Genomic DNA, 230,686 nt, shown 5'->3' with positions numbered 1-230,686 from the left:
GGCTAAGGCCGGCGTGCGCGTCAAGCCCGAGTCTCTGGAGCCCGAGGAGAAGAAGCCGGCTGCGGCCGCCGCTGCTCCTGCGGGTGCCATTCCTCCGGGAACGGTGATCGGCGACGGGCACATCAAGATCGCCCACGTCCGTATCGACACGCGTCTGCTGCATGGTCAGGTGGCCACCACGTGGACCAAGCAGATCAACCCCAACCGCATCATCGTGGTCTCCGACGGCGTTGCTCACGACGAGCTCCGCAAGACCATGATCGAGCAGGCTGCCCCTCCGGGAGTCCACGCCAACGTCGTGCCCATCAAGAAGATGGCCGAGGTCGTCAAGGACACGCGCTTTGGCGACACCAAGGCGATGCTGCTCTTCGAGAACCCGCAGGATCTGCTCAGGGCCATCGAGGCCGGCGTCGACATCAAGGAAGCCAACATCGGTTCCATGGCCCACTCCAAGGGCAAGGTCGTCGTCACTAACGCCGTCGCCATGGGCGATGACGACGTCAAGACCATCGAGGCTCTCAAGGCCAAGGGCGTCAAGTTCGAGGTCCGCAAGGTTCCTTCGGATTCCTCCGAGGATCTCGACGCCATGTTGAAGAAAGCTAAGGCCGAACTGGCCGCTCAAGCATAGTAAAGGAGGGTCCGATACATGTCTGCAATCACTATTCTGCTTGTTGCGATTGTCGCGTTGCTTGCCGGTATGGAAGGCATTCTGGATGAGTTCCAGTTCCATCAGCCGCTCGTGGCATGCACGCTTATCGGTCTCGTAACCGGTCACCTTCAGGAGGGCATCCTCCTGGGCGGTTCGCTCCAGATGATGGCCCTTGGCTGGGCTAACGTCGGCGCCGCCGTCGCGCCTGACGCCGCTCTGGCCTCGGTCGCTTCTTCGATCATCATGGTGCTCGCCCTCAACGGTGGCGCCACCGATTCGGCCAAGGCCGTTACCGCCGCCATCGCCGTCGCCGTCCCGCTGTCGGTCGCTGGTCTGTTCCTGACCATGATCTGCCGTACCCTGGCTACCGCTATGGTTCACGGCATGGACGCCTGCGCCGAGAAGGGCGACTTCGCCGGCATCGAGCGTTGGCAGTACGCCGGCATCCTCATGCAGGGTGTTCGTATCGCCATCCCGGCAGTACTTCTGTGCATCATCCCGGCCGAGGCCGTTACCAACGCGCTTAACGCTATGCCCGATTGGCTGTCCGGCGGCATGGCCGTCGGCGGCGGCATGGTCGCTTCCGTCGGTTACGCCATGGTCATCAACATGATGGCCACCAAGGAGACCTGGCCGTTCTTCATCCTCGGCTTTGTCCTTGCTGCCATCCCTCAGCTCACGCTGATCGCCCTTGGCCTCATCGGCATCTCCCTTGCCCTCATCTACCTTGGCCTTAAGGATCTGGCCAAGCAGGGTGGCGGCATGGGCGGTGGCTCCGGCGATCCGCTCGGCGACATTCTGAACGATTACGAGTAGGAGGGGAGTGATACATATGGCAGAGAACAAGATTCAGCTCACCAAGGCTGACCGTAAGAAGGTTTGCTTCCGTCATCAGTTCCTTCAGGGCTCGTGGAACTACGAGCGTATGCAGAACGGCGGCTGGTGCTTCGCAATGATCCCTGCGATCAAGAAGCTCTACACCAGCAAGGATGACCAGATTGCCGCTCTTAAGCGCCACCTGGAGTTCTATAACACCCACCCTTATGTTTCCGCCCCCGTCATTGGCGTTACCCTCGCTCTCGAGGAGGAGCGCGCCAACGGTGCTCCGATTGACGACGTCGCCATTCAGGGCGTTAAGGTCGGTATGATGGGCCCGCTCGCCGGCGTCGGCGACCCCGCCTTCTGGTTCACCCTTCGCCCGATTCTGGGCGCACTGGGCGCTTCCCTGGCCCTGTCCGGCAGCATCGCTGGTCCGCTGCTGTTCTTCTTCGCGTGGAACATCATCCGTTACGCCTTCCTGTGGTACACGCAGGAGTTTGGCTACAAGGTCGGCTCCTCCATCGCCAAGGACCTCTCCGGCGGTCTGATGGGCAAGGTCACCGAGGGTGCTTCCATCCTGGGTATGTTCATCATCGGCGCCCTGGTCGAGCGCTGGGTGTCCATCTCCTTCACCCCGGTCGTCTCCAAGGTCACGCAGTCCGCTGGCGCCTATATCGACTGGGCCAACCTGCCCGCCGGTTCTGAGGGCATCAAGCAGGCATTGACGATGTACAACTCTGTCGGTGCCAACGCACTCGACCCGGTGAAGGTCACCACGCTTCAGGCCAACCTCGATCAGCTCATCCCCGGCCTTGCCGCCGTGTGCCTGACCCTTCTGGTCTGCAAGCTCCTCAAGAAGAAGGTCAGCCCGATCGTCATCATCCTGGCTCTCTTCGCCGTCGGCATCATCGGTCGCGTCTGCGGCTTCATGTAAGCACGCTTCGGCTTAAGACCGAGAGTTGCTAGGCAAGGGCTTTTGAGCCATTGAAACGGACCGCACCCGGTGGGTACACTGGATGCGGTCCGATTGTTTTTATTGGAGGGCGAGGCGCGTATGGCGCAATCTCAGAACAGCACGGTCGATCTGGCAACGCCGGCAACCTGCCTGATGGGGCTTACCAGTCACGGTAACGTGATGGTGGGCAATAAGGCGTTTGAGTACTATAACGAGCGTAATCCCGAGGATTATATCCAAATCCCGTGGGACGAGGTCGACTATATTGCCGCCGAGGTTTTGCGCGGCACCAAGAAGATTACGCGTTTTGCCATCTTTACCAAAGAGAATGGCCACTTTACGTTTTCGACGCGCAATGACAAGGAAACGCTTCGCGCGGTGCGTAAGTACATTGACGAGGACAGGCTCGTTCGTTCGCCCGACTTTATCGATGTGACGGCCAAGGGCGCCAAGAGCATCCCCTCCGTCATCAAGAACCTTTTCCACAAAGGCAACTAGCCATTAAAGAGCGCCCCCCTAAAGTGGGACGCGGTTTCCCATGAGGCTCGATCGGGAAAGTGCATCCCGGTTCGAGTGCCGATTGCGGGATGTAGTTTCCGGAACGGGCCCGTTTGGGAAACCGTGTCCCGTTTCGAGTCGAAATTCTGGGACACAGTTTCCCAGCGAGGTCCCATGGGGAAAGTCTGACCCAGAATTTGCCTGGATAGTGGGACGCACTTTCCGGAGGGCTGTTCCACCGCAACTTCGAAGAGTGGCTACACGCTGCATCACAACGTGTAAATCTGCTACACTAGTACAACATGCCTCCGTAGCTCAGGGGATAGAGCACCGCTCTCCTAAAGCGGGTGTCGACGGTTCGAATCCGCCCGGGGGCACCAGAAGTAAATGCAGGTCAGACGGTATAAATCGTCTGACCTGCTTTCTTATATAAGGGCATCGTTAACGTCAGTTGGGTAGAATTTGGGTAGAAAGTTTTTTTGTGAAGGGCTATGCCCAAAGTCCGGTTTCCAACCCTTCCCACAGCCTACGGGCTTATAAGAAGCCCTTCGGCCATGGAAAGCGTTGAAAACCTAGGATGACGTTGCTGTGAGATGGGCGAGTTTCCAACGGTCCCCGGCGTCTTCGGGTTTTGCCTGGGACCCTGCGACACCGTGGACCGTCGAAAACTCGCCCTTCCGTCCGTGGTGCCACCCTTACCCCTTAAAATTGTCCGAAAGAGATGACGACGCAGGAGGTCCGGTATGCCTGCCAGCAAGAAAGAGGCAAAGGAGTTCGTCAAGCGGTGGCAGAAGCGCCTTGCCGCCATCCCCGCGGGCTCCAACAACGAGCAGCAGGACACGCAGAAGTTCTGGGTCGACCTGCTCATCAACGTCCTGGGCATCCCGTCCAACACCATAGACAGCTTCGTCGACTTCGAGCGGAAGGTGAGAGGCCGCCGCATCGACGTGTTCGTCTCCGACCACAACTTCCTGTGTGAGCAGAAGTCGTGGGGCATCGACCTCGACAAGCCCGAACCCAGGAACGGCGGCATGGAGACGCCGCTCCAGCAGGCCATGTGGTACGCGCGGCACCTGCCGTACTCCGAGCGCCCCCGCTGGGTAATGACGTGCAACTTCGGGACCTTCCGCCTCTACGATCTCGACAACGAGCGGCCCGAGGACACCGTGCAGGAGTTCTCCCTCGAAGAGCTCCAGGACAGCCTGTATCTCCTGTCCTTCCTGACCTCCAACGAGACGAGCCGTCTGCACAAGGAGCAGCAGCTCTCCATCGAGGCCGGGGCCTACGTCTCCAGGCTCTACGATGCCCTCGCCAAGCAGTATCACCATATTGAGGAGAAGGACGAGCGGGCACAAGAGGAGCAGCGCTCCCTCAACGTGCTCATCACCCGAATCATCTTCCTGCTCTACGCCGAGGACGCCGACCTCCTGCAATCGCACCAGGCGTTCGGCAGGTACTGCGAGGGGGACCCCGCGAAGCTCCGCCGCAAACTGGTCGAATTGTTTGAGACGATCGACACACCCCTAGAGCAGAGGGACGAGTACATGGACGAGGACCTCGCGGCCTTCCCGTACGTGAACGGCGGTCTGTTCGCCGACTCCTCCATCATCGTCCCGCAGATGACCCCGGAGATCCTCGAGGCCATCACCGACGCGTCCCAGGACTTCGACTGGCGCGAGATCTCGGGCGTAATCTTCGGCGGCGTGTTCGAGGGAACGCTGAACCCCGAGACCCGCCATGCCGGGGGCATGCACTACACGAGCGTCGAGAACATTGAGCGCTGCCTCAGGCCGCTCTTCCTCGACGAGCTGTGGGATGAGCTGCACGAGGCCGAGGGCGAAAGGACGGCGGCGAAACGCAAGCAGGCCCTGGCGAGGCTGCACGACAAGGTTGCCTCCATCACCATCGGCGACCCCGCGTGCGGCTCGGGCAACTTCCTTACCGAGGCGTACCGGCAGCTGCGCACCATCGAGAACCGAATCATCGAGGACGAGCTCAGCGAGGAGACCGGCAACGCGGGGCAGACGTCCCTCGTCATTGCGCAGGACAGCCCCGTCCGCGTATCTCTCGATCAACTGTACGGCATCGAGATTAACGACTTCGCCGTCTCGGTCGCCAAGACCGCCCTTTGGATCACCGAGGAGCAGATGCTCCGAAAGACGCAGGAGATATACGTCGGTTATGACTTCGACTTCCTGCCGCTCAGGAGCCTCAGCAACCTCCATGAGGGCAACGCCCTCAAGACCGATTGGTCCGAGGTGTTCCCCGATGACCTCACGTACCTCGTGGGCAACCCGCCCTTCCTCGGGGCCCGCAACCAGTCCAAGGAGCAGAAGGCCGAACTCCTTGAGGTCTTCGATGGCGCGAAGAACGCGGGCAACATCGACTACTGCGGGGCCTGGTACATGAAGGCCGCGAGGTTCACGCAAGGGAAGCGCACGCGCTGCGCCCTGGTCTCGACCAACTCCATCTGCCAGGGGGAGCAGGTCGCCAACCTCTGGAAACCCCTGTACGACCTGGGAATCCATATCGACTTCGCGCACAACACCTTCCGCTGGGACAACGAGGCGGCAGACAAGGCACACGTGTTCTGCGTCATCGTGGGCTTCTCGCGCGAGGTTGGGGCCAAGACGCTCTTCTATCACGCAACGCCCGATTCTGACGAAGAGCAGATTTCCGTAGCCAGAATCAATGCGTATCTTAAAGACGCTCCGGACGTTTTTGTCTACAGCAGAAGTAAGCCATTATCAGATGTTCCGGAAATGGGAATAGGCTCCCAGCCTATAGACGACGGCAATTACCTTTTCACTGATGAGCAGAAAATCGAATTCTTGCAAATTGAACCTGGTGCAGAGAAATTCTTTCACAAGTGGCTTGGATCACAAGAATTTATCCGTGGCAAAAGCCGTTGGTGTTTATGGCTTGGGAACGCAAATTGGGATGAGCTAAAGAATCTGCCTAAATGCAGGGAAAGGGTTGAAGCGGTGCGCCGGTATCGGCTCAAGAGCAAGAGAAGTCAGACCGTTAAGGCTGCAGAGTGCCCTGCCCATTTTGGAACTGAAATCCTGTCGGATACAGATTCAATCTTGATACCAGAGGTTTCATCAAGCCGAAGGCGATACATCCCAATGGGGTTCGTCGATGCTGAGGTCTTTTGTAGCAATAAAGTTCGTCTTATCCCAAATGCAACTCTCTATCAATATGGGGTGTTGCAGTCCCAATTTCATAATGCATGGGTTAGGGTCGTGACCGGAAGACTGAAAGATGATTATCAGTACTCGGCTGGTATTGACTACAACAACTTCGTCTGGCCCGAGCCCACGGAATCCCAACGCGAAGAAGTTGAGCGTTGCGCCCAAGCCGTGCTCGACGCCCGGGATGCCCAAGAAGGTGCGACGCTCGCGGACATGTACGATCCCAAGAACGAAACGTTCTTCCCCGAGCTGATGTCTGCGCATAAGGCGCTCGACGCTGCTGTCGAAGCTGCCTATGGCGTCGACTTCGGTGGGGACGAGGAGAAGATAGTCGCCCATCTTTTCAACCTGTACGCCAAGAAGGTCGGTGAACTATAGTGCCAAATTCCATCTATAACCCCATATCGCTGGAGGTTGGTAACATCCTGAAGGACGTTCAGACGGGCAAGATCGGTCTGCCCGACCTGCAACGACCCTTCGTGTGGGGCAACGAAAAGGTCCGCGACCTGCTTGATTCCATGCTCCGCGGATACCCTATTGGCTATGTGATGCTGTGGGACTCTCCGAGCGACAACGCGGGCAAGAAGTCTGGCATAGGCTCGAACCAAAAGGTGTATGCCGTCCCCAAGTCCCTTGTCATCGACGGACAGCAGAGACTCACTGCCCTTCTGAGCTCCCTGTACGGCGTGTCCGTGCGAGACAAGAACTTCAGGGAGCGAACGGTGAAGGTCGCCTACGACCCCATCGCACGCTCATTCAAGAATGCCGACGCCTCGACCGAGAAGGATTCGCGCTATGTGCCGGACGTATCCGAGGCCTTCGCGGCGAACCACGACAACAAGCTGAGCGCCTATCGCAGGGCGTTCATCAAGCGCCTTAACGAGGCGAATGCCAAAAAGGGAGAACCCGAACTCGACGATGGCGGCGAGGATGCCGTCGAGAGCGGGCTCAACGCATTACTCGGGCTTGAGCGTTATCTTCTGCCGACGCTGGAGATTTCCGAATCGGCCGACGAGGAGACCGTATCGGACATCTTTGTGCGTGTGAACTCGCAAGGGCAGGCGCTTAAGCAGGATGACTTCATCATGACCCTGCTTTCGGTCTACGAACCTGCCATGAGGGAGCGTATAGAGGAGTTCTGCGCCATGAGCCATGCGCCCGCAAAGGGCACCTCATACAACCCGCTCATGACCGTCTCGCCGACGCATATCATTCGCGCCACGGTGGGCGTGGGGTTCAAGAGGGGTCGCCTGCGTTATGCCTACCAGATTCTTCGCGGGCGAGATCTCAAGACAAAGGAAACGACGCCCGAGACGCGAGCTGAGAACTTTGCCACGTTCGGTCGCGCCCTCGATCTCGTGCTTGACTTGAACAACTGGCATGCCTTCATCAACACGCTGGCGGAGGCGGGCTACGTCTGCTCTGACCAGGTGGGGTCGGGCAACGCGCTCATGTTCTGCTATGCGTTCTACCTTATCGGGCGCTATGAGTTCGACATGGAGCCACTGGCTGTGCGCGGGCTCGTGCGGCGCTGGTATTTCGCCGCAGCCATAACGGGGCTCTATGTGGGGTCCTTCGAATCCGAGTTCGAGCAGCAGCTTAACGACGTCTCGCGCCTTGAGACCGCCGATGAGTTCCGGGCGTACTTCGACCGTAGGCTCGCCGCCATCATGACGGACGATTATTTCTCCATCACGCTGCCCAGCTCCCTCGACGCAAACGAGGCGACGGGCCCGACCTGGTGGGGCTTCGTCGCGGCTCAGGTCGTGCTCGGTGCCAAGGCGTTGTTCAGCACGGCCCCTCTTTCTCAGCTGCTGCTTACCGGTTCGTCGGGCTCCAAGAAGGCCCTGGACAAGCACCATCTGTTTCCAGATAACTACCTGAGGGTCAAGGGCTACCTTTCGCAGCGCAGCAACCGAGGTAACTTCACCCTCGTTGACTACCAGAACAATATCTACATCTCGGATGATGCCCCGAATGAGTACGTTCGTAGGTATCGCGACGCGCTGGGGGAGGACGAGTATCGCCGCAACTGCGAGGAACACGCCCTGCCCCTCGGATTCGAAGAGCTTGATTACGAGGACTTCCTCGGTCGGCGCAGGAGGCTAATGGGTGAGCTCGTGAAGAGGGCATATGAGCGACTGTAGATTTCGGACTAGTCTTTGGGGGTCATGTTGACTAAGGTTTTCATATCCTACGCATGGGAAAGCGAAGAACACCGCGAATGGGTAAAGGCGCTGGCCAACCGCCTTCTGTCGGACGGGATCGATGCAGTCCTGGACCAATATGATCTCGAACTGGGTGACAGGTTGCCGCAGTTCATGGAGCAGTCGGTCAGGTCGTCGGACTATGTTCTTATCGTCTGCACCCCAGCATATAAGCAGAAGGCCGATGCGAGAATCGGTGGGGTTGGATACGAGGGCCATATCATCAGCGGAGAACTGTTCTCTGGGCATAATGAGAGGAAGTTTATCCCGGTAATAAAGGAAGGGGGCGTTGAGGAAAGCCTCCCGACCTTCCTCAAGGGGAAATTGGCGGTCGACTTGGGCGATGGGGTCGAGTCTCGTGGCTATAACGATTTGCTTGCGACCCTTTATGGGGTCAAGAAGAAGCCGTCGGTTGTGCCCAAGCGCCGCATCGCTCAGACGACTTCGAAAAAACGCGAAGAAGAGGGCGAGGGCTCTGAGCCCATCAGAATCATCGGTATTGTGGTCGATGAGGTGGGAGAACCGAGGAACGACGGAACGAGGGGAAGTGCCCTGTACGAAGTGCCGTTCCGATTGTCGAGACGCCCCAGCTCTCTGTGGTGCGAGCTCTTCTTGAAGTCCTGGGACTTGCCGCCAAGATTTACCACCATGCATAGGCCCCATATCGCATCGGTCGTCGGCGACGAAATAATCCTTAATGGGACCACCATCGAAGAAGCTAGGGACTATCACCGTGACACCCTCGTCTTGTGCGTGGAAGAGGCCAACAAACTTGAGACCGAATATCTTGAGAAGGAACGGAAGCGCCAAGCTCGCGAAGAGGCTGCTCGGTCAGCCTATCGGAAGAAAGTCGAGGACGTTGCAGGGACGATAGACTTCTAGACCGGCTTCCATCGTAGGGCCGCCAAAACAATTGGCCTCGCGGCTGATGGGTCCCGCTTATGGGCGGGGCCCCGCGACGCATGGCGCCGCTCTCGCTACGGTTCCCTGGCAACGCTCCCCAGGGTCGCGTTTCGTCCGCCTCCGCTCACACCGGCCCCGTTCGCCGAACGGCTTCGCTCGATGGCTTCCAGTAGTCGCCATCGCTCCGCCGTAGTCGCCGGGCGGGGCCTCTCGCGCCGGGCCGCCGAGCGCCGTCGTGCGACGCTCCCCATCGATCGCGTCTTCTCGGCGTCGGCTCAACCGGCGCACATCTGCCTGGGCTCGCATTGCCTGGCCAACCGGCTCGCCCCATGCAAGCAAGATGATTCCGTTGCACGGAATCATCTTGCCCGCCTTCGGCGGGAGCGATACTGGAGGCTCCGCCCTTCGACCTCGCGAGCTCGATGCCATCCCTCCTGAGCCGCCGCTCAAGTTCGCCCATTCGGTCGGGGTAGTCGCGCATGTGTCCGACCTCCTCGATCCGGCGGGCAACCGCGACGCGTACGCGGGCGCTCTCCAAGCGCTTGGTCTGTCCCCTGCAGGCCATGTCGCGCTCGGCCAATTCGGGCCGCCGGCGCCCGCGTCACCAATTTCCCGCGGGGGGGGTCGAATTCGCCCGGGGGCACCAGAGGCTTGTCGAGCCCGGTACCGCAACGGCGACACGCCTTGCTAGTTTTTGAAAGCTCGTCGTCGGTGCCCTAACGCACTGCCGTTTAGTGCCGATTCTGCCATGCTCGCACTCTTCGCGAGGGTGAGGAGCGTGGATTGATCGGAGAGGGCCAACCACTCTGATAAAATCATCCTCGCTGTCGGCAGCCCTCGTGCCGGGCAGAGCCCTCCATTCGATGGGAGGTGATGCCCATGACCGATTTCACCGAGCTCGTGAAGCTCCTGACCGCTATGGTCTCGCTCCTCACGGCCCTTGTCGGCCTTTCCAAGGCACTCAAGCAGGGTTCGAAGCCCAAAAAGAAAGGCCACCGTCGCTAAGACGATGACCCAACTTCATTAAGCAACGGCTCTGCCCAGCTCTCTACAACTTGGGCTGCCGTCGGCATCATTTTACCCTCCTGACGAGGAATTCGTCCATATTTCAAAAATCAAATTATGCCCGCGTTGTCATCCTGCTATCGAAGCCTTGATTCTCATTCTCATTGCAACAGCCTTGGGACACCGAGCGCAACGCGTTGCGCTCGGTGTCCCTATTTTCATGAAAGGCCCAGCAGAAGGACGCAAGCAAATTGGTCTTTTTATCTGCGGTTATATGTTGTTCAATGTTGCTTGATGAATGACAGGGGGTAGCATTAAATCATATCTCCTAAAGCGGGTGCCGACGGTTCGAATCCGCCCGGGGGCACCAGAGATTTGCCGAGCCCGGTACCACCACGGTGCCGGGCTCTTCTGGTTTAAAGGTATGCCGTGGTTTTCGCTACTTCAGATGAAGAAAGCGCCCGTTTGCAGGGGGAGCAAACGGGCGCAATTGAGCGAATGTATTTACGTCAGCAGCCGCTGTGGGCAACGTCTTGATGACTAGTTGGTCGTACCGGAATCGCCGCCCGTGCCCGAGCCCGAGCCCGAACCCGAACCCGAGCCAGAAAGTGCAACCGTCAGCGTAATCGTGCTGTCGGTGGACTGCTTGCCGGTGGGGGAGACGCCCGTAACGGTGGCATCCTCGTTACCGCTCACGGGATTGCCGTTCTGGTCACAGAAGCCAATGTTATAGAAACCGGCGTTGTTGAGCGCGGTAACGGCGGCGGAAATGCTCTTGCCGTATAGGTTGCCCGGGACGGAGGCCTTGCCGGACTTCTTGGCAATGACGACGGTAATCGTGGCGCCGGGCTTCTGCTTGCCGCTGGGGTTCCAGCTAATCACGGTGCCCTCGGTAACCGAATCGTTCTCCTGGTAGCTCACGTCGACGCCAAAGCCTGCCATATCGAGGGCGTTGCGCGCCTGAGCCTCGGTCATGTCGGTCAGATCGGGGACGGAGGTGGTGTCAGGACCGCTGGAGACCTTGTACGAGATGGTCGTGCCCTTCTCGACTTCCTTACCGGGTTCGGTGCCCTGCTCAAAGACCTGGCCCTCATCGGCCTCGTTGGCCTCCTCGGAGGCGTTGCCCTTCAGGCCAACGCTTGCCAGCGCGGCTTCTGCCTGGTCCTTGGTCAGGCCGACAAGCCGGGGAACCTCAACCTTCTCGGAGGGCTTGGGGCCCTTGGAGATTACCAGGTTCACCTTGGTGCCCTTGGCCTTCTTGGTTTTGCCGTTGGGCGTCTGCTCGGCGACCTTGCCCTCGTCGATATCGTCGTTGTAGCTTTGGTCGATGGTGCCGACCTCGAGGCCGGCTTCCTTGATCTGCTCGACGGCAGTCTGCTGGTCCTTGCCCAGCACATCGGGCACGGTGACCTGCTCGCCGCCAAAGAGTCCTGTGGCAAAGGCCACCACGATACCGATGACGGCAACGGCCGCCACCACGGCGGCGATGATCTTGTTCTTGTTGGATTTGGGCTTTTCGACCTCGTAGGAGCCGGTGGAGCCCGAAACCGAGCTACGGGCGGTATTCTGGCCGCTCACGCCCGAGACGGGACGCACCATGGCGCGCGTCTGATCGGAAAGCTCGCGAGTCTTGGTGGCGCCCAGTTCACCGGGGGCACCGATGATGCGTGTGGGCTCCGAGATGTTTACGGCACGGCCCGACAGGTAGCTGTTGAGCACCTGACGCAGCTCGTCGGCGGTCTGGAAGCGGTTTGCCGGGTCCTTCTCCATGCACTTGAGGATGATGCGCTCAAGGTCGGCGTCGACACCGGAGTTGATCTGGCTCGGCGGAATAGGCAGCTCGTTGACCTGCTTGAGTGCGACCGAGATGGCGTCGTCACCGTCAAAGGGAACGCGGCCGGTGGCGCACTCGTACATCACGACGCCCAGCGAGTAGATATCCGAGGTGGGGCCGAGGTCCTGACCACGGGTCTGCTCGGGGCTGACGTAGTGGGCGGTCCCCAGCACGTTGTTGTCTTGCGTGAGGTGGCTGTTCTTGGCGCGCGCGATGCCAAAGTCCATCACCTTGATGTTACCGTCGGGCAGCACCATGATGTTTTGCGGCTTAATGTCGCGGTGGATGATCTCGTGCTTGTGGGCGACCGAAAGCGCGGAGCTGATCTGCGAGCCGATCTGGGCGACCTTCTTGGGGTCGAGGGCGCCGTGGCTCTTGATGCCGCTCTTAAGGTCGGTGCCGCGCAGGTACTCCATGACGATGTAATAGGTGTCGCCGTCCTTGCCCCAATCGTAGACGCCTACGATATAGGGGGAGGAGAGGCCGGCTGCTGCCTGGGCCTCCTGCTTAAAGCGTGCGGCGAAGGTGGCGTCGCCGGCATACTGCGGCAGCATGATCTTGACGGCCACCGTGCGGTCAAGGACCTGGTCCTGTGCACGGTAGACGGTCGCCATACCGCCTGTCCCCACCTTATCCTTGAGGAGGTATCTTCCCCCGAGGACCCTCTGTTCCATTCCTGCTCCTAACATAACTATTCGCTCAACGATGTGTGTAGTACCTACGATGTGGCCGCTGGGGCCGTGTGGCGCGTTGCCGCTAACTCTTCGGCCGCGGCGCGCCTCGGGTGTCCGATTCGATCATGGGCATCACGCTCCCTGTGCGGCGAGCGCCGCGGTCAGGACGATGCCGGCAATCTTGGCCGCCTTGACGTCGTGTTTGTCGTAATCCTCCAAGGCCACCGAGATGGCGACCGTGGGTGAATCATAAGGTGCAAAGCCAACGAACATCGAGTTGACGTTGGTGCCGCCGGTCTCGGCCGAGCCGGTCTTGCCGGCGACCTTGACGCCGGGGACCTGGGCATCGGTGCCGGTACCGGACTGGACGACGGCGAGCATGGCCTGCTTGACCTGGTCGGCCGTGGCGGAGCTGACGGCCTGACCCAGCGAGCGGGACTGCGTGGTCTTGACCACAGTTCCGTCCGGGGCGAGTACCTGGGCTACAAAGTACGGGTCCATGACCACGCCACTGTTAGCGATGGCGGCGGCAATCACGGCGTTTTGCATGACGGTGGTCTGCGGCCCGGGCGTGTGGTCCATGCCGACAGGCTGGCCGGCGCCGGCCCAGGCGGTCTCCCACTCGGTCATGAGCGACGGGTCGGCCATGATGGAAGCCGCGGAGGTCAGGTCCTGGCCGAGCTTTTGGCCGTAGCCAAAGGCGTTGGCAAACTGCACGAGCGTGTTTGCGCCAACTTCGTTTGCCACCTGGCCAAAGACGACGTTGGAAGACACGGCAAAGGCCTGCTGCAGGCTGATGGTGCCGTAGCTCTCGTTGGCATAGTTGGTGACCGGCGCGTTGCCGATGTCCATGGAGCCGGGCGCCTGGTAGGTGCTGGTAAGGCTGGCGGTGCCGGTCTCGAGTGCCGCGGAAAGCGTAACGACCTTAAACGTGGAGCCCGGCGTGTACAGCGCGTCCATGGCGCGATTGTACATGGAGCCGTCCTCGCCGCCGCCCGCCTGCAGCAGGGCGTCGATGTTGGTGTTGTCATAGGTGGGCGAGCTGGCGCATGCGAGCACCGCACCGGTACGCGGGTCGATGACCACTACAGCGCCCTTAAAGCCCTTGAGCGCCTGCTCGGCCGCCGTCTGGATACGCGAGTCGATGGTGAGCTTGGCGGTGTTGCCCGGCTGGGTCTGGCCCGCGAGCGACGCGATGGCGTTGTTCCAGCTGGAGTAATCCTTAGAGCCGGTGAGCGTGTCGTTCATGACGCTCTCGATGGCGGTGGTGCCATACTGCTGGCTCACGTAGCCAACCACGTGCGCTGCCAGGTTGCCGTTGGGGTAGGAGCGTACGTAGGTGCCGTCCTCCTGCTGCAGCGACTCGGCCAGCGTCACGCCGTCGGACGTGATGATAGAACCGCGCTGGATGTACTTGGAGCGGGCGATAGTGTGGTTGTTGGTCGGCATATCCTGATAGTCCTTGGCCTTGATGACCTGGACATAGGTGAGGTTGCCGATAAGGATGGCGAACAGCGCCGTAAAGGCGAGCACCGCACGGGTTAGACGGTTGGCGAGCGCAACGCGGCCGAGCACACCGGATTCAGGCGTGTCGAGCAGGCGACGGCGCATGCGCGAGCCGACGGAATGGCTGCCGCTGCCGTAGGAAGACGAGGTGGCAAAGCGCGTGCCCGTCGGGGCGGCGGCGGATGCGACCTGATCATCGGTGATGGCGGTCATGGTGCCGGTGCCAGTAAGCTCGGCCTCGCGTCCGGTCGCTTCGTCACCGGCGCGCAGCAGGAGCGCGACGATGATAAAGCTTGCCAGCAGTGAGGAACCGCCCTGGCTCATAAAGGGCAGGGTGACGCCGGTCAGCGGGATCAGGCGGGTAACGCCGCCCACGATCAAGAAGGCCTGGAAGCTGATGGCGGCCGTAAGGCCCGTGGCGCTAAAGGCGGCGAGGTCGGATTTAGCGCGGGCAGCCGTGGTGAGGCCACGCACGGCAAAGAGCATAAACAGGATGAGCACGGCGCCGCCGCCCAAAAGGCCCATCTCCTCGCCGATGGCAGAGAAGATAAAGTCGGACTCGACGACAGGGATGTTGTTGGCCATGCCGTTGCCGATGCCAACACCGACCAGACCGCCATCGGCAAGCGAGAAGAGCGACTGGACGATCTGGTAGCCCTGGCCCTGGGCGTCCTTAAACGGATCGACCCAAACCTGGAAACGCACCTGAACGTGCGACAGGAACTTGTAGGCGCCCACGGCTCCAACGGCTAAGAGCGCAAGGCCGATAACGACATACGAAAAGCGCCCCGTGGCAACGTAGAGCATCAGCAAGAAGATGGTGTAGAACAGCACGGCCGAACCCAGGTCGCGTTCGAAGACGACGACGAGCAGGCACACACCCCACACGGCAAACAGCGGCAGCAGCAGTCGCAGGCGAGGGATCTTAAAGCCCAGGATCTTGCGGTTGGAGATGGAGAGCAGTTCGCGGTTCTCGGCCAGGTACCCGGCCAGGAACAGCACGATAAAGACTTTGGCGAACTCGCCGGGCTGGATGGTAAAGCCCGCGATGCGAATCCACAGCTTGGAGCCCGAGATCGTGGTGCCGATAAAGATAGGCAGCATCAGCAGAATGATGCCGATAATGCCAAAGGTGTACTTGTAGCGCATGACTACGTCGAGGTTCTTAACCAACGCGAGCGTTCCCACCATCAGGGCCACCGAGACAAACAGGATGATGAGCTGTGAGATCGCGAGAGCGGGTGCGAGACGCGTCACGAACGTGATACCGATGCCCGAAAGCACAAAGACAATGGGCAGGATGGCGGGGTCGGCACCGGGCGCCAAGATGCGCACGGCAATGTGGGCCGCAGCAAAGGCGGCAAAGAGGCCGATCGGTACGGCGAGCGTCTCAAAGGAGATGGCAGCGCCCGCGGTGAGCACGTACATCGCATACAGCAGGATGACGGGGAACGCCGAGGCGATGAGCAAGAGCAGCTCGGTGTTGCGGCGACTCATAAGCGGCACTCCCTTTCTAATTCTTATCGGAGGCTTCGGCCTCGGCGGACTGTTCGGCGGTTTTCTCGGAATCTGATTCGGAGGTCGATCCCTGATTGGTGTTGTCGCGAATCGTTTGCGCGTCGATCACCTGGCGGGTCTGCTCTTCATCGATCTGGTGGCGGTACTTGGATATCGTGTCCTGCGCATCGTCGACACTTGTTTGCGGAATGCCCGCCTTGAGGCGGTTTTGCGTGTCTTCGGGCAGGTCGGACAGCTTAATGCTGGTTTCGCTTTCGAGCCAGTGGAGCTTGAGTCCGAGCGGCTTGCCGGGCAGGCCGCGCCAGACGGCGACATTGCCCTGGTAGGTACCCAGGTAGTACGAGCCGGTGACACCCGTGTAGGCCCAGATGCCAGCTGCCAGCACAAAGACGAGGGCCAGGATGGCGGCGATAGTAATGTTGCGGCGACGCACGCGCTGCGCCTCGCGCATAACGCCATCGTCAACCAGGTCAACGACTACTACGGTCACGTTGTCGTGGCCGCCGGCGGCAAGCGCCGCGTCCACTAGGTTGTCGACGCAGATTTGCGCGGTTGAGGACTGCGTGGCGATGTTCTCGATATCGCTATCGGGAATCATGCTCGAAAGGCCGTCGGAGCACAGGATCAGGCGGTCGCCTTCCTCGATATGCAGAGTGAAGTGGTCGGCATACATGGCGGGGTCCGAGCCCAGCGCGCGGGTGATGACCGAACGGTTGGGGTGGACGCGAGCCTCATCTGCCGTGATCTCGCCGGCGTCCACGAGCTCCTCCACGTAGGAGTGGTCGCGGGTCACGCGGATGAGCGTGCCCTCGTGGAGCAGGTAGGCGCGAGAGTCACCCACGTGGGCGATGGCGAGCGTGTCGTTTTCGATATAGGCGCAAGTGGCTGTGCAGCCCATGCCGGGCTTGCCTAGGCCGTTCAGGGCAGCCTCGATTACGGCGGCGTTGGCGGCCTCGACGGCTGCCGCCAGGCGTGCGGCGTCGGCAGACTGAGGAGCTGTCTTGGCGATGGTCTCGACAGCGATAGAAGAGGCCACCTCGCCGGCGGCGTGACCACCCATGCCGTCGCATACGCAAAAGAGCGGCGACTGCACCAGGTAGGAATCCTCATTGTGCGGGCGCACACAGCCAACGTCGGAGCGGGCGCCCCACATGAGTTGCGTGGTGGTGCCGGCATCATAGGTCGAGTCGGTCTCGATGCGCTCCTCGGTCAGGGGCTCAAAGCTCATGGTCGAGCCGGGGTCTTTGAGCTTGGCCTCAACGGCGGCAACATCGATTTCGGCTGTGTCACCGGGAGAGACGGTGTCGGTCTCGGCGTTTGATTCGGAATCGCCGGTGTCCGGGGAGTCGGACTCCTCGGACACGCGGGCGGTCGACTCATCGTCTTGCGGGCTGACGTCTATAGGCTCGGGCGTCGGCGTAGACGCGGACGCAACCTCGGATGCCGGGGCTATGGGAAACGCCGGCGCGGCGGGCTCGGGTGCCGCAAACACCGCAGCGCTCTCGTTGATTGCCGCGGCGACGGGCTCTGCAAAGTGAGCCGGCGCCGGGGTTGCTTCGGGCGCTGTGGGCTGTTCCGCAGCATGTGCGCCGATGGGCGCCGCTACGGCATCCTCTTCGTCCTCGTTATCGGCGAGATCCGAAATATCATGCGTTACATGCGAAAGAGGCAGGGAGAACACGGTGTCCTCGGGCTCCACGGGTGCGGAGCCCGCCGGAGCGGCGTGGGCCGGCGCAGCTGTGGCGGCGGCCGGTGCCTCGGTCATAGTTGCGGACTTGTTCTCCTCGTCGATCATCGACGGTTCACCTTCATGACCACGTCGCCAATCTGGACTTCGTCGCCCTCACGCAGCGTCGCGGGCTCCACGAGCTGGCGGCCGTTGACGAGCGTGCCGTTAAGCGAGTTGAGGTCCTCGATGATGAGCGCCGGGCCCTGCAGCGAAAAGCGCGCATGCGAGGCCGAGACGAACGGTTCGTTGATGCAGATGTCCGAAGATGGCGAGCGACCGACGATGACGGGGCCGAGCATGTCTACGTGGATGCCACGGATGCCGCGCGGGCCCTTGTCCACATCGATCGTCCAGATAGCCGAGTCGCGGCGCTGTCCGCGCACAAGTCCCACGCCGGTCTTCATGACGGCGAACAGGAAGATATAGAGCAGGGCGACCAGGACGATGCGGCCTGCAAAAAGGACGATATCGATGTTCATAAGCGACTATCCCCTAAATTCAAAGGTGCTCAGGCCAAACGTCAGCAGATCGCCGTTGCGCAGCGGGCAGCGCGTAATGCGGCGGTTGTTGACGAGCGTGCCGTTGGTGGAATTGAGGTCCTCGATCGACCAATCCGAGCCCGTAAAGGTGAGCTGGGCGTGGCGGCGCGACACGTTGGGGTCGCGCAGGGCAATGTCGGAAACTGAGCGCTCGCGACCGATAGTCACCTGTGCGGAGGTGATGCTATGGCTCTCGCCGCTCACGACGTCGACGAGCTGGGCGAGCGGGCGCTGCGGTGTGCGAGTGCTCGCCATGTTGGAGGCGATGCCGGCTGCGGCGCCTAGGCCCACGGCGGCACCGGTCGCGGCGGCTCCGCCCATGCCGGCAAGCGAGTCGCGCGAGACGGTCTGCGGCACCGGGATGGGTGCGGCGGCGGGGTCGGGGACGCTAGGCGCGAAGGGGTCTGCCACGGCAAGCGGGTCGGGAGCGGCGGTGCGAGGCGTCGGCTGCTGCTGGGGCATGGCAGCGGGGCGCTGCTGCTGCGGGGCAGCAAACTGCTGCTGGCCGGCGCGCGGGGCGCTGGCGGCACGGCTTGCCGCGGAGTTGTTCTGGCCCAGGCCGTTTTGATAGGCGCGCTCTTCTTCGTACAGGCGGCCGAGCGTGGGGGCATCGACGTTCTCGGCAAAGACCGAGAACTTGCCGGCGCGCAGCTGCGGATCGATCATAAAGCGCACGAGGGGCTCGCCGACAAAGACATAGCGGCGCTTTTCGGCCTGCGCTTTAACAAACTCGCGGACCTCGCGCGAAAGCTCGGGGTAGAACGGGGCGAGCATGGGATCGTCGTCGGCGGCGATCAGGATGGTATAGAGTGCCGGCGCCGTGTTGACGCCGTTGATCACCAGAGTCTGATCCTCCATGTCGCGAGCGGCCTGCTTGGCAAGCTTCTTAAAGGAGAACGGGGCACGGGTGGCACCGAAGATGCCGGCCACGTGGTCCTCGAAGATGTTCAGGAAGTTCACGAAAGATCACTCTCCGTATAGGTTCTTTGGTATCCGAGCAAATATAGGCATATCCCAACGATTATAGAGGATAGGGTTCCCGCAACTGCCGCCTTGGCGGCGACCGCGGCTGCAAGGCTGGCAATTTCCATATGGTGTGCAAGACAGGATGCCGCTGCGCAGCCGATGCCGGTGACGGCGATGGCGGCGATTGCGGCAAGGTTTGAGCCCTGGTCGGCACGCTTGGCATGGGCATTGAGCAGTGCAGATGACGCTGCGGCAGTTGTCGCGACCAGCACAAAGGCAGCCCAAAGGAGCGGGTCTTCCAGCGCTGCGGCAACGTTACCGAGCCCCAGCACGCCTCCGGCTGAAAGCGCGACCGTCGCCAGACGGGCAAAAAGCACGCCCATGCCCGTTGCCGCGGCGGCGCTTGCCGGGCCGAGCCAAAATGACGCGACGCCGGCGGCGACCCCAGCTGCCAGGAAGGTATTGCCAGTCAGACAGCCAAGCGCGAGTGCACAGGTGAGCGCGGCGCTCGCGGCAGCCTCGGTGCGACCCCAGGCGATCCACCAACCGGACATGGCAGCGGCAAAGATCACCGCGACGGGCAACATCGACAGGATGCCCTGCGCCTGCATGGTGGCGTTGGCCATGAGCACCAAAAAGCCCACAGCCGAGATGGCCGAGCCGATCTGGGGGGCCAGGCCAGCCGCCGCTCCGATCGCGATAGCCGCAATGACTAGGCCGGGAAGCGCCGCGACCCCGGCCGTTTGCATCAGCAAAAAGCTAAAGGCGCCGCACGTTAGCGCCGAGATAGCGTGCATGGTGTAGTCGCGCGCATGGCTCCAGCGCGTGCCCGCCCAGCCGAGCGCGGGGTCGACCTCGATGGCGTCGTCCTCGTAGTACGACGGCTCGATATCGTCGAGCTCCTGCTCGTCATCCGAAAGCTCGCCAACCATTTGCTCCAGACTGCGACGGCCCTCGCGCACGCTGCCCAGACCGGCAAGGAGTTGGTCGCAAAATGCCTCGATGCTGTTGGGGCGGTCCTGCGGCATGGGGGAGAGCGCGCTCATGAGCGCGGCCTCGGCTCCCGGGGGAAAGTGTGGTATCAGCTCGCTGGGATAGGTGGCGCCGCCGATGATGCGGTCGAGCGAGTCGGCGGGCGTGGCCGCCATAAAGGGAGCGCTGCCGCACAAGCCCTCATAGATAACGCAGGCAAGGGCAAAGACATCGGCGCGTTCGTCGACCGTGCCGGTCTCGATATCGAGCTGCTCGGGCGGCATGTAGCCGATGGTGCCGCCGCGCGAGCCGCCAAAGCCACCGGCGGACGACAGTCGCGCCATGCCAAAGTCGGTGAGCTTTACATTGCCCGAGTGGTCGATGAGCACGTTGGCGGGCTTAATGTCCAGGTGGAGTACGCCATTGCTATGGGCGAAGGTGAGCGCCTGGCCCAGGGCATCGGCAATGGCCGCGGCCTCGTCAAAGGTGAGCGAGTGGCCGTCCACGCGATGCAAAAACTCGGCCAGCGACATACCGTCGACATACTCCATGACCAGGTAGGCATAGGCGGTGTCATGCGTAAAGTCGATGACCTGCACGATATTGGGATGTTGAAGCATGGCGGCAGTGTGCGCCTCGCGCAGGACATCCATGATGTCGCTGGCGGGCATGCCGGCGCCGTTGATAAGGGGGATGCGCTTAATGGCGACGCGGCGGCGCAGGTGCGTGTCGCGGCAAATCTCGATGGAGCCAAAACCGCCGGTCGCAAGTGTCTCGAGCGGCTGGTACCGCTTGAGCAGCTCGCGAGAGCTGGTGCCCTCCAAAGGAACGTCCGGCGAGAACCGGGCGGTATGTTGCGAGAAAAGCGGCATGGCCAACCCTCGTGCGTTTAAAGTTCGTTTGCGAGTGGCGGGCGCGGAGCCGAGCCGTTCGCGGTGGCATAGATGCTGCTAGTGTAGCACGCTCGGGCGGATGGCGAGGATAACGGGACGTGAGGCTGCCTGTCTGGCTTGGCCTTAGTGCTTCTTCTTGTTCTTCTTCTGCTTGCGCTGCTTGCCCTTGGTCTCCTGGGGCTTGTCGCCCTGCTTGGCCTCGGCGGCGGCCTTCTCGGCCTTCATTTTCTTCTTCTTGGTCTCGATGCGGAGTTTTTTGTTGATGCGGGCCTTGAGGAAGGGACCGAACTGCTCGGCATCGCCACGGACGAAGGTGTCCTTGGGGATCGTCACGCCCTGGTCGGCGAACATGGCCACAAAGATGCGCTCGCCGTCGAGTACGTGGTCGAGCTTGTCAAACGGGAAGAACTGCGACTTGCCGCTCTTGCCCCAAACCATCAGGCCGTCCTCGTTGGCGGCGACGCGGCGATAGCGGCCACCCATGGACTCGTCGGCCTCGACGGCGTCGATAAAGTCGCGGGCGAGCGTGTGGTGCAGGTTCTTGCTCCACCAGGCCAAAAAGGCGCCGAACACGATCAGCACGACGCCGAACTTGATCCAGCTGCCGCCGGCCACCAGCATGCCGATGCCGATGAGCGCGGCAATCACGGCGGCGACGTACAGGGAGCCACGGCGCCTGGGCGAGGCGACCAGGCGCGCAAAGTCGGTGACGAGGTCGTTTTCGTACTGATACTCGTTGAGGTACAGAATGCCGTCATCGGCCGCGGCCTGCGCCTCGAGCGCGACCTCGACCTGGTCGGCTGCTTCGGAGGGAATGAGGTTGCTCTCTGCGTCTGCCATGCTCTTTGGACTCCTATCGCGGCGGGCTCGCCGTACGGGTTATTATGGAATGCAGTATGCCGTGCGACCGCATGGCCGTCGCGGCAACAAGTCTCAGTATACCCGGGGGAGCACCCATGGAATCGTTGTACCGAAAGTATCGCCCGCTCACCTTCGACTCCGTGGTGGGCCAGCAGCATATCGTCTCGACGCTCGAGCACGCTATCACCGAGGGACGCCTGTCCCACGCCTACCTGTTCTGCGGACCGCGCGGCACGGGCAAGACCACCATGGCGCGCATCCTTGCCAAGGCGCTGCTGTGCCGCAATGCCGAGGCGGCGCGCGCCGAGGGTGCAAGCGGCTGCATGCCCGACGGTACTTGCGAGGAGTGCGAGCTCATTGCCGAGGGCAACCACCCCGATGTCTACGAGCTCGATGCCGCAAGCCGTACCGGCGTGGACAACGTGCGCGAGGAGATCATCAACTCCGTCAACTTTGCCCCGGTGCGCGGCAAGTACAAGATCTATATCATCGACGAGGTCCACATGCTCACGACGGCGGCGTTCAACGCGCTGCTCAAGACGCTTGAGGAGCCGCCGGCACACGTGATCTTTGTGCTGTGCACCACCGACCCGCAAAAGATTCTGGAGACCATCCTCTCGCGCTGCCAGCGTTTCGATTTCCATCGCATCGGCAACGAGGATATTGAGCATCGCCTGGCATACGTATGCGAGCAGGAGGGCTTCGATTACGACGACGAGGCGCTCGCCATCGTGGCGCGCCATGCCAAGGGCGGCATGCGCGACGCGCTCTCCACGCTGGAGCAGCTGAGCGTTTTTGGCAACGGTTCTGTGCATGCGGACGATGCCCGCTCGCTTTTAGGCGAGGTTTCGGACCAGATTCTGGGCGAGTTTTCCCGCGCCATTGCCGATCGCGATGTTGCCGAGCTCTATGGACTGATCCGTGCGCAGGTCGAGGAAGGAAACGACCTGCTGGAGCTGACGCGCGACCTGGTAGCGCATGTGCGTGACGTGTACGTTGCCTGCGTTGCCGGTGCCCGTGCCGAGCTGTTTGAGGGCGGCTCCGAGCAGGCCGAGGCGCTTGCTGCCGAGGCCGCTGCCTTTGGCGAGCATCCTGCCGACCGCCTGGCCCGCGTGCTGACGGTGCTCGACGATGCCGCACTGGAGATGAGGGGCGCGAGCGACGTGCGCCTGGTGCTCGAGATTGCCTGTACGCGTCTGGCACGTCCCGAGGCTGATTTAACGATTGAGGCATTGGCCGAGCGCGTGGCGCGTCTGGAGGCCATGGTTGCCAACGGCGCCGTGCCGGCGAGCGTGGCTGCTGCTCAGGCCACCGCGCCTGCAGCATCCGTACCCGCTGCTGCCCAGCAGCCGACGCTGATCTCGGGTGCCCGAGCCGCTACTCCGGCGGCATCTGCTACCACCGCTGATACGTCCGCGCGCCAGGGCGGTATGCCTTGGGACCGTGGTGCTGCCGCTCCGGCGGCTCAGCCTGCGCCCCGTTCTGCGTCCGTGTCGGCTTCCAAGCCTGCAGCGTCTGCACCTCAGTCTGCGCCGGCTCCGACGCCTCAGCCCGTTGCAGCCCCCGCGCCTGCCACCGCTCCGGCACCTAAGCCCCAGCCCAACACCGCCGCCCAGGTTGCTGCCGCTGGTGCCGCCGAGACCCCCGCGGTCGAGGATGCCGGTGAGCTCCAGCGCAAATGGGCCGAGGTCGTCGAACGCGTCAAGGCTCGTCAGGCCTCCTACGCAGGGCTTTTGCTCAATGCCCGCGCCACAGCAGACGACGGCTCCAAGCTCACGGTCTCGTTCCCCGCGGGCTCGACCTTTGCCATCAAGATGCTCGGACGCGCCGACACGCAGTCGGTGGTCCTGCCGACAGTCAGTGCGGTCTTCGGTCGTCGCACCGTCGACTACGTCCTGGATGGAGGTGGCACGCTGGCTCCTCAACATGAGGAGCATTCTCCATCTGCACGGGCTGCGGCATCTGCGGACCCGCAACCCGTGTCCTCGGCGGCCCCTGCATCCTCGAACGTCAGCGCGACGCAGCCAAAAGCGGCACCGGTAGCGGCACCGACCCCGTCGGCGCCTGAACCCGCTGCGCCCAAACAGGCTGCTCCGGTCCCCGTGCCCAAGCCCGCCGCCGCGCCTGCGCCCAAGTCATCCGACCTGGGCAAAGCCCCCTGGCTGCGCTCCGACAACCCCGCTGGCGCTCCTGCCACGGGCAAGCTCCCGACCGAGCCCGCACCCCGAGCGCCCGAGCGCGCGTCCGCTCCCAAGGCTCAGCCGTCTGCGCAGCCTGCACCGTGGGAATCCGAGCAGGTGCCCTACGATGACGCCATGGTCGGCGGCTTTGCAGGCGATGCGAGCGGGGACGATCTGCCTCCGTTCGACGTGCCGGGTGCGACGCCCGCGCCCAAGCCCGCTGCAACTGCCCCCAAAGAGGAGGACGCTCCTGCAGCTCCCTGGGAGTCCAACCCCGGCGCGGGCAGTCCCTTCGGCCATCAGGGCGCAGCCCCAAGCATCCCGCAGACCGAGGACGAGGCCAAAGCCCTCATCCGCAGCGTCTTCGGTCAGTCCACCATCTTCAAACCGGTGGAGTAGCTGTACAGGCGGGTATACTGCTCAAGAAGAGACGTCTTTGAACGGAGCGAGCTTATGATGTGGGAATATGTCCGCCTTGAGGACGATACGCAAGTTTCGTATTCCGAAGTCCGGGAGGACAACACGGTGAAGGTTGTTGTGGAGCGCCCGCGCGATTGGGGTTTTGACACGGCGGAGTGCATCTTGCCGGCATTCAATTGGGTGTCACGCGAGGGCTTTAGCGAAGCGGACCTCAAAGAACTCGATGATTTCGTGCGCAACAATGCCCCGCTCATCCTGCGTTTTGCCTACGAAGGCGGACGAGTCTATGCCTAGTCTGTTTCGACTCGGGCCGTACATCATCTTTTTCTGGACGGGGGAGAACGGCGAACCTGTCCATGTTTACGTTGCGGTCAAGCACCCCACTGCCGAGGCAACCAGGATATGGCTTACCCGCTCCGGCGGATGCAAGCTGGCCCATAACAAGGGCGATATTCCTGCTCGGGATTTACGCGATATCATGCAGTTTGTTTCATCTAACCATGCGCTGATTTGCAAACGCTGGAAAGAAACAACCGGTGGGCTGTCGTTTTACTGTTGAGAATCGCTTGCTGGGCTTAGGACCCCTAGCCCTTTAGGGGCTCTTTATCCGGGCGCATTTGAATTTCGGACATGTGTAGCGTGGTACCGCGTGTCTCGCATTCGAGCAGGCAGATGCGTGACGGTCGGCCTAGGGTGCTGAGGTCGACACGATACGTCGCGCGGCTGTCCGTGTACTCGACTTGCTCGGCGTCGAGGGTTGCTCCGATTGTCAAGAAAGCGCCTGGTTCGGCACCGACAATCTTGGAGTCCTTTATCTTGACCTTGAACTCTTGGTAGAGGGACGGGCTGTTGTAGTAAATGGTTCGGGTTCCATCGGTGCACTCATCGGTCGCTTCCCATTTGACGGTGGGCTGGTCCGAGCTGGTTATCAGCAGTTCTGCTCCAAAGGCTATAGCATGGGTGATGACAACCAGCAATGCCCAGCCGACAAAGAGATAGAGAACCACATATGCAACGGGGTGTTTTGAGCGGATGTTTTGGAGCGCGTCGGGGGCATTCATGGGGCACCTCCAAATTGCTATCTATGACAATCAAATTATACCCTGCCGCCATGTGCTCCGCCTCGAGCAGCGGTTTGGCATTTAGCTATTTAGTGGCACACATGAAATGCCGGATTCGGCTCTACTAGATTGAGTATGCGATATTATGCAACCTTGCATAATTCGGCCTTGCATAATCTTTGCGCGTGGTTTGTATTGGAGGACATGTATATCGACTGAGGTAGCGTGTCCGCCCCGCTCTCTGGCTTCGCGCCGTGGTACGATTTTTGAGTTTGAAAGTCCCGCCGTGCTCCGGCTGCCCTTGCAGCTCGGCGTGCGGCCGCACGTAAAGGAGCCATCATGGCCGGTATGAACATGCAGCAGATGATGAAGCAGGCTCGCAAGATGCAGGAGCAGCTTGCCGCCGCGCAGGAGAACCTCAAGTCCCAGACCGTCGACGCCTCTGCCGGCGGCGGCATGGTCAAGGTGACCGTTAACGGCGAGATGGAGCTCATCAACCTCACCATCGACCCCGATGCGCTCGATCCCGAGGACGTCGATATGCTGCAGGACATGATCATGGCTGCCGTCAATGAGGCCGTCCGCGGCGTCAACGAGCTCGCCAACAAGCAGATGGGCGCCATCACCGGCGGCCTCAACATCCCGGGCATGCCGTTCTAAGACTCGCATATATATGAGTGCCAACCATAGCCTGCAAAAACTGCTCGATGAGCTGGGTCGCCTGCCGGGCATTGGCCCCAAGTCGGCTCAGCGCATCGCCTATTACCTGTTGGAGGCCGACGCCGAGGAGGCACGCCGCCTGGCCGAGGCCATCCTGGAGGTCAAGCAGGAGGTCCACTTTTGCAGCCGCTGCTTTAATTACGCCACGGCCGACGAGTGCTCCATCTGCCAGGATTCGATGCGCGACACCACTCGCATTTGCGTGGTGGGCGAGCCGCGCGACGTCCAGGCAATCGAGCGCACGGGCAGCTACCATGGCCTCTACCACGTATTGGGCGGCGTGATCAGTCCCATGGACAAGATTGGTCCCGAGCAGCTGCACATTCGCGAGCTGCTGGCACGCTTGGGCCACGAGGACATCCACGAGGTCATCATCGCCACCAACCCCAATATTGAGGGCGAGACCACGGCGAGCTACCTGGCCCGCACTATCAAGCCGCTGGGCGTTGAGGTATCGCGTCTGGCGAGCGGCCTGCCCGTGGGCGGCGACTTGGAGTATGCCGACGAGCTTACGCTTGGACGCGCCATCGAGGCCCGTCGCACGATTTAGGTGGCGAGCCTGCTCCTGCCGTATGTCTTCATTGCGACGCACGGGGTAGTCATAATTCCCCGTGCGACTGTAAGTTTGTTGTGCAACAAAGATGCTTTATATCCGCTTATCGCATGGATGCTTCCACTCGCATCCTTAATTTGCCCATTCGTTGCGCAACCTTTTGGGTTCGCTGATACACTCAAATATGGATTCGAATGAATGCGCCGCTCCCGAGCGGCGTGTTTTTGTTGGAGGAGAACGCATGCGGCCCGGTGGCACTCAGACAAAGCGCGGCGCCGCGATGCGCATGCGACGCCGACTGGGCTTGGCGCCGCGGGCGTACGCACTGCTGTCTTGCTCGCTGGTACTGGTCATAGCTGGCGTTTCTGTCTATGGCATGACCGTGCCGTCCATGATGCAGGCGCATGCCGCACGCGAACCGCGCGTGGGGCATGAAGTCAAAAGTGATCTGGGCACCACGACTGGATATGCTTGGGCAAGTGTGGTCGCGCATATTGTGTTTGGCACTGACGACGCGGACGGCGCCGAGGCCCCGGACAACGAAGTCACGCTTGCCAATGGCAAAACCATCGTGCTCACCAACACCAAGATCATCGATCGGTTGTCCAACAATAGCGTGGCGGCAACGGTGAATAAGGTCGAGCAGCAGAAGGAGCAGGACGCCCAGCATTCCGGAAAGCCCGGTAGCTCGGATACTTCTGGCTCCGGCTCGGATTCATCGAGTTCGGGCGGCGGCTCTGGGTCGGGTTCCTCTACCGGAGGGTCTGGAAACGGCGGATCGACGGGCGGCAACACTGATAACGATGCAAGCTCCGGTGGCCTTTCCGCTGCTGAGGAAGAGAGCATTCACCGTTGGCTTGTGACCAAGTACAACATGCTCGACGGCTATGTTTCTCGTGCCAATGACGTGGTTTCGACCTATAACTCTACGGGAGATCCCAGGCCGTGCGACAGCCTGGTCGGGGAGATGTTTGTCATTCGAGCCGAGTTCGGTCGTCAGACATTCTCGCCCCGGTCAAAGTGGTATCAGCAGTATGCCAATCTGTGGGGTTGTTACACCAACCTATGTCAATGGGTCGGCCATTACGGCGATGATGACGTCGCGCTCGGTAACTTCAACAATAACGTGGCGGCGCTTGCCCTATGATGACCGATCTTGCATCCACCACACCACAATCGCTCGGTCGCGATCCCATGGTCGGCCTGCGCCTGGCGCGTGTCGACGGGTTTGAGCCGGCCATTGCGCTCGGTCAGGACGAACTGCCTGCCTATCTGCGTCGTTTTACGATGCTGTTTGCCGACGATGCCACCATGCGCCGTGGCGGCATCGGCCGCGTAACGCGCGCCGTCAACGCCCAAGGCGAGGCCGTGGCGCTCAAGCAGCTCATCTTGCCGACGCGCGATGAGTTTGACGACGATGCAACTCACGAGGCACTGGTCGCCAAGTTCAAGGCGGCGTTTCGCGAGGAATATGAATGCCATCGCGCCCTTTCGGGCCTTAAGGGCTTTCCCCGCCTCTATGGCTGGGGCGAGGTCGACGGTGTGCCTGCAATTGTCATGGAATGGGTCGAGGGCGAGACGCTCGCCCGCTTGCGTTCGCGACTCGCCGTGGACGATGCCGGACGCCTGTCGCCGCTTGTGGCGGCGCGTCTGGGTCGCGACCTGTTCGATCTGCTCTGCCGTATGAGCCTGGTGGGTGAGGGCTTTGTCCATCGCGATATCTCGTCCGCTAATATTATGGTGCGTACGGCGCGTCTACCGCTTGACCGGCAGCTTGCCGAGGGCACCTTTGACCTGTGTCTGATCGACTTTGGCTCGTCGCTGGCGCTCGAGCCTGCGTCGGCCGTGGCCGGTACCGGCGGCAAGGCGTCGTTTACGGAGCGTTATGCCACGCTGCGTCGCGCGACGGTTGCCTATGCCCCGCCCGAGATGCTCACCGACGATATTCCCGACCTGCGCGCTTTGCGTATGTCGCCGGCGATCGACGTCTATGCCGCGGCAAGCACGGTTTACGAGCTCATTGCCGGCGTCGCGCCATACGAAGCCGCGCCGAGCACTTCGGGCACCTCGGGTTCGCGCAAAAAGACACGCGACATCGCGAGCCCCTACCGTCTCAAGATGGACACGCGGCCCGACTATCCCATTGGTGCCCATGCGCCCGGTTGTGATTTGACTCAGCTGCTTCGTCGTGAGCCCGATGTGGCGCTCGCCGCGGCCGAGCAGGCCCAGCAGCTAGGGCTTGAGCCGGATTCCGAAGAGCTACGCGATGCGCTGGCGTTTGTCGATGCCCAGCTGTTCGACGTGGTGATGGCCTGTCTGTCCAGCCATCAAAAAGATCGTCCCGAGCCGGCGGCGGTCGAGGCGGCGCTCTCGGCGTTTTGTGACCACTATGCGCAAAATGTCGGTCGTTCGCTCCGCGGCGAGCCGCTCACGCCGTGCCCCATGGATGCGTCCGGCCGCGCGGTTCGTCGCGCGCTGATGGTCGGCGCGACGGTCGCCTGCGGCGTGGTTTGGGCTGTGGTCGTGGTCTCGGCCGCGCTGCTGGCGTCGGGCGCTCGCGTGACGGTGACTTTGGGATCGCTCGTGTGGTCTGGGCCGCTACCGGGTATTATTGCCGCACTGGCGTTGGCGCTGCCAGGCATAGCCGGCGTTGCCGCGGGGGCACTTGCGCGCGATCGGCGCTCGGGGTTCCTGCAGGGTGTGCTTGCGCTTTCTGCCTGCGAGGTTCCGGTGCTGGTTGTGGCTGTATGTAGCGTATTTTCCCAACGCGCCGTGATGGGTGGCCTTGTTGCCGCTCTGGTTGCAACCTATACGCTTACGTGGTTTTTGCTTGCGATGGGCTTTGCCTTTGAACTTCCCGTTTCGGCACCGCGACGCACAAAAGCCCAGATGGCGACTCCGCTTGCCGGTGGAGCCGCAGCTGCCCGTACTTTTGGCGGACCTGTCGAAGTATCGTCCGATTCTATTTCTACGACCAAGGAGGCCTAGGTCATGGCATCTCAAGTTGAGCTCACCCCATGCGGGGCCATGTTTGACATCTTTAAGCGCGCGGCGCATCTGAGCCATATCGAGCTGTGCGGCTTGGTGCTTTCGTCCCGTCCGCTCGCCGACGGCCGCAGCCCGCAGAGCCGAGCCGCCGATCGCTCTTGGGTTTCCCGCTTTATCGTTCGCGCGCCGGTCGGCACGCTTCAGCAGCGCTACTTTGCCGAATACGGTACCTCGGCTGCGCGTATTATGTCGCAACTGGCCCTGCGCCAGCGCAATCCCATGGACTCCACGGCTGTGATCAATATGGTGTGCGGCCCTGCAGGTGAACCGATGGTACGCGCGCTCGAAGAGTGCCACCAGGACACGAATCTCTATCGCAACGCGCTCGATCGCCTGTCCCAGGCGGCGGAACTCATGCCCGCCGAGCGCGCCGAGGCCGTGCTGGTGCTGTTTGTCGCCGTCGGTTGTTCGGCGGATGTGCGGTCCTCGGTGAACTATGCCATCGACTACGCGCACGCGACCTGTGGCGGAGGCACCTCCACGCCGCGTTCGCTTGGCATGTCGATGACCGCGGGCGAACGCGAACCCGCCCCGGCGCACCCCTTGGGCTTGCTGCGCGTACAAAACAGTTTTGTCGTGAGCGCCCCGCGCTGGATTCAGCCGAGCGAGCAGGGTGTTGAGATTGGCGCGCTGGCCACTGGTGAGGGCGATATTACCGACGTCGGCGACGATGTCTCGGCCCGCCATGCCCATATCTGGTGCGATGCTCAAAATATCTGGCACGTCGAGGACTTGTCGTCCACCAACGGAACCGTGGTGGTAAACGGGGCCACGCGCGTCTGCATTCAGGTCGAGCCCGGCCGTTCCGCCCAACTCAATCCCGGCGACGAGCTCAAGCTCGGCGAATCCACTACCTACGCCATCCTCTTCGGTGCCCTCTAGCCAGTCCCGCCAAATGGTCCCTCCGTCCCCAAGGGATCATTTTGCTCCCGGCAGTCACCCGAGGACCCGAGGTAAACCTTTACCGCCCGCCTATATTTGCCGAAATTACACTTGACGGCGGGGTACAATAAACCCGCATGCGGATTTCCGTTGCGGGCGCTTCCCATCGCCGGGGCGTGCCCGGGAGCATCCGGCATGCGGCCTTTGCGGCGCTCGGTCATGTGCAAGACGGGCGGTCGGGTCTGTGGGGCGCATCAGTTGCCCCTCGCCTCGGCATGTCTTCTCTCCACGCCACGTACCTGCTGCTGAGCCTGCCTGCCAGATGATTGGAAGCAACAGCGTAAATCCCATCACGCCAATATCCCGGCAATCGCCGGGGCCTGTATACCTATATGAGAGGAGAGGGGTATATGGCGCGTAAGTTTAAGTCTATGGACGGCAACGAGGCGGCCGCATATGTTTCGTATGCGTACACCGAGGTAGCGGGAATCTATCCCATTACGCCGTCCAGCCCGATGGCCGACCATGTCGACCAGTGGGCGGCCCAGGGTCGCAAGAACATCTTCGGCACCCCGGTCAAGGTCGTCGAGATGGAGTCCGAGGCAGGTGCGGCCGGTACCGTTCACGGTTCGCTGGGCGCCGGTGCTCTGACCACCACCTACACGGCTTCTCAGGGTCTGCTCCTGATGATCCCGAACATGTACAAGATCGCGGGCGAGCAACTCCCGGGCGTCTTCCACGTCTCCGCGCGTTGCGTCGCTTCCCACGCCCTGAACATTTTTGGCGATCACTCCGACGTCATGGCCTGTCGTCAGACCGGCTTCGCCATGCTCGCCGAGGGCAACGTCCAGGAGGTCATGGACCTCTCGCCGGTGGCTCACCTTGCCGCCATCGAGGGTAAGACCCCGTTCCTCAACTTCTTCGACGGCTTCCGCACCAGCCACGAGATCCAGAAGGTCGCCATGTGGGACTACAAGGATCTTGCCGAGATGTGCGACATGGACGCCGTCCAGGCTTTCCGCGACCACGCGCTCAACCCTGAGCACCCGCACACCCGCGGCAGCCACGAGAACGGCGATATCTTCTTCCAGAACCGTGAGGCCTGCAACAAGGTCTACGACGAGCTTCCCGCCGTCGTCGAGGGCTACATGAAGAAGATCAACGAGAAGCTCGGCACCGATTACGGCCTGTTCAACTACTACGGCGCTCCCGATGCCGACCGCGTCGTCGTGTGCATGGGCTCCTTCTGCGACGTGCTCGAGGAAGTCATCGACTACCTCAACGCTCACGGCGAGAAGGTCGGCCTGGTCAAGGTTCGTCTGTTCCGTCCGTTTTCCATCAAGCACTTCGTCGACGTTCTTCCCGAGACCGTCCAGAAGATCGCCGTCATGGACCGCACCAAGGAGCCGGGTTCCATCGGCGAGCCGCTCTACCAGGACGTCGTCTCCGCTCTCTACGAGGCCGGCAAGACGGGCATCAAGGTCGTCGGCGGCCGTTATGGCCTGGGCAGCAAGGACACGCCTCCCGCGTCCGCCTTTGCTGTCTTCGAGGAGCTCAAGAAGGACGAGCCCAAGCGCGAGTTCACCATCGGCATTGTCGATGACGTGACCAACCTGAGCCTGCCCGAGGCCGAGGATGCGCCCAACACCGCAGCCCCCGGCACCATTGAGTGCAAGTTCTGGGGTCTGGGTGGCGACGGTACCGTCGGCGCCAACAAGAACTCGATCAAGATCATCGGCGACCACACCGACAAGTACGTCCAGGCCTACTTCCAGTACGACTCCAAGAAGACCGGCGGCGTCACCGTCTCGCACCTGCGCTTTGGTGATTCTCCGATCCGTTCGCCGTACTACGTGACCAAGGCCGACTTTGTCGCTTGCCATAACCCCAGCTACATCGTTAAGGGCTTCAAGATGGTCCGCGACGTCAAGCCGGGCGGCACCTTCTTGGTCAACTGCCAGTGGAGCGACGAGGAGTTCGCCGAGCACATGCCCGCCGTGGCCAAGCGCTACATCGCGAACAACAACGTCAACGTCTACCTGATCGACGCTATCGACCTGGCCGCTAAGGTCGGCATGGGCAAGCGCACCAACACGGTGCTCCAGTCCGCCTTCTTTGCGCTGGCCAAGGTCCTGCCCGCCGAGGACGCCCTGCAGTACATGAAGGACGCGGCTACCAAGTCCTACATGAAGAAGGGCCAGGCTATCGTCGACGCCAACCACAAGGCCATCGATGCCGGCGCTACCGCCTTCCGTAAGTTCGAGGTTCCGGCCGACTGGGCTACCGCCGAGGATGCCGCTCCCGTCGAGCTCTCCGAGGAGACCAAGTCCGCTATCGCCCAGCAGGTCAAGAACCTGCTCGAGCCCATCGATCGCATGGACGGCGACAGCCTGCCCGTTTCCGCCTTCGTCGGTTGCGCCGACGGCCAGTTTGAGCTGGGCGCCTCCGCATACGAGAAGCGCGGCGTCGCCGTGGTCGTTCCCCACTGGGACGAGACCAAGTGCATCCAGTGCAACCAGTGCGCCTACGTGTGCCCGCATGCCACCATCCGTCCGTTCGCGATGACCGAGGACGAGGCTGCCGCCGCGCCCGAGGCTATCCGCACGCTCGACGCCATGGGCCCCAAGGCCAAGGGCATGAAGTTCACCATGGCTGTGTCCCCGCTCGACTGCATGGGTTGCACCAACTGCGTCAAGGTCTGCCCCAAGGGCGCCCTCGAGATGGTTCCCACCGAGCAGGAGATGGACCAGCAGCCCGTTTGGGACTACATGGTCGAGAACGTCTCCGAGAAGAAGGAGCTCATCGCGGCCAACGTCAAGGGCAGCCAGTTTAAGCAGCCCTACCTGGAGTTCTCTGGCTCCTGCGCCGGCTGTGCCGAGACCGCCTATGCACGTCTGGTGACCCAGGTCGCCGGCGACCGCATGTTCATTTCCAACGCCACCGGCTGCTCCTCCATTTGGGGTAACCCCGCTGCCACCGCTCCTTACTGCAAGGACAAGGACGGTCACGGCCCGGCGTGGAACAACTCCCTGTTCGAGGACAACGCCGAGCATGGTCTGGGCATGGCCGTTGGCTATGAGGCCGTTCAGCACAAGCTGATCGCCGCTACCCAGGACATCATCGCTGCCGATGGTCCATCCGACGAGCTCAAGGCCGCCGGCCAGGCTTGGATCGACTCCGTCAATGACGCCGAGGCCTCGAAGACCGCTGCCGCTGCCTACGTTGCCGAGCTCGAGAAGTGCGGCTGCGACGCCTCCAAGGCGATCCTCGCCGACAAGGCTTACCTCACCAAGAAGTCCTTCTGGATCTTCGGCGGCGACGGCTGGGCCTACGACATCGGCTTCGGTGGCTTGGACCACGTCCTGGCTTCCGGCCACAACGTCAACGTCTTCGTCTTCGACACCGAGGTTTACTCCAACACCGGTGGTCAGGCCTCCAAGGCCTCGAACCTGGGCCAGGTCGCTCAGTTCGCCGCTGCCGGTAAGGTGACCAAGAAGAAGTCTCTGGCCGAGATTGCCATGAGCTACGGCTACGTTTACGTGGCACAGGTTGCCATGGGCGCCAACCCGGCTCAGACCCTCAAGGCCATCCACGAGGCCGAGGCCTACGACGGCCCGTCCCTCATCATCGGCTACAGCCCCTGCGAGATGCACTCCATCAAGAAGGGCGGCATGCAGAACTGCCAGGCCGAGATGAAGAAGGCTGTCGAGTGCGGTTACTGGAACCTCTTCCGCTTCAACCCCGAGGCTGCTGCCGGCAAGAAGTTCTCGCTCGATTCCAAGGAGCCCGCGGGCGGTTACCAGGAGTTCCTGATGAACGAGGCCCGTTACGCTTCGCTGACGCGTTCCTTCCCCGAGCGCGCCGAGGAGCTCTTCAAGGAGAACGAGCAGGCCGCTATGGACCGCTATCAGCACCTGCTGAAGCTCAAGACGGTGTACAACGAGGCCTAGGCCTCTCACCGCAGGATCTGAGGGCTGACCTTCGCGGACGTCCTCGGACATGAAAGAACCCCCGCTGCGCACTTCGTGCGGCGGGGGTTCTTTCGTCCTGCGGAATGTCCGCGAAGGTCAGCCCTCAGATCCTGCTACGACTACGTCCTCGGATTGTGGGGCTGAATGAAGGACGTGGCTGTGGGGGTGCCTTGTCCCGGTCGCTGTTTCGCGGCGTGGCCGCGAAACCACGCGCCACTTTGGGCATGGAGGGCTAGCTGATTGTGGCCTTCTGCTGCCCCAGTGCTGTTTCGCGCTTTGCGCGAAACATCGCAGCACTTTGGGCATAGTGGGGGAGTTGGTTGTCGCTGCCTTCTATCCCCTTGCTGTTTCGCGCCTTTGGCGCGAAAGGCGCAGTACTTTGGGCGTGGGGGCTGGCTTGCGGACTCAGATGACCTAGAGAGATATGGGTGCAAACGAGAAATCGTTGTTGGGGTCGTCCTTTTCCATAAACTCATCGAGACAGAATGTCATATAGATTGGAACGTAAAGGATCTTGCCCTCTTTGCAAAGGTTTTCGTGGCTCAGCACAACGGCCTCGGGAATTTTGTACTCGCCCACACTCATCAAACGGTCGAGGGCTGCATGTGCTCGAACTTTCTTGCCCGATTTGACTTCGATTGGGACAACATGCCCGCGGGCACCTTCGATTACAAAGTCGACTTCACCGACCTCACGCGTTTGGTAGTACCACGTATCTGCTCCGAGGGCAACGAGTTCCTGTGCGACCACGTTCTCATAGAGGCCGCCGAGGTTGGGGGTTTTCATGTCAAGGTAGACGGCGCGTGCCGTGCTGCCGGGATACCGCGATGCGAGCATACCTGTATCGGACTCGTACAGTTTAAAGGCCGTCGTTTTCTCCGTCCTCTTGAGAGGACTTCGTGCCTCCGTCACCTGGGGGACCATCAATCCAACGCCTGCGTTCACCAGCCATAGGAAATCCTGCTCGTATTTTTGAAGACGAGCTCCCTCGCCTAGAGACGAGACGATAAAGCGATGGGACTCCGCCTCAAGCTGAACGGGAATTTGCTCGAAAATGGAGCGAACGTTAAACGCTCGAGTCGATGCATATTTAGAGATATCGCTTTTGTACTGATCGACTAGCTGAATTTGAAGCTCACGCGTTCTCACGAGCGAATAGCCCGAATCGATATAGTTCTGAACGACCTCCGGCATGCCGCCGCAAACGATATAAGCTCTAAAGTTTTTGAGCATCGCCTCATGAATAAAATTTTCGACGGGACGCCTCTCGACAAGGCAGCTGCGGATGTCTGCAAGCACATTCTCGCTGATGCTGTTTGCCCAACAAAACTCTTCAAAATCCATTGGCCGCATAACAATGTGCTCGACATACCCCACCGGGAAAGAAGAGATCCCCTTAAACTCAGTCCCAAGCATAGACCCCGAGAAGACATAGCTAAAGCGTCCGTCCTCGACCAGCGCCTTCATAAGTGTAACGATCTGCGGATACTCCTGAATCTCATCGACAAAGATAAGCGTATCTCCCTCAACAAGCGGTGCATCCGCAAGAAGGGCCACACGGTTGATGAAGTCAATGGAGTTCTTAGCGCCAACAAGTACGTCTCTTGCCTCGGCATCAAGTAGCAGATTGACCTCATAATACGAAGCGTAGTTGCTCTTTCCAAACGCGCGAATCGCATAGCTCTTGCCAATCTGACGCGCACCGGTAACAAGCAGGGCCTTATGGGAGTTATTCTTCCAGCTCAAAAGCCTATCAGTGACTTTGCGGCGTAGCATTAAAACACCTCATTGACAAAAATTGGCAAATAGATTTGCCCCTAATCATACAAAAATTGACAAATAGATTTGACCCAAATCATACAAAAATTGGCAAATAGCAAAGCTCACTTAGGCCTCAAAGCCAGCGAACCAGCACGGTACTTTGCGAAAAGGCTGGCGGCGCCGTTGTTGAGGGTGGCCAGGTTGACAGTGGCGCCGTTAGCGTTCTCGGCTGCTTGGGCGCGCAGGAGCGAAAGGGCGTCGGCAGCGTTCATGCAGAAGCCGACGGTAAAGTTCCATACTGCGAACTCGCAGTCGCTTGCCGCGGGGTGAAGCGCGATCGGCTATCCCTTATGTTGGATGAAAAGCCCCATGTTTTTGCAGGGGTGCATACTCGTCAAATTAATGTATAGAATCGCGTATAGTGCGAGTAAGATATTGCGCTGTCCGTTTTGTGTTTAGCAAAGATATAGTTTGCATAATCTGGTCTAATCCCTGCTCTATTTAAATAAAGTTGCACGTAAATGGCGTAGATATGCCTGAACTGGGCTTCTTTACGCTGAGCGGGTAAAATCGACCGTTCGCCGCTTAGGTATTTTCAAAATGAATAAAATGAGCGATAAAGAGAATATAAACCTTAATAAACTCGCGTATCGCACGGACGCGGGTTATTAATGGGTTGTAGGCCTTTTACAGAAAGGATTTCAGCAATGTCTAAGCCTCTTGGCAAGCCCGATCGTATTGTCGTCGCCCTCGGCGGCAACGCCCTCGGCAACAACCCCGTCGAGCAGATCGAGGCCGTGAGCAACACCGCCCACGCTCTCCTTGGTCTTATCGAGCAGGGCAACGAGATCATCATCACCCACGGCAACGGCCCGCAGGTCGGCATGATCCAGAACGCCTTCGCCGCTGCCCACGATGCCATCGGTACCCCCGAGATGCCGCTGCCCGAGTGCGGCGCCATGTCCCAGGGCTACATTGGTTATCACCTGCAGCAGGGCATCGGCCGCGAGATGCACAAGCGCTATAAGCGTTGGCACGCCGCCACCGTCGTCACCCAGATCGAGTGCGATCCGGATGATCCCGCGTTCAAGAACCCGACCAAGCCGATCGGCCCCTTCTACACCGAGGAGCAGGCCAAGGAGTTCATGGCCGAGGATCCCTCCAAGGTCTTCGTCGAGGACTCCGGCCGCGGCTGGCGTCGCGTCGTCGCCTCCCCCGATCCCAAGAAGATCGTCGAGGCTGACTCCATCCTCAACCTGCTCGACAACGAGTTCATCGTCATCGCCTGCGGTGGCGGCGGCATCCCCGTCGTCCGCGACTACGAGAACAAGGGTTGCTACAAGGGCGTTCCCGCCGTTATCGACAAGGACCTGGGCGGCGAGCTGCTGGCCGAGGACTGCGACGCCGACGTCCTGTTCCTGCTGACCGCCGTTGAGCATGTCGCCATCAACTTTGGCAAGCCCAACCAGGAGGAGCTCGAGGACCTCACCGCCGACGAGGCCGAGCGCCTGGCCGACGAGGGCCAGTTCGGCAAGGGTTCCATGGAGCCCAAGGTCCGCGCTGCCATCAAGTTTGCCCGTTCCCGCAAGGGCCGCACCTGCATCATCGGCGCTCTGGACAAGGCCGCCGAGACCATGGCCGGTCTCTCCGGTACCCGCATCCACGAGTAGTCTCTACTCTGTTGCATCTCTCGTGGGCGCCAGGCAAAGCGCCCACAAACTAGCCTCTCTTCATGAGCCCCGCAGTCCGCTCCGACTGCGGGGCTTTTGCTATTGAGGTAGCTGTTCATGGGTAGTGCTGCGGGCAGCGCCAAAATGACGAGAGTGGATAATCTCCCACTTTGAGCCTGCAAACAGGCCAAAAACGGGAGATTATCCACTCTCATTCTGCGGGTACTCATTGGGGACAGACTTAAATGAGTAGCCGTTGGGGACGTTCTTAAACGACTGGTCAAAAAATGACTACTCATTTAAGTCTGTCCCCAATGAGTGTCCCCAATGACTAGTAGTAGGCCCACATGGCTTCGATTTCGTTGAGGACCTCCACCACGCCCCAGCGGCGGGCGCTGCGGCTGGCCGAGTTGGGGTCGTAGACGCCAATCTGGTTGGCATCGTCGATGCCGTAGAGCACGATATAGTGGCCTACGTTGGTAAACGTGCCGGGGCGCACTGCGGCGATGACGGGCGCACCCGAGCGAAGTGCTTGGGTAATCGATTCGCGATTGTTATAGAGCTGTGTTCCGTTGAGCCCCAGCTGCCACGCACCGCCTGTCATAAACGACCACTCGGTGGCACCAGTGGGGGCGTAGTTGCCGGCTTCGGCCAGTGCGCATATATCGACCGGCGTCTTATCGGTGTGGCCGGTCTTAAAGATATAGACCATGGTGAGGCAAGTGGGACCGCAAGCGTTTTCGCGAATAGTGCCACCGGCATAGGGCAGCTCCGACCATGCGGGGTCAATTTGGTAGATGTGGGGCATGGTGCCGGCACTCCACTGCGAGCGTGGGGTCGAGAACGCAAAGGAGTAACCGGGTGCGACGGGAGCTTTAAGCAGCTTGTCCTCGGCAGTGGGCTCGAGACCGGCTGATCCGTGAGAGATACAGGATCCCAAAAACACAAAGACGAGGCAGGCGGCGATGGAGCAAAGCGCAAGGCGCAGGCGGCGGGCCGGAAGCGCGTGGCTTGTGGTATGCGACGCGGGGCGAGGGGCGGAATTGCCGCGATCGCGTTGAGGTCGCGAAAAGGAGCGCTTAACGTAGTAGTCGGTCTTACGGCGATCGTAGCGGCGTGGCTGCGATGTGTCGGTCTGGCGTTGGCGTGTGCTCGTACTCATGCGGTCTGACTGCTGCACGGTACGGCTTTGTTGCCGCGAAGAAGCCCCGAGCTGCTCTTGGGGGCGCTGCGGGTTGTCGTTGTCGGAGGTGCTTCTGGGCGTTGGCGTGGTGCGGCCGGCAAGGCGCACGCTTTGTGGCCGTTGGTCGCCGTCATTGTATCCATATGCCATTCGAATCACCTTGCCTCATGTGTAACTTGTCTATCCTACATAAAAAGAGGCGCGACACATGGGTATGTGCGCCAAAAGCCTGACAAATGGTATGAACGTTGCCGCGCCGCGCGCCAAGCGTCACGGCAACAGGTATTCAAAAGCAGACAAGATGAAAGCGTCCAAGACGAATGACGTCTTCCGCCGTTCGTCCCAAAAACGGCGCCGCTCGTTTTGCAGTTCTGCCTTCGGTCGAGCCACAAGCGGCGCTGCTGTGCCAAGGCCGTATCTTAAAGCCACGAAATAAAAGCGCGCGGCAAAACAGACCGCGCAAGGGGTGACGCCAAAGAGGCGTCAATAAGGAAAGGAGGGGAACAATGGCGGACAAGAACGCAGAAGTTGCAGTCGAAGGTAACGGCGGCATGAAGAAAACGCTTTCGCTCTGGAACTTCTTCACCATCGGTTTCGGTGCCATCATCGGTACTGGTTGGGTCCTGCAGGTCGGCGACTGGATGGTCGTGGGCGGCGGTCCCGTTCCCGCTATGATCGCATTCCTCTTGGGTGCAATCTTCCTCGTGCCCGTCGGAGCTGTTTTCGGTGAGCTCACGGCTGCTATCCCCATCTCGGGCGGCATCGTCGAGTATGTCGACCGTAGCTTTGGCCGTACGCTGAGCTACATCACCGGATGGCTTTTGGCCCTGGGCAACGGCATCCTGTGCCCGTGGGAGGCCATCGCCATTTCGACCCTCGTGTCCGAGATGTTCGGCAGCCTGCCCGGTCTTGAGTGGCTGCGCGCCGTCAAGCTCTACACCATCTTGGGCGCCGACGTTTACTTGTTCCCGACGCTAATCGCGCTCGGCTTTGCAGTCTACGTCATCTTCCTCAACTTCCGCGGTGCCAGCTCGGCCGCCAAGCTCCAGGCCTTCCTGACCAAGGCCCTGCTCTGCGGCATGCTGCTCGCCATGGGCGTCTCGCTGTTCACCGGTTCGCCGGACAACGCCATGCCCGTGTTCTCCCAGGTCACCGGTGCTGGCGGCGGCAAGCCCGCTACCGAGGGCGCCAGCCTGTTCGCCGGTATCGTGTCGGTCCTGGTTCTGACCCCGTTCTTCTACGCCGGCTTCGACACCATTCCTCAGCAGGCTGAGGAAGCAGCCGAGGGCCTCAACTGGAACAAGTTCGGTAAGATCATCTCCCTGGCCCTGCTGGCCGCCGGCGGCTTCTACATGGTCTGCATCTACTCGTTCGGCACCATCCTCGACTGGCATGAGTTTGTTAAGAGCCCGGTTCCCGCGCTTGCCTGCCTCAAGGGCATCAACATGCTCCTGTACCTGGCCATGCTCGTCATCGCCACGCTTGGACCCATGGGCCCGATGAACTCCTTCTACGGCGCCACGAGCCGCATCATGCTCGCCATGGGCCGAAAGGGCCAGCTGCCCGAGAAGTTCGCCGAGGTCGATCCCAAGTCCGGCGCTCCCAAGCTCGCCTGCGTCGTTCTGGGCGTCATCACCGTCGTCGGTCCGTTCCTGGGCAAGAACATGCTCATCCCTCTGACCAACGTGTCGGCTCTCGCCTTCATCTTCTCCTGCGGCATGGTCGCCCTCGCTTGCCTGCGCATGCGCTTCACCGAGCCCGACCTGCCTCGTCCCTACGAGGTGCCCGGCGGCAAGTTTGGCATCAGCCTCGCTATCGTTGCCTGCGGCACCATCATTGGCCTGCTCGTGATCCCGTTCTCTCCCGCCTCCCTCAACATGGTGGAGTGGAGCATCGTGATCGGCTGGCTGGCTGTTGGCCTGGCCCTCATGGCCTTCACCAATTCCCGCAAAAAATAACGCCTAGCCGGGGTGGATCGGGTGCGCGGGGCCCTCTCTCCCGCGCACCGAACCCGGCACCACTTGGGTAGTTTTGTGAGGCCTTAACCCAACGCGGCCTCGCCCACTATATGGATCCATAAGGAGGAACCATGTCCACTAAGTATGCAATCGTTGGCGGCAAGCTCATCGACGGTACCGGTGCCGAGCCGGTCGAGAACTCCCTCGTTCTCGTCGACGACAATGGCAAGATCGAGTACGCCGGTGTCATGCAGGACCTTCCCGAGGGCGTTGAGGTTATCGACGCCGCCGGCAAGACCGTCCTTCCCGGCCTGATCGACACCCACCTGCACTTCTCGGGCAACCTGACCGACGATGACACCGACTGGGTCATGCAGCCGCTCCTCGAGAAGCAGGCCGTCGCCGTCAAGCAGGCCTACGACTGCCTCACCCACGGTCTCACCACCGTCTGCGAGATCGGCCGCTTTGGTATCCAGATCCGCGACTGCATCGACAAGGGCGTCTTCAAGGGCCCGCGCGTTCTGGCCACCGGCCTCGGCTTCTGCCGCGTTGCCGGCCACGGTGATTCTCATCACTGCAGCCAGGAGCTCAACAAGGAATCGCACCCCTGGGGCGACCAGGTCGACGGTCCTTGGGATCTGCGTAAGGCCGTCCGTCGTCGCCTGCGCGAGAACCCCGATGCCATCAAGATCTGGGCTACCGGTGGCGGCATCTGGCGCTGGGACTCCGGCCGCGACCAGCACTACTGCTCCGAGGAGATCCAGGCCGTGATCGAAGAGGCCAAGTTGGTCGGCATCCCCGTGTGGAGCCACTGCTACAACAACCACGCCGCTGCCTACGATTCCGTCCGCTTTGGCTGCGAGCAGCTGATTCACGGCTTCGATATCGATGAGCGCACCATGGACCTCATGGCCGAGCAGGGTACCTTCTTCACCCCGACGATCGCCTTCCTGCCCACCTGGTACGCCACCTATCCGCCCGTCTACGTCCCCGAGCTGCACGACAAGTACGAGGGCACCCTGGTCGAGAAGGAGCTGCAGCGCAACTACGACTGCCTGCGCGAGGCCAAGAAGCGTGGCGTCGTCATGACGATCGGCTCCGACTCCTTCTCCTTCGTCACCCCGTACGGCACCTGCTCCATCGAGGAGATGTACGAGTTCGTCGACAAGATCGGCTTCACCCCGGTCGAGACCATCACCTGCGCCACCCTCAACGGTGCCAAGATGTGCCACATCGAGGACGAGACCGGTTCCATCGAGGCCGGCAAGTGCGCCGACCTGCTGGTCGTCAACGGTGACGTCGCCGCTGACATTCACGTGCTCAACACCGACAACATGGACGTCATCATGAAGGACGGCTGGATCGTCGAGGCTGGCACCTTTGGCGAGGCCAACAAATACAGCGCCTAAGATACCGTTTGTCGATGGCTGGATGTAAAACACAGTTTTTGATTGCATAATGCAATGGGGAGGGTCGCTTGCGGCCCTCTTTATTGCTATGGGTGCGGTAGATAAAAGGGGATGACGGTGGATTTAAACAGGCTGATTCTGGGCAAGAGCTACAACTCTACCAAGGTCTTTCGTACGGCCCAGCATGTGGTCCAGGCCATCCTGCTCGGTGTTGTCGTTCCGGCGCTTATCCTGTTGCTTATCTGGGATTTGACCGATAATCCCAACCCCGTCCCGGGCGTTGTCGTCATTGCCGGCTTGGTCATGCTGTGCTTCTTCTTCTCGTACGTCTTTGTCGTTCCCGACGACCTCACGTCGAGCGCTACCGACCGCACACTCGCCATCGCATCGAAAATATTCGCCTATACGTCGCGAGGCCTTACGCCCGAAGCGGCCCTGGGCGCTTCCAAAATCATCCTTTACGAGACCATTGCCTCGGCCATCTGCTTTACCGACGGCAAGCAGGTGCTGGCGAGCTGGGGCGAGGACTCGGCAAAATGCCCCGCGGGCACTCCGGTTGTGCTGCGGACTACGCTCAACGTGATCAACAGCGGTGAGCAAAGCGTATTTTCGCGCGATGCCTCGACTGAGACGGGTGGCTACTTTCCGCGCCTGCGCGCCGGTATCGTCGCACCGCTCACCGTGCGCGGGCATTGCGTGGGCACGCTCGAGCTGTATTATCCCCGTCTGAGCAGCATCGATATGCGCCAGACGGCGCTTGCCTCGGGCTTTGCCGACCTCATTTCCACGCAGCTTGCGAGCTTTGAGCTCGAGCGCCAGGACGAGCTTACAGCTCGCGTGGAGCTGCGCGCCTTGCAATCGCAGGTCGATCCTCATTTTCTGTTTAACACCATCAGCACCATCGTGTCGCTCGTGCGTACCGAGCCGGACAAGGCCAGGTCGCTGCTCATCGACTTTTCCAATTACTACCGTCAGACACTGTCCGATTCCGATACCCTCACAACGCTCGAGCACGAGGTGGAACAGGGCACTCGTTACATCAACCTTATGCAGGCCCGATATGGCGACGGCCGTCTGCGCGTTTCGGTCGATATCGACTTTGAGGTGCGCGACAGCCTGGTGCCGCCGTTTATCTTGCAGCCGCTGCTCGAAAACTGCATCAAGCATGCGCAGCGCGAGACCGAGCCGCTTTCTATTCGTGTTAGGGCTTTTGAGACCGATGACGGCTTGGAGATCATCGTCGAAGATGACGGCATCGGTATGAGCGAAGAAGTCTGCGCGCATCTGTTTGAGCAGCATCGCCGAGAGGAGCCCGAGAGCATTACCGCCGACGGATCCATCAAGCGAGGTTGCGGCCTGGCGCTCTTCAACGTGCTTCAGCGCATCCATTTCTTTTACGGAGAAGATTCCGGCATGCGCGTGAAGTCCCAGGAAGGCGTGGGAACACAGGTCATCGTTGAATTGAACGGCGAGCCGCATGAACCGGCGCCGTTGACGGTGTAGCACGCGGTTGGATTGAGAAAAAAGAGGGGAAGCGCATATGTCCGAAGGCTGGAACATCTTGGTAGTTGACGATGAGCCTCCTATTAGGGCTGAGCTACGCTATCTGTTGGAAAAAGATGCGCGTGTGGGCCAGATTGCCGAGGCGGGCAATGTCACCGAAGCCGTGGAGTCGATTCTGTCGAACAAACCTGACGTGCTGTTTTTGGACATCACGATGCCCGGCCGCTCGGGAATTGAGCTTGCCGAGACGCTGCAGAACCTAAAGACGCCGCCGGTGGTTGTGTTTGTGACGGCGTTTGCCGAGTTTGCCGCCGATGCGTATAACCTTGATGCGGTCGACTATGTCGTCAAGCCGGTCGAGGACGCACGCCTGTCAAAGGCACTCGACAAGATCGAGGCAGCCTTGGGTGCCCGTCGTGTTATCCACGCTCCGCGCCAGCCTTTGCGTCTGACGGTGGACCGCGGGGGCAAAAAGGTGTTCATTCCCGCCGCAGACGTCTGCTACTTTGAGGCGCGCGCCGATTTTTGCAACGCCATCTGCGCCGAGGGAACGTACCTGATCAATGAGTCGATCTCTTCGCTCGAGCGTCGCTTGAGCTCCGAGGGCTTTATTCGCGTTCATCGCAGCTATCTGGTCAATTTGGAAGACGTGCACAATGTTGAGATTGGCTCCACGGGGTTGATGGAGCTCAGGCTCGACCGCGTGAGCTCGACGGTACCGGTGTCCCGTCGTCGTGCCGCCGAGGTCAAGTCGCACCTGGGGCTTGCGTAAGAGGCTTGCGTGCCGTCGTTTACCATCGCAGGTTTGGCATGGGCGCGCGGTGGGCATAATGGGTGGCATCGAATGAAATGGAAAGGATCATTATGCCCGCGCTTATCACCCATCATCTGTTTGGCGAGGAAAGCATCGACCGTCTTCCGCAGGGCGTCATCACGTCCGATGAAGAGCGCATTGCCTTTATCTTGGGCAACCAAGGTCCCGACCCGTTTTTCTTTCACATTCTGACACCGCGTGTTTCCGACTGTACGCTGCTGGCGCAGGTCATGCATCGCTCGCGCATGTCTCGCCAGTTCGCGTGCCTGCGCGATGGCGTGTCGCACCTGCTGCCGCGCGACGCCAGCTTGGGTCGTGCCTTTGCGCTGGGCCTGCTGTCTCATTACGTGCTCGACCGCAACGCTCACCCCTTTGTCTATGAGCAACAGTTTGGCATCGTGGAGTCCGATTCAGAGCTTGAGGATTCGAGCAGTCAGGTCCATGCCGTGATCGAGAGCGACCTGGATGTACTGATGCTGCAGCTTAAACGCGATGGCGCTACGGTTGACGATTACCCGCCGGCGGGCGAGATCGTCACCACCGATCGCATCAATCGCGTGGCCGGCGTGCTGATGAGCTATGTTGCCGGACGCGTGTACGGCATTGACATTCCGGCGGGGGAGTACGGTGCTGCCGTTGCCAATATGCAGCGACTTTACCGCGCGATTGAGCCGGCCGGCTCCGTAAAGACGCGCGCGATCTCGCTGGTTGAGGGCTTGGTGCACGATTATTCGCTGCTCGACGGCCTTGCGCACCGCGTGACGACCGAGCTGCCCGAGCGTACCGGCAACCTGGGCCACTTGGCATGGAAGAACCCCTTTACCGATGAAGTCTCGACCGAGAGCTTCCCCGAGGTCTTTGACCGCGCGCTGCTCGATTACGAGTGCACGGTCGCTCGATTCATCGAAACAGGCGACATGGAGGCCGTGACCGGTCACGTCAACTACAGCGGCCGCGTGCTCGGCGCCGACGAGGAGTTCGACCGCGAGGAATAGGGTCCGTGCCTGTCCCTTTGCCGAATCCTTACCGGCGCTTCTGGACAATTGGGGTACGATGAACTAACTGCATATCGGGCGAATACGAAGGGTCCCTGTCCATGAAATACACCAAGCTCGAGCGTAACTGGGTCATGTACGATGTGGGAAACTCGGCCCTCGTGCTGCTCAATACCTCGGTGGTGCCCATCTACTTTAACGCCATCAATACCGGTGCTTCCTCGGCAGACCTGGTGGTCGCTTGGGGCAACGCTCAGACGATTGCCTCGCTGGTCATTGCCATGCTCATGCCCATTCTGGGCGCGCTTGCCGATTACGCCGGCAACAAGATCAAGTTCTTCTTGGGCTTCTTCCTCACGGGCCTGGTTCTTTGCCTGGCGCAGGCTATCCCAATGTCCGCCATGGCATTTTTGACTGTGTACGTGCTGTGCACCATCGGCCTCAACTCTTCTATGACGTTCTACGACGCTATGCTGCCCGACATTACCACCGACGAGCGCATGGACGTCGTGTCCAGCTCGGGCTATGCCTGGGGCTACATCGGTTCCACTGTGCCGTTCATCATCTGCCTGGCGCTTATCATGGGTGGTCCCGCTCTTGGTGTCCCCACCATGCTGGCAACGCGTCTGTCGTTTATCATCACTGGTGCCTGGTGGCTCATCTTTACCCTGCCGCTCATTCGCACCTATAAGCAGAAGTACGGTCGCGAGCGCGGTCCCGAGGACACTATCGGCCACATCGTGGGCGGCGTGTTCTCCGAGGTCGGACACACCATGCGCGAGATCGCCCACAACAAGACCGTGCTGGTCTACATGATCGCGTTCTTCTTCTATATCGACGGTGTGCACACGGTCATTTCCATGGCAACCAGCTACGGATCGGCCTTGGGCATCGATTCGACCCAGTTGGTCCTGGCGCTGCTCGTCACGCAGTTCGTGGCCTTTCCGTCCGCCATCATCTACGGCAAGCTCGCCGGCCGCGTGGGCACGCTCAACATGATCTTGGTGGCAGTCGCCGCCTATATGGGCATTGTGCTGTTCGCCGCGTTCTTCCTAAAGACCGCCTTTGAGTTTTGGGTGCTTGCCATTATGGTCGGCCTGTTCCAGGGCGGCGTGCAGGCGCTCAGCCGCAGCTACTTTGGCCGCATTATTCCCAAGGAAAAGTCCAACGAGTACTACGGCTTCTTTGATATCTTTGGCCGCTATGCAAGTGTTATGGGCACCTTCCTGGTGTCGGTCGTCACCTCGCTGACCGGCAACCCGTCGCTGGGCGTCCTTTCCATTGGTGTGCTGCTGGTCGTTGGCTTTATGCTGCTGGTCCGCCTGTCCCGCATGACTCGGGCGGCAGAGCATGCCGCATAGGAGTGAGCGGCTATTGTGCCTGTCCACGGTACTCTTTTGGGGTTATCCGCAATAAACATTGCGACTTGCGAGCAATGATTTGCCCAAGTGGGTATGATGGAATCAGCTAGGTCGCGGGGCGTCGCCTGTGTTTGGCGGCGTCCCGTTTTTGTGTTGCAGGGAGGGTAAGGCATGAACGCCACGGTCGTGATTCCAACGTATTGGGCGGGCGATGACGCTCGCGCAAACGCCCCTGGCACCTATGACCATTCGACACGACTCAACGCCGACAATCCCGAACTCGACCGCTGCCTGGCCTCGCTTGAGCAGGTACGTGACATCCCGCGCATCATCCTTTTGGTGGTCTGTCCCGTTTCTGCCACAGCCGATGTGTCGCTGCGCGTGCACGAGATTGTCGACGCGCATCCCACGCTCAAGGTCACCGTTGTCACCAACACCCAGGCCTCGCGCATCGCAGACCGGGTTGCTCAGATCGCGCCCAAGGGTTCGGGCGAGTGCGTGAGCCTGCGAGGTTACGGTGCCATCCGCAACATGGGGCTGGCCTGCGCTGCGGTGCTGGGGCATGACGCGGTTATCTTTTTGGATGACGATGAGGCTGTCATCGACGCCGACTTTATGAAGCGCGCGACCTATGCGTTGGGGCAGCAGACGCGTCAGGGCTTGCCGATCTTGGTCAAGAGCGGCTATTTCTACGATCGCGACGGCTCGCCGTTGGCTCCCACGGACAAGGCGGGCATCTGCCATCGTTGGTGGACCAAGCGCATCGAGTTCAACCGTTGGATGAAAAAGGCGCTCTCGGGCACCCGCATCTCGCGCTCCAACTACGTGTGCGGCGGCCTGATGGCCCTGCACGCCCGCGCCTTTACGCGTGTGGCCTTTGACCCGTTTATCACCCGCGGCGAGGACTTGGATTACCTCTTTAACATGCGCATGTTTGGCTACGACGTGTGGTTCGATAACGAGTGGACCGTGCGCCATCTGCCTCCGGAGTCCGAAAAGCGCTCACCGCGCTTTATGCAGGATGTCTACCGTTGGTACTACGAACGGGCCAAGTTGACATTCGCCGCGCATCAAAAGGAGCTCATTCCCGTTACGGCAGCATCGCTCATGCCCTACCCGGGCCCGTGGATTTCGCGCGAGCTCGACGACCGCGTGCGCAAGACCGCTATGGTCCGCAGCGTGTTTACCCGCGAGCATGAGGGCTACCTGCGCATCTGGCGCCATGGTATCGACGAGGCAAAAGCCTATGCGCGCCAAAACGCTGCAAGCTACCTGCGTTTCCAGAGTTTTTGGCCCAAGATCATGGACGGGCTTTGGCGTGACGCACAACTGATCAGTATCCTGGAGGGGGCCGAATGATCGACCGCCGCGCCCAGCGCGATAGTTCAATATCAATCTTTCGCATCATTGCCGTTGCCTGCGCCATTTGCGTGCTGGTGTACTTTATTTTTGCCCTGGCGACTGGAATCGAGCCGATCGCGACCGTGGTCGCCTGCGCACTGCTGTGCATCTTTCTGTGCATCTTTATCTTTTTGACGCTCAATCCCGATTCGGTGCGCTCCCAGTACACCGAGGAGACGCTCTCGGTGGCCTCGGCCATGCTCGAGGACATTAAGGGCGGTCTGACGCAGGAGTCGGCGCGTTTGGTGTGCCAGCGCATTTTGCCCGAGACGCGCGCCATGACGGTGGCCATCACCGATGAGGACAACGTGCTTGCCTGCGCGGGCGAGTTTGAGGAAAAACTACTGCCAGATTCTCCCATCCACACGCTTGCCACACGCTACGTTATCGAACATGGCATCGTGCAGTCGTTCAACCGTATGGTGGATGTCGTGGGCTCGGACGGCTCGCACAACCAAGTCCCCGCCGGCATTATCGCCCCCATCAAGGTGGGCGATCGTACCGTTGGCACGCTCAAGTTCTACTACAAGACCCCGCGCGCCGTCGACCGTACCCAGTACGCGCTTGCCTCGGGCTTTGCCGAGATCTTGTCCACGCAGCTCGCCATCCACGAGCTCGAGGTGCAAAAGGAACTCACAGCGCGCGCCGAGGTGCGTGCGCTGCAGGCGCAGATTAACCCGCACTTCCTGTTCAACACGCTGAACACCATTGCATCGTTTACGCGCACCGACCCGCTGCGGGCCCGTGAATTGCTTCGTGAGTTCTCATCGTTCTATCGCGCCACGCTCGACAACTCGGGATCGCTTATTCCGGTCTCGCGCGAGGTCGCACAGACCAAGCGCTACCTTACCTTTGAGAAGGCCCGCTTTGGCGAGGACCGCGTGCTTGCGACGTTCGATGTGTCCGAGGACGTGGAAGATACGCTGGTGCCGGCGTTCGTGATCCAGCCGATTGTCGAGAACGCCGTGCGTCATGGTATGGGCGATGACGACGCCCTGAGGATCGACGTGACCGTTCACCAAGACGGCGAGGATGCAATCTTGATTGCTGTGGCCGATAATGGCGTGGGCATGGATGAGGGTACCGCCGCCAGACTGTTTGACGAGCGCTCTGCCCGTCCCGACGCCAGCTCTCCCCAGGGTGGCGGCGCCGGTGTGGCCATGCACAATATTTCGGAGCGCATCCATCGCTTTTTTGGGCCGCACTCCTATACGCGTGTCGAATCGGCGCCGGGCAAGGGCACCAAAGTGCTCCTTCATCTTGATTTGTCAGAGAGCATCTTTGACATTCAAGAGTAAAATAAAAAGCTACGGGCTCAACGTCATGCGACGGACGCCCGGCGTAGTTAGTTGACGAAAGGTTTTATCCCTATGCTGCGTGCGATGATTGTGGATGATGAGGCGCCGGCTCGCTCGGAGCTTCGCTTCCTGCTCGAGCAAACGGGCAAGATCGGCACGATCACGGAGGCGTCGAGCGTCCGCTCCGCCATCGAGATGCTTATGGAAAGTCGCGTGGATGTCGTGTTTCTCGATATCTCGATGCCCGGTGCCTCGGGCCTGCAACTTGCCGAGGCGCTGCATAAGCTCAAAAATCCGCCGGCGATCGTGTTTGTGACTGCGTATAGCGACCATGCGGTCGAGGCATTCGACGTGGATGCCGTCGATTATCTGATGAAGCCGGTCGAGGAAGCTCGCTTGGATCGCGCGATCGAGAAGGTCATGCAACGCGCCAAGCCGGTTACGGACAGCAAGGTGACCATCGAGCGTATCCCGGTGGAAAAGGGCGGCCGCAAGGTGCTCATTCCCGTGGACGACATTCGCTTTATCATGGCCAAGGACGATTACTCCTGCATCTATACCGTCGATGATCGCTTTTTGTCGACGACCTCGCTGGCGCAGTTTGAGGCCAAGCTCTGCGACTTTGGCTTCTTCCGTGTTCACCGCCGCTATATCGTCAACCTAGCGTGCGTCACGGACGTTGAGACGGTGCCCTCGGGCGCCATCCAACTGGGCATTACGGGCGTCGACGAACGCGTGCCGGTTTCGCGCCGCCGCGTTGTGCCGCTCAAGAAGGCCCTGAGCCTCTAGCACACTGGCCCCGCAGCCCTGTAGACCAATTGTCTGCGGAGCCGTGGGGCTTTTTGTATATACGTCGAATCGGTTTTGCAGAAGGGATCCCATGAACAGTGCAAGCGCCAAGCGCATCGACATCATCTCGGACACCCACGGCTATTTATCGCCTGCGCTTTTGGATGAGCTTGAGGGCGCAGACCTGATCATCCACGCCGGAGACCTCACGTCAGAGATGGATTACGAGCATCTATGCACCATCGCCCCCGTGCGAGCGGTCCTAGGCAACAACGACTACTACCGCGACTACGGCCCGGATGTTGACCGTCTGGCCCTCTTTACCTACGAAGGCCTCAAATTCGCTGTAGCCCACTACCGCGAAGACCTGCCCGTGGGATCCGTAGACGTAGCCATCAACGGCCACACCCACGTAACCAAAGAAGCCCAGGTGGGCCGCTGCTTAGTCCTCAACCCGGGCAGCGCCAGCTACCCCAGAGGCACCCGAGGCCCCACCATGGCCAGAATGCTCGTCAAAGACGGCCATGTCATAAGTACCAAGTTTATTGACTTGGACTAACCGCAACAAAAACGGGGGATGCAGATGCGTCCCCCGTTATCATTTGAGCCAAAGGCAGAGCTTCAGCAAGATCCTTAGACAAACCCCGCCGCGGAGAACGGGGCCGCCGAGCCGCGAAGCGGCGAGGAACAACAACGACTCGAACAAAGTGACGGCAGGGAGGGTCTCCGGGGCTGGGGGCGGGGGTTAAGTTTGTCGCGAGTTCCGCACGCAAAGGAAAGCACTTAATGTGCTTTCCGTCTTGCGCAGGACTGTAGAGCAGCAAACTTAACCCCCGCCCCCAGCCCCGGAGACCCTCCCGGATGGCCCCAAAAATTTTTTCAAAAAAGTTGTTGCGCGCCGGACAGACTTCTGTGTATACTAATCCCCGCAGCGCACGCGAGCGGAAACAAACGCGAACGTCTGCCTGGGGAGTTAGCTCAGTTTGGTTAGAGCGCCGGCCTGTCACGTCGGAGGTCGCGGGTTCGAGCCCCGTACTTCCCGCCAACGCAATTTAAGCCACGTCTTCGGACGTGGCTTTTTGCGTTTGATGCACTTTGTTTCGATAGAACGATCGCCCTGGTGCATCTTCGCCCAGAATCCTCGCGCCTTCTGGAACGCAAGTAAAATCTAATAAGTATATCTGTCTGAACAACAGCTTTGTTGCGCAACACCTGTTCAACGAGACAGGGGGTTAGGTTATACTAAATTGCACTGTAGGCCGCATCCGATGCATTTCGCTCCAAGCGCGGCACTCAGTGGATATCCGATTTACCATTTGGATGTCCTAGCGGTCATTTAGCGTCTCGACACAAGCTCGGCCCCGGAGCTCGTTCGAGCTGTTCGTATTCCTTGAAAGGGGAAACATGGACATATCGAGGAAGACTGATTACGCCCTTCGTATGCTGGCGATGCTTGCCGAGGATCCGGAGCGTTTGCTTTCTGTTCGCACCGCTGCCGAAGAGGTCAATGTCCCGTATTCGTTTGCCCGCTCGATTCAGCACGGTTTGGTCCAGGCCGGTATTGTGGAGAGCTTGCGTGGCGTCCACGGTGGCATGCGTCTCAAGGTCAGTCCGGACGACGTCACTATCCGCCAGGTCGTCGAGGCTGTTCAGGGTCCTATGGTTATGAACGATTGCACCGCGCCCGATGGTGACTGTGCGCGCATGGGCACGTGCTGCTATCATCCCCTGTGGGCCGGAGCCCAGGCGTTGATGCGCGACTACCTCGATTCCGTTTCGCTGGGCGATATCGTCGCTCACCGCCAGTTCCCGGCCGTCGATCCCAAGTTCGCCGATCGCGATGCGTTTCCCGAGTACGCTGCCTGCGCGTACGCTTGCCGGGAGGAATAGCGCCGCATAAGGAGTATTGCTATGATTCAGGACCCCTTTCGTTCGATGATTCGTTCGGAAGGGGTCCTGCGTTATCGCGACCTTCCGTGGCGCCGCACGCGCGATCCGTACATCATTTGGCTTTCTGAGGTCATGCTGCAGCAAACACAGGTGCCGCGCGTGGAGACGCGTATGCCGGCGTGGCTCGATCGCTTTCCGACCGTGCAGGCGCTTGCCCAGGCCGCGCCTTCCGATGTTTTGGACGCTTGGCAGGGCATGGGCTACAACCGACGCGCTCTGGCGCTTCACGGGGCCGCTCAACGGGTCGTAGAGGATTGGGGCGGGGAGTTTCCGCACGAGACGTGCGACTTGGTCGCTCTGCCTGGTATTGGACCGGCAACGGCGCAAGGTATCCGGTCGTTTGCGTTTGATCTTCCGGGCGTGTATCTGGAGACCAACGTGCGCACGGTCTTTCTGCATCACTTCTTTCCCGATGTACCGGCTGTTCCCGATCGCGAGCTGGTGCCGCTGATTCAGGCGGCCTGTCCGGCGGCCCCCGGTGCGGCGACCGACGAGATCGCTCCCTTTGCCGCGCCGCTCGATGATGCCGATACGCCGCGCGCGTGGTATTACGCGTTGCTAGATTACGGCGCATATCTAAAAAAGACGTTGCCCAATCCGTCCAGGCGCTCGGCGGGCTATAGCCGTCAATCAAAGTTTGAGGGCTCACGTCGCCAAAAACGCGCGCATATCGTGCGCATGTTGCTGGCAGCGCGCGATGGCCAGCCGGCGGGGATTACGCTTGCTGATGCCGTGGTGGGCGTTAACGAGATGGAAGCGGCGGCTGGGCGTGGACCGGTCGAGCGCGAGCTTGTCGCGGGCATTCTGGCCGACCTGGAGCGTGAGGGCTTTTGCCGAGCCGAGGGCGATCGCTGGCTGAGCATCTAGCCCGTGCAAATCTGAAGAACAGGATTGTAAGGTTTAGATTTCCGACATGAGGGCATCCTAAAGACGAGGCCGCTCGAAGCCTACGGGCGGCATGCGTTGAAGGGAAGTACACCTATGGATTTTGAGAATTCCCAAACCAAGAAGAACCTCGAGACCGCTTTTGCCGGTGAGTCCCAGGCACACACCAAGTATCGCTACTATGCCTCCAAGGCAAAGAAGGACGGCTACGTTCAGATCTCGAACATCTTTGCCGAGACGGCTGGCAACGAGTCCGAGCACGCCAAACTGTGGTTTAAGTATCTGCACGATGGCGCCGTCCCCGATACCCTGGACAATCTGCGCGATGCCGCCGCGGGTGAGAACTACGAGTGGACCACGATGTACGACGAGTTTGCCAAGACCGCCGAGGAAGAGGGCTTTGCCGAGATTGCCGCAAAGTTCCGTGGTGTCGCCGCCGTCGAGAAGGCCCACGAGGAGCGCTACAACAAGCTCGTCGACCGCATTGAGTCGGGCGAGGTGTTTGAGCGCGAGGGCGTAAAGGTGTGGAAGTGCCTGAACTGCGGACATCTGCACGTTGGTGCCGAGGCACCTGAGGTGTGCCCGGTGTGTAACCACCCCAAGGCGTACTTTGAGGAGCAGGTGGTGAACTACTAGCGCTTGGCGCTGGCTGCTGCGGAGCGCAGGGCGGGGAAATACCTTTCCCTCTCGCTCACGGCTTCGCAGAGTCGCGCGAGGCAAAGGTATTTCCCCGCCTTGCGCTCCGGCGTTGGGTCGTCGCGTGCTCGATACAGAAAAGCTGATAAAAAAGGTTGTGTGCCGCCCCTTTTTGGGGCGGCACGTTTTTGTGGGGTCCCGGTCTCCACAATTTTCGTCAAGCTATTGGTTAGATTTTGGTCAGTTGGCGTGAGGGTGGAAGGCCAAAAGATTGTTGGCGAAAAAAGCTCAGAGAAAGTGCTGGTAGGGGAGTTGTTGAGCTTTTCGACAGCTTTTGAGCAAAAGAAACTTTGTGGCTATTGCCGGCGATTGCGTTGTCGCGGTCATGGCGGTGCGGGATGCTGGTCGTAAGCGTCGAATGCTCCGATTTTGGAGGCCAGCATGGATCTGTTTCTTGAGACTCCGCAGCAACAAGCTGAGCGCATGCTGCGTCAGCAGCAACGACTCATGGAGATGCAAATACAAGGGGTTGCCAACCAGGCGCCCGTGCAAAACGTCGTGCCCGCTGCTGTGCCTGCAGCTGTGCCCGGGTGTGAATCGGCGCCAGAGGCCTATTCCGTACAGCAAGATTCATATGCGCAGGAGCTCGCGTTCGACAAGCGTCGTGCGCGTCGTCGCCGCGTGGGCCAGCGCCTGCGCACCTTGGCGATGATCGTGCTCATCCCGCTGGGGCTTGCGGCCATCTTTCTGGCGTCGTATGCCCTCACGTGCATCCTCAACGGCGCATCGCCCAACGAGGTGCTCCAGCATCTAGCGGCCCTAGGCCAGCGCTTAGGTGACGTCATAACAACCATCCGCGCCGGCTGGGAGAGTTAGCGTTTGTCACATTAGGACTTCTAGGGTGTAGGGATTCTCGCCACGAGTAGGATTCTTGCATCCTGTGGGTCCTGTCGTGCGACTGAATAGTATTATTGAAGATGAATAATAATAGGATTTGCTATGTACAAGCAGGATTTAGAGCAGACTCTTTTGGATATTGACGAAGAGGCGGAGCTGGAAATAGGTCCAAGAGACGATAGGCCGAGCGTTGTATTGGTGGGAGGAAGCGCCTTCATGCTAAACGATGTGACGAATCGGTCGGTTACGCATGACATTGATGTGTTTGAGGCAGACAGGTGCCTCCGCGAGATCATAGCTCGATACCCCGAGGTGAATGGCATGGTAGTGGCATATTGCAACCAGATGCCATTCAATTACGAAGATCGACTGATCCCATTGGAGATCGGGGCGCATTTTATCAGGTACTTTACGCCATCTTTGGAGGATCTGGCGGTGATGAAGCTTTATGCCTATCGTCCGAACGACATCGTCGACCTCCATAGTCGAACATTTATCGACCGACTTGATTGGGATCTGCTCGAGCGGCTTATATTCGATGAAGGAGAGGCGTTGGCCTCGTCGCCTTCAGAGCGGAGTTATCAAGAGATGGTCTGTGCATACAGGCAATACAAAAAGGAGGTGCTCGGTTGAATCTGACTTTTGAGGGATTTTTGAAAGGCTATTGCCGAGAGCTGTCCGGACAGCAGTCGCTGAGTTTTAGGAAGCTTGTAAAGCAGGCAACAACGGTTGAGCCGCGTGTGGCGGAGCCTCTGTTTTTGCTCGCTTTGGCGCAGGGTAAGGCCGAATACGTTCTGGGTTTATCCGAGGGCTCGTGGATGGAAGAGGGCTATCGAGGTGTTTTGTCTCTGTATGGCCAAGCGAGTAGCCTGGCATCTCTATGCTCCGAGGATAAGCTCCCCAATCGTTACGCCAACGTTTGGCGTGCGTATAGAGGGGTGAAAGAAAAGCCAGCGGCCGACAGAAGGGTGAACGCCCTGATGAGAAAGAGAACACTTAAAGCATTGGAGGAATCGGGTGTAACGCGCTACGGGCTCTGCCGCGATTTGAATCTGAATAAGGGAAACGTGTACGCATACTTAGCCGGTGATGACTCGAAGGTGAGCAGGAAGACAGCGCGTCGCATTATGGAATATGCGGAGGAGAGAAGCACCCAAGAAGGGGCCGGGCGCCCGGTGCGTGTGGCGGGGTAAGATTGATCGCGGTTTTGATTGATAATCGATTGGGTTTGTTGGGCGGAGTTTATGTCTGCTATTGATATTGTGCTTGTTGTGATCGCCTTGGTGGCGGTGGGGGTCGCTGCGGCTTGCGCCCTCCAGCTCAAGAGCCTGCGTGCCGAGCTGCGGGAGCGTGGCGACAGTAGCGCGGAGACGCTGGCGGCACTTGAACAGGCCAACAATGCACTCGACGCCCTTAATGTGGCGTTGGCAGAAACCCGCCGCACGGCAAACGCCATCGCGCAGCAGCAGACGACCGACGCCGCCGTAGAGCAGCAGCGCTACCTGACCATTGCGCGCGAGTTCTCGCAGGCTGGCGACCGTATGGACGACCTGCGCCGTGAGACGGCCCAACAGCTTGGCGCCAACCGCGAGGGCATCGAGCATCGCCTGGACAAGGTGCGCGAGACGGTCGATGCTCAGCTGGGCGCCATCCGCAAAGACAACAACGTGCAGCTCGATCAGATGCGCGTGACGGTGGACGAGAAGCTCTCTCGCACGCTCAACGACCGACTGTCGGCATCGTTTAAGCAGGTGAGCGACCAGCTCGAGGCCGTGTATAAGGGCCTGGGCGATATGCAATCTATCGCCACCGGCGTAGGCGACCTCAAGCGCGTGCTGGGCAATGTCAAGGCGCGTGGCATTTTGGGCGAGGTGCAGCTGGGTGCGATCCTGGCGGACATCCTTACGCCCGACCAGTATCTGGAAAACGTCGCCACCAAGCCCGGCGCCTCGGAGCGCGTTGAGTTTGCCGTCAAGCTGCCGGTAGACGAGGGCGATCCCGTGCTGCTGCCGATTGACTCCAAATTCCCGGGCGATGCGTATGAGCATCTGCTCGACGCCCAGGAGTCGGGCGACGCGGAGGCCGTCGCCGCCGCGCGCAAGACGCTCGACACCATGGTGAAGCGCGAGGCAAAGGACATCTGCGAAAAGTACCTGAGCGTGCCCGCGACCACCAACTTTGGCATTCTGTTCGTTCCGTTTGAGGGCCTGTACGCCGAGGTCGTCACGCGCCCTGGGCTTATCGAGACCCTGGGCCGCGACTATCACGTCAACGTTGCCGGCCCCAGCACCATGGCGGCCATCCTCAACAGCCTGCAGATGAGCTACCAGACGTTTAGGCTGCAAAAGCGCACCGACGACGTGCTACGCGTGCTTTCCGCCGTCAAAGCCGAACTACCGCGCTATCAGGCGGCGCTGCGTCGCGCCCAGCAGCAGATCGAGACTGCGGGCAAAACGGTCGAGGGCATCATCACCACGCGCACCAACGTCATGGAGCGCAAACTCAAGGACATCGACGCGCTGGAAGATGCCGACCAAGCCGATGAGATCTTGGGACTCACGCCCGCGGGCCTTCCCACAGATCAAGAAGACGAGGGCTAATTGCAACAAGACGGTGGGGCGCCGGCGTAAACGCGGGTGCCCCACCGCTTTTCGCATCGCACTTGCCTAAAGCGCACTTTAATGTGCAACAATGGCCTTTCGCCCTATCAGACGCGAAAGGAAGCCCATGTCTCAGAGAAGCACCAGCCCGCTCAAACGCTCAACCGTGCGCCGCACGCTGCAGCGTTTTTGGGATGTCACGCGCACGCAGCCGCTGATCGTCTTTCTCTCGGTGTTCTCGTCGGCGGGCTACATCTTTTTGCTCACGTTTGCCAACACCTACGTTATGGCCCTCATCGTCGATCGTGTCCAAGCCGGCCCCGTAGCGGGCGACCAGGTGTTTGAGGTCTTCGGTCCCTACATTTTGGCGCTCGTGCTCGTCAACCTGGTGGGACAGATCCTCTCCAAGCTGCAGGACTACACCGTCTACAAGCTCGAGATCGCGGTCAACTATCACCTGGCGCGCCTGTGCTTCGACACGCTCTCCAATCAATCCATGACGTTCCACACCAGCCGCTTTGGCGGATCGCTTGTGAGCCAGACGAGCCGTTTTATGAGCGGCTATACGGGGCTGGTGGACGTGACGGTGTATTCGCTCATTCCCACCATCACCTCGGTCGTCTGCACGGTGGCGGCGCTCGCCCCGGTGGTGCCAGTATTTACCGTGATCCTGGTGGGCATCATGGTCGTCTACATTGCGTTTGTCTGGCTTATGTACAAGCGCATCATGCCGCTTTCGGCCGCGACGTCCGCCGCACAAAACAAGCTCTCGGGTGTGCTGTCCGACGCGGTTACGAACATCCTGGCCGTCAAGACCTGCGGGCGCGAGGACTTTGAGCACGATCTGTTCGATGCCGCCGACCGCGCCGCGCGCGATGCCGAGACGGTATCGATGCACGCCATGATGCAGCGCAACTTTACAACCTCGGGCCTTATCGTCGTCACCATGGCCGTGGTGAGTGTGTTCGTGGCGGGCGGCAACGCGTGGTTTGGCATCTCGGCCGGCTCGCTCGTCATGATCTTTACCTACACGTATAACCTCACCATGCGTCTGAACTACGTGAGTTCCATGATGCAGCGCATTAACCGCGCGCTGGGTGACGCCGCCGAGATGACGCGCGTGCTGGACGAGCCGCGCCTGGTGGCGGACGACGAGCATGCTCCCGAGCTCAAAGTGACCGAGGGCGGGATTGATTTTGAGCACCTGAGCTTTGCGTACCGTGACGCTGCGGCGGGCGAGAACGTGTTCGATGACCTGACACTTCATGTGGCGGCGGGCCAGCGCGTGGGCCTGGTGGGCAAATCGGGCTCGGGTAAGACGACGCTCACCAAGCTGCTGCTGCGTCTGGACGATGTTCAGGGCGGCCGCGTGCTCGTGGACGGTCAGGATGTCTCGCACTGCACGCAGCAGAGCCTGCGCCGCCAGGTTGCCTACGTGCCGCAGGAAGCGCTGCTGTTCCATCGCTCCATTCGCGAGAATATCGCCTACGGACGTCCCGACGCCACCGACGAGCAGATCCGCGAGGCGGCTCGCTTGGCTAATGCGACCGAGTTTATCGACCGCCTACCCAACGGCTTTGACACCATGGTGGGCGAGCGCGGCGTCAAGCTTTCGGGCGGCCAACGCCAGCGCGTGGCCATCGCCCGCGCCATCCTCACCGACGCGCCGATTCTGGTGCTCGACGAGGCGACCTCTGCCCTTGACAGCGAGTCCGAGGCGCTGGTGCAGGAGGCGCTCGAGAACCTGATGCGCGGGCGCACCTCCATTGTGGTGGCGCACCGCCTGTCCACCGTGGCGGCACTCGACCGCATTGTGGTGCTGGCCGATGGTGAGATTGTCGAGGACGGCACGCATGCGCAGCTCGTCGAGGCGGGTGGCGAGTACGCGAGCCTGTGGAGCCGTCAGACCGGCGCATTCTTGGAGGCGTAAGCGTCTCGGACGTGGGACAATTGTGCCCATAAGTTTATTGTGCCGTTGAGCTGAGGAGTCGTTATGCCACGCGAGACCAATGCCGCCAAGCGCGAGCGCGCCATCGAGGTGTGCGAGCGCCTCAACCGTCGCTATGGCCCGGTCGAGTGCTTTTTGGACCACGAGAATCCCTTCCGCCTGCTGATCGCGGTGCTACTCTCGGCGCAAACGACCGACGCGCAGGTCAACAAGGTGACGCCGCGGCTGTTTGCCCAGTGGCCCACGCCCGAGGCCATGGCCGGGGCGAGCGTGGCTGACGTGGCAGACACCATCAAGTCACTCGGCTTCTACAAGAGCAAAGCCAAGCATGCCGTCGAGGCCGCGCAGATGATCGTCGCCGACTATGGCGGCGAGGTACCGGCCGACATGAAGGAGCTTGTAAAGCTGCCGGGCGTGGGACGCAAGACGGCGAACATCGTGCTCAACGTGGGGTATGGCATCGTGGAGGGCATTGCGGTGGACACGCACGTCAACCGCATTGCGCACCGCCTGATGTTGAGTCCCAAGACGCATGCCAAGGAGCCGCTCAAGACCGAGCAGGATCTGCTCAAGATTTTGCCGCACGAGTATTGGGAGTCGGTCAACCATCAGTGGATTACCTTTGGTCGCGAGATCTGCGACGCCCGCAAACCCAAGTGCGGCGAGTGTCCGCTGGCAGATTTGTGCCCCAGCGTGCGCGTGACGGGGTAGGGCGGAACGCATCTTCGTCTGGCGTTTTTTGCGGGGCCGGGTTTGCCCTTGAGCCGGAGTTCTCTCCATGCGCTACCATGACAGACAATGTATTTGACGTACGACCCGCCGAGCTTGCCCCGGCGGGCTTTTGGCGTTGCGATGCCGGAGGAACAGCATGCTCATTCACCGTATAGCCGCGCAGCTCTACACTGCCGAGGCGCTGCAGACCGTCGAGGCCGGGCTCGATTCTGGCGAGGACGTGACGCTGGCCGTGTCTCAGTCGGGTCGCACGCTTATGGCTGCCGCCCAGTTTGCGCGCCGTCCGCGCCCCACGGTCTACATTGTGAGCGGCGAGGACGCGGCCGATCGTGCCGCCCGCAGCCTTGCCGCCTATGTGGGGCTGGCGCACGTGTGCCGCTTCCCCGAGCGCAAGGACTATCCGTGGCGCGAGCAGGCGCCCGACGACGCCGTGGTGGCGCAGCGCTGCGAGGCGCTCGGGCGCATCGTGCGCGGCGACAACTGCATTATGGTCGCCTCGGCCCGCGCACTGCTGCGCTGCGTGCCGCCGGTCGAGAGCCGCTACTGGGAGTCCACGACCTTTGCGGTGGGCGAGGAGATCCCTTTTGACGAGGTGCCGCAGCGCCTGGTGGGCATGGGCTACACCAATGCCGGCGCCGCCGATGCACCCGGCCTGTTCCGCGTGCACGGTGACACCGTCGAGGTGTTTCCCGCACAGGAAAAGGCGCCCGTGCGCATCGAGTTTTTTGGCGACGAGATCGACCGTATCCGCCGCATGGTGAGTTCCACGGGCCAGACCATCGGCAACGAGGACAGCATCGAGATCTTCCCCTGTCGTGAGCTGGCGCTTACCGACGAGGCCGTCCACAACATGCACGTGGCGCTCTACCGCGCCAGCCAGGACGACAGCAAGCTGGCGGCGCTGCTCGAGATGGTGGACGCGCGCATCGTCACGCCCGAGCTCGACCGCTTTTTGCCGGTGATGTACGGCCAGACCGTGAGCCCGTTGGCGCACGTGAACGGCAAGGCGCTTGTGGTCCTGTCCGAGCCGCGCTCGCTGTTCGATGACTGTCTGCGCGCCTACGAGGATATCGAGGCCCGTGCCGGCGAGGCGGGGATTGACCGTCTGGACGGTCTGTACGTGCGCGCTCAACAGCTCGATTTTGGTGCCCAGCAGCGCTTGAACTACGTAAGCCTCATCCGTGCCGGCGGTGCGGTGACGGCAGAGCTCAAGATTGAGCAGCCGGCCATCGCAGGCTCGGACAACCGTTTTATGACGCGCGTCCAGGAGGTCGTGGGCAAGCGTTATGCCTGCGTGTTTGCCATCCCCGACCGCGGTGCGCGCGAGTCGATGGAGCTCACCTTTGGCGACGAGGGCATAACCTTTGAGGAGTCGCTGACCGCGGCGCCCGAAAACGCGGGCGCTATCGGCGACCGTGTGCGCGTGGCGGCGGCGGATTCTGCCGACCGTGCCGCGCGCCAGGAGGCCCATGCTTCCATTCGCGAGCGCCGCGCCGATGCGCTCAACGCCCGCTCGCTCGAGGCGGGTGCCGCCCAAGCTGCCGCCGGTGCCGCCGTGCCCACCATCTCGCGCGGACGCGTGACCTTTGTTGATGCCGCCCTGCCGCAGGGCGTGGTGGTGCCCGATGCCAACCTGGCCGTGTTCTCGATCGCTGACCTCAACGCCCGCATGGACGCCAACCGCGCGCGCAGCCGCCGCAAGGTGGACATTACGCAGATCACCTTCCCGTTTAAGCCGGGCGACTACGTGGTGCATGCTACCCACGGCATCGCGCTCTTTAGCGAGATCGCGCGCCAGGAAGTGGGCGGCAAGGAACGCGACTACTTTTTGCTGGAATATGCCGATGGCGACAAGCTCTACGTGCCGCTCGAGCAGGTCGACCGCATCACGCGCTATGTTGGACCCGACGGCGACAAGCCGCGCCTGACCAGGCTCAACACCGCCGACTGGACGCGTGCCACCAACAAGGCGCGCAAGAACGCCAAAAAGCTGGCGTTTGACCTGGTCGATCTGTATACGCGCCGCTCCTCGATTGCCGGTGTCGCCTGTCCTCCCGATACGCCCGAGCAGATCGAGATGGAGGAGAGCTTCCCCTACGACGAGACGCGCGATCAGCTGGAGGCCATCGCCGACATTAAGGCCGACATGGAGGCGCCCAAGCCCATGGACCGCCTGCTCTGCGGCGACGTGGGCTTTGGCAAGACCGAGGTCGCCCTGCGCGCGGCGTTTAAGTGCGTTGACTCCGGACGCCAGGTCATGGTGCTCTGCCCCACGACCATTCTGGCCCAGCAGCACTACGAGACGTTCTTTGAGCGCTTTGCCCCGTTTGGCCTTGAGGTCGAGGTGCTCAGCCGCTTCCGCACGCCGGCGCAGCAAAAGCGCGCACTCAAGGCGTTTGCCGAGGGCACGATTGATGTGCTCATCGGCACGCACCGCTTGCTTTCTGCCGACGTGAACCCCAAGAACCTGGGCATGGTGATCATCGACGAAGAGCAGCGCTTTGGTGTGCAGCACAAGGAGCAGCTCAAGAACCTGCGTGAGCAGATTGACGTGCTCACGCTTTCGGCCACGCCCATCCCGCGTACCATGCAGATGGCCACGAGCGGCGTGCGCGACATGAGCCTGATTACCACGCCACCGACCGGGCGTCGTCCCGTGATCGTGCACGTGGGGGAGTACGACCCCGATGTGGTGAGCGCGGCGATTCGCCTGGAGGTGGGTCGCGGCGGCCAGGTGTACTACGTGTCCAACCGCGTCAAGACCATCGACGACGCCGTGGCGCGCGTGCACGAGGCCGCGCCCGAGGCGCGCGTGGGCGTGGCGCACGGCAAGATGAGTCCGCGCGAGGTCGAGGACGTGATGATCGAGTTCGCGACCAAAAAGATCGACGTGCTCATCGCCACGACCATCGTGGAGAGCGGCATCGACAACGCGACCGCCAACACGCTGATCATCGAGGACTCACAGCGCCTGGGTCTGGCGCAGCTCTACCAGCTCAAGGGCCGTGTGGGTCGCTCTGCCACGCAGGCCTACGCATACTTTATGTTCCCGGGCGAGCTGCCGCTCACCGAGGAGGCAACGGCGCGCCTGACTGCACTGTCCGAGTTCCAGGACCTGGGCAGCGGCATGCGTATCGCCATGCGCGACCTGGAGATCCGCGGCGCCGGTTCGCTCATGGGTGCCGAGCAGCACGGTAACCTGTCGAGCGTGGGCTTTGACCTGTTTACGCAGATGCTGGGTCAGGCCGTGGCCGAGGCGCGCGGCGATGACGACGCCGGCGTGGAGGCGGCGAGCGTGGGTATTAACCTGCCGGCCGACTACTTCTTGTCCGAGGAGTACCTGCCGGCGGTGGACCAGCGCGTGCTCGTGTACCGTAAGCTCGCAGCGGCCGAGGACCTGGAGAGCATCGACGAGGTGCAGGAAGAGACCGAGGCCGCGCATGGCGAGCTGCCGTTGGCGGGACTCAACCTGTTCAATCGCGCGCGCATCCGCATTCGCGGCGAGCGCCTGGGGCTCGAGAGCGTCACGCTCAGTGGCGGCCGCATCACGTTTTTGGGCGTAGACGTGCCCAAGAAGGTGGCCTTCGAGTTCAAGACTCGCTATGGCGCGGTGAACTTCCCCAAGAGCCGCAAGCTATCGGTGCCCTACAAGGCGGGCGCCGGCGCGGGCAGCGGCCTGGGTCGCGGTCTCGACGCCAACGACGGCACCGGCCCTGTGGCCGCTGCGCTCATGCTGCTACAGCAGCTGGGCGCTAGCGACGACGACTAACGGGTCGACGCTGCAAACGCCCCATTTGGGCAATCTGGTTCCATCGAAAGGAAAGCATGTTCGGGTACATCTATAAGAAAGACGCCGCTGCTATCGCGGTTATCCTTGCCCTCTGCCTGGGCGTGGGCAGTTTCTTCGATTATCAGATTTCGAGCGCGCTGTTCAACATCGGCAGCATGTACGGTCGCTTTGTCGAGGCGGCCGGCGAGCTACCGTTTGAGCTGACGGCGAGCATCGCGGGCGTTATGCTCGTGCGCTCGGCACGCCCCGATTCCAAGGCGAGCAAGTGGCTCGCCGCGCTGGGCATTCTGATCAACGTGGGCCTGGTCGGCTACGAGATTATCGGATCGCTGCGTGTCGGCGGCAAACTCATCGCGTTTCAGCTGGTGCTGACGTTTGCGTTGGTCATCGCGGTTAACGTCATCGCCTACCGCCTCACACGCGACACCGATCCCGACGAGCTCACGCGCTGGGCGTTGATGGTGCTTGCCGTGTGGGTCGCTCAGGCCATTATCCTCAACGTGATCGTCAAGCCGCTGTGGTCGCGCCCGCGCATGCGCGTGATCGAGGTCACGCCGGGGCTCAATTTTCAGCCGTGGTGGGTGATTGGCAACCCCGACAAGTGGAGCTATATTGCGGCCGGCGTAATCAAGGACGGCTTTAAGTCGTTTGCGAGCGGACACACGGCGCACGCGGCGATCGGCCTTATGCTCGCCGGGCTTCCCGCGGCTGCCTTTAAGGAAAAGCCGTCGCGCCGCCGCGTGGTCTTTTGGGTCGCCGCTGTGGTTGCGGCGCTCGTCGCCTTTGGTCGCATCGTGATCGGCGCGCACTTTTTGAGTGATGTGAGCTGCGGCTTTGCACTGGTGCTGGCGCTCGAGTGCCTTGCCGCGCGCATTGCCTATCCGAGCGGCGTACAATAGCCCCATCTGAATCATCGGGCCCGTGCCCGGCTAGAGAGGATTACCATGCTCGCGTTCAACAATGACTATTCCCACGGCGCACATCCGGCAGTGCTGCAGGCGCTCGTCGACACTAATATGGAGCCGCAGCCCGGCTACGGCACCGATGCACACACCGAGCGTGCCAAGCAGCTTATCCGTGAGGCCTGCCAGGCGCCCGATGCCGACGTATTTTTCCTGGTAGGCGGCACACAGGCCAACGCGACGGTGATCGACATGCTGCTCGCGCCCTACGAGGGCGTCGTTGCCGCCGAGACCGGCCACGTTGCCTGCCACGAGGCTGGTGCCATCGAGTTTGGCGGCCACAAGGTGCTCACCATTCCCGGCTACGAGGGCAAGATGCATGCCGAGGACCTCGAGAATTATATCCAGGTGTTCTACGAAAACGAGAGCTACGAGCACACGGTGTTTCCGGGCGCGGTGTACGTGAGCCTGTCGACTGAGTACGGCACGCTGTACTCCAAGGCCGAGCTCGCGGCGATTCACGCGGTGTGCCAGAAGCGCGAGATTCCGCTGTTTGTGGACGGTGCCCGCCTGGCCTATGCGCTGGCAGCCGACGAGTGCGACATCACCCTGCCCGAGCTGGCACAGCTGTGCGACGTGTTCTACATCGGCGGCACCAAGTGCGGCGCTCTGTGCGGCGAGGCCGTGGTGTTTTGCGGCATGCACGCTCCGGCGCATCCCATTCCGCGCATTAAGCAGCACGGTGCGTTGCTGGCCAAGGGCCGCCTGACGGGCGTGCAGTTTGAGGCGCTCTTTACCGATGGCCTGTATTTTGAGATTGGTCGCCAGGCGATCGAAACCGCGCAGGCGCTTCGTCGCGTGCTGCACGAGCACGGCTACCAGTTCTTCCTGGAGACGCCCACCAACCAGCAGTTTGTGATTCTGCCCAACGAGGACATGGCCCGCATTCGCGAGCATGCGGCGATCGAGTACTGGGAAAAGTACGACGAGACCCACACCGTGGTGCGCTTTTGCACCAGCTGGGCCACGACGCAGGAGGACATCGACGCGCTGGCGGCTGTCCTGTAGGTTGATGTGATGATGGGGGCCGCCTTGCGCCTGGGTTTGGCGCGGGGCGGCCTTTGCTTTTGAGAGGGAAGGGCTGTATGGCCGAGATGTCCGAGCCGACGATTCGCCTGGCGACGCCCGATGATGCGGCGGCGTTGCTTGCCATTTATGAGCCGTATGTACGCGAGACGGCGATAACCTGCGAATACGAGGTGCCGAGCGTTGAGGAGTTTGCCGGGCGCATCGAGCGTACACTCAAGCGCTACCCGTATTTGGTGATGGAGCTGGACGGGCGTCCAGTGGGTTATGCCTATGTGAGCGCGCTTAACAGCCGCGAGGCCTATGACTGGTCGGTCGAGACGTCGATCTATCTGGCGCGCGACGTGCGCCACGGCGGGCTGGGCCGCAGGCTGCACGACGCGCTCAAGCAATGCTTGGTCGCGATGGGCATCACCAACATGTGCGCACTCATTGCCGTGCCGCACGACAAAGACGACGAGTATCTGACGCACAACAGTCAGGATTTCCATGCCCATATGGGCTACCGCCTGGTGGGCGCCTTTGACCGCTGCGCCCAAAAGTTCGGTCGCTGGTACGACATGTGCTGGATGGAGCTGATCCTAGCCGAGCGCACGCCCAACCAACCCAAGCCAACCTGGTTCCCCGACCTTCCTAAACCTACCATTTAGGGACAGGTTTATTTTGGCAGGTTTTTGGCTGTCTTGTGGTATCAAATCGCCGCAAGAAGCGTGGCGTTTGTACGCTATTTTGACCTGGATTGTCCCCTCGGGACGCCTTGCGGGCTAAGTGAGTAGACTTTTTGGCGCAGGCCGAGCACAAAGCGTATCTGCCTTAGTAAAACCGCAGGTCACGGAGGTGGCTGTTTTGAATGTGCTCGGCAGGTCGCGAAAAGTCTACTCACTTAGATTTACGGTGCTGGATATTTTGGGCAGGAACAGTTGAGCTTGGGCGGCGAGTGTTGCCAGGCGATGTTGGCATTTGCGCCATGCCGGCTTGAGATTTAATAAAAACCGCAGGTAAAACGTTTATTAGGTACATTTTGCCTCGTTTGGTGCGCTAGCCGATGGGCTCGGTGTATTTGGCGCGGTCGGTGCGTTGGATGCGCTTGGAGACATGGAGCGGACGGCCGTCGGTGTCGTAGACGTAGTCGGTGATCAGGATCAGCGCCTGCCCGCGCTCGACGTTGAGCAAAAATGCCTCGTTTTGCGACGCATAGCACACCTCAAAGGTCTTATGCCCCTGCGCCGGCGCGCGATGGAACTCCTGGCGCAGCGTGGCGTAGAGCGAACCGTTGATATCGCGATCGATGAGCGACCCAAAGCTTGGCGGCAAATAGGTGGTCTCCAGGCACAGTGGCGCATCGTCCAGGTAACGCAGGCGGACAAGTTTGACAAGCTTGCTGCCCACGCTAGCGTCAAAGAACTTGGCCACGCTGCCCATTGCTTTGGCAAAGCCCGAGTCCACCGTGCGCGTGGTGGGCTTCATACCCTGGCCTTCGACCTGCTTGGTATAGCTCGAAAACACCAGGTTGTTCTCGTGGAGCGCCGGCGTGTCGGCCACAAAGGCACCGCGCCCGCGCTCGGTGCGGACCAGGCCCTCATCGACGAGCACCTTAAGGGCGTGGCGCACGGTGCTGCGCGACAGCCCCGATTCGTCCATGAGCTCCATCTCGGACGGCAGCTTGTCTCCACGGGCGTAGGTGCCGGCGGCGATGCGGTCGCGCAGTGTGCCCGCCAGACGCTCGTATTGGGTCAGTTTCTTTTCAGACGAAGCGCTCATACGACTAACCTGTATCTAACTTGTATGCTTGCCTAATCAAGCATGTATCTAATACAACAATAAAACTGCTGGTAACGACTTATCGAAAACTGCATCAGCAAAATTTCTAAGACAAATATAGCATACAACTAGTCGACATCGCTAAAACATGTATGTAACTTGTATGCCGTCAAGAGCATTAAATGAGAAGAAAGGCTGATGCGCGATGACTACTCAGGAACAGGTTAAGGACGTCGTCTCCCAGGTTTTGGCTGACAAGGCAGACAAGGGCGGCATCAAGCGCGTCGTGTGGATCGGCGCCGGCGGATCCAACGGCGGCAACTATCCTGCCCAGTACTTTATGGAGCACGAGGCCACGCAGGTCGTGAGCTCCAGCTACACCAGCAACGAGTTCGTGCACGCAACCCCTGCCTACGTTAACGAGAACGCCCTGGCCGTCGTCGTGTCCATGCGCGGCACCAAGGAGACCATCGTCGCCGCCCAGGTCGCCAAGGACCACGGCGCCAGCACCATCGCCATCTATGTTGACGAGTCCGGCCTCACCGAGGTCTGCGACTACAAGATCCAGTACGACAGCTTGGCCGTTGACGAGTCTTGCATGGGCCGCACCAACTCCGCCGTCGTGACCATGATCGCCATGGAGCTCACGCAGCAGACCGAGGGCTATGCCGAGTACGAGACCGCTATGGCCGCGTTCGACTTGGTCGACCCCATCTATCGCAAGGCCGTCGAGTACACCCGTCCGCTCGCTGCTAAGTGGGCCGAGCAGAACGCCGACAAGCCCTGCATCAACGTCATGGCCCAGGGCCCGCTCTTTGGTGCCGCCTACGTCTTTAGCATCTGCAACGTGCAGGAGATGCTGCAGATCGACTCCTGCACCATCAACACCTGCGACTTCTTCCACGGCCCCTTTGAGATTCTGGACAAGCGCACCTCGCTGTTCCAGCTCATCAGCGTCGGCCGCAGCCGCTGCAATGACGAGCGCGGCATCCGCTTCGTCAACCAGTACGGTGGCGAGCGCGTCTATCAGCTCGACGCCAAGGAGCTCGGCCTCAACGACATCAAGGACAGCGTGAGCGAGTACTTCAACCACCTGATCTTTGCCCCGATTCTCAACAACGTGTATATGCGCGCGCTCTCTGCCGTCACCCACAAGGACTACATGACGCGCCGCTACATGTGGAAGCTTGATTATTAGTTACGGCGTTTTACCAAACGCCGTAACCGGCCGACGCTGCAAACCCGCCAGAGCGGCAATCTGCCTTTCAGCTTCGGCGGCATGACCAGAAGGTCAATGCCGCCTCACTTCAAGGCACCTTGCTCGCTCTGGCGGGTTTTCGCTGACATTGCCAAAACATCGACGATACCGTGGCTGGCGGGACACTCCCTTTGTCTAGAGATTTCCCGTTTGCCGATTTGTGCCTTGAAAAATGTATATAACGACTATAACGTAGTGTGAAACATATTGGAAACAATACCGAGGAGGCTGCGTTGAAGAAAAGCAATCTGGGCTATGTGCTGGTGCTGATCGCCGCGCTTATGTGGGGCAGCATCGGAATCTTTGTAAACGGCATCTCGGCCATGGGCGTTACGTCCCAGAGTATGGCTGCCTTTCGCTTGTTGGTCGGAGCGCTTATCTTGGCGCCGGTCCTGATGTTTATGGGCTGCCGTTCGGGTGAGGGGTCTACCGTGGCTCAGGGTCCGCTGGCCCTGTTCAAGGCAAGCCCTAAAGAGCTTGTTTCCTGCGCGCTTGTCGGTATCGTCGGTTTGGCCGCCGCCAACACTTGCTATTACGAGTGTATGGGCGAGGTGGGCATGTCCACGGCCTCGGTGCTGCTCTATACCTCGCCGGTGTTTGGCGTCGTGCTCGGCCGCGTGCTTTATCGCGAGGACGTGACCCCCAACAAGCTCGTTGCCATCGCTTTTAACATAGGGGGCTGTGTACTTGCAGTAACTAATGGCGACCTTTCCGGTTTCCATTTTTCGGTTTGGGGCGTCACGTCGGGCGTGATTGCAGGCTTTTGTGGGGCGTCGCTCGCGGTGTTTAGCCGGATAGCAACCAAGACGGTCCACCCGCTGGCTGTCACGTTTTGGGGCCTTGTTTTTGGTGGTGCGGTTATGGCGGCTATCGCGGCTCCGTGGCCGGATGTCGCCGCGGCAATGTCGCCACAGCTGCTGCTGCTGTTCCTTGGCTTTGGACTCATCCCCACAGCCGTGGCTTACATCTTATATATGCAGGGTCTGTCCATGGGGCTCGAGACATCGAAAGTTCCCGTCGTAATGTCTTTCGAGACGGTCGTCACCGTACTGGTGGGCATTGGTGTCTATGCCGAGTCCGCCGGCGCGATCAAGGTCCTGGGTATTGTGCTGGTGCTCATGTCCATCCTGATTATGAACACCGACTTCTCCAAGCTGCGCAACAGTGTATTTGTCGGTCATGTCGCTGAGAGCATGACCTTTAAGCCCAACGCGTGGTGGACGGAGAAAACGCAGGACATGGATCTGTTTAAGGAGCGCACCGGCATCGCGCTGGAGCCCACCGTGCAGGAAAGCCCCTGGTACTTCGTGCGATAGGGGATTGCGCGCAGGGTCCGACTTGGGGTTATCCCGCCAGTGCCGGCCTGCCCAGCCCCAACGTTTCAAGTACGTTAAACCCGTCAACGGTCGATTTTCACCCGCGAACGGTCTTTATACTAATTAGCAATATCCGCAACGTATAAGACGTTATAATGACCATAACGAAAAGGAGGAGGCAAGATGAATCAGATCATTCTCGCATCTCATGGCGGCCTGGCCGCAGGCGCCAAAGACACGCTCGAGATGGTTCTCGGCGACGTGTCGAACGTCCACGTCGTGTCGCTTGCTCGTGACGACAAGGAGCCCATCACCAACAAGGTGGACGCCATGATCGCCACGTTCAACGCGGACGACACCGTCTATGTGCTGACCGATATGCTCGGCAGCTCGGTCAACAACAGCATGGTCGAGCTTTCCCGCAACGGTGCGGCATTCACGGTGATCAGCGGTTTCAACATTCCGCTGGCACTGACGCTCGCTATGAGCCCCGCCCCCGTCAAGGGCACCGAGCTCGCGGCCCTCATCAACGAGGCCCGCACCGGTCTGACCAACCCCAACGCACCGGTCGAGGTCGCCGCGGCTCCCGCTAAGAAGGCCAAGGCGTCCCGTCACAGCTCCGGTCCCGCCAAGATCGTCCTCGCACGTCTTGACTACCGTCTGCTGCACGGCCAGGTCGTCTTTACCTGGACCACCAAGGTTCAGGCCGAGCGCATCATCGTCGTCGACAACGCTGCCGCCAACGATGACATCAAGAAGGGCGCTCTTAAGCTGGCCAAGCCCCAGGGCGTGCGCCTGAACGTCTTCACCGTTGAGCGTGCCCTTGCCAAGATGGACAAGCTCAACACCCTCGGCGAGCGCGTCATGTTCGTCTTTGGCAACACTGCCGAGATGCTGCAGTTCTGCCAGGGCTACAAGCTCGACGCCATCAACCTGGGCGCCACCGCCAACCACGACGGTGCCGAGCAGGTCGGCGGCAAGGACAGCTCCGTCTTCTTCGACGCCGCCCAGAAGGCCGACGTCAACCAGCTGCTCGACATGGGCATTAAGCTCTACGTCCAGCAGACCCCTACGTATCAGAGCGTCGACATCGACGCCAAGCTGTAATCAACCAGGCGTTTGCCTGACTGAAAGGAGAAGGGTATGAATACGTTCATCAGTGCGGTGCTCGTCGGCCTCGTCGGCGTGTTCTGCATGTGGGACTCCCGCCTGCTCGGTCGTCTTAACTTCGAGCAGCCCCTCGTTGGCGCTACGCTCGTCGGTCTGCTGCTGGGCGATGTGCCCACCGGCCTTGCCGTCGGTGCCGCCGTCGAGCTCGTGTCCATGGGCCTGGTGCAGGTCGGCGCCGCCGTTCCGCCCGATATGGTCCTGGGCGGCATCGTGGCCGCTGCCTTTGCGTGCCTGACCGATGCTTCCGCCGAGACCGCCATGACGATCGCCATCCCGGTCGCCGTCCTGGGTCAGCTCCTCGGCATCGTGTTCCGTTCCATCATCGCCGCCCTCACCCATGTGGCAGATAGCGCGATCGATAACGGAAAGTTCAAGACCGCTTACCGTATGCACATCTGCGCCGGCTCCGGTCTGTACGCCATCATGTACTTCCTGCCGATCTTCCTGGCCGTCTTTGTCGGTACCGACCTGGTCCAGGCCATCGTCAACATGGTTCCCGAGTGGCTGTCCACTGGTCTGAACGTTTCGACCAAGATCATGACCGCCTACGGCTTGGCCCTGCTGCTCACCATGATGATCAAGAAGGGTATGACTCCGTTCCTGTTCATCGGTTTCCTGCTCGCCGCTTACCTCAACCTGTCCGTCATCGCGGTCGCTCTGATCGGTGTGTGCCTGGCTGTCGTCTTCATGGGCTTCAAGTTCAATGGCTCCCATGCAGCCGCCGGTGTCGATTCCGACTACGATCCGCTCGAAGACGACGAAGACTAAGGAGGAACACACTATGGCAACCGCAACCAAGGACGTGTCCCTGAACAAGAAGGTCAGCCAGTTCTTCTGGCGCTCCTGGGCCATCCAGGCCTCTTGGAACTACGAGCGTCAGATGAACATGGGCTTCCTCTACGGCATGGTTCCCACGCTCGATCGCCTCTATCCGGATGAGTCCGACCCCAAGCAGCTCGCTGCTAAGAAAGAGGCTTACCACCGTCACATGGCGTTCTACAACTGCACTCCGCAGACGAGCGCCTTTATCCTAGGCCTCACCGCCTCCATGGAGGAGGAGTACGCCAAGGATCCCGAGAACTTCGACCCCGATTCAATCAACGCGGTCAAGACCTCCCTCATGGGCCCGCTTTCCGGTATCGGTGACTCCTTCTTCCAGGGTACCATCCGCGTCATCGCCTTTGGTCTGGGCGTCCAGCTGGCTCAGCAGGGCTCCATCATGGGCCCGATCCTGGCCATGCTCATCTCCATCGTGCCTTCCGTGCTGATCACTTGGTTCGCCGCCAAGATTGGCTACCAGGGCGGCCACGAGTACCTGAGCAAGCTCCAGGGCGGTGACCTCATGGAGAAGCTCATGTATGTCTGCGGCATCGTGGGTCTTATGTCCGTGGGCGGCATGATCGCTACGCTGATCGGCGCCACCACCCCGCTGCAGTTCGCTGAGGGCACCGTCGTTATCCAGGACATCCTGGACGGCATGATGCCCCAGATGATCTCCCTCGGCCTCACCGGCCTTATGTACTGGCTCATCAAGAAGAACGTCAACACCGGTTGGCTTCTCGTGATCGCCATTGTGGGCGGCATCGCCCTCTCCGCGGTCGGCATCCTGGCCTAGTCGCGACCCAATGCTTCCCCCGGGGGCCTGCCTGGCATCCCATACCCCAGGCAGGCTTCCATCCCTAACATGTGACAAAGGGACAGTTCCTTTGTCACATCCTCAACGGGCCGGCGACTCGGTCCTAACCACGGTAACCCTGCGAGCGTCCGGCAATGTGGCGCCGCAACAAATCGAAAGGAATGTGTCAGATGTACGAGATCGACCTTAACCTCCCTAAGCAGATCGTCGCTGACGTCCTGTCCAACCACGAGATTCACAGCGTCGCTTTCGTCGGCTGCGGTGCTTCCATGTCCGACCTTTACCCCGCCAAGTACTTCCTGGCCAACAACACGGACAAGCTGAACGTTCAGATCTTCACCGCTAACGAGTTCAACTACGACACGCCTTCCTGGGTCAACGAGCACACCTTCGTGATCACCTGCTCCCTCGGTGGCTCCACGCCCGAGACCGTCGAGGCCAACAAGACCGCCAAGAAGCACAACTGCCCGGTCGTCTCCCTCACCAACAAGGCTGGCTCCGCTCTGACCGTCGACGCCGACCACGTCATCGTCCACGGCTTCCACGCCAACTACGCTGCCAAGTGCGAGAAGCCCGGCTATGCCATCGCTCTTGCTCTCGAGATCCTTCAGCAGACCGAGGGCTATGACCACTACGAGGACATGATCACCGGCCTCACCAACGTTTTCGATCTCTGCGAGAACGCCGCTCAGCACTGCAAGAAGCTCGCCAAGAAGTTCGCCGAGGACTTCAAGGACGACAAGATGATCTACTTCATGGCCTCCGGTGCCTCCGAGAAGATGGCTTATTCTCACGCCGCCTTCCTGTTCACCGAGATGCAGTGGATCGACGCCGCCGCCTACAACACCGGCGAGTACTTCCACGGCCCGTTCGAGGTTTCCACCGAGGGTAAGCCCTACGTCTTCTTCATGTCCGATGGTGCTACCCGTCCGATGGACGCTCGCGCCCTCACCTTCCTTGAGCGCATGGGCGCCAAGGTCGCTCTGATCGACTCCAAGGACTACGGCCTGGCTGACGCCGTGCCCGCGAGCGTCGTCACCTACTTCAACCCGCTGCTGCACCTCGCCGTTATGCGCGAGTACGGCAACCAGATCGCCGAGGCCCGTCAGCACCCGCTGACCATGCGTCGCTACATGTGGAAGCTTTCCTACTAATCACAAGTAAGTAGACCTTACGGGTTGATTGAGAGGGGATGGGGTTTGCGCCCCGTCCCCTTTTTGCTTTGGGGGCGTGTCTGTCGCGTCGCAAAACACCAGGTAAAACCTACCAAAATAAACCTGTCCCTTTTTGGCAGGTGGGAGGAGATGCGTATGATCAAGGCAGTGCTGTTTGATATGGACGGCGTGCTGGTCGATACCGAGTGGTTCTACAACCGTCGCCGCGTGGCGTTTATGGAGGAAAAGGGGTTCCACTTTGACGAGATCCCCGATCTTTCGGGGTCTAACGAGCCTGCCATCTGGAAGTCGCTGGTGCCCGACGATGTTGAGCTGCGCGAGCGCTTGCGCGTTGAGTACAAGCAGGTCTACAGCCCGGTTCACCCTGTTCCGTATGCCGAGCTGCTCAACGAGCAGACGGAGCCGGTGATGCGCGAGCTGCACGAGCGCGGCGTCAAGTGTGCCATCGCGAGCTCGTCCTATCGCGAGCTCATTGACGAGCTGGTGGAGATTGCCGGTATCACCGACGTGCTGGACTACACCATCAGCGGTCACGAGTGCAGTGCATTTAAGCCCGACCCCGAGATCTACCTGCGTGCCATGGAGGCGCTGGGTGTGGAGCCTACCGAGTGCCTGGTTATCGAGGACTCGCCTTTGGGCATCGAGGCCGGCAAGCGCTCCGGCGCGCGCGTCCTGGCACTGCGTCCGCACGAGGGCGTTAACCTGGACCAAACGGGAGCCGACGCCGTCATCGACAACCTCGCCGACATTCTGACCGCTTTGTAGCGTCAATTCGCCGCAAGAAGTGCGGATTCACACGTCTCTTGCGGTGGATTGGCTCATTTTGGCTTCGATTTAGATCCGTTTGGCTTCGACTCGGACTAAGTGAGTAGACTTTTTGGCACATGCCGAGCACAAAGCGTATCTGCCTTAGTAAAACCGCAGGTCGGAGAGGTGGCTGTTTTGAGTGCGCTTGGTAGATCGCGAAAAGTCTACTCACTTAGAATTTGGCTCTTTGGTTGGGGAGCTGCTGGCTCGTTTTGGTTGTCGAGAGAGGGTGAATTGAAGCGCCCTCTCGCGCTCCATGCTACAATCGCCGGCATGCCCCACAATTACATCTGCCTTCGAAAGGAGCCTACGTGGCGAACGCCATCGATCAGCTCACGGACCGCGTGCTCGTGCTCGGCCGTCTCACCATCGTCCGCCGCGCCATTACTGCCGTGGCGGTTACCATCTCCGCCGTTCTCCAGACATTTCTGATTCAGGCGTTCATTCGCCCCGCCGACCTGCTTCCGAGCGGCCTCACCGGCGTCGCGGTCCTGCTCGATCGCGTCACCTCGCTCGGCGGCGTTCATATCGACATCTCGCTCGGCATGCTCGCGCTCAACATCCCCGTGGCGCTCCTTTGCTGGAGCGGCATCAGCAAGCGCTTCGTCATCTTCTCGATGATGCAGGTCATGCTCTCGTCGCTGTTCCTCAACATCTTTCACTTCGCCCCGTTTTTGGGCGACAAGATCATGCTCATCATCTTTGGCGGCGTGGTCTCGGGCCTGGGCGCCGCCATCGCGCTTAAGTCCGGCGCATCCACCGGCGGCACCGACTTTATCGCGCTGTGGGTTTCCAACCATACAGGCAAGACCATCTGGGGCGTCATCTTTGGCTTTAACTGCGCTATCCTGGCGATCTTTGGCTTTATGTTTGGCTGGGACAATGCGGCGTATTCCATCGTGTTCCAGTTTATTTCGACCAAGACCATCGACAGTTTCTACCGACGCTACGACCGTGTGACGCTGCAGATCACGACACGCAAGGCAGACGAGGTCATGACAGCCTATGTTGACCATTTTCAGCATGGCATTAGCTGCGCCGAGGTCATTGGCGGATACAGCCGCGAAAAGATGTATCTGCTGCACGCCGTTGTCTCGACCTACGAGAGCCAGGACATTATCAAGCTGGTGTGCGATATTGATCCCGGCGCCGTGATCAATGTGTTCCACACGCTCAACTTCGTGGGCGGCTGGTGGGGCGGTCATGTCGACGAGCCCATGCCCACGGCCGTACCCGATCCCGACAAGCCCGCGCGCATGGCCAGCAGGCAGGCGCGCCTCAGCGAGCAGGACAGTCTGCAGCAGGACGACGGCAAGTAAGGATTTGCTGTATGTGGTGTATCGTTTTATCAAACTGAGATAACATATAAAAAGACGTTATATACGTATTAGTTATTTCGCTATTTTGATAAGAGTGATCAGATATGCCCGCACCCAAAAATGCACCACTTTACCAGCAGATTTACGACGAAATCAAGGATGCGATCGAGAAAGGTGTTTATGCACCCAAGGAGCGTATCCCGTCCGAGCTTGAGCTTGCCGAGCAGTACGAGGTAAGCCGCATTACGGTGCGTCGCGCCGTTGAGGAGCTGTGCTCCGATGGCTACCTGGTTAAGCAGCAGGGCCGCGGCACCTTTGTCTCCACGCCGCACATCAACCGCCAGTTCCACGCCTCGACGCTGCAGACGTTTACCGCGCTGTGTGCCGACAATGACATGAAGGCGGGTGCACACGTGGTCGATCGCCAGATTGTGCCGGCACGTCAAAACGAGATGGAGTTCTTTGGCCTGCAGAAGGACGCGCTGCTACTGCACATTAAGCGCGTGCGTACGGCCGACGGCGAGCCCATCTTTGAGGAAAACATCTTTGTGCCGTTTGATACATACCGTGAGCTGTTGACGGCCGATCTTGAGGACAAGTCGATTTTTGCCGAGGTCGAGCGTGTTGGCGGAACGCCGATTGTCTCGGTTGGCTACCGTACGGTCGAGGCCGTTCGCGCTAACGCCGAGCAAGCGGCCGAGTTGGGCATTGCTCCGCACGATCCACTGCTCAATCTACGCGCCGGCTTTACCGGCCCCAATGGCGAGCCGGTCCTGATGGGTAAGCAGTACTACGTGGGATCGCGCTACGTTATGGTCATGTAGGGTTGGTTCCGCCGTTCTGACGAACGGCGGACCGGTCGACGCTGCGCCTTTGGTTACGCGGTTTTACCAAACCGCGTAACGGCTTGACGCTGCAAACCCGTCAGAGCGGCAATCTGCCTTTCAACTTCGGCGGCATGACCAGAAGGTCAATGCCGCCTAGTTTCAAGGCACCTTGCTCGCCCTGGCGGGTTTTCGCTGTCGTTGCCAAGACATCGGTTAGTCATTGGGGACGTTCTTAAACGACTGGTCATTCAAGAACGTCCCCAATGACTGACCGCAGAATGAACGTTGCTGACAGCCGTGCGGCACCGGTCCGCGTGGCGGCGTATAATCGGCGGCAGATGACTTGGACGTTAGGAAACCATGACCGATAGCATGCAGCAGATGGCGCTCGACACGCTCGGCGCCTATTTTGGCTACACCTCGTTTCGCCCGGGGCAGGACCGTATGGTCGATGCGATTCTTGCCGGTCGCGATGCGCTGGGCGTTATGCCCACAGGCGCCGGCAAGTCCATTTGCTACCAGGTGCCCGCGCTCATGCTGCCCGGCATCACCTTTGTGGTGAGTCCGTTGCTCTCCCTTATGGAGGACCAGACCCGTGCGCTGCTCGCGGCGGGCGCGCGACCCAGCTATCTCAACTCCAGCCTTACTCCGGCCCAGCAAAATACCGTGCTCAAGCGGGCGCGTGAGGGCCGCTACCAGCTTATGTACGTGGCGCCCGAGCGCCTGCTCGAGCCGCGCTTTTTAGCCTTTGCGCAGGAGGCCGCGGCGGACGGCGGCATTGGCGTGCCGCTCGTGGCCATTGACGAGGCTCACTGCGTGAGTCAATGGGGCCAGGATTTTCGACCCGCCTACCTGCAGATTCGCGAGTTCATCGATTCTCTGCCGCAGCGCCCCATCGTGGCGGCCTTTACCGCCACGGCGACCGAGCGCGTGCGTGCGGACATTCAGCAGATGCTCGGCCTGCGCGACCCGGCTACCGTCGTGACGGGTTTCGACCGCAAGAACCTCTACTTTGGCTGCGAGGAGATGGGCGACAAGGCCAAATCCGCGTGGGTGCGCGACTACGTAATCGCGCATTCGAGCGAGAGCGGCATCGTGTACTGCTCGACCCGCAAGACCGTCGATGAGCTGGCAGGTGAGCTTGCCGAGGCGCTGGGCCCCAGCGGCATTCGCGTGGGCCGCTACCATGCCGGCATGGGCAATGACGCCCGCCGCCAGAGTCAGCGTGCCTTTATCGATGACGATATCCAGGTGATGGTCGCCACCAACGCCTTTGGCATGGGCATCGACAAGCCCAACGTTCGCTATGTCATCCATAACAACGTGCCCGAGAGCATCGAGGCCTACTATCAGGAAGCGGGCCGCGCCGGCCGCGATGGCGACCCGGCCAGCTGCCACCTGCTGTGGAACGGCAACGATTTTCGCATGCGCCGCTTTCTGATAGACCGCGGCGATGCTGCCGACGAGGCACTCGACGATGAGCAGCGCGCGTGGGCGCTCCAGAACCGCTACCGCCTGCTCAGCCAGATGGAGGGCTACTGCAATACCACCGGCTGCCTGCGCGAATACATGCTGCGCTACTTTGGCGACGAGGCCGCGGCCGAGCATGCGTCAGCGTCTGGTGCGGGCGGCGCCGCCACGAACGAGGCCGAGGGCTGCGGCAACTGCAGCAACTGCCTCACGCAGTTCGAGGTCGAGGACGTCACCGATATGGCCCGCGCTGCCGTGCGCTATGTGGCCACGCGTCCCATGCGTTTTGGCAAGTCGCTGATCGCCGACGTGCTCCACGGCGGCAACACCGAACGCATTCGCCAGATGCATCTGGACGAGGACCGCGGCTACGGTGAGCTGTCGAGCGAATCGGTCGGGCGCATCAAGGACATCATCGGCCAGCTGTGCGGCCGCGGTTATTTGGTCACCTCGCAGGGGCAGTACCCGGTCGTGGGCCTGGGCCCGCGTGCCGGCGAGGTCGAGGATGAGGCGTTCGCCTTTACCGTTAAGCGTCGCGCGTCCAAGCGCAAGGCCTCGGCCCGCGCCCGCCGCGCGGTGGATCTGCTGCGCGAGGAGGCTGAGCTGGATCAGCGCCCGCGCGTGGGCGACGATGCCGAGCTGTTCGAGCGCCTGCGTGCCTTGCGCAAGGAGATCTCGACCGAGCTGGAGATGGCGCCGTACATGGTCTTCTCCGACAAGGCCCTGCGCGGCCTGTGCCGCCTGCGCCCGCAGACGCGCGACGAGCTGATCCAGGTCAACGGTATCGGCGAGAAAAAGGCCGACGCCTTTGGCGAGCAGTTTATGGCGGCGATTGAAGAATTTGAGTCCGAGCATGCGCGGGATGGAGCGTAACGATGGCATTCGACGATAAAACCGACCGCACTGAAGTATCCGCCGTGCCGCTGTACCAGCAGGTTATGGACGACCTAAAGGGCGAGATCGCGCGCGGCGTGTACGCGGCCGGCTCGCGTATTCCTTCCGAGATGGAGCTCGCGAAGTCCTACGGCGTGGGACGCATCACCGTGCGCCGCGCCATCGAGGAGCTGTCGCGCGCGGGGTATCTCAGCCGCCAGCAGGGGAGGGGCACGTTTGTGTGCGCGCCCAAGCTCAAGCGCAAGATTCGCCAGAAGGGTGACGTCCAGAGTTTTACTGAGGGTTGTGCTGCCAACGATATGGTGGCCGGAGCGCGCCTGGTGTCGCGCACGGTGGTTGCGGCGACGCGCGAGGACGCGGCGTTTTTTGACGTGGAGCCCGGCAGTGAGCTTATCGTGGTCGAGCGCGTGCGCACAGCCGACGGCGTGCCCGTCATGCTCGAGAACAACGCCTTTGTGCTGGCTGACCATCCCTATCTGCAGACGCTGGCCGATAAGGACCTCGCCGATAACTCGATCTTTGCGCTCGTTGCCGAGCATTCGGGCCGCGCGCCGCTCAAGTCCGACCCCTGTACCGTGGAGATCGCGCTTGCCGATGCCCAGGTGGCCCCGCTGCTGGAGGTGCCGGTCGGCGAGCCTCTCTTTTATATGGAGGCGTATTTTACCGATGCAGACGAGCGCCCCCTGCTGCTCGGGCGCCAAAAAATCGTGGGCTCGCGCTACGTGTTCGACATCTAACGTCCACAGATAGAACAACATAGAACAAATTTGCCGGGATGACTTCACGGGCGTTATTACACGTGTTATAAATAGGACAACATAGAACGACCGCAGGTACGAGCTGCCGTCGTTCAAAGCCGCCACACAAGGAGGAGCGTCACCGTGAACGCACACGATCTGATTCAGGAAATTATCGAGCGCAAGGGTAAGATCGAGAACGTCTTTTGGATCGCCTGCGGCGGTTCGATGATCGACCTGATGCCGGCTAACGAGCTGCTCAAGCGCGAGGCCACCACGTTTGCCTCGACGGTCTACACGGCACGCGAGTTTTGCCTGATGGCCCCCAAGAGCCTAGGGCCGAAGTCGCTCGTCGTCGCCTGCAGCCACAGCGGCAATACGCAGGAGGTTGTCGATGCCTGCGAGATGGCGCTCGCCGCCGGCGCCGAGGTCGTGACTATGACCGACTACGCGGGCTCCAAGATCGACAACGGCAAGTGGACCACCTGGGTCTATCCGTGGGGCGAAGGCGTGCCGCAGGCCGAGGTCCCGCAGGGCATCGGCGTTCTGATGGCTGCCGAGCTGCTCGACCAGCAGGAAGGCTACGAGGCGCTCGCCGACATGTACGAGGGCCTCAAGCAGATGGATGTGCTGCTGCCCGCCGCCCGCGAGAAGGTCAACGCCGAGCTGGGCGCCCGCTTTGCCGAGCTCTGCCAGCAGCACAAGTTCTTCTATATCCTGGGGTCCGGCCCCAACTTTAGTCAGACCTACGCCATGGCCATCTGCTCGCTCATGGAGATGCAGTGGCAGCACTGCTGCTATATCCACTCCGGCGAGTACTTCCACGGCCCGTTCGAAGCCACCGAGCCCGGCGTGTTCTACTTTGTACAGCTCGGATCGGGCGAATGCCGCCCCATGGAGGAGCGTGCGCTCGCGTTCCTCAATACGCATACCGATACGGTCATGGTGCTCGATGCGCTCGAGTACGGCGTGGGCGAGGTGCCTGCCAGCGTGCGTTCGTTCCTGGAGCCGATCTTCTTCTACGCGATGAGCTGCGAACTGCGCGCCGCCCGCGGCAAGGTCTTCGACCACAGCCCCGAGGTTCGTCGCTACATGGGCATCGAACAGTACTAAACAACCTGGAAAGCGACCTTTAGCGATGGGGCCCTCGTCAAACGAGGGCCCCGTTTGCGCTTTGTCGCCCCGCCCCAGCTGTCGGAAAACGAGGTCAAATACTTTTCCCCAGAAGTGAACGACCTATTTTGGACCCCCGGAGCATCCACACTTTTTGGCGCCAAAACCGCAGGATAATCTCGACGAAACCGCAGGAAATAGTGCCTTAAAAGTGTCGATGCTTCGGGGGTCCGATTTGGCTCGTTCACTTCTGGGGAAAAGTATTAGACCTAAATTTGTAAGCGTGCTGCAGGGACCAAAAAAGCGGGCCGCCCGGGGATTCCCGGCGCGGCCCGTTCTGCATTGCGTCTGTATGCGCGAAGTGTTGCGTCAGCTGGCGGCCTACTTGCCGACAACGCCTTCGGCGTCCCACCAGTCGAGCTGGGCGATGTTGTCGCGAATGTGCTGGCAGCTCTTGTGGAAGCCCTCGAGCTCGTACTCGGACAGATCGAGCGTGTAGACCTCCTCGACGCCCTCGGCACCGATCACGCACGGCAGGGAGGTAAAGATACCCTCCTCGCCATACTGGCCGGTCATAAGCGTAGATGCCGAAAGCACGGCGTGCTCGTTGTGCAGCACGGCGGCGCAGACGCGCGCGGCGGAGTTGGCGACGGCGTATTCGGTGCACTGCTTGCCCTGGTAGGTCACATAGCCGCCCTTACGCGCGAGCTCCTCGACCTCCATGTGGTCAAAGGCGTACTTGTCGGGGTTCTCGGCCTGAAGCTCGTTGAGGTTTTTGCCGGCGATGGTTGCGGCCTTAAAGGCGGCAAGCTGGCTAAAGCCGTGCTCGCCGATCATGTAGGCGTCGATGGACTTGGGGCTCACGCCGACCTTCTTGGAGATCTCGGTGCGCAGGCGGGCGGAGTCCAGGCCGCAGCCCGAGCCGATGATCTTCTTGGGATCGTAGCCGGTCAGGTGCCACAGCTCGGTGCACACGACGTCGCAGGGGTTGGAGATGCTCACGAAGATGCCGTCGAAGCCGGCGTCGACAATGCGCTTGGCAAAGGTGCGCGCGGCGTCGGTGGTAAAGAACAGCTCGCCGTCGCGGTTACCGGCGGCCAGCGCGACCTTGCCGGCGGCGTTGACGATGACGTCGCAGCAGGCCAGCTCCTCGTAGTGGTCGTAGCAGTTGACGATCTTGGTGTTGTACGGGACAAACGAAAGGGAGTCGCGCAGGTCCTGGACCTCGGACGTCACCTTGGCCTCGTTGATATCGCACAGGTACAGCTCATCGGCAATGCCCTGCATGAGCAGGCTGTTGGCGACATGTGCTCCTACGTGGCCCTGGCCGACCACACCGATCTTACGCGTCTGGTACATTATATGTATCCTTTCGGCCGAGTTTTTCGCGTCGAACCATTGTAGCGTCCTGCTACCACTTTGCTAGACTAAAGCGCCGTAGATTTTTTGGGACATACCTTAATCTCTATTTTTGGAGTGATTCGGGCCGCTGACGGCATCGCTGAGCGATGTGCTCGCGCGGATGGGGCCGCTCGTTGTACCATAGCTGCAACTGACTCGTAAGGAGCATCCATGCCCATTCGCATCCCCGACGCCCTCCCTGCCGCCGCGCAGCTCGAGAGCGAGAACATCTTTGTCATGACCGAGTACCGCGCGCTGCACCAGGACATCCGTCCGCTGCGCGTGCTCATCCTCAACCTCATGCCCACCAAGATCGCCACCGAGACGCAGATCATGCGCAAGCTCTCCAACACGCCGCTGCAGGTGGAGGTGGACCTGCTGCGCACCAAAACGCACGAGGCCACGCACGTGAGCGCCGGCCACCTGGAGACGTTTTACCGCACGTTCGACGACATCCGCGACATCCACTACGACGGCCTGATCATCACGGGCGCGCCGGTGGAGCAGATGCCGTTCGAGGAGGTCGACTACTGGCCCGAGCTCTGCCAGATCATGGATTGGTCCACCACGCACGTGCACTCTACGTTGCATATTTGTTGGGGCGCACAGGCGGGCCTGTATCACCACTACGGTATTCAGAAGTACGACCTGCCGGCAAAGGCGAGCGGCGTGTTCGAGCATTATCTAGTGAAGCCGCAAAGCCCGCTGGTCCGCGGCTTCGACGACCGTTTCTATGCCGTGCATTCGCGCAACACCGATGTGCGCCGCGAGGACGTGGAGGCCGAGCCGCAGCTTGAGGTCGTGGCCGTGTCCGACGAGGTGGGCCTGTACATCGCCAAGTCGACCGACAGCCGTCGCTTCTTTGTCTTTGGCCACCCCGAGTACGATACCGACACGTTGCGCCTGGAGTACGAGCGCGACGTGAAGCGCGGGCTTAATCCAGAGGTTCCAGCGCATTACTTCCCGGGCGACGACCCCACCGCCGAGCCGCGTAACGTCTGGCGCAGCCAGGCTCAGCTGTTCTACACCAACTGGCTCAACTACTACGTCTACCAGACCACGCCCTACGACCTGGCTCGCGCCGGCGAGGAGCACTAGGTCGCGGCCGTGGCCGTGACTGCCGCCGTGGCCGCCGCGTGACGAGCGTGGAAATCCGGACACACGAGCGTGGATAATCGGACGTTTGCAACGTGAGCGTGGATAATCTCCCGTTTTTGGCTCACAAGGGGTCTCAAAGCGGGAGATTTTCCACGCTCATTTTTTCTGCAGCTGCCGTACCGTCGGCATCATCACACGTTGAGTACATGCGGACTACATCGCAAACTAGGTAGTTTCGAGCCACAGCATATTTTCTTTCAATGAAGTCGGTGGCTTTTGAGGCTCAAAATGTGGAGACAGGGACCTCTCGACAACCGTTCTACCTGCAGATATAAGCCATTGGCCTAAAACATCCAAAACCGTCAGGCATTTGGTCAGCATCTGGACAGCATTTGGTCAGACTTCGCATGAAACCGTCTGGTACGTTTGCGCCGTTCCAAGAGTTTGGGGGCGACATGGCAAACATGACGGCGAATCAAAGACTCACAAGTCACATTGAAGCATGCGAGCAGCAGATGAGCTGCGTGTACGCGCGCACGACGGCGGAGGCAAAGCAGATTGAACGGCGGGTGGCGGCGGGAAGTCTCAAGGTGGTCATGCCAGGGCTGTATGCGCGTCCGGAATACTGGTCCGAGCTCAAGTTTCGGCAGCGTTATCTGCATCGGGTGCGGGCGCTTGCGCAAAAGCACCCCGACTGGACGTTTTGCTCCTATACGGCGGCCGTTGTCTATGGCCTTTCGGTTTCGCATGCCAATTTGACGCACATCCATATCGCCGCGATGCCGGCGCAATCGACGACGCCAGGCTCTCAAGTCGTTCGCCATCGGTATGCTTATCGGACACGGGCCAGCGAGATGGATATTGCCGTGACCGATATCGATCAAACGATTGCGGATTGCCTGGTCGATGCATCGTTTGTCGAAGGGCTGATCATTGCGGACTCGGCGCTCCATGAGCAGCTTTTGTCGAAGGAGCATCTTGTTGAGACGGTCGACAGGCTTGGCTTGAATCGTCGCGGTGTTGTGACGGCGCGCAGGGTCGCGCGGTGTGCCGACGGCTTGTCGGAAAACGGCGGCGAGTCCAAGGCGCGTGCGCTGATGATCGAGCGCGGCTGGCAGGTTCCGGAGCTGCAAGTTGAGCTGTTCGATCCGGTTGAGCCGGGAAGGCCGTATCGCGTTGACTATTTGTGGCGTGTGGGTGACCGGTTGATTATTGGGGAGTTCGACGGATTCGTTAAAAGCGAGAAGGCGGCGGAGGAGGGCAAGCTCGCAAAGGCGCAATTTGACGAGCGCCAGCGCGAGTCGAGGCTTTCGATGCTCGATAACTGCAAGATTGTGCGCTTGTGCTGGGATGACCTAAGGGATCCGACAAAGCTCGATCGCAAGCTCAAGGTTGCCGGCGTGCCGCGTGCCTGCTGAGACGGTTACAGGGTGTTAGGCTGCACGAGCGTGGAAATCCGGACGGATGAGCGTGGGAATTTAGACGTGATTTGGTTGAGCGTGGATTTTCGGACACACGAGCGTGGATTATCGGACGTTTGAATAATGAGCGTGGATAATCTCCCGTTTTTTGCCCCCGAACAGGCCCAAAGTGGGAAATTGTCCACGCTCATTTTTGTGGGGTGCAGCGTGCCAGCCGTTAGGCGCTGATGATGTGGGGTAGCGGCAGGTCGTGGGCGTCGGTGGGGATGTGGTCGACGCGCTGTTCGTCAAAGGCGATGCCGATGATTTGACATGCGGGCGAGAGCATGGGCAGGTAGCGGTCGTAGCAGCCGCCGCCGTAGCCCAGGCGCGCGCCGGTTTGGTCGAAGGCCACGAGCGGCACAACAATCATGTCGAGTGCTTCGGCAGGCACGATGGGGAAGCGGTTGCTGCCGATGTCCGCGGCAGCGAAGGCTCGCGTGGGATGAGTGATAAACGGAGCCGCGGACGCATCGTCGGCGGCAACTGCCCGCATGCACATACGCTGGCCACAAGCTGCGGCTTCGGCTGCCGAGAGCATGCACGGATAGGCTGCGCGCCAGCCGCGCGCGGCGGCCGCAGCGGCAAACGCGGCAGGGTCTGCCTCGGAACCCATCGCGGCATAGACGGCAACGGTGCGCGGCGCCGCGGCATCCAAGCGGCCCAGCAGCTCAACCAGCCGTGCACAGATATCAGCAGACTTCGCTGCCCGCAAGTCCAAATCAAGAGCATCGCGCCGAGCAATCACCGCCCGCCGCAACTCAGCCTTATCCATTCCAGCCCCCTCTCCCAAACCTACCAAAAAGGGACAGGTTTATTTTGGCAGGTTTTATCTGGGCAAACACCCAAACCACCACACAAATCATCGCAAGGGGGGCAGTTCATGGAGACCTTCGTAGTGGTTTTGACGAAGAGCGGGTGTTTGCGGCGGTTTGTCTCGATCTGTAACAGTAGCTCGGCAAAATCGGATCTAGATGTTACAGATTGAGACAAAGGGCCGGCATCATCCGGAACGTCTCGATTTGTAACATCTGGAGCCGATATTGCCGCCTAGATGTTACAGATTTAGACAAACTGGTGGGACGGGCTGAGCTGCCCCGCCCAGGCAACGGCAAAAGAAAAGGTAGATTTTCAGGCATGTCCTAAAAATCTACCTTTGTGCGTTAGCCCAGCAGGTCGACTACGTTGAAGCCGGCGTTGCTCTTGGCGATGACGTCGCGGCCGCCAAAGACGCAGGTGGGCGACTCGGCCGCAATGCGCGTCACGTCGGTGCCGAGCGAGCGCAGCTCACCGGGCGTGGCGGCGAGCATCTGGGCGCGGCGCTCCTCGCGGGCGTGCGGATCGAGCCCGGCCAGGTAGGTCGTGTTGCGGCGCTTGGTGAGCGCGTAGGGCTTCACCGGCGCGTCCATGCCGCTCACGCAGCTCACGATAAATCCCTCAAAGGCGGCCTCGTCGGGCTCAAAGCTGCCGAGCCATTCGCCTGCGCGCGCCACGCGCTCAATCGAAGGATCGACCGCCGGGTCGCGGTAGGTGTAGAACGCCGTCTGACGCTCGCCGGCCGCGCGGAATCCGCAGCCGTACGCACCGCCCTTCACGCGGATCTCGTTCCACAGGTAGTCGTAGGAGAGCGCGTTGGCGGCAACCGCCCAGGCGCCCGTCACGTCGAGCCCCAAGCGACGCGGGTCGCACGCGCTTGCCGCAAAGCAGATGTCGCTGGGGATAACGAAAGCCTCGTGACGGTCGCGCGGCTCCGGTACCACGAGCGTGCCGCTGGCAGCGCCGTCGCCCGCGCCAAGCCCCAGGTCGCCCGCGGCGGCCCAGTACGCGTCAAAGTCCTCGTCGCTGCCGGTAAAGCTCGCCATGCAACCATCGGCCACAAAGATGCGGTCTGCCAGCGCGGCAAGCTTGGCGCGCAGACCGTCCAGACGCTCGTCAAAGTGCTCGAGCAGATCGCGCAGGAACAGATAGAAGTCTACGCCCGAAAGCTGTTCGCGCACCACGGCCGAAGGCGAGCTGTAGCTCATCGCGCGACCGAGCGCCGCCGAGTGGCCGTTGTTGATAAAGCCCTGTTCAAGCCCAATGCGAATCTGCGTGAGCACGTCGCGCACGCGGTCGGCGTCAGCATCGAGCAAAAGCGTGCCCGACCACACCTCGCGCGGCAGGCTCGCCAGCGCATCGATCTTCTCGGACAGGGCTCCGGCGCTCACCAGCAGATAGGGGCGCACGCCGTCCACGTCGGGCTGCGTCATGACCTCGGTCGTAAAGCTCAAAAAGCCCAGCTTGCCGGCGAGCAGATTGTCGAGTTCCTCGGCCGAGTGCTCGCTCGTGGGCAGCTGTTTGAGCAGGCGGCAGAGCAGCGTCACATAGGGCAGGTCCTCAAATGCGACGCCGCTCAGGTCGAAATACTGCATGGCGTAGGCCAGGCGGTTGGTGGGGATGCCGTGGCGCAGGCAGGGGATGGGCGCGGTCGTGTCCACGACCAGCGGCGGCTCGGGGCGCGCCTCGCCAATGTCGGACACGCGCAGGCGCGGCAGCGTGGCCTTGTCCTCGGGCGTGTCCTCGGCCTCCTGCGCGGCACGCAGCGCGGCCGTGCGCTCGACCACGTCGGCCAGCTCGGTATCGGTCATGGCATCGCGCTTGGCTGCCAGCTCGGCGGCCTCGGCACCCTCTGCGCCCTCGGCGGCGTCCACCGGCACCAGCTCGACCAGTGCCATGTGGTCGTTTTCCAGCACCAGCTCGCGCAGCAGGTCCTCAAAGTAGCTGCCGTCCAGGTCGTCGCGCAGCTCCTCGTACACCGGGCCGTACTTGAGCGCCAGCGTCGCGGCGTCGTCATTGTAGAGCCAGGTGCTCAGCGCGTCGCACGCAATGGCCACGCCGTCGGCGATACCGTAGTCGCGCTGGCGCAGGTCGTATTCGTTGCTGCTGATGATGGCCTCCAGGCGCTCGCGCGGAACGCCGTGCTCGCACAGGTCGCGGCAGGCGTCCTGGAACACGCGGCGCAGCTCGCGCGCCACGCCGGGCTGCGCGTTTTGCAGCATGATGAGCTCGTAGGGCTGCAGGCTCTCGGCCGCGGTGTAGCTCACTACGTTGCCGCCCAGGCCGGCGGCCAGAATGGCCTTCTTAACCGGCGCTTCGTTGGAGCCCAGTAGCGCTTCGAACAGGATGTCCGCCGCGATCGTGCGCTTGCGGTCGAGCGCTGATCCCAGCACCAGGCCCAGGCCTACCAGGGCGTTCTCGGGCGTGGTGGCCATCTCGACTCGCTTGTACTCGCAGGTCACGGGTGCCTGCACGCCCAGCGGATTGGGTGCCAGCGTGGACGGGTCCTCACCGGCGGCAACGGCAGCGTCCATGCGGCGGCTCGCGGCACTCGGCTGCGACAGATAACGCTCGTCCAAAAACGCCAGCGCGCGGTCCACATCTAGGTCGCCGTAGAGCGTTATATAAGAGTTGGAAGGATTGTAGTGGCGCGCGTGCGTATCCAGGAACTGCTCGTAGGTGAGCGCGGGAATCGCGCGCGGGTCGCCGCCGCTCTCATGCGCATAGGCGGTATCGGGATAGAGCGCGGCGTTGACGGCGTCGTCCAGCACGCTCATGGGGTCGGACAGCGCGCCCTTCATCTCGTTGAACACCACGCCGTTATAGCGCAGCGTGCCCTCGCGCAGGCTCGCGGAGCTGTCGCCGCCCTCGCCCTCGACGCCCTCCGGCAGGTCCAGCTCGTAGTGCCAGCCCTCCTGCTCAAAAATGGTGGGCTTGGTGTAGATGGCCGGGTTGAACACCGCGTCCAGATACACGTCCATCAGGTTGTACAGGTCCTGCTCGTTGGTGGTGGCAACGGGGTAGATGGTCTTGTCGGGGTAGGTCATGGCGTTGAGGAACGTTTGCATGGAGCTCTTGATCAGATCGACAAATGGCTCCTTGACGGGAAACTTGGCCGATCCGCACAGCACCGAGTGCTCAAGAATATGGAACACGCCAGTGGAATCGGCCGGCGGCGTCTTAAAGCCAATGGCAAAGGCCTTGTTTTCGTCGTTGCACGCCAGGTGCAGCAGGCGAGCGCCCGAGGTGGTATGGCGCAGCACGTAAGCGTCCGAGTCGAGCTCGGGCACGGTCTCGCAGCGCTCGACGGCAAAACCATGGCAGGTGGTACCGGGCACCAGCAGCGTGGCGGCAGCGGCGCGCGGGTCGGTTGAGGTAGTGGGCATATGCAGTCTCCTTTGGCGCCCCAACGGGGGCGAATCGAGTCGAATCCCCGAGAGTATACCCATATGGGGCCTTCGACCAATCTGCCGGATGAGCGTGGATTTTCTGGCACACGAGCGTGGAAATTCGGACGTCTGCCGCATGAGCGTGGATTTTCGGACGAAATCGGCCGCCAAAAGCCCAAAAACCGTCCAAATATCCACGCTCGCGCGTCAAGTACGTATCTCTCACCTCACATTCATCTCTACGACGAGGGATGAATGTGAGACAGGTAGAAGATAAAAATCAATCGGCTTATCGGATGCATATACCGCCATCAGATTGAAGCTGTATGCGGAAATGGATGGACTCTACACCGCTTACGCAAAATAACCCCTCGTTTGCTAAAACATTATAGGAAATGGCGTGGAGTGCTAAAAAGTTCTAATACAATATAAGTCATTTATCTATAGGCTGCTGATTCCTTGTAAAGGTATGGTTGATATGGTTGAGGCAAATAGCGTTATCCCCCTGTACAAACAGATTGTTCGTGCGCTTTCTGATTCAATCGCCAACGGCACGTACCGCCCGGGAGATAAGCTTCCGACCGAGGCGGAGCTTATCGAGCAATTTGGCGTGAGCCGAATAACGGTTCGCTCCGCAATTAAAGAAATGGAAGATGCTGGGCTTGTTGAGAGGGCCCGCGGCAAGGGCACGTTCGTTTCGTCGGACACGCAGATGTATGCCGCGGACGACCGTGAGAGCTTTACCCATTCGTGCCAGCTTGCGGGCAAACAGGCGTCTACCAGGGTTCTCGAAATGGGCTGGGACTTCCCAAGTCTGCGAGACGCGAAGTTCCTGGGCGTAGACGATACCCAAAAGGTATTGCGTAGCCGTCGTCTGCGCCTTGTGGATGGCAAGCCCACGATGCTGGAAACCAATAGCTATTCCGCTGCGCTTTCTTTTTTGGAGCATGAGTCCCTCGATGATTCGCTGATGGCGGTACTCGATCGCCAGGGGATCAAGATGGGTCCCAACACGCGTACGCTCGAGGTCTGCTATGCGAGCGAGCTCGAGGCGGCATACCTTAACGTGGAGCTGGACTCTTCGCTGCTTCTGTTTGTCGATAGACGTTATGCCCCAAGTGGCGAGCCGCTTTTCATCTCCCGTCAGGTGTACTGCACCGAGCGACTGAAGTTCTATTTGTAAATTAGCGATAGATTGGTCGATTTACCGACCAATTGTTACCGTTCGCGGATTTGGAAAATAGACACACCACGTAGGGTAGATTGCTAATATACTTTGTTATGACAATATAGTACGTCCTATTGGTATTGGAGAACTATGAATAAGATATTGCTAGCGAGTCATGGTTATCTCGCCCAAGGCATGAAAAGCTCTCTGGAGATTCTGATGGGCACCAACGACCGAATCGAGTGCCTGTGCGCCTATGTCGATGACGATTCAAGGGACGTCGCGGCGTTGATTGATGCATGGATGGAGACGAGGGACCCTGCCGACTCTTGGTTTGTCGTGACTGACATCTTTGGCGGCTCTGTAAACAACGAATTCATTCAGAGGCAGACCGACGGATCGTTTACGTTAATCGCTGGAATGAACTTGCCGCTGCTGGTGGAAATGGTTACACAGCTGGACTCCCTGGATGCGGACAAGGCCAAAGCCGCGGTCGAGGGATCGCGTTCGTTTATTCAGCTTTGCGAGGCGGCGGACATGCTTGCCGGCGCCGAGGAAGAAGAGTTCTAGTTAGTTTTGGTTCGAGCCCTAGCTAGGGGCCACACCTGTCATTCCCTTTATCACGTGCGGAGATGATAACGATGATTAAGCTTACGAGAGTTGATTACCGACTGATTCACGGCCAAGTTGCCATGTCCTGGACTCACGCTTTGGATGTAGATTGCATCTTGCTTGCCAGCGATGCTGTGGCAAAAGACGACATGAGGAAGGCGGCCTTGAGGCTCGCCCGCCCCAACGGCGTTAAACTCGTCATCAAGGATGTTGACGCTGCTATCGAGGCGCTCAACAGCGGCGTTACCGACAAGTATTCGCTGTTTATCATCACTGAGACGATTGAAGATGTCTATCGTCTCGCTAAGGGTTGCAAAGACATCAAAGAGATCAATCTGGGCGGAACCCGAAAGACCCCTGAGACCACGCTTCATCCGACCCCTGCGATCTTTGCGACCGAGAAAGATGCCGAGCATATCCAAGAGCTCCTGGGCGATGGCGTGGCCATCGAAATCCGTCAGGTCCCCAATGACGCTAAGGTGTTTGCCAAGGACGTTTTCTAGCCGGAAACACGTTGATGCTCGGCATTTATTGAACCAATGCTCTATGCCTATGCCCGTCGATCATTTGATCGGCGGGCTTTTTATTAAAGAAAAATCAAAAAAATCTGAAATAGTTCTTGCATAGTTAGTTATATAAAGTATTATAACGTCATGGGATGAATGAAGGGTTCATCCAAGTGAGTTAGGAGTAAGGGATGTTCAATTTCGATGAGCCTCGTTACGAGAAGGTTGTGAGCGATGCCCTCGCTCTCCGTCCTCAGATTGAGGCTGCCGTGGACGAGGTCTGCGAGCAGGGTTATTCCAACATCTTCTTCATCGGCTGCGGCGGCACCTGGGCCCACACGCTCCCGATGAAGTATTGGGTCGAGACCACCACGGCCGACGTCGACGTCCACTGCGAGATCGCCGCAGAGTTCCTCGCCTGCCCGCCCAAGACCTTCAACAAGGATTCTGTCTGCGTCTTCTCCACCCGTACCGGCACCACCCCCGAGATCATTGAGGCTGCCAAGTTCTGCCAGGAGCAGGGCGCCCGCACGCTGATGTATGTCTCCAACGACAACACCCCGGCCACCGAGTACGCCGACTACAAGTTCTTCAGCTTCGCCGAGGACGACGTTCTGTGCGAGGCCATCTACACCTACCAGATCACGCTGGTCGCCCGCTTCCTCAAGAACGCCGGCGCCTTCCCCAAGTACGACACCTTCATGGAAGAGTTCGGCAACATCGCTCCGTACCTCATCAAGGCCAAGGACGCTCAGGACGAGCGCTGCGCCGCCATGGCCGAGGACTTCAAGGACACCGATTACCACATGGTGATCGGCTCCGGCATGCTCTGGGGCGAGGCCTACGACTACGCCATGTGCATCCTCGAGGAGATGCAGTGGATCAAGACCAAGTCCATCCACGCCGCCGAGTTCTTCCACGGCACCATCGAGCTGTGCGAGGAAGGCACGAGCCTCATCATGCTCTACGGCGAGGACGACACCCGTAAGCTCATGGACCGCGTGGACAACTTCACTCACATGCTCGCCGACGAGAAGGGCGTCAACGTCCGCGTGAACAAGTTTGACACCGCCGAGGTCGAGCTGCCGTTCAGCGACCCCGAGTTCCGCAAGATCGTCTCCCCGATGGTCACCTACACCATCACCGAGCGTCTGAGCTGCCATCTCGAGCACGTCCGTAACCACCCGCTCACCACGCGTCGTTACTATCACCAGATGAACTACTAATCCTCTCAAATTGCTGCGGTTGTCTGCAGGCGAGCTGCGCAGAATGCCTCGCCTGCAGACCTATTTCTGGGGTTGATCGAAATGGTTGTCCAGTATCTTCTAGTTGCACTGGTCGCATTTATTGCGTCCATGGACGAGCAATTATTTGGCATTACGATGCTTGGTCGTCCGCTGTTTACGAGCCTGTTTGTCGGCTTGATCCTTGGCGATGTCCAGCAGGGCGTTATCGTCGGCGCTGCTTTGGAGTCCATGTTCATGGGCGCCATCATGGTCGGCGCGGCGGTTCCTCCCGAGGTATATGTATCGGAGCATGTTCCTTCGCCAGTTTACGAGCCAGTGCTCGCAGTCGTACGACAAGATGATGGCAATGGGCTTCATGTACACCATTCAGAAGCCCCTGCGAAAGATCTATCCCAACGACGACGATTACTATGCGGCGCTCGATCGCCATACCGAGTTCTTTAACATCACGCCTCATGTGCTTCCGTTTGTAGCCGGCCTAACGGTTTCGATGGAAGAGCAGGCGGCTGCCGATAAGAACTTCGACACGTCCTCGATTAACGCCATGAAGGTCGGCCTTATGGGACCGCTTTCCGGCATCGGCGATTCGTTCTACTGGGGTACGTTCCGCGTGGTTGCCGCCGGCATTGGTATTGGCATCGCTTCGACGGGCAACCCGCTCGGCCCCATCGTGTACGCGCTCATCTACTCCGTGATTAACTTTGCAACGCGTATCGTCGCCGCCCATCTGGGTTACGACTTGGGAACCAAGTTTTTGCAGCAGTCCGAAGAGAGCAACCTTATGTCTCGCATGACGCATGCTGCCGGTGTTCTCGGAATGACCGTTATCGGCGCCATGATTGCGGCACAGGTCTCGCTGTCCACGGCTTTGACCTTTGACGTGGGTGGTTCGGAGATTGTCCTGCAGGATCTGTTCGATTCGATCTTCCCCGGTCTGCTGCCCTTGCTGGCAACGTTCGCTTGCGTTGCCCTCTATAAAAAGGGCGTCAAGACCATTTGGATCATCTTGGGCATCTTCGCAATCTGCATCATCGGAACGGGCTTGGGAGTGTTCGCGGCGGCGTAATGTTGACTGCTATGCTCGCGCGTTGGATAACTAACTGACCGTTTGAAAACGGGGCTCGGCGTAAGGCCGGCCCCGTTTTTTATTTGAGGGATTTTCCGACCGTCCAAAAAATCACACTCGTCCATCACTCACGCATCTCTCATCTCTCATTCGTCACTAATACGAGAGATAACAGAAAGACGAGAGATAAATATGAGAGATAACAATGCTGCAAGGTGGCTAGGGGATCGAGTCAAAGTTCCCGTATACATGTGTTTACCTGTGCGAACGTGATTTGATTGAACCGATAACGGCATTTTTGTCTCTCATCTCTCACTCATCTCTAAGCTGAGAGATAAATGAGAGACGAGAGATAATTACGAGAGATAGCTGAGAGATAGACAGACAGACGGTCTGTCGGGAACATGCATCGCTGTCAGATTGATGCCGCGCGCGGAGCAGCTGCACGTTCACCCGCGCCCTGCATCCCGCCATTTCACGCGCTGCACATCGAAACCTCCAGCAAAGCAGGTACAATAGCCCAATGTGCATCGCGCACGACGATGATATCGGCGCCCGCGACTGGGGGAGACAACATGGCAGAGCAACAGATAACGCCGGGGACCAAGCTTCAGGCGGCATTCGACGTGCCCATGGGCCAAAAAACCGACTTCAACATGCTCGCCACGTACAAAGAGAACCTGGACGACGCGTACTTTCTTATGAGCGCGCCCATGCTCGCCGGCAAGCCGCTGCTCATGGACGAAAACCAAAAGCTGCTGCTGCAATACAAAGTGGGCGAGGAAACGTTCGTGCTCGCCGGCTACCCCGAGTCAGTCGAGAAAAAGGGCATCCGCACCTACTGGAAAATGCGCAAAGTCGCCGAGCAGCGCACCTTCGTTAAGCGCCGCGACGAGCGTTTTAAGGTCGCCATGCGCCTGACCTACCAGCGCGACAACGCGCCGACCCCCGAGCCCGAGGACGCCATGACCATCGACGTCTCGGCTGGCGGCCTGGCCGTCTACCTCAACGATTATCCCGACGTGGGCGAGGCCCTGTCCGTGCAAATGCCCACGATCCGCCTGCAGGGCGAGCGTCACGAGCTGCCCGAGCAGCTGGGCATCGTGTGCTGGGTGCGCCGCGCGCCCAAGGGCAGCCTGTACCGCAACGTCTGCGGCCTGCAGTTCCGCTACGCCGACGACGTGGAGCGCGAGCTCGTCAAAGAATACGTCGGCTACATTCGCACGAAATATAAGATCTGATCGCCATGGCTCTGTTCAAGCGTAACGACAACAAAGATCAAGCTGCCGAGGATTTGACCGAGAATTTCGTCGAGGGCCAGGCCGAGGACGTGACCGATGGCCAGACTGAGCGCCAGCCCAAGGGCACGCCGCAGGACGTGCCCGGCGCCAATGTCGAGGACGCGCCCGGCGAGGACTCCGCGCCCGACCAGCCCCCCGCCTCCCGCAAGCGCTTCGGCAAGCCCAAGCCCAAACGCAAGCCCAAACGCGACCTGCGCGGCGTGGTGCGCATCGAGGAGCTGGAGCAGGCGCTGGCCGACCAGGACTTCGACGACATCGACCCCGACGCGGTCGTGTCCATGTACATGCCCAAGCGCCGCATGGAGCGCATCGGCGCGGCGCTGCTGCGCATGGACAAGCTGCAAAAGGCCCTCGTGGTGCTGGCGCTTGCCTTTGGCGTGCTGTTTGCCCTGTCGTTTATGCAGGAAAACATGGGCAACTTCACCATCAACCTCAACCGCCTGGAGCTGTTCCGCCGCGGCGTGGCCATTGCCGACAACGGCGACTTTAACAACGCCACCGCGCGCCTGGCGGCTGACGCCGTGGACAACGGCACCAATATCGCCGCCGAGGACCTACCCGACAACCTGGACGATATCGACGGCAGTCACAACGGCAAGAACTACGTGGCGTACACCTTCTATATCCGCAACGCCGGCAAGACCGACCTGGGCTACAGCGCCAAGCTCAAGGTGGTCAGCGCCAGCAAGGGCGTGGAGAAGGCGGCGCGCGTGCGGGTGTATCGCAACGGCAAACCCACCACCTACGCGGCTGCCGCGGCCGACGGCAATCCCGAGCCCAACACCGAGCCGTTTGCGTCCAAAGACGTGGTGACGACCATTAGCCACGCGAACTTCCGCGTGGGCGACGTGGACAAGTACACCGTGGTCATTTGGCTGGACGGCGACGACCCGGAGTGCGTGGACAAGATCATCGGCGGCGCGGTGGAGTTTGGCTTTGACTTTGATTCGTCCGAGACCGACGATTCGAGCCTGTTCATTAAGTTCGTGCAGGATATTGCCGACACCCTGACCGGCAACGACCCCATTAGCGCGAGCGGCAACGAGGCGCCCGATTACTACAAGGAGCACAACGTGACGTGGAGCAACCGTCGCAACCAAAAGAACTCGCCCGTGAAAGATGGCGACAAGTAGAACGAACAAGCGCCGGGCCGGGAAAGATTTTCCGGCCCGGCGCTTTTGCTATGCGCAAGTGTTGTCTTTGGGGGTGGCGGCGTTGCCGCCGGCGGCATCCAGCAAGAACAGCCGCAGTGCGAGTTTGATCGCGTAGCCTGGCTTGACCTGCGCCGCGTCTCCCATGCATTCGTCAAGGTCACCGCAGTAGGCATAAACGTCGCGGATAAGGTCCGCGCCCGAGAGGGTGAACATGTAGCCCGCGTCCGAAAGCGCGTTGGGTGCTGTGGGTAGCCCCTCGGCCGCACAAAAACTCGCAAGGTCGGGGCCCATGACGGACTCGTAGTCAATCGCGCGTCCGTTGTCCTGAGCAGTCTGCTCCTGCTCGCGGGTGTACGACAACGCCGCCGCCAGCACAAAGCTGGGCGTGGGGGCGTTGACGTCATCGGTGGTGGCGACGAGCTTGCCGGCCGCCTGCGTGACCAGCCAGGCGACTTCGCGCTGGCAGCGAACGGCTTTGCGCGTCACCGGCTTGATCGATCCGGCAGAAACGCTTCCCTTGGGTTGAGTGGCGGCAGCCATGGGGCCCTCCCAACAAATAGCCCGCTAAGCAGGCAAAAATACACGTTCTGCACCAGTATAGCGAGTGGGGAGAGGCTCGGGCGAAGCTCGATGGAGGGCGTGTGCATGCGTTGGTGCGGCGCTGCGGTGACAAGTCTTAAGAGGGACTTATGACTGCACGGGAGGGTGCGACCAAATAAGGTGAATAGTGTTCACATAGCACCACATATAACCCGAGGTGGACCTATGAATCTGCCGGAATGTAGGCTGCCGAAAACTCATAAGGAAATCGTAAGAATTATGGTATTCTCAACTCCATGTCTAAAGGATGGGCAAGCAACATCCAACACGAAAGCGCGGGCTCCCCTTCCGGGCTTCTCGAGGGTCATCTGGGATGAATGGGGAAAGAAAGGGGTCCGCATGGATACCAAAGCATTAAAGAAGCAGATGGGCGCCGCCATCGCCATGGTGCTGGTAGCAGCCGTAGCGTTGGGTTCTGCCACGTTCGCATGGTTTGTCAGCAACAACAAGGTCACAGCACAGACGTCTAACATTGCGGCTCAGTCCAACTCTGCATACCTTGTGATTGATAAGACGACGACGTCGACGAATTCCACTAGTTCTACCAGCTATTCGACAGATCAGACGACTGGTCTCTATCCTGCTATGATTGAAAAAAAGGAAGGCAAGGCCGTTTGGAAGACCGCTTACGCGGAAAAGGCCAATGCCACGACGATGAAGACCGGGAGCGATTTTGAGATTGCTGACGGAACTGCCGATAAAGCTGTGAAGGCGAATTACGCGGTTAAAAACACGTTTTATGTTGGCACCGGTACCTATGATGGCGAGTTCACGAACCTGCACATTACGGGTGTGACTGTTACTAACCCCGCAACGACGGAAAACATGAACCTCGGCAATGCCCTTCGCGTTCTCGTTGTTTGCGGTAATAAGTGGGAGGTCTGGAGCGGTAATGGCATTCAGCTCAGCTCGTCTAGCGACTCTAAACCGCTGTCGGCTAGCAATTTGCTTGCTTCCGATAATGCGGTGATCAAGTCCAATCAGGATACTCAGATTGATGTCTACCTGTACTACGATGGTAACGACGCTAACGTCTATTCTAACAACCTTAATAAGATCAATGCCGATGCTGGCAACAATGGCGTGACAATCACCTTCGAGGCGACGCCCAAGGAGTACAAGGGCGCTTCTAACTAGCTATTGCTGACTTCGTCGTTTTTGAGATTTCAGAATGCCGGGGGCCGAACCGTCGGCTCCCGGCATTTTTACTAGATAGGTCTATCGAATGAGCCAAAGCGTAAAAGAGCTAAAAAAACAGCTTATGGGCGCTGCCTGCGCGGTGCTTATGTCCGCCGTTGCTCTTTCGTCTGCTACCTATGCTTGGTATGTCGCAAATAACACGGTGAAGGCAACATCTTCAACCATCAGCGCAACGACGAATGGTTTCATCCTTCAGATAGATGAACTCAAAAACGGTGCCCAACATGGCGGCGAACAGACGTCGCTTGCGGCTGCAATACAGGGCGGAAAGATAACGCCGTCTTCTACAGACGATCTTAAGAACTGGTTTGTTTGCCAAGGCTGGGGATCCGACGGTAAAGTATCCTCTTACTCGCAGATTAACTTTAAGCAAGGCGGCAAGTCTGGCGAATACGAGGCTGGTGGCGAGACCCACTACGCTTATCTCAAGAGTGAGTTTATTGTTTATACCATTACAGAGTCCGGTATAGCCGACGTGTATCTTGAAGGATCTGACGGAGAGCCCGTAGTTGTTACCGCCCATGGGGCACCAACGACCGATACCATCCCGAATTCTTTACGAGTCGGTATCACTACTCAGGCAATTGATGCTAATGGAAACCCGACCGGTGATGAAACTCTAAAGGTCGTGTACGCTCCCGCTGCAGTTTCTACTACCGAGAAGGGTAACGATAAAAACGCCATTGCTGGATGGTCTTGTGTAAAGGACGCGGTTAGCGGACCTCAAGTGCCTTCCTACCAACATATTGAAGCAGACAATTGCGCCGGCTGGCTTGCAAACAAGGTGGGAGACGATTATCAGGTTGACGCCGGTACGCACCAGATCGCAAGTCGCGTTGGCTATGATGGCATAGCGGTCCGAATTTATATTTGGATGGAAGGAACCGATGCTGACTGCGTTAACAACGCCGCAGCTGAGGACCTTGCAACATACGATGTGACAGTCAAGCTCGCCGGTGTTGCAACGTCGTAATGCCGACGCTCGCTTAAATGCAGATGGTCAAGGGCCCGCTCCGAAGGAAGTGGGCCCTTTTTCGTTTGGCGCCATCATTGCATAGGCGATAATGTGGGGAACTGTTCTTCCAGGAGGTTCCTTATGGACGGCATCGCTTCTAGTGTTCCGCTGATTGCTCGGCCGAGTTTCGACCGTGCTTACAGCTTTGTGCCGTCCGAATATGTCCAGGCCTGGGAGTGGTTCTTGCGCGAGGAGCAGCGTGGCGGCCTGTGGGACAAGCTCCCGCATCGCACCAATGCCGATAGCCCTCAATATCCCTTTCGTCTGACGATTGATTCCGAACTCTTTCCGGTGTCGCGCGACTCGGGCATCTTTTGGCCTGGTCGCCGGCGCGTTAAGCATCCGCGTGAGAAGACCTTCGCCCTTTCGGTGCACAACTCAAAGCGCGGCGCCTACCCCGATGTTCCGCCGCTCTATCTTGAGGATGGCACCTGGGTGCTCAAGTACTCGTCGCAAAGTGCTTCGGTCGAAAACTGGCGCGACCAGGACTACAACCAAAAGATGATCAACTGCATGGAGTGCGGCGTTCCCGTTGGCGTGTTCTTTGCAACGAGCGCTGGCTACAAGGTGCTGGGCCTAGCGTTCGTTGAGCGTTACGAGCCGGAGAACAGCTGGTTTGTGCTGCATGGCCCCGTTCACAAGGGTGGACCCGACGCGCGTTTCTTCCCCGATATGAGCTACATGAAGGACGCTCCGATTGCGGCGGAGTTTTCCGGCGCTCCGGCGAGCGACGATGAAAAGGTTCGCTATGCGCTGCATCGCGAGCGAATCGGCCAGCAGCGTTTCCGCACGCAGCTCTTTGAGGCCTATACCGGTCGATGCGCCGTCTCGGGTTGCAATGTCGACGAAGCGCTCGAAGCTGCGCATATCGAGAACTACTCGGGTCCCAAGTCGCAGGTTGTCAGCAACGGTATCCTGCTGCGCCGCGACCTGCACTCGCTGTTCGACGCTCATCTGATTTCGTTTGAGCTGGTACGCGGCGACTATCAACTTTGCGGGTCGTACCTTCTGCGACATACGGAATATGCGACGTTTGCAGGCTCGGTGCTGCGCGAGCCGGACGAGCATCGCTTGCGACCCAACGCTCGATTCCTCGAGGCGCATCGAGCCGAGTTCGATTTCTCGGAATCGCGACGTCGGGCGGAAGCCGTTGCTCCGTATTAGTTAGGTGCGGCCCGTCGCAACCCAATCATGTCGATTGATCGGATCGCGCCGCGCCGCAAAATCAAGTGGTCTGACATGCGGTGCGCTACGCCCGCAGCGCTCCAATGGGGAACACGTAGACATCGTGCTCGGCGTCGTAGCGGCAGAAGGGCGAGGTTGCGGTGATGACGGCGCAGAACTCCGGCTGGGGGTTGCGCGCTGCAGGGTTCAGAGCGACCTTGCGGCGCAGGCGCTCGATGTTGCGGATTCCATCGCTTACCTTGGATTCGCCGAGCTTGATTTCTATCGCTGCCCAGCGGCCATCGTTCAGCTCGATGATGGCATCAACCTCAAGTCCGTCGGAGTCGCCATAGTAGTGGAGCGAGCCTGGGTGCGAGCCGGGCAGGCATGTGGTGTAGACGCTTAGATCATGAATGCACAGAGACTCAAAAAGCAGGCCAAATGTTTGGCCGTCTGCAAGGAGCCTCTCGGGGTTCATTCCGAGTGCGGCAGCGGGAATGGAGGGGTCGACGAAATAACGTTTTGGCTTGGTACGCAGGCGAGACTTGGCGCGGACGGGCGCATCCCAGCCGGGCAGATTTATGATCGCATACATGCTCTCCAACATGTCGAGGTAAAACGCCACGGTTGAAGTTGCCGGCTGGGCATCGCTGTCGCCCAACGAGGCGTCTGCCGCAATGGTGTTGAGCGTGGCAGATGTCGCAACGTTGCGCGCGAGCGAGGACACGATGTGTCGCGCCGTAGACCCCACGCCTCCTTTTTGCGGAACGCTGACTTCGTACATGGCATCGAGATACTGGTTAACGACCTCTGCGGCCATCTGGGGGCTCGCTCCGACAAGCGCCGGCCATCCCCCGCAACAAATTGCGTCGGCCAACATCGGGAGCGATCCTGTATAGGCGGAAGGTTCGAATGATCCTTCGAATAGGTTTTTCAGCGAAACGGACCCCGTTGAAAGTCCGCGTTCCCAAAGCGTCATGGTGCTCATGTCGAGACGCGCTATGCGACCGGCACCGCTGTGGGTAACAGAGTTTTTTGCTGGCGTTGATGATCCAGTGAGGATATAGAGGCCCTTTTCGCCGCCGGATGCATCTACGGCGCGGCGTGTGGCGTCCCATGTTGCGGGGGTCTCCTGCCATTCGTCGATGACGTGCGGCTTATTGCCCTGAAGGGCGAGCGAAGGATCGGCTTCGACCAGCGACTTTACGTTTGGGTCGTCAAGATGGATGACACTCTCGCCGAATGCAAGCGCTGTCCATGATTTGCCACACCATTTGGTGCCCCGAATCTCGACAGCCCCAAATATCTGGAGCAGAGTTTGCAACCGTTCGTCCAAAAGGCGAGGACGGTAGGATTTGGGCTGCTCCGAACCATAAGAAATCATGATTTGATAAACCTCACTACCTGCGCATACTCGATTTTCGAGGATTTTCACACTCGATTTTCGAGGATAATCATACTCGATTTTCGAGGAAATCTGGACTCGATTTTCGAGCTTTGCCCTACAGGTAGATCCCCTCGAACAGGCTCTTGTGGAACTGGGTGTGGTGGTCGCGTGCCCAGGTGAAGAGCGCCTGGTCAAAGTCGCCTTGGGTGGCGGGGATTCCATAGACGCCGGCGACTTCCACGCGCACGAACTCCAGCGCGGGCAGCTTGTTGATGGCCGTGAGCGCAAACGGCGACGTGGGCTCCTCGAACAGGTAATGGCTGCCTTGCAGCGCGCCGCAGCCGGTGCAGGTGCTGGCGAGCGATACGGTCTTGGTGGTGCGCGACGTTACAGGCTTGTAGCCGCAGCGCTCGCGTAGGTAGTCGCGGATTTCGGCCGGCACGCAGCCCAGCGCGGGGACGATGGCTACGGCGTTGGCGCGGGCGGTGTCGATTACGATGTGGCCCGTGTCGTCCATGGCGGGCGCAGCGCTGGGCGCGGCCTTGCTGCCCGAGTCCTCGGCCGCCCAATACGGAATGCCAAAGGCCGCGACCGTTGTCTGCTCGTGGCACTTCCAACATTCGCGCTTGCCCAGCACCAGGTAGATGTAGGGCGCGCTGGGGTCGGAGCGATCCACGCCGGGCAGCCATGCGGCAAAGGGCTCGGGGTTGACGCCATCGGGCACGTACCAGATCTTCTTGGCCCGGTCCCACTTGGCGCCCAGGGCCTTGGCCTCGTCTTTGTGCGAAAAGGGAACATCGAGCTCGGTGCGCATGGCGGCTCCTTTGTGTGGCTTGCGGTGCATGTGCTCCAAGGATACCCCAGCGGCGGGTGCGTGGTCGCTAAACGAGCATTTCGACCGTCCGAGAAGTCGCGGAGCATTTTGGCGAGGGCGCACCGTCAAGCAAATGGTCAGCTTTTGGTCAGTTGAGCGGCAACCTTGCCAAAAGCTTGACGGATTTGCATTTAGACGTCGACGAATGAACACTTTGGTTGCGCCACAGCAAAAAACTGCTGGTCGTTTGCCGAAAACTCGCCAGGGTCGCGAGTCGCCGTCGACGCGCGTGCTATCTTCGCGCCATGGGGTACTTTATCGTTTCACATAACGCTGCGCTGGCGCTCTTGGCACACATCCCGAACCCGCGCTTTGGGGATTCGGAACCAGAGATCGTGTCGATCACGGGCGCCTGTGCGCTGTTGGACCAAGAGGCGCAGGACTTTATCGATCGCTATGATCTGGGGATCCAAACGCTGGATTTGCTGGTGCCGTCGCGCGCCGACCGTCGGCGGAGCAAACATGTTAAGACGCATCTCTGCACCAACGAGCTCCCGGCGGGTTCGTTTATCTCGCTGGGCCACTGGATGGGCGGCCTGGATGCGTACGTGTGCGCTCCCGAGCTGGCGTTTGTGCAGGCTGCACACGACAGCTCTGCGGCCGAGGCCATCTATGCCGGCTATGCCGTGACATCGAACTACCGGTTGGATAACCTTGCCCCCGGCGGGGTGACCAGTAGGGATGCGGGCATGCGCGATAGCAAGCTCACGACCAAGGAGCTCATTGCGGCGTATATCGAGGCGTCCCCAAAGGTAAGGGGTCTCGCGAAGGCAAAGGCGCTGCTTGCGTATGTGATCGAGGGATCGCGCTCTCCGAGGGAGTCGGGGCTGTGCATGTTTATGTCGCTGCCTGCGCGCTGCGGCGGGTATGCATTGGGCAAGGCCGAACTCAACAAGAAGGCTTTCATTCGCGATGGACTCAACGATGGGCGCGAGCGCAAACTGCGCGTGTTGGAGCGCACGCCCGACATTACGCTTACGGCTAAAGTCGAGGTGGGCAGGGATAAAGTAAAGGCCGGGCTGCTGCCAGAGGTGCTGACCGCGATGGTCGACTACGACAGCGATGCCATTCATGACGGCTGCGAGAAGATCCACAAGGATGCCGAGCGCCGCAACGAGTTGGAACTGCTTGAGGGAGTAGCGTATTTTACTGTGACAACCGACCAAGCAAATGACTACGACAAGCTCGTTCGGCTGTGCGAACGCATCCGACGGAAGCTGCATCGGAATAAGCGCCCCATCTTTAACAAGGCGATGAGTGCAGAGCAGCGATATTTTGCCCATGCGCGTGCCGAAACGAAGCGATTTTGGCTCTGGCAAGCCGTTATCGATGCGCATCAGTATTGGTAGGGGCGGTAACAGGGGGTTAGAATTAGCGGCCATATATCCAGATCTAATACTTTTCCCGAGAAGTGAACGAGTCAGAATGGACCCCCGAAACATCGACACTTTTAGGGGCTTGTTTCCTGCGGTTTTGCTGCTGGAATCCTGCGGTTTTGACGTCAAAAAGTGTGGATGCTTCGGGGGTCCAAATAAGCTCGTTCACTTCTCGGGAAAAGTATTAGACCTCAATTTAAAGAGGGTTACTTATATGTGACTGCGAGACCCATTCGGGTCTGATAGTGGCGATTGCTGGGGCTGTTTGGGCGCTTTGGGCTCGGTCGCCGTAAAACAAAACAGCTCAGAGGCGAAGCCTCTGAGCTGCGAACATTTGGTGGGCGTTAGAAGATTTGAACTTCTGACCTCTTCCGTGTCAGGGAAGCGCTCTCCCCCTGAGCTAAACGCCCGATCAAGGGTGCGCGAGTGCGCAGGAAATAATATAACGGAGCTCCCGCCCAGTGGCAAGAACTATTTTTTAAAAAGCGGCGATTTGCGACCCTATCCGCCCCGATGCAGCGCGAAGGGCACGCGAAATATTCCGTTTGTACCCCCGATGAACTGCACGTTCGCGTAAAATAACTCCATTATGGGCAAATGATGTCCAGGCGGTTTACAACACGGCATCTGGGGGAGGGGCATGTCGGACGCACGCTCGCTGCGAAAACAGTTCAATCGCATGCTCGCCACGTTGCTGGTGGCCCTTGCTGCTGCCGGAGCCGTAACATATGCCTGGTACATCTACAACGCCAACCGCCACATCACCGACGTCAAGATGGCCGCGGGCACGGGCGTGACCTTCCTCATCTCCAACGAGTACGACGGCGAATACAAAACCAACGCCGGCCTGAGCTTTTCGGGCCTGCTCGATCCCGTCTCGACCGACAACGTGCTCAACGGCTTCCAAAAGGTAACGGGCTTTACCGGCGAAACCACCCAGGACTCGCTCTTTGCCAGCATGTTTGGCGCCGCCGAGCATTCCGACTACTACAAGACTTCCCTGTACCTGGCCACCAACTCGGCCGCGACCGACGTGTACCTGTCGGGCATCGACTTTACCGAGCAGGACACGGCAAACCCCATCTCTACCGCCCTGCGGGTGGGCCTGGTTACCTATGCGCCGGGGCAGGGCGATACCGTTACGGGCCAGTACATCTTTGAGGTCTCGGGCGAGCGCAATCCCCAGGCGCGCTACAACACGCTCGACGGCAAGGATGCCGGCGAGAACGAGCAGAATCACCTGGTGCTCGACAGCACCCGCTCCGATGGAACAACGGTTCATTTTGATCAGCTTACCAGCGCAAACTTTTGCGACTACAACGAAGACACCGGCGTAGTGAGCCTTAAGCAGGCCACGACCAAGATCTGCAGCCTGCCCGCCGCGGCCGAGGGCACCAACCGCAGCACGCCCGTGCGCGTGGATGTGTACGTGTGGCTGGAAGGCTGCGACCCCGACTGCACCAACAACCTGGCCACCACCAGCCTGCAATCGCTGGCGCTGCGCTTTGCCGGCAAGCGTTCGTAAGGGGGCCAGGGATGAGTGCATCGAACATCAAAGATGTCCTAAGCTCGCGCCGTCGCATGGTTGCTGCGGCCGCATGGATGCTGGTGCTGGTGGCCGCCCTGAGCGCCGCCACCTACGCCTGGTTTAGCAATTCGCGCTACACCAACGTGACGCCCGTGGCGCACACGGTAAGCGACGAGGGCTCCGACTTGCAGATTGGCCTTTCGGCCAACGGGCCCTGGGACACAACGGCAACGCTTGCCGCCGCCGACAAAACGCTCTATCCCATCTCGACGGCAGACCTTTCCCGTTTTTGGCGCGGCACCTTCCAAAATGCCGCGGGTATCACGACCGACTATGCCGACTGCACTGCGCAGCTGGACGACTACGCCCTTTCGGGCACGCTGTACCTTAAGGGCAGCGATAGCGCGCTCAACGTGTACCTGTACCAGGGCCAGATGGGCATGACGAGCGACCCGCAGCTGCTGGCCGCACTGCGCCTGGGCTTGGTGATCACGACTGCGTCGGGCACGCAAACGCATATCTTTACCTGTGACGACTTGGGCAATACCGCAGGCGCCACCAACAGGCGCACCACGGCGCAGGACGGCGCGGTCGTAGCGGCCGGTACCTCGGGCTGGAGCTACACCGCCGACCCGGCCCGCGCTATTAGTTCTTACAGCATGGATGGCACCGGTGACACGCCCACGCCGCGCGCGGGCGCCACGCCCATCTGCACGCTGGCCGCCAACGAGGTGGCAAGCGTTCGCTACGTTGTATACATGGAAGGCTGCGACGCCAATTGCATCGACGAGGCCCAGGCCCGCGATGTGGTGCTGCAGCTTGCCTTTGCTGCGGCCAAGGCGTAAGGGGGCGAGCGACGTGAAAGATCAGAAGCGCATGCCAGCAGATAGCTGCGAGGCCAAAACCCAGAGCGAGAGCCCCGCGGTTCCCTCCAGCGTAGCCGCCGAGTGCCAGGTCCTCGAGGGCGCTGCCGCCCGCCGCCACGCTCGCCACGCGCGTGCCTACATCGCGCTCGTTATGGTGGCGCTCGCCGCCACCTTGGGCGCCGCGACCTACGCCTGGTTTACCAACAACATGAAGGTCAACACCAATTCGGTGAGCGTGCACAGCGACACGTCCAAGCTGGTGCTGGAGCTGGGCGACGCCGATCGCGGCAGCTGGTCGCAGCAGGGTGATGTTTCCCTGACTTCCAATGCGACTGGCGCCGTGACGCTCTATCCGGTCTCGACCTTCGATCTCAACGGCTTTGCTGCCTGCGCGCAAAACAACTCCGCCGGCGATGCCACGGTGTTTGAGCAGGCAAAAGACAACGGCTCCGCGTTCTACCACGGCTGGATCAATCTGCGCCCCACCATTACCGGAACGGGCGCCAGCAAAGTAAAGGGTAAGGTCAGCTTGTATCTGGCCGAGTCGTTGGTTCCCCAGGGTGTCGATGCCGAGCTGCTGCGCGCGGCTCGCGTGGGCATAAAGATCTCGAGCGGCAACCAGGTGCTTGCCACCAACATCTTTGAACTCGACGGCTCCGATAGTGGTCACCGCGCCGAGCACCCGGCGACTGTCCCTGCAGGCCTGGCGGGCTACACCGAGGGCATGCTCCTGGGCTGGCAAAACGGCCAGCTCGCTTGCGGTGCCAACGTGACACAGGACCCGGCCGCCTTTACGCTGGACACGAGCGAGACGGCCGAGCGCCCACAAAACACGCTCGCCACACTGGGGCTTGGCCAGACCTATCGCCTGGACATCTATTACTACATCGAGGGCACCGACCCCGATAGCGCCGACTACCTGCATCAAGACCCGGGCACCCTGCACCTGGCCCTCTTTGCGACCCTGGACGGTGAGTAGCCATGACGCGTAAGCAACCCGCCGCCAACTGCACGCCCGCCACCGGCAAGCCCAACGCCGCCGCGCCCGCCGACACCGACCTGCGCCGCAAGCTCACCACCACCGTGGTACTGGTACTGTTTGCCCTGGTGGCGATAGCTATGGCAACCTTTGCCTGGTTTTCCATCGCCGATAGCGCCAAAACCCGCATGCTCATGATCGACGCCAACGCCGACGGTTCGCTGCGCTTTGACCTGGACGAGCATGCCACGTTCGACGAATACGTCCACAGCCTGGGCTTCGACCAGATCTCGGCACGCATCGCCAGCGAAAAGGGCGTGGACATCGACGCATCCAAGCTCAAACCCGTCACCACGAGCGACTACCAGACCTTCACCTTCGAGGACGGCTCCACCGCTGACCCCGCCACCGGTGTCTACCTGGAGTTCACGCTGCACTTTATGAGCAGTACGGACCTGCGCGTTCGCCTGACCGGGCAGGACGGCGACGGTGGCGCGTCCGGCACGCGATTTAGCTCCGACACGCAGGGCATGGCCAGCGCCATGCGCATGAGCTTTACCGCCGACGGCCACACCTGGGTCTACAACCCCAACGGAGGCGGGGGCTCGTCCGGTTCGGCCACCGTCTTTGGGCTCGACTCGGGAGTAGCGAACGCGGCCAGCGACATGTTCGACCTAATAAAAGATACGGACAAGCCGGTAACCGTTCGCATATGGCTCGAGGGAACGGACCCAAATTGCACTAATATGCTAAAGGGAGCTAACTATTCGGTTTCGATGCGCTTTGAGGGCATCGAGGAACAGTAGATATGCACGGCGGCCATCGGGCCGCGCACGACCTAGTCAGACACGGTAGTAAGGGACATCATGCAATCTGTTAAAAAGGCCGCATCCATCGCACTGAGCGTCGTCATGTGGATCATCATCCTGGTGGCGGCCCTGTACGCGTTTACCACGCTCGCCACGCGCGAGGACGGCAGCGTCTCGGACATCGCCGGCTTCACCCCGCTCGCCGTACAGTCCGACTCCATGGCGCCCACGTTTAACAAGGGCGACCTCATCGTCATCAAAAAGTGCGACACCTCCAAGCTCGAGGTGGGCGACATCGTGACGTTCCACACCATTATCGACAACGAGTACGCGCTCAACACGCACCGCATCGCCGCCATCGACGAGGTCAACGGCATGCGCAGCTTTACCACCAAGGGCGATAACAACGACGTGGCCGATACGCACATCATCAGCGACGGCGATATCGTGGGCAAGTACGTGTTCGCGCTGCCGCAGATGGGCAAGGTCATGGACTTCCTGTCCAGCTCCATGGGCTTCCTCATTGTGATCGTGCTGCCCATGCTGCTGTTCTTTATCTACCAGGTGTATCACCTCATCGTGGTGGGCATGAACCTTAAGCGCGCTATGGCCGAGGAGGACCGCCTGGCCGCCGCGGCTGCCATCGTGGACGCCGAGGGCAAGGGTGACACTACCGTCACGGCCGATAACGCCGCCGAGCAGCTTGCCCAGGCCGAGGCCAAGCTCGAGGAAGCCCGTCGTCTGAAGGCCGAGGCCGAGGCGGCGATGAGCGCGACCAAGCAGGAGGGTACCGACGGTGAGTGAGTTTCTGGGATTTGCCTGGGAGCTGCTGGCAAAGGTTGTCTACAACGTCGTTGCCGTTGTGAGCTCCATCCTTAACCTGCTGGTGTTTGGCTGGGTTGAGTACTTCAACATCTTTATGACCTACTTCACCACGTTTGACCTGGTGGGCAAGATCGGCGCGGTCATTCTGTTTGCCATGCTCATCGCAGTCCCCGTGCTGATCGTGGCCATTCTGATCCACCACTACCGCATCAACCGTCGCCTGCATCGCGACGACACGTCCAACAAGGCGCTCTATCGCGAGATCGGCCGCCTGAACAAGCAGGTGCTCGACCTCATGGACGAGAAGAACAAGCTGCTGGCGCTCAAGGTCAATGCCATGGGCGGCACCAAGCAGATTCCGTACGTGGGCGCCTCGGCCCTGGCCGACGACCATCTGCCCACGGTGGGCAACGTGGTGGGCGCCGCCGCGGGCGCCGGTGCGGCTGCTGGCGAGGGCGCTGCGGCGACGGCCGTCATGTCGGGCAACGCGTCGCTCGCGCTCGATGGCGAGGGCGTCAAGGATGCCGCGGCCGCCATGGCCAAGGCCACCGTTGAGGCCAAGACCCTTGCCGAGGAAAAAGAGATCGCCCAGGCCAACCGCTTCCCCAAGCTGTCCCTTGTGGACCTTAAGTACCGCGACTGGGAATCGCCGGCCTACGACGATGCCATCTCGCTGGAGGACTTTGTCGACAGCTTCCGCGCGTTCGCCTGTAGCCAGATGAAGCTCTACTACACGCCTGAGGTCATCCGCCGCTTTGTGGCCGGCATGGCCGCCTCCAAGCTGCTGATCCTGGAGGGCATCTCGGGTACCGGTAAGACGTCGCTGCCCTACAGCTTTAGCCGCTACTTGGACAACCCCGCGACCATCGTTTCGGTGCAGCCGAGCTTCCGCGACCGCACCGAGGTGCTGGGCTACTTCAACGAGTTTTCCAAGCGCTTTAACGAGACCGAGTTCCTCCGCGCCGTGTATGAGGCGGGCCTTCGCCAGGACCCGTCCATGATCGTGCTCGACGAGATGAACCTCGCCCGCGTGGAGTACTACTTTGCCGAGATCCTGTCGGTGCTCGAGATGCCCAGCCACGACGAGTGGGTGCTCGACCTGGTGCCCACCCAGTGGGCCGCCGATCCCAGGGGTCTGCACGACGGCAAGCTCACCATTCCCGACAGCCTGTGGTTTATCGGCACGGCCAACAACGACGACTCCACCTTTACCATCACGGACAAGGTGTACGACCGTGCGATCCCCATCGAGCTCAACGAGCGCGCCGACGCGTTTGAGTGTGAGCCGCACGAGCGCGTGCACGTGACGGCCGACCACCTGCAGTATCTATTCCAAAAGGCCAAGGTCGAGTATGTGATCGACGAGGAGCTGCTCCAGAAGATGCACAAGCTGGACCAGTACCTGCAGACCCGCTTTAAGCTGGCCTTTGGTAACCGTATCATCAAGCAGATGTACGACTTCATCCCCGTGTACGTGGCGTGCGGCGGCACCGAGCTGGGCGGCATGGACTACATCATCGCCCGCAAGGTGCTCAAGAAGTTTGAGTCCATGAACGTGAGCTTTGTGCGCGACGAGATGAAGGGCCTGATCGAGTATATCGAGAAGACCTTTGGCGAGGGCGGTCTGCCCGATTCCGTCATGTACCTGCAGCGGATTCAGAATTTCTACTAATGGCGTAAGTGCGGGGCGGCGTGATGTCGCCCCGCCCCTTTCCGATCGATCCAACCTATGGAGTAACCCATGTCCGAGACCATTCAGGACCTCTATACCAGCTTCTCCGAGCAGATGGAGCCCATCCAGGAGGACAGCCGCTACTTTCGCTATCTGTTTGAGATGGCGCAGGCCTCGGGCACCACGATCGAGCAGCAGCGCGAGGAGCTCGTCAAGGTGGTGGACGAGGAGTGGATCAGCATGATCGAGGACTCGCTCGACGCCATCAACACCATTATCGAAAAGCCGCGCCGCTTCATCACCACCGAGGAAGAGGTGGTGCCGGTCTCGCTCGCCAAAAAGATCAGCGCCGACAGCGTCCGTCACCTGAGCCAGAACACGCAGTTCCTGGCGCCGAGCGACGATGGCGGCGTCCATCCCACGCGCATCCTCAACGTCAATACCGTCGAGACCTACGACCTGTACGAGAATCGCTTTATCTACCACCTGATTCAGCGCCTACTGACGTTTGTGGACAAGCGCACCGACGTGATCTTTTGGTCGACGGGCAACGAGATCCGCAACCGCTTTAAGATGCACAGCAAGATCGACGATGCGTACGAAGAGATCGAGTACAACGTCGAGATGACGGTCAAAAACCGTCAGAGCTTTGCCGAGAACGACGCCGACAACATGGACGTCTTTATGCGCATCGACCGCGTGCGCCGTCTGGTCATGGCGCTGCGCGGCGCGTCATTCTGCCAGATCATGAACGGCTGCAGCGCGGTCCGCAGCCCCATCCAGCGCACCAACCTCATCATGAAAGACCCCAACTACCGCAAGTGCTACCAACTGTGGCAGTTTATGGAGCGCTACGACAAGGTGGGCTACAACATCGACGTGCAGCAGCAGGCGCTGGCGTTCGATGACGAGTACATGGTGCAGATGTACACCAACCTCATTAACAACTACACCGTCTTTAAGAGCCTGACCGACGACGAGCGCAACCTGCAGGAGCTCGAGAGCGTACAACACGCGCCGGTTGCGCCCAAGTTCATCAAGGAGATCAAGGAGGTGCAGGTCGATAGCCCCGACTTGCCCGATGTCGAGGTCCGTCGCGTGTTTGTGGAGGAGGTCACGCAGGCCCAGCTCGATGCCGAGCAGGCGCTGGCCGAGGCGCGCGAGCAGATCGAGGAGCTGCAGGGTCAGGTGAAATCCTGGAAGGTGCAGGCGCACGCGTTGACCGACGAGCGCGACGACCTGGCCGACGAACTGGACGAGGCAAAGACGCGCGAGCTGGCGTTGACGCAGCGCGCTCAGGTGGCCGAGGCTGATGTTGAGGAGCTGCAAGGTTCGCTGGAGGATGTCGAGGCCGGTAAAAAAGCTGCCGAGGATGCCGCTGCAGAAGCACGTGAGACCGCGGCGGCTCAGCTTGAGCGGATGCGCGCCGAGGCCGATGCCGAGGTCTCAGTCGCCCGCGCCGACGCGGACGCCAAGGTTGCTGCCGCCGAGCAGGCGGCTTCCGAGCAGGTCGCGCAGGTTAAGAGCGATGCTACTGCGGCCCTGGCCGCCAAGACGGCGGCCGACGCTGCCGAGCTGCAGGCCACCAAGGACACTGCTGCGGCCGAGCTCGCCGCCGTGCGCGAGGCCTCTGCCAAGGAGATGGCCGAGCTGCATGCCAAGTTGGACGCCGCCAAGCTGCAGATCGAGGAAGTGCAGCTGACGGCCGAACGCGATGCTCGCGCCGCGCAGGAGGCGGCCGACGCCTCGGCAGCCGCAGCGGAGCAGGCGCTCGCCGACACCGTTGCCGCGGCTGAGGCGAAGGTCTCCGCCGCCCAGCAGGCCGCCGATGCCGCAATCGATGCTGCCCGCGTTGCTGCCGACTCTGCCGTTGAGCAGGCTGCGGTGGATGCCAACGAAAAGGTCGCCGCCGCTGCCGCCGAGCGCGACACCGCCACGCGTGCCGCCGAGGAGGCCCGTGCCGACGCCGATGCACGCATTGCCGCGGCCGAGCTCGAGGCGGGGGAGCGCATCGAGCAGGAGGTCGCCGCCGTCCGTGCCGCTTGCGAGCGCGAGGTCGAAGCTGCTCGCGCGGAGATGCAGCAGCGCCTGGACGCGCTGGCGCAAGAGCTGGAGCGGGCCGAGCGCAACCGTGAGCGTGCCGAGCGCCGCGCCGAGGGCAACAGCCTGTCGCGCTATCTGCTGGCTCGCTTGCGCGGCGAGGCTGGCGAGGGTGTGGCCACCGCGCCTGACGAGGATGGCGCTTCTGCGGCGGATGCCACCGAGGCCGAGGTCGCTGCCGACCCCGAGCCTTCCGCAAAGGACGACGGCAAGTGATGAAGCACGTGCTCCGCGTGATCAACGTGTTAGCGACCGTGGTGATCCTCGTCGCCTTTGTGGTGCTGCTGCGCACGGTGTTCACGCCCGCCGGCGAGATCCCCACCATCATGGGCTACGGCTTTATGCGTACGCTGACCGGCTCGATGGAGCCGGCGATTCCCGTGCACTCGTTTATCGTCGTCGATACCGACAACAGCCAGGCCTACCAGGTGGGCGATATCATCACCTTCCATTCGTCCGATGACGTGCTGGAGGGTTCGCTCAACACGCACCGCATCGTATCCGTGGAGGCCGCGTCCGACGGCTCGCCGGTCTACCACACCAAGGGTGACGCCAATCCGGTCGAGGACGCCGCACCCGTGCCCGCCGCCGACGTGGTGGGCCGCGTGGTCTTTGTCTCGGCAGGCCTGGGCGTTGTGGTGTCGCTGCTCACCAATCCGCTGCTGTTCTTTCCGTTTATCGTGGTGCCGCTGATCGTGCTGCTGGTGCTCGAAATTCGCCATATGGTCAAGACCACGCAAGAGGTGGCGCGCGCTGAAGACGAGGCTGCCTTGCGCGCGGCCGTGGAGCAGATTCGCGAAAAGCGCCGCCGCGAGCAGGAGAGCCAGGACGGCGCCAAGGAGCAGGTCGACGGTGAGGATGCCCAGGGAAGCGCGGAGGCCGACCCCGGCGCCCCAGACGATTCCAACCGCTCGGCATAGCTCTTCGGTGCCTTTCGTCCCTGTAATTTGGACGCTCGCAGATGCTCCGCATCATCTGCTATTTCATACCAATATTCGTGCTACAGTTTGGACGCTTTATTGCCATATGTTTTTGGGGAGTGGAATGAAACGGGAGCGCTCGGCAGAACATGCTAATGCGAAGGCATCGGTGCCGATGACGGCTGCGTCCGATTTTGTCGTTCCGGAGGGAACCGACGAGCTCAGCCGCAACACCCGTCGCGCATGGCGCGACCGCCTGAACAGCGCTTCGACGCGCAAGATGATCACGGGCGTCTTGGCTACGCTGGTGGGCGGTTCGTTTTGGGGCTTCTCGGGCACCAGCGCGAGCTTTCTGTTCGATACCTACCACGTCGACACCTTGTGGCTTATGAGCGTGCGTCAGATTCTCGCCGGTCTACTCTTTATGGCCGTGGTTGTTACGCGCGACCGCGAGCGCCTGATTAAGCTCTGGACCACACCCGCCGATCGCAAGCAGCTGCTGCTCTTTACCGCCTTTGGTCTGCTGTTCAACCAGTTTTGCTATCTTTCGGCCGTGCGCCTGACGAACGCCGGAACCGCGACGGTGCTCCAGTGCCTGCAGCTCGTTATCATCATGGGCTACACCTGCGTGACCGATCGCCGCATGCCGCGTACTCGCGAAGTTATCGGCATTGGCCTGGCTCTGGGTGGAACCTTTTTAATCGCCACCGGCGGCGACCCCACCAGCCTGAATATCTCGCCGCTTGGCCTGGCAGCAGGTCTTATGTGTGCGGTCAGCGCCACGTGTATGGCGGTGATTCCCGCCAAGATCCTGCCCGAATACGGCAGCCCCATCGTCACGGGCTCGGCAATGCTCACGGCGGGCGTGGTCTCGTGCGTCTTCGGGCAGCCCTGGGCGCATATACCGGCGCTCGACGCTGCCGGCGTCGAGGCGCTCGCGGTGTTCGTGGTTATCGGCTCGTTTTTTGCTTACATGCTCTATATGCAGGGCGTTAAGGACATCGGCTCGGTGCGTGCGAGTCTCATCGGAACTGTGGAGCCGGTTTCGGCGACCATCACCAGCGCCGTTATGCTGGGCACGGTGTTTTTGCCGACCGACCTTATCGGCTTTGCCATGATCATCGTGATGATGTTCCTCACGGTGTAGCTGGCGCCGCCGCCAAGACAGAAAAGGTGTTGTGCCGCATTTTCGCCAATTGATGTCCGTGTCTGGAGTTTAGCTGTCGATGCTCAAAATGCCATAGACTAGTAACGTTATGGACTTTTTCATTGCGACTCAATTGCGAGGATTTCTTTATGGCTGGTAATCACTTTAAGGGCAGCGATAGCGGCCGTCCTGCAGTTCCGCCGCGTCCGAACGGGGCTGGTAAGGCCGGCACGCCGGGCGGCGCTGGACAGGGCGGTTCCGGTAAGCGCGTGTCCCCGGGCGAGACGGCGATGTTTACCGCTCTGTACGAGCAGTCTCAAAAGGCAAAAAAGACCGGCCGTGCAAGAGGGAATGTCTTTGCGGGCGGTGCAACCTCCGCGTCGCAGCCGAGCGGGGCTCCTTCGGTACCTGCGAACAACGCAGGTGCTGCCAACGCCGCGAATGCCGCCGGCAACGTTAATGCCGGCAAGGCCGCCAACAATACTCCCTCTGCCGGTGGCGCGGGGCTTACGGGTAACCTTGGCACGATTTACACCGGCGCCTCCGAGACTGGCACGTTCGCCCGCCTGGATGATAGCGGTGCCGAGTTTGCGGGCTCGGGTTCCAAGGAAGATTATTACGATTTTGGCTTGAACTACGGTAGCGACGCTTCGTCGAGTTCGACCTCTGACGGTCTGGTCCGTCATCGCCATCGCAAGGGCGAACGCAAAAAGCGTCACACCGGCGCCATTATTGCCGCTGTAGTCGCGGTGCTTCTCGTTGCGCTTGGCGCAAGCGGCTTTATGCTGCTTAACTCGGCAAAGACCGTAAAGAGTGAAGCGAAGGAGGCCGTCGAGATTGTCGGTGGCCTTAAGGACAAGGTCACGTCGGGCGATTTTTCGACGCTGCCTGACGACGCGAAGAAGATTGATGAGCTTTGCGACAGCATGAAGGCGGAGACCTCGAGCCCGCTGTGGACGGCGGCTTCGTTTATCCCGGTGTATGGCAACGACATCAATGCGGCCCGCACCATGATCGACGCCCTGTCCGATGTCTCGAGCAATGCGCTGGTTCCCATGGCCGATAACCTTTCGCAGGCCACGCCCGGCAAGCTGTTTCAGGACGGCATGATTAACGTGTCCGCGCTGCAGGCGGTCGCCGATTCGCTTTCCAGCAGCTCGAAGGTGTTCAAGAGCGCCAACGAGAAGATCCAGGGCATTGGCGATACTCATATTTCCCAGGTGACCGAGCTGGTCGATAAGGCCAAGGACGGCTTTGCCACCCTCAACGGCGCGGTTGACGCGGCGGAGAAGGTCGCCCCCGTCCTTCCCCAGATGCTCGGCGCCAACGGCCAGACGCGTCATTATCTTGTGCTCGCGATGAGCAATGTCGAGATCCGCGCCTGCGGCGGTTTCCCCGGTTCTCGCGGCGTGATGTCGGTGACTGACGGTAAGCTCGAACTGGGCGATTTTGTCAAAGTCGACATGATGAAAGAGCCTTTGACCCCGCTTCCCATCACCGATGAAGAGGCAAACTTATTCACGACCGGATGGGGCCTGACCGGATTCAACACGCTCGGATACACGATGGGCGACGTTACGATGACGCCCGATTATCCGCGTGCGGCCCAGCTTGCCAGCGATATGCAGAAGGCCATTGTCGGAGATGACATCGACGGCGTATTTGCAGTCGATCCGGTATTTTTGCAGTATATGCTCGGCGTTGTAGGCGGCACACAGCTTCCTGACGGCACCGTCGTTGATGGAAGCAACGCCGCAAAGGTGCTGCTGCACGATATTTATTGGAATTACCCGGTAGAGGAACAGGACGCCATTTTTGCGGCGGTTGCCGGATCAGCTTTTAACAAGATCGTGGACGAACTGGGCTCCAGCGATATTACTAAGATTGCTGCCGCCATCGAAAAGGGCGCTTCCGAGGGTCGCATCCTCATGTATTCGAGAAATGATGACGAGGAAAAGGCCGCGAAGGCTCTTGGAATATCGGGCGCTCTCCAAACCGATACGTCGGAGGCTCCGATCTTGGGCGTCTATGTGAACAACTACAGCTATTCAAAGATGGATTGGTTCCTCGATAAGCGAGTCACCATCGATTCTTCGGTTGAAAATGCCGATGGCTCGACGACGTATCGAGTGACCACCTCGCTCAAGAACACGATGGCCCCCCAGGAGAAGGCCGAGATGCCTGGCTATTTCCAGGGCCATAACGGCATTAGCCAGGATATTGATGATGAGGTGCTGAGGCTTTATCTCTATGCTCCTGCGGGAGGCAGCATTTCGGACATTAAGACTTCGGGCTCCGGTTCTATCGAGATGAACGAAGCGACGCACGATGGCTTGAAGGTTGCATGGGGCGGTGTCCACATGCTTCTTGGACAAGACATAAAGGTCGAGTACACGGTCACGACTTCGAAGGACTCTGGGCACAAAGAGCTTAAGGTTCGTACCACGCCAACCGCTCAAACGTTCGAACAGGATAAGTAAGATATGAAGTACTTTGGCACCGACGGCTTTCGCGGTGAGGCCAACGTTGGGCTGACGGTAGAGCACGCTTATAAGATTGGCCGTTTTGTGGGCTGGTATTACGGCGCCAACCGCGAGCGCAAGGCGCGCGTCATCGTGGGCAAGGACACACGTCGCTCGAGTTATATGTTCGAGGCGGCGCTGGTGAGTGGCCTGGTCGCGAGCGGTGCGGACGCCTATATGCTGCACGTGATCCCCACGCCGGGCGTAGCGCATCAGACCGTGGAAGGCTGCTTCGATTGCGGCATCATGATCAGCGCGAGCCACAACCCGTTTTGCGATAACGGCATTAAGCTCGTCAACAGCGACGGTTTTAAGATGGACGAGGACGTACTGGAGCTCATCGAGGACTACATCGATGGCAAGAGCGAGGTGCCGCTGGCCACGGGCAACCACATCGGCGCCACGGTGGACTACATGCAGGGGCGCAACCGCTATATCGCCTCGCTCATTGCGAGTTCGAATTTTTCGCTACAGGGCGTCAAGATCGGTCTCGACTGCGCCAACGGCTCGGCGTCCTCGGTGGCCAAGCCGGTGTTCGACGCGCTGGGCGCCGACGTGCGCGTGATCAACGCCGCGCCCGATGGCTTTAACATCAACGTCGACTGCGGCTCCACGCATATGGAGCGCCTGCAGCGCCACGTGGTGGAGCAAGGCCTGGACGTGGGTTTTGCCTATGACGGCGATGCCGACCGCTGCCTGGCCGTGGATGAGCGCGGTCGCGTGGTAGACGGCGACCAGATCCTGTACGTGTGCGGCGTGTATCTGAACAAGCACGGTCGCCTTTCGGGCGGTACCGTGGTGCCGACGATCGCCAGCAACTTTGGTCTGGTCAAGTCGCTGGAGCTTGCCGGACTGAGCGCCGTGACCAGCGGCGTGGGCGACCGTCACGTGTATGCCAAGATGCGCGAGGGCGGCTACAGCCTGGGCGGCGAGCAGACGGGCCATACGATCTTTGGCGATATCGAGCGCACGGGCGACGGCATTATGACCTCGCTGCGCGTGATGGAAGTGATTCGTGCCGAGCGCGAGACGCTCTCGCAGCTCACGGCTCCGTGCAAGCTGCTGCCGCAGGCGCAGGTTGCCGTGCGCGTAGCGGATAAGGACGCCGCGCTCGAGAACATGGGCGTGCAGAACGCCATCGCCGAGGCCGAGACTGCGCTGGCAGGCGAGGGCCGCGTGCTCGTGCGCAAAAGTGGAACCGAGTCGGTGATTCGCGTTTTGGCCGAAGCGCCCGACCAAGCATCCGCCGATGCTGCCATGAAGCGCATCGCCAACGCGCTCGAGGCTCTGTAGTTACGCGGCTTTACCAAACCGCGTAACTGCTCGACGCTGCAAACGCCCCTAAGCGGCAATCTGACGTTCAATTTCAAGGGCGCGACCAGAAGGTCAGCGCCCTTTCATTTCACGTCACCTTGCTCGCTTAGGGTCGTTTTCGCTGACGTTGCCAAGACATTGGCGTCAACATGGTTGGCGTTGGCGATGGCGTGCTGGTCAATCCTTACAGCTCGTACAGCGTGGTGAACTTGTCCTGCAGGTAGCTGCAGTAGTAGCGGGCGTCAAAATCCATGCCGCAGGCACCCTTGATGAGTTCCGGCGCGTCCTTGGCGCGGCCCCACTGCCAAATGTGCTCGCCCAGCCACGCGCGGACGGGTGCCAGGTCGCCGCTCGCACAGGCGCCGTTAAGGTCGACACCGTCGCGGCACATGGCCGGCACAAACATGGCGTCGTAGGCGCTACCCAGCGCATAGGTGGGGAAGTAGCCAAACGAGCCGCCGCTCCAGTGCGTATCCTGCAGGCAGCCGTGCGTGTCGTCGGGAACGGGAATGCCCAGGTACTCGTTCATAAAGCGGTTCCAAAGCGCGGGGATGTCCTTGGCCGTGGCCTCGCCGGCAAACAGCATGCGCTCAATCTGGTAGCGCACCATAATATGCAGCGGATAGGTGAGCTCGTCGGCCTCGGTGCGGATCAACGACGGCTGAGCGATGTTCACGGCATGGTAGAGCGTATCCTCGTCCACGCTGCCATAGACCTCGGGCGCGTGACGGCGCAGCACCTGCAGCAGCGGTCCCATAAAGGCGCGGCTGCGGCCCACGGTGTTCTCAAAGAAGCGGCTCTGGCTCTCGTGGATGCCCATGGAGGTGCCGCCCTCCAGGCACGTGCGCGCATAGGCGGGATTGACGCCTAGCTCGTAGGCGGCGTGTCCTGCCTCGTGGATGATGCTGTAGACGTTGGAGATGCAGTCGTCCTCGTAGATGTGCGTTGCGATGCGTGCGTCGCCCACCGAGAAGCCCTCGCTAAACGGATGCTCGGTAAAGGCGAGCGTGGTGTCGTCCAGGTCCAGGCCGATGAGCTTCATAAGGTCAAAGCTCATGGCGCGCTGGGCAGCCTCGGGCACGTGGGCGTGCAAAAAGTCGGCAGCCGGCTGCTGGCCGCGCTCGCCGATGGCGTGCACGAGCGGCACGACCGTGGCCTTGACCTCGTCGCAAAACGCGTCGAAGCTCTTGGCGGAAAGGCCGCGCTCGTACTGGTCGAGCCAAACGTCGTATGGATCGCGCTTGGGGTCCATGAGCTCGGCCTGATGCTTAAGTTGGGCGACGATTCTATCCACATAGGTCTCAAAGCTCGCCCAGTCGTTGGCTGCCTTGGCCTTGCGCCACACGGCGTCCGCCTCGCAGGTGAGCCTGGTCCAGGCCTCGGCTTCTTCGGTGGGGATGGCACTGGCCTCACGTTGATCGCGGCCGAGCACACGGATCTCGTCGAGCAGCTGAGGGTCGTCGATTTTGCCGCCGGCGACGGTCTCGCGCGCTAACGAGCGTACGAGCTCAACGGACTTCTCGCTGGTCAGCAGCTTGTGATGCTCGCCGGCAAGCGTGCCCATGGCGTCGGCACGCGCTGCTGCGCCGTTGGCGGGGGCAATGGTCGCGCCGTCAAACTCGGCAATCTTGAGCAGGTACTCACGAGTCCACAGCTTGCCTTCGAGCTTGCGGAATTTTTTGACGGCCTTATCGACCTTCATGCCTTTGGATGTCTTGCCCGCTGCAGGCTCGGCCTTCTTATCGAGTTTCTTTCCCATACCATATCCTTGATCTCGTGAGCCGAGCGCTTCGGGTGGGCGCGCGGCCAGTTTGCACAGCTACCTGCCTTGTACCCAGTGCGAACAAAACGGAACGCGGCGATGCACACGCAGAATGTGTTATCCTATAGCCCAATGCGTTGACGGAGAGGGTTTTGCCCGCCGCGTCGCCGGCAAGAGAGGGAAGGTCATGGGCTGCAAGCCTTCCTGCGGTGGCAAGGGCCAAGCGTTCACTCCCGAGCAGCAACCTCAACGGGCGCGCGGCCACGCGGCGGCAAAGCCCCAGTAGGGAAGCCGTGAGCCTCGCGAAAAGGGGCAAAGAGTGGGCGCGGCGGGCCAGACATCCGCCGGGTCAAACAAGGTGGTACCGCGGAATTCAACCGTCCTTGGGCAATGCACATGCCCGAGGACGGTTTTTTTTGTTACCGAACCGGGCCGCACATTCGTAAGCATCGGGCGGTGCCAGCCGCCCCGGCAAGCGGATGCGCGAGAGACGAAAGGGAAGACATGAGTCTGATTGATGATCTGGTCAAACTCGAGGAAGAGGCCAAGGAGCTCGTCACTAGCGCCGACGACGCCGCAAAGCTCGAGGCCGCGCGCGTTGAGCTGCTCGGCCGCAAGGGCCGCATCACCGGCCTGATGCGCATGATGGGCAAGCTCGCCCCCGAGGATCGTCCCGTGATGGGCAAGCGCGCCAACGAGATGCGCCAGCTGATCGAGGGCATGCTTGACGAGCGCACCACCGAGATGAAGGCCGCCGCTCTCAAGCATGCACTCGAGCACGAGGCCGTCGACATCACGCTGCCGGGCATCCGTCCGCAAATCGGTCACCAGCACCTGATCAAGCAGATCATCGAGGAGGCCGAGGACATCTTCTGCGGCATCGGCTACACCGTCGAGTCCGGCCCCATGGTCGACACCTCCTACTACAACTTCACTGCGCTCAACGCCCCCATGGATCACCCGAGCCGCTCGGCCCGCGATACCTTCTACGTGGTCGACAACAACCCCGGCAGCGTCGCGCACCCCGAGGCTCACGCCCACGGCGAGTCCGACGTGCTGCTGCGCACCCAGACCTCGGGCGTGCAGATCCACACCATGGAGTCGCAAAAGCCGCCCATCTACATGATCTGCCCGGGCACCGTCTACCGTCCCGACACGGCCGACGCCTGCCACCTGCCGCAGTTCAACCAGATCGAGGGCCTGGTCGTCGACGAGGGCATTACCTTTGGCGATCTGAAGGGCACGCTCGACTACTTTGTTAAGTGCATGTTTGGCGAGGACCGCAAGACGCGCTACCGTCCGCACTTCTTCCCCTTCACCGAGCCCAGCTGCGAGGTGGACGTGAGCTGCCACGTGTGTGGCGGCAAGGGCTGCAACTTCTGCAAGCACAGCGGCTGGATCGAAATCCTGGGCTGTGGCATGGTCGACCCCAACGTGCTCATCAACTGCGGCATCGACCCCGAGAAGTACACCGGCTTCGCCTTTGGCATTGGCGCCGAGCGCGTCGCGGCCCTGCGCTACGACCTGCCGGACCTCAGAACGCTCATGACAGGCGATATGCGCTTCTTAAATCAGTTCTAGGCCCGGCGGCTTTCCCAAGCACCGCACCTTGCCTTTCAATCGTCGGTTGCGTACCTAAGTACGCGGCCCTCCTCTTTCAAGGCAATCTGCGGCACTTGGAAAACCCGTCTCCGTTGCAGTTTTTGGCTCAAAGCCGCATTTATGAAAGGAGACCAGTTAGATGCGCGTTTCTTACGACTGGCTCAAGACCATGATCGATATTCCGGAGGATCCCAAGACCCTTTCGGACGAATATATCCGTACCGGCACCGAGGTCGAGGCGATCGATACCGTGGGCGAGTCCTTCGACCACGTGGTGACCGCCAAGGTGCTCACCAAGACCCCGCATCCCGATAGCGACCATATGTATGTATGCTCGGTCGACGTGGGTGACAAGAACCTCGACGCCGACGGCAACCCCGCCCCGCTGCAGATCGTCTGCGGTGCGCAGAACTTCGAGGCCGGCGACCACGTCGTCACGGCCATGATCGGCGCTGTGCTTCCCGGCGACGTCAAGATCAAGAAGAGCAAGCTTCGCGGCGTCGTGTCCATGGGCATGAACTGCTCCGCGCGCGAGCTCGGCCTGGGTGGCGACCACTCCGGCATCATGATTCTGCCCGAGGACACGCCCTGCGGTATGCCGTTTGCCGAGTACGTGGGCTCGAGTGATACTGTGCTCGACTGCGAGATCACGCCCAACCGTCCCGATTGCCTGTCCATGATCGGCATGGCCCGCGAGACCGGTGCCATTTTCGACCGCGATTTCCACGTGGAGCTGCCCGCCATCAAGGCGGAGACTGGCCGCGCGACCGACGACGAGCTTTCCGTCGAGATTGCCGACGAGGGCCTGTGCGACCGCTATGTCGCCCGCATCGTGCGCAACGTGAAGGTCGGCCCGTCGCCCGACTGGATGGTCAAGCGCCTTAACGCCCTGGGCGTGCGTCCGCACAACAACATCGTCGACATCACCAACTACGTGATGATGCTCACCGGTCAGCCGCTGCACGCCTTTGACCTGGACACCTTTGCCGAGCGCGATGGCCACCGTCGCGTGGTGGTTCGCGCCGCCCAGCAGGATAAGAAATTCACGACGCTCGATGGCGAAGAGCGCGTGCTCGACGCCGGCATGGGCCTTATCACCGACGGCGAGCGCCCCGTGGCGTTGGCCGGCGTTATGGGCGGCATGGATTCCGAGATCGAGGACGACACCGTCGACGTGATGGTCGAGAGCGCTTGCTTCAACGCCGGTCGCACCTCGCACACCAGCCGCGATCTGTCGCTTATCTCCGACGCCTCCATTCGCTTTGAGCGCCAGGTTGACGAGACTGGCTGCGTGGATGTCGCCAACGTTACCTGCGCGCTCATCGAGGAGATCGCCGGCGGCGAGGTTGCTCCCGGCTATGTCGATGTTTTCCCCGCGCCCAAGACCATCGACAGCATCAAGCTGCGCCTGGCCCGCGTGCATGCCATCTGCGGTGCCGACATCGAGCCCGATTTTATCGAGCGTTCGCTTACCCGTCTGGGCTGCACCGTCGAGCGCGACGGCGAGGACTTTATGGTTACCCCGCCGAGCTTCCGTCCCGACCTGCCGCGCGAGATTGACCTGATCGAGGAGGTCCTGCGCCTATGGGGCATGGGCCGTGTGACGGCGACCATCCCGGCTGCCAAGAACCACATCGGCGGCCTGACCCGCGAGCAGAAGCTCACCCGCAAGGTCGGCGAGATCCTGCGCGCCTGCGGCCTCAACGAGACCACGACCTTTGGCTTTGCCGCCCCGGGCGACCTGGAGAAGATCGGCATGCCCACCGAGGGTCGCGGCTGCCCCGTGGTGCTCATGAACCCGCTGGTGGCCGAGCAGACCGAGATGCGTCGTTCGCTGCTGCCGGGCCTGCTGCAGTCCGTGGCCTACAACGAGGCGCACGGTACGCCCAACGTGCACCTGTACGAGGTCGGCAGCCTGTTCCACGGTCGCGAGAACGCCAGCCTGCCCAAGGAGACCAAGTCCGTCGCGGGTGTGCTCTCGGGCCAGTGGAGCGAGCAGTCTTGGAACATGAAGTACCGTAAACTGCGTTTCTTCTTTGGCAAGGGTATCGTCGAGGAGCTGCTCGCCCAGCTGCGCATCGAGAAGGTTCGCTTCCGTCCCGTCGAGGGCGAGGGCTATGCCTTTTTGCAGCCGGGTCGTGCGGCCGAGGTTCTGTCCGGCGGCACCGTGCTGGGTTGGGTCGGCGAGATCCACCCCGAGGCGCGCGAGGCCTGCGGCATCGACGAGGTTGTCGTTGCCTTTGAGCTTGACCTGGACAAGCTGATCAAGGGCGCCCGCAACCAGGAGAACTACCGCGAGTTCTCGCAGTACCCGGCCGTTGAGCACGACCTTGCCATTGTGGTCGACAATGCCGTGACCTGCGAGGATCTTGAGCGCCGTATTACCAGCGCCGGCGGCAAGCTGCTCGAGGGCGTGCGCCTGTTCGATGTCTACCGCGATCCGGTTCGTATCGGCAAGGGCAAGAAGTCCATGGCCTTTGCGCTCACGTATCGCTCGGACGACCACACGCTTACTAGCGAAGAGGTCGAGAAGGCGCACCAGAAGATCGTCACCAAGGTGTGCAAGGGCGTAAACGGCGAAGTCCGCTCGTAATCTTTGCTGTTCGGAACCCGCCCCCTGCGGGGTTTTCACGGCAACGTCCTCGCCACTTCGCGGCTGCGGGATGTTGCCTTAGAAAACCCCTCTCGGGGGCGGGTTCCTGCGTTAACCTTGTTGCGAGCGGATCGCACCTTCTTCCGGGTGACCGGAAAGTTGGGAGTGCATGGGCCCTTTATTGGGCGGTGCGTGGACCTGGGCTAATAACGTACGTATTGCAAGGGCGTGCTGCGTTGTGGGCGGTGCGCCTTTTTGTTAGTATGCAGAGTCGGTGTTACGGATTGTTGGAAACGTAACACACAACGTTCTGATTGAGAGGGCTCATGCATATTCCCGATAATTATCTGTCCCCGCAGACCGATGCCGTTATGGCGGTGGCGATGGTGCCCGTATGGGTTCACTGCATCAAAAAGGTGCGCGCCACGCTCGATCGCGAGCATATGGCGTTCCTGGGCATCTGCGCCGCATTCTCCTTCTTGCTCATGATGTTCAACGTTCCGCTGCCCGGCGGTACCACTGGTCACGCCGTCGGCGGCGCACTCATCGCGCTGCTGCTGGGCCCCGAGGCCGCGGCTATCGCTGTCTCGGTCGCTCTGGCGCTGCAGGCGCTGCTGTTTGGCGACGGCGGCGTTCTGTCGTTTGGCGCCAACTGCTTTAACATGGCCTTTGTGCTGCCGTTTGTCGCTGCTATCGTGTTCCGTGCGCTCAACAGCCGTCTGCACGACAAGAGCTGGGGCACCTCGGTTTCTGCCATCGTGAGCGGTTGGGTCGGCCTGTGCCTGGCGGCCCTGTGCGCGGCAATCGAGTTTGGTATTCAGCCGATGCTCTTCACCAACGCTTCGGGCGCCCCTCTGTACTGCCCCTTCCCGCTGTCCGTGGCTATTCCGGCCATGTTGATCCCGCATATGCTGGTTGCCGGCGTGATCGAGGGCGTGGCGACGGCCGCCATCTACGGCTTCATTAAGAAGACGGCGCCGAGCATTATCGTCGGCCCCGAAGCCGCCGATGGCCAGCTTGCCGCCGATGGTACCGCCAAGAAGACTTCCCTGATTCCCACGCTCATTCTGGTCGCCGTGCTTGTCGTGGCTACGCCGCTCGGCTTGCTCGCCACCGGTGACGCCTGGGGTGAGTGGGACGCCGAGGGCGCCGCGACCGCCGTTCAGGAGGCTGGCGACGACAGCCTGCAGGCTTCGGTCGGCCTCGACACCCCGACCTTTGCCGACGCCCTGCCCACGGGCGATTATCTGCAGGCCTATTCCGAGGAGCAGGGCCTTGGCTTTGCCGGCCAGGCTGTGATGTATATTCTTTCGGGCGTGATTGGCGTGGCGGTGCTCACCATCACATTCCGCCTGGTCTCGCTGACGGTCAAGGAAAGCGGTGCTCATGGCAATAGCCGAGCTGCCTAGTTGGCTTGCGGCCGAGGAGCGTTACGAGCCCGCGGGGGCTCGGCATCGTGTGATGCAAAAGAATGTCCTGCACCTGGCGAGCCTGCTTGAGCGGGTTCGCCTGGGTGGAGGCGCGCACGAGGGCGGGTCGATGGTCGACCGCGCCCTTTCTTGCGTTTCGGCTCCGGTGCGCCTGGTGGGGATGTTCGTTTGCGTCCTGTGCGTGTGTCTGACGCAGAGCCCGCTGTACCTCATGTTGATGGCGGCCATCGCGCTGGTGCTCGTTGCCGTGCGCCCCGTACGCGGGCTGCGTGCGACCTTTGTACCGGCGCTCGGCGCCACGGGGCTTGCGGTGGTTCTGGCACTGCCCGCCCTGCTGCTGGGCGCTTCTGCCGCGGGCGCCATGCTCAAGATCGCGCTCAAGACGTTCATTAACGTGTCGTTCGTGCTGGGCGTTTCGTGGACGCTCACCTGGAGCCGCATGTCGGCGGCGCTCAAGACGCTACAGCTGCCCGACGAGGTCATCTTTACGTTTGATATGGCGCTCAAGCACATCGAGGTGCTGGGACGCACGGCGCACGATCTGACCGAATCGGTCATGCTGCGCAGTGTGGGTCGTGCGCCTGCGGGTTTTTCGCGTACCGATTCGATCGCGGGTATCATGGGCATGACCTTTATCAAGGCGATGGAATGCAGCCGCGCGATGGACGAGGCTATGCTTTGCCGTGGCTTTGCCGGTGCGTATCCGACTCCCGCGCGGAGCGGCTTTGGCTGGCGCGATGCGGTCTATGCGGTCGTCGTGGTGCTGCTCGCCGTGTTGTGCGCGGTGCTGTAGCGCGGGCGGCCGAGCCGTCGATGTGGATAGGGAAGGGCGACGTTTTGGCAAACGATACGAATGGCGTGATGGGCGCGAGCGGTGCTACTGGCGCCAAGAGCGTGCCGCTCATCGAGTTTCGCGACGTGCTGTTCTCCTATGCGGGGCATACGGTTGTCGATGGTGTGTCGCTGCAGGTCGATCGTGGTGAACTCGTTGCCCTACTCGGTCCCAACGGCTGCGGTAAGACGACGATTATGCGCCTTATTAACGGTCTTGAGCTCGCAGACGCGGGTGCGTACCTGTTCGACGGGCATGCGGTCGACGCGGCGTTTCTAAAGGATTCCGTGGCTTCCCAGCGCTTTCACCAGCGCGTAGGCTTCGTGTTTCAAAATGCCGATGCCCAGCTGTTTTGCGCCACGGTAGGCGAGGAGGTCGCCTTTGGCCCGGCTCAAATGGGGCTGTCGACAGACGAGCTTAAGTGCCGCGTTCGCGATGCCATGGAGCTGTTCCAGGTTTCCGATCTGGTCGATGCCTCGCCCTATCAGCTTTCGGGCGGGCAAAAAAAGCGTGTGGCGCTGGCGGCCGTCGTGTCGATGAACCCCGATATCCTGGTGCTCGACGAGCCTACCAACGGACTCGATGAGGATTCGTGCGACATCGTGGTCAGCTTTTTGCTGGCTTATGTTGCTGCCGGCAAGACGGTCTTAATGAGCACACACCATCAGGATTTGGTACGACGCCTGGGTGCCCGCGCCATCTATATCGACCGATATCATCACGTGGTCGAGGCGCCCATGCCATCGTATGGAACCGAGAGCGGTGCTGCGGAATAGTTGCTGCGTAGGGGATGCGTAGCCGCCCGCGCGGCTTTGCCGTGATGGTATAGTTATCCAGGTTTTTTATGGGGGTGGCTATGCCAAGCTGGAACATTCATATCGCTCAGACGGAGCGTTTGCTGGAGCGCACCAGTGCGCTTGCCGATAGCGTGCGTGATCGCAATGCCTTTTTGTTTGGTTGCGTGGTTCCGGACATTTTTGTGGGCTATATGGTTCCCGGCATTGCCGATCCCATCCCGTACCGCATTACGCACTTTGCCAAGCCCGAGCCTATCCCTAAGCCTCGTGAGCATGAGTTCTGGGATACCTATGTGGCACCGTTGCTTAAAAGTTCGCCCACCGGTGCGCCGGCCGCGGCGACCTCGATTATCGAGGAACGCGAGCGACTGAATCGCGTGCACTATCCCCAGCGCTACAGGGATGCCGAGCCGGTTGTCGGTCCCGGCGCCTGTGAGTTCTCGCTTGCGTCCGAAGATGTGGCGCAGTCGTTGCTCGATTTAACGCTGGGCGTCTGGTCGCATCTGGTGGCCGATACCGTATGGAATACGCGCGTGAATCAGTACCTGGAGGCGCACGGCGGCAAGCCGTGCGAGGAATTCCGCATTAAAAAGCAAGGTGACTTTGACTGGTTTGGTAAGACGCTCGGCATTGTTTCCATCCCGCGTGCGACCGATCGTCTGTATACTGCGGCGACGCGTTTTGGGCAGTATCCCATCCATAAGGAGTATGTGCTCAAGACCATCGGCGTTATGCACGAGATTGTGCGCGAAAACCCCGGTGAGCCCGATCATCCGCCATACCGCCTGCTAACTGAGGAGTTTTTCGATGCAACGTTTACCGAGGTCATCGAGCTGACCGAGGTGGGCTTTGCGACTCGCGTTGCCGCTTCTGACGTTCCCGCAGTCCCCCTGATCGCTAGCTGCTAGCCGACCGGCTTAACGGTGAACAGTTCATCCCAATTGACCAACAGCTCCCGTCGCAGGGCATCTTCGGTGGTACGCTCGGCATCGGAAAGGTTCGCGACTGAACACAAAACGATGAAGCGGCATACGAAGAAGGTTTAAAAAAGGGCCCGGAAGGCGAAGCCTTCCGGGCCCTTTGCAATGCAAATCTGCTTGCAAGTGCGATTTAGCGCACCTGAGCGACGTAAGCGACGTTGGTCGAGGAGACCTTGTCCTCGAGCTGGACGCTCATGCGGGGATCGCCGGCGGTAGCGACGGTCAAATCGCCGGCCTCGACGTAGCCGAGCTCCTTAGCGGTCTCGATTGCCTTGACAATCGTGCCGTTGACGGTGCCCTGGGTAATCTCGGCCTGGTGCGGGATAACGCCCCAGTACATGATCATCTGCTGGACGGCCCACTCGTGGCGGGAGAACGCGCAGATCGGCATGTTGGGACGGAAGTGCGAGATCAGGCGAGCGGTACGACCGGTGGTCGTCGGCACGGTGATGCACTTGGCGCCAACGGTGGTAGCCATGTTCACAGCGGACATACCCACAACGTTGTTGACGACGCGGGTGCCATGAGCGTCGGCCGGAACCTCGAGCGGAGCGTGGGCCGGGAGGTACTTCTCGGTCTCGAGAGCAATGCTGGCCTGCATCTTAACGGCCTCGACCGGGTACTTACCGGCAGCGGACTCGCCGGACAGCATGACGGCGTCGGTGCCGTCGTAAATGGCGTTAGCAACGTCGGCAACCTCGGCGCGCGTCGGGCGCGGGTTCTGCTGCATGGAGTCGAGCATCTGCGTAGCGGTGATAACGGGCTTGTAGGCCGCGTTGCACTTGGCGATGATCTCCTTCTGGATGTGGGGAACGAGCTCGGGCTTGATCTCGATGCCCAGGTCGCCACGGGCGACCATGATGCCGTCGGAAGCCTCGAGGATCTCGTCGAAGTTCTCGACGCCCAGGGCGCACTCGATCTTCGGGAAGATCGTCACGTGCTCGCCGCCGTTCTCGCGGCAAAGCTTGCGGATGCCACGGACGGACTCGCCGTCACGGATGAAGGAAGCGGCGATGTAGTCGATGTTCTCGGTCAGGCCAAAGAGGATGTCCTGACGATCGCGCTCGGTGATGGCGGGCAGCGAGATGTTGACGTTGGGCATGTTGACGCCCTTGCGCTCGCCGATCAGGCCGTCATTCTTGACGACGCAGGTCATGTCCTGGCCGTCGACGGACTCGACCTCGAGGGCAACCAGGCCGTCATCGATCAGGATGAGGGAGCCCTTCTCGACCTCGGAGGGCAGAGCCAGGTAGTCGAGGGAGATGTGCTCAGCGGTGCCGTGGAAATCCTCGGACGTAGGCTGAGCGGTGACGACGATCTTATCGCCGGTCTTGACGGCAACCTTCTTGCCGTCGACCAGAAGGCCGGTGCGGACCTCGGGGCCCTTGGTGTCGAGCAGGATGCCGACAGGCAGACCGAGCTCCTTGGAAATACGGCGGACGCGCTCGATGCGACCGTGGTGCTCGTCGTAGGAGCCGTGCGAGAAGTTAAAACGGGCGACGTTCATGCCCGCCTTGATCATCTCGCGGATGGTCTCGTCGCTATCGCAGGCGGGACCCATGGTGCATACAATCTTAGTGCGCTTGTACATTCAGACCTCCATCTGACATCGTCTTGCGCTGATAGATAAACCATAAGAAATAAAACCGAGATGATTATAACGAAATGCCGACCGAATACCCCAAAAAATCGACCGTATGCCGAAATGGAAGTTCATTTTTTGCGGGAAAAACGGTATATGAAAAATCTTTACCAACCACTCCAACCGCTGCTATCTGGGCGATATGTCAGTTTGGCGATGTGCCGAAGAAAAAACGTTTTACCAATGTTGAGCATCACACGGTCTGCACCGTTGCGTGCGGACCATATTTCCAAACCGATTGTTTTGGCTAGACGCGTCTCTTTGGGGTACCATAGCTCCACTATCAACTGCCGCTCAGCACGGCAGCCTTGATGAGCCCTTGCCCTTCTCCTGGGAATTATGATCGGGCATCAATCTGCTGAGTGGCCCGAATCCCAGGAGGGGACTCTATATGCAAAAGGAATACCTGTCCGCCGCGGCGGAGGTGCTCAGCGACCAAGGTGTCGATGAGAACCTCGGCCTGAGCAACGACGAGGCGTCTTCGCGCCTCGCCAAGACAGGCCCTAACAAGCTCGAGGAAGCCGAGAAGACGCCGCTGTGGAAGCGTTTCTTTGAGCAGATGGCCGACCCCATGGTCATCATGCTGATCGTTGCCGCCGTCATCAGTGCGCTCACGGGCATGGTCAAGGGCGAGCCCGACTTTGCCGATGTTGCCATCATCATGTTCGTCGTTATCGTCAACTCGGTGCTGGGCGTGGTCCAGGAAGCCAAGAGCGAGGAGGCCCTCGAGGCCCTGCAGGAGATGAGTGCGGCGCAGTCCAAGGTGCTGCGCGACGGCAAGCTCGTGCACCTGCCGAGCGCCGAGCTCGTGCCCGGCGACGTGATCATGCTCGAGGCGGGCGACTCCGTCCCGGCCGACTGCCGCGTGCTCGAGAGCGCCACGATGAAGATCGAAGAGGCCGCGCTCACCGGCGAGTCCGTGCCCGTAGAGAAGCACGCCAACGTGATCGAGCTCGCTGCGGGCACCGATGACGTGCCGCTCGGCGACCGTAAGAACATGTGCTATATGGGCTCCACCGTCGTGTACGGCCGTGGTCGCGCCGTCGTGGTCGGCACCGGCATGAACACCGAGATGGGCAAGATCGCCGGCGCCCTGGCCGAGGCCAAGGAAGAGCTCACGCCGTTGCAAGTGAAGCTCGCCGAGCTCAGCCGCATCCTCACCATCATGGTGATCGTCATCTGCGTCGTCATCTTTGGCGTTGACATCCTCCGCCACGGCGTGGGCAACGTTCTTACCGACCCGACCGCCCTGCTCGATACCTTTATGGTCGCCGTCTCGCTCGCCGTCGCTGCCATCCCCGAGGGCCTGGTCGCCGTCGTGACCATCGTCCTTTCGCTTGGCGTGACCAAGATGGCTAAGCGCCAGGCAATCATCCGCAAGCTCTCTGCCGTCGAGACTCTCGGCTGCACGCAGACCATCTGCTCCGACAAGACCGGTACCCTTACCCAAAACAAGATGACCGTCGTCAAGCACGAGCTCGCTGCGCCTAAGGAGAAGTTCCTGGCCGGTATGGCCCTTTGCTCCGATGCCCAGTGGGACGAGGAGCTGGGCGAGGCCGTGGGCGAGCCGACCGAGTGCGCGCTCGTCAACGACGCCGGCAAGGCTGGCCTCACCGGCCTGACTGCCGAGCATCCGCGCGTGGGCGAGGCCCCGTTCGACTCGGGCCGCAAGATGATGTCCGTGATCGTCGAGACCCTGGATGGCGAGTACGAGCAGTACACCAAGGGCGCGCCCGACGTGGTGATCGGCCTGTGCACCCATATCTACGAGGGCGAAAAGGTCGTCCCGCTGACCGAGGAGCGTCGCGCCGAGCTCGTGGCCGCCAACAAGGCCATGGCCGACGAGGCTCTGCGCGTGCTGGCGCTGGCAAGCCGCACCTACACCGAGGTCCCGAGCGACTGCAGCCTCGCTGCGCTCGAGCACGACCTGGTCTTCTGCGGCCTGTCCGGCATGATTGACCCTGTCCGCCCCGAGGTCGCCGACGCCATCCGCGAGGCGCACGATGCCGGTATCCGCACCGTCATGATCACGGGCGACCACATCGACACCGCCGTGGCCATCGCCAAGCAGCTGGGCATCGTCACCGATCGCAGCCATGCCATCACCGGTGCCGACCTCGATCGCATGAGCGACGAGGAGCTCGACGCGCACATCGAGGACTACGGCGTGTACGCCCGCGTCCAACCCGAGCACAAGACACGCATCGTCGAGGCTTGGAAGTCGCGCGACCAGATCGTGGCCATGACGGGCGACGGCGTCAACGACGCCCCGTCCATCAAGCGCGCCGACATCGGCGTGGGCATGGGCATTACTGGTACCGACGTCACCAAGAACGTCGCCGACATGGTGCTCGCCGACGATAACTTTGCCACCATCATCGGTGCCTGCGAAGAGGGCCGTCGCATCTACGACAACATCCGCAAGGTCATCCAGTTCCTGCTTTCGGCCAACCTTGCCGAGGTGTTCTCGGTGTTTATCGCCACGCTCATCGGCTTTACCATCTTCCAGCCGGTGCAGCTGCTGTGGGTGAACCTGGTCACCGACTGCTTCCCCGCGCTCGCGCTTGGCATGGAGGATGCCGAGGGCGACATCATGAAGCGCAAGCCGCGCAACGCCAAGGACGGTGTCTTTGCCGGACATATGGGTCTGGACTGTGTGGTCCAGGGCCTAATCATCACCGTGCTGGTGCTGGCGAGCTTCTTTGTGGGCGTGTACTTTGACATGGGCTACATCCATATCGCCGATATGATCGCCGGCAATGCCGACGAGGAAGGCGTGATGATGGCGTTCATCACGCTCAACATGGTTGAGATTTTCCACTGCTTCAATATGCGCAGCCGTCGTGCGTCGCTGTTCACCATGAAGAAGCAGAACAAGTGGCTGTGGGCTTCCGCCGCGCTGGCGCTGGTGCTGACGGTGATCGTAACCGTGCAGCCGACGCTTGCCGAGATGTTCTTTGGCCCCGTGACGCTTGAGCTCAAGGGCGTTGTCGCTGCCCTGGGCCTGGCCTTCCTGATCATCCCGCTGATGGAGATCTACAAGGCAATCATGCGCGCGGTCGAAAAGGAGTAGATTAACCTGCCCGGGCCCGCCCCACGCCCTTTCTCCCTCACTGGTCCTCGCGCTTCGCGCTGCGGGATCGTTCGGGAGAAAGGGCTTCCGGGGCGGGCCCTGCGGTGACTCCGCCGCCTTTCCTCGCGCGGATGATAAGGGCTGAGGGAAAGTTTGTGAGCTGGTCGGGCTTTGCCCGGCCAGCTCTTTTTGATTTAAAATACCTGCTCAGTTGTGATTTGTGGTGCTGGGAGGCGCTTGTGGGCAAGGCTAAGGCTAAAGCGAAGAAAAAGACGACGGGGGCGCGGGCTAAGCGCGATCGTCGTCGGAAGCTCGCGACCGAGGCTCCCGCGTCTGCCGAGGAGCTGCTGGCGAGCGTGCCGGGACTCGACGCGCTGCAGGACGTTCCGGCGTTCGATGACCTGCCGGTCGATGAAGCTCAGCAGGCTGCCTTTGATGATTTCTGCGCACATGCCGAGGAGCCCGAGCAGATGCAGCTTGGCGCCGTGGTGCGCTTGGATCGTGGGTTTCCGCTGGTGGCGACTGCCGACGATACCTTCCGCGCCGAGCATGCCGTGGGATTTGCCAAGTCGCGCGGTGGGGACGAGGTCCTGCTGCCTGCCGTGGGCGATCGTGTGGCGGTGCGCCGCGCTCCCGGGCACGATATGGGCGTGATTGAATGCGTACTGCCGCGCCGTACGAGCTTTGAGCGTTGGCGCGGCCGTGCCCGCGGAGAGCGCCAGGTGCTCTGCTCCAACGTGGATAGCGTGCTAATCGTGCAGGCGCTCGGTGCCGGCGAGGTGCTGCTCGACCGTGTGGCGCGCTCGCTGGTGTTGGCGCTCGACTGCGATGCCGAGCCGGTGGTGGTGCTCACCAAGGCTGACCGCTGCGATGCCGGGGAGCTCGAGCGCGATCTGGACCGCGTGCGCCGTCTGGTGGGTCCGGACGTGCGCGTGATCGTGACGTCTTCTGCCGAGGGCCGCGGTCTGGACGAGGTCCGTGCCTGCGTGCCTGCCGGGAGCTGCGCCATGATTCTGGGCGAGTCGGGTGCCGGCAAGTCGACGCTGCTCAATGCACTGCTGGGCCACGATACGTTGGCGACCGGCGGTGTGCGCGAACGCGACGACCAGGGCCGTCACACTACCGTCGCGCGCGTGATGGTGGCGCTGCCGGGCGACGCCGGCGTGATCGCCGATGCCCCGGGTCTGCGCAGCTTGCCGCTCGTGGGTCACGAGCGGGGTCTGGCACGCGCCTTCCCCGAGATTGTCGAGGCATCGCGTGCGTGCCGGTTTGGCGACTGCACGCATACCCACGAACCGGGTTGCGCCGTTCGCGAGGCCGAGGACGCCGGGCAGATCGACAGCCTGCGTCTGGAAACTTTCCAAAATCTGGCGTCATCCATGCGCGTGAGCGCTCAAATGCTCGATCCCGATGTCCATCTGTAATTGATTTTTCCTATGACAGCCGTCTCCCAACTGTTCGGGAGACGGCTTTTTTGCTGCGGAAAAGCCTCGAAACATGCAGTTTGCTGACGTGCTGACCAAAACCTTGCCACGAGCTTGACGGGCTGGTCAGCTTTTGGTCAGCGATTGGTTTGACATCGAAAACCAAGATTGCGATTGCGCCGCTTTGCACTCTGGCCGCCCAGACAATGGTGGTACGGGCATTCGCCCGGCACTGCCATGAGAGGAGCGGCCGTGAACAAGAGCAAGCGCATCGCCATCAGTCTGGTCGCGGGCGTGCTCGCTGCTCTGCTCTGCATGGTTTACGGCTCGTCGATCCGCTCGCAAGCCGAACAGGTCCAGGCTGAGACCTTGGCCAAGTACGGTGGCGATCGCGTCGAGGTATGCGTCGCGGCGCGCGATATCGATGTGGGTGAGACCCTCGATGAGACCAATGTCATAACCCAGGAGTGGCTGACGAGTCTGCTGCCGCGTGACGCGGCGACCGAGCTACGCCAGGTGCGCGGCGACGTGACGACTTCGCGTATTCCCAAAAACGCCGTGATCTGCAATGTCTACACCAAGGCCGAGAGCCACATGCTCGAGGTACCTAAGGGCAAGGTCGCCGTTTCGGTGGCGGTCGATGCCGAGCACTCGGTCGGCGGTGCTGCGGGCGTGGGCAGCTACGTGGACGTGTACGTGCAAAAAGACGGCGTAACCGATCGGCTGTGCGGCGCGTACGTGATCGATACCAGTGAGGATTCCGGTTCCACGCGCGAGGGCAAGATCGAATGGGTGACGCTGGCGGCTGACCCCGAAGACGTCAAGGAACTGCTGGGAGCCTCGGGCAAGGGAACGGTCAGCTTGACGATTCCCGCCACGGCGCGCGGCAAAAAGAGCGGAGGCGACGAGTGATGAAGGCGATCTGGCTTGCGTGCTGCGCGTGCGGCGATTACGGGCTGTTGCAGCGGGAAGTCGAGGGCCGTGATGTGGGTGCACAGGTGCTTCGCGTGGGTGACCTGGACGGGCTGGTTTCCATGGCGCGGGCGTTTCCGTCGCGCCGCGGGGCTGCCATCATCGCGGCGTCTCTGTTTGATACCGAAGATGTGCGCAAGACTGTTGCGCGCCTGACGGCCGAAGGCCGCGTGAGTCGCGTGGTCGTGTTGATAGAAGCGCTCGATCCGTCGGATATCGAGGGGCTGTTTCGCGCGGGGGCGACCGAGGTCATCGCTGCGCACAGTATATGCGGCAACGGGCGTGCGGGCGAGGGAGCGGTTGATTCCGATCGGCGCATGACGATTGAGCCCGATGCTTTTGTTGATAGGGAACCCGGGGCGCCTCGCGCTACAAGAGGCCCGCGTGTTGATGATTATGGAAAAGCGGAAGCCGAGCATGGTCGGCGCCCCCGGAACCCCCTTGTATGCGATGACGCTGGAGGGCCGGCGCAGCATGCTGGCGACTCCCCGGCTGTAGATATGGGATACGTGCACGGCGTGAATCTGGTGGATGAACTCGACGAACTTGAGGGCTTTGCCGGGTGCGGCGAGTTGTCGCTAATGCAGCATGAGCAGATTGCGCAGAACGAGCCTGCCTCGCAGACCGAACAAGCTGCCATGCCGGCTTGGACGCAGCGTGTGGTTGCGGCGGGGGAGACGGGGGCGCTGCCACCGACGCCCGCCCCGCCGCCTCCGATGCCGCCGGCAGACGCTGCCGCTCCGCCGCATCGAGCTCCGGTCATCTGCGCTATTTCGGGTTCGGGCGGTTGCGGCAAGTCGACGATCGTTGCCACCATGGCACACACATCGTCGCTGTTGGGCTTGCGTGCCGCCGTGCTCGACCTGGACCTGATGTTTGGAAACCTTTACGACTTGTTAGGCGTCGATGCTCCGCGCGATATGGCGGCACTTATCGAGCCGTCGGCGGCGGGCACGCTCACCGAGCCGGATATCGTAGCCACATCGATGCGCGTGGCGCCGGGCGTTACGCTCTGGGGTCCCGTCGCGGCGCCCGAGCAAGCCGAGCTCATGGCGCGTCCGGTGGAGCTACTGCTTGATGTTCTGCGTCGCGAATCGGACGTGGTCTTTATCGATACCTCGGTCTTTTGGGGCGACGCCGTGGCGGCTGCGGTGGCGGCGAGCGACCGTTGCCTGGTCGTTGGCGATGCGGCGGTGTCGTCCGCGACATCGGCGTCGCGCGTCATCGAACTGGCAAGTCGAGTAGGTGTGCCGCGCACGCGCATGAGCGCCGTGTTCAACCGGTTCGGTGCGCGCGGGGCAGACGAGGACGTCGCCATGCGCTTTGAGATTGCCTGTGCGTTGAGCTCCAAGATTCGTATCGCCGATGGCGGGCAGGATCTCGCCGCGCTCATGGCGTTTGGGCGCGCTGACGAGGCGGTGGGGCAGACCAGCGCTTTTGCGACTAGCATGCGCGAGGCCACGCGCGAGATGCTCGTGGAACTGGGGTGCGCCGTCGGCCCTTGGAGCGATATGGTCGCCGACCGTGCAACGCGTACCGAACGCCCGCGTATCCGCCTTCCCTGGTCGCGCGAGGGTGATCAGCGATGAGCCTGCAAACGAGGATTAAGGCTGCCGGCGCTGCAGCGGCGGCAGCGCCTGTAGATGCGGGGCGTCGCCGCGCGGTGAAACGACGCACCAAGCGCGCCGTGATGGACCGCATGGGTTACGACGAAGTGGCGCGTATCAGCGCCTATATCGACCCGGCACTTGCCCGCTCGGAATTGCGTCCTGCGGTGGAGGCGGCGCTCAATGTTGAGGAGTCGACCGATCTCGCGACGCCCGAGCGCGAGACCATCATCGACGAGATCTTGGATGACGTGGTGGGCTTGGGGCCGTTGCAGCCGCTCATCGAGGACGACACCGTTACCGAGATCATGATCAACGGCTGCCGCTCGGCTTTCTTTGAACGCGGCGGCGTCTTGTACCCCATCGAGCATGCGTTTGAGGATGATGAGCAGATCCGTGTGCTTATCGACCGCATTATCTCGCCACTTGGCCGCCGTATCGACGAGCGCAGCCCCATCGTCAACGCCCGCCTCAAAACGGGCTATCGCGTCAACGCGGTGATTCCGCCTGTGGCGATTGACGGACCGATTCTCACCATCCGAAAGTTCTCGGACCGTATCTGCTCGCTGGACGAGCTTGTGGGGCTGGGGTCGCTGCCGCTTTGGTATGCGCAGCTGCTGTCGTGTGCGGTGTCGCTGCGACAGGACCTGGCGGTTGCGGGAGGCACGGGATCTGGTAAGACCACCCTGCTCAACGCGTTGTCATGTGAGATTTCCACCGGCGAGCGCATCGTGACGATCGAGGACTCTGCCGAGCTCAAGTTTGCGCATCATCCGCACGTGGTGCGCTTAGAGGCGCGCGAGGCTTCAATTGAGGGCGAGGGCGCGGTGACGATCCGCGACCTGGTAACTAATGCCCTACGCATGCGCCCCGACCGCATCGTGGTGGGCGAGGTGCGCGGTGCCGAGTGCTGCGACATGTTGCAGGCCATGAACACGGGCCACGACGGGTCGCTCACCACACTTCATGCGGGTTCAGAACAGGAGACCGTGGTGCGTCTGACGTTGCTTGCACGTTATGGCATCGATCTGCCGAGCGAGCTCATCGAGGAGCAGATTGCCATGGCGCTCGACGGCATCGTGATGTCCGAGCGCCACGCCGATGGCAGGCGTTTCGTCTCCTCGTATTCGGGGGTGCGACGCGCCGCATCGGGTGGCGTAGAGCTCGAGCGCTATGTGACGTTCGATGCCGCCGAGCGCACCTGGACGCTTGACCGCGAGCCGCCGTTTATCGCAGAAGGCCTGCGGTCGGGGACGCTCACACAAGAGGAGGTGGACGAATGGAGATCACTGTGCCCCTCGTCGTAGGGGGCTTGGCAGGGCTTTCTGTCGCGAAGGCGTGCGGAGTGGAACCTCGTGTGCCGCAGGTACCGCCGGCGGAGCTGGCACGTCAGGCGCTCGAGACGGTGGCAGAGAAGCTGCCGCGTGAGCTGGTGGAAAACGATCTGCTGAAAAAGATCGCCCGTTCGTGGGCATCGCTGGCTCCGGCGCATCGCCTTGGCCTCGTGATCGAAGATGCTTCGGGACGTTTGGCGTTTCTGCTGCTATCGAGCGGTGTCTGCTGCGTTTTACTAACGATGGTGTCGTTATCGCCCCTCGGATTTGCCTCGGGACTTGTTGCTCCGTTTGCCGTTGGTGCCGCTTGGGATGGCTTTGAGAGCCGGCGCGAGCAACACGATGCAGAAGAGGCAATGCCCGAGGCGTTTACCGCACTTTCCATGTCGCTTGCCTCGGGACATTCGCTGGCCCAGGGCATGCGCTTTGTGGGCGCTCATGCGCAAGAGCCAGTGCATACCGAGTTTTTGCGGGTGGCGGCGGCGATCGATTGCGGCATCTCGGCGACCGACGCGCTCGATGACTTGCTCGTGCGTATCGACGCCCCCGGTCTTTCGCTTGTGACCTTGGCGCTTAAGGTGTCTCAGCGCACCGGCGCTCCGCTTGCCGACTTACTGTCCGAGGCGTCGAGCATGGTGGGGGAGCGCATTGAGCTCAAGCGCCGCCTGGATGTTAAGACGTCGCAGGCTCGCATGTCTGCGCATATGGTCGCGGCGATGCCGGCGGGCATGTGCGCGGTGTTGGCGCTGCTTTCGGCAGATTTTCGTCGCGGTCTTGCGACGCCCGCCGGCGCGGGCGCTGTGGTGCTGGGTCTTGCCCTCAACGCCGTTGCCCTGGTGGTTATCCGGCGCATTATGCGGGTGGAGCTATGAGCGCCCCGGTTGCAGTTGCGGCTTGCCTGTGCGCCCTGAGTGTATTTGTCGCGACGGGTTTGGATCGGGCGGATGCACGCAAGATCGCAGGGGCCTGCAAGCGCGAGGCGGTGCTGGTCGCTGCCGCGGGTCGCTCGGTGGTCGATGCTCTGACCGCGCGAGTGAAGGGCGCGGTTGGAGCGGGCGGCCCGGCGCGAGTGTCGCTCGGCGAAGTTTCCGAGATGATCGATGTTGTGCGCTTGGGTCTTTCGGCCGGTCTTTCGTTTGATGCGGCGCTTGAGATTTTCTGCGCCAACCGCCGGTCAGTGCTGGCTCTTCGCCTTGAGCGCGCCTGCATGGCGTGGCAGGTGGGCGTGGGCACGCGTGAGGACGAGTTGTTGGCCGCCGCGCGCGACCTGGACGTGCGAGCGCTCGAGACCTTTGCCATCACGGTGGGGCAGGCGCTCGCCCTGGGTGCCCCACTTGCCGAGACGCTGGCCGCTCAAAGTCGCGAGATCCGTGCGGCTCATCGCGCCGCGGTCGAGCGCGAGATCGAGCGTGCGCCCGTCAAGCTGCTGATTCCCACCGGCACGCTCATCTTGCCGGCGTTGCTTCTGTCCATATTGGGCCCGCTGCTGGGAGCAGGCGGGATGATGTAGGGAGGAATACATGAACACGATGACTGACACTGCTGGCAAGGTGCAGGGCTGGGCGTTTTGCCGGGCGGCACATGTTCGTCAGCGCGCCAAGGAACTATTGCAGGAGGAGAGTGCGCAGGGTACCACCGAGTATGCCATCTTGGTCGGCGTGCTCGTGGTGATCGCGATTATCGCCATCGTCGCATTTAAGGGCAAGGTCCAAGATCTATGGAACGCTATCAGCGAGGGCATCAACAGCCTGTAGAGGGCGAGCGCCCCGTCGGGGTGCTGCTGGTGTTTGCTTGCCTGACCGTGGCGATAGCGGCGGTGCTTTGGGGGCTTAACGCCGCGCGGCAGCAGCGTCCTGGGACCGCCTCCGATTTGGGCTCAGATTCGGCGGTGGCGTCTCAAAAAGATGAGATGCGAGATGCGGACGATTCGGATGTCGCTGTCACGGCGCAAACCTTTCTGCGGACGCTCGACAAGCGGTCTGGCACTGCGACGGATTCGCCTGGGGGCAACGCGATTGTGGTCCGGCTTGCATGGTCCGAGGACCGACCGATGACCGAAGCGGCGGCGGATATGCTGCGTTCCTATCGCGAGGTACCCACGGCGCAACTTGCTCTGAGCGGCTATCTCGACATCAAGGGAAACGTGTGGGGCGCCATCGTGCGTGACGGACGCGGCTGGGTCGATATGGTGACGGTTGCTGCGGATACTGGCGATGCTTCGTGTCGTCTGCGCGCCGTGCGCCTGGTCCCGCAAACAATAAGCTCAAAGGAGGGGTCGTGAAATGCATGGCGTTCTGCGTGAGGAGGTTGCCCAAGCGACTGTGGAATACGCCATCGTCACGGTGGCGCTGTTATCGATCGTGCTGGCGATTGCGGGACTTTGGCGTGCTGGCACCGATGGGCGCTTGGCGGCGCTGGTCGAGCGGGCGGCGTCTCACGGCGTCACCTCGACATCGGTTGTCGACGCTGCTGCGGGTGCTAAGGACATCGCGCTGTATTGATATCGCGCGCGAGGACCGGGCGCAGTCTACGGTCGAGGCCGCTTTTTTGCTGCCGACGTTTCTGACGCTCATCCTTCTCGCACTGCAACCGGTGTGCCTGCTCTATACGCGCGCGGTCATGGAGTCTGCCGCCGCCGAGACCGCGCGGCTCATGACCACGACGACGGCGGAGGACGACGATCTTAAGGAGTTCACCCGCCGCCGGCTTGCCGCAGTGCCCAACGTTTCGATTTTTCATGCCGGCGGGCCGCTGTCGTGGGATATCGAGCTTGGCCGGGCCGGTGCGGGTGGCGTCTCGTCCGTGTCCGTTTCCGGCGAGGTCAAGCCGTTGCCCGTGATCGGTGCGTTTGCGCAGGCTATGGGTGGTACCGCCGAGGGCGGCTACGTTGAGCTCAAGGTCGATGTCTCGTATCAATCGCGTCCCGAATGGCTGGAGGGAGATTATGATTCGTGGATTGCTACATGGGATTAAGCGTTTCTGGTCTAGACGCGTTTTGACGCGCCGTCCGAGTTGCCATTGCAAGCGAGGTGGCTTTATGGGTCGAGCCGGTGTCGATCTGTTTATCGAAGACGGTGCCTATACCACGCTTTCTTCTGCCGTGGTCATCCTAGTGGTGCTCACATTGTTGTTTTCGTCGACCGCGGCGATATGGAGCATGTCGCGTGCCGGGGACACCCAGGTGGCGGCTGATAGCGGCGCGCTGGCGGGTGCCAACGTGGTGTCGTCCTATCACACGGCTGCCACGGTGGTTGATGCGAGTATCTTGAGTCTGGGGCTGGCGGGGTTTGCCACGATCGGGACGGGCCTGGTCGCCATCCTCATCCCGGGTGCCGAGCCGGTTGCCGGCAATATGGTCGACACCGGGATCGAGATCATTAAAACGCGCAACAAGTTTGCCAAAAGCGCATCGGAAGGCTTACAGAAAATCGAGACGGCTCTGCCGTATCTGATCGCCGCGCGTGCCACGCAGGCGGTGTCGGCGCAGGATACCGATAGTGTGACCTATACCGGTACGGCGCTTGCCGTGCCCAGGACATCCGAGTCGGACTTCGCTGCGATCAAAGGGTCAGAGATCTCGACCGATACCATTAAAGACACATCAGATGATTTAGAGCGTGCGGCCGAGGAGCTGCGGAAGGCTTCTGAGGACACGGCGAAGGCTAAAGAGCGTGCTTGGCTGGCGGATTGTGGTGGGTCTGACAAGGGCTCGGTCGGCAGCTGTTCTTGCATGTGGGAGCGCGCGAAAAGCCTAACGGATCTCTCCGGTGTTCAAAATCCGCATTACTCATCGAGCGTTACGTGGGAGCCTCAAGTTGCCCTTGATCGCGCGAAGGACTACTACCATTGGCGTCTGACAAATGAGAAGCCCCAGGGCTCGAGTGTCGAGATGAAGGCAGAGTCTGCGGCGCGTAAGGCGTTTTATACCTATGCGAACGCGGAGGTCGATCGGGCATATATAACCGAGAACGGAGACAGGGTTTCCTCCTATATTCCGCTGCTGCCGCGCAACTCTGATGAGGTTCGGGCGACGGAACTCTATACCGATGCGGTGTGGCCGACTAGCGTGAACGATGACAAGGCGTATCTGCATTACGGGACGACCTGCCCTAACTATAAGAAAGGGACGCCGAGCGGATTTGCTTCGGTTGCCGATTACGATGGACAGGATAAATGCAGCAAATGCCATTTTGGCGTTTTGTCGCTTGGTGCTGTTGCGGCGCCTTCAACCTCTATCGAAAACGGCTTCGAGTATCACTTTGACAAGTTTAAAGACGCCCTGGAGGACTACGTCGACTGTCGCAACAAGGAGCTCGAGCTCGAGCGTCAGACCGAGGACGAAGCCGACCGTGCGGGCAATGCGTTCGATACCGCCATCAAAGAACTTTCCGGTGAGCGCCCGCGTATCGCTCCGCCCGGTCGCAACGGCGTGGTTGCCTTTGCGGTTTCGGGTGCCATCTCGAGCTCCGATGAACTCAACTCTTCGTTTAACACGGCAGTCAGACTTGGCGATCGCGGTGCCATCTCTGCCGCGGTGCTGGCGCCCGATGGGGCGACGGCGCAAAACAACGTGCTTTCGCGATTTTTCTCGACATTGAAGGAACGCTCGGGCGGCGTTGCCGGCGTGCTCGACGGCGTCATGGATGTCTGGGGACGGCTGCTTGTGGGATACGGAGACATCCAAGGTTCGGCCGACGAACTTATGGACGAGATGATTAAAGGCCTAGGAGGGGGCAGCGGCGCGTTGGGCTCCATTGCATCGTGGCTCGGCGATACCGTTTCGGCGTCCGTGGCGGCGCTGGGTTTGGAACCGTGCGACTTGCGCCTGCGAAAGCCGGTGCTGACTGATTCCGCCAACGTCATTAAGAGCCCGGGGTCTGACATTGCTGGCCTCTCTCAAGCGCAAGACAAACTGCGAAGTATTCCGTTGGGCGTGACCGATCCCAAGGCGCTTTGCGAGGCGTTGGAATATCAAGTCGAACGCACCATCAGCGGTACGGTGTTCACGCTTGCGGAGATTCCTCTGCCCGGCGGCGGCTCCATCCCGCTCACCGTCGATGTCGCCACGCTGGTTGGCGCTCTGGGCGGTGGGTCGTAATGAGTATCCGCATGCGTCTGCGCGAGGAGCGCGCCCAAGCGACGGTGGAGATAGCAGTGGTTACGCCCGTTTTGCTGGTGCTGGCACTCATCGTATACAACGTCATGATCTATGCCAGCGCTGTCGCGCGCTTCGACCGCGTGGTGCCCGACATCGTGTTGGCGCACGCCGTGGCGCCGAGCGGGGAGGGCGACGAAAGCTCTGTCGATGCCTCGGCGACGGTCCGGACTCAAATTCTGAATGCCATGGAAGGCTATGACTTGCAGATCGAAGTGTCGAGCGAGCAAGGCGCGGAGGCATCGGATGGTGGCCTGCTCTCCCTATCCGGTACGTTTAGGACCTACACCTGCACCATGCACTATGAGCCGTGGCCGACTTCTCTCAGCATCGCTGGCGTTCCGCTGGGGGCGCCGACAACGTTGTCGCACGAGCGCGCGGTGACGGTCGATCCATGGCGTCCGGGGGTGGTCATGTGACCGCGGTCTCGTCCTACATCGCCTACGCGCGGGCACTCAATAGGCTGGGCTGGACGCCGGCCGAGTTTGCGGTGGCGGAGTCGTTTGCCGTGCGCCTGCGCGGCATGCTGGGACGGTGTCCGGTTGCCGCCAACGGTCTGCCGCTCGTCATGGCATTTCCACGCTGCTCTTCGGTCCATACGTGTTTTATGGCCTATCCCATCGATATCGCCTTTATCGATGCACGTGGCTATGTCCTCGTATGCTACGAAAACGTACGTCCCTGGCGTATGTGCTCCTGCCCCGGCGCCTGGGCCGTACTAGAGCGTCCTTCAATCATTGTTTCGACCCCTGCTCTCCAACGCGTGCCGGCTTAAGAATTGGCGACAGCGGACTTTCGTCATACGAAATTGGGTAAGATGGAGGAGAAGATGCATGGATGTTGAGATCCATCCCAACGCTAAAAAGCACCTGACGGAAAAGCAGGTGCTTAGCGCTTGGCTTGCGGTTACTGAGTGCATTCGTCGCGAGGCGAAGGACGAGCCGCCGAGATGGCTTGCGATTGGATGGCTCCCAGACGGACGAAGCGTGGAGCTTGTCGCGGTCGAGCTTGTCCGTGGGGGCTTATCATTCATGCCTTGTCTCCAGTCCAGAAGAAATTTTGGCAGGAGATTGAACGGGCTCGGCAAAGGGGTCGATGATGGGCAAGACGTATACGGCCGCTAATGGTCAGGTTGTAACGGATGAAATGATTGACGCGTGGTGCGAGTCGTACGAGCGCGGAGAGTTTCCGGATGGCGAACACACCGTTGGTGGGATCGTGCATGGACGGCCCCCACTCTCAGGTGAGGGGACGGCAACGCTGTCGGTCAAGATTCCTCTGGGAATGAAGGAGGCCATTCGTCGACGGGCGGCTGCCGAGGGGATGACGCCAAGTGAGTTTGCCCGTGCGGCTCTGAGCGAAAAACTTCTTGCTGCCGGCTGATGCCTCTGACGTGCCGATTTAAAGAACCGAGGCTGTGCTCAAAAACTTTTTTGAAATTCTCGGTTGACCGGAACGCGTCCTTGGTTATACTAATCAAGCCTTGAAACAAGGCACACCTCAAATGGCTGGGTAGCTCAGTTGGTAGAGCAGAGGACTGAAAATCCTCGTGTCAGGGGTTCGATTCCCTTCCCCGCCACCTTGAATTGACTAGGACCTCTGCAAAGGGGTCCTTTTCTTTTATATGGACCCTGCACGGAATCGAACCCCGTGAGGGCGCGGAGCTGAGGAAACGCGCAAGCGTTTGCCAGCGTAGCTCGCAAGGCGCGTAAGCGCCGCAGCGGTCCGTCCGCGCAGCGCGCGGACGCGATTCCCTTCCCCGCCACCTTGAATTGACTAGGACCTCTGCAAAGGGGTCCTTTTCTTTTATGTAGGGTTCTGCGGAAACTGCGTCCCAGAATAAGGGCTCAGAACGGGACACACTTTCCGGTGCCTGCCTCCGGCGCGCGTACACACCTCGTCGCACCATTCCGAGTCCGTCTGCTCCCAGACATTCCTCCCACTTTCGCGTCACTTTGCAGACCGTTCGGTCGCCTGTCCGCACACGCGGGTATACTCAAAACGATACTTATCCTACGCAATACGATGCGGGTTCGACCTGCATGATCCGAAGGGGGCAGTGATGGAGAGGATACTCGGCGTTAATCTCTCTGGCTGGTTTATTCCCGAGCCTTGGGTGACCCCGTCGCTGTACGCGGCGACCGGTGCATCCAACGCGGCTGAGCTACAGGAGGCCATGGGTACCGCCGCCTATAACGAGCGCATGCGCCGCCATTACGAGACGTTTGTGAGCGAGGACGATTTTCGCCGCATGGCGCAGATCGGTCTCAATGCCGTGCGTCTGCCGGTGCCCTGGTATGCCTTTGGCTCACAGGAGTCCGATGCCTCCTACATATCGGTTGTCGATTACATCGACCGCGCAATTGAGTGGGCTGCCAAGTACGACATCCGCGTGCTGCTCGATCTGGCAACCGTGCCCGGTGGCCAGGGCGATTCCAACGATTCGCCCACCACGCCGGAGGCTGTTGCCGAGTGGCATTCGTCCACCAACGGCCGTCATGTCGCACTCGACGTGCTCGAGCGCTTGGCCGATCGCTATGGCGAGGCCGAGAGCCTGCTGGGCATTGAGCTGCTGGACACGCCGCAGATGAGCGTTCGCAAGAGCCTCTTCACCATGACGGATGGCATTCCTGCTCACTACCTGCGCAATTTCTATCGCGATGCCTACGAGCTCGTCCGTTCGTATATGCCCGAGGATAAGATCGTCGTCTTCTCGTCGTCGGGGCATCCCAGCGAGTGGAAGCATTTTATGCGCGGCGCCAAGTACAAGAACGTCTACATGGACCTTCACCTGTACCATTACCGCGACGAGTATGCGCTCGACATCACGAGCCCTCGCGGGCTGACGACGGCGATTTCGCGTAACAAGCGCGAGCTTAAAGAAGCGATTTCGACTGGGTTCCCCGTGCTGGTGGGCGAATGGTCGGGCGCGGCGATCTTTGCCAACTCGTCGGTTACGCCCGAGGGCCGCAATGCCTACGAGCGCGTGTTTATCGCCAACCAGCTGGCTTCGTTTGCGCCGGCTGCCGGTTGGTTCTTCCAAACGTGGAAGACCGAGAAGCGCATTGCAGCATGGGACGCCCGCGCGGCGCTCGGTACGCTCGAGCGCGGCATGATTGAATAGGTTGATATGACGCAAAACAGCGCCCATACGGGCAAACTCTATGTGGTCGGCACGCCCATCGGCAACCTGGGCGACCTGTCCCCGCGCGTTGGTGAGGCCTTTGCCGCTGCTGATGCCATCTGCTGCGAAGACACGCGTGTGACGTCAAAGCTACTGATGCACCTGGGCATTTCCAAGCCGCTTGTCCGTTGCGACGAGAATGTGATCGCCAGCCGCGCCGCCGGCCTGGTCGACCGTCTGCTGGCGGGGGAGACCCTCGCTTTTGCCTCGGACGCCGGCATGCCGAGCGTGTCCGATCCCGGCCAGGCGCTGGTCGAGGCGGCGCGTGAGGCCGATGTGCCCGTCGAAGTTATTCCCGGGCCCTCTGCTTGCGTCACGGCGCTTGTTTCGTCCGGCATTCCCTGCGAGCATTTTTTCTTCGAGGGCTTTTTGGGCCGAAAGCACGGCGACCGTGTGCGCCGTTTGCAGCGCCTTGCCGTGGTGCCCGGCGCACTCATCTTCTACGAGTCTCCACATCGCATCGTGGCGACGCTCGAGGCCGTGGCGGAGGTCTTTCCCCAGCGTGAGGTTGCCGTCTGCCGCGAACTCACCAAGCTGCACGAGGAGGTCTTGCGCGGGCCCGCTGACCAGCTTGCCGAGGAGCTACGTGCTCGCGGCGAGGTAAAGGGCGAGATTGCGCTGGTCATCGCGCCACCGAGCGAGGATGAGGAGGCCGGTATCGTGCCGGTCGGCGCCACGGCAGCGGATCCCGACGAGGCCCTGCGCGAGGATATCCGCGCCGCGCTCGAGGAGGGGGAGCCCGCGTCTGCGGTGGCCAAGCGCCTGTCTCAGAAGTATTCGCGCCGCAAGCGCGATGTCTATGCCATGGTGCTCGATATGCAATAGATGGAGGATATCCAGCCCTTGCGCTAGAATCATCCCCTGTATGCAACGTTTTTCTGGAGGACAAACCCCATGGATCAAAGCAAGCCTTCGTTCTTTATCACGACGCCCATCTACTACGTCAACGCCGATCCGCACCTGGGCACGGCTTATTCCACCATCATCGCCGACGTTCAGGCTCGCTATCGCCGCTCCGCCGGCTATAACGTCAAGTTCCTGACCGGCATGGACGAGCACGGCGAGAAGGTCGCCGAGGCCGCAGCCAAGCATGGTATGACGCCGCAGGAGTGGACCGACAGCCAGGCCCCGCACTTCAAGGAGCTTTGGAGCAAGCTCGAGATTTCCAACGACGACTTCATCCGCACCACCGAGCCGCGCCAGCATCATGCCGTGCAGTACCTGTGGGAGCGCATGAAGGAGTCCGGTTACCTGTATAAGGGCAGCTACGACGGCTGGTATTGCGTGCCTGACGAGACCTACTTCACCGATACGCAGGTCCAGAAGGGCGACGAGGAGTACGGCAGCGTCGGCCAGCACCTGTGCCCCGACTGCCACCGTCCGCTTGAGCGCGTGCAGGAGGAGTCCTACTTCTTTAAGCTTTCCGCCTTCCAGGACAAGCTGCTCAAGCTCTATGACGAGCATCCCGACTTTGTCGAGCCTGCGTTCCGCATGAACGAGGTGCGCAGCTTTGTCGAGGGCGGCCTTAACGACCTTTCCGTGAGCCGCACGAGCTTTGACTGGGGCATTCAGGTCCCGTTTGACGAGGGCCACGTGACCTACGTGTGGTTCGATGCGCTGCTCAACTATATGACGGCCGTCGGCTACGGTGTCGATACCGACGAGGCGCGTGCCGAGCTGGCCTATCGCTGGCCCGCGCAGTTCCACATCGTGGGTAAGGACATCATCCGCTTCCACTGCGTCATTTGGCCCGCCATGCTCATGGCCATCGGCGAGGCCCTGCCCGAGCACGTTTTTGCCCACGGCTTCCTGACCGTGCGCAATGCCGAGACCGGCAAGGCCGAGAAGATGTCCAAGAGCCGCGGCAACGCTATCGCTCCGCAGGACGTTATCGACATGCTGGGCGTCGAGGGCTATCGCTACTACTTTATGACCGACGTCGTCCCCGGCACCGACGGCGCCATCAGCTTCGATCGCATGGAGCAGGTCTACAACGCCGACCTGGCCAACAGCTGGGGCAACCTCATCTCGCGTTCGCTCAACATGAGCGGCAAGTACTTTGACGGCTGCGCGCCCGCCAAGCCCGCATCGTTCGATGCGTTCGACAACCCGCTGGCAAAGATCGCCGACGGCCTGGTCGAGCGCTACATGGCCAAGATGGACGTGCTCGATTACGGCGGAGCCAAGGACGAGGTCATGGAGCTCATCCACGCCGCCAACCACTACATCGAGGACTCCGAGCCTTGGGCACTTGCCAAGGACGAGGCCAAGGCTGACGAGCTGGCGTTTGTGATCTACAACCTGCTCGAGGCCATCCGCATTGCCGCTCACCTGCTGATGCCGCTCATGCCTCAGACCTCTGCCGAGGCCCTGCGCCGCCTGTCCTGTGAGGGCGAGGCCGCGAGCGACGACCTCAAGGGCATTTGCACTTGGGGCCTGCTTGCCGGCGGTCAGCCCGTCGAGAAGGGCGATCCGCTGTTCCCGCGTCTGGCGTAGAGACCGCGCGAGCGCCATATCGGCAATTTGCTGTTTAGCTGTAAGGGCATGGCCGCCACGGTCCATGCCCTTTTGTTTCAAGACGCCGCCATCATGCTAAGGAGGCAACCATGACAACTTCGCCTTTGGCAAACCCCACGGCCACCAGGGAGCTGCTGGAGGAGTTTGGCCTTGCGACCAAGCATCGCCTGGGCCAGAACTTTCTAATCGACAATCATGTGATCGAACGTATCTGCGAGCTTGCCGAGCTTGCAGGTGACGAGCGCGTACTCGAGGTGGGTCCAGGTTGCGGTACGTTGACACTTGCGTTGCTGCAGGAAGCGGCGTGCGTTACGTCCATTGAGGCCGATTCCGAGCTTGAGCCGGTGCTCGATGCCCACGCCGCCGACTATGCCAACTTCCGCTTTATCATGGGCGACGCGCTCAAGGTGGGCCCGGGGCAGATTGAGCAGGCTGCGGGCGGTGAGCCGACGGTATTTGTCGCGAACTTGCCCTATAACGTGGCGGCGACGATCATTTTGCAATTTTTCCAGACGATGCCGGCGCTCAAGCGCGCCGTCGTCATGGTGCAAAAGGAGGTTGCCGATCGCATTGCCGCAGTGCCGGGCAACAAGACCTATGGCGGCTATACGGCAAAGCTTGGCCTGTATGCGCAGGTAACGGGTCGCTTTGAGGTGCCGCCGCGTTGCTTTATGCCGGCGCCACACGTGGACTCGGCCGTCGTGCGTATCGACCGTGTTGACGGTGTGGTGCCCGAAGGACTCGATCGCGAATTTGTGGCCCGCGTGATTGACGCTGCATTTGCTCAGCGTCGCAAGACCATCCGCAATTCCATGAGCGCCAACGGCTTTGCCAAGGACGTGCTCGATGCCGCCTTTGAGGCTTGCGGTATCGCACCCACCACGCGCGCCGAGACGCTCGGCGTCGCCGACTTTGTGTGCCTGGCTCGGGAGCTTTCCCATGACGCTTAATGCCGAACGCGTGACGTTTACCAAGAAAAAGAAGACGGTTGCTTGTCCCGTGCCCTTGGCACCGCTTGCCGACACACATGCGCATCTGCTTTCGTTCTGGGGCAAGGATGTGCCCGAGACACTCGTGCGTGCCAAGGCGGCAGGCATCGACCTGTTGGTGACGGTCTTCGACCCCATCGCCGACAAGCGCAGCGTGACGGACTATAGCGACTGGCTGACGCGCGAAATTCTGCCGATGCAGGATATCCCGCAGATCAAGTATCTTGCCGGCGTGCATCCGTATGGCGCGCCGGACTATACCGACGACATTCACGCGCAGGTTGTTGCTGCGCTTGATGACCCTTTGTGCGCCGGTATTGGCGAAATCGGTCTGGACTACCACATGGATTACGACGACGACATCACGCCGGCGCCCCACAGCGTGCAGATTGATTGCATGGCACGTCAGCTCGAAGTCGCCGTGCGCTGCAATGTGCCGGTGGAGTTGCACCTGCGGCACGAGGACTCGGATGGGGAGCGCACCTCGCATATGGATGCGTACAACGTGCTTCGTGAGGTGGGCGTGCCCCAGGCCGGTTGTGTGCTGCACTGTTTTGGCGAGGACCGCGCCACGATGGAGCGCTTTGTGGAGCTGGGCTGCTATATCGCCTATGGTGGTGCGGCTACCTTTAAGCGCAACGACGACGTGCGCGAGGCATTTGCGGCAACCCCACTCGATCGAATTTTGTTCGAGACGGATTGCCCGTATATGGCTCCGGAGCCCATCCGCGGTCTTGAATGCGAGCCCGCAATGATCTCCATTACGGCAAACGCGCTGGTTAACGACCGTGTCGATCGCACTGGTGAGGACGCCGAAACAATCGCGCATGCCGCTTGGGAAAATGCCTGCAAACTTTTTCAAAAATAGTTCTTGCGTTCGCGGTGGCGCTCCGTTATTCTAATTCCTGCACGCGGGCGTGGCGGAATTGGCAGACGCGTACGGTTCAGGTCCGTATGGGGGCAACCCCATGAAGGTTCAAGTCCTTTCGCCCGCACCATTAAATGAAAGAGCTCCCAGCAATGGGAGCTTTTTTGTTATGTGCTCATCGCAGGGACTTGAACCTGTGAAGGAGCGAGCGTCTAGAAAACGCGGAGCGTTTTTAGCGAGCTGGCGAGTCCGCCGGCAGGCGGGCGAAGCCGGTGCGGATCCGCGAAGCGGATACGCGGACGTCCTTTCGCCCGCACCATGGATTGAAAGAGCTCCCAGCAATGGGAGCTTTTTTGTTATGCACGATCTCCTTGGACGGGTATCCTAATGCCAACGTGTGCCTATCAGAGGAGAGACCATGCTGTTTTCCGGTATCATCGCCGCCCTTACCAGCCTTTTGATTCCCATCATCATCCTGTTGTTGCTGCTCCCCAACGCCTGCTACGTCGTTGAGCAGCAGCACGCTGTGATCATCGAGCGCTTGGGTAAGTTCAATCGTATCGTCAACGCGGGCTTCCACGTGAAGGTGCCCGTGATTGACCGCAAGGCCGCCACGGTGAGTCTGCGCACCATGAAAAATGGTTTTGGCATCGACGTTAAGACCCAGGACAACGTGACCATTGGCCTTGAGGTCTCCGCTCAGTACCACGTGAGCTATGACATGGGCGCCGGCCCGGCAGATTCGGGCATCTACAAGAGCTACTACATGCTGCAGGAGCCCGTCGACCAGATGCGCGACTTCATCACCGACGCCCTGCGCTCCTCCATCCCCGTCTACACGCTCGATGAGGTCTTTGCCAAGAAGGATGACATCGCCAAGGATGTCAACGCTACCGTTTCCGAGCAGATGGCCGCCTACGGCTTCACCCTCGTGTCGACGCTCATCACCAAAATCGCACTGCCGACCGAGGTTGAGAACTCCATGAACGACATCAACGCCGCCCAGCGCAAGCGCGCTGCGGCACAGGAGCTCGCCGAGGCAGACCGCATCAAGCGCGTCACCGAGGCGACCGCCGAGGCCGAGGCAATGGAAAAGGCGGGCGAGGGCATCGCCAACCAGCGCAAGGCCATCGCACTGGGTATCAAAGATTCGCTCGAGATCATCCAGGAGACGGGTGTCGGCAATGACGAGGCCAACCAACTGTTCATGTTTACGCAGTGGTCTGAGATGATGACGGAGTTCGCTCGCACGGGTAAAACCTCGACGGTCGTGCTGCCGAGCGACTTTTCGCAGTCGGCCTCGATGTTCGAGCAGATGCTGGCCGCCGGCAAAGTTCAAAACGATTCGAAGGAGTAGACGCGCGTGAAATACACCGTCGTTTGCGTCGGTAAGCTCAAGGAGCGCTTTTGGAAGGACGCGTGCGCTGAGTACACCAAGCGCCTAGGTGCCTATGCCAAGGTGGATATCCGCGAGGTGGCCGATATCGACCCGGCTAAGGCGGGCGGCGTGGATGCCGCGCGCGACAAGGAGGGGGCGGCGATTCTTGCCGCCTTGCCATCTCGAGCGCATGTGATCCTGCTGGCTATCGAGGGCAAGGAGCGCTCGAGCGAGGAGTTTTCGGCGAGGCTCGACGATCTTATGCTGCGAGGCAGCAGCGACATTGCCTTTGTAATCGGCGGTTCGGACGGCGTGAGCGATGACGTGCGCGCACGAGCCGACGAGATGCTCAGCTTTGGACGCATTACCTTGCCGCATAACCTGGCGCGTGTGGTGCTGCTGGAGCAGATTTACCGTGCCTGCAAGATCAGTCGTGGCGAGCCGTATCACAAATAGGTCGGCAATACGAAACAATGGCGTGGGACAATACCTTTCGTTTTGAGGAATGTGTCTGAAAGGACTATGAGATATGAAGATTGGATTTGTCGGTTTTGGCAATATGGCGAGCGCTATGGCCGATGGCTGGATCGCTGCCGGTGTAGCTGCGAGCGACATGTGCGCCTGCGCGGGTCGCTACGACGCGCTGGTTGAGCGCTGCGAGGCGCGCGGCATGGTCGCCTGCCACGATGCCGCCGAGGTTGTCGCCGCATCCGATATCGTGGTCGCTGCGGTCAAACCGTACATGATCGAGAAGGTATTCGCCCCGCTCAAGGATGCTCTTGCCAAAAAGGTCGTTCTGTCGGTTGCCTGGACCTGGGACAGTGCCAAGTGGGAGCAGGTCCTGCCGGGCGTCGCGCATATCTCGACGGTGCCCAACACGCCGGTTTCGGTAGGCGAGGGCGTCATCGCCTGCGAGAAGGCTTCGACGCTTAACGACGAGCAGCGTGCTGTGGTGCTCGACCTGCTCGGTAAGCTTGGCGCTGTCGTCGAGCTCGACACAAGCCTGCTGTTTGTGGGCGGCACGGTGGGTGGTTGCGCTCCGGCATTTGTCGCTATGGCAATCGAGGCCCTGGGCGATGCAGCGGTCAAGCACGGTATCCCGCGTGCTGATGCCTATCGCATTGTGAGCCAGATGGTGCTGGGTACGGCAAAGCTGCAGCTCGCAACCGGTCAGCATCCCGCAGCGATGAAGGATGCCGTGTGCTCGCCCGGCGGTGCCACCATCAAGGGCGTCGTCGCGCTCGAGGACGCCGGCATGCGCAGCGCCCTGGTCAAGGCAATCGACGCAACCCTCCAGTAAAACCTGCTATTTAGGGACAGGTTTATGTTGGCAGGTTTTTCCTGCGGTTTTGTCCTTTTAGCGAAAAGCGCCCCGCAACTGGCTCAATTCCAGTTGCGGGGCACTTGCGTTTGCCCAGATAAAACCGACCAAAATAAACCTGTCCCTTTTTGGCAGGTTAGTCCCAGAAGCTGTCTTCTTCGTCCTCGGACTTGGGGCCGCGGTCGACATACATCTTATGGGTGCGCTTCTCCATTACAAAGGCAATAATCGCAAACAGCAGGATGCCGCCGGCGAAAAGGATGGCAAAACCGGTGCGGGTGCCAAACAAAAAGGAAAAAACTGCGTCCATTGGGTGCCTTCTTGCGTAGTTGAGTTGGGTCGTAAACGCTCATAAGTATATACTTGCCCATACATGTACAAGGTTGCAACCTAAATGGAATGTATATCGCCGGAGGATCTAATGCTTGATATCAAGTTTGTTCGCGAGAACCCCGATGCCATCGATGTCGCCATGGCTAACCGCCAGACGTCTTGGGATCGCGAGAAGTTCTTTGAGCTCGACGACGAGCGTCGTGCCGTCATCACCGAGGTCGAGGAACTTCAAGCCACGCGCAATGCCGAGTCCAAGAAGATCGGCGCCCTGATGAAGGAGGGCAAGAAGGACGAGGCCGAGGCCGCCAAAGAGGCCGTGCGCGCCGTCAACGAGAAGATTGACGGTCTGGCCGAGCGCCGCACCGCCCTCGAGCAGGAGCAGTACGACTTCATGGCTCACCTGCCCAACATTCCTTGCGAGGCCACGCCGTACGGCAAGGACGAGGACGAGAACATCGAGCGCCGTCGTTGGGGCACCCCGCGCGAGTTCGACTTTGACTTTAAGCCGCACTGGGATCTGGGCACCGACCTCGACATCCTCGACTTCGAGCGCGGCAACAAGCTCTCCGGCAGCCGCTTCACCGTTCTCGGTGGCGCCGGCGCCCGCCTGGAGCGCGCCCTTATCAACTTCTTCCTGGATACGCACACGAGCCGTGGCTTCAAGGAGTGGTGGCCGCCCATCGTCGTCAAGCGTCAGACCATGTTCGGCACGGGTCAGCTGCCCAAGTTCGAGGACGACGCCTATCACGTCTCGGGCGACAACTTCCTGATCCCCACCGCCGAGGTCGTGCTCACCAACCTGCACGCCGGTGAGGTCCTCGACGCCGATACCCTGCCGCGCCGCTACACCGCCTTCACCCCCTGCTTCCGTGAGGAGGCCGGTTCCGCTGGTCGCGACACCCGCGGCATCATTCGCCAGCACGAGTTCGACAAGGTCGAGATGGTCAAGTTTGCCAAGCCGGAGGAGTCCGACGAGGAGCTCGAGAGTATGACCGCCGAGGCCGAGTTCCTGCTGCAGCAGCTGGGTCTTCCGTATCGCGTGATTAGCCTGTGCACCGGCGACCTGGGCTTCTCTGCCCGTCAGACCTACGACGTCGAGGTCTGGCTGCCGAGCTACAACGCCTACAAGGAGATCAGCTCCTGCTCCAACTGCGGTGACTTCCAGGCCCGTCGCGCCAACATCAAGTATCGCGACCCCGAGAACTTCAAGGGTTCGCGCTATCTGCACACCCTCAACGGTTCCGGTCTGCCGGCTGGCCGTACCATGGCAGCCATTCTGGAGAACTACCAGAACGCTGACGGCACCATCACGATCCCCGAGGTTCTGCGTCCCTACATGGGCGGCCTCGAGAAGATCGAGCCGGTCGCGTAGATTGGCTGCATAAGCGATTTGCTAGGGCACTCCTTTTTGGGGTGCCCTTTTTGTGTGCGGCCATACCATGCTGTGCGGACAGCTCAATAGAAAACACACGAACAACTGTTCTGTATACAGCCATCTACCTGCTATGCTTTTGCTAAATAAGAGCGAGAGAAAGGGGACGCGATGGAGCTGTTTGATGATCGGGTGGTTTTGTTTGAGAGCGACGAGGGCGGGGAGTACCTGCTTGTGACGTGTGAGCCGTCTGGCATGGGTGGCCTGGTGGTTCGACAGACGAGCGAGGGTCCGTTGACCCAATGGTGCTACGAGGAGTCGACGCATGTGGTTGAGACGTTTGTGGCGCACGAGGGGCTTGTGGCCCTGGAGCATTTCTATGGGGTCCGGACATCTAACCAGGTTGCTCGCATGTTGAGTATCTCGTTTGCCGATTATGATTGTGCCCAGCGGGTGAGATCGCTCCTGAGGGAACTTGATGCTAAGTTTGACGTGATCGAAAAGCCAATCGATCGTACGGGGAACGACGGTATATGCGGAGCAGCATGACAAAACTGCGTTTCACAAAAAAGTTTGAGATTGTGCTTGACTCCAATAAGCTAAAGTGGTTTTATATGTCTTGCGCTGCGGCGTTACCTCAGCTGGATAGAGGGTCTGACTACGAATCAGAACGTCATAGGTTCGAATCCTATACGCCGCACCAATTGAAATTGAAAGCCTCCGGCAACGGGGGCTTTTCTTTTAGGCGGACGATGCATGGATTCGAACCTCGGTCGAGGCACGAGCGTGAAGCGGACGCGGAGCGTCCGTAGCGAGCGGGCGAGCACGCCGGCAGGCGGGCGAAGCCGATGCGGATCCGCGAAGCGGATGCGCGGAATCCTATACGCCGCACCAATTGAAATTGAAAGCCTCCGGCAACGGGGGCTTTTCTTTTATGGCAACACCGCATGGATTCGAACCTCGGTCGAGGCACGAACAACTTAATTATCACTCCGTAAAATTTTTTCTAATTGTCGCTTGACCCATCGGGGGCTCGCGTGCATAATAATCCGTGCGTTGCGGCGTTACCTCAGCTGGATAGAGGGTCTGACTACGAATCAGAACGTCATAGGTTCGAATCCTATACGCCGCACCAACTGAACTTTAAAGCCTCCGGTAACGGAGGCTTTTCTTATATGTCGACATACTTGAGGAGTTGCTTTCGCCGTGTTTGAAAGTATCGATTCGATCGACTGCATCAAATGAGTAAAAATCAAATTCGATAACTTTTTTTGAAAAAATGCTTGACCATTATTCAGTCCATGTGCATAATAATCAACAAGTCGCGGCGTTACCTCAGCTGGATAGAGGGTCTGACTACGAATCAGAACGTCATAGGTTCGAATCCTATACGCCGCACCATTTGAGATTAAAGCTCCCGGCAACGGGGGCTTTTCTTTTACGTAAACACCGCATGGATTCGAACCTCGGTCGAGGCGCGGGCGTAAAGAAAACGCGGAGCGTTTTTAGCCCGCGGGCGAGCGCGCCGGCAGGCGGGCGAAGCCGGTGCGGATCCGCGCAGCGGATGCGCGGAATCCTATACGCCGCACCATTTGAGATTAAAGCTCCCGGCAACGGGGGCTTTTCTTTTACGTAAGCACTGCATGGATTCGAACCTCGGTCGAGGCGCGGGCGTAAAGCGGACTATTTCTTATTGACTCGTGTAAGATTCCGAGTAGGTGTCGCGGCCCATCCGCGACCGCTCCTTCTCTAGACGACCGATCAGGGTGATATTTCGTGGCAGAGCGTCCGACATACAAGCTCAGGTTTCTCGATCCCAAGAAGCGCTTTCCGGCGATGCCCGAGCAGCCTGCGGGACGCTCATATGGCGTGGTCTGGAAACTCTTTGGCGAGGATCAGCATGAATCTTGTTATGTCGTCGAGTTCGTTGGCAAAAGTCATGTGTCGCTTTTGGGCTACGTAAGCGTTTCGGGTGAGGTGTACAAGGTGGACCGCCCCGTCAGCGAGGCTCCGCTGCCCAACGATCCCGACATGGAACTGGTCCTTGACGAGTCGGATTCCAGTATTGGTGAGATTATGGTAAGGGAAGCCAACGGTGCAATGCGCGCGTGTGCGCAAACTGTCGGCTCTCCCGAAGGCCCCATGCGCGAGCAGTCCGACCACGAGACATGGAATTCAGCCCGCTCCCTTCCTTACGGCGAGTTCATGGCATCGATGTTCCTGCGCTACGTGATATTCGCTGACTCCGAAAATGCCATTGCGAGCACGGCGGACGCCGGCGGACTCGACGAGGGTATGCAAAATGTTATCGACAAGATCAAGCTCGTAAAGTTGCCCGAGCCGGTCGAGGTGTTTTTGGGCTTTAACACGGCACCGCTCCCTGATGCTATCGAGACGCTGCTTTACCGCGTTGACCATGCCGAGAATCCGAGCGGTATCGAGCGCTATGCCGCTGCCCTTATGAGTGAAATTGACTTGCCCCGCCTGCGCACCATCGCTGCCAAGTCCGAGATGAGCCTGGCTCGCATTGATCGTTCAAAGCTTTTCTATCTCAATTTTGATCGTAGCCTGCTGGACCAGGACGAGATTGACATGCTGCTTGCCATCGAGTGCCGTCTCAACCGCCTCTCCGGCATCCTTGAGCGCATCGGGGCTGGATTGGCCCCCGCGGCATCCTCGCCGAGCCTTGAGGGCTGTGCACTCTTTGATTCGTGGCATATCGCTAAGACGACCAACGATGTTCCCCGACTGCTCGATACGGCCTCGAGCGATAACCCGTGGGCCAAACCGGGAACGGTTTCGTGCCAGCCGGGCGGTGAGTGGGATGTGCGTACCCGCTTCGCGCGTATTGTCGAGGCGCTTAACGTGGTCACAAGGCTCGACTATACCTATCGGGCAAACGTTGCCGAGGGGATTATGCTCGTTCGGTTTGGGCAGTCTGTTGTGGACGCCATGCCGCAACGTGAATACGATGCTCAAGATGTCGCCTGGCGCGAGCTGGACGAGGACACGCGCACGATCTGGGCCGCGGAGCACGATGCGCGCGTGGCAATCACGCTTGCGGCAGCGTGTTTTGCCGCGGGCACCTGCATCACGCGCTGCTACGTGCAGATTGCGGCTCCCGACGGCGAGCAGGGCGAGCGCGTTGTTAAAACGTACTCCTTTGGCCGTGCGGCTTATCTGGCCGATTGCGTTTCTGTCGCCAAGGATCTTGAGAGCATGGATATGGACGACATGCCCTGCAAGCATTTGCTCGAGGCATATGAGGCGGATGCACCGGACATGATTGAGCCTGCAGGGGTTCACGCCCGACCACGCGATGACCATCGTCCATTGCCGCCTGCGCTTCGCGATTTACTGCTCGCTGATACGGCTGACGAGCTTGAGGTCATGGAAGAGGACAACGATCCGTATGTCGCCCGCGTCGTCGAGCTGCGCGAGCAATCCAAAGTTGACCGAGCCGGTGCTTTCGAGGGCTTTTCTCGCCTTGTCGAGGAGCTGGAAGCCAAGTGTGCTGTAGCTGAGCTTTTGGCGACGGGCCCGGTGCAGACCCAGTTCTGCGACAACCAGCTGGTGCGCATGGTGCTACCGGTGTTGGAAGAAGACCGCTCTGTGCGAATCCTTCGTGCGCCCGATGCGCTGTACTTTGCCCAGCACGAGATCTGCAGCTTTTACGCCGAGCAAGAGGACTTTGAACGAGCACTGCCCGAGGTGCGCCATCTTTACGATCTGGCGCGCTCGTCCATGCAATCGCACTTTGCGCTCATCAACGTGCTTGCGCGTCTGGAGCGCTTTGACGAGATTATCGAGGTAGCGCGCCACGGCCTACGTATTGCCAGCGATCGTTCTGCAATCGGCTACCTGTTCTATCGCTTGGCGTTTGCCTATTGGAATTGCGATCAGCTCGACCTGGCGCTGGCTTGTTACCGTCTGGTGCCGCGCGGCGAGGAGTCGGGCAGCAGCGCGCTGGAAGAAATGCAGGGCCTTATGAACGAGATGGGCGTCAGCGAGCCTCCGACGTTCGAGGAAGCGGTCGAGACCATCCGCAAGGCTGGACTCGAGCTGCCGCCAGTGTCCGCCGTGACGAATCAGCTTGCAGATGCCGCTGTGCAACTGGTCGACAACGGCTTCTTTTTCTTGGCACGCGGTTGCATCTTCCAAATGTGGCGCACCATGGGCAACGACGAGCTCGGCTCCCTCAACCGCTCGCTGGGGTAGGGGCGGTATAGAAGGCCGGGCCACACGCTTAACCCGCCGCTTGTTCAGCACAGTGAACAAGTGGAAGGATTGCTGGCAACGGCGGTACTGGCATCATCTGCGTAAAGATAAGGTATAACGAATTAAGATACGAATTACCATGTCGAGCAAGTAGCTGACAAATTGAATGAAGATGCTCGTATCAGCTCAGATGAGAAGATCCGACAGGGCCGGTGGGACTAAAGCGACTCAGTCTGCTAAACCTGTTAAACTCTGCTAAAGTTGCTAAACTTTGTTAAAGTTGTTAAAACTAGCAGAGGAGGGGCGAATGCCGAAAGCTATGAATCCCTTTAAGCCAACGGCGGGCATGAATCCGCCTGAGCTTATCGGACGCGATGCTGTTTTGGATGACTTTGCCGAGGCTCTTGAGAATGGTCCCGGTGCCCCCGATCGACTTATGCGCATCTCTGGCGTCCGCGGCACAGGAAAAACGGTGCTCCTCAACGCGTTGGGCGATCTTGCGCGCAAAAAAGGATTCGAGGTTGTTGATGTCGCCTCAAATACCGGCTTCTGCAATAGAATCCTCGAGGCTCTACAGCGAAATGTTCGTCTTGAGTCAATGTCGATTTCCCCATCGATTCTAGGAGTCAGCCTTGGCTCCGTTGAGGTATCGAAGTCGGCATCTCATCTGGGCGAGGCGATGTACGATGCCGCGAAGCGCGGAGGCCTGCTCATTACGCTCGACGAGATTCAGGATGCCTCAACTGAGGAAATGCGCGAGCTGGGCAATGAGATGCAGCTTTTGATTCGCCAGGGGGCGAATGTCGCTTTTGCATTCGCTGGCTTGCCAACATCGGTGGATGGCGTGGTGGTTGATGATACCCTTATGTTCCTTCAGCGGGCAAAACATATCGAACTTACTCGTCTCTCCGATTTTGAAGTCGGCGGATCGTTTGAGGATACAATGAGACGAGCGGGCAAGGAGCTCGATGAAGACGCCGCTGAGCTATTAACAAAGGCGTCAGCAGGCTATCCCTTTATGGTCCAGTTGGTCGGATATTACGCTTGGCAGGCTGCTGCGCGCAGCGGGGCGGAGAGCGTGAACGAAGGGTCCGCGCGTACGGGTATCCAAGCAGCTCTTGATAGCTTTAATGCTATGGTGATTGCCCCGGCGCTGCGCAGGGTTTCAGAACGACAGTTTCAGTATCTCGCGGCAATGGCTCAATGCGAGGGCGATGAGATTGCCAACGGTGATATCGCCAAAAAGATGGGGCTGCCGGCGAACAAGGTCGGCTCGTATCGTAAACGTCTCATCGATGCGGGGTTGATTGAGCCTGCGGGCTATGGCTGTGTTTCGTTTGCAATTCCGTATATGCGCGACTATTTGTTGGAGGCGGTGCGGGAAAGGTAAAAATGGAATCGCTCCAAATTCCCTCTTGCCCAACTTCGGCTGTTTGGTTACTATAGAACGGCTGTTACGGAGAGCTGACCGAGAGGCCGAAGGTGCTCGCCTGCTAAGCGAGTATGCCCCAAAAGGGCATCTGGGGTTCGAATCCCCAGCTCTCCGCCAGTAAGACTTTAAAGAAGGGTTCCGAAAGGGACCCTTTTTTAGTTGAACCACGTTAGCTGGGGATTCGAACCCGAGAGGGCACGGGCGTTAAGCAAACGCGAAAGCGTTTGTAGCCCGTGGGCGAAAAGCCGCCAGGCTTTGAAGCCGGAGGGCATGCGTAGCATGCCCGGACATCCCCAGCTCTCCGCCAGTGCGAATTTGAAGAAGGGTCCCATTTGGGGCCCTTTTTTGTGTGGAGAAAGGAGGCTGGGGATTCGAACCCTCAAAAAATGAGGCGCCCCGTTGGACGCCTCATTTGGTTCGATGTGATATCGCTTTGGCCCTACACCTCAGGAGCCTTGGCTACGGTCTCGCTCTCGGCTGTGAGCGGGCGGTTGTCGATACGGCGGCCCAGGCGGTCGAGCTTCACGAGTAGCCATTCAATGGGATTCGGCCCTGCCCCTTCCTCGTCGGCAACCAGGTCCATGACGGCGATCTTGATGCCGTCCTGCTTGAGCGTAATGCTGCCCACCTTGTCGCCCACATGCACCGTGCCCGAAAGATCGTCGTAGCTAACCTTTTCGGTCACCTCGCCGGCAAGGGAAAACACGGTCGCTTGCGCCGTAGGATCGGCGAGTGTGGCGTCGATCGTCTTATCAGTCCAGTCGGTTTGACCGATGCGCGCCATAAGCGGGTTGCCGTTGGCGGTCTTTTCCTGCGTGTTGGCGATTGCGACCGTCACCTTGTGACCGTAGTACCAATTGGCAAGGGTTGCGGTATCGGTAAAGCGCTGGTCGGTGGTGGTGGAGTTCAAAACGACGGTGTAGATCTCGTCGCCATCGCGGTTGTAGGCACCCGTAAAGCAATAGCCTGCATCATCGGTGGTGCCGGTCTTGCCACCGATGTTGCCATCTTGGCCTAGCAAATAGTTATGCGTGTCCATGGAATGCGAATGGTCGGTGCCGTCGGCGCCCGTGACCTCGATCCAGGAATCTTCGCTCGCTACGACCTCGCGGATCGTGTCGTTTTTCATGGCCTCCTGCATCATCAGCGCTACGTCGTGTGCGGTTGAGTGCATATCGCCAGCCCACTCATCAAAGTCCAGACCATGCGGGTTTTCAAAAAGCGTGCCGGTGCAACCGAGCTTCTTAGCGCGCTCGTTCATGGCTTTCACAAATGTTGCCTCGGCGTCTGTGGTCTTAGGGTCGATCTTCTTGCCCACATATTCGGCGAGCACGATGGCGGCGTCGTTGCCCGAGGGAATCATCAGGCCGCGCAGCGCCTGCTCCACGGTAAGCTCGTCGCCTTCGAGCAAGCCGGCTGTTGAATTGCCCACGGTGGCTGCGGCGTTGCTCACCGTGACCTTCTCGTCTATCTTGCAATTCTCGACGGTTAGGATTGCGGTCATGACCTTGGTGATCGAGGCGATTTTGACCTGCTCATCGGCGCCGCGCCCATAGTAGACGGTGCCGTCTTTGCCCATGACGAGGGCATTGGTCGCATCGATATCGGGCAGGTTTTCGGCCGTGATGCCGCGCTCATCGGCGGTTTTGCCGCAGACATTGTCGGTCGTGAGCACTTGGGCGCCGGCGACGGTGGGCACGCCAGCGGTAAGGGCGATAGCGCAGACAAAGCCGGCGGCAAGCTGGGCTGAGCGCTTTGCAAAAGAGGTGAGGGACTTCACAGATTTCGCTTTCGACGGGATGGTCTCTTCTGGAACTAGAGTATATCGTTTGCCGGCATCGGCGATCATCGCGTGCGTGCGTGGCCCACATCCGCGCCCGAACGGACACATTGGTGCTTAAGGTCGACTTAATCGCCCGCGCTTGTTGTGTGTGGCACGCGCCGCCTCGGGCATAATGGAGCGCGAGAGGAGCACGCATGAACGAGCGCATTTTGGTAGTTGATGACGAGAAAGCCATCGCCGACCTGGTTGGTATCTACCTTACAAAAGAGGGCTTTGATGTCCGGATTGCCTACAGCGGGGCCGATGCGGCCAAGGCGATTCTGGAGCAGGAGTTTGATCTGGCGCTGCTGGATGTCATGCTGCCTGATATCGACGGCTTTGAGCTGTTGCGTACGATCCGTTCCAGCCATACCTATCCCGTGATCATGCTGACGGCGCGCGATGCCCAGCAAGACAAGATCGAGGGCCTTTCGCTTGGCGCGGACGATTACGTGGTCAAGCCGTTCCGTCCGCTTGAGCTCATCGCGCGCGTGCATGCTCAGCTTCGCCGCTACACCAGCTACGGTAGCCGCGCGCAGGTGGCCGAGTCGCCGATCATCCAGCTCGACGGCCTGGAGATCAACCGCGATGCTCGTTCCGTAATGGTGGACGGTGCGCCGGTGCGCCTCACGCCCATCGAGTATTCCATCTTGCTGTATCTGGTCGAGCATCGCGGCAGCGTGGTAGCCGTGGAGGACCTGTTCCGCGCGGTGTGGAATGAGGATTTTATGCCCGGCTCCAACAATACGGTGATGGTGCACATTCGCCACCTGCGCGAAAAGATCGGTGACGACGCTCAAAAGCCGCGCTTTATCAAAAACGTCTGGGGCGTCGGCTACATAATCGAATAACGCCTTTGATGGCGGGGGAGTAGATATGACAAAAGACGATAGGCGGGCATTCGAGGTACCCGATCGACTCTTTGAATACGTAAGGGCGGTCGTTGACAACCGTGCGTTAGCGACGGTGCTGCTCTTTTTGCTGAGTCTGCTGCTCATCGGCATTGACAATATCGTTGGCATCCTGGCAGTTCTACTCATTGGCTTTTTGCTGATTGATCGATTCGAAATCGTTCGCCGCTGTGTGGTGATCGGCGGCGCCGCGTGGACAATTACGTTGGCGATCGGGTCCATGGCGCTTGGCGGTATTGGCGAGCCCGTATTCTTTGACGCCGGCTTTGTGTTCAACATGCTTGGATTTGTGCTGGCGCTTGCCGTGTGCGTCCTGTTCTTCTGCGGACGCGCCCTGTACTACCAGGGTTACGAGCAGGGCGAGCTGCACGCCGACCGCGTGATTGCCGCCCGCATTCAGGACCGTCTGATCGATAACCCCGACACATGGGACAACATTGACGGCGACTTCCTCGAGGTCGAGGGCGCGCTCAACCGGGCGCGCGATTGCGAGCGTAGGGTTCAACAAGCCCTGCGTGACGAATCCCACCGCAAAGATGACCTGGTGACGTACCTGGCGCACGACCTGCGCACGCCGCTCGCCAGCGTGGTGGGCTACCTTTCGCTCTTGCAGGAGGCCCCCGATTTGCCGCTTGAGCAGCGCACACGTTTTACGGGCGTGGCGCTCGACAAGGCGCACCGGCTCGATGCGCTCATCGAAGAGTTCTTCGATATCACGCGCTTTGACTTCCACGATATCGTGCTCACGCGCGGCTATGTTGATCTGGGGTTGCTGCTGGCTCAGGTGGCTGACGAGTTCTATCCCATCCTCAACGAGCAGCATAAGGAAGCCCAAGTTGATATTCGCGAGGACCTGACGGTGCTCGTGGATGGCGACAAGATGGCCCGCGTGTTCAACAACATCATGAAAAACGCCGTCGCCTATAGCTATGAGGGCTCGACTATCACGATTGAGGCCAGGCGCCAAGACGATGGCGGCGTGCGCGTGCGCTTTATCAATCAGGGCGATCCTATCCCTGCGGCTAAGCTCAAGGTGATCTTTGAGAAGTTCTATCGCCTGGATGCGGCGCGTGCGACCAATCGCGGTGGTGCCGGTTTGGGCCTTGCTATTGCCAAGGAGATCATCGCGGCACACGGCGGTACCGTTGCATGTGAATCGACGCCCGAACACACGATATTCACCATCGAGCTGCCCGCCGCATAGCTAGCGTGCCCTTACAAACACTTGACAATGTGCTCACGTGCGTATGAGCCGCGATTCCTACTATCGATACTGCTGAATTGATATCGATATGGAGGTGTGCGGTATGACGGCTGCTGCGGCTGTGGAGCCCACGGAGCTTGAAGAACTCATGGAAGCGCAGGCCGAGGCCGCGCATGAGCGCGAGGTTGGGGATGCGACTCGCCCCACGGCAGAGGATCTTGCCGCCTCGCCGACGCGCATCGACGTCGAGGGCCTCGACCTGTTCTATGGCGACCACCATGCGCTCAAGGACGTGAATATCAAGATCCGCGACAAGCAGATCACCTCGTTCATCGGGCCTTCGGGCTGCGGAAAGTCCACGTTGCTGCGCTGCTTTAACCGCATGAACGACGGCATCAAGGATTGCCGCATCGAGGGCAAGATTGCGATCGATGGTCAAGATATCCTGGGCGATTGCGACATCTGCCGTTTGCGCCAGCGCGTGGGCACGGTGTTCCAACGCCCCAACCCATTTCCCATGAGCATCTACGACAACGTCGCCTACGGTCCTCGCGGTATGGGTGTGCGCGACCGCGCCGTGCTCGATGAGCTGGTCGAGGACTCCCTGCGTCGCGCTGCCCTGTGGGACGAGGTCAAGGACAAGCTCAAAGAGTCGGGCCTGGGTCTTTCGGGTGGACAGCAGCAGCGCCTGTGCATCGCCCGCGCACTTGCCGTGCAGCCCGACATTCTGCTGATGGACGAGCCGACCTCGGCACTCGACCCTGTGTCGACGTTGGTGGTGGAGCAGCTGGCCTGCGAGCTCAAGGAGACCTGCACGCTGGTGGTCGTGACGCACAACATGCAGCAGGCCGCGCGTATTTCCGATTCGGTTGCGTTCTTTTTGCTGGGTGAGCTGGTGGAGCACGCGCCCACCGCGCAACTCTTCAAGAATCCGTCCGATCCGCGCACCGCGGATTATTTGACGGGGCGTTTTGGCTGACGCTGTCTTTTACAGGTGCCTTTAGGGTTAAGATGCGGTCATATCGGCCGCAAAGGGGTTCAACATGATCTATTACGTCGAGGACGATGACAACATCAGGGATTTGACAGTCTACGCGCTGCGCAAGCAGGGAATCGAGGCCGAGGGCTTTTCGTGTGATGGCGAGTTTAAAGCTGCCGTGGCGCGACGGGTGCCCGATGCCGTGCTGCTCGATATCATGCTGCCCGACACCGATGGCTTGGCGATTATGCGTCGTCTGCGTGCCGATCGCCTGACGGCGACGGTGCCCATCATGATGCTTACCGCCAAGGACACCGAGCTCGACAAGGTGATGGCGCTCGATGGCGGTGCCGACGATTACCTGACTAAGCCGTTTTCGCTCATGGAGCTTGCGAGCCGCTGCCGCGCACTGCTGCGTCGCGGCGGCATGGTCAAGCAGGCGAGCGATGTGCTCAGCGTGGGCGACATCGTGCTCTCGCCCAGCCATCGCGAGGTGACCGTTGCCGGCGAGCCGCTTAAGCTCACCCTGCGCGAGTTCGACCTGCTCGAGTACCTCATGCGCAAGCCCGGCGTGGTCTTTACCCGCGAGTCGTTGCTGCAGAGCGTGTGGGGCTGGGACTTCGACGGCGGTTCGCGCACCGTTGACGTGCACGTGCAGACGCTTCGCCAAAAACTGGGCGAGCATGCCAGCGCCATCGAGACCGTGCGCGGCGTGGGTTATCGCCTGGCCGAGCCTTCTGCCGGTGATGGTGCCGAAGGCGACGACACCGCGGCCACCGCATCGGAGGAGTAACCCGTGGTCTTCGCCCCCCAGGGAAAACATACGCTGTCGCACCGCGTTTTTGTGACGATCTTTGTCTGCGCCATGGCGGTTATCGTGGCGTTTACGGTGCTGGGTGCGTTCTTTGTGCAAAACACTTTGGCGGATGCCACGAGTGCCAATCTGGCGCAGGAAACCGAGCTCATTGCTGCCGCTCTCGACGAGCAGCAGGAGCCCATTCCGTTCTTGCGAAGCCTCGATCGCGAGGATCTTCGTATCACGCTGATCAATAAGGACGGATCTGTTGCCTACGACAACGAGGCGTCGCCTTCCACACTGCCCAACCATGGCGATCGCCCCGAGGTCATCGAGGCCTTTGAGAGTGGTTCGGGTTCCGCGGAGCGCGCAAGCTCTACACTCGACGAGATTATGCTGTATCGCGCCGTCACCCTTGATAACGGCCAGGTCGTCCGCTTGGCGCAGGCCCAGCCTGGCGTTGCGGCGATTTTGCTGTCGATGCTGGCGCCGATGCTGCTTATCGCAGCAGCGGGTGCGGTACTCTCGTTTTTTATGGCGCGCCGTGAGTCCCGTGCCATCATCGCGCCGTTGCAAGAGGTGGATTTGGACCACCCACGCCGTAGCTATGAGCACGCCTATGCCGAGATGGTCCCCATGCTTGAGCGTATCGAGTCGCAGCGCCAGGAACTCAAGCGCCAAATGGCGGTGCTAGCGGACAACGACCGTATGCGCCGCGAGTTCACGGCGAATATCACCCATGAGCTCAAGACGCCGCTTACGGCGATTTCGGGCTATGCCGAGCTCATCGCAAATGGCATGGTCGAGGGCGAGGACGACCTGCGCAACTTTGGCGGTCGCATCTATCGTGAGGCGGGCCGCTTGGCAGCGCTTGTCAACGACATCCTTACGCTGTCTAACTTGGACGAGGCCGAACGTGCAACTGAAGGCGAGGCAGTGCCCATTGGGTCCACGGAGCCTATTGAGCTCTCGCGTGCGATCTACGCGGTTGAGCAGCGTCTTGAACAGGTTGCCCGTCAGGCGAATGTGACGATAAGTCATGAGACCAAGCCTGTGGTCATCGAAGGCGTGTCGCGCTTGATTGACGAGCTCATCTACAATCTGGCAAGCAACGCCATCCGCTACAATCGACCCGGCGGTACGGTTACGCTGCAGTGCGGCACCAACGACGAAGGCCATCCGTTCCTCGCGGTCGCCGACACGGGAATCGGTATCGCGCCTGAAGAACAGGGCAAGGTATTTGAGCGGTTCTATCGCGTGGACAAGAGTAGATCCAAGGCACGCGGCGGAACCGGCCTGGGGCTTGCCATTGTCAAGCATGCGGCCCTGTATCATCACGCCACGCTCGATCTATCGAGCGAGTTGGGCGTGGGAACCACCATTACGGTGGCGTTTCCCATACAGCAGGACGAGCCATTCGCATAGCGATACAACATAGATAATGATGTAGACGCCGCATCGGACTTTCGGGTGCGGCGTTGTTGTGCAATTTTACGATCGCTTCCGTCATTTTTACAGGAGAGCCTGTTTCTTATGTATAGAGTTTGGTCTCGGTAAAAAGATGCGATAACATACGGACAGTTTTGTCAATCCGAACTGGGGAAATGAAAGGCAAGCTGCATGACCCTTCTCGAACTGTTCCAGCTGCTGAAGAAGCACCTCAAGCTGGTCATCACCCTTCCGGTGGTCTGCGCGATCGCCATGGGCATCGTGTCCTTTGTTGCGATGGACAACACCTACACCGCGACGACGAGCATGTACATTCTCGCCAAGACCGACGATAGCGGTCAGATGAGCTACAACGATCTCTCGGCGAGCCAGATGCTTTCCAACGATATCGCCACGCTGCTGGATAGCGATAGCGTTAAGAGCGGCGCCGCCAATGAACTGGGCCTCACCGATCTGGATGACTACAAAGTGTCTGTTTCCTCCGAGACCACCACGCGTGTCATTACGCTTTCGGTTACCGGCACCGATGCCAAGGAGACGGCTAAGGTCGCAAAGGCCATAGCTAGCTCGGTGAGTACGGTCGCTCAGAACGTCGGCGCTGCCCAGAGCATCAACGTTATCGACGAGGCTAAGACCCCCGAAGCCCCCAGCGGTCCCAAGCGTATGCTGTACGTTGCTGTCGCGTTCCTCGCGGGCATTTTTATCGCAGTTGCCTATGTCGTTTTGGCAGACATGCTCAATACCCGCATCCGCGGTGCCGAAGAGGCAGAAGAGCTCCTGGGCATTCCCGTTGTTGGCCGAATTCCGGCTATGAAAGGTGGTAAATAGGCATGGCTAAGGCAAAGAACACCGATAAGCTCGTTGTACAGAATGCCGCTAAGACCCTTCTGGCCAACATCCGCTTTGCGAGCGTGGACGACCCCATTCGCACCATCACCGTTACCTCCTCGATTCCCAACGAGGGCAAGTCTACGGTTTCCATTAACCTTGCTCAGGCAATCGCCACGAGCGGCAAGTCCGTGCTCCTGGTCGAGTGCGATATGCGCCGCAGGTCCCTTGCCGATATGCTCGGCGTCCGCTCCCGCGGTGGACTCTATGCGGTCCTTTCCGAGCAGATCTCCATTGACCAGGCAATTGTCGAGACGGGTCAGAAGAACTTCTACTTCCTCGATGCTGAGCCGCATATTCCCAATCCTGCCGACATCATCGTCTCTCACCGCTTTTCCAAGTTGGTCAAGGCACTGTCTGCTAAGTTCCAGTACGTCATCTTCGATGCTCCCCCGGTTGGCACCTTCATCGATGCTGCCGAGATTGCCAGCCTGACCGACGGCGCGCTGTTCGTGGTGCGCGAGAACTTTACCAAGCGCGAAGAGGCGCTCAACGCCATCGGTCAGCTTAAGAAGTCCGAGAAGGTCAAGCTCATCGGTACCGTTATGAACTACTGCGAGACCGAGACCAGCGAGTACTACTACTCCTACTACACCAAGGACGGTAAGAAGGTTAAGAAGGGCTCCGACGGTCAGGGCACTTCCAAAAAGGGCATCTTTACCAACCGAGCAAACGTTTAGTTGATTAAGGCTGACCTATGCGTGACATTCATTGCCATATCTTGCCGGGTGTAGACGACGGCGCCGCCGATCTCGATGAGAGCTTGGCGATGCTCGAGGCTGCCAAGCGGGCCGGTGTAACCAGAATCGTTTGCACTCCTCACTGCCGTGATCCCTATTTTGATTACGACAAGATGTGGGATGCCTTTGAGCTGCTGCGCGATAACGCTGACGGTTTTCCGCTCCAGATGGGCTTCGAGGTCAACCATCGAAAGCTCGTTGAACTTGGTATCGATGCCGCGGAGCACTTGCATTTCGATGGGACCAACGAGTTTCTGCTCGAGCTTTCGACGCATGCCGATGCGTATGCGTTTAGAGAATACGAGAACACGATTTACGATTTGCAGTGCCGTGGCTACCAGGTGATCATCGCTCATCCTGAGCGCTATCGTGCGGTTCAAAAGGATGTAAGCGTGGCGGAACGCCTGGTCGATATGGGCTGCAAGCTGCAGGCTTCGGCGGACTTTATTGCCGGTGGTCGCTTTGGTCGCGAGAAAAAGCCGGCCCAGCGCCTGTTCGATCAGAACCTGTACAGCTTCATCGCGAGCGATGCCCATAACGTGGGTCATTACGACTGCCTGGCGAAGGCTCGCGCGAAGTTTAGCGTGCGCGGAGCTCATTTTCGCTAAAATCTGTCCCTAACGTTCTCATTGAATGAAAGGGCAGCCATGGATATCCAACTTAAGACGGGATGCTTTGATGACGCGGCGTTGGTGCGCCGCGTCGTTTTTATGGACGAGCAGGGCTACGAGAATGAGTTCGACGCTATCGACGAGGACCCGAACTGCATTCATGTGACGCTCTATGTAGACGGCGAGCTTGCCGGTTGCTCGCGCGTGTTTCCCGAAGAGCTTGAGCGCGCGGCTGACGCAGAGGCTCCGGTGTCGCCGGCGTGCGACTTGGACGAAGGCGTCGCAGCGGGGGAGACCTACATTATGGGGCGCGTCGCCGTGCTGCCGGCTATGCGTCGTCGTGGTTTGGCGAGCAAGATTGTCGAGGCCAGTGATACCGCCGCGCGTGATGCCGGCGCCAAGCTCATTAAGCTGCACGCGCAGGAATACGTGCTGCCGCTCTATGCCAAGGCGGGTTACACGCAGATTGCCCCGGTGGACTATGAGGATGAAGGCCAGCCCCATGCCTGGATGGCCAAACGGGTCGAGGGTGGCAGATAGGGACGTTCCTTTTCTGCCGGCAGTTGGGGACACTCCTTGGCAATTGGCGCATCAGAGCGTTTGGACATACAGTTTTTCGATTCCGTATGTATATATGCGCGCTAATGGGTTATAAAATCTAAGTCTGAACATAGCAGGTCTGCGATGCGGCTCGGGCAACCGGGCCGTTTTTGCGGACGGGGGTAGCGCGAAAGGACTGCACATGCGTCAATTTAAGACCGAGAGCAAAAAACTGCTCGACCTCATGATCAACTCCATCTACACCAATAAGGAAATCTTCCTGCGCGAGCTTATCTCTAACGCGAGCGACGCCGTCGACAAGCTCAACTTTAAGAGCCTGCAGGACCCGAGCGTCAAGCTCGACCAGGGCGACCTGGCTATTCGCGTTTCCTTTGATAAAGACGCCCGCACCATTACCATCTCGGATAACGGCATTGGCATGACCGCCGAGGAGCTCGAGCGCAATCTGGGCACCATCGCCCATTCCGGCTCCGAGGAGTTTAAGACCGAGAACGCCGAGCAGCAGGGCTCCGATGTCGACATCATCGGCCAGTTTGGCGTGGGCTTCTACTCTGCCTTTATGGTTGCCAGCCACGTAAAGGTTGTCAGCCGCGCCTATGGCGAGGACACCGCTCACGTGTGGGAGTCTGATGGTCTTGAGGGTTACACCATCGAAGACGGCGAGCGCGCCGAGCACGGCACCGATGTCATCCTGACGCTGCGCGAGAACGAGAAGCTCGACGCCGACGGCGAGGCCGAGACCTACGATCGCTTCCTGACCGAGTGGGGCCTCAAGAGCCTGATTCAGCAGTACAGCAACTATGTGCGTTACCCGATCCAGATGATGGTGAGCAAGAGCCGCCAGAAACCCAAGCCCGAGGACGCCGGCGACGACTACAAGCCCGAGTACGAGGACTACCAGGAGCTCGAGACCATCAACTCCATGACGCCGATTTGGAAAAAGCGCAGCTCCGACGTTGAGCAGAAGGATTACAACGAGTTCTACAAGTCCACGTTCCACGACTTTGACGATCCCGCGCGCACTATCAGCTTCCATGCCGAGGGTACGCTTGAGTACGATGCGCTGCTGTTTGTGCCGGGTCGCGCCCCGTTCGATCTGTACAGCAAGGACTACGAGAAGGGCCTGGCGCTCTACAGTTCCAACGTGCTGATTATGGAGAAGTGCGACGACCTGCTGCCCGACTACTACAACTTTGTGCGCGGTGTCGTGGACTCTGCCGACGTGACGCTCAATATTTCGCGTGAGACGCTGCAACAGAACCGTCAGCTCAAGGCCATTGCCAAGCGTGTCGAGAAGAAGATCACTGCCGATCTTGAGGACATGCGCGACAACGACCGCGAGGCATACGAGAAGTTCTTTGAGAACTTTGGTCGCGGTCTGAAGTACGGCATCTACTCGAGCTACGGCATGAAGGCCGACGAGCTCGCCGACCTGCTGCTGTTCTGGTCTGCCAAGGAGCAGAAGATGATCACCCTTGCTGAGTATGCCAAGGGCATGCCCGAGGGCCAGAAGGCAATCTACTATGCCGCCGGCGATTCGCGCGAGCGTCTGGCCAAGATGCCCGTCGTGAAGGGCGTGCTCGACCGCGGCTACGATGTACTGCTGCTGACGCAGGACGTGGATGAGTTCACCTTCCAGGCCATGCGTGAGTACGTGGCTGCCGATATGCCCAAGGTCTACGAGGATGACGCTGCTCGCGAGGCTGCCGAGAAGGCCGTTGCCGATGGTGCCAAGCCCGAGGTCGAGGATCGTCACCTGGAGCTTAAGAACGTCGCGACCGGCGATCTTGACATGGCGACCGATGACGAGAAGAAGGAGGCCGAGGACGCCACCAAGGAGAACGAGGATCTCTTTAACGCCATGAAGGAGGCGCTCGGCGACAAGGTCGAGAAGGTTGCCGTCTCTGCGCGTCTGACTGACGCTCCCGCCTGCATCACCACCGAGGGTCCGCTTTCGCTCGAGATGGAGAAGGTGCTTCAGAAGGGTCCTGAGGGCGCGCCCGACGGTATGCCCAAGAGCCAGCGCGTGCTCGAGCTCAACGCCAAGCATCCGGTCTTCGCCAAGCTCGTCGCTGCCCAGAAGGCCGGCGACGCCGACAAGATCAAGCAGTACTCCGGCCTGCTCTACGATCAGGCCCTGCTGGTCGAGGGCATCCTCCCTGAGGATCCCGTTGCCTTCGCGGCGGCTGTCTGCGAGCTGATGTAACTAGGGGGTTACGCGGTTCTACGAACCGCGTAACCACTCGACGCTGCAAGCCCGCCAGAGCGGCAATCTGCCTTTCAACTTCGGCGGCATGACCAGAAGGTCAATGCCGCCTCGTTTCAAGGCACCTTGCTCGCTCTGGCGGGCTTTCGCTGTCTGCGCCAAAACATCGGCGTTGTTATGGGTAGTCGTTGGGGACGTTCTTAAATGACTAGTCGTTGGGGAATGTGGCACTTGGGGACGTTCCTTTTCTGCCGGCAGTTTGGGACATTCCTTGCACCATTAGTCGTTGGGGACGTTCTTGTTTGACTGGTCGTTTAAGAACGCCCCCGATGACTATTCGGATTGTTAATTTGTGCGGGTTGTGGTTTTGCGACCTGCTGAAATTTGAGATACTGTACAACTGTACGTTAACTAATCTTCGTAGTATATTGCTACCCGCAAAACTCAATACCATTGTGCTTCGAGGCGCCAAAGCGCCTACGTACAATGGTTATCGATAGTACGATTCGATTCAACGACAGGATGGATGGTCCAAGCGTGAGTCTCGGCAGCAAACTATCCGATGCAAAGGTCTCCTTTGCGATATTCAAGCGCGACATTAAGCGACTGCTTGTGAACCCCGTCGCCTTGGTGGTTACCCTGGGCGTATGCGTTATCCCCTCGCTGTATGCCTGGTACAACATCGTGGCCAACTGGGATCCGTATGGAAACACCCAGGGCATTAAAATCGCTATCGCCAACAACGATCAGGGCACCCAGAACGACCTAGTGGGCGAGCTTAATGCGGGCGATAAGGTGGTCGATCAGCTCAAGGAAAACGATCAGCTGGGCTGGACCTTCGTCGATTCGGCCGCCGATGCCAAAGAGGGCGTCGAGAGCGGGGAATACTACGCGGCGATTGTAATCCCCAAGAACTTCTCCGACAATCTGGTCTCGATGCTCGACGGCAACTACCATCAGCCGAAGCTCACCTATTACGTCAATGAGAAGAAGAGCGCCATTGCGCCCAAGGTCACCGATACCGGTGCCAACACCATCGAGGAGCAGATCAACTCGGAGTTTGTCTCCACGGTGGGCGAGACTGTTGCCAGTATCGCCAAGGATGCCGGTGTCGATTTAAAGGACAAGGCAAGCCAGACTCAGGACTCGCTGACAAGTTCGGTGTCCGAGGCATCCGACACCTTGGGTGAGGTGCGCGATTCGATTGGCGATATGAATGCCGCCATCGATAAGACGAGTGGCGCTATCGCCTCGGCTGATGCGGCGCTTGCCGGCTTGCAAGGTCAGGCACCGTCGCTGACGCAGGCAATCTCCCAGGGCAACGACCTGCTGGGCGAGGCTTGCGCCACGGCGGGCAACTCTATCACCTCGCTCTCCAAGGCACTCTCGGAAGGTAGCCTTGCACTCACCAAGACGTCAGCCTCCGCGAACGCTGCGATTGGCAAGCTAACGGGTACGGTCACATCTACGACCACCCGCATCGACAACTCGCTCGAGTCTCTCCAGGCGACGATCGATCACAATAAGGCCGTTATCGGGCACTTGGAGATTCTCGTTAATGACACGTCGACAGGTTCCGAGGAAATTGACGCGCGCATTGTATCGACCATCGATTCGCTTCGCGAGCAAAACCAGAAGCTGCAGAGCATCAAGGATGGCCTTTCTGCACAGTCGAGCGCCATGGCAAACGACGCTACGGCAATCTCGAACGCGAGCAACGCACTCAACGCGGCAATTCAGACCGGTACGGCTAACCTCGGTCAGGCTCAGACCGATCTGGGTCAGAACGCACTTCCGAAGGCTTCGAGCGCGCTTGACTCCTTTGCCGCCGTTTCGGGCGATTTGACCGGCATTGTGTCGGGTATGACCCCCACGATAGCGAGCGCGCGCGGCACGCTGGCGCAGCTCGACGCCACGCTCAAGCAGGCAAAGACCACGCTGTCCCAAACCGACGCCTCCCTTGCCAAGGTTCAGGACAAGCTCGCGACCGCCGCCAATGACATTGCGGCGCTGCAGACCTCTGAGTCTATGGGCGAGTTAGCCGACCTCATGGACGTCGACGTCAATGACGTGGCAGATTTCATGGCATCTCCGGTTGAGCTCGCGTCCAAGTCGATCTATCCAGTCAAGAGCTTCGGCTCGGGCATTGCCCCGTTCTATACCAACCTAGCGCTTTGGGTGGGCGGCTACGTGCTTATCGCCATCTACAAGCTCGAGGTCGACCGCGAAGGCATCGGTAGCTTTACGGCGCGTCAGGGCTACTTTGGCCGCTGGCTGCTGCTGGTGATCCTGGGTGCGTTGCAGGCCATCATCGTTACGGTGGGAGATCTGGTCATTGGCGTTCAGTGCGTCAATCCGCTGCTCTTTGTACTGGGCGGCATCGCTATTTCGTTCACCTACGTCAACATCATCTATGCGCTGTCCACCACGTTTAAGCATATCGGTAAAGCCATTGGCGTCATCCTCGTCATTGTGCAGATCCCCGGCTCGTCGGGCATGTATCCCATCGAGATGATGCCCGGCTTCTTCCAATGGCTGCATCCGCTGCTGCCCTTCACCTATGGCATCAACCTGCTGCGCGAGACCGTCGGCGGCATGTACTCGCTCAACTACCTGTTCAACCTGTGCATCTTGGGCGTGTTCTTGATCGTGGCGCTCTTTATCGGTCTGCAGCTGCGTCCGCTGCTGCTCAACCTCAATCTGCTCTTTGATAAGCAGCTTTCCACGACGGGTCTGATGATCTGCGAGTCCAATGACCTGCCGCGCCAGCGCTACTCGCTGCGCACGGCCATGCGTGTCATGCTCGATTCCGATTCGTATCGTCGCGAACTGCTCGATCATGCGGTCGCCTTTGAACATCGCTACCCGTACTACATCAAGGGCGGTTTTGCCGCCGTGGTGGGCGTTCAGGTCCTGCTCTTTGTCCTGTCGACGGTTCTCGATATCGACAATAATGGCAAGATCATCCTGCTGGTCATTTGGATCATCTCGGTTATTGCCATCTGCGGCTGGCTTATCAATATCGAATATATCCGCGCGAGCCTCAATACCCAGATGCGCATCTCGGCGCTTTCGGATGAGGACCTGCGTCGCGAGATGCGCGAGCACACGGCCGCCATTCCTGCCGCTCGTCGCATGTTCGGCTTGAATGCGAGCGAGCGGGGGTCTGAACCCAAGACTCAGACTGTCAGCCAATGTGGTCATCGCGATGCGGTCCATGTGCCCGAGAACGGGGATGACACGTTTGTGATGAATGAAAATAACGCCCCGATCGGCAAGCACTCCAAAGGAGGTGAGGCATAAATGAAAAACATCCTGCACCTGTTTAAGCGCGATGTCCAAAATGTGTCTCGCTCCGTGATCGGCATGGTCGTCGTGATGGGCCTGATCATCGTGCCATGTCTGTACGCGTGGTTTAACATCGCCGGCAGCTGGGATCCGTACGGCAACACCGGCAATCTTAAGATCGCCGTGGTCAACACCGACGAGGGTTACGAGAGCGATCTGATTCCCGTCGAGATCAACGTGGGCGAAAACGTGACGGCGACCCTGCGCGGTAACGAGAACTTTGACTGGGTTGTCCTCAATGACCGCGATAAGGCGATTGAGGGCGTTAAGTCGGGCGCGTACTACGCTGCCGTCGTTATCCCTAAAACGTTTAGCGCCGACATGATGACGCTTTTCTCGACCGAGGTGAAGCACGCCGATATCGAGTTCTACGAGAACCAGAAGGCTAACGCCATCGCCCAGATCGTGACCGAAAAGGGTTCGAGCGCCGTCCAGAGCCAGGTGAATGAGACCTTTACCAAGACCATCACGACCATCGGTCTAAAGACGGTGTCCAGCCTGCTCGATTACATGAGCACCGATCAGGTCAGCAACTTTATCGCCAACCTGTCCTCGACACTGGGCGATTCGGTCGAGGACCTGCAGGACGTTCAAGCCAACGCGACTTCGCTTGCGGGCATTTTGAGCTCGACCTCCGATTCGTTGACGTCGGCGAGCGGTATGCTCCAGCAGACGGGTAAGGTCGATGAATCTACCAAGCAGTTGATGGAGCACGCCGAGAGCGGCATTAGTGATTCCAAGGAAGCACTCAAGGCCGCCAACGACGCTATCAACGCCGCGATTGACGGAAGTGCGGGCTCGTTTGACAACGTGTCCGCCGAGCTCGCGAAGGCTTTCTACGCCGCAAACCAGCATGTTGACCTCACGGTGTCCCAGCTCAACGATGCCGCGGCGGCGCTCGATACGCGTGCCAAGGAAATCGACGACACGGCCGACCAGCTTCGCAGCTTTGCCGATCAGGTGAGTGACGAAAAGCTCCAGGACAGCCTCAAGTCTGTGGCTACATCGCTGGGCAGGATCGCGACGGAGTATCGTAACAATGCCAACGACCTGAGGGCAACCGCAAAGTCCCTTTACGACAGCATGGCAGAGGTCAACAGCACGCGTGCCGAGGTCGACCAGGCCATCGCCGATGCCAAGGCGGGTATCTCGGGAGCCAAGTCCGACTACGATTCCACGTTCTCGGTTAAGGCCAAGGAGCTCAAGAAGACCATTTCGGGCGTTCTGGATTCCCTGAACGGTATCTCGGGTGACTTGGATAGCGCCGTGAGCGGTCTGACCGACGCCTCTGGCTCGCTCGCAAAGGGCCTCTCCAAGGCTGCGACGCTGGTCAACAAGGCTTCTGATCAGTTGGGCGAGGCATCGGACAAGATCAGCGCCTTTAAGGACGAGCTCGATGGCGCCCTGATGTCGGACGACCTTGCCACGATCAAGACGATGATCGGCAACGATCCCGAGGGTTTGGCCGTGTCGCTTTCCGGCCCCGTCGCGCTCGACCGCAAGCCGGTCTATCCGATCCGCAATTACGGTTCGGCCATGGCGCCGTTCTATACGATCCTGTCGCTGTGGGTCGGCTCGATCGTGCTGGCGGCCATGATGAAGGTCTCGGTTGACGATGAGCTCATCAACGAGCTCATCCCCGTGCGCCTGCACGAGATCTACCTGGGCCGCTACCTGTTCTTTGGAGGTCTGGCCCTGCTGCAGGCGACACTCGTGTGCGCGGGCGACATCCTGTTCTTTGGCATCCAATGCGACAACCCGCTGCAGTTTGTACTTGCCGGCTGGGTCGCGAGTCTCGTGTTCTCCAATATCGTCTACACGCTCACCGTGTCGTTTGGCGATATCGGCAAGGCGCTCGCCGTCGTGCTGCTGGTCATGCAGGTCGGCGGTTCGGGCGGCACGTTCCCCATCGAGATGACCGGTCCCGTGTTCCAGGCGATATATCCGTTCCTGCCGTTTACCCACGGCATCAACGCCATGCATGCCGCCATGGCCGGCGCCTACCATATGGAGTACTGGATTGAGCTGGGTATCTTGGCGAGCTACCTGATTCCGTCGCTGGCCCTGGGCGTCGTCTTCCGCCGCCCGGTCATCAAAGCCAACGACTGGATTATCGAAAAGCTGGAGTCGACCAAATTGATTTAATACAGCTACGTAAACGCCGCCGGAACATCGAGGTCTTCCAACCCGATGCTTTAGCGTAGTGAATTGCATGGGCTGCTTGATTGTTGCTACAGTAGCGGGGCGTGCCGGGGGTCCGGCGCGTCCCGTTTTTATTTGACCATGAGGCGGCACGCGGCCATGTGCGTGCGGACACCACGCCCAGACTGAGCGCGAGGATGCCCTATGGCCCAGAATGCCGTTGATGAAATCGAAAACATGCCCGATAGCCCTGTCGCACGGGAGGACCTGGGCGCCGGCGGTACCTCCCGCGGCGCCGGAGCGCGTTCTCCGTTCTTCTGGAAGGTCTTGCTGTTTTCGGTGGCGGTCATCTGGGGCTATTCCTTTACCACCATGAAGGACGCACTCGACACCATTCCGGTGTTCGAGCTGGTCTATGTTCGCTTTCTCCCGGCATCACTGGTTATGTTTGCAATTTTCCATAAGCGCATCATCGCTCATTTCAATGCCCGCAACCTGATCGTCGGGCTTGGCATGGGCGCGCTCATGTGGGGTGCCTACGGTTTGCAGACGATCGGCCTGGCACAGACCACGGCGGGCAAGAGCGCTTTTTTGACCGGCACGTATTGCATCCTTGTGCCGTTTGCAAGCTATGTCCTGAGCGGTGAAAAGCTTACCCGGTATAACCTGGGTGCAGCGTTGTTGTGCCTGGCGGGTATTGGCCTGGTAGCGCTCGATAGCGTCGAGTTCAATGCCGGCGATGTTATTACCTTGGGCGGCGCGATCTTCTTCGCCATCCAGATGGCGGTGACTGCCAAGTACGGTCGCAAGATGGACATCAACGTCATCACGTTTTGGATGTTTGTGGGCAATGGCGTTTTGAGTTTAATCACGTCGCTGCTATTCGAGACTCAGGCGCCCCTCTCTGCATGGACGCCGGAGTTTATCGGTGTGGCTGTTTTCCTCTCGGTGGGCTGCACATGCGTGGCGCTGCTCGTCCAAAACGTCGGTTTGGCGCATGTCCCCGCCTCGACGGGCTCACTGCTTCTTTCGATGGAGTCGCCTTCGGGCGTGTTGTTTTCGGTGCTGCTGATGGGGGAGGCGCTCACCTCGCGCCTGCTTGCCGGCTTCGCGCTCATCTTCCTGTCGATTATCTTGAGCGAGACGCATTTCGATTTCTTGCGCCGAAAATCACACCCGCAATTGTAAACAACTTGTTGCGCCGCCCTCTCGGGGCGGCATTTTTTATGCGTCGCCCTTAAAGTTGTACCTTGCACTTTACGCTATCAAAGTGCTTGCTGCAAAAACGTTACTGGAGGGCATTTATGGCACCAGCTCTGTCCGATCTTCAACCGCAATCAGCGCCCAAGGCCACCGCAGCGGCGCAGGCCGCTATCGGTGACGGTCTCGTTGCAGAAGCTCAGGCTTTTGCAGACGAGCTCGCTGTGTGGCGACACGATTTACACCAGATGCCCGAGCTGGGTAATAGCCTCCCGCAGACCTCTGCGTATATTCAAGCGCGCCTGACCGAGATGGAAATCCCATTTGCCACGCTCGTCGATGGTTCCTGTGTTGTGGGCCTTGTCGGCGCCGGTGCCGCCGCGGCCGCTCAGGGCAATGGCACGTGCAAGGACGAGCAGGCCGGTACGGTTATCATGCTTCGCGGCGACATGGATGCCCTGCCCGTTGTCGAGGAATCGGGCGAGCCTTTCGCTTCCACCAACGGCTGCATGCACGCTTGTGGCCACGATATGCATGCGACGGCGCTGCTCGGCGCGGCCCGTTTGCTCAAGGCCCGCGAGTCCGAGCTTGTCGACGCTAACGCCACAGTTAAGTTGCTGTTCCAGCCGGGCGAGGAAACCTTTGAGGGTGCCCGCGCCGCCATCGCCGACGGTCTGCTGCAGAACCCGCGTCCCCAGGCCGCCTTTGCCATGCATGTCAATAGCCAGTCGCCGCTTGGCCTGGTGCTCTATGGGAGTCCGGCGCTCTCGGGCGTGTACGGTTTCCGCATCACGCTGCAGGGCAAGGGTGGCCATGGCTCGAGCCCCGAGATCTGCATCGACCCCATCACGGCCGGCGTGCATGTGCACCTGGCGCTTCAGGAGCTTATCTCTCGCGAGGTGCCGGCGGCCAAGGAGGTCGCGCTTACCGTGGGTAAGTTCGCTGGCGGTTTGGCGGCCAACGTCATCCCCGACACCTGCGTGCTCGAGGGAACGTTGCGCGGCTTCGATGTCGAGCTCATGGCTCACCTTAAGACCCGCATCGCGGAGGTCGTCAACGGCGTTGCCGCAACATATCGTACGCTGGCAACCATCGAGACGCTTTCGGACGTTCCGCCGCTCGTGCTCGACAGCGATATGACCCAGGCCTCGCTTGGCTACGTGGGCGCGGTGCTGCCCAAGGCTGCCTTCCTGCCGTTGTTCCACGCCATGGCGAGCGAGGACTTCGCTTTGATCTCGAGCGAGATCCCGAGTGCGTACTTTACCGTGGGCGCCGCTGTAACCGATACGGATGAGCATTTTGCCCAGCACCATCCCAAGGCGCGCTTTAACGATGCCGAGCTGCCGCTCGGTGCCGCGGCCTATACCGCCGTCGCTTTGGGCTATATCGCCGACCACCGGTAGCACCCAACCTTGCCTTTCAAGCCTGCGGGCATGGCCGTAAGGCCTATGCCCTTGTCTTTCAAGGCAATCTTGGGCACTACCGGCGCCCGGCGCCGGCTATTCGTTTGTTAAATAAGGAGCAGTATGTCCCAGCAGCGTAAGTTCTTCCCCGGCTGGCTCGTGGTGGCCTCTGGCTTCGTGATCATGGCCACGTGCTACACGATTTTCGTCAACTGCATGAGCCTGTTCCAGCCGCTCATCGTAAGCGACCTGGGTATCACGCTTGCGCAGTACAACATCTCCAACGCTATCTCCACCGTGGTGAGCGTTATCGGCTCGCTTGTCATTGGCCATGTCGCCGATAAAGTAAGCGGCCGCGTTTTGGGCTCCCTCACTGTAATCGCCACCTCTGCCGTTCTTGCCGGCATGAGCTTTGTCGGTGAGCTGTGGCAGGTCTACGTGCTCTTTGCCGTCTCGGGCTGCTTTGCCGTCGCCTCGACCCGCCTGCTCATCAGCCTAGTGACCGCCAACTGGTTTACGGCCAAGCGAGGCCTTGCCATCTCCATCGCACTTTCGGGCTCGGGCTTTGGCGGCGCTATTCTGTCTCCCATCGTGAGCTCGCTCATCGTGAGCGTTGGCTGGCGTTCCGCCTTCCTGGTGCTCGCGGCTATCTGCATGGTGGCGGCGCTGCCCATCACGGCCTATTCCTTCCGCACCAAGCCTTCCGAGATCGGTCTTAAGCCGCTCGGCGAGAATCCAGGCGACTCGTCTGCTTCTGCCACGGGTGATAAGAACGAGAAGGCAGCCCCCGAGGTCAGCGTCGGCTGGTCTCGTATCAAGAAGAGCCCGGCGTTTTGGCTGCTCGTCGCGGCATTCCTCTTTATGGGCCTTGTCAATGGCGCCATCCTGCCCAACCAGGTTACGAATATGACGAGCGTCACCGTCAACGGCACCAAGATCGTCACGGGCGGCCACGACCCCATGTGGGCAGGCACCGTGCTTTCGGCCTACATGGTTACCGTCGTTATCGCCAAGATCTCCCTTGGCGCCATCTATGATCGATTTGGCCTGCGTTTCGGCAATGTGTTGGGGTCCGTTGCGTGCATCGTCGCCTGCGTCGCCCTGTGCTTCCCCGCAACCGACCTCGGCCCCATCGTGGCTGCCATTAGCTTTGGTATCGGAACGTGCATGGGCACCATTACGCCCACGATCGCTGCGTCTAAGCAGTTTGGCATGGCCGACCTGGGTAAGGTCACGGGCACCATTACCTCGCTCGAGATGGTCGGTGGCACCGTGGGCGCCATCGTCTCGGGTGTGCTGTTCGACGCTACGGGCTCCTTTGCGAGCACCTGGATCGTGTGCCTGGTGTGCTCCGCGATTATGCTCGTGTTCCTGTTGGCGTCCGAACCCATCGCTGCCAAGCTGCGCGCGAGCGTGGCGGGGGAGTAGATAGGCCAAAGCGCATTGCCGCTTGTCCGCTTCGTCCGTGGCTACCGCGGCGGCGTGTCTGGCCGAACGAGTTCCCATACCCTCGTTCGGTCAGACGCGCCGCCGCGTTGCTGCTTTGTGCCGTATAATGTCCACTACCTATGACGCGATACAAAAGAAAGGTGTTTGCCCATGCAGGCACAGAAGGCGGAGGGAACCCGCGACCTTATCGGCGCCGAGATGCGCGCCTGGCAAAAGATGCAGCAGATTGCGGCCGGCGTGTTCGAGCCGTTTGGCTTTAAGCCCATCGAGACGCCCGCGATCGAGCAGGTGGACGTCTTTGTCCACGGCATCGGCCAGTCGACCGACGTCGTTCGCAAGGAGATGTTCCGCGTCTTTAGCGGCGCCAACCTGGAGCGCGTCTTTACCGAGGGTACCGACACAAAACTCAAGCCCAAGCAGCGCCTGGCGCTTCGTCCCGAGGGCACGGCCGGTGTGGTGCGCGCAGTCGTGGAGAACAACCTGGTGCCCCAGGGCTCCACGCCGTTTAAGGCTTACTACGCCGAGGCCATGTTCCGCGGCGAGCGTCCCCAGAAGGGCCGCCTGCGTCAGTTCCACCAGGTGGGTATCGAGTGGCTCGGCGCTCCCGATCCGGCGGCAGACGCCGAGTGCATCATCATGCTCATGGAGTTCTACAAGCGCCTGGGCTTCGATCTTTCCAAGCTCCGTCTGCTCATTAACTCGATGGGCGACGCTCAGTGCCGTCCGGCTTACCGCGAGCAGGTCAAGCAGTTTATCCTCGATCACGCTGACGAGATGTGCGATGAGTGCCGCGAGCGCGCCGAGCTCAACCCGCTGCGTGCCTTCGACTGCAAGAACGACCACTGCCGCGAGATCATGGCCGACGCGCCGCTGATGGGCGACAACCTGTGCGACGAGTGCCGCGAGCACTACGAGCAGGTCAAGCGCTATCTGGATGCCGCCGGTATCGAGTATGTCGAGGATCCCACACTGGTGCGTGGTCTGGACTACTACACCCGCACCGTCTTTGAGGTCGAGGCTCCCGGTGCCGGCGTCGGCTCCATCGGTGGCGGCGGCCGCTACGACGGCCTGGTCGAGCTCGAGGGTGGCAAGCCCACGGCCGGCGTCGGCTTCGCCGTCGGTTTTGAGCGCGCCCTGCTGGCCCTGCAGGCCTTTGGCAGCGATTTGGGTGCCGATGAGGTCCCGTGCGTCTATGTCGCCAACGCCGGCAAGGAGCTGCGCCAGAACGTCTTTGTCATTACGCAGGAGCTTCGCGCCGCGGGCATCGTGACCGAGGCAGACTATCAGGGCCGTTCGCTCAAGGCTCAGTTTAAGCAGGCCGACAAGGTGGGCGCTAAGCTCATCCTGGTCCTGGGTGGCGACGAGCTTGCCGCCGGCAAGGTCAAGGTACGCGACATGCAGAGCCATGACGAGGTTCTCGTCGATCTGGCCAACGTGGTCGAGGCGGTTCGCGAGCGCCTGTAGCGCATCTTTTTGAGCTGCGGACCCGCTTGAGTGTCCCGTCCATTGCGAGCGATTGTTACGGGGGTGTTTCGCATTTATGCGGAATGCCCCCGTTTGTGTATGCCGTCCACCGAGAAATACGACCATTTAGGGCAAAAACCCTTGCAATGCAGAAAATACTTTTGTGTGGTAAAGCGCAATCAGTGTCGAAAGTATTTCCCAAGCGCCTATAATGAATACCGCATGTTACGTGCATAGAAGGAGGAATGGGAGGAAACGTGGCTGAGAACCTAAGCAACCAGTCTGTACCCGAAGCCGCGGCGCGCGTCGCTGCCGTGGTCAACCGCCTCGTTAACCGAATCGGCTCGAATGCCGAGTCCAGGGAGCGTCTCGCCGAGATCGAGATCCCCGAGGAGCTGCGCGACAATCTGGCGCTGTTCCTGCGCCTGGAGCGTCGTGTGCTTAGCGAGTATGATCCTGAGATCGCGGACCTGTTCGACAAGATCCTGTCGGCCGAGATTGTGGCCAATGCCGGCAATCCCGGTACCCGCGCTGCCGACGAGGCCGTCGACGAGCAGGGCGTGCCCACCGCCGACGAGCCCACCGCCGTGGCATTCCGTGAGGTCGTCGATCTGATCGACAGCTTGCCGCTCGATAAGCAGCAGGTCATCGTTCGCGCCTTTACGAGCTTCTTCCACCTGGCAAACCTGTCGGAGGAGAACTACCGTGTGGCGCAGCTGCGCGAGCGCGAGGCCGGCGCATCGACCGATACCGAGGTCGATCCCGCCAACGAGCTCACCGTCGCCTATCACCAGTTGGTAAACGAGATGGGTGCCGAGGGCGCCAACGAGCTGCTCGGCAAGCTCGAGTTCCATCCCGTCTTTACCGCGCATCCCACCGAGGCCCGTCGTAAGGCCGTCGAGGGCAAGATTCGCCGTATCTCCAACCTGCTGGAGGAGCGTCCGCGTCTGGGCGGCTCCGACCTGGTGGAGAACGAGCGCCATATGCTGCAGGAGATCGACGCCCTGGTGCGTACGAGCCCCATCGCGCTCAAGAAGCCCACGCCGGTCGAGGAAGCCGATACCATCATCGACATCTTCGATAACACGCTGTTCGACGTCATCCCCGTCATCTATCGTCGCTTTGACGACTGGGTGCTGGGCGACAAGGCCGGTACCGTGCCGCCGCTGTGCCCGGCGTTCTTCCATCCCGGCAGCTGGATCGGTTCCGACCGCGACGGTAACCCCAACGTCACCGCCAAGGTGAGCCGCGAGGTCGCCGCCAAGTACTTCACTCACATGGTGCTCAAGCTCGAGGACAAGTGCCGCCGCATCGGTCGCAACCTCACGCTCGAGGCCACCTACAGCAAGCCGTCTGCCGAGCTCATCAACCTGTGGAACCATCAGGTCGAGATGAGCACCCAGTACACCGCACGCGCCGAGCTGATCTCCGAGCACGAGCCGCATCGCGCCGTCATGCTCGTCATGGCCGACCGTCTGAACGCCACCGTGCGTCGCATCACCGACACCATGTACCACAGCGCAGACGAGTTCTTGGATGACCTGCGTGTCGTTCAGCGCTCCCTGGCCGCCTGCGGTGCCGTCCGTGCTGCCTACGGCCCGGTCCAGACCATCATCTGGCAGGTCGAGTCCTTCGGCTTCCATATGGTCGAGATGGAGTTCCGTCAGCACTCCGTGGTGCACGCCCGCGCCCTCAAGGATATCCACGAGAACGGTATCCATGGCGACCTGCAGCCCATGACGCGCGAGGTCATCGATACCTTCCGCGCTATCGGCTCCATCCAAAAGCGCTACGGCAAGAAGATGGCGCACCGCTACATCATCTCGTTCACCAAGAGTGCCCAGCATGTGGCCGACGTCTTTGAGCTGGCCCACCTGTCTTTTGCACACGAAGAGGATGTCCCCGAGCTCGACGTGATCCCGCTGTTCGAGCAGCTCGAGGACCTCGAGGGCTGCGTCGACGTGCTCGACCAGATGCTTACGCTGCCCGTGGTGCAAAAGCGCCTTGCCCAGACCAACCGCCGCATGGAGGTCATGCTGGGCTATTCCGACTCCTCCAAGGACGCCGGTCCTACCACGGCCATGCTCGCGCTGCACTCCGCGCAGGAGCGCATCGCCAAGTGGGCAGAGAAGAACGATATCGACCTGGTGCTCATGCACGGTCGCGGCGGCGCCGTGGGCCGTGGCGGCGGCCCGGCCAACAAGGCCGTGCTGGCTCAGCCCAAGGGTTCGGTCAACTGCTTCTTTAAGCTCACCGAGCAGGGCGAGGTCATCTTTGCCCGTTACGGCAACCGCACGCTGGCCCAGCGCCATGTTGAGTCCGTTGCCGCCGCAACGCTTTTGCAGTCGGCCCCGAGTGTCGAGAAGACCAACACCGAGACCACGCAGAAGTTCTGGGATATGGCGGAGAAGCTCAACGCAGTAAGCCATGAGCGCTATCTGGACCTGTTGAACACCGAGGACTTTACACCGTGGTTCTCGACCGTGACGCCGCTGACCGAGGTCGGTCTGCTGCCGATCGGCTCGCGTCCCGCCAAGCGCGGCCTGGGCGCCAAGTCGCTCGACGACCTGCGTACCATTCCGTGGATCTTCAGCTGGAGCCAGGCGCGCATCAATCTGGCCGCTTGGTACGGCCTGGGTACTGCCTGCGAGCAGCTTGGCGACCTTGATCAGCTCAAGGCTGCCTACCAGGAGTGGCCGTTCTTCCGCACCTTTATCGACAACATCGAGATGTCGATCGCTAAGACCGACCAGCGCATTGCCAAGATGTATCTGCACCTGGGCGATCGCCAGGATCTGTCCGAGAAGGTCTTCACCGAGATGCAGCTCACCCGTAAGTGGGTCCTTGCCATCGTCGGTGACGAGTGGCCGCTACAGCGCCGCCGCGTGCTTGGCTGCGCTGTCCGCGTGCGCAACCCCTACGTCGACGCCCTGTCCATCGCCCAGGTCCGCGCCCTTCGCGAGGTGCGTATGAACCAGGACGAGATGGCCGAGGAGAAGAAGGCCGAGTACATGAGCCTGATTCTTTCGACTGTGACCGGCGTCTCGGCAGGATTGCAAAACACGGGGTAATCGATAGCCCTGTAGTCGTCCGGGCCCGCCATCAGTTTACTTTTAGGCACGTCCTCGGACATGCAAGAAGCCCTCGCTGCGCACTTCGTGCGGCGAGGGCTTCTTGCGTCCTGCGGAGTGTGCCTAAAAGTAAACTGATGGCGGGCCCTGCGATGTCTGGTCTTCGACGGATTACCGCTGGGGAAAAGGTAGCGCGCTTCGCGCACTTTGATGGGGCTTCGTGCTGCGGAATGCATTCAGAGGGAAACCCATCGGGTCTCTTCGTCCTCGGTCTTCAGGGATTAAAGTTGAGGAGAAGAATGGCGCGCTTCGCGCGTTTTGGATGGGGTCTATCCTGGTGGCGCATTTGGCGCTTCTCGCCTTACGACTGTAGCGGCCGCGATCCTGTTTGGGATCGCGGTCGTTTTGTTGTGGGTCAAATATGAACGTTGTGTTAATGAGTCGGTAGACGGTGGTGTTTTTCGGTGAGCGGCGTATCCTTCCAACGGTTTATCTAGTGTGTCAGTTGAAAGGAAGAGGGCGCTCGTCATTGTTTGAATGTGAACTGCCGTTTGACCACAAGACGTTGCATCTGGAACTCGAGGATAAGAACTTCGCGGGTGTGATGGAAGGTCATCAAAACGAGTTTAAGACCACGAAATCGCAGGAAGAGCTGGTGGAGGAGTCGCTTGCCAACCCTTACGGCTCGCCTTCGCTCGAGGAGCTTTGTGCTGGCAAGAAGGATATTGTCATCATTAGCTCAGATCATACGCGTCCCGTTCCCTCGCGTGTGACGATGCCTATTCTGCTGCATCACATCCACTCCGCTGCGCCTGAGGCGCGCGTTCGCATTCTGGTTGCTACGGGTATGCATCGTCCGTCGACGCACGAGGAGCTCGTCAACAAGTACGGCGAGGAGATCGTTGCCAACGAAGAAATCGTTATGCACGTCGCGACTGACGACAGCATGATGAAAAAGATCGGCACCCTGCCTTCTGGTGGCGAGTGCATCATCAACAAGATCGCTGCCGATTGCGATCTGCTGCTTGCCGAGGGCTTTATTGAGCCGCACTTCTTTGCCGGTTTCTCTGGTAGCCGCAAGTCCGTCCTGCCTGGCATCGCCAGCTACAAGACCATCATGTACAACCACAACGGTCAGTTTGTGAACGATTCCCACTCGCGTGCCGGCAACCTGTGCCACAACCACGTGAGCGAGGACATGTTTGCCGCCGCCGAGATGGCTCACCTTGCCTTTGTGCTCAACGTGGTGCTCAACGGCAAGCACGAGGTCATTGGCTCCTTTGCCGGCGACATCCACAAGGCGCACGAGGCTGGCTGCGAGTTCGTGAAGAGCCTTGCCGGCGTTGAGCCCGTCGAGTGCGAGATCGCCATTACCACTAACGGCGGCTACCCCCTCGATCAGAACATCTATCAGGCTGTGAAGGGCATGTGCGCTGCCGAGGCCACGCTTCCCGAGGGCGGTGTGATCATCGACGTCGCCGGTTGTGCCGACGGTCACGGCGGCGAGGGCTTCTATCACAACATCGCCGACAACGATCCGGCAGAGTTTGAGCGCGCCTGCATCGATCGTCCTAAGGACGAGACCCTGCCCGATCAGTGGACGAGCCAGATCTTTGCCCGCATCCTGGCGCATCACCCTGTGATCATGGTCACCGACCTGTGCGATCACCAGATGCTCAAGGATATGCACATGACGCCGGTCAACACTATCGAGGAAGCGCTCAAGCTCGCCTTTGAGATGAAGGGTGCCGATGCCAAGGTCGCCGTCATCCCCGATGGCCTGGGTGTTGTTGTCGCACAGCACTAGTGCGCGGCTTAAACGAATCGTTTATAACCGACAAGAAAGATAAGGTTTTATGCTTACCAAACTCCTCTGCGAATTCGGCGCAACGGCCCTCATGATCGTCTTTGGCGTGGGTGTTCACTGCGATACCGTGCTCAAGGGCACCAAGTATCAGGGCTCCGGCCATATGTTTGCCATCACCACCTGGTCCTTTGGCATCTCGGTCTGCCTGTTTGTCTTTGGTGGCGCTGTGTGCATGAACCCCGCCATGGTGCTTGCCCAGTGCATCGTCGGCCTGGTGCCGTGGGGCAACTGCATCCCCTTCATGCTTGCCGATATGCTCGGCGGCTTTGTGGGTGCCGTGATCGCTTGGTTTATGTATGCCGATGAGTTCAAGGCTTCCGAGGGCGTCGTCGACCCCATTGCCCAGCGCAACATCTTCTCGACCAACCCCACCACCGAGGGTACGAACTATGCCCGCAACTTCTTCTGCGAGGCCATCTGCACCTTCGTGTTCATTAGCGCCATCCTTGCTGCTGCTAGCCGTGCTGGCGAGAACGTTTTGATGCTCGCCATCTGCGTCGGCCTGATTGTCTGGGCCGTTGGCATGGGCATGGGCGGCATCACCGGCTTCGCCATGAACCAGGCACGTGACCTTGGTCCTCGCATGGCCTATCAGGTGCTGCCGATTAAGAACAAGGCTGACAACAATTGGAAGTACGGCCTGCTTGTTCCTGGCATCGCTCCGTTTGTCGGTGCCATCGTGGCTGCGTTGTTTGTGCATGGTTTCTTGGGCATGTTCTAGTCCAAGGCTACATAGTTGTCCGCTGGCCGCATGGGGTAACTTCCCAGCGCGTCCTCGGACATGCAAAAAGGCTCGCTGCGCACTTCGTGCGGCGAGCCTTTTTGCGTCCTGCGGAATGCGCTGGGAAGTTACCCCATGCGGCCAGCTGCGGGATTTTAGTCGCGTTGGAACAAGCAACCCAACATATATATCTGAATATGGATGGGAGGGGCGCTTTGTTTTTGGGTGCCCTTACAAGAAAACGTGACTTGGGGAAGGGATGGGCGCTTTGCTGGGATGGCGCTTTGGGATGGGGGGCTTACTTAGCTGAAGAGGGGCTGTATGGCTGATAGGTAGTCTTTGGCTACTTCGGCCCTATCTGCTTGGAAGTTGTGCCAGGCCCACCATTGGACCATTCCTACGAAGCTTGAGGCTATGTGGTGTAGTAGGAAGCTTCGGTCCATGGTGGCGGCGGCGCCGTTTGGGTCGGTGGGGACGGTTTCGGCTGCTCGTGACATGATGGTCTTGCGTAAGCAGTCGGCGAAGACACGTGAGCCGGCGCCGGCTACGAGGGCTCGTACACCCTGGCGGCGCTCCCAGAGGTTGTTGAGGATATGCTCGACCTGCACGAGTGGGTCGTCGAGCGGTGTGCCATCGTCGTCGAGGGAGTGGGTGCAGATGTCGCTCACGAGTTCGGACAGTAGGTCATCTTTGCTTTTGAAGAGGCCGTAGAACGTGGCCCGACCCACATGGGCGCGAGCGATAATGTCGCCGACGGTGATCTTGCCGTAGTCCTCTTCGCGCAGCAGCTCGGAGAACGCCGCAACGATGGCAGCGCGGCTTTTTGCCTTGCGGGCATCCACGGCTATGCGTCCACGTGAACGAGCAGGCAGCGAAGCGTACCGGAGCAACCCTCGTAGGGGCGCTTACCGGCGCCGTAGCCGACGGCCTCGATGCGGTAGCGGGCCGGCAGGTGCTCGGACGTGCGCAGTGCGGCGACGATGGCGGCGCCCGTGGGCGTCACGAGCTCACCGGCGACCGGCGCGGGCGTGAGGGCGATATTGCCCGCTTGGCACAGGTTGACGACAGCGGGGACAGGAATGGGCATAAGGCCGTGGGCACAGCGGATGGTGCCGTGACCCTCGGAGAGCGACTCGACCACGATGTCCTCAATACCTAGGTCATCGAGGCAGATGGCGACAGAGCAGACGTCGACGATGGAGTCGATGGCGCCCACCTCGTGGAACATGACGGTCTCGGTCGTTTTGCCGTGGGCCTTGGCCTCGGCGGCGGCGAGCGCGGTAAAGATGGCGAGCGCGCGACGCTTGGCGCCATCGCTTAGCTGCGAGTCATCGATGATGGCGGTGACATCCGCCAAAGAACGGTGGTGATGGTGGTGGGCGTGATGGTGACCCTCGTGGCCATGACCGTGGGCCTCATGGTCATGCTCGTGGCAGTGCTCGTGTTCGTGCTCGCCATGATCATGATGGTAGTGCTCATGCTCATGTGTGTGCTCGGTGCCCGCTTCGTTGCCGTAGAGCCAGACCATGTCGTGGTCGTGGTTCTCGAGCTCCTCAGCCAGCTGAACATCAAAGTCGCAGGCGTCGATGCCATGCTTGTTTACGCGTGTAACGGCAATCTCAAAGCCGCCGACCGGCAGCGTGGCGAGCTGGTCGCGCAGATGCTCCTCGCTGGCGCCCAGGTCGAGCAGGGCCGCGACGGTCATGTCGCCGCTGATGCCCGAGGTGCCGTCGATGATAAGCGTGTGCTGATGGTTGGACATGAAATGCTCCTTAGCGGGCGCAGGACGTGCCGGCGCTCAGATGATTGATAAGACTTGCCTGATAGGCGGCGCCAAAGCCGTTGTCGATATTGACGACCGAAACGCCGCTGGCGCAGGAGTTGAGCATGGCGAGCAGTGCGGCCATGCCGCCAAAGTTCGCGCCATAGCCCACGCTGGTGGGGACGGCGATGACCGGACAGCTCACAAGGCCTCCGATGACGCTCGCCAGGGCGCCCTCCATGCCGGCGATGGCGATGACCACCTGCGCCTGGGCAAGTTCCTCAGCATGCGCGAGCAGACGGTGCAGGCCGGCGACACCCACGTCGTAGAGGCGATCGACCTCGTTGCCGTAGAACTCGGCCGTCAACGCGGCTTCCTCGGCAACGGGCAGGTCGCTCGTGCCGGCGCAGGCGACGACGATGCGTCCGTTGCCGTTGGGGGAGGGCTTGCCACCCACGAGGGCGAGCTGGGCGTCCGGGACATATCCCAGGTCGATGCCGTTGCCGAGGAGCTCCGAGGTGCGGGCTGCCTTTTCGTCGTCCAGGCGCGTGACCAGGATGCGCTCCTGGCCGGCATCGAGTAATGCTTTGATAATGGCGGCAATTTGCTCGGCGGTTTTACCGGCGCCGTAGACAACTTCGCCGGCTCCCTGGCGCACCCCGCGCGAAAGGTCTAGCTGCGCAAAGCCCAAATCGGCGGTCGGAGCCGTCTGGATGCGCGTGAGGGCGTCGGCAGGGGTGACTGCTCCGCCGGCAACATCGCTCAGCAGCTGCTCTAGATCTCGCTTATCCATATATGTTCCCTTCGACGGCGCAAAGTTTAGCACTCAAAGGGTATGTTTCCGAACACTAAGACAGAATTGTTCGGAAACTATAGGACAGACTGATTCAATTGCTAGACGGATTGGCTAGTCGCGCAGGATGATGTCCATGGCGAGCATCAGATTGCGCTCGTCGATGGCAAACGGGGCGGCCTCGCGCGTCTTGGGCTTGGCACAAAACGCGATGCCCGTGCCCGCGGCCTGAATCATGGGGATGTCGTTGGCACCGTCGCCGATCGCCACGGTATGGGCCATGTCGACGCCGCACTCAACTGCCCAGTCCAGCAGCTGGATGAGCTTGGACTCCTTGGTCACAATGTCGGCAGCCAACTTACCGGTGAGCTTGCCGTCCACGACCTCCAGACGATTGGCCAGGCAAAAGTCGATGGCCGCGGCGGCCACGATCTTATCGGCGACTTCGTGAAAACCGCCACTCACGACGCCGACCTTCCAACCCTTGCTGTGTGCCGAGCGCACAAGCTCCAACGCGCCGGGGGTAAATGTCACGCGCTCAAAGGTGCGCTCGAACACGCTCTCGCCCAGGCCGGCGAGCAGCCCCACGCGCTCCTCGAGCGCCTGCTTAAAGTCAAGCTCGCCGCGCATGGCGCGTTCGGTGATCTGTGCCACCTGCTCGCCCACGCCGGCCTCTTCGCCCAACAGGTCGATGACCTCCTGGTTGATGAGCGTGGAGTCGATATCCATAACGATGAGGCGTGCAGTCATGGCGGGCCTTTCCGAGTGCTGTTTTATTGGGGCATATTGTCGCACGTGACGAGCGCGGGCGGGTGTCGCGGCGCGTCAATTGTTTCGTCTCCGTCAAGTCTTTGGGCAGGAGCCACTTTTTCGCGGCACATCGACGCGAGTGCGATAAGATAGAACGCCATGTCTGGCTGCGCGGTTTACGCAGGCTGGGCAAATCTGTACGACGCCGCCCGGAACGACACGGGGCGGCACAGATCCATAAAGGAGGATCACTGGTATGAGCCAGACCCGTCCCATCGATGAGCATTCCATGCACACCCGTACCTGCGGCGAGCTTCGCTTCGAGAACGTGGGCGAAGAGGTCACCCTCACCGGTTGGGTGAGCCGTCGCCGCGACCACGGCGGCCTTATCTTCTGCGACCTTCGCGACCGTGAGGGCATCACGCAGCTTACCTTCGACCCCGAGCACTCCGACGGCGACGCCTTTAAGATCGCCGAGACCATGCGTCCCGAGTGGCCCATCAAGATTCACGGCGTCGTGCGCGCCCGTGGCGAGGAGACCACCAACACCAAGCTCGCCACCGGCGAGATCGAGGTCCTGACCGACCACGCCGAGGTGCTCAATACGTCCGTCACCCCGCCGTTCCAGATCGAGGACGGCATCGAGACCAGCGAGGACACCCGCCTGCGCTATCGCTATCTGGACCTTCGTCGTCCCGAGATGATGGCCAACCTCAAGCTGCGCTCCGACTTTACCTTTGCCATTCGCGAGGCGCTGCACAACCGTCAGTTCATGGAGGTCGAGACGCCCTCCCTGTTCAAGTCCACGCCCGAGGGCGCCCGCGACTTCATCGTCCCCAGCCGCATCCAGCCGGGCAACTTCTACGCCCTGCCGCAGTCCCCGCAGCTCCTGAAGCAGCTGCTTATGGTCGGTGGCGTCGAGCGCTACTATCAGGTTGCCAAGTGCTTCCGCGACGAGGACTTGCGTGCCGACCGTCAGCCCGAGTTCACCCAGGTCGATATCGAGATGTCCTTCGTGGACCAGAACGATGTCATGAGCGCGCTCGAAGAGGTCCTGGCCGACGCCTTCGGCCGCATGGGCGTCGAGATGCCCACGCCGCTGCGTCGCATGAACTACTGGGAGGCCATGGACACCTATGGCTCCGACAAGCCCGATACGCGCTACGGCATGCACCTGGTCGACCTGACCGACATTTTTGCCAACTCCAAGTTCAAGGTCTTCGCGACCGCTGCGAACGAGGAGGGCTCTGTCGTCAAGGCTATCAACGCCAAGGGTGCCGGTGCCTGGGCGCGTGCCAAGATCGATAAGCTTGCCGGCGTGGCCTCCACGTTTGGCGCCAAGGGCCTGGCCTGGATCGCTTTCCGCGAGGACGGCTCCATCAACAGCCCCATCGTCAAGTTCTTCTCGGACGAGGAGATGGCTGCTCTGCGCGAGCGCATGGACGTCGAGCCCGGCGACCTTGTGATGTTCGCCGCCGGCCCGCGCCTGCTCTCCGACGAGATCCTGGGCGGCATGCGTTCCCACATGGCTAACGCGCTCGAGATCAAGCGCGAGGGCCACGACTTCCTGTGGGTCGTCAACTTCCCGCTGTTCCACTGGGACGAGGATCGCAAGGCCTATGCTGCCGAGCACCAGCCCTTTACCCTGCCGACCGAGACCGACATCGCCAAGATTGAGGCCGACCCGCTGGCAGCCGGTTCCTGCACCTACGACTTTGTCATGGACGGCTTTGAGGCCGGCGGCGGCGGTATGCGTATCCACAACGCCGAGATGCAGATGTCCATGCTTAAGCTCCTGGGCTTTACCGAAGAGCGCGCCGAGTCTCAGTTTGGCTTCCTCATGGAGGCCCTCAAGTTTGGTGCGCCCCCGATGGGCGGCTTCGCCCTGGGCCTGGACCGCGTGTGCATGCTGCTCACCGGCTCCGACTCCATTCGCGACGTCATGGCGTTCCCCAAGACGGCCAGCGGCTCCGACCTCATGTCGGGCGCCCCGAGTGCCGTTTCCGGCGCCCAGCTCAAGGACGTCAGCCTGCGCCTGATGTAGGCGAGCAGCTACATATTGCCCGTAACGAGGGAAGGACGTGTGCCTTCCCTCGTTTTTTATGCGCCGAGGTTGTGAGGGCATAGGGTGACTGGGCGTCGCGGAAAGTGCGTCCCGGAATCTGCGTCCGGAATGGGATGAGCTTTCCGCTAGGGTTGTTCCGCGGAAACTACGACCCGGAATTTGCACTCAGAGCGGGCCCCAGTTTCCCAAACAGGGCCCTTTGGGAAACTGGGGCCCAGAATCCAGCCAAATAATGGGACGCGCTTTCCGGTCGAGCTTCTGGCGGGCTTCGACAAGCATCTAACGCTACAATAACTACCACGTGGCTGGGTTTGCCGGCCGAATGTGCGATGCCGCGGGAGGGGACATGGTCGAGTTTACAAAGACGATTAAAGATCCGTTGGGACTACATGCCCGCCCGGTTGCGCTGCTCTACGATATCATTGCCAAGCATCGTAGCGACGTTTCGGTCAGCATCGGCGATCGTCACACGGATGGCCGCAATGTGATGGGGCTCATGGCCCTCTACGGCGAATGCGGCGAGGATATCGTCTTTCGCGTTTCGGGCGTAGACGAGGCTTCCTGCGTCACGTCGATCAGAAACCTCTCGCTTTAACCGCAATAATGTGGCAAAGGGGCAGCCCCCTCTGTTGCATAAATTGGTATGACAAGGCACCGCAAAGAGACAGTCTTTGCAGTGCCTTCTTTGTTTCATATAGGAAACTTTTTCGAAAACTGAATAGGGACCCTTCCAAAAAAGTTAACCACGTGCTAGTTTACTAAAGCGAACATAGACGTGGTTAACTTTTGCTGCGTCGATGTTGAGGACGAACTGACGTTAGGAGCACACTCATGTCTTGCGGACCGCAGATGCCGGCCATGCCGCTTTCGATGGTGAAGGCGGGCGAAACCGTGCACGTGTCTCGCGTAAAGGGCAATGAGGACATGAAACATCACCTCAAGGACCTTGGCTTTGTCGAGGGCAACGAGGTTCACGTGGTGAGCTCGAGTGGCGCCAATATCATCGTCACCGTGCTGGGTGCACGCTTTGGCATCGATTCCAAGGTTGCCATGCACATCATGACCGTCGGTTAGTCCGCAGCATTCTGTAAAAACTGAAAGGGGGACAAGTAAATGAAGACGTTGGGTGACGTTAAGGTGGGCGAGAGCTCTACCATCGTCAAGCTTCACGGTGAGGGCGCGCTGCGCCGCCACCTCATGGACCTGGGGCTCATCAAGGGCACTTCGTTCAAGGTCGTAAAGGTTGCACCGCTCGGTGATCCGGTCGAGATCAACGTGCGCGGCTACGAGCTTTCCATCCGCAAGGAGGAGGCTGCCGTCGTCGAGGTCCAGTAAGGGCCGACGGCGAATATTTCTGCAGATAAAGTTAGGTTTTTCTAACTTAAACTTGCAACGTTGTAGCACATTATCCAGCCTGCGCGGAGAAAGCAGCGCGGGCACACAAGGAAGAAGGATTGAATGGCGGATTCTCAGATCCATGTCGCGCTGGCGGGTAACCCCAACTGCGGCAAGACCACGCTTTTCAACCTGATCACCGGCGCCAACGGCTACGTTGGCAACTGGCCCGGCGTCACGGTTGAGAAAAAGGAAGCCAAGCTCCTGAGTGACAAGAACGTCACGATTACGGACCTCCCCGGCATCTACTCGCTTTCCCCCTACAGCCCCGAGGAGCAGTGCTCGCGCGATTACCTCATGAGCGGCGAGCCCGATGTGGTCGTCCAGGTTGTCGACGCGACCAACCTTGAGCGCAATCTGTACCTGGCACTTCAGGTCATCGAGACCGGCCTGCCCGTGGTCGTGGCCCTCAACATGGCCGACCTCGTGGAGAAGAACGGCGACAAGATCGACACCGACAAGCTGTCCAAGAAGCTCGGTTGCCCGGTCATGATGATCTCGGCCCTTAAAAACAAGGGTATCAAGGAGCTGTTCGAGCAGGTCAAGAAGTCTGCTGCTTCCAAGGGCCAGGTGCCGGAGCACAAGTTCGATTCCTCCATCGAGGACGTTCTGGACCACATCGAGAACAACCTGCCGGCGAGCGTTCCCGCCAACAAGCGTCGCTACTACGCGGTCAAGCTGTTTGAGCGCGATGCGGACGCCTGCAAGCTCATCAACCTCACCAAGGAGAAGGCCGCTCGCGTCGAGCAGCTGGTCGCCCAGTGCGAGCAGGATTGCGACGACGACGCCGAGTCCATCATCACCGGCGAGCGCTATGGCGTGATTGCCCACATTATCGACGAGTGCATGACCAAGGCTCCGGCCAAGATGAGCACCTCCGAGAAGATCGACCGCGTGGTTACCAACCGTATCCTGGGCCTGCCGATCTTTGTGGTCATCATGTTCTGCGTGTACTACATCGCCGTTTCCACCCTGGGCGGCACGGTGACCGACTTCACCAACGACCAGCTCTTCGGCACCGACGGCTGGTACGTGCTCGGTCAGGGTCGCGACGCCTATGACGCAGCTGTTGAGGCTGCGGGCGACAACGCCGACTCGGTCGACCCGGCACAGTACGGCCCCTATGTCCCGGGTATCACCACCGTGGTGCACGACGCCCTTGTGGCGGGCGGCACCGAGGACGGTGGCCTGGTCGATTCGCTGGTCTGCGACGGCATCGTCGGCGGCCTGGGCGCCATCTTCGGCTTTGTGCCGCAGATGTTCCTGCTCTTTGTGATGTTGTCTTTCCTGGAGGACTGCGGCTACATGGCCCGCGTCGCCTTCATCATGGACCGCGTGTTCCGCCGCTTTGGCCTGTCCGGTAAGTCCTTTATCCCCATGCTCGTGTCCTCGGGCTGCGGCGTCCCCGGCGTCATGGCCACCAAGACCATCGAGAACGAGAAGGACCGCCGCATGACGGTCATGACCACCACGTTCATTCCCTGTGGTGCCAAGCTGCCGATCATCGCCCTGCTCATGGGCTCCATCATCGGCGATTCTTCCACCACCGCCGCATGGATCAGCCCGCTCTTCTACTTCCTGGGCGTCTTTGCCGTCATCGCCTCGGGCCTCATGCTCAAGAAGACCAAGCTCTTCGCCGGCCGTCCGACGCCGTTCGTTATGGAGCTTCCTGCCTACCACTTCCCGGCGATCCGCTCTTGGGCGCTGCACGTGTGGGAACGCTGCTGGGCCTTTATCAAGAAGGCCGGCACGGTCATCTTCGCGTCCACCGTCGTCGTTTGGTTCCTCTCCAACTTTGGTAGCTATAACGGTTCCTTTGGCTTCCTGCCTGCGATGGACGGCATCCCCGAGGAGTTTATGGACTACTCCGTGCTTGCCATGCTCGGCAACCTGGTCGCTTGGATCTTCGCCCCGCTCGGCTTTAGCACCTGGCAGGCAACTGCGCTGACTGTTTCTGGCCTTGTCGCCAAGGAGAACGTCGTCGCCACCGCCGGCTCGCTGCTGTCGGTTGCTGACGCCGCCGAGACCGACCCGAGCCTGTGGACCGCGTTTGCCGGCATGTTCCCGACTATGGGCGCCTGCGTTGCCTTCGGCGCTTTCAACCTGCTGTGCGCCCCGTGCTTTGCCGCCATGGGCACTATCCGCAATCAGATGGACTCCGGCAAGTGGACCGCGATTGCCATCGGCTACGAGTGCGCCTTCGCTTGGGTCATCGGCCTGTTCATCAACCAGTTCTACAACCTGCTTGTCCTTGGCCAGTTTGGTATCTGGACGGTTGTGGCCATCGTGCTGCTGGTTGCGATGCTCTTCCAGATCTTCCGTCCCATGCCCAAGCACGCTTGGACCGACGAGGATGAGACCAACACCGCTTCCGCCGCAGTTTCCGCTTAAGTCCGAATAAGGATCAGCCCCTTTCCACGAGCCCGGGTGTCCCAGCGACACTCGGGCTTTTTGGTGGGGGAGATGTGGCGTTTCCGCAGATAAAACCGACCAAAATAAACCTGTCCCTTTTTGGTAGGTGGAGAATGGGGTAAAGTAAGTGGTGGTTAACTAGAGGAGGCTTGCTATGGCACCTATCGATATTGTTGTACTGGCTGTTATCGGCATTGCGTTTGTCGCCGTGTGCGTGCGCATTTATCGCAAGGGCACCTGCGCCGACTGCGCTCAAGGTGGCGTTTGCACGGGACATTGCTCCAACAAAAAGACGTGCGCCGCGCTTAAGGGCGTGGACAAAATTGCCGAAGATTTGAGCCGCGGTATTCATTAGCCGACCAGCGTTTGGGAATGCATTACTTCGGATACGGCAGTTGCTGATACGATAAGTACGTTAGCAACTGCCGCCGAGCGGCCCAAACGAAAGGAACCCTGTATGGAGTCCTCCGCCTACCCGATGCTCTTTAGTCCGATCAAGGTCGGTACGACCGAGGTCAAGAACCGCGTCTTTATGCCGCCGGTGTCTACCAACCTGGCCGACCACGGCTATGTGACCGACGACCTGGTCGACCACTACCGCGCCCGTGCCAAGGGCGGCGTGGGCCTGATCATCACCGAGGTCGTGACGGTCGAGCCCACCTATACCTATCTGCCGGGTGACATGTGCTGCTACGACGACACGTTTATCCCCGGCTGGGAAAAGCTCGCCGCGGCCGTCCACGAGTATGGCTGCAAGATCATGCCGCAGCTCTTCCACCCCGCCTACATGGCCTTTAACATTCCGGGCACGCCGCGCCTCATCGCCCCGTCCTTTGTGGGCCCGTCTTATGCCCGCGAGGCACCGCGCCCCATCACAGTTGATGAGATTCACGAGCTCACGCATCAGTTCGGCGACGCCGCCGTGCGTATGCAGAAGGCCGGCGTCGATGGCGTTGAGGTCCATGCGGCGCACGCCCATGGCATGCTCGGCGGCTTTTTGACCCCGCTCTACAACAAGCGTACCGACGAGTACGGCGGCTCGCTCGACGCCCGCATGCGCTTCTTGCTCGAGGTCATCGCCGAGATTCGCGAGCGCTGCGGCAAGGACTTCATCATCGACGTCCGTATCTCGGGCGACGAGTACACCGATGGCGGCCTGACCCTCAACGACATGATCTACGTCTCGCGCCGCTTGGAGAAGGCCGGCGTCGACATGATCCACGTGTCGGGCGGCACTACCATCAAGCGCGGCTCCGCCATTCCCGCCGCCGGTACGCAGCAGGCCTCGCACGCCGCCTGCTCGCGCGAGATCAAAAAGCATGTGAATATTCCCGTTGCCACGGTCGGCCGCATCAACGAGGCATGGATTGCCGAGGAGCTGATCGAGGACGGTGCTGCCGACATCTGCATGATGGGCCGTGCCAATCTGTGCGATGCCGAGTTCTGCAACAAAGCGGCTGCCGGCAACGCCGACGAGATCCGTCCCTGCATCGGCTGCCTGCGCTGCCTGAACGGCATTATGTTCGGCAAGCGTATCTCCTGCACCGTCAACCCGGACGTGGAGCGCGACGAGGCCGGCTACGAGCCTGCCGCAGAGGCCAAGAACGTTCTGGTCGTGGGTGCTGGTCCTGCGGGTATGGAGGCAGCCTTCATTGCCGCCAAGCGTGGCCACAACGTAGTGCTCGTGGATAAGCAGGACGAGCCGGGCGGCGAGATGCGCATTGCGGCCGTTCCGCCGGCAAAGCAGGAGCTCACGCGTGTGATCAAGTATCAGTACCGTCGCTTGGCCGAGGCAGGCGTCACGTGCGTCTTTGGCACCGAGCTCTCGGCCGAGGACATTCAGCGCGACTACGCGGGTTACGAGGTTGTCCTGGCTTATGGCGCTGAGCCCATCGCTCCGGCCTTTATGCAGGGCTTTAAGCAGGTTATGACGGCCGACGACCTGCTGGGCGGCAAGGCTTTCCCGGGCAAGAAGATTGTCATCGTGGGCGGCGGCACCGTCGGCTGCGAGACGGCCGATTACCTGGCCCCGTTGGTCAACGACCTGTCGCCGGCCAATCGCGACGTCACCGTCATCGAGATGACCAAGACGCTTGCCGCTAACGAGGGCGGCGCCGGTCGCGCGGTGCTCATCACGCGCATGCTCTCCAAGGGCGTTCACGTGCTGACCGAGGCCAAGGTGACCGAGATCACCGAGGACACCATCAGCTACGAGAAGGACGGCGAGATCCGCACCATCGCCGGTGCCGATACGCTGGTGCTTGCCATGGGCTATCGTCCCAATACCAAGCTGGCCGATGACCTGGCTGCAGCCGGTGTTGCCACCCACGTGCTGGGCGATGCCAACAAGTGCGGCAACATCCGCGACGCCATCGGCGATGGCTACAAGGTTGCCTGCGAGCTCTAATCAGCCCCTTGGTGCGTGCGGACGGTCTCCTCGACGAGCTTTTTTGCCCGTTACGTCGATAAAGAGGGGAACGGATGCCTTGAGCACGCCCATCAGACGGGTAACGGCGAGGTTGCCGCCATCCCAGGGTGGCTTCATGGAGTAGCGCCCGTACGCATCGAATTTTTCCTCTCATAGATGTGCGGCGCAAAGAGCCCCGAGTTCATACGAGCTCGGGGCTCTTTTCGTTTGGATTGCAGGCGTATTGACAGACGAAAACAGTCTGCGTCCGGTATTGAGCCATACGAAAGCGAAATTATTCGTCTTAATTCCGTACGCAAATCAAGACGAAAACCGTTTGCGTCTTCTATTAATCAATACGCAAACGGTTTTCGTCTTATAATACGATTATGAATGGTGCGAAACGAGGGGGTTGCGCATATGGTTGTTAGAGAGAGCCCTACAGTCGAATACAAGGAAAGCGTTACGCCGACGTTTCTTAAAACGGTGAGCGCCTATGCAAACTACGGGACGGGCAAGATTGAGTTCGGCGTTGATGACGAGGGCGTGGCTGTCGGCCTTGCAGATCCGGTCGCAGAGTGTCTCCGCATCGAGAACATGATTAATGACAGCTTGGATCCCGCTCCCCGTTACACGCTCGAGCCCGATGAGAAACACGGGACCGTAATCCTTACGGTTTATGAGGGACAGGACAAACCCTATCGAAGCAAGGGAAAGGCCTACAGGCGAAACGATTCGGCAACGGTGGAGGTCGACCGGTTTGAGTATGGCAGGCTGACGCTCGAAGGCAGCAACGTAACGTTCGACGCGCTCACGTCGGCTCGCCAGGACTTGGGCTTTCATACGCTCGAGCATAAGTGTGTTGAACACCTCGGCATTTCCGAGCTAACGCCGGATATCATGCGTACGCTCCGCTTGCTCGGCAAGGATGGCTATACCAATGCCGCGGCGATTTTAGCGGATAAGAATGATTTTCCGGGCATCGACTGCGTCCGTTTTGGTGATACCGACGATGTGATCTTGGATCGTGAGTCGGCGACAAATGTATCCGCAATTGAGCAGGTGGACAGGGCGGTGGCTATGTTTGCACGCTACTACCGTTATGAGCGTATCGAAGGGATGGAGCGCGTCCAAACCGATCGAATTCCTCTTGAGGCATTCCGCGAAGCTGTTGCAAACGCTTTGGTGCATCGAACGTGGGACGTTCGAGCGAACGTTCAAATTGCCCTGTACGACGATCGCGTCGTTGTGACCTCCCCCGGATCGCTGCCTGCCGGTTTGACGACGGAACAATACCTGTATGGGCAGATATCCGTGCTCAGAAACCCCATCGTTGCAGAGGCCTTCTTAAAGCTGGATTACATCGAGAAATTTGGTACGGGAATCGCGCGCATTAGACGTGCCTATCGCGATTCGATCAATCAACCAATTTTTGATGTTCGCGGCGGCATGGTGGCCGTCACGTTGCCCGTTACCGATGCCTTTGAAGGGTCCGAGGAAGAGGTCCAGGTTCTCAAGGCCTTGTCGGGCGGGCGAATTATGTCGCGAAGCGAGATTGAAAAACAGACGGGGCTGAGCCGCATGCGGACGTTGGCGGCACTCGAATCTCTGCTTGAACGGAATACAATCGTAAGGCAGGGAACCGGGCGGGCCACGAAATATGAGCGCTCATAGTTCAAAAGAGCCATGGTACAAGACGGACCCCAAGCCAGTGTTGGCTTGGGGTCCGTTATATCCCGGATGGTAACGGGCCGATTATTGTCAAGTTATAGCAAGATATAGCAAAGTATAGCGACGTACAGCAAAGTATAGTGAGATATAGCAAGACGTATAGCGCGCCTTGATTTTCAACCCTTGATTATCAACCGTCCGTATTTCACAGCAACTTATAACAGGCTCGGGGTGCCAATTTGGGGTGCAGTAGTGCTGCGCCACGAAAAGGGCCTATCTACTACGTTTAAGCCGCAGGGGTCAACCATAGCCGGCTTTTTCGAAAATCGACAAGCTGTCTACCTGCGGTTTTGTTTTCACAGTTTTCGGTATGGCCGAGGCTATCCGTGTTAACGTAGTAGATGGGCCACTTTTGTGGCAAGGGGGCCGATCTGCGGGCCAGGGTAGCTAAAAGAGACACGTCCCAAAAAGACTGATTGGGAGCTGGGGCGTGTCGATGCGATAGTATTACGTGGTGGAATTCGACAAACCGTGGGCTTCATCCGAGGGCTTTATGGAACAACACCAGCATTATCAGAGCCTGCAAGATCAGGCATACAACGCACTGCGCTCCAAGATCATCTATGCCGAGCTCAGGCCCGGCACGCGCCTTTCGGCGATTGGTCTGGAAAAGGAGACGGGAATCGGGCGCACGCCCATTCGCGAGTCCTTTGTGCGCCTGCGTGAGCAGGAGCTGGTGGAAACGCGTCCCAAGAGCGGCACCTACGTCTCTAAGATCAGCATGGAACACGCCGAGAATGCCTGTTTCTTGCGCGAGAAACTCGAAAGAAGCGTACTCATTAAATGTTGTTCGGCTGCCACGTCCGAGCAAAAGCATCGGCTCGAGCAGATTCTTGCCGAGTCCGAATCGCTCGACCATAGCGAGACGCGTCGCTTTTTCGATCTGGACAACCTGTTCCATGAGACGTGTTTTGAGATTGCCGGTCGTCACATGCTGTGGGATTGGATGAAGAGCGTCAACACGCATTTTGAGCGATACAACTGGTTGCGTATGGTGTCGCAGGACCTGGATTGGGAGCCGATTCGTCGACAACATCGTCGGATTCTCGAGGCCATTAAGAGGGGCGATACCGACACGGCGAGCTACCTGGCAGAGACGCACTTGCACCTGATGCCCGAGGAGCAGGGCCCGGTTATCGCCTTGCATCCCGACTATTTTGAGCTGCCTAAAGACTCGAATATCTAGCCCATCATCGCATCTGCTCAAGACGTAAAAACGATGCTGCCCACCTACAGCGTTTTGAAATCGAGATTTTTAAGAATGCCTAAAATGGCTCAGACTGCCGACAATTGGGAAACGGGGTGCGCTATGGCGCAGATGAGAATCAAGGACATTGCCGCCGAGGCGGGCGTGAGCCCGGCCACGGTCTCGCGCTACCTCAATAACCGCCCCGGGCAGATGACCGAGGAAACCCGCGCCCGCATCGCGGCGGTCATCGAGCGTACCGGCTATCGCCCGCGTGCCGCCGCGCGCAATCTGCGTAGCTCGCGTACCAACCTCATCGGCGTGATCTTAGCCGACATTGCTAATCCGTTCTCCAGCGCCATGCTCGAAGGGCTTTCCGCCAGTGCCGCCGCGCGCGGCTGCTTGCTTATGACGGCCATTAGCGGCAACGACCCCGCCAAGGAGGCCGAATCGCTCACGAGGCTTATCGATGCCGGCGTGGACGGCCTGGTCGTCAACACCTGCGGCGGCAACGACGAGGCAATCGCCGCGGCCGCGGGACGCCTACCCGTTGTGCTGCTCGACCGCGATGTTGCCAATGGCGGCATCGATCTGGTGATCTCTAACAACCGTGAGCTGGTTGCCGGCCTGGTAGACGCTCTTGCTGCCGCCGGCAGCGAGCGCCTGTGCCTGCTTACCGAGGCAAGCGACGACAGCCCCGTGCGTCGCGAGCGCGCCGAGGCCTTTGCCGACGAGCTCTCGCGCCGCGGCCTAGCCGGCGAGGTCGTCACCCTGGCCGACGGCGGCGCCACGGGCGTCGGCCGCCTGGACGAGACCATCCGCGGCTATGCGGGTAAAAAGCTCGGCCTCATTGCCGTCAACGGCCTGGTCTTTCTGCGCCTGACCGAGGCGCTGGCACAGTTGGGACCTTCGTTGCCGGCTGGCCTCAAGATTGCGACGTTTGACGATTACCCCTGGAACCACGTGCTCTTTGGCGGTGTGACCACGGCCGCGCAGGACACCGTCGCCATCGCCGAGCGCGTAGTCGAGCGTCTGTCCGAGCGCATTAACGTCGTCACCACCACGGTGGGCGAGGCCGCAAGGCTGGCTCCCAAGCGCATCGAGATCCCCGGCCACATCGAACACCGCGCTTCGACCTCGCGCTAGTCTGTGTGATAATATATAGACAATGTCATACAGGAGGTATCCATGGCTGCGTCTGTGCTGAGTGTGCGAGTGGACTCGTCAATTAAAGATTCATTTGCCGAGCTGTGCGAAGAACTTGGCATGACTTCGTCTGTTGCAGTCAATATGTTTATGAGACAGATGCTGCGCGAGCGTTCGCTGCCGTTTGTCCCTTCACTCGGTAAAAGCTCTGCGAGCGGAAGCGTCGCGGCGGGCATTTTGGATACCGCTCAGATTGAGTCCGCTGTCCGTGAGGCGGCCAGCCTGATTCCCGCCATCAAAAGCGTGATTCTTTTTGGCTCGTATGCTCGTGGCGACGCGCGTGCCGATAGTGACATTGACTTGCGTCTCGAAGTCGATCGCGATCAGGGCTTTGGCCTTTTCGCGTTGTCGGCATTCGGCGAGGCGGTGCGCAAAGAAACTGGGAGGCAGGTTGATCTTGTCTCGAGCGACCATCTTGATGCCGATCTTGCCGCGGTAATCGAGCGCGAAGGAGTGATCCTTTATGATCGCGCGTAAGTCAGACGGCCTCCGCGCCCAAGAGGTCTTGGACGCCATCTCTGAAACGAACGAGCGCATCAAGGCTTTTGATATCACCGAGGACCAGTTTCTGCATGCGAATGACGTGCGGACGAGGGCGTTGGCGGACTCCCTTTTGATGTGCGCGCTTAGGGTGACGGAAGAAGCGGGCAAGTTGTCGGAACGCTCGCAGCGGCTTCATCCCGAAATTGAGTGGCGTGGAATTATCGGCATGAGAAATTACCTCGCGCATGATTACGGCAATGTCGACCGATCGGTTGTTTGGGATGCAGTGACGATGGAGTTCCCTGCGTTGGAACGAGCCTGTAGACAAATTGTCTCCGAATCTGAACGATAGTCACTTGCCATATCCGCCTGCTCGCGCACGTTTTTTGAGCGCTTGATACGCTTTAACCCTGCGGAAACATTTTTCTGCGATAGTATCTGCGGTATAGACCAGTCGAAACCCGCCCGAAAGAAAGGGGAGCGACATGAACCAGCAGAACATCGATTACGTACTCCGCTCCGTAGAGCAGCGTGACATCCGCTTTGTGCGTCTGTGGTTTGTCGACATTCTCGGCCGCCTCAAAAACTTTGCCATCAGCCCCGAGGACCTCGAGGTCGCATTTGAGGAGGGCATTGGCTTTGACGGCTCGGCCATCGAGGGCTTTGCCACGCCCGAGGAAGCCGACATGCTGGCGTTCCCTGATGCCTCGACCTTCCAGATTTTGCCGTGGCGTCCGAGCCACAACGGCGTCGCCCGTGTGTTCTGCGACGTGTGCACTCCCGATCGCGAGCCCTTCGCCGGCGACCCGCGCGCTGCGCTGCGCCGCATGTTCCATAAGGCCGAGAAGGCCGGCTACCTGCTCAACGTTGGTGCCGAGCTGGAGTACTACTATTTCCCCGACGAGCGCACGCCCGAGCCGCTCGACAACGTGGGCTACTTCGATCTTTCGGTGAGCGACGCCGCGCGCGACCTGCGCCGCAACACGGTCCTTACGCTCGAGAAGATGTCCGTGCCCGTGGAGTACACCTTCCACGCCGCCGGTCGCTCGCAGCACGGCATGAGCCTGCGCCACGCCGAGGCCCTGAGCATGTCCGACGCCATTACCACGGCCAAGCTCATCATTAAACAGCAAGCTTACGAGAGCGGTTGCCACGCCTCCTTTATGCCCAAGCCGTTGGCGGGCGAGGATGGCAGCGCCATGTTTTTGCATCAGTCGCTGTTCGACCACGACGGCAACAACGTCTTTTGGGGCGAGGCCGACGAGAGGTACCATCTCTCCGACGTCGCCAAGCACTACATGGCCGGTATCTTGGCGCACGCGCGCGAGATCAGCGCCATCACCAACCCCACCGTCAACTCGTACAAGCGCATCACCACGGGCGGCGACTCCGTGCCGCAGTACGCCACGTGGGGCCTGCGCAACCGCGCAAGCATGGTTCGCATCCCGGTCTACAAGCCCGGCAAGCAGCTGTCCACGCGCATCGAGCTTCGTAGCCCCGATCCCATGGCCAACCCGTATCTGGTCAACGCCGTCACGCTGGCGGCTGGTCTCGACGGCATCGAGCGCAAGCTGGAGCTCCCTCTCGAGGCCACGGCCGAGACGCTCAAGCTCAACGACCGCCAGATGCTCGAGGCCGGTTATACGCCGCTGCCGCGCTCGCTTAAAGAGGCACTCGACGTCTTTGAGGACTCGCAGTTTATGAAGGATGCCCTCGGCGAGCACATCCATAGCTTCTTCCTCAAAAAGAAGCGCGACGAGTGGCATAAGTTTGAGTCCACGATCACCGAATGGGAGATCAAGCACTACCTGGCGAACTCCTAATCGCGCTGGCTTGTCCCAGTACGATTGAGCTCATTTCTTTGGAGGCCGATATGTCCGAAAAGAGTGCCCTGTTCATGGCGCGCACGACGCGCTTCCACGAGTTTGCCCGCAGCTTGACGACCACCCTGGGTGTCGAGGTGAGTCTGGCCACCCCCGATTCGCCAACTGCGGCGCACGACTTTGACCTGCTGATCCTCGATTCCGATGGCATCCGCAGCGACCGCATCGATCAGATTGCCAAGTGGCTCGACGATCGCGGCGGCGTTCCCATGCTGGTGATCGTCGACGACGAGGCGCTCGGCACCCTGCGCCTGCCGAATCATGCGCATGCCGACTTTGTATGTCCCACGGCGACGCCCAACGAGCTCAAGGCTCGTGCACAGCGTCTGATGGGCGAGGAGGAGCCCGTCGCCTCCGATGATGTGCTCAACATCGATAACCTTGAGATCAACCTGGCCACCTACCAGGTGACACTCGATAGCGAGCCCATTGACCTGACGCTGATGGAGTACTCGCTGCTGAGTTTTTTGGCGACGCATCCCAACCGCGCCTACAGCCGCGAGGTACTGCTGCACCGCGTGTGGGGCTTTGAGTACTGCGGCGGTACGCGCACCGTCGACGTGCATATCCGACGCATCCGCTCCAAGGTGGGCCCGCAGATCGCGGCACACATCACCACCGTCCGCGGCGTGGGCTATCTGTTTAAGGACTAGGGATAACCAGAAGACGATACAGGGCACCGGAGTTTTTCGGTGCCCTTTTCTCGCTTGTGGCAAGAATCATACCTTTTACCGACTGAAAGTGCGTCAGTAAAAACAATATCAAGCGTATAGCACTATCTGGCGAATAACATTTAGTTACTTGCCATGGATTTGTATAAATGGGATTACGTTGTTGATGCGAGCAAAACGATTTCGGGAATGATAACGCCAACGCAGGCGAAAGTTATCAAAGAGGCGAAAACCTACGCATGCGCGTTTCGGCAATGTTTTCTCCGGGGGGCTCCGGTCAAATGGCAGCGGGCACGCAATGGCAGTTGTGGGCTATGTGGCAATGTATAACACATACTCAAATGCCAAGAAGTACCTGCTTGTGGTTTGGAATGGATAGACAAACCGGCTGCAGTTTCTTCCATATGACGTATCAATTTACACGGCTCACGACGGAACATATTGCAAGGGGTGATTGTGCTCGTGAACGGCGACAAGTTCATTCGAAGGGCAATACTCCTATTGGTTCTTTTCCTTGCCTTGGTCGCTGCAGTGAGTTTGTCCCTGCTAGGGGCGACTAATGGGGGAGAAAACGACACGGTTGTTGCGATCGAAGTTCGCACTCTATCGGATGTTCATAACGGGCAATTTGAGGCGTTGATGCCAAGTGGTTGCCATAAAAAGATCGATATGCGCCGCAAGTCAAGTTCCGGATATGTTGCAGGGTTGAAGGCAGGTGAAAAATGGATTCTAGTTTTTGTGGAAGATAAGGAACTTGACGGGACTGTTCTATATCCCCATTCAGCCGAGAAAGCCAAATCAAGCAGACCAGGGGAATGAAGAATGATTGATGGAAAACAGTTCTTAGGCCTGATGGCAGGAGCTCCCATTTTGATGCGAGCTGGGATGGCGGAAGCCTTGGAGCTGCCGGACGCTCGGAAGCGATTGGCGCTCGTGGTTGGCGCGGCGGTCAGAGATGAAAATGGCAATGAAAAAACGCGAACAAGAAGCAGAGAGACTATTTTCACGCCAGAGAGCGAAGCCGTGGGTTTTGCTATCGACTGTTATATCGAATAGACATGACGGCATAAAACGAATTGGCCTATAAGCATGTCATTACTTAAGCAAAGCTGAAATCTTGGCATCTAGTGCTCGGGACTGCCCAGCTTGGGGTACAACTCAACGTGAACAATGATGGCCCGCCACATGTTTGGCGGGCCTTTGGTTATTTGACGAAAGGATCGCAGCTATGAGCGAGAACGATTCCCAGCGTCCCCAGGATGCGGGCAACGCCGGCGAGACCCAACAGCAGCCGCGTGTGCAGGTAGAGTCGACGCCTGCCGACAGCAACATTCCCTACGTGCAGGCCTACGACACGCAGACCGGAAAGCCGCTGGGCAGCCAGCAGGTTGTAAACAAGCACACCGTGGTCAAGACTAAGACCAAAAAGCTGCCGATCTTTATTACGGCACTCGCCGGCTGTGCCTGCGGCGCCCTGCTGGTCATTGCGCTCATTATGAGTGGCACGCTCAACATTGGCGGCGGAAAGAATGCCGTGACGGCGGGTGCTTCGGGTTCATCGACGCAAAAGATTACGATTGATTCCGAGGACACCACGCTGGCCGAGGCCGTTTCTGCCAAGGCGTTGCCCTCCGTGGTTTCCATTACCGCCACTTCGAGCGGCAGCCAGAATGGCTCGCTTTCGCAGTCTGCCGACGAGTCGGACAGCTCGGGCAGCGTCGGCTCGGGCGTGGTGCTCGATACCGAGGGCCACATCCTCACTAACAACCACGTGGTCGATGGCTATGACCAGTACGTGGTGACCATGGATGACGGCACCACCTACGAGGCCGAGTTCGTGGGCAACGACGCTTCGAGCGACCTGGCCGTCATCAAGCTCAAGGACGCAGACGCCTCCAAGCTCACGCCGATTGAGATCGGTGATTCCTCCAAGCTCAACGTGGGCGAGTGGGTCATGGCGATTGGCTCGCCGTTCGGCAACGAGCAGTCTGTCTCCACGGGTATCGTCTCGGCGCTCTATCGCTCCACGGCCATGAGCTCTGCCAACGGTAACACCATCTATGCCAACATGATCCAGACCGATGCCGCCATCAACCCGGGCAACTCCGGCGGCGCGCTCGTTAACGATAACGGCGAGCTTGTGGGTATCAACTCGCTCATCGAGAGCTACTCGGGCTCCAGCTCGGGCGTGGGCTTTGCCATTCCGGTCAACTATGCCAAGAACATTGCCGACCAGATTATCGACGGCAAGACGCCGGTGCATCCGTACATGGGCGCTACGCTTTCGAGCGTCAACGCGCTCAACGCCCGCACCAACAAGCTGAGCACCGATAGCGGCGCGTATGTGGCGAGCGTCGTTGAGGATGGTCCTGCTGCCAAGGCCGGCATTCAGGAGGGCGATGTCATCACCAAGCTGGGCGACGACGAGATCACGAGCGCCGATGGCCTGATCATCGCACTGCGCAGCCACGAGGTGGGCGAGAAGGTCGAAATCACGCTCATGCGCGGCAAGGAAGAGAAGAAGGTCACTGTCGAGCTGGGCTCCGACGAGGAGCTGCAGAACCAGCAGCAGGACGACAGCTCGACCGACACCGGCAACGGCGGTATTACCGACGAACAGCTGCGCCAGTACCTGGAGGAGCTGCTAGGCCAGCAGGGCCAGGGGCAAGGCCACGGCCAGGGCTACTAACGAGCCGTTTCGCACATATCGAGGCCAGGGGGCTGTCCTATCAACGTGGGACAGCCCTTTTTTTATTGATCCGTTGGGGACGGAGGAAAACGGATCATTTAGAGCTGATAAGAGCATGGTTTAATCGCGCGACCCACCCCAGTCTGGCGGCTGCCGATTCGGTGCGGTTTGAGACCGCTATTCGGCCCCGTTGCGACCGGTGGTACTCTAGTGTCCGTTTGAAATCGAGCGAAGGAGTACCGCTATGGAGCAATCGAGCCTGTTTGGTGACGGTGTGGATATCGATACCGAAGCGCCCGCGAGCGCGGATGCCGCCGCACTGACCGATGCTCGTGCCCAGGCGGCAGCGCGCGCGGCCGAGCTGCGCCACGAGCTCGATTACCACGCCTACCGTTACTACATGCTTGATGCGCCCGAGATCACGGACGCCGCCTTTGACAAAATGCTCGTTGAGCTGCAGGAGATCGAGGCGGCCTATCCTGACCTGGTGACGCCCGACAGCTATACCCAGCGCGTGGGCGGCTACGTGAGCGAGCAGTTTACGCCGGTCACGCATATGGCGCGCATGTATTCCATGGACGATGCCATGGACCTGGACGAGCTCGACGCGTGGCTCCAGCGCACTGAGGATGCGCTCGGTGCCGGCAGCGTCACCTATACCTGCGAGCTCAAGATCGACGGTCTGGGCGTGGCGCTTACCTACCAAAACGGCACCTTCGTACGTGCGGCCACACGTGGCGATGGCACCACGGGCGAGGACGTATCGCTTAACGTCCGTACCATCAAGGATGTGCCCATGCACCTGTCCGAGCCGGCGCTTGCTCATATGGGCGCCGACCGCGAGCGTACCATCGAAGTACGCGGCGAGGTCTATATGCCCAAAGGCAGCTTTGTTCGTCTGAATGAAGAGGCCGATGCCGAGGGCCGCGACCCCTTCGCCAACCCGCGCAACGCCGCCGCCGGATCGTTGCGCCAGAAGGATCCCAAGGTCACGGCGCGCCGCGACCTGGCCACCTTTATCTACGCCATTGCCGATACCGATCCGCTGCACGTCCACAGCCAGCGTGAGTTCCTCGACTGGCTGCGCAGCGCCGGTTTTAGCGTCAACCCCAACGTGGCCCGCTGCGCCACGCCGGCCGAGGTCCATGAGTTCTGTGCCCAGGCCCTCGAGCATCGCGGCGACCTCGACTATGACATCGACGGCGTGGTCGTAAAGGTTGATAGCTTTGCCCAGCAGCTCGACTTGGGCTTTACCGCCCGCGCGCCGCGCTGGGCTATTGCCTTTAAGTTCCCGCCCGAGGAAAAGCAGACCGTCCTGCGCGAGATTCGCATCCAGGTGGGCCGCACCGGTGTGCTCACGCCGGTCGCCGAGTTCGACCCGGTGACGGTCGCCGGCTCCACCATCGCGCGCGCCACGCTGCACAACATCGACGAGATCCGCCGCAAAAACGTGCGCGAGGGCGACACCATCATCGTGCACAAGGCGGGCGACGTGATCCCCGAGGTCGTGGGCCCGGTGCTCGACAAGCGCCCGGCCGACAGCGTCGACTGGCACATGCCCGAGGTTTGCCCCGTGTGCGGTAGCCCCGTGGTCCACGAGGATGGCGAGGTTGCCTACCGCTGCGTCTCCATCGATTGCCCCGCGCAGCTCAAGGAGCGCCTGCTCCACTGGGTGAGTCGCGGCTGTATGGACGTGGACGGTCTGGGCGATGAGATCGTCGACAAGATGATCGCCGCCGGCCTGATTCACGACGTCGCAGACTTCTACCAGCTCACGGTCGATGACATCGCAGGGCTGGACACGGGCCGCACCTATGCCAGCTCCAACAGCAAAAAGGGCGTCAAGAAGGGCGACCCCATTCCGGTAGGCCTTAAGACGGCCGAGAAAATCATCGCCGAGCTCAACAAGTCCAAGAGCCAGCCGCTCGGTCGCGTGCTGTTTGCCCTGGGCATCCGCCACGTGGGCAAGAGCGTGGGCGAGGTCATCGCCGAGCGATTCCTGTCGATTGACAAGATCATCTTGGCGAGCGAAGAGGACATCGCCGAGTGCGAGGGCATCGGTCCCAAGATTGCGGCGAGCGTCAAGCAGTTCCTGGCCGTGCCCGAGAACCTTGCCGTGCTGGAGCGCCTGCGTCAGGCGGGCCTGTCGCTCGAGGTCGACTTGGGCGCCGCGCACGCGCAAGCCGCTGCCGACGCTGGCGTGGCGGGTGAGCTTGCTGACGCACAGCCGCTTGCGGGTCTGACCTTCGTGCTTACCGGCACGCTCGTCAACCGCACCCGCGACGAGGCGGGCGCGGCGCTCAAGGTGCTTGGTGCCAAGGTCTCGGGCAGTGTTTCAAAGAAGACGAGCTATCTGGTCGCCGGCCCCAAAGCGGGCTCCAAGCTCACCAAGGCCGAGCAGCTGGGTGTGCCCGTGCTGGATGAGGACGCACTCGAGCAGATTCTTGCGACTGGTGAGGTGCCCCAGGCTTAGTGCAACGATAACCAAATTGAAGAGCCGCCCGGAAAGCATGATGCCTTCCGGGCGGCTCTTATTTGGACGGGGCAGCCGGCACCGTGATCTGCGTCACGTAGGTTGCCGGATCATCGCTGATGATGTCGTCGATGAGGGCGATCTCGCGTCGCCCCGCTACGCTGCCAATTTGTCAAAAGCTCCGCGGCGGTTGAGCACGGTAAACGCGACAACACAAATGACCGCCGACAGAATCGACCCGCACGGCGAGGCGATGCCCATGGGAAACAGCGTGTCGGAATAGGCGTTCGACAGCAACCATGCACCGGGCACGCGAATGAGTACCACGGCCAGCACGTTGTGCGCAAAGCCGATGTAGCTCTTGCCATACGCAGCGAAAAAGCCGCTAAAGCAAATGTGGATGCCGGCAAAGATTGCATCGAAAATGTAGCTGCGCATATAGCCGGTGCCGGCCGCGACCACCGCGGCGTCCTTGGCAAAAAAGCCAATAAACGCCGGCGTCACCAGCCACATCAGCACCGTGATCAGGCAGCCGTATACTACCGAGATGGTCATGGCATCCTTGAGCACCTGACGTGCGCGGTCACCCTTGCCCGCGCCAGCGTTTTGCGCCGTGAGTGCGCTGACGGTAGCGCCCATGGAACTCGGCACGATAAACAAAAAGCTGATCATCTTCTCGACCAAGCCCACGGCGGCGGCGTCAACGAGCCCTCGGTGGTTGGCGATGACGGTGATAAACATAAACGCCACCTGGATGCAGCCGTCCTGCACGGCCACGGGCACACCGATCTTAAGGATGCTACCGAGCACTTCGGGCTGGGGGCGCAGGTCGCTGCGCTTGAGGTGGATATGCGTGCGGCGGCTCTTGAGCCACACGAGTGCGAGGGCCACGCTTGCCGTCTGGGCGGTTACCGTACCGAGCGCCGCGCCCACGGGGCCGAGTCCCATGTGGCCGATAAACAAAAAGTCGAGCGCGATGTTGATGATGCACGCCACGCCGATCACGTACATGGGCGAGCGCGAATCGCCTAGGCCGCGAAAGATGGCGGAGAGGATGTTGTACGCGGCGATAAACGGAATGCCGACAAAGCAGATGCGCAGGTAGGCGGCGGTGCCTTCGACCGCCTCGGCCGGCGTGCCAATGAGTGCCACGATCTGCGGGCACAGTGCGAGCAGGACGGCGGCCAGCACCACCGAGACGCCCATAAAGAGCGTGATGGTGTTGCCGATGGCAACCTCGGCGCGGTCGAAGCGGCGCGAACCCACGGCGTGGCCGACGATGACCGTCGTTCCCATGGCCAGGCCCACGAGCGTCACAGTAATGATATAGAGCGTCTGCGCGCCGTTGCCCACGGCGGTGATGCCGGCCGCGCCGCTAAACTGTCCCATCATGTACAGGTCGGCCATGCCGTAGAGCATCTGCAAAAAGTACGAGAGCATATAGGGCAGGGCAAAGACCGCGATGGTCTTGAGGACATTGCCGCGTGTGAGGTCGTGTTCCATGGGCGGGGCACTTTCTGGATTGGTTCGTTTACGTACCAGTGTAGTGAAAACCCTACAACGATTGTAGAGTCAAGGTTTGTGTTAGCGGCGGGCGAAAAAAGTCACGCTCCAAGCACGATGCTTTGACCCCTCCATGCTTCTCACCTCGCCTCGAACCATCACAACATTCGCCGTTTTTTGCCAAAATCGGGGAAAGCATCGAATGTTGTGATGGTTTTTCTACCACTCGATCGGGTGGAATCGCTTTCTTGCGCACGAAGGTGTGCGGACCTGTGGGCAGGGGAATAAGGTTGGTTATCCGACTCCATTGGAGGGCTCATGGACCTGCCGATCGTCCTGTCCCATAAGACTGCCTGGCTATACCACAACGTGGTGCGCCCGTCCGAGCCGCTCTCGCGGGCAAGCAGCCTATACGATGAGGACTCGCTTGCTAACGAGGCGGAGCCAACTGCGGGCCTGCCCAAATTGGGGCTCGATGCCAAGGGGCTGAGGGCTTCAACGGCAGTCGGGATCGTTACCGACTATCTGGTTTCGCTTGGTATTCCACGAGAAGAACTCAATCATATCGATACGTTCGTTAACTTCGATTTTGAGCGCTCGACGCCGGCTGGATTTAGGTGCCACGTGTTTGGGGCGCCGGTACCTCCAGGCCATCTTGTCGAGGTGGCAGAGGGCCTTCTGGTGGTTGATGAGGTCATGTGCTTTGTCCAAGCGGGTTCGTGGATGAGCGAGCCCGAGCAGCTGGAATATGGCTACGAAATCTGCGCCCGATACCATTTGAATCACCTGCCGACAGGCGATTATATCGAGATAGGGCAGAGGTATACCGCTGCCGACTTGATTGCCTATTGCAATGAGAACCGATGTCGACGGGGGGCCGCACGCGCGGCCGCCGTGCTCAAGCGCGTGCACGATGGCGCGCGGTCGCCCATGGAGACAGCCACCGCAATCATGGTCGTGGCAAAGCGTTCTCAGGGCGGGCTGGGATACGCCAAGATCGAGCTCAACCATCGGGTCGATGTTCCCAACGAGTTCAAGTATCTCGCAAAGGCCGGGTATTTCGAGATCGACGTATATGCGCCTGCGAGCGGTACGGGGATTGAATACAACGGCTCGGACCATCTTGATAAACAGCGCAGCGCGTCGGATGCGGAGCGTATGGCCGTGCTGAGCGCGCTGGGCTTTAAGATGATCGTCCTCACCGGGACTCAGTTTGCCCATCAGCTGCAATTGCACCGGGCGATGAATGCCATCGCACTCGCTATGGGTCTCAAGTGCGACCGAAGCGAAGCGTTCCAGAAACGTCAGAACGATCTGCGAGAATTCGTGATTCGGCACTGGGGCGGCGACCTTTAGGGGCGCTTTGGTCCTTCTGCGGGGTGCCGTGGGCAGGCAAACCATCACAACATTCGACGTTTTTTGCCAAAATCGGGAAAAGCATCGAATGTTGTGATGGTTTGTATGCTGAGGATGGGCTTGGAAAGTCCGTTTTGCTCGAAGCGACTTGTCCTGTCGTACGGGTGTCGGCATGATTCTCTCGTGGGGTATTATGTTTTCCGAAGAATAAAACGCCGCGTGAGGGGAGGGCTGCGTGGTCGGGCGCGTGCAACATGACGACTTTGGCCGCGATATCAACTACCTGCGCATTGCCGTTACCGACAAGTGCAATTTCCGCTGCATTTACTGCATGCCGGCCGATGGCGTGGCGCCCCGTGCACACGACGAGCTACTCAGTGCCGAGGAAATCGCCCGCTTTGTGCGCTTGGTGGCGGGGGAGGGCATTCGCCGCGTGCGCCTGACGGGTGGCGAGCCGCTGGTCAGCCGCCGTATCATCCCGCTCATTCGTGACATCCGCGCGATTCCGCAGATCGAGGATATCTCGCTTACCACCAACGGCGCCCTGCTGCCCAAGCTGGCACCGCAGCTCAAGGACGCGGGGCTTAACCGCGTCAACATTTCGCTCGACACGCTCGACCCTAAGCTCTTTGGAAAGATCACGCGCCTGGGTCGACTCGAGCAGACCGTGGCCGGCATCGACGCGGCGCTGACTTGGGGCTTTGAGCCCGTTAAGGTCAACTGCGTTGTGGTGCGCCGGCTCAACCAGGATGTGGCGGCCCTCGCGCGGCTCACGCTCGACCGCCCCATCCACCTGCGCTTTATCGAATATATGCCCATCGGCGACGAACACACGAGCTCGCATTGCGCTGTGGACCCGCATGCGCCCGCGCTCAATCCCGAGCTGTGGGACGCGAGCGATACCGTGCCGAGCGACGAGCTGCGGGCGCGCATCAATGCTGGGGCCGCCGCGACGGGACTGGGCGAGCTCGAGCCGCTCGACATCAACGACGCTCCTGCCGGCGCGGGCCCTGCGCGCTATTGGCACTTTCCGGGCGCGGCGGGAACGGTCGGCTTTATCAGCGCCATGTCCAACCATTTTTGTGCGAATTGCAACCGTCTGCGCCTGACGGCCGATGGCAACGTGCGCCCGTGCCTGTTCAGCGATGCCGAGTATTCGGCGCGTGAGGCGCTACGCCGTGGTGATGATATGCGGGTACTTTCGATTTGGCGCGATGCCGTCGCCCACAAACCGCAGGAACACGCGATAATTGAGGGCACGCAACGATTTATGTCCCAAATCGGAGGATGATCATATGGCCAAGAGCAGGTACGCCGATGCCACCAAGGCCGCTCGCAGGGCCGCGATGTCTGCCCACAAAGCCACGGTTGCGGCTGGCGATGCTGTCACTGCCGCACAGCCGACTTCCAGCGCTGCAGCCGAGCCCACCCGTGATGCCCGTCGCGACGAGCTGACGCACGTGGACGCCAAGGGCGAGGTACGCATGGTCGACGTGTCCGACAAGGCCGAGACCCATCGTATCGCCATCGCCGAGGGCACCATCCTCATGCACCCCGAGACACAGGCCATGGTGCTGCAGGACCGCGCCAAGAAGGGCGATGTGCTTGCCTGCGCGCGCGTGGCGGGCATTATGGCCATCAAGCGCACGAGCGACATCATCCCCATGTGCCATCCGCTTCTCATTACCAAGAGTAAGTGCGACATTGCGCCCATCGCTCCGGCGGGGACGCCGGCCGAGGACGTGCCCGAGGGCTGGGCGCCGGCGCGCACGGACGGGCAGGTTGGCTTTCACGTACTGGTCACGGCCGGCGTGACGGGCAAGACGGGTATTGAGATGGAGGCGCTGACCGGCGCGAGTGCCGCGTGTCTGACCATCTATGACATGTGCAAGGCCGTCGATCGCGGCATGGAGATTGTCGACGTGCGCCTGTTGCACAAGGAAGGTGGCCGCTCGGGCGTGTGGGATCGTTCAGAGCGTCAGGCCGCTGCTGCTGAGGCCGCCGGCGCCGACGGTAACGCGCCCGCGAGCGCACCCGTCGCCGTTGCGTCCGCAGCTCCGGCGCCGGCCGTCCCCGCGATCGCGTTTATCGGCTACCAAAATTCGGGCAAGACCACGCTCGTCGAGAAGGTTATCGCCGAGCTCACCCGCCGCGGCCTGCGCGTGGGTTCGCTCAAGCATCATGGGCATCACGGTTTTGATATCGATGTGCCCGCTAAGGACACCTGGCGCCATCACCAAGCCGGATCCAAGCACGTGGGCCTCATCTGCGCCACGCGCTGGGCGGAGTACGCTGACACGCGCGAGGAGGACGAGATGCCCGCGCGCGAGCTGCTGTCGCGCTACAACGATGTCGACGTGGTGATCATCGAGGGCTACAAGACCGAGGGCTTCGACAACATCGTGGTCGCGCGCTCCGGTGTCGACCGTCTGCGCGGCAAGAGCTCGCTCGACCTGGTCGACGGTCACACGCTGGCGCTTGCCTGCAACGAAGCCCTGGCGCGCCAGGCCTTCGACGCCGGCTTTGCGACCCGAGCCATCAACATCAACGACGCCCGAGCCATCTGCGATCTGATCCAAGACCACCTCGGTAGATCTTAGGGACATGCCTTAAAATCTACCAAGTAGTTCATGCTGGGCGGAAAGACAGAAGGAAGGGGCTCGATGTGTCCTTAGTAAGGCATACGGATAGATTGAGCCAATGGACGGAGGGCCAAATGCTCGCTGCCCACATTCGTATGCAATAAGGAGCCCCATGCCCACATCTGTATTTCCAAAATTCCACTCATCGCTGTCCACGCAGGCTAAACGCCTGGTGGCCATGCGCTTTCTCATTTACACCGGTTTTCAGACCAGCTACTTTATCGGCGTCATCGGAACGCTCACCTATGCGGACGGCGCTTCGGTCGTCGCGACATCGCTGGCCGTCCTGTTTATGAATGTATTCGTGATCCTGGGATCCTTTGCGGGTGGCGCGGAGCTCGACGCCTGGGGTCCGCGCCGCCATTTCTTGCTGAGCATCATCGGCGCTCTCGCAACTGGCACGGCAATCATCGCTTTTGGTAGCGCGACCGGCGTCGTCCTGCTCGGCGCGGTGTTTCTGGGCTTTACGATGGGATTCGCCCAGCCCATCGCCACATCCTATCCGGCCTATCTCACCGACGATCCTGTCGAGCTCAAAGACATCAACTCCGCCATCGCCATGTTTTCAAACGTGAGCATCATTGTTGGCCCCATGCTGGGCGGCTTTGTCGCGGCGGCTGCGTCGTCGCGCGCGGTCTTCGTGCTCATGATGCTCTCTACCGTGTTGGCGTTCGTCGTCGGTTGGGGCTTTAGGCCGCAGACCAGCCATGTCGCCGGGGATGCGGATGCCGATTCGGCAGAGGAAGGGGAGCGTGCGGGACGAAGCTCCAACCCCAGCACGTCCGCCCGCGCCACCTTCGCAGCCAGCATCAAGACAGTCTTCACCAACAGCGTCCTCGCGCTACTTTTCTGTATCATTTTTCTTTCGAACTTTGGCTACGGAGCTTTCGATCCGCTCGAGTCGTTTTTCTATCGCGATGTCCTACGCGTCGGCGTTGGGTGGATGGGCTGGCTCTCGTCGGCCAGCGGTGTCGGCGCGGTGCTGGGCGCCGTCGTTGCGCTCCGCTTGCCACCGCACCTGGTCAACCTTAAAACACTGCTCGTGGCGCTTATGTCCGTGGGCCTGGGAAGTCTGCTCTATGTGGGGACGCCGTACGTGGGCGTGGCCCTCGTCGGCCAGATCGCACTGGGCATAGCCTGGGGTGTCGTCAACCCGCTCCACAACACCATTGTGCAAACGACGGCACCGCTCGAGCAGCTCGGTCGCGTGAACTCGGTCATGGGCTTTGGCAATATGTTCGCCGGCGTGGCCCCTCTGGCGATTGCCCCGTGGCTGGCGGCAACATTTGGCGTACAACGGACACTCGTGGGAGCGGGCATGGTCGTGACGGCGGTTCCCGCGGCGCTGCTGCTGTTTGGACGCCGGCATTTGGATCGTGCCGCAAAGCAGTAAAAACCATCACAACATTCGATGAAAATCGCGATTTTGCCGAAAAACGTCGAATGTTGGGACGGTTTGCGCCGCGGATCCTGCCGCCACAAAGGGGACGGGCGCCTTTGTGGTGGTTTTTGCTTTGACAGGTCGCCCCTGCGCCTTGGTATACCATGTACGCCGTTCACGAATACACCCCACACCGCCGCACAACCCAGAAAGGTCCCCATGGACGCCACCTTCAGCCGCATCAAAGCCGTGTTCTGTGATATCGACGGCACGCTGCTCACGAGCCAGCACACGGTGTCCCCGCGCACCGTGGCGGCGATCCGTTCCCTGCGCGAGCGCGGCGTGCTCTTTGGTCTGTGCACCGGGCGCGACGCCCACGCGACCGAGGCCATGTACGAGCTCTGGGGCATCGAAGGCCTGGTGGACGTGCTCGTGGGCTGCGGCGGCGCCGAGGTCATCGACCGCGCGCACGACATCAACGAGCTGAGCTATCCGCTGCCGGGTGAGACTATCGCGCGCATCTGCAAGCACATGGCGGACCTTCCGGCAACGCCCGTCTGCCCCCGAGACGGCGTGTTCTACGTGCCCGAGAGCAACGCGTGCGTCGAGCACCTGTCGCGCGTCGATGGCGTGCCCTATCAGGTGGTCGATTTTGCCGAGTTCTTACGCGAGCCGCAGCCCAAGGTGATGTTTACCATGGCGCCCGAGGTAATGCCGCGGGTGATTGAGCGGGCGTCGACGTTTGCCGATGACACTGTTAAGGCAGCGGCTCTGCAAACCACGCAGCGGCTCTACGAGTTCATGGATCCGCGCGTGTCCAAGACGCGCGGCCTTGTGCGCGTGGCGGAGCTCAACGATATGGAGCTCCAGGACATCTGCGTGTTTGGCGATGCGGACAACGACACCTGCATGGTGGCCGACGCCGGCGTGGGCGTGGCCATGGCAAATGGCAGCGACGCCACCCGTGCCGCCGCCGACTTTGTAACCGCCAGCAACGACAAAGACGGCATCGCGATCTTTATCGAGGAACATCTGCTGTAGCGCAGGGGGGAGAACCACCACAATAGGTGGCAGGCATCTTTGTGGTGGCCTCAGGCGATTTGGGCGAATTGCTACCTAGAATCTGCACGAAAATTCAAATATAGTTGTCTGAACATCATGCTTCTAACCACCGGTGGGTTAAAGATATTCTCATCAGTTTGGTAGGATATTCCTTCCGGTTAATGATCTACCGTTCACGGTCGATTTTCGACCGTTCACAGGATGTTTGCTCTTGAGCAAAAGGTTGTGCAAATAAATAAAATGCTATTAAAAAACTGATAACTAACTTAATTACCAGTAGAAACAAAAAATAGATAGTGAATAAACGAAGGTAAATCTGAGTAAATGTCAAGAGAATTAAGAACTTGCACAAAAATGTCGGTTTTGCTGCTCAGATGTTTAAACAATCGTTATAATTGCATCACTTAGCGAGCGCAATTACAGATTGCGCAGATACGTTTGATAGGGAAAGAGCAAGATCGCGGTCTCTTGGGGAGGAGACATCGATGAAAGCGAATTCGAACAAATCTAAGCAGAGTAATAAAGCGACGCGCCGTGTACTGGCAGGCGTTTTGTGCGGAGCCTCCGTTTTGAGCCTGGTACTGTCGCTCGTCATGCCTCCGATCTCGCAGGCCATTGCCAACGATGCCCAAACGGTTTCTACCGAGAAAACTGTGACGGGGGGGGGTTCCTCAAGTGAGTCTACTGATGTAGACAGCACCAACAACGGGGATACCGAAAACCAGAATAGTGACGATGCCGGGAATGGCGCGAGCGAGGACAACGTCGCAGCAGACTCGACTGCTGATGGCGCGGAAGTCAAGGGTGCCGAGCGGCCTGCGGATGACGGTGCTAACGGCGATGGCGCAATCTCACTTGCTGCAGAGAATGAACCGACTCATGAAATTAGCAGCGGGACGGATCTGAACTTAAAGCTCCTTAACAAGGATCTACGCGATGGAAACGGTGCTGCTACTTTTAAGCTAACTGCCGATATTGAGTACGACGATGAGATTCGGCTTGAAGGGGCAAACACCAAGATCACCTTGGACTTAAATGGCTTCAAGATTAAGCACGGTAGTGGTGCCAGTCCGTTGTTCGATGTTGCAGATTATGCGACGCTTACGGTCATGGATTCCGGGAAAGTACCGGAGAATGTTGCCGACGGCCAGCAGCTGCAAGATAAGGACGAGCATCTGACACCTGACAATTATGGCAAGACGGCAATAATGTCTTATGACGTTAATGACGTTCCGAAAGATCTTACCTATTACGTAACCGAATCGACTGCAAGTGGTGTAGATACCACTGAGAAGATCAAAGAGTACAAGGCGACTATTAAGGGCGCAATTGTTGGAGTCACCAAGAACTCCACGATGAGGCTCATTAACGTTTACCAACATGGCACGTTTAACCTCGTAAGTGGCGCTATTACGCAGAAAAAGGACTGCAATGTCGGCAACCTCATCTATGCCGAGAACGGCTCTACCGTCAATATGAGCGGTGGTTACGTTTGCGGTGCAACCTCTAATAGCCGTGGCGCAGGCATCGAACTTGGCGTCAAGGAAGGCAATGGTGCCACCCTCAATCTCACCAATGGCGTGATCGCAGGTAACTGCGCTGGCGCTGGCGGCGGTGTGTACGCTAGCGGTGTCGGTGTGCCCGCTAACGACCCTAACAAAACCACGACCAAAATCAACATGACCGGTGGCATAATCTCCGGTAATAGCACACTCAACGTGGGACTCGGTGGCGGCATTATGGCCGAGGGCGGCATCGTGACCGTTTCTGGTGGCTATATCACGAATAATAGAATGGCTAAATTTTGCGGCCACGATGGCAACGGTGACCATGGCGGTGCTGGGCTTGCTGCCAATAACGGCGCCCATGTTACCATTTCCGATGGCCAGATTACTGGCAACTATTCCGAGGAAGCTGGCGGTGGCGTTTACGTTACCGATGCTGGTCGACAAAACTGCTCTCGCAAGGATACGGCTTGGCTCAACATTACGGGAGGAACAATTGCCTCTAACGTGAGCTTCCGATCTGAGGGCGCTGGTATCCGCGTTGGCCAGATGGTCGACGCGATGATTAACGGCACTCCAGACAGCAACGGCACTCTAGGCAGAAAAGTCTACATCACTAACAACTACTGCATGTCTCGCTTTGACTGGGGCGGTGGCGGTATCTTCGTCCAGGGAAACTCGAATGAGGGTATGGAAAAGACCGCTGGTAGATTATTTGTATACAACTCGTACATTAGCAGCAATACCGCTGGTGGCTATGGTGGTGGCGTTGCAGTCTGCCCGACGGGCAAGACGTTGGTAACGAACACTAAGGGCACGGCAATCTTTGGCAATAAGTCTGCTGGCGCTGAGTATGATAACGATGACCATAACAGTAAACCTTACGACAAAGATAACAATTTCGGCAATGACGTTACGCCCCATCTTTCAGGCGGTGGTAGTGGCAAGAATCAAGATAAAGATGCATACAGATCGAAGGTGTTTCGCGATAGGGGTCATGCCGATTTCTTCCTTGCGGCAGCGGCTGGCCATCAGGAACCGCTTGCGGCAGTAATCGGCAAGATGCTCGGCGACGGAGACGCCAAGTATTCTGGAAGCAAAGAACGCAGTGATACCAAAGAACTCAGTGAGCCTATCGATATCCCTGCCAATGGCGGCGTGAAGATTTATCGGAGCATCGGTCTGTCTTCGGGTGTCATAGCTGGAAGTGATGAAGCGAACAAAGCGCAGGAAGCTGCCGGAACTTTCATCACGGGCAACTATTCCTGGGACCATGGCGGCGGCATCATGTCGAATGGCGACTTGTACCTAGGCGTGCCTGCGGATACGTACGTCTACCCGAGCCTTAAGCTGAAGGCGTCAAAGGCGCTGAAAAATAAGCAGACCGAAGAAAGCATGGCGCTCGCCGAAGACCAGTTCTCCTTCTCGGTCTACCGTAAGGATTCTGGTCACGCGACGAGGCCCTATTGGAATGACAAGACATTCAGCGATGGCGGCTGCACCTTGGTCGGAACTGCCAAGAATGATGCGAGCGGTAACATCACCTTTGACCTTGGCGAACAGTTCATTGATAAGACTGTTGAGGCTAACAAGATTACATACTACTTGGTCGAACAGGCCGGTGGAGACTCGGGCATTGAGTACGACCGCACTGTGTACGAGGTCGAGGTGCGGCTCACGGACAACAAAACTTTGCTCATGAAGGTGCCGAAAAAGGATGATCCAAACGAGAGCGTGGAGCTTTACGTTCATAACTGCACGATCGCAAGCGTGAGTGTGACCAGGCACTCCGAGAATTCAAGCAGCCTGCTGGGTGAGGTACAGCCGGGTGGAGACGGCTACTATTCAATTGGTTGCTCCGATGGATCAAAGACCTTCACCAACAAGTACACTCCGCCGTACACCTCCAGCGGCTCCTGGACGCCCATGGCGACCAAGGTCGTTGAGGGTGGCGAGATGAAGGAGTTCACGCTCGAGTTTGCGGATAACGAGAACTTCGATGGTGCCAAGACGGTTATGACCGACCCCGACGGCGTGATTACCACCACTGCCGACGGCAAGAAGTCTCAGATCCGGAGCTTCGACGAGATTGAGTACAAACTCGATCAACTCGACAAGCTCAAGAACGACTCTACTGGCCGTGGTGCTTCCAAGACCTTCACGTACTTCGTGCGCGAGCAGCAGCCAACCACACCGTTTACGAACTATAAGTACGACCAGTCGATCTATCAGATTACGGTCAACGCGGTTGACGACACTGAGGGCAAGATCAACATCTCTGCGACCTACAAGCAGATTCAGGATCGTGATGGAAAGCCAGTGACCAACGACACGGGCCGCGAACTCACTGAAAGTTCCATCCCCACCTTCACCAACACCTACTCCACCACTCTGCCCCTTTCTGGTATGTCGGGCGTCACTCTGACGTACCTTGCCGGCGCGGCGGTGCTTTGCGCTGCTGCGGCCTGGATGCACATTCGTCGCAAGGCGAATGCGAAGGGAGGCGAGCGTCGTGAATAAGAAAGTTTGCTCCTTCCCGATCTTGTTTGCGCTGCTTACCCTCCTGATCGGCACCTGCGCGGTTGTGTTCCCCGCATCCGCGCAGGCCGCGCCGAGCGCGAACGGTTCCATCACGGTGAGCGGCACCGTGGCGAGCAGCTACGACGCCTACCAGATTTTTAGTGCCAACGTCGTCGATGACGACAACGACGCCAAGATCGCCACCGACCTCGCTTGGGCAAGCGCCGCCGTGCGCGACGCCGCGCTGCCTGTGCTGCACAGCGCCGGCATGCCCAATTCCCGGACCACCGCGCAGGAAGCTGCCGAGTGGCTCAACACCGATTCTCACCTTACGAGCGCGCTGAGCGCACAGCTCGCTCGTTCCCTCCAGAGCTCTGGCCCCGTGTCCGTGGCCCTTAACGCGGGCACGGCGGCCGAGCTGCCCTGCGGCTACTGGCTCATCGTCGCCGACGACGACGCCATCGCCCAGGGCGAGGCCGGCACCGCGCCGATCATGGCCCTGGTCGGCGGCAGCGCCGTCACCGTCAAGCCCAAGGCGGCGACCCCCAAGGTGTCCAAGCATGTGCTGGAGGACAGCACCGCCGCTTGGCAGAAGGCCGCCGACGCCACGGTCGCCGACGACCTGTACTGGCGCCTCTCTGCCACGGTCCCGGCGGGCCTTGCCGCCTACGACACCTATACGGTGCGGTTCGTCGACACCATGAGCGCGGGGCTCGACCCCTCCAAGGTCGCCGCGAGCATGCGCGTGTACGTGGCGGCGGGCGCGGACGGCGGCTTCGACGCTGTCTCGGCCGGCAAGGACGGGCGCGCCGGCACCGAGCCCGCGCAGGGCTGGACCGATATCACGGCCCAGTGCGCCACCAAGGTGGCGGCGGACGGGACCTTCACCGTGCGCACCGGCGACCTGATCGCCGCGCTCGGCGGGGCCGACGCCTTCACTGCGGGCGCCCGCGTGGTCGCCGTGTACAACGCGCCGCTCAACAGCGCATGCAACCACGGCATCGCGAAGGGCAACCCCAACGAGGTCTACCTGCGCTACCCGCGCTCTCCCTTTGCCGACCAGTCCGGCGACGCCGGCTTCACCCGCACGCCGAGCGACGATGCGTGCGCCTACACCTGGGATCTCGCGCTCACCAAGCGCGGCAGCGACGGCGACAAGCCGCTTGCCGGGGCAGTCCTGAGCATCGCCGACGACCGCGGCCGCACGCTGGCGGCCGACGGCACGTGGGATGCGGAGGGCAAGGCCACCGTCACCACGGGCGAGGACGGCCGCGTGACCGTCTCGGGCGTGGACTCGGGCAAGCTGGATGTCCGCGAGCTCAAGGCGCCCAAGGGCTACACCGCCTTTGAGGGCACGCGTTCCGTGACAGTCAAGGCCGAGGGCCTGGACGTCGACCAGGTGGCCGCCGCCAAGCCCAAGCTCACCATCACGGCCGAGTCGCCCCTACGCGCCGACAGCGCGGACGGGTCGACGGGCAGCCTGGAGGCGTCGCTCATCAACACGCCCACCGGCATACCCCCTAGCATTACCACCGGAGGCTTTATGCCCTCGACTGGCGATATGGCAATGTACGCCGCGGTCGCCGCAGCGGTCGCCGGAGCCGCGCTCATCGTGGTCGCGCTCCTGGTCAAGCGGGGAGGTGGCAGCCATAAAGAGTAGCTGGCAGCCCCACAGAGAGCGGGGCGAGACGTAGCGAAGCAGATGCTAAGACACAGACAGATGATGATCGATCGAATGAGAACCAACCGGAAAACGGAGGAAAAGAAGATGAGCATGAGCAAGAACATCGCACGCCTGGCAGTAACCGCCGGCCTCACCGCAACCCTGAGCTTCGGCGGCGTCATGGCTCCGGTGACCATGGCGTTTGCCGCAGATGCGGCGGCTGCCACGACCAATAGCATCACCATCAATAAGAACACTGAGAACGGCGATGTGAAGTACAAGGCATACCAGATCTTTAAGGCCGATGTCGTGGACAAGGACGGGAAGAAGGTCGCGTCCAACGTCGATTGGGCCGACGGACTATCTGTCGCTGATAAGAATGGCATCATTGCCGCCATAAAGAGTGACGAGAAAGGCGGCGAGCTTCCCGGGACTCCCTCTGCACAGGACGTCGCCGACTGGATGGCCACATATCTCCAGGATGCTTCTCAGGTTGTGAACAATGATGATTTGCTCGATACGATTGCTAGCTTGGTCAAGGACACTACTCCTGTCACGCCAAAGGGAGCTTCTGCCGCTGCTTTCGCCGCGGACATCTCAGTATCATTTGATAACTCTGGCTACTATCTCTTCCTGACGGACGTTGACTCTATCGGCACTGCGGATAGCCATTCCGGCAAAAAGCAGACTGGTACTTCCCCGATTTTCGCTGTCGTGGGCGGCAGCGCTGTTGAGGTTACCGAGAAGACCGGCATTCCTACGGTCGAGAAGAAGGTCAAAGACGACAAGCCCGGTAGCGATTGGAAAGACAAGGCAGATTCCCAGATGGATCAGGACGTCCATTACCAGCTGACGGGCACCGTTGCCGACAACATCGCCACGTTCGACACCTACTATTATGAGTTTAACGACGAGCTCTCTGCCGGCCTTACGGCAGACGCGGGCACCATTGAAGTTAAAATCGGCGATAAGACCCTTTCTCGTAACTCGACTGAGGGCGACAATACTGGTTACGATGCTTCGATTGATAATACAACTAACACGTTGACCGTAAAGTTTGCCGACCTCAAAACTGCTGCGAACTTGGCCGGCGCGACGCTCGACGACCGCTCTAATGTCGTCGTCACTTATACTGCCAAGCTCGACCACAAGAAGGTCGATAAGGTTACTGTTGGCGGCGAGGGCAATCCCAACAGCGTCAAGCTCATCTACTCCAATAACCCCATGAGCAATGGCAAGGGTGAGTCCGTGCTCGATACCGTTCGTGATTACACCTATGCGCTTAAGCTCGTCAAGGAAGATTCGGAAGACAACACCAAGCTCAAGGATGTCGAGTTTACCATCAAGGCCACGGGCGCTAACGAGCTTGAGGCTGGCAAAGTGGGCGTGCAGTATGTTCAGGAGAACGGTTCGCTTGGCAATGATGAACATCGGTTTAAGACTGATGAGAGTGGTGAAATCAGCGTAACCGGACTCGACGCCGGTACCTACACGGTGCACGAGGTTGAGGGCAGTAACCCTGGCTACAACACGTTGGATGACTTTACCTTCACCATTACCGCCGAGGGCCTTGGTGAACTCGAGGGCAAGACGTTCGCTGGGAACACTGATCCGAATACGTTGAAAGTGACCGCAGAGAAGGACAGTTCCACTTTGGTCACCCCGAAAGTCACCGGCGGCACCGTCACCCTCACCGTCAAGAACAAGAAGGGCTCTAACCTCCCGCTCACCGGCCTCAACGGTGTGACCTTCACTTGGATCGCTGGCGGCGCGGTGCTCGTCATCGGCGTGGCGCACCTCATCCGCAGCCGTAAGCAGGCTGAGGAGTCCGAGCAGGAGTAACGCTCACTCACCCATCTCTTTGGCAGGTGGGATGTGATGGCCATGAGACTTGCGGACACTTTTCTCGTCCATCCACGTTCTTGCTTTGCCATTCTCTTTTCGGGGCAGACTCCGTACTGGAGTCTGCCCTGTTTTTTGGACAATGCAGCCAGCCTCCATCGTCCGATGCAGACTCGTTCGTCATCGCGTTTCTTGACTCGTATGAGGTTCGGTTTAAGGTCCGTAGGCGCACGCGCGGTGCGGACGGCAGAAGGCATTTGCGCCGAAAGCGCAAATAAGAATGCCCGGGGGTCGGATCCCGGGCATTTAACAAAAACTGAAAACTAGGCCGCCCGCGCTCTCGTACACTTACGCGGGGTGCGTCGTTTTCTATTGACATTGTATCCCGAATCGCCCAGCCGATTCGGGACATTTTGAAAACTCAAATGCGGGCCCATACTCGCCCTTGATTATCGACTTCATCCGAACACCTCCCACATTCATCCGTACATGTACGGATGAATGTGGGAACCCGATACCCTGAGGGCCGGATCGG

At 60.2% G+C, this 230,686-nt stretch carries 183 protein-coding genes, 9 tRNA genes and 2 pseudogenes (1 of these 194 cut by a window edge); 165 read left to right on the top strand and 29 right to left on the bottom strand.

Translation table 11 applies throughout. The features are described from left to right. The 9 genes from DW211_RS00950 to DW211_RS10355 all read left to right on the top strand — a co-directional run. A protein-coding gene (locus DW211_RS00950; RefSeq protein ID WP_117637934.1) for a PTS sugar transporter subunit IIB crosses the window boundary here: on the top strand, positions 1-628 show its 3' portion. It extends 362 nt beyond the left edge of the window; 628 of the gene's 990 nt are visible here — the last part of the coding sequence; its start codon lies beyond the left edge, outside the window; its stop codon occupies positions 626-628. An 18-nt stretch (positions 629-646) separates the two neighbouring features. After that, on the top strand, positions 647-1,465 hold the full coding sequence (locus DW211_RS00945; RefSeq protein ID WP_089573274.1) for a PTS mannose/fructose/sorbose transporter subunit IIC: 819 nt from the start codon (positions 647-649) through the stop codon (positions 1,463-1,465). Between the two features lie 16 nt (positions 1,466-1,481). Then, a complete protein-coding gene (locus DW211_RS00940) occupies positions 1,482-2,402 on the top strand; it encodes a PTS system mannose/fructose/sorbose family transporter subunit IID (RefSeq protein ID WP_118258681.1) in 921 nt (306 codons plus the stop codon). A 120-nt stretch (positions 2,403-2,522) separates the two neighbouring features. Then, positions 2,523-2,921: a DUF956 family protein gene (locus DW211_RS00935; RefSeq protein WP_117800596.1), complete on the top strand. Its 399-nt coding sequence runs from the start codon at positions 2,523-2,525 to the stop codon at positions 2,919-2,921. Between the two features lie 304 nt (positions 2,922-3,225). Then, positions 3,226-3,301 (top strand) — tRNA-Arg (locus DW211_RS00930). A gap of 363 nt (positions 3,302-3,664) precedes the next feature. After that, positions 3,665-6,493, top strand: coding sequence for a DNA methyltransferase (locus DW211_RS00925; RefSeq protein ID WP_118258679.1), 2,829 nt, complete (start codon positions 3,665-3,667; stop codon positions 6,491-6,493). Further along, complete coding sequence (locus tag DW211_RS00920; protein WP_158568458.1) at positions 6,493-8,262, top strand: DUF262 domain-containing protein; 1,770 nt, start codon at positions 6,493-6,495, stop codon at positions 8,260-8,262. Before DW211_RS00925 ends, DW211_RS00920 begins: the two co-directional genes overlap by 1 nt. A gap of 24 nt (positions 8,263-8,286) precedes the next feature. Then, positions 8,287-9,204 (top strand): toll/interleukin-1 receptor domain-containing protein, encoded by a 918-nt coding sequence (locus DW211_RS00915; protein ID WP_118258913.1) that lies wholly within the window; start codon positions 8,287-8,289, stop codon positions 9,202-9,204. 900 nt (positions 9,205-10,104) lie between these two features. Continuing rightward, entirely contained in the window at positions 10,105-10,230 is a 126-nt protein-coding gene (locus DW211_RS10355) for a hypothetical protein (protein ID WP_255413117.1), read from the top strand. A 540-nt stretch (positions 10,231-10,770) separates the two neighbouring features. Here DW211_RS10355 and pknB read toward each other — a convergent pair. From pknB to DW211_RS00880, 7 genes are all read right to left on the bottom strand, one after another. After that, positions 10,771-12,738 (bottom strand): Stk1 family PASTA domain-containing Ser/Thr kinase, encoded by a 1,968-nt coding sequence (pknB, locus tag DW211_RS00910; RefSeq protein WP_118258677.1) that lies wholly within the window; start codon positions 12,736-12,738, stop codon positions 10,771-10,773. Between the two features lie 132 nt (positions 12,739-12,870). After that, positions 12,871-15,741, bottom strand: a complete 2,871-nt coding sequence (locus DW211_RS00905; protein WP_117797273.1) for an FtsW/RodA/SpoVE family cell cycle protein — start codon at positions 15,739-15,741, stop codon at positions 12,871-12,873. 16 nt (positions 15,742-15,757) lie between these two features. Next, the gene (locus DW211_RS00900) at positions 15,758-17,557 is read right to left on the bottom strand and encodes a Stp1/IreP family PP2C-type Ser/Thr phosphatase (RefSeq protein ID WP_118258675.1); all 1,800 of its coding nucleotides are present in this window, start codon (positions 17,555-17,557) and stop codon (positions 15,758-15,760) included. Then, positions 17,554-17,970, bottom strand: coding sequence for an FHA domain-containing protein (locus tag DW211_RS00895; protein ID WP_006235180.1), 417 nt, complete (start codon positions 17,968-17,970; stop codon positions 17,554-17,556). The genes DW211_RS00900 and DW211_RS00895 overlap by 4 nt, the downstream gene beginning before the upstream one ends. A 6-nt stretch (positions 17,971-17,976) precedes the next feature. Then, positions 17,977-18,990 carry an FhaA domain-containing protein gene (locus DW211_RS00890; protein ID WP_118258673.1) on the bottom strand — a complete coding sequence of 338 codons (1,014 nt, stop codon included), beginning with the start codon at positions 18,988-18,990 and terminating at the stop codon, positions 17,977-17,979. Then, on the bottom strand, positions 18,987-20,840 hold the full coding sequence (locus DW211_RS00885; protein WP_117655891.1) for a serine/threonine-protein kinase: 1,854 nt from the start codon (positions 20,838-20,840) through the stop codon (positions 18,987-18,989). Before DW211_RS00885 ends, DW211_RS00890 begins: the two co-directional genes overlap by 4 nt. A 144-nt stretch (positions 20,841-20,984) precedes the next feature. Beyond that, positions 20,985-21,701: a hypothetical protein gene (locus tag DW211_RS00880; RefSeq protein WP_118258671.1), complete on the bottom strand. Its 717-nt coding sequence runs from the start codon at positions 21,699-21,701 to the stop codon at positions 20,985-20,987. Between the two features lie 116 nt (positions 21,702-21,817). Between DW211_RS00880 and dnaX the strand changes: the two genes are divergently transcribed. The 3 genes from dnaX to DW211_RS00865 are packed head-to-tail and all read left to right on the top strand — an operon-like array spanning position 21,818 to position 24,881. Further along, positions 21,818-24,301, top strand: a complete 2,484-nt coding sequence (gene dnaX / locus DW211_RS00875) for a DNA polymerase III subunit gamma/tau (RefSeq protein ID WP_158568457.1) — start codon at positions 21,818-21,820, stop codon at positions 24,299-24,301. A 54-nt stretch (positions 24,302-24,355) separates the two neighbouring features. Continuing rightward, a complete protein-coding gene (locus DW211_RS00870) occupies positions 24,356-24,616 on the top strand; it encodes a hypothetical protein (RefSeq protein WP_117817911.1) in 261 nt (86 codons plus the stop codon). Next, positions 24,609-24,881 (top strand): DUF4160 domain-containing protein, encoded by a 273-nt coding sequence (locus DW211_RS00865; protein ID WP_118258667.1) that lies wholly within the window; start codon positions 24,609-24,611, stop codon positions 24,879-24,881. The genes DW211_RS00870 and DW211_RS00865 overlap by 8 nt, the downstream gene beginning before the upstream one ends. A gap of 25 nt (positions 24,882-24,906) precedes the next feature. On the opposite strand, the gene DW211_RS00860 is transcribed toward DW211_RS00865, so the two are convergent. Beyond that, the gene (locus DW211_RS00860; protein WP_118258665.1) at positions 24,907-25,383 is read right to left on the bottom strand and encodes a hypothetical protein; all 477 of its coding nucleotides are present in this window, start codon (positions 25,381-25,383) and stop codon (positions 24,907-24,909) included. Positions 25,384-25,722: 339 nt separating this feature from the next. Here DW211_RS00860 and DW211_RS00855 point away from each other — a divergent pair, with 339 nt between their 5' ends. The 6 genes from DW211_RS00855 (at position 25,723) to nifJ (ending at position 34,536) form a co-directional block, all read left to right on the top strand. Then, the gene (locus tag DW211_RS00855) at positions 25,723-26,043 is read left to right on the top strand and encodes a YbaB/EbfC family nucleoid-associated protein (protein WP_118258663.1); all 321 of its coding nucleotides are present in this window, start codon (positions 25,723-25,725) and stop codon (positions 26,041-26,043) included. A 13-nt stretch (positions 26,044-26,056) separates the two neighbouring features. Further along, complete coding sequence (gene recR / locus DW211_RS00850) at positions 26,057-26,653, top strand: recombination mediator RecR (protein ID WP_089573257.1); 597 nt, start codon at positions 26,057-26,059, stop codon at positions 26,651-26,653. Between the two features lie 244 nt (positions 26,654-26,897). Then, positions 26,898-27,803, top strand: coding sequence for a hypothetical protein (locus DW211_RS00845; RefSeq protein WP_118258661.1), 906 nt, complete (start codon positions 26,898-26,900; stop codon positions 27,801-27,803). Beyond that, positions 27,800-29,644: a hypothetical protein gene (locus tag DW211_RS00840; protein ID WP_118258659.1), complete on the top strand. Its 1,845-nt coding sequence runs from the start codon at positions 27,800-27,802 to the stop codon at positions 29,642-29,644. Before DW211_RS00845 ends, DW211_RS00840 begins: the two co-directional genes overlap by 4 nt. Before the next feature lie 3 nt (positions 29,645-29,647). Next, positions 29,648-30,586: an FHA domain-containing protein gene (locus DW211_RS00835; RefSeq protein ID WP_022094220.1), complete on the top strand. Its 939-nt coding sequence runs from the start codon at positions 29,648-29,650 to the stop codon at positions 30,584-30,586. 410 nt (positions 30,587-30,996) lie between these two features. Beyond that, a complete protein-coding gene (gene nifJ / locus DW211_RS00830) occupies positions 30,997-34,536 on the top strand; it encodes a pyruvate:ferredoxin (flavodoxin) oxidoreductase (RefSeq protein ID WP_118258657.1) in 3,540 nt (1,179 codons plus the stop codon). Between the two features lie 435 nt (positions 34,537-34,971). Here nifJ and DW211_RS00825 read toward each other — a convergent pair whose 3' ends face one another. Together DW211_RS00825 and DW211_RS10080 are read right to left on the bottom strand one after the other, a co-directional pair. Then, positions 34,972-36,333 (bottom strand): ATP-binding protein, encoded by a 1,362-nt coding sequence (locus DW211_RS00825; protein WP_089573252.1) that lies wholly within the window; start codon positions 36,331-36,333, stop codon positions 34,972-34,974. Between the two features lie 107 nt (positions 36,334-36,440). Then, complete coding sequence (locus tag DW211_RS10080) at positions 36,441-36,590, bottom strand: hypothetical protein (RefSeq protein ID WP_156333784.1); 150 nt, start codon at positions 36,588-36,590, stop codon at positions 36,441-36,443. 435 nt (positions 36,591-37,025) lie between these two features. Here DW211_RS10080 and arcC point away from each other — a divergent pair, with 435 nt between their 5' ends. After that, positions 37,026-37,988 (top strand): carbamate kinase, encoded by a 963-nt coding sequence (gene arcC / locus DW211_RS00820; protein ID WP_006235166.1) that lies wholly within the window; start codon positions 37,026-37,028, stop codon positions 37,986-37,988. 331 nt (positions 37,989-38,319) lie between these two features. Here arcC and DW211_RS10250 read toward each other — a convergent pair whose 3' ends face one another. After that, complete coding sequence (locus tag DW211_RS10250) at positions 38,320-39,321, bottom strand: C39 family peptidase (protein ID WP_233540910.1); 1,002 nt, start codon at positions 39,319-39,321, stop codon at positions 38,320-38,322. 356 nt (positions 39,322-39,677) lie between these two features. Here DW211_RS10250 and DW211_RS00810 point away from each other — a divergent pair, with 356 nt between their 5' ends. The 24 genes from DW211_RS00810 to DW211_RS00695 all read left to right on the top strand — a co-directional run bounded on the left by DW211_RS00810 (position 39,678) and on the right by DW211_RS00695 (position 66,775). Then, positions 39,678-41,129 (top strand): APC family permease, encoded by a 1,452-nt coding sequence (locus DW211_RS00810; protein WP_118258655.1) that lies wholly within the window; start codon positions 39,678-39,680, stop codon positions 41,127-41,129. A gap of 131 nt (positions 41,130-41,260) precedes the next feature. Further along, positions 41,261-42,538, top strand: coding sequence for an amidohydrolase family protein (locus DW211_RS00805; protein ID WP_117862637.1), 1,278 nt, complete (start codon positions 41,261-41,263; stop codon positions 42,536-42,538). A 117-nt stretch (positions 42,539-42,655) separates the two neighbouring features. Next, complete coding sequence (locus DW211_RS00800; RefSeq protein WP_233540909.1) at positions 42,656-44,041, top strand: sensor histidine kinase; 1,386 nt, start codon at positions 42,656-42,658, stop codon at positions 44,039-44,041. Between the two features lie 37 nt (positions 44,042-44,078). Then, a complete protein-coding gene (locus DW211_RS00795; protein ID WP_117774318.1) occupies positions 44,079-44,813 on the top strand; it encodes a LytTR family DNA-binding domain-containing protein in 735 nt (244 codons plus the stop codon). A gap of 92 nt (positions 44,814-44,905) precedes the next feature. Then, positions 44,906-45,850: a zinc dependent phospholipase C family protein gene (locus DW211_RS00790; protein WP_118258651.1), complete on the top strand. Its 945-nt coding sequence runs from the start codon at positions 44,906-44,908 to the stop codon at positions 45,848-45,850. Between the two features lie 101 nt (positions 45,851-45,951). Beyond that, positions 45,952-47,211, top strand: a complete 1,260-nt coding sequence (locus tag DW211_RS00785; RefSeq protein ID WP_117736883.1) for an MFS transporter — start codon at positions 45,952-45,954, stop codon at positions 47,209-47,211. Positions 47,212-47,382: 171 nt separating this feature from the next. After that, positions 47,383-48,570: a glycosyltransferase gene (locus DW211_RS00780; protein ID WP_117648129.1), complete on the top strand. Its 1,188-nt coding sequence runs from the start codon at positions 47,383-47,385 to the stop codon at positions 48,568-48,570. Further along, on the top strand, positions 48,567-49,910 hold the full coding sequence (locus DW211_RS00775) for a histidine kinase (RefSeq protein ID WP_118206611.1): 1,344 nt from the start codon (positions 48,567-48,569) through the stop codon (positions 49,908-49,910). The genes DW211_RS00780 and DW211_RS00775 overlap by 4 nt, the downstream gene beginning before the upstream one ends. A gap of 72 nt (positions 49,911-49,982) precedes the next feature. Continuing rightward, entirely contained in the window at positions 49,983-50,699 is a 717-nt protein-coding gene (locus DW211_RS00770) for a LytTR family DNA-binding domain-containing protein (protein WP_006235156.1), read from the top strand. Positions 50,700-50,790: 91 nt separating this feature from the next. Then, on the top strand, positions 50,791-51,258 hold the full coding sequence (locus DW211_RS00765) for a YfcE family phosphodiesterase (RefSeq protein WP_117564950.1): 468 nt from the start codon (positions 50,791-50,793) through the stop codon (positions 51,256-51,258). A gap of 408 nt (positions 51,259-51,666) precedes the next feature. Then, positions 51,667-51,744 (top strand) — tRNA-Asp (locus DW211_RS00760). 359 nt (positions 51,745-52,103) lie between these two features. Then, complete coding sequence (locus DW211_RS00755; RefSeq protein WP_089573240.1) at positions 52,104-52,589, top strand: Rrf2 family transcriptional regulator; 486 nt, start codon at positions 52,104-52,106, stop codon at positions 52,587-52,589. 21 nt (positions 52,590-52,610) lie between these two features. After that, positions 52,611-53,516: an adenine glycosylase gene (locus DW211_RS00750; protein WP_118258649.1), complete on the top strand. Its 906-nt coding sequence runs from the start codon at positions 52,611-52,613 to the stop codon at positions 53,514-53,516. Positions 53,517-53,630: 114 nt separating this feature from the next. After that, positions 53,631-54,170, top strand: coding sequence for a rubrerythrin (gene rbr, locus DW211_RS00745; protein ID WP_118258647.1), 540 nt, complete (start codon positions 53,631-53,633; stop codon positions 54,168-54,170). A 441-nt stretch (positions 54,171-54,611) separates the two neighbouring features. Beyond that, positions 54,612-55,046 (top strand): hypothetical protein, encoded by a 435-nt coding sequence (locus DW211_RS00740; RefSeq protein ID WP_118258645.1) that lies wholly within the window; start codon positions 54,612-54,614, stop codon positions 55,044-55,046. A 123-nt stretch (positions 55,047-55,169) separates the two neighbouring features. Then, positions 55,170-55,700 carry a DUF6036 family nucleotidyltransferase gene (locus DW211_RS00735; RefSeq protein ID WP_117736879.1) on the top strand — a complete coding sequence of 177 codons (531 nt, stop codon included), beginning with the start codon at positions 55,170-55,172 and terminating at the stop codon, positions 55,698-55,700. After that, a complete protein-coding gene (locus tag DW211_RS00730) occupies positions 55,697-56,260 on the top strand; it encodes a transcriptional regulator (protein ID WP_117629046.1) in 564 nt (187 codons plus the stop codon). Before DW211_RS00735 ends, DW211_RS00730 begins: the two co-directional genes overlap by 4 nt. Before the next feature lie 51 nt (positions 56,261-56,311). Continuing rightward, positions 56,312-57,667 carry a DNA recombination protein RmuC gene (gene rmuC / locus DW211_RS00725; RefSeq protein WP_118258643.1) on the top strand — a complete coding sequence of 452 codons (1,356 nt, stop codon included), beginning with the start codon at positions 56,312-56,314 and terminating at the stop codon, positions 57,665-57,667. 127 nt (positions 57,668-57,794) lie between these two features. After that, entirely contained in the window at positions 57,795-59,597 is a 1,803-nt protein-coding gene (locus tag DW211_RS00720; RefSeq protein WP_118258641.1) for an ABC transporter ATP-binding protein, read from the top strand. Between the two features lie 63 nt (positions 59,598-59,660). Continuing rightward, the gene (gene nth, locus DW211_RS00715; protein WP_117806045.1) at positions 59,661-60,326 is read left to right on the top strand and encodes an endonuclease III; all 666 of its coding nucleotides are present in this window, start codon (positions 59,661-59,663) and stop codon (positions 60,324-60,326) included. A 157-nt stretch (positions 60,327-60,483) separates the two neighbouring features. Beyond that, the gene (gene mfd / locus DW211_RS00710) at positions 60,484-64,116 is read left to right on the top strand and encodes a transcription-repair coupling factor (RefSeq protein WP_118258639.1); all 3,633 of its coding nucleotides are present in this window, start codon (positions 60,484-60,486) and stop codon (positions 64,114-64,116) included. Between the two features lie 56 nt (positions 64,117-64,172). Continuing rightward, complete coding sequence (locus DW211_RS00705) at positions 64,173-65,036, top strand: phosphatase PAP2 family protein (RefSeq protein ID WP_118258637.1); 864 nt, start codon at positions 64,173-64,175, stop codon at positions 65,034-65,036. Between the two features lie 45 nt (positions 65,037-65,081). Further along, complete coding sequence (locus DW211_RS00700; RefSeq protein WP_118258635.1) at positions 65,082-66,107, top strand: low specificity L-threonine aldolase; 1,026 nt, start codon at positions 65,082-65,084, stop codon at positions 66,105-66,107. Between the two features lie 77 nt (positions 66,108-66,184). Continuing rightward, positions 66,185-66,775: a GNAT family N-acetyltransferase gene (locus DW211_RS00695; RefSeq protein WP_118258633.1), complete on the top strand. Its 591-nt coding sequence runs from the start codon at positions 66,185-66,187 to the stop codon at positions 66,773-66,775. Positions 66,776-67,163: 388 nt separating this feature from the next. On the opposite strand, the gene DW211_RS00690 is transcribed toward DW211_RS00695, so the two are convergent. Then, positions 67,164-67,886: a GntR family transcriptional regulator gene (locus DW211_RS00690; RefSeq protein WP_117736871.1), complete on the bottom strand. Its 723-nt coding sequence runs from the start codon at positions 67,884-67,886 to the stop codon at positions 67,164-67,166. 205 nt (positions 67,887-68,091) lie between these two features. On the opposite strand from DW211_RS00690, the gene DW211_RS00685 reads away from it, so the two are divergent. The 12 genes from DW211_RS00685 (at position 68,092) to DW211_RS00630 (ending at position 81,608) form a co-directional block, all read left to right on the top strand. After that, entirely contained in the window at positions 68,092-69,084 is a 993-nt protein-coding gene (locus DW211_RS00685) for an SIS domain-containing protein (protein ID WP_089572760.1), read from the top strand. A 293-nt stretch (positions 69,085-69,377) separates the two neighbouring features. Continuing rightward, entirely contained in the window at positions 69,378-70,460 is a 1,083-nt protein-coding gene (locus DW211_RS00680) for a DMT family transporter (RefSeq protein ID WP_117629037.1), read from the top strand. A 183-nt stretch (positions 70,461-70,643) separates the two neighbouring features. Next, a complete protein-coding gene (locus tag DW211_RS00675; protein WP_118258631.1) occupies positions 70,644-71,567 on the top strand; it encodes a PTS mannose/fructose/sorbose transporter subunit IIAB in 924 nt (307 codons plus the stop codon). A gap of 36 nt (positions 71,568-71,603) precedes the next feature. Then, positions 71,604-72,398: a PTS sugar transporter subunit IIC gene (locus DW211_RS00670; protein WP_022095161.1), complete on the top strand. Its 795-nt coding sequence runs from the start codon at positions 71,604-71,606 to the stop codon at positions 72,396-72,398. A 13-nt stretch (positions 72,399-72,411) separates the two neighbouring features. After that, on the top strand, positions 72,412-73,245 hold the full coding sequence (locus DW211_RS00665) for a PTS system mannose/fructose/sorbose family transporter subunit IID (RefSeq protein WP_118258629.1): 834 nt from the start codon (positions 72,412-72,414) through the stop codon (positions 73,243-73,245). 191 nt (positions 73,246-73,436) lie between these two features. Next, a complete protein-coding gene (locus tag DW211_RS00660; protein WP_226814256.1) occupies positions 73,437-74,420 on the top strand; it encodes an SIS domain-containing protein in 984 nt (327 codons plus the stop codon). A 156-nt stretch (positions 74,421-74,576) separates the two neighbouring features. Next, positions 74,577-75,206: an HAD family phosphatase gene (locus DW211_RS00655; RefSeq protein ID WP_158558606.1), complete on the top strand. Its 630-nt coding sequence runs from the start codon at positions 74,577-74,579 to the stop codon at positions 75,204-75,206. 353 nt (positions 75,207-75,559) lie between these two features. Beyond that, complete coding sequence (locus tag DW211_RS00650) at positions 75,560-76,567, top strand: YitT family protein (protein WP_118258627.1); 1,008 nt, start codon at positions 75,560-75,562, stop codon at positions 76,565-76,567. A 104-nt stretch (positions 76,568-76,671) separates the two neighbouring features. Continuing rightward, positions 76,672-77,391 carry a GntR family transcriptional regulator gene (locus DW211_RS00645; RefSeq protein WP_118258625.1) on the top strand — a complete coding sequence of 240 codons (720 nt, stop codon included), beginning with the start codon at positions 76,672-76,674 and terminating at the stop codon, positions 77,389-77,391. 363 nt (positions 77,392-77,754) lie between these two features. After that, on the top strand, positions 77,755-79,737 hold the full coding sequence (locus DW211_RS00640) for an ATP-dependent DNA helicase RecQ (protein ID WP_118258623.1): 1,983 nt from the start codon (positions 77,755-77,757) through the stop codon (positions 79,735-79,737). Positions 79,738-79,739: 2 nt separating this feature from the next. Then, the gene (locus tag DW211_RS00635; protein ID WP_118258621.1) at positions 79,740-80,495 is read left to right on the top strand and encodes a GntR family transcriptional regulator; all 756 of its coding nucleotides are present in this window, start codon (positions 79,740-79,742) and stop codon (positions 80,493-80,495) included. A 144-nt stretch (positions 80,496-80,639) separates the two neighbouring features. Then, complete coding sequence (locus DW211_RS00630) at positions 80,640-81,608, top strand: SIS domain-containing protein (RefSeq protein ID WP_118258619.1); 969 nt, start codon at positions 80,640-80,642, stop codon at positions 81,606-81,608. Positions 81,609-81,989: 381 nt separating this feature from the next. On the opposite strand, the gene DW211_RS00625 is transcribed toward DW211_RS00630, so the two are convergent. Beyond that, a complete protein-coding gene (locus DW211_RS00625; protein WP_118258617.1) occupies positions 81,990-82,967 on the bottom strand; it encodes an L-lactate dehydrogenase in 978 nt (325 codons plus the stop codon). 213 nt (positions 82,968-83,180) lie between these two features. On the opposite strand from DW211_RS00625, the gene metA reads away from it, so the two are divergent. Together metA and DW211_RS10025 are read left to right on the top strand one after the other, a co-directional pair. Further along, a complete protein-coding gene (gene metA / locus DW211_RS00620) occupies positions 83,181-84,107 on the top strand; it encodes a homoserine O-succinyltransferase (RefSeq protein ID WP_118258616.1) in 927 nt (308 codons plus the stop codon). A gap of 455 nt (positions 84,108-84,562) precedes the next feature. Next, positions 84,563-85,525, top strand: coding sequence for a hypothetical protein (locus DW211_RS10025; RefSeq protein ID WP_147350999.1), 963 nt, complete (start codon positions 84,563-84,565; stop codon positions 85,523-85,525). A gap of 220 nt (positions 85,526-85,745) precedes the next feature. On the opposite strand, the gene DW211_RS00610 is transcribed toward DW211_RS10025, so the two are convergent. Together DW211_RS00610 and DW211_RS00605 are read right to left on the bottom strand one after the other, a co-directional pair. Continuing rightward, on the bottom strand, positions 85,746-86,342 hold the full coding sequence (locus DW211_RS00610; protein ID WP_118258613.1) for a 5-formyltetrahydrofolate cyclo-ligase: 597 nt from the start codon (positions 86,340-86,342) through the stop codon (positions 85,746-85,748). Between the two features lie 388 nt (positions 86,343-86,730). Next, positions 86,731-89,769, bottom strand: coding sequence for an insulinase family protein (locus DW211_RS00605; RefSeq protein WP_118258611.1), 3,039 nt, complete (start codon positions 89,767-89,769; stop codon positions 86,731-86,733). A gap of 481 nt (positions 89,770-90,250) precedes the next feature. Between DW211_RS00605 and DW211_RS00600 the strand changes: the two genes are divergently transcribed. From DW211_RS00600 to DW211_RS00565, 8 genes and pseudogenes are all read left to right on the top strand, one after another. Beyond that, positions 90,251-90,955, top strand: coding sequence for a GntR family transcriptional regulator (locus DW211_RS00600; protein ID WP_117563729.1), 705 nt, complete (start codon positions 90,251-90,253; stop codon positions 90,953-90,955). Positions 90,956-91,090: 135 nt separating this feature from the next. Next, positions 91,091-91,510 (top strand): PTS sugar transporter subunit IIA, encoded by a 420-nt coding sequence (locus DW211_RS00595; RefSeq protein ID WP_117629024.1) that lies wholly within the window; start codon positions 91,091-91,093, stop codon positions 91,508-91,510. 71 nt (positions 91,511-91,581) lie between these two features. Then, positions 91,582-92,055 (top strand): PTS sugar transporter subunit IIB, encoded by a 474-nt coding sequence (locus tag DW211_RS00590; protein ID WP_117634363.1) that lies wholly within the window; start codon positions 91,582-91,584, stop codon positions 92,053-92,055. Between the two features lie 194 nt (positions 92,056-92,249). Next, positions 92,250-93,284: an SIS domain-containing protein gene (locus DW211_RS00585; RefSeq protein WP_117640663.1), complete on the top strand. Its 1,035-nt coding sequence runs from the start codon at positions 92,250-92,252 to the stop codon at positions 93,282-93,284. A gap of 81 nt (positions 93,285-93,365) precedes the next feature. Next, positions 93,366-93,527 (top strand): annotated as a pseudogene (locus DW211_RS10245) (PTS sugar transporter subunit IIC); the annotation flags it as partial. A gap of 67 nt (positions 93,528-93,594) precedes the next feature. After that, positions 93,595-94,371, top strand: a complete 777-nt coding sequence (locus tag DW211_RS00575; protein ID WP_233540908.1) for a PTS system mannose/fructose/sorbose family transporter subunit IID — start codon at positions 93,595-93,597, stop codon at positions 94,369-94,371. Positions 94,372-94,946: 575 nt separating this feature from the next. Then, positions 94,947-95,612 carry a PilZ domain-containing protein gene (locus DW211_RS00570; RefSeq protein ID WP_158568456.1) on the top strand — a complete coding sequence of 222 codons (666 nt, stop codon included), beginning with the start codon at positions 94,947-94,949 and terminating at the stop codon, positions 95,610-95,612. Positions 95,613-95,617: 5 nt separating this feature from the next. Then, complete coding sequence (locus DW211_RS00565; protein WP_118258607.1) at positions 95,618-96,805, top strand: hypothetical protein; 1,188 nt, start codon at positions 95,618-95,620, stop codon at positions 96,803-96,805. Between the two features lie 48 nt (positions 96,806-96,853). Here the strand turns inward: DW211_RS00565 and DW211_RS00560 are convergent, their stop codons facing one another. Continuing rightward, on the bottom strand, positions 96,854-97,366 hold the full coding sequence (locus tag DW211_RS00560) for a hypothetical protein (RefSeq protein WP_118258605.1): 513 nt from the start codon (positions 97,364-97,366) through the stop codon (positions 96,854-96,856). A gap of 399 nt (positions 97,367-97,765) precedes the next feature. Between DW211_RS00560 and DW211_RS00555 the strand changes: the two genes are divergently transcribed. The 3 genes from DW211_RS00555 (at position 97,766) to DW211_RS00545 (ending at position 100,805) form a co-directional block, all read left to right on the top strand. Continuing rightward, positions 97,766-98,563 (top strand): hypothetical protein, encoded by a 798-nt coding sequence (locus DW211_RS00555; protein WP_117629018.1) that lies wholly within the window; start codon positions 97,766-97,768, stop codon positions 98,561-98,563. 88 nt (positions 98,564-98,651) lie between these two features. After that, positions 98,652-99,599: a hypothetical protein gene (locus tag DW211_RS00550; RefSeq protein ID WP_117716597.1), complete on the top strand. Its 948-nt coding sequence runs from the start codon at positions 98,652-98,654 to the stop codon at positions 99,597-99,599. Positions 99,600-99,722: 123 nt separating this feature from the next. Then, on the top strand, positions 99,723-100,805 hold the full coding sequence (locus DW211_RS00545; RefSeq protein ID WP_118258604.1) for an HNH endonuclease: 1,083 nt from the start codon (positions 99,723-99,725) through the stop codon (positions 100,803-100,805). 85 nt (positions 100,806-100,890) lie between these two features. Here DW211_RS00545 and DW211_RS10240 read toward each other — a convergent pair whose 3' ends face one another. The 3 genes and pseudogenes from DW211_RS10240 to DW211_RS10020 form a co-directional block, all read right to left on the bottom strand. Next, positions 100,891-101,625: an ATP-binding protein gene (locus DW211_RS10240; RefSeq protein ID WP_233540907.1), complete on the bottom strand. Its 735-nt coding sequence runs from the start codon at positions 101,623-101,625 to the stop codon at positions 100,891-100,893. 156 nt (positions 101,626-101,781) lie between these two features. Continuing rightward, positions 101,782-102,189 (bottom strand): annotated as a pseudogene (locus tag DW211_RS10415) (AAA family ATPase); the annotation flags it as partial. A 118-nt stretch (positions 102,190-102,307) separates the two neighbouring features. Further along, positions 102,308-103,006, bottom strand: coding sequence for a DUF5710 domain-containing protein (locus DW211_RS10020; protein ID WP_147357226.1), 699 nt, complete (start codon positions 103,004-103,006; stop codon positions 102,308-102,310). 395 nt (positions 103,007-103,401) lie between these two features. Between DW211_RS10020 and DW211_RS00530 the strand changes: the two genes are divergently transcribed. Then, positions 103,402-104,415 (top strand): hypothetical protein, encoded by a 1,014-nt coding sequence (locus tag DW211_RS00530; RefSeq protein WP_147357225.1) that lies wholly within the window; start codon positions 103,402-103,404, stop codon positions 104,413-104,415. 362 nt (positions 104,416-104,777) lie between these two features. Here DW211_RS00530 and DW211_RS00525 read toward each other — a convergent pair. Then, positions 104,778-104,852, bottom strand: a tRNA-Val gene (locus tag DW211_RS00525). Between the two features lie 230 nt (positions 104,853-105,082). On the opposite strand from DW211_RS00525, the gene DW211_RS00520 reads away from it, so the two are divergent. The 11 genes from DW211_RS00520 (at position 105,083) to glmM (ending at position 119,103) form a co-directional block, all read left to right on the top strand. Next, on the top strand, positions 105,083-105,967 hold the full coding sequence (locus DW211_RS00520) for a hypothetical protein (protein WP_117655668.1): 885 nt from the start codon (positions 105,083-105,085) through the stop codon (positions 105,965-105,967). An 11-nt stretch (positions 105,968-105,978) separates the two neighbouring features. After that, the gene (locus DW211_RS00515; protein WP_118258598.1) at positions 105,979-106,815 is read left to right on the top strand and encodes a hypothetical protein; all 837 of its coding nucleotides are present in this window, start codon (positions 105,979-105,981) and stop codon (positions 106,813-106,815) included. 13 nt (positions 106,816-106,828) lie between these two features. Then, entirely contained in the window at positions 106,829-107,815 is a 987-nt protein-coding gene (locus DW211_RS00510) for a hypothetical protein (protein WP_117655670.1), read from the top strand. Positions 107,816-107,817: 2 nt separating this feature from the next. Then, complete coding sequence (locus DW211_RS00505; protein WP_118258596.1) at positions 107,818-108,621, top strand: hypothetical protein; 804 nt, start codon at positions 107,818-107,820, stop codon at positions 108,619-108,621. 60 nt (positions 108,622-108,681) lie between these two features. Next, entirely contained in the window at positions 108,682-109,428 is a 747-nt protein-coding gene (locus DW211_RS00500) for a signal peptidase I (protein ID WP_118258594.1), read from the top strand. Then, on the top strand, positions 109,421-111,121 hold the full coding sequence (locus DW211_RS00495; RefSeq protein WP_118258593.1) for a hypothetical protein: 1,701 nt from the start codon (positions 109,421-109,423) through the stop codon (positions 111,119-111,121). The genes DW211_RS00500 and DW211_RS00495 overlap by 8 nt, the downstream gene beginning before the upstream one ends. Before the next feature lie 69 nt (positions 111,122-111,190). Further along, positions 111,191-113,437 carry a DUF2357 domain-containing protein gene (locus DW211_RS00490; protein WP_118258591.1) on the top strand — a complete coding sequence of 749 codons (2,247 nt, stop codon included), beginning with the start codon at positions 111,191-111,193 and terminating at the stop codon, positions 113,435-113,437. Beyond that, entirely contained in the window at positions 113,437-114,141 is a 705-nt protein-coding gene (locus DW211_RS00485; protein WP_118258589.1) for a signal peptidase I, read from the top strand. Before DW211_RS00490 ends, DW211_RS00485 begins: the two co-directional genes overlap by 1 nt. Before the next feature lie 124 nt (positions 114,142-114,265). Next, positions 114,266-115,288 (top strand): DMT family transporter, encoded by a 1,023-nt coding sequence (locus DW211_RS00480; RefSeq protein ID WP_233540906.1) that lies wholly within the window; start codon positions 114,266-114,268, stop codon positions 115,286-115,288. Between the two features lie 149 nt (positions 115,289-115,437). Next, positions 115,438-117,768, top strand: coding sequence for a DUF4012 domain-containing protein (locus DW211_RS00475; protein ID WP_118258586.1), 2,331 nt, complete (start codon positions 115,438-115,440; stop codon positions 117,766-117,768). 3 nt (positions 117,769-117,771) lie between these two features. Further along, positions 117,772-119,103 carry a phosphoglucosamine mutase gene (gene glmM, locus DW211_RS00470; protein WP_117759782.1) on the top strand — a complete coding sequence of 444 codons (1,332 nt, stop codon included), beginning with the start codon at positions 117,772-117,774 and terminating at the stop codon, positions 119,101-119,103. Between the two features lie 205 nt (positions 119,104-119,308). Here glmM and DW211_RS00465 read toward each other — a convergent pair whose 3' ends face one another. Next, positions 119,309-120,883 (bottom strand): carboxypeptidase M32, encoded by a 1,575-nt coding sequence (locus tag DW211_RS00465; protein WP_118258585.1) that lies wholly within the window; start codon positions 120,881-120,883, stop codon positions 119,309-119,311. Between the two features lie 507 nt (positions 120,884-121,390). On the opposite strand from DW211_RS00465, the gene pheS reads away from it, so the two are divergent. From pheS to DW211_RS00435, 6 genes are all read left to right on the top strand, one after another. Beyond that, a complete protein-coding gene (gene pheS, locus DW211_RS00460) occupies positions 121,391-122,467 on the top strand; it encodes a phenylalanine--tRNA ligase subunit alpha (protein WP_118226143.1) in 1,077 nt (358 codons plus the stop codon). A 160-nt stretch (positions 122,468-122,627) separates the two neighbouring features. Then, on the top strand, positions 122,628-125,081 hold the full coding sequence (gene pheT, locus DW211_RS00455; protein WP_118258583.1) for a phenylalanine--tRNA ligase subunit beta: 2,454 nt from the start codon (positions 122,628-122,630) through the stop codon (positions 125,079-125,081). Positions 125,082-125,407: 326 nt separating this feature from the next. Further along, a complete protein-coding gene (gene cbiM, locus DW211_RS00450) occupies positions 125,408-126,490 on the top strand; it encodes a cobalt transporter CbiM (protein ID WP_118258581.1) in 1,083 nt (360 codons plus the stop codon). Then, on the top strand, positions 126,468-127,304 hold the full coding sequence (locus DW211_RS00445; protein ID WP_117786095.1) for an energy-coupling factor transporter transmembrane protein EcfT: 837 nt from the start codon (positions 126,468-126,470) through the stop codon (positions 127,302-127,304). Before cbiM ends, DW211_RS00445 begins: the two co-directional genes overlap by 23 nt. Before the next feature lie 44 nt (positions 127,305-127,348). Continuing rightward, entirely contained in the window at positions 127,349-128,119 is a 771-nt protein-coding gene (locus DW211_RS00440; RefSeq protein WP_233540905.1) for an energy-coupling factor ABC transporter ATP-binding protein, read from the top strand. 80 nt (positions 128,120-128,199) lie between these two features. Continuing rightward, positions 128,200-129,048 (top strand): hypothetical protein, encoded by an 849-nt coding sequence (locus DW211_RS00435; RefSeq protein ID WP_118258578.1) that lies wholly within the window; start codon positions 128,200-128,202, stop codon positions 129,046-129,048. Between the two features lie 202 nt (positions 129,049-129,250). Here DW211_RS00435 and pyk read toward each other — a convergent pair whose 3' ends face one another. Next, a complete protein-coding gene (gene pyk, locus DW211_RS00430; protein WP_089572705.1) occupies positions 129,251-130,711 on the bottom strand; it encodes a pyruvate kinase in 1,461 nt (486 codons plus the stop codon). 442 nt (positions 130,712-131,153) lie between these two features. Here pyk and DW211_RS00425 point away from each other — a divergent pair, with 442 nt between their 5' ends. From DW211_RS00425 to proC, 26 genes are all read left to right on the top strand, one after another. Then, the gene (locus DW211_RS00425) at positions 131,154-133,835 is read left to right on the top strand and encodes a cation-translocating P-type ATPase (protein ID WP_118258577.1); all 2,682 of its coding nucleotides are present in this window, start codon (positions 131,154-131,156) and stop codon (positions 133,833-133,835) included. Positions 133,836-134,305: 470 nt separating this feature from the next. Further along, positions 134,306-135,259: a ribosome small subunit-dependent GTPase A gene (gene rsgA, locus DW211_RS00420; protein WP_172674589.1), complete on the top strand. Its 954-nt coding sequence runs from the start codon at positions 134,306-134,308 to the stop codon at positions 135,257-135,259. A 252-nt stretch (positions 135,260-135,511) separates the two neighbouring features. Continuing rightward, positions 135,512-136,171, top strand: a complete 660-nt coding sequence (gene cpaB, locus DW211_RS00415) for a Flp pilus assembly protein CpaB (RefSeq protein WP_233540904.1) — start codon at positions 135,512-135,514, stop codon at positions 136,169-136,171. Beyond that, positions 136,171-137,820, top strand: coding sequence for a P-loop NTPase (locus DW211_RS00410; RefSeq protein WP_118258575.1), 1,650 nt, complete (start codon positions 136,171-136,173; stop codon positions 137,818-137,820). The genes cpaB and DW211_RS00410 overlap by 1 nt, the downstream gene beginning before the upstream one ends. After that, positions 137,817-139,145 (top strand): CpaF family protein, encoded by a 1,329-nt coding sequence (locus DW211_RS00405; protein ID WP_117655487.1) that lies wholly within the window; start codon positions 137,817-137,819, stop codon positions 139,143-139,145. Before DW211_RS00410 ends, DW211_RS00405 begins: the two co-directional genes overlap by 4 nt. Further along, a complete protein-coding gene (locus tag DW211_RS00400; RefSeq protein WP_118258573.1) occupies positions 139,118-140,044 on the top strand; it encodes a type II secretion system F family protein in 927 nt (308 codons plus the stop codon). Before DW211_RS00405 ends, DW211_RS00400 begins: the two co-directional genes overlap by 28 nt. Then, complete coding sequence (locus DW211_RS00395; RefSeq protein WP_055250542.1) at positions 140,041-140,682, top strand: type II secretion system F family protein; 642 nt, start codon at positions 140,041-140,043, stop codon at positions 140,680-140,682. The genes DW211_RS00400 and DW211_RS00395 overlap by 4 nt, the downstream gene beginning before the upstream one ends. Before the next feature lie 10 nt (positions 140,683-140,692). Further along, positions 140,693-140,926: a hypothetical protein gene (locus tag DW211_RS00390; protein ID WP_117628991.1), complete on the top strand. Its 234-nt coding sequence runs from the start codon at positions 140,693-140,695 to the stop codon at positions 140,924-140,926. Further along, positions 140,890-141,453, top strand: a complete 564-nt coding sequence (locus DW211_RS00385; RefSeq protein ID WP_147326459.1) for a hypothetical protein — start codon at positions 140,890-140,892, stop codon at positions 141,451-141,453. The genes DW211_RS00390 and DW211_RS00385 overlap by 37 nt, the downstream gene beginning before the upstream one ends. 1 nt (position 141,454) lies before the next feature. Next, complete coding sequence (locus DW211_RS10075; protein WP_158555276.1) at positions 141,455-141,673, top strand: hypothetical protein; 219 nt, start codon at positions 141,455-141,457, stop codon at positions 141,671-141,673. Next, on the top strand, positions 141,648-142,145 hold the full coding sequence (locus tag DW211_RS00380) for a TadE/TadG family type IV pilus assembly protein (protein WP_233504138.1): 498 nt from the start codon (positions 141,648-141,650) through the stop codon (positions 142,143-142,145). The genes DW211_RS10075 and DW211_RS00380 overlap by 26 nt, the downstream gene beginning before the upstream one ends. A gap of 64 nt (positions 142,146-142,209) precedes the next feature. Next, entirely contained in the window at positions 142,210-144,270 is a 2,061-nt protein-coding gene (locus DW211_RS00375; protein ID WP_117736229.1) for a hypothetical protein, read from the top strand. Continuing rightward, positions 144,270-144,746 carry a TadE/TadG family type IV pilus assembly protein gene (locus DW211_RS00370; RefSeq protein WP_117563701.1) on the top strand — a complete coding sequence of 159 codons (477 nt, stop codon included), beginning with the start codon at positions 144,270-144,272 and terminating at the stop codon, positions 144,744-144,746. The genes DW211_RS00375 and DW211_RS00370 overlap by 1 nt, the downstream gene beginning before the upstream one ends. Further along, positions 144,743-145,102, top strand: a complete 360-nt coding sequence (locus tag DW211_RS00365; RefSeq protein ID WP_226790440.1) for a DUF192 domain-containing protein — start codon at positions 144,743-144,745, stop codon at positions 145,100-145,102. Before DW211_RS00370 ends, DW211_RS00365 begins: the two co-directional genes overlap by 4 nt. A gap of 58 nt (positions 145,103-145,160) precedes the next feature. Beyond that, entirely contained in the window at positions 145,161-145,451 is a 291-nt protein-coding gene (locus DW211_RS00360; protein ID WP_118258572.1) for a hypothetical protein, read from the top strand. After that, a complete protein-coding gene (locus tag DW211_RS00355; RefSeq protein ID WP_035137167.1) occupies positions 145,426-145,710 on the top strand; it encodes a ribbon-helix-helix domain-containing protein in 285 nt (94 codons plus the stop codon). The genes DW211_RS00360 and DW211_RS00355 overlap by 26 nt, the downstream gene beginning before the upstream one ends. A 123-nt stretch (positions 145,711-145,833) precedes the next feature. After that, a tRNA-Phe gene (locus tag DW211_RS00350) sits at positions 145,834-145,906 on the top strand. 483 nt (positions 145,907-146,389) lie between these two features. Further along, positions 146,390-147,451, top strand: coding sequence for a glycoside hydrolase family 5 protein (locus DW211_RS00345; RefSeq protein WP_055309641.1), 1,062 nt, complete (start codon positions 146,390-146,392; stop codon positions 147,449-147,451). 6 nt (positions 147,452-147,457) lie between these two features. Next, positions 147,458-148,336, top strand: coding sequence for a 16S rRNA (cytidine(1402)-2'-O)-methyltransferase (gene rsmI / locus DW211_RS00340; RefSeq protein ID WP_117583812.1), 879 nt, complete (start codon positions 147,458-147,460; stop codon positions 148,334-148,336). Positions 148,337-148,405: 69 nt separating this feature from the next. Continuing rightward, positions 148,406-150,007 carry a methionine--tRNA ligase gene (gene metG, locus DW211_RS00335; protein ID WP_118066114.1) on the top strand — a complete coding sequence of 534 codons (1,602 nt, stop codon included), beginning with the start codon at positions 148,406-148,408 and terminating at the stop codon, positions 150,005-150,007. A gap of 110 nt (positions 150,008-150,117) precedes the next feature. Beyond that, complete coding sequence (rsmA, locus tag DW211_RS00330) at positions 150,118-150,978, top strand: 16S rRNA (adenine(1518)-N(6)/adenine(1519)-N(6))-dimethyltransferase RsmA (protein ID WP_118258570.1); 861 nt, start codon at positions 150,118-150,120, stop codon at positions 150,976-150,978. Then, the gene (locus DW211_RS00325) at positions 150,968-151,885 is read left to right on the top strand and encodes a TatD family hydrolase (RefSeq protein WP_118258568.1); all 918 of its coding nucleotides are present in this window, start codon (positions 150,968-150,970) and stop codon (positions 151,883-151,885) included. Before rsmA ends, DW211_RS00325 begins: the two co-directional genes overlap by 11 nt. Positions 151,886-151,928: 43 nt before the next feature. After that, positions 151,929-152,015: transfer RNA gene (locus DW211_RS00320), tRNA-Leu, on the top strand. Positions 152,016-152,303: 288 nt separating this feature from the next. Then, complete coding sequence (locus tag DW211_RS00315) at positions 152,304-153,242, top strand: SPFH domain-containing protein (RefSeq protein WP_055250521.1); 939 nt, start codon at positions 152,304-152,306, stop codon at positions 153,240-153,242. A 6-nt stretch (positions 153,243-153,248) separates the two neighbouring features. Continuing rightward, positions 153,249-153,719 (top strand): 23S rRNA (pseudouridine(1915)-N(3))-methyltransferase RlmH, encoded by a 471-nt coding sequence (rlmH, locus tag DW211_RS00310; protein WP_117563694.1) that lies wholly within the window; start codon positions 153,249-153,251, stop codon positions 153,717-153,719. Positions 153,720-153,792: 73 nt separating this feature from the next. After that, complete coding sequence (gene proC, locus DW211_RS00305) at positions 153,793-154,563, top strand: pyrroline-5-carboxylate reductase (protein ID WP_089572672.1); 771 nt, start codon at positions 153,793-153,795, stop codon at positions 154,561-154,563. A gap of 157 nt (positions 154,564-154,720) precedes the next feature. Here proC and DW211_RS10170 read toward each other — a convergent pair whose 3' ends face one another. Further along, on the bottom strand, positions 154,721-154,894 hold the full coding sequence (locus DW211_RS10170; RefSeq protein WP_168170424.1) for a DUF6724 family protein: 174 nt from the start codon (positions 154,892-154,894) through the stop codon (positions 154,721-154,723). A gap of 111 nt (positions 154,895-155,005) precedes the next feature. Here DW211_RS10170 and serS point away from each other — a divergent pair, with 111 nt between their 5' ends. From serS to DW211_RS00265, 8 genes are all read left to right on the top strand, one after another. Further along, positions 155,006-156,289, top strand: a complete 1,284-nt coding sequence (serS, locus tag DW211_RS00300; RefSeq protein WP_117637377.1) for a serine--tRNA ligase — start codon at positions 155,006-155,008, stop codon at positions 156,287-156,289. Positions 156,290-156,460: 171 nt separating this feature from the next. Beyond that, the gene (locus tag DW211_RS00295; protein ID WP_118258567.1) at positions 156,461-156,838 is read left to right on the top strand and encodes a hypothetical protein; all 378 of its coding nucleotides are present in this window, start codon (positions 156,461-156,463) and stop codon (positions 156,836-156,838) included. A gap of 77 nt (positions 156,839-156,915) precedes the next feature. Then, positions 156,916-156,992 (top strand) — tRNA-Arg (locus DW211_RS00290). A 355-nt stretch (positions 156,993-157,347) separates the two neighbouring features. Continuing rightward, positions 157,348-157,424: transfer RNA gene (locus DW211_RS00285), tRNA-Arg, on the top strand. A gap of 189 nt (positions 157,425-157,613) precedes the next feature. Continuing rightward, a tRNA-Arg gene (locus tag DW211_RS00280) sits at positions 157,614-157,690 on the top strand. A 375-nt stretch (positions 157,691-158,065) separates the two neighbouring features. Beyond that, positions 158,066-160,507: a lipopolysaccharide assembly protein LapB gene (locus DW211_RS00275; protein WP_118258565.1), complete on the top strand. Its 2,442-nt coding sequence runs from the start codon at positions 158,066-158,068 to the stop codon at positions 160,505-160,507. Between the two features lie 307 nt (positions 160,508-160,814). Then, positions 160,815-161,897, top strand: a complete 1,083-nt coding sequence (locus DW211_RS00270; protein WP_233540903.1) for an AAA family ATPase — start codon at positions 160,815-160,817, stop codon at positions 161,895-161,897. A 68-nt stretch (positions 161,898-161,965) separates the two neighbouring features. After that, positions 161,966-162,056, top strand: a tRNA-Ser gene (locus DW211_RS00265). A gap of 322 nt (positions 162,057-162,378) precedes the next feature. Here the strand turns inward: DW211_RS00265 and DW211_RS00260 are convergent. Beyond that, positions 162,379-163,719, bottom strand: a complete 1,341-nt coding sequence (locus tag DW211_RS00260) for a D-alanyl-D-alanine carboxypeptidase family protein (protein ID WP_158568454.1) — start codon at positions 163,717-163,719, stop codon at positions 162,379-162,381. A gap of 197 nt (positions 163,720-163,916) precedes the next feature. On the opposite strand from DW211_RS00260, the gene DW211_RS00255 reads away from it, so the two are divergent. The 19 genes from DW211_RS00255 to larD all read left to right on the top strand — a co-directional run bounded on the left by DW211_RS00255 (position 163,917) and on the right by larD (position 190,771). Further along, positions 163,917-164,612 carry a response regulator transcription factor gene (locus DW211_RS00255; protein WP_118258562.1) on the top strand — a complete coding sequence of 232 codons (696 nt, stop codon included), beginning with the start codon at positions 163,917-163,919 and terminating at the stop codon, positions 164,610-164,612. A gap of 25 nt (positions 164,613-164,637) precedes the next feature. Continuing rightward, the gene (locus DW211_RS00250) at positions 164,638-165,876 is read left to right on the top strand and encodes a sensor histidine kinase KdpD (protein ID WP_117816966.1); all 1,239 of its coding nucleotides are present in this window, start codon (positions 164,638-164,640) and stop codon (positions 165,874-165,876) included. A gap of 103 nt (positions 165,877-165,979) precedes the next feature. Continuing rightward, positions 165,980-166,855: a phosphate ABC transporter ATP-binding protein PstB gene (pstB, locus tag DW211_RS00245; RefSeq protein WP_199576613.1), complete on the top strand. Its 876-nt coding sequence runs from the start codon at positions 165,980-165,982 to the stop codon at positions 166,853-166,855. Positions 166,856-166,919: 64 nt separating this feature from the next. Beyond that, on the top strand, positions 166,920-167,648 hold the full coding sequence (locus DW211_RS00240) for a response regulator transcription factor (RefSeq protein ID WP_089572665.1): 729 nt from the start codon (positions 166,920-166,922) through the stop codon (positions 167,646-167,648). A gap of 3 nt (positions 167,649-167,651) precedes the next feature. After that, positions 167,652-169,076, top strand: coding sequence for a cell wall metabolism sensor histidine kinase WalK (locus tag DW211_RS00235; RefSeq protein WP_118258561.1), 1,425 nt, complete (start codon positions 167,652-167,654; stop codon positions 169,074-169,076). Between the two features lie 195 nt (positions 169,077-169,271). Further along, on the top strand, positions 169,272-169,928 hold the full coding sequence (locus DW211_RS00230) for a YveK family protein (protein WP_118093904.1): 657 nt from the start codon (positions 169,272-169,274) through the stop codon (positions 169,926-169,928). A gap of 2 nt (positions 169,929-169,930) precedes the next feature. Next, positions 169,931-170,668 carry a CpsD/CapB family tyrosine-protein kinase gene (locus tag DW211_RS00225; RefSeq protein WP_118258559.1) on the top strand — a complete coding sequence of 246 codons (738 nt, stop codon included), beginning with the start codon at positions 169,931-169,933 and terminating at the stop codon, positions 170,666-170,668. 17 nt (positions 170,669-170,685) lie between these two features. Continuing rightward, positions 170,686-171,336, top strand: a complete 651-nt coding sequence (locus tag DW211_RS00220) for a tyrosine-protein phosphatase (RefSeq protein ID WP_022094060.1) — start codon at positions 170,686-170,688, stop codon at positions 171,334-171,336. Positions 171,337-171,375: 39 nt separating this feature from the next. Beyond that, positions 171,376-171,879, top strand: coding sequence for a GNAT family N-acetyltransferase (locus DW211_RS00215; RefSeq protein ID WP_117799977.1), 504 nt, complete (start codon positions 171,376-171,378; stop codon positions 171,877-171,879). A gap of 202 nt (positions 171,880-172,081) precedes the next feature. Continuing rightward, positions 172,082-174,106 carry a molecular chaperone HtpG gene (gene htpG, locus DW211_RS00210; RefSeq protein ID WP_118258557.1) on the top strand — a complete coding sequence of 675 codons (2,025 nt, stop codon included), beginning with the start codon at positions 172,082-172,084 and terminating at the stop codon, positions 174,104-174,106. A gap of 537 nt (positions 174,107-174,643) precedes the next feature. Then, entirely contained in the window at positions 174,644-177,409 is a 2,766-nt protein-coding gene (locus DW211_RS00205; RefSeq protein ID WP_233540902.1) for a YhgE/Pip domain-containing protein, read from the top strand. Next, entirely contained in the window at positions 177,410-179,599 is a 2,190-nt protein-coding gene (locus tag DW211_RS00200) for a YhgE/Pip domain-containing protein (protein WP_118258556.1), read from the top strand. It abuts the gene before it with no gap. A gap of 201 nt (positions 179,600-179,800) precedes the next feature. Next, a complete protein-coding gene (locus DW211_RS00195) occupies positions 179,801-180,784 on the top strand; it encodes a DMT family transporter (RefSeq protein ID WP_118258554.1) in 984 nt (327 codons plus the stop codon). 116 nt (positions 180,785-180,900) lie between these two features. Beyond that, on the top strand, positions 180,901-182,199 hold the full coding sequence (locus tag DW211_RS00190; RefSeq protein WP_118258553.1) for a M20 family metallopeptidase: 1,299 nt from the start codon (positions 180,901-180,903) through the stop codon (positions 182,197-182,199). 123 nt (positions 182,200-182,322) lie between these two features. Further along, positions 182,323-183,627 (top strand): MFS transporter, encoded by a 1,305-nt coding sequence (locus DW211_RS00185; protein WP_118258551.1) that lies wholly within the window; start codon positions 182,323-182,325, stop codon positions 183,625-183,627. Positions 183,628-183,798: 171 nt separating this feature from the next. After that, positions 183,799-185,112, top strand: a complete 1,314-nt coding sequence (gene hisS, locus DW211_RS00180; RefSeq protein ID WP_118258549.1) for a histidine--tRNA ligase — start codon at positions 183,799-183,801, stop codon at positions 185,110-185,112. 257 nt (positions 185,113-185,369) lie between these two features. Further along, the gene (locus tag DW211_RS00175; protein ID WP_369832357.1) at positions 185,370-188,183 is read left to right on the top strand and encodes a phosphoenolpyruvate carboxylase; all 2,814 of its coding nucleotides are present in this window, start codon (positions 185,370-185,372) and stop codon (positions 188,181-188,183) included. A 529-nt stretch (positions 188,184-188,712) separates the two neighbouring features. Next, complete coding sequence (larA, locus tag DW211_RS00170) at positions 188,713-189,990, top strand: nickel-dependent lactate racemase (protein WP_117647964.1); 1,278 nt, start codon at positions 188,713-188,715, stop codon at positions 189,988-189,990. Positions 189,991-190,039: 49 nt separating this feature from the next. Next, complete coding sequence (gene larD, locus DW211_RS00165; protein WP_117765423.1) at positions 190,040-190,771, top strand: D/L-lactic acid transporter LarD; 732 nt, start codon at positions 190,040-190,042, stop codon at positions 190,769-190,771. Between the two features lie 302 nt (positions 190,772-191,073). On the opposite strand, the gene DW211_RS00160 is transcribed toward larD, so the two are convergent. The 4 genes from DW211_RS00160 to serB form a co-directional block, all read right to left on the bottom strand. Further along, positions 191,074-191,613 carry a TetR/AcrR family transcriptional regulator gene (locus tag DW211_RS00160; RefSeq protein WP_158568453.1) on the bottom strand — a complete coding sequence of 180 codons (540 nt, stop codon included), beginning with the start codon at positions 191,611-191,613 and terminating at the stop codon, positions 191,074-191,076. 2 nt (positions 191,614-191,615) lie between these two features. Beyond that, complete coding sequence (locus tag DW211_RS00155; protein ID WP_118258546.1) at positions 191,616-192,533, bottom strand: LarC family nickel insertion protein; 918 nt, start codon at positions 192,531-192,533, stop codon at positions 191,616-191,618. Between the two features lie 10 nt (positions 192,534-192,543). Beyond that, positions 192,544-193,326 (bottom strand): nickel pincer cofactor biosynthesis protein LarB, encoded by a 783-nt coding sequence (gene larB, locus DW211_RS00150; RefSeq protein WP_118227178.1) that lies wholly within the window; start codon positions 193,324-193,326, stop codon positions 192,544-192,546. Positions 193,327-193,440: 114 nt separating this feature from the next. Next, on the bottom strand, positions 193,441-194,076 hold the full coding sequence (gene serB, locus DW211_RS00145; RefSeq protein ID WP_118258544.1) for a phosphoserine phosphatase SerB: 636 nt from the start codon (positions 194,074-194,076) through the stop codon (positions 193,441-193,443). A 256-nt stretch (positions 194,077-194,332) separates the two neighbouring features. Here serB and aspS point away from each other — a divergent pair, with 256 nt between their 5' ends. The 18 genes from aspS to ligA all read left to right on the top strand — a co-directional run bounded on the left by aspS (position 194,333) and on the right by ligA (position 214,677). Beyond that, on the top strand, positions 194,333-196,120 hold the full coding sequence (gene aspS, locus DW211_RS00140; RefSeq protein WP_118258543.1) for an aspartate--tRNA ligase: 1,788 nt from the start codon (positions 194,333-194,335) through the stop codon (positions 196,118-196,120). A 367-nt stretch (positions 196,121-196,487) separates the two neighbouring features. After that, positions 196,488-196,736 (top strand): HPr family phosphocarrier protein, encoded by a 249-nt coding sequence (locus DW211_RS00135; protein WP_158568452.1) that lies wholly within the window; start codon positions 196,488-196,490, stop codon positions 196,734-196,736. A gap of 236 nt (positions 196,737-196,972) precedes the next feature. Beyond that, on the top strand, positions 196,973-197,215 hold the full coding sequence (locus DW211_RS00130; protein WP_233540901.1) for a FeoA family protein: 243 nt from the start codon (positions 196,973-196,975) through the stop codon (positions 197,213-197,215). Between the two features lie 39 nt (positions 197,216-197,254). Then, positions 197,255-197,476: a FeoA family protein gene (locus DW211_RS00125; RefSeq protein ID WP_006234774.1), complete on the top strand. Its 222-nt coding sequence runs from the start codon at positions 197,255-197,257 to the stop codon at positions 197,474-197,476. Between the two features lie 123 nt (positions 197,477-197,599). Next, positions 197,600-199,927: a ferrous iron transporter B gene (locus DW211_RS00120; RefSeq protein WP_118258540.1), complete on the top strand. Its 2,328-nt coding sequence runs from the start codon at positions 197,600-197,602 to the stop codon at positions 199,925-199,927. Between the two features lie 175 nt (positions 199,928-200,102). Beyond that, complete coding sequence (locus tag DW211_RS00115; protein WP_118258538.1) at positions 200,103-200,303, top strand: hypothetical protein; 201 nt, start codon at positions 200,103-200,105, stop codon at positions 200,301-200,303. 102 nt (positions 200,304-200,405) lie between these two features. Beyond that, positions 200,406-202,355 carry an NAD(P)/FAD-dependent oxidoreductase gene (locus DW211_RS00110; protein ID WP_118258537.1) on the top strand — a complete coding sequence of 650 codons (1,950 nt, stop codon included), beginning with the start codon at positions 200,406-200,408 and terminating at the stop codon, positions 202,353-202,355. Positions 202,356-202,775: 420 nt separating this feature from the next. After that, on the top strand, positions 202,776-204,029 hold the full coding sequence (locus DW211_RS00105; protein ID WP_118258902.1) for an ATP-binding protein: 1,254 nt from the start codon (positions 202,776-202,778) through the stop codon (positions 204,027-204,029). A gap of 511 nt (positions 204,030-204,540) precedes the next feature. Further along, the gene (locus DW211_RS00100; RefSeq protein WP_158568451.1) at positions 204,541-205,272 is read left to right on the top strand and encodes a GntR family transcriptional regulator; all 732 of its coding nucleotides are present in this window, start codon (positions 204,541-204,543) and stop codon (positions 205,270-205,272) included. Between the two features lie 123 nt (positions 205,273-205,395). Beyond that, positions 205,396-206,418, top strand: a complete 1,023-nt coding sequence (locus DW211_RS00095; protein ID WP_158568450.1) for a LacI family DNA-binding transcriptional regulator — start codon at positions 205,396-205,398, stop codon at positions 206,416-206,418. Between the two features lie 42 nt (positions 206,419-206,460). Next, on the top strand, positions 206,461-206,955 hold the full coding sequence (locus tag DW211_RS00090; protein WP_118258532.1) for a type II toxin-antitoxin system RelB/DinJ family antitoxin: 495 nt from the start codon (positions 206,461-206,463) through the stop codon (positions 206,953-206,955). Further along, positions 206,942-207,313, top strand: a complete 372-nt coding sequence (locus DW211_RS00085) for a DUF86 domain-containing protein (protein ID WP_118258530.1) — start codon at positions 206,942-206,944, stop codon at positions 207,311-207,313. The genes DW211_RS00090 and DW211_RS00085 overlap by 14 nt, the downstream gene beginning before the upstream one ends. A gap of 133 nt (positions 207,314-207,446) precedes the next feature. Continuing rightward, entirely contained in the window at positions 207,447-208,784 is a 1,338-nt protein-coding gene (locus DW211_RS00080; RefSeq protein ID WP_118258528.1) for a glutamine synthetase family protein, read from the top strand. 50 nt (positions 208,785-208,834) lie between these two features. Further along, a complete protein-coding gene (locus tag DW211_RS00075) occupies positions 208,835-209,497 on the top strand; it encodes a response regulator transcription factor (RefSeq protein ID WP_117583361.1) in 663 nt (220 codons plus the stop codon). Positions 209,498-209,977: 480 nt separating this feature from the next. Then, positions 209,978-210,334, top strand: a complete 357-nt coding sequence (locus tag DW211_RS00070; RefSeq protein ID WP_147357224.1) for a hypothetical protein — start codon at positions 209,978-209,980, stop codon at positions 210,332-210,334. A gap of 3 nt (positions 210,335-210,337) precedes the next feature. Beyond that, positions 210,338-210,571 carry a hypothetical protein gene (locus DW211_RS00065; protein ID WP_118258525.1) on the top strand — a complete coding sequence of 78 codons (234 nt, stop codon included), beginning with the start codon at positions 210,338-210,340 and terminating at the stop codon, positions 210,569-210,571. A gap of 172 nt (positions 210,572-210,743) precedes the next feature. Further along, on the top strand, positions 210,744-212,204 hold the full coding sequence (locus DW211_RS00060) for a S1C family serine protease (RefSeq protein ID WP_118258523.1): 1,461 nt from the start codon (positions 210,744-210,746) through the stop codon (positions 212,202-212,204). Between the two features lie 244 nt (positions 212,205-212,448). Continuing rightward, positions 212,449-214,677 (top strand): NAD-dependent DNA ligase LigA, encoded by a 2,229-nt coding sequence (ligA, locus tag DW211_RS00055; protein WP_118258522.1) that lies wholly within the window; start codon positions 212,449-212,451, stop codon positions 214,675-214,677. A 156-nt stretch (positions 214,678-214,833) separates the two neighbouring features. Here the strand turns inward: ligA and DW211_RS00050 are convergent, their stop codons facing one another. After that, the gene (locus DW211_RS00050; RefSeq protein ID WP_118258520.1) at positions 214,834-216,180 is read right to left on the bottom strand and encodes an MATE family efflux transporter; all 1,347 of its coding nucleotides are present in this window, start codon (positions 216,178-216,180) and stop codon (positions 214,834-214,836) included. Between the two features lie 318 nt (positions 216,181-216,498). On the opposite strand from DW211_RS00050, the gene DW211_RS00045 reads away from it, so the two are divergent. The 8 genes from DW211_RS00045 to DW211_RS00010 all read left to right on the top strand — a co-directional run bounded on the left by DW211_RS00045 (position 216,499) and on the right by DW211_RS00010 (position 230,151). Continuing rightward, positions 216,499-217,536 carry a hypothetical protein gene (locus DW211_RS00045; RefSeq protein WP_118258519.1) on the top strand — a complete coding sequence of 346 codons (1,038 nt, stop codon included), beginning with the start codon at positions 216,499-216,501 and terminating at the stop codon, positions 217,534-217,536. 235 nt (positions 217,537-217,771) lie between these two features. After that, positions 217,772-218,827: a GTP 3',8-cyclase MoaA gene (gene moaA, locus DW211_RS00040; protein WP_199576609.1), complete on the top strand. Its 1,056-nt coding sequence runs from the start codon at positions 217,772-217,774 to the stop codon at positions 218,825-218,827. Between the two features lie 4 nt (positions 218,828-218,831). Next, entirely contained in the window at positions 218,832-220,136 is a 1,305-nt protein-coding gene (gene mobB, locus DW211_RS10390; RefSeq protein ID WP_118258517.1) for a molybdopterin-guanine dinucleotide biosynthesis protein B, read from the top strand. A 154-nt stretch (positions 220,137-220,290) separates the two neighbouring features. Beyond that, a complete protein-coding gene (locus DW211_RS00030) occupies positions 220,291-221,571 on the top strand; it encodes an MFS transporter (RefSeq protein WP_158568449.1) in 1,281 nt (426 codons plus the stop codon). A 207-nt stretch (positions 221,572-221,778) separates the two neighbouring features. Then, positions 221,779-222,600, top strand: coding sequence for an HAD family hydrolase (locus tag DW211_RS00025; RefSeq protein ID WP_118258514.1), 822 nt, complete (start codon positions 221,779-221,781; stop codon positions 222,598-222,600). Between the two features lie 506 nt (positions 222,601-223,106). Further along, positions 223,107-226,646, top strand: a complete 3,540-nt coding sequence (locus tag DW211_RS00020; RefSeq protein ID WP_118258513.1) for a Spy0128 family protein — start codon at positions 223,107-223,109, stop codon at positions 226,644-226,646. Then, positions 226,639-228,306, top strand: a complete 1,668-nt coding sequence (locus DW211_RS00015; protein WP_158568448.1) for a SpaA isopeptide-forming pilin-related protein — start codon at positions 226,639-226,641, stop codon at positions 228,304-228,306. Before DW211_RS00020 ends, DW211_RS00015 begins: the two co-directional genes overlap by 8 nt. A gap of 114 nt (positions 228,307-228,420) precedes the next feature. Next, a complete protein-coding gene (locus DW211_RS00010; protein WP_158568447.1) occupies positions 228,421-230,151 on the top strand; it encodes an isopeptide-forming domain-containing fimbrial protein in 1,731 nt (576 codons plus the stop codon). The last annotated feature ends 535 nt before the right edge of the window (positions 230,152-230,686 follow it).

It is taken from the genome of Collinsella sp. AM18-10, assembly GCF_003471585.1.
Classification (GTDB): domain Bacteria; phylum Actinomycetota; class Coriobacteriia; order Coriobacteriales; family Coriobacteriaceae; genus Collinsella.
The sequence above is the reverse complement of the archived record's forward strand: the minus strand, read 5'-3'. Positions and strand labels throughout refer to the sequence as shown.

Coding starts and splice junctions, on each gene's coding strand:
- DW211_RS00945 (WP_089573274.1), top strand. CDS start 647: ATGTCTGCAATCACTATTCTGCTTGTTGCGATTGTCGCGTTGCTTGCC.
- DW211_RS00940 (WP_118258681.1), top strand. CDS start 1,482: ATGGCAGAGAACAAGATTCAGCTCACCAAGGCTGACCGTAAGAAGGTT.
- DW211_RS00935 (WP_117800596.1), top strand. CDS start 2,523: ATGGCGCAATCTCAGAACAGCACGGTCGATCTGGCAACGCCGGCAACC.
- DW211_RS00925 (WP_118258679.1), top strand. CDS start 3,665: ATGCCTGCCAGCAAGAAAGAGGCAAAGGAGTTCGTCAAGCGGTGGCAG.
- DW211_RS00915 (WP_118258913.1), top strand. CDS start 8,287: ATGTTGACTAAGGTTTTCATATCCTACGCATGGGAAAGCGAAGAACAC.
- DW211_RS10355 (WP_255413117.1), top strand. CDS start 10,105: ATGACCGATTTCACCGAGCTCGTGAAGCTCCTGACCGCTATGGTCTCG.
- pknB (WP_118258677.1), bottom strand. CDS start 12,738: ATGGAACAGAGGGTCCTCGGGGGAAGATACCTCCTCAAGGATAAGGTG.
- DW211_RS00905 (WP_117797273.1), bottom strand. CDS start 15,741: ATGAGTCGCCGCAACACCGAGCTGCTCTTGCTCATCGCCTCGGCGTTC.
- DW211_RS00900 (WP_118258675.1), bottom strand. CDS start 17,557: ATGATCGACGAGGAGAACAAGTCCGCAACTATGACCGAGGCACCGGCC.
- DW211_RS00895 (WP_006235180.1), bottom strand. CDS start 17,970: ATGAACATCGATATCGTCCTTTTTGCAGGCCGCATCGTCCTGGTCGCC.
- DW211_RS00885 (WP_117655891.1), bottom strand. CDS start 20,840: ATGCCGCTTTTCTCGCAACATACCGCCCGGTTCTCGCCGGACGTTCCT.
- DW211_RS00880 (WP_118258671.1), bottom strand. CDS start 21,701: ATGGCAGACGCAGAGAGCAACCTCATTCCCTCCGAAGCAGCCGACCAG.
- dnaX (WP_158568457.1), top strand. CDS start 21,818: ATGGAATCGTTGTACCGAAAGTATCGCCCGCTCACCTTCGACTCCGTG.
- DW211_RS00870 (WP_117817911.1), top strand. CDS start 24,356: ATGATGTGGGAATATGTCCGCCTTGAGGACGATACGCAAGTTTCGTAT.
- DW211_RS00865 (WP_118258667.1), top strand. CDS start 24,609: ATGCCTAGTCTGTTTCGACTCGGGCCGTACATCATCTTTTTCTGGACG.
- DW211_RS00860 (WP_118258665.1), bottom strand. CDS start 25,383: ATGAATGCCCCCGACGCGCTCCAAAACATCCGCTCAAAACACCCCGTT.
- DW211_RS00855 (WP_118258663.1), top strand. CDS start 25,723: ATGGCCGGTATGAACATGCAGCAGATGATGAAGCAGGCTCGCAAGATG.
- recR (WP_089573257.1), top strand. CDS start 26,057: ATGAGTGCCAACCATAGCCTGCAAAAACTGCTCGATGAGCTGGGTCGC.
- DW211_RS00845 (WP_118258661.1), top strand. CDS start 26,898: ATGCGGCCCGGTGGCACTCAGACAAAGCGCGGCGCCGCGATGCGCATG.
- DW211_RS00840 (WP_118258659.1), top strand. CDS start 27,800: ATGATGACCGATCTTGCATCCACCACACCACAATCGCTCGGTCGCGAT.
- DW211_RS00835 (WP_022094220.1), top strand. CDS start 29,648: ATGGCATCTCAAGTTGAGCTCACCCCATGCGGGGCCATGTTTGACATC.
- nifJ (WP_118258657.1), top strand. CDS start 30,997: ATGGCGCGTAAGTTTAAGTCTATGGACGGCAACGAGGCGGCCGCATAT.
- DW211_RS00825 (WP_089573252.1), bottom strand. CDS start 36,333: ATGCTACGCCGCAAAGTCACTGATAGGCTTTTGAGCTGGAAGAATAAC.
- DW211_RS10080 (WP_156333784.1), bottom strand. CDS start 36,590: ATGAACGCTGCCGACGCCCTTTCGCTCCTGCGCGCCCAAGCAGCCGAG.
- arcC (WP_006235166.1), top strand. CDS start 37,026: ATGTCTAAGCCTCTTGGCAAGCCCGATCGTATTGTCGTCGCCCTCGGC.
- DW211_RS10250 (WP_233540910.1), bottom strand. CDS start 39,321: ATGGCATATGGATACAATGACGGCGACCAACGGCCACAAAGCGTGCGC.
- DW211_RS00810 (WP_118258655.1), top strand. CDS start 39,678: ATGGCGGACAAGAACGCAGAAGTTGCAGTCGAAGGTAACGGCGGCATG.
- DW211_RS00805 (WP_117862637.1), top strand. CDS start 41,261: ATGTCCACTAAGTATGCAATCGTTGGCGGCAAGCTCATCGACGGTACC.
- DW211_RS00795 (WP_117774318.1), top strand. CDS start 44,079: ATGTCCGAAGGCTGGAACATCTTGGTAGTTGACGATGAGCCTCCTATT.
- DW211_RS00790 (WP_118258651.1), top strand. CDS start 44,906: ATGCCCGCGCTTATCACCCATCATCTGTTTGGCGAGGAAAGCATCGAC.
- DW211_RS00785 (WP_117736883.1), top strand. CDS start 45,952: ATGAAATACACCAAGCTCGAGCGTAACTGGGTCATGTACGATGTGGGA.
- DW211_RS00780 (WP_117648129.1), top strand. CDS start 47,383: ATGAACGCCACGGTCGTGATTCCAACGTATTGGGCGGGCGATGACGCT.
- DW211_RS00775 (WP_118206611.1), top strand. CDS start 48,567: ATGATCGACCGCCGCGCCCAGCGCGATAGTTCAATATCAATCTTTCGC.
- DW211_RS00770 (WP_006235156.1), top strand. CDS start 49,983: ATGCTGCGTGCGATGATTGTGGATGATGAGGCGCCGGCTCGCTCGGAG.
- DW211_RS00765 (WP_117564950.1), top strand. CDS start 50,791: ATGAACAGTGCAAGCGCCAAGCGCATCGACATCATCTCGGACACCCAC.
- DW211_RS00755 (WP_089573240.1), top strand. CDS start 52,104: ATGGACATATCGAGGAAGACTGATTACGCCCTTCGTATGCTGGCGATG.
- DW211_RS00750 (WP_118258649.1), top strand. CDS start 52,611: ATGATTCAGGACCCCTTTCGTTCGATGATTCGTTCGGAAGGGGTCCTG.
- rbr (WP_118258647.1), top strand. CDS start 53,631: ATGGATTTTGAGAATTCCCAAACCAAGAAGAACCTCGAGACCGCTTTT.
- DW211_RS00740 (WP_118258645.1), top strand. CDS start 54,612: ATGGATCTGTTTCTTGAGACTCCGCAGCAACAAGCTGAGCGCATGCTG.
- DW211_RS00735 (WP_117736879.1), top strand. CDS start 55,170: ATGTACAAGCAGGATTTAGAGCAGACTCTTTTGGATATTGACGAAGAG.
- rmuC (WP_118258643.1), top strand. CDS start 56,312: ATGTCTGCTATTGATATTGTGCTTGTTGTGATCGCCTTGGTGGCGGTG.
- DW211_RS00720 (WP_118258641.1), top strand. CDS start 57,795: ATGTCTCAGAGAAGCACCAGCCCGCTCAAACGCTCAACCGTGCGCCGC.
- nth (WP_117806045.1), top strand. CDS start 59,661: ATGCCACGCGAGACCAATGCCGCCAAGCGCGAGCGCGCCATCGAGGTG.
- mfd (WP_118258639.1), top strand. CDS start 60,484: ATGCTCATTCACCGTATAGCCGCGCAGCTCTACACTGCCGAGGCGCTG.
- DW211_RS00705 (WP_118258637.1), top strand. CDS start 64,173: ATGTTCGGGTACATCTATAAGAAAGACGCCGCTGCTATCGCGGTTATC.
- DW211_RS00700 (WP_118258635.1), top strand. CDS start 65,082: ATGCTCGCGTTCAACAATGACTATTCCCACGGCGCACATCCGGCAGTG.
- DW211_RS00695 (WP_118258633.1), top strand. CDS start 66,185: ATGGCCGAGATGTCCGAGCCGACGATTCGCCTGGCGACGCCCGATGAT.
- DW211_RS00690 (WP_117736871.1), bottom strand. CDS start 67,886: ATGAGCGCTTCGTCTGAAAAGAAACTGACCCAATACGAGCGTCTGGCG.
- DW211_RS00685 (WP_089572760.1), top strand. CDS start 68,092: ATGACTACTCAGGAACAGGTTAAGGACGTCGTCTCCCAGGTTTTGGCT.
- DW211_RS00675 (WP_118258631.1), top strand. CDS start 70,644: ATGAATCAGATCATTCTCGCATCTCATGGCGGCCTGGCCGCAGGCGCC.
- DW211_RS00670 (WP_022095161.1), top strand. CDS start 71,604: ATGAATACGTTCATCAGTGCGGTGCTCGTCGGCCTCGTCGGCGTGTTC.
- DW211_RS00665 (WP_118258629.1), top strand. CDS start 72,412: ATGGCAACCGCAACCAAGGACGTGTCCCTGAACAAGAAGGTCAGCCAG.
- DW211_RS00660 (WP_226814256.1), top strand. CDS start 73,437: ATGTACGAGATCGACCTTAACCTCCCTAAGCAGATCGTCGCTGACGTC.
- DW211_RS00655 (WP_158558606.1), top strand. CDS start 74,577: ATGATCAAGGCAGTGCTGTTTGATATGGACGGCGTGCTGGTCGATACC.
- DW211_RS00645 (WP_118258625.1), top strand. CDS start 76,672: ATGCCCGCACCCAAAAATGCACCACTTTACCAGCAGATTTACGACGAA.
- DW211_RS00640 (WP_118258623.1), top strand. CDS start 77,755: ATGACCGATAGCATGCAGCAGATGGCGCTCGACACGCTCGGCGCCTAT.
- DW211_RS00635 (WP_118258621.1), top strand. CDS start 79,740: ATGGCATTCGACGATAAAACCGACCGCACTGAAGTATCCGCCGTGCCG.
- DW211_RS00625 (WP_118258617.1), bottom strand. CDS start 82,967: ATGTACCAGACGCGTAAGATCGGTGTGGTCGGCCAGGGCCACGTAGGA.
- metA (WP_118258616.1), top strand. CDS start 83,181: ATGCCCATTCGCATCCCCGACGCCCTCCCTGCCGCCGCGCAGCTCGAG.
- DW211_RS10025 (WP_147350999.1), top strand. CDS start 84,563: ATGGCAAACATGACGGCGAATCAAAGACTCACAAGTCACATTGAAGCA.
- DW211_RS00610 (WP_118258613.1), bottom strand. CDS start 86,342: ATGGATAAGGCTGAGTTGCGGCGGGCGGTGATTGCTCGGCGCGATGCT.
- DW211_RS00605 (WP_118258611.1), bottom strand. CDS start 89,769: ATGCCCACTACCTCAACCGACCCGCGCGCCGCTGCCGCCACGCTGCTG.
- DW211_RS00600 (WP_117563729.1), top strand. CDS start 90,251: ATGGTTGAGGCAAATAGCGTTATCCCCCTGTACAAACAGATTGTTCGT.
- DW211_RS00595 (WP_117629024.1), top strand. CDS start 91,091: ATGAATAAGATATTGCTAGCGAGTCATGGTTATCTCGCCCAAGGCATG.
- DW211_RS00590 (WP_117634363.1), top strand. CDS start 91,582: ATGATTAAGCTTACGAGAGTTGATTACCGACTGATTCACGGCCAAGTT.
- DW211_RS00585 (WP_117640663.1), top strand. CDS start 92,250: ATGTTCAATTTCGATGAGCCTCGTTACGAGAAGGTTGTGAGCGATGCC.
- DW211_RS00575 (WP_233540908.1), top strand. CDS start 93,595: ATGTTCCTTCGCCAGTTTACGAGCCAGTGCTCGCAGTCGTACGACAAG.
- DW211_RS00570 (WP_158568456.1), top strand. CDS start 94,947: ATGGCAGAGCAACAGATAACGCCGGGGACCAAGCTTCAGGCGGCATTC.
- DW211_RS00565 (WP_118258607.1), top strand. CDS start 95,618: ATGGCTCTGTTCAAGCGTAACGACAACAAAGATCAAGCTGCCGAGGAT.
- DW211_RS00560 (WP_118258605.1), bottom strand. CDS start 97,366: ATGGCTGCCGCCACTCAACCCAAGGGAAGCGTTTCTGCCGGATCGATC.
- DW211_RS00555 (WP_117629018.1), top strand. CDS start 97,766: ATGGATACCAAAGCATTAAAGAAGCAGATGGGCGCCGCCATCGCCATG.
- DW211_RS00550 (WP_117716597.1), top strand. CDS start 98,652: ATGAGCCAAAGCGTAAAAGAGCTAAAAAAACAGCTTATGGGCGCTGCC.
- DW211_RS00545 (WP_118258604.1), top strand. CDS start 99,723: ATGGACGGCATCGCTTCTAGTGTTCCGCTGATTGCTCGGCCGAGTTTC.
- DW211_RS10240 (WP_233540907.1), bottom strand. CDS start 101,625: ATGGCCGCAGAGGTCGTTAACCAGTATCTCGATGCCATGTACGAAGTC.
- DW211_RS10020 (WP_147357226.1), bottom strand. CDS start 103,006: ATGCGCACCGAGCTCGATGTTCCCTTTTCGCACAAAGACGAGGCCAAG.
- DW211_RS00520 (WP_117655668.1), top strand. CDS start 105,083: ATGTCGGACGCACGCTCGCTGCGAAAACAGTTCAATCGCATGCTCGCC.
- DW211_RS00515 (WP_118258598.1), top strand. CDS start 105,979: ATGAGTGCATCGAACATCAAAGATGTCCTAAGCTCGCGCCGTCGCATG.
- DW211_RS00505 (WP_118258596.1), top strand. CDS start 107,818: ATGACGCGTAAGCAACCCGCCGCCAACTGCACGCCCGCCACCGGCAAG.
- DW211_RS00500 (WP_118258594.1), top strand. CDS start 108,682: ATGCAATCTGTTAAAAAGGCCGCATCCATCGCACTGAGCGTCGTCATG.
- DW211_RS00490 (WP_118258591.1), top strand. CDS start 111,191: ATGTCCGAGACCATTCAGGACCTCTATACCAGCTTCTCCGAGCAGATG.
- DW211_RS00485 (WP_118258589.1), top strand. CDS start 113,437: ATGAAGCACGTGCTCCGCGTGATCAACGTGTTAGCGACCGTGGTGATC.
- DW211_RS00480 (WP_233540906.1), top strand. CDS start 114,266: ATGAAACGGGAGCGCTCGGCAGAACATGCTAATGCGAAGGCATCGGTG.
- DW211_RS00475 (WP_118258586.1), top strand. CDS start 115,438: ATGGCTGGTAATCACTTTAAGGGCAGCGATAGCGGCCGTCCTGCAGTT.
- glmM (WP_117759782.1), top strand. CDS start 117,772: ATGAAGTACTTTGGCACCGACGGCTTTCGCGGTGAGGCCAACGTTGGG.
- DW211_RS00465 (WP_118258585.1), bottom strand. CDS start 120,883: ATGGGAAAGAAACTCGATAAGAAGGCCGAGCCTGCAGCGGGCAAGACA.
- pheS (WP_118226143.1), top strand. CDS start 121,391: ATGAGTCTGATTGATGATCTGGTCAAACTCGAGGAAGAGGCCAAGGAG.
- pheT (WP_118258583.1), top strand. CDS start 122,628: ATGCGCGTTTCTTACGACTGGCTCAAGACCATGATCGATATTCCGGAG.
- cbiM (WP_118258581.1), top strand. CDS start 125,408: ATGCATATTCCCGATAATTATCTGTCCCCGCAGACCGATGCCGTTATG.
- DW211_RS00445 (WP_117786095.1), top strand. CDS start 126,468: ATGGCAATAGCCGAGCTGCCTAGTTGGCTTGCGGCCGAGGAGCGTTAC.
- DW211_RS00435 (WP_118258578.1), top strand. CDS start 128,200: ATGCCAAGCTGGAACATTCATATCGCTCAGACGGAGCGTTTGCTGGAG.
- pyk (WP_089572705.1), bottom strand. CDS start 130,711: ATGTACAAGCGCACTAAGATTGTATGCACCATGGGTCCCGCCTGCGAT.
- DW211_RS00425 (WP_118258577.1), top strand. CDS start 131,154: ATGCAAAAGGAATACCTGTCCGCCGCGGCGGAGGTGCTCAGCGACCAA.
- rsgA (WP_172674589.1), top strand. CDS start 134,306: ATGCAGCTTGGCGCCGTGGTGCGCTTGGATCGTGGGTTTCCGCTGGTG.
- DW211_RS00410 (WP_118258575.1), top strand. CDS start 136,171: ATGAAGGCGATCTGGCTTGCGTGCTGCGCGTGCGGCGATTACGGGCTG.
- DW211_RS00405 (WP_117655487.1), top strand. CDS start 137,817: ATGAGCCTGCAAACGAGGATTAAGGCTGCCGGCGCTGCAGCGGCGGCA.
- DW211_RS00400 (WP_118258573.1), top strand. CDS start 139,118: ATGGAGATCACTGTGCCCCTCGTCGTAGGGGGCTTGGCAGGGCTTTCT.
- DW211_RS00395 (WP_055250542.1), top strand. CDS start 140,041: ATGAGCGCCCCGGTTGCAGTTGCGGCTTGCCTGTGCGCCCTGAGTGTA.
- DW211_RS00390 (WP_117628991.1), top strand. CDS start 140,693: ATGAACACGATGACTGACACTGCTGGCAAGGTGCAGGGCTGGGCGTTT.
- DW211_RS00385 (WP_147326459.1), top strand. CDS start 140,890: ATGGAACGCTATCAGCGAGGGCATCAACAGCCTGTAGAGGGCGAGCGC.
- DW211_RS10075 (WP_158555276.1), top strand. CDS start 141,455: ATGCATGGCGTTCTGCGTGAGGAGGTTGCCCAAGCGACTGTGGAATAC.
- DW211_RS00375 (WP_117736229.1), top strand. CDS start 142,210: ATGGGTCGAGCCGGTGTCGATCTGTTTATCGAAGACGGTGCCTATACC.
- DW211_RS00370 (WP_117563701.1), top strand. CDS start 144,270: ATGAGTATCCGCATGCGTCTGCGCGAGGAGCGCGCCCAAGCGACGGTG.
- DW211_RS00360 (WP_118258572.1), top strand. CDS start 145,161: ATGGATGTTGAGATCCATCCCAACGCTAAAAAGCACCTGACGGAAAAG.
- DW211_RS00355 (WP_035137167.1), top strand. CDS start 145,426: ATGGGCAAGACGTATACGGCCGCTAATGGTCAGGTTGTAACGGATGAA.
- DW211_RS00345 (WP_055309641.1), top strand. CDS start 146,390: ATGGAGAGGATACTCGGCGTTAATCTCTCTGGCTGGTTTATTCCCGAG.
- rsmI (WP_117583812.1), top strand. CDS start 147,458: ATGACGCAAAACAGCGCCCATACGGGCAAACTCTATGTGGTCGGCACG.
- metG (WP_118066114.1), top strand. CDS start 148,406: ATGGATCAAAGCAAGCCTTCGTTCTTTATCACGACGCCCATCTACTAC.
- rsmA (WP_118258570.1), top strand. CDS start 150,118: ATGACAACTTCGCCTTTGGCAAACCCCACGGCCACCAGGGAGCTGCTG.
- DW211_RS00325 (WP_118258568.1), top strand. CDS start 150,968: ATGACGCTTAATGCCGAACGCGTGACGTTTACCAAGAAAAAGAAGACG.
- DW211_RS00315 (WP_055250521.1), top strand. CDS start 152,304: ATGCTGTTTTCCGGTATCATCGCCGCCCTTACCAGCCTTTTGATTCCC.
- proC (WP_089572672.1), top strand. CDS start 153,793: ATGAAGATTGGATTTGTCGGTTTTGGCAATATGGCGAGCGCTATGGCC.
- DW211_RS10170 (WP_168170424.1), bottom strand. CDS start 154,894: ATGGACGCAGTTTTTTCCTTTTTGTTTGGCACCCGCACCGGTTTTGCC.
- serS (WP_117637377.1), top strand. CDS start 155,006: ATGCTTGATATCAAGTTTGTTCGCGAGAACCCCGATGCCATCGATGTC.
- DW211_RS00295 (WP_118258567.1), top strand. CDS start 156,461: ATGGAGCTGTTTGATGATCGGGTGGTTTTGTTTGAGAGCGACGAGGGC.
- DW211_RS00270 (WP_233540903.1), top strand. CDS start 160,815: ATGCCGAAAGCTATGAATCCCTTTAAGCCAACGGCGGGCATGAATCCG.
- DW211_RS00255 (WP_118258562.1), top strand. CDS start 163,917: ATGAACGAGCGCATTTTGGTAGTTGATGACGAGAAAGCCATCGCCGAC.
- DW211_RS00250 (WP_117816966.1), top strand. CDS start 164,638: ATGACAAAAGACGATAGGCGGGCATTCGAGGTACCCGATCGACTCTTT.
- pstB (WP_199576613.1), top strand. CDS start 165,980: ATGACGGCTGCTGCGGCTGTGGAGCCCACGGAGCTTGAAGAACTCATG.
- DW211_RS00240 (WP_089572665.1), top strand. CDS start 166,920: ATGATCTATTACGTCGAGGACGATGACAACATCAGGGATTTGACAGTC.
- DW211_RS00230 (WP_118093904.1), top strand. CDS start 169,272: ATGACCCTTCTCGAACTGTTCCAGCTGCTGAAGAAGCACCTCAAGCTG.
- DW211_RS00225 (WP_118258559.1), top strand. CDS start 169,931: ATGGCTAAGGCAAAGAACACCGATAAGCTCGTTGTACAGAATGCCGCT.
- DW211_RS00220 (WP_022094060.1), top strand. CDS start 170,686: ATGCGTGACATTCATTGCCATATCTTGCCGGGTGTAGACGACGGCGCC.
- DW211_RS00215 (WP_117799977.1), top strand. CDS start 171,376: ATGGATATCCAACTTAAGACGGGATGCTTTGATGACGCGGCGTTGGTG.
- htpG (WP_118258557.1), top strand. CDS start 172,082: ATGCGTCAATTTAAGACCGAGAGCAAAAAACTGCTCGACCTCATGATC.
- DW211_RS00200 (WP_118258556.1), top strand. CDS start 177,410: ATGAAAAACATCCTGCACCTGTTTAAGCGCGATGTCCAAAATGTGTCT.
- DW211_RS00195 (WP_118258554.1), top strand. CDS start 179,801: ATGGCCCAGAATGCCGTTGATGAAATCGAAAACATGCCCGATAGCCCT.
- DW211_RS00190 (WP_118258553.1), top strand. CDS start 180,901: ATGGCACCAGCTCTGTCCGATCTTCAACCGCAATCAGCGCCCAAGGCC.
- DW211_RS00185 (WP_118258551.1), top strand. CDS start 182,323: ATGTCCCAGCAGCGTAAGTTCTTCCCCGGCTGGCTCGTGGTGGCCTCT.
- hisS (WP_118258549.1), top strand. CDS start 183,799: ATGCAGGCACAGAAGGCGGAGGGAACCCGCGACCTTATCGGCGCCGAG.
- larD (WP_117765423.1), top strand. CDS start 190,040: ATGCTTACCAAACTCCTCTGCGAATTCGGCGCAACGGCCCTCATGATC.
- DW211_RS00155 (WP_118258546.1), bottom strand. CDS start 192,533: ATGTCCAACCATCAGCACACGCTTATCATCGACGGCACCTCGGGCATC.
- larB (WP_118227178.1), bottom strand. CDS start 193,326: ATGGATAAGCGAGATCTAGAGCAGCTGCTGAGCGATGTTGCCGGCGGA.
- serB (WP_118258544.1), bottom strand. CDS start 194,076: ATGACTGCACGCCTCATCGTTATGGATATCGACTCCACGCTCATCAAC.
- aspS (WP_118258543.1), top strand. CDS start 194,333: ATGAGCCAGACCCGTCCCATCGATGAGCATTCCATGCACACCCGTACC.
- DW211_RS00135 (WP_158568452.1), top strand. CDS start 196,488: ATGGTCGAGTTTACAAAGACGATTAAAGATCCGTTGGGACTACATGCC.
- DW211_RS00130 (WP_233540901.1), top strand. CDS start 196,973: ATGTCTTGCGGACCGCAGATGCCGGCCATGCCGCTTTCGATGGTGAAG.
- DW211_RS00125 (WP_006234774.1), top strand. CDS start 197,255: ATGAAGACGTTGGGTGACGTTAAGGTGGGCGAGAGCTCTACCATCGTC.
- DW211_RS00120 (WP_118258540.1), top strand. CDS start 197,600: ATGGCGGATTCTCAGATCCATGTCGCGCTGGCGGGTAACCCCAACTGC.
- DW211_RS00115 (WP_118258538.1), top strand. CDS start 200,103: ATGGCACCTATCGATATTGTTGTACTGGCTGTTATCGGCATTGCGTTT.
- DW211_RS00110 (WP_118258537.1), top strand. CDS start 200,406: ATGGAGTCCTCCGCCTACCCGATGCTCTTTAGTCCGATCAAGGTCGGT.
- DW211_RS00105 (WP_118258902.1), top strand. CDS start 202,776: ATGGTTGTTAGAGAGAGCCCTACAGTCGAATACAAGGAAAGCGTTACG.
- DW211_RS00095 (WP_158568450.1), top strand. CDS start 205,396: ATGGCGCAGATGAGAATCAAGGACATTGCCGCCGAGGCGGGCGTGAGC.
- DW211_RS00090 (WP_118258532.1), top strand. CDS start 206,461: ATGGCTGCGTCTGTGCTGAGTGTGCGAGTGGACTCGTCAATTAAAGAT.
- DW211_RS00085 (WP_118258530.1), top strand. CDS start 206,942: ATGATCGCGCGTAAGTCAGACGGCCTCCGCGCCCAAGAGGTCTTGGAC.
- DW211_RS00080 (WP_118258528.1), top strand. CDS start 207,447: ATGAACCAGCAGAACATCGATTACGTACTCCGCTCCGTAGAGCAGCGT.
- DW211_RS00075 (WP_117583361.1), top strand. CDS start 208,835: ATGTCCGAAAAGAGTGCCCTGTTCATGGCGCGCACGACGCGCTTCCAC.
- DW211_RS00065 (WP_118258525.1), top strand. CDS start 210,338: ATGATTGATGGAAAACAGTTCTTAGGCCTGATGGCAGGAGCTCCCATT.
- DW211_RS00060 (WP_118258523.1), top strand. CDS start 210,744: ATGAGCGAGAACGATTCCCAGCGTCCCCAGGATGCGGGCAACGCCGGC.
- ligA (WP_118258522.1), top strand. CDS start 212,449: ATGGAGCAATCGAGCCTGTTTGGTGACGGTGTGGATATCGATACCGAA.
- DW211_RS00050 (WP_118258520.1), bottom strand. CDS start 216,180: ATGGAACACGACCTCACACGCGGCAATGTCCTCAAGACCATCGCGGTC.
- DW211_RS00045 (WP_118258519.1), top strand. CDS start 216,499: ATGGACCTGCCGATCGTCCTGTCCCATAAGACTGCCTGGCTATACCAC.
- mobB (WP_118258517.1), top strand. CDS start 218,832: ATGGCCAAGAGCAGGTACGCCGATGCCACCAAGGCCGCTCGCAGGGCC.
- DW211_RS00030 (WP_158568449.1), top strand. CDS start 220,291: ATGCCCACATCTGTATTTCCAAAATTCCACTCATCGCTGTCCACGCAG.
- DW211_RS00025 (WP_118258514.1), top strand. CDS start 221,779: ATGGACGCCACCTTCAGCCGCATCAAAGCCGTGTTCTGTGATATCGAC.
- DW211_RS00020 (WP_118258513.1), top strand. CDS start 223,107: ATGAAAGCGAATTCGAACAAATCTAAGCAGAGTAATAAAGCGACGCGC.
- DW211_RS00010 (WP_158568447.1), top strand. CDS start 228,421: ATGAGCAAGAACATCGCACGCCTGGCAGTAACCGCCGGCCTCACCGCA.